Below are 230,686 nucleotides of genomic sequence, written 5' to 3'. Positions count from 1 at the left end.
AACTCCAAAACTCTCAAAAGTCTTTCTCAACTTCTCTTTATTTTCTTCAATAAACTCACGTTCTTCAGATTGATCAACCACAGGTGATGGTGTCAACAAGTCTAAAGGTGGTTTATGATAAATTGTTTGATCAGTTGGCGTTTTTGCTGTGATATCGTCTGATGTATCACTTGACTGTTCAAGACTTTCTTCCATTGTTTGCGTTTTTGGTAATTCAATTTCCGCTAATTGACTAGCTTTGGGTTTTTCATCTTGTGCTAGTACTGGCTTAGAATCTGTTTCTGCTTGAGATTTGAATTTTTCTCTTCGACTAAAATCGGCATATTTATTATCTTCAAGTTCTGTTGAATCAGTTGACTGCTTATTTTCTGGATGAACTTGGGTAACTTGTTTTTCTGGTTGCTTTTTAACTTCATGAAAATCTGGTTTTGATATGCTGTTTTCAGTTGTAGGTGTAGACTTTTTACTATTGTCTGTTTGATTATCAAAATCAGTTGTATTAGGAAAGTCGACATTATGTTCAACTTTTTGCTTTTTCTTCTCTACAAAATCACTATATTTTTGTTTTGAGTTTTCGACAACATCTTGTGTTTGATTAATCACTTTTTTACTATTATCTTGAAAAATATTGATAAAACTAGCAAAAGAAACATCAAAAAACAATAGCAAACCAACCATAATCAAAATAGCCGAAATTAAATAAATCCCAACATTTCCAACTAACGGGTTCAAGACTGTAAATAATCCTACTCCAAGGATTCCACCGCTAAAGTTACTACTTCCGGGACTTTTAAATCCCTCCGTTGCAGAGTGTAAAAACGATCCTAGATAGTCAGCCGCTAACCCAATTTTATTGAAATAAATTGTTGAAATAATACAGAGCACAAATAAATAAGCTAGACCAAATCCAATGTAACGTTTTGCTGAAAGTTTGGGTAGTTTTTCATAGATAATCATTCCAAATCCAATTATGAAGGTCGCAATGGCAGCAAACCACACCGTTTCTCCTACGAAGAATTGATAGCAATTTGCTAACTGACTACCAAGCCAACCAAATTTAAAGAAAGAAAAAATTGAAATAAAGATAATAATGATTCCTGCAATAACAAAATTAAAATCTTTCTTTTTAGGCTTCTTTGTCTGAGGCTTTTTCTTTTTTGTTGCTGGCGCTTTTTTCTTTTTAACCATCTTTATCTCACCATTTAAATCTAATTTCTTATCTGTTAGGTCTAAAAGTCAACTTCACTGGTTCATCTAAAGTTACTTCTGTAATAGCATAAACTAGTTCTTCGATTTTTTCGATTAACGGACGTGTCATCTCTTCAAGTGAACTACCATCTAACTCGTTAGCTTCACCATAATAATCAATGGTTTGAATCAATTGACTAACTTGGCCCGTAACTTTAATTCCACTATCTTGAGGAACAATTTCAAAAGGTACTTTCATTTCAAAGTAGTGGCCTTCTTCACCTTTATCTAGTTCACCATTACTGTGCGTAATATTCATACGGTTCATCGTCACATTTAAATCATTTTTGACTTCTGATTCAGGTTTCACTAAATCATAATGAAAAGAGTTTACAATCACCTGATTTTTTTTCAATTCCATCGTTCATACCTCCAAAATATTAATTAATCTTTTAATTTGTCATGTTCATAATGTAATTCACGTTTTAAATCTAAAAAGTTTTGTTGGCGCAACGCTTCATAAATAATAATTGCCGCCGTGTTAGACAAGTTTAGTGCTCTAATTTTATCTGTCATCGGAATTCTCAAAGCCTTTTCTTCATGTTCCTTCATGAATTCTTCAGGTAATCCTGTTGTTTCTTTTCCAAACATAAAGTAGTAATTTTTATCTGGATCTTGATAAGAAACATCGGCATAAGTTTTTGATGAAAATTTAGTAATCAAAAACAGTTCGTCGTTTTCACCTAAGGTTTCCATAAAAGCTTCTAGGTTTTTGTGGTAATGAATATCAACATCATTCCAGTAATCTAATCCCGCTCTTTTAAGATGCTTATCATCAGTTTTGAATCCTAAAGGTTCAATTAAATGTAAGCTTGTTTTTGTTCCTGCAGCAGTTCTTGCAATATTTCCTGTATTTGCAGGAATTAAAGGTTCGTATAAAACAATATGGTTTTGTGTCATTTTTAATTTCTCCTTGTTTACCAAAAAAAAAACGTACCGCCTCGGTGATTGACACAGCAAGGCGTTACGTTAGTGGGATTTTTTCGCAAGTTTTTATCAAGTTTACCTAATAAAAGCCTACGTCAAAGCCGTATTTCTACTATACTACTTATCGTGTGTTTTCGCAACATCAGTCACGCGTTCTCAGACTCTTTTTCTTGCGTTTTATCAGGCAATTGCTCTTCTTGCTCGTAAAGACCGCTCTTATCACTGTAAATTCTAAATGCGCGTAAAACAATTGTTTTAGCTACTGCATAAACGGGAATTGCAACAATCGCCCCAAGCAAGCCACCAACAGCACTAGCACCAATCAATAATAGAATAGTTGTTGCTGGGTGCATATTCATCTTATTACCCATAACCATTGGACTAATAACACGACTTTCAACAATTTGTTCAATTGCAAATACAATGAGCACCTTGATCAACATATCAGGAAATGGTGGCGTACATACTGCAATAATTAAAGCAGGTATTAACGCAATAAACGTCCCAAAATAAGGAATTAAGTTTAAAACTGCTGCCAATACTCCCAAAATAATCCCGTAGCTTTGTCCAATTGCAACATAACCAATCGAAAACATCACACCTACCCAAAAGGCGACTGTTAATTGACCTCTAACGTAAGCTGCAATTGCTTGATTAATTTCACTTAACAATTCACCAGTTGAACGGCGATATTTCGTTGGTACAACCTTTGAAATATTTTGTTTGATTTTTTCGCCATCTTTTAACATAAAGAATAATACAACCGGCGCTGTTACTAATGTAATAAAGATACTTGAAACAAAGTTCACTGCTGAACCGATTTGGTTAAAGAACCCGTTAACACTTTCATTCAAACTTGAAGAAATACTTTTTTGAATTTGATCAGCATATTGTTCAAATGTTTGTTGGAAAGATGATAATCTAGGATTTTGACTCAAATTGTTCAACGTATCTCTAGACGTTTCCCAAATTTGAGGCCAGTTGCGCAATAATGACTCAATCTGAGACTGCACTATTGGTATCAGCGTAAAGATAATCCAAATCACTATCAATAGCACCAAAATTAATAATGCAATGATTGTAAAAACTCTAGGAACTTTAAACTTTTTCTCCATAAAGTTAACTACAGGATTCATCAAGTAATACTGAACAACCGCAAATAGTACCGGCATCAAAATGGCATTTATAAACGTAAAAATAGGCGCAAAAATATAAGAGACCTGGTTTAAGCCAAAAATGATTAAGAGACAAAGCATAACATTCAATAAGATAACTGTCGCTTTGTTGTTTAGAAACCATTGTTCAAACCAAGTTCTCAAAACCTTTTTAGACTGTTTCTTATCCATAAAGACACGACCTAACTTTATTATTTAATCTTGTAAACAATTGTACTACCAGATTTAAATAAGTGATCTTGGTTTTTGTCACCATCTAAATAAATGGTATTTTCCATTGGTTCACCTTCAACAGGGCCGAACATTAATACAGCATGGGCAATATCTTTCAAATTATCGTTTACTAAACGACCAACTTGGTGAACGTTGAATGCTTGTCCATCAATTTCAATAGCATCCCCTGATTTAATGTTAAATTCATCACTATTTTGATTATTTTCAAATACTTGTTGGATACTAACTTCAGCAATATCTGAACTAATATTTTCCTCAAATAAAATATAAATATGCTTATCGAAAGCTTTTGATCCAATTGCTTTTATAACTGCTTTAAATTCCATCAAACTAACTCCCTTTTTATTTTAATTTTATAATAACATAGTTTAATTTTAGCATATAGTCACAAATAATTTATGCTATACTTCGAAATAGATAAATTAAGGAGGAATTAATTTTGAAGCATCGCGTTTTACTGGGTGGTTACACAAAAAAAACCAGCCAAGGTATTTACCAAGCTAACTTAGTTCATAACCAACTTGAAAATGTTACCCCTTTAGTTAATGTAGAGGGTCCTACATACTTCCAAGTTAGTCATAAAAATAATTTATATACGATTGCTAAAGAAGGTGAATTAGGTGGTATTGCTGTTTATAATTTAAATGACAGCACTCCTCAACTAATTGACTCTCATCTAACGCCAGGTCCTCCACCTGCGTATGTTGGCATTAGTCACGAGTTTAATCTATTATTCACCGCCAATTACCATCGTGGAACTATCGACCTGTACCAAATTAAAGCGGACGGTACTTTATCACTGAAAGATTCTGTTGAACATGAAGGCAGTAGTATTAAACCAGAGCAAACTCAAGCACATCCACATTATGCTGACTTAACACCAGACGGTCGCTTAATTGTAGCGGATTTAGGCTGTGATGGCGTTTTTGTTTATAACATTGACTTTGATAATTATCAATTAACTCAACATAGCCACTATCAAACCGCTGAAGGCTTTGGTCCTCGTCATCTTGTCTTTAACTCTGACTACTCTATTTTGTATGTTTTAGGTGAGCTTTCTAGCCAGGTTGATATTTTAACTTATATAGATGGTCAGCTTAACCACCTTGAAACGGTTGAAACAATACCGAATGATCATACTGATCACAACGGTGCTGCTGCAATTTTGATTTCAAAAGATAACCGTTTCTTGTATACCTCTAATCGTGGGCATGATTCTATTTGTGTCTTTGAAATTTCTAACGAAGGTCAGCATTTGACTGAAATACAAACCGTTAGTACAGAAGGTGAATTCCCTCGTGACTTTAACTGGGACGATTCCCAAAGCTACCTAATTGTTGCCAATCAAAATACAGATAATGCCACATTATTTAGCAGGGATGCACAATCAGGACGACTAACACTACTTGAAAAAGATGTTGCCGTTCCTGAAGCCACACGTGTTTTATTCATCTCTTAATTAACTCAACTAAACTCTAGATAACCGAAAGGAATTTTTTCCGTGTTTGATATTATTAAATCCATTATTTTAGGTATTATAGAAGGAATCACTGAGTTCTTACCCATCAGTTCAACTGGGCATTTGTACTTAGCTAATGATATCCTTCATCTTGACCAGTCCCCTGACTTCATCAGTATGTTTATGGTAGTTATCCAATTAGGGGCAATTTTGTCTGTAATTGTACTATATTTCCACAAATTAAACCCCTTCTCTACCAAAAAATCACAACTTGAAGTTAAACAAACTTGGTCACTTTGGTCAAAAGTTATCGTTGCCACCATTCCTTCCATCATTATTGGATTACCTTTAAATGACTGGATGGATGAACACCTAACTTCATGGCCTGTTATTGCTTCCACATTGTTTATCTATGGTGTTCTCTACATTGTACTAGAACGCTTCAACAAAACTCGTCGTCCTGCTTTAAATGACTTAAACAAAATTACTTATCGTTTTGCGTTAGCCATTGGATTTTGTCAGGTACTCAGTTTAATCCCAGGGACTTCTCGTTCTGGATCAACTATTTTAGGTGCTATGTTCTTTGGTGCTTCTCGTTTTGTTTCTGCTGAATTCTCATTCTTCTTAGGAATTCCTACTATGTTTGGAGCATCTTTACTTAAACTGTACAAATTCTTTAGTCACGGCGGACAATTCATTGGTTTACAACTACCAATCTTACTAGTTGGTCTGATTGTTTCATTTGTTGTTGCTTACTTATCAATCAAATTCTTATTGAACTACGTCAAATCACACGACTTCACTGCATTTGGTTGGTATAGAATTATTTTAGCGATTGTTGTTGTTTTATTCTTCGGTCTGTTAAAATAATAAGATAATTTAAAAAGGAGCCTTTCATTTGATAATCAAAGAAGTACTTGTCGAAAACTTTACAAATATTCCCGCAGCTGTTGCCAACGGTGCAACACGTATTCTACTAGCTGATAACTTAGCGGGTGGAACAACAACAGCAAGTCATGGTGTTCTAACTGAAGGTGCCAAATACTTGCAAGATCAAGGGCTATCACTTACTGCCATGATTAAACCACGTTCTGGCAATTTTAACTATAATGACCTTGAACTCAAAATCATGGAACGTGATTTATTTACAGCACAGGAGTTAGGGATTGATGCCGTTAGTTTTGGTGCTTTAACTTCTGCTAAAAGACTTGATATCGAAGCAATGGAAATGCTTATCGGTACTGCTCAAGGAATGGAAATCGTCTTTAATCATGCTTTTGATGAAATTAAACCTGAGTACAAGCAAGAGGCATTAGATTGGTTAGTAGAAAATGATATTACTCGCGTCTTAAGCCATGGTGGTCCGCTAGATTCTAATATCAAAAAGAATCTCGACCAACTTAACCAAGACAAATCACTAACTCAAAACATTGTTATTACACCTTTTGAAGGAATTGACGCCAGTGATGCAAAAGCAATTGCAGAACAAACAAATAGCTCAATTTTAACAAGTTCAACACTTGTGCCATTACCCAAAAATTAATTTAACTTACAAAAAAAGCTAGCTAAGATAAACTTAGCTAGCTTTTTTAATTTGTAATTTTATTCACCACTTAAACGGTCATCGTCTAAGAATGTATTCAATACACCTTCAACCATGTCCCATTCTTCATCGCTTTCGATTGGGAATAAGTCACCTTTTGTTGCATCCCCATTTTCATCAGCGTTAAAGCCAAATGCTTGGATTTCAACATCTTCGTTTGTTCCAACACCTGCTGGGTATAACAAAACATATGAATTATCGTAGTCGTCTGAATAAAATGTAAATAAGACTTCAAACAGTTCTTCTTTACCTTTGTCATCCACTAGAGTGATTTGACGGTCTTCTGCTGGTAATTGACTTTGATCATTAATTTTAAATGCCATTAATTGTTCCTCTTTTCTGTATTATTGCATGTCTAAATAGTTTTGCAAAATTAAACTAGCTGCTAATTTATCAATAACTTGCTTACGTTTTTGACGAGAAGTATCAGCTTGTTCAATTAGCATTCTTTCAGCTTGCACTGTTGTTAAACGTTCATCAACATAAACAACAGGTTTGTTAAATAGTTCTTCTAATTTTTTGCCGTACTCTTGTGATTTTTCTGCACGCTCACCAATTGAGTTATTCATATTTTTGGGTAGACCCACGACGAACTTTTCAACTTCATAGTCTTTCATCAGTTCTTCTACGCGATTAAAGCCAAAAACACCTTCGTTTTCATTGATGGGAATAATTTCAATTCCTTGTGCAGTCCATCCAAAGGGATCACTAATTGCAATCCCAACTGTTTTGGAGCCGACATCTAGTCCCATTATTCTCATTACTTCTCTTTACCTAAATAAGTTTTGAGTAATTCCTCAATTAATTCATCACGTTCATGTTTCAAAATTAGGTTTCTAGCATCATTGTGACGGGGAATATATGCAGGATCACCAGACATTAGATAGCCTACAATTTGATTAATAGGATTGTATCCTTTTTCCTCAAGTGACTGGTAGACACTTTCTAGTGTTTGACTCACATTTTTATTTTGGTAACGACTGAAATCAAAATGCATGGTTTTATCAAGTGAACTCATAATAATCCTCCTTTACTCTCTAACCTTATTTTACTTGATTTTTATAAGTATTACAATTAGCGAAAGCTTAATCTGCTAGCAGTGATTTGATTTTATCAATAGCTGCTGGAATACCGTCTGGATTTTTACCACCAGCTTGTGCCATATTAGGACGACCACCACCGCCACCAGCAAATAGTGAAGCAGATTCTTTGATTAAGTCGCCTGCTTTAAAGCCTTTATCTAATGCTTTATCACCCAAGGCAACAATCAAGCTTGCTTTATCTTGACCTTGTGCACCAATAACTAAAACATCTGAAACAGATTGACCTTTCCAGTCATCTGCCAGTTGGCGTAGGTCTTTCATGTCATCGACTGGTGCCACTGCTGCAACCACGCTTAAGCCATTAATTTCTTCAGTTTGGTTGAATAAATCACCTGAAGCTTGACGGTTAATTTCTGCTTTTGCTTGTTCTAATTCTTTTTGAAGTTGCTTGTTGTCATTTTGTAGTTGTTGTACACGTTTTTCAACATCAGCATCTTTAGTTGCTTTAACGTCTGATTTAACTGCTTTTAAAATTGCAGAGTGGTTGTTTAAGTATTCAAACGCTTCTTGTGAAGTTACTGCTTCAATACGACGCACACCAGCACCAACAGCAGATTCAGAGATAATCTTGAATAATCCTAGCTCACTTGTGTTGTTAACGTGTGTTCCCCCACAAAATTCAATTGACCAATCGCCAATATTAACAACACGAACTTGATCACCATATTTTTCACCAAATAAAGCAATCGCACCCATCTTCTTACCTGATTCAATATCAGTTTCAACAGTTGTTACGTCAATTTGTTGCCAAATTTTTTCGTTAATCAATTGTTCAATTTGCTTAATATCGTCAGTTGAAACAGCATCAAAACTTGTAAAGTCAAATCTTAGGTAAGTTGGTTCAACTAAAGAACCAGCTTGTTTAGTATGTTCACCTAATACTTCTCTTAGTGTTTGGTCTAGCATATGAGTTGCAGTATGGTTACGTTTAACTTTACGACGGAATTCATGATCAATCTCAAGTTCATAACGTGCCCCTTTTTCAAGTGGTTTTAAAACTTCAACATAGTGTAAGTTTTGCCCATTTGGTGCATGTTGAACATCTGTCACTTTAGCAACAGCTTCATTTTTATCGTTGTAGATGAACCCAATATCAGCAACTTGGCCACCCATTTCTGCATAGAAAGGTGTTTCATCAAAGATTAATTGTGCTTGACCTGCAGAAGCTTTGTCAGCTAATTCACCGTCTACCAATAGTTCTACTAGAGTTGATTCTTGTTTTTCAGTTGTATAACCTGTGAATTCACTAGGTGTTGTTAAGTCAAGCAACACTTCGTTTTGTGAGCCCATTGATTGTACTTTTGAACGTGCATTTCTAGCACGGTCTTTTTGTTGTTGCATTTGTTCATCAAAACCTGCTTTATCAACACCAAGACCTGCATCTTCTGCATATTCAAATGTTAATTCATAAGGGAAGCCATAAGTATCAAATAATTTGAAAGTATCTTCGCCAGATAGTTCTTTTTGATTATTAGCTTTAGCTTCATCAATCACTTGATTTAATAAGTTCAATCCATCAGATAAAGTTTCTTGGAAGCGTTCTTCTTCTGATTTGATTACTTTTTCAATGAAATCTTTTTGTTTCAATACTTCTGGGTAGTATGACTTCATAATATCGCCAACAACTTCAACTAGTTTGTATAAGAAAGCACCTTTAATACCTAGTTTTTGACCATTTAAAGCTGCACGACGAATTAAACGACGTAAAACATAACCACGACCTTCGTTTGAAGGTAATGCCCCATCTCCAATTGCAAAACTAACTGTTCTTGCGTGATCAGCAATAATCTTGAATGAAACGTCGTGTTGTTTGTCAGTTGCATATTTAATACCGTCAGTAAATGATTCTACTGTGTGGATAATTGGCATGAATAAGTCTGTTTCAAAGTTTGTTGGGGCATCTTGTAAAACAGAAACCACACGTTCAAGTCCCATCCCCGTATCAATGTTTTTATGAGGTTGTTCAACATATTGACCATCTGGCAAGTGGTTGAATTCTGAGAATACAATATTCCAAATTTCAAGATAACGTTCATTTTCCCCACCAGGATAGTTTTCTGGATCATCTTCTGCTACATCATTGAAAGATTGTCCACGGTCGTAGAAAATTTCAGAATCAGGACCACAAGGACCCCCACCAATATCCCAGAAGTTATCATCAACATCGATAATATGATCTTCAGGTAATCCAACAACTTCGTGCCAGATACGTTTAGCTTCGGTATCTTTTGGATAAACAGTTGCATATAGTTTATCTTCATCCATGTCTAACCATTTTGGACTAGTTAAGAATTCCCATGCCCATTTCAACGCATCTTCTTTGAAGTAATCACCAACAGAAAAGTTTCCTAACATTTCAAAGAATGTATGGTGACGCGCTGTTTTACCTACGTTTTCGATATCATTTGTTCGAATACTTTTTTGAGCGTTGGTAATTCTTGGCTTATCAGGAACAACACTTCCATCAAAGTATTTTTTCAAAGTAGCAACCCCTGAGTTAATCCAAAGTAATGTTGGATCATCAACAGGAACTAGGGATGCAGATGGTTCAACCATGTGATCTTTACTTTTGAAAAAGTCTAAAAATAATTGTCTAAACTCAGCACTAGATAATTTTTTCATGCTTGTATCTCCTTAAATTTAATATAAAAAAACACTCTTACAAATTCAAGGACGCTAAAAAGCGCGGTACCACCTTGATTGCAACAGTGTTTGTTAACCTCTTTGTTATTGCTATTAAAAAAATGAGTTCATCGGTAGCACATTGCGATGTGACTTGAGCATTTCCACCAGTTAGCTCTCTCTATTAAGCCTTCATTCACAATGCATGTCCTTTGACTCCTTAATTATAGTGTGAAGTCATTTTGATGTCAATTTTGATTTTTGCGGTCACGACGAGTTTGACGCTTTTTACGACGAACTTCTAGTTTTCTCTTTTGACGTGCATCATTTTCAATTTCAGCTCTAATTTTCTTCTTGTAACCTGGCTTTTTCTTAACTTTTGCTTTTTTAACAAAACCACGAATTTTTGGATCTAATTTTTCTTGCTTAGATTGACGATCAGTACGACGGTGACGGCTAGTTGCATCAACTAATTGTCCTTTTTCAATCTTTTTAGGCGCAAATTTAATCCCCATTTTTTCAAGTTCAGCGACTAAGTTTAACTGGCGATGTTCAATCAATGTAATCGCTGTTCCTGACATTTGGTTACGACCTGTACGACCAACACGGTGAATAAAGAATTCTAAATCTTTAGGCAGTTCTGCATTAATAACGTGACTAACCCCTTCGATGTCGATTCCACGAGCCGCTAAGTCAGTTGCCACAACGTATTGATATTCAAGGTTTTGAACTTGTCGCATCACACGTTTTCTTTCACGGGTTGTAATGCCACCATGAATTTTAGCAACTTGAAGTCCTTGAGAACTCAAGTAGTGATGAATTTCATCAACACGTGTCTTGGTATTAGCAAAAATCAACGCTAAGTAAGGCTGTCCCATTGTTAGCAACTGATAAATTGTCGCATTTGGATTTTTACCGTCAACTTCAATTAAATCATTTTGAATTGTTGGGGAAATAATCTCTGGATTATCAATTGTAATGTAGTCAGGGTGTCCCATATATTTTGTTAAAAATGGTTTTAACTTAGCTGGGATTGTTGCTGAAAAAACGCTCATTGAGAGTTTAAGTGGTAATCTTGATGCGATTTTATCAACATCATCTAAGAAACCTAAATCAAGTGTCATATCTGCTTCATCAATAACAAATGCTTGAACGTTATCTAAGTTTAGAATTTTCTTTTCAGCAAAATCTAAAATACGACCTGGTGTCCCCACAACCACTTGAGGTTGGCTTTCAACTTTTTTGATTTGTTTTTGGCGATCTGAACCACCAACTAGAAGTTGCGCTTTAGCATCTAAACCTGATGCTTGTAATAATTGCTCTAAATTTTTGTGAATTTGTTGAGCAAGTTCACGACTTGGTGCAGTTACAATTGCTTGTAATTGCTTCATGTCTGCGTCTAGATTATTAACTAGCGGTACCAAGAAAGCGTGAGTTTTACCTGAACCAGTTTGTGCTTGAACCACAGCACTTTGGCGTTTTAAGAGTTTTGGAATAACGCGAGTCTGAACTGGCGTTGGTTTTTTAAATCCGATTTCAACTAACCCATTTTTAACTGCATCAGTTAAATAGTCATTTTCAAAAATACTTATCATTTTTAGTCCTCGTTACTATAGTTTTCAATTGCATGATGCAATTCAGTTTCAATTTGTTTCATTTCAGCTTCATCTTTAGCGATGGCTCCAGAAGCTAGTGGATGTCCGCCACCTTCATGTTTTTTAGCAATTTCATTAATAATCGTTCCCTTTGAACGCAAGTGAACACGGAATTCACTATCTTCTTGTTCAACGAAAGTTACCCAAGCTTTAATTTCTTTTAAGCGACCTGGTGTTGAAACAGCAGCCTTTGCCTGTTGGAAAGTAATATCTAACTTAGCCATCAGCTCTTTTGTAATGGTGATAGAACCCATCCCCACTTCATCAATCGTCAATAACTCTAATGCAAAGTTCTGTAATTTTGCTTGTTTAAAAGTAACTTCAGAAAGCGTACGTGATATTTTACTGTGATCAATACCTGTTTCAAGTAAAGCTTGTGCCATTTTTAAGGTATGAGGAGTGGTGTTGTTAAACAAAAAGCGTCCTGTGTCGCCTACAATACCACCATACAATAATTTAGCAACTTCTTGATTTAATACTAATTTACCATTAGATGCAAGAATAAATTCAGTAATCATTTCAGAACAGCTAGAGGCAGTGGTATCAACATCATCAATATCGCCATAAACATCGTCATTAGGATGGTGATCGATTTTGACTAGTGCTTTTCCTAAATCATAGTATTCACCGCTAATTCTTGGACGATTAGCTGTATCAACAATGATAACTAATGCACCTTCATAATCAGCCTTGGTCACGTCATCCATTGTTGAAAACCAGGCCAAGTCTCCTACTTCTCCACCCGCTTTTAAAACTTTTTTGTCTGGGAATCCAGCTTTAATTGCACCCACTAGGCCACCTTGGGATCCTAGTGCATCTGGATCTGGATTTTCATGACGGTGCACAATGATTGTTTGATACTGTTCAATTAAGTTTAATATTTCAGTTACTTTTTGCATACAATTCTCCTCAGCTATTCATTTGTGATTATTTTATCGCGTTTGAAATAACGGCAATGACATCGATTCAATTTCAAAATCTAAGATATTTGTAACAGAAACGCCTAACAACCTGACACCTACAGACAATTCCGACTCAAATTCATCGAGTAGCTGACAAGCCACTTGATAGAACTGAGCACTTTGATCTTCTGCTTGTGTTAAAGTTTGTCGTCTAGTTGATGTATTAAAATCAACATCTCTAATTTTAAAAACAACCGTATGGGCCTTTAGACGTTCTGAAGTTAGTTGATTTTGAATTTCATCACAATATGATTTTAACATTCTTTTAGCTTTGATTTTAGTATGAATCGGTTCCAAAAAAGTAGATTCTTTTCCGTAAGACTTACGCAAACGATTTGCTTTAACAGGTCTTAAATCAATTCCAAAAGCACGTTGCAATAAGTCATACCCTGCACGCTTGAATTCCCGTAAGAAGTCATGAATGTTTACATTGATTAAGTCCTCGTGTGTATAGATATCATAGTCGTGCAAGCGGGTTAATGTTTTTTTGCCAACACCTGGAAATTTCTCAATCGGATAATCTTTCAAAAATTGCTGAGCCACTTCTGGCAAAATAATCGTCCGGCCAAATGGCTTAGCATATTCTGACCCTAGTTTAGCTAAAAATTTATTATAAGAAATGCCCACAGAACAAGTTAATCCTGTCGCCTTTAGAATTCTTTTTTGTAAATAACTGGCAAGATCAATGGTCGTTTTGTCACTGCCCAGTTTATTTTGAGTCACATCTAAGTAAGCTTCGTCAAAAGCAACGGTTTCAACCAAGTCAGTGACTTCTTGAAATATTTGATGAATTTGGTTTGACACCTTGCGGTACTTTTTAAAGTATGGGGTTACAAAAACCAATTCATTTTTGGGTATTTTTTCAATTGCTTTCGTTGCTGGCATTGCTGAGAAAACACCATATTTTCTAGCATGGTAATTACTAGTTGTGATGACACCATGTCCATTATTTTTTCGTGGATCATGTGCTACAACTAACGCTTTTTGCTTTAAAGCTGGATTTGATAACTCTTCAACAGATGCGTAGAATGCATCCATATCTAAATGAATGATTTTTCGATTTGTTTTATTTTTAGGTAACCAATCTTGTATTGCCACAATTTTAATTCCTCATATCAGACAAAAAAACTGACTTAAAAAAGCCAGTTTTAACCTTCAAATACCCAACTATCAGTTGTTCCTTCAAAAATTCGTGAAACCTCTTTTGGACCCATTGAACCACTTTGATAAGCAAATGGTTTTTGAGCATCTTCTTGCCAAGTTTTTTCAATTTGATCAATAAATTCCCACGTTGTCTTCACTTCATGCCAGTGAACAAAGTTTGTTCTATCTCCAATTAAGAAATCATAAAACAATTTTTCATAAGCATCTGGAATTTGTGCAACTTCATCTTTTGAATAAGCAAATTTCATTTGTAGATTTGATAAATCAGTTTGTGATAATTGCTTACCATTTAAAGTGACCGTTAATTTGTTTTCCGGATCGATTTCAATTGAAATAATATTATCTTGATTTTGTTCGAACAACTCATGTGATGATTTCAAAACTAAATCAACACGCGTTGTTTTTTGAGATAGCTTTTTACCTGTACGAACATAAAAAGGCACGTTTTGTAAAGGACCTTGATCAAACATCAACTTACCTGCAACAAAGGTTTCCACTTTTGAATTAGGTGAAACTTGTTCTTCTTCAAGATAACTTTTTTCAGAGCCATCTCCTTGATACTGACCACGTACAAAGTAACGGTTAACTTGATCTGAATCATACATTTGAATACTGTTTAACACATCTTGTTTAGCTTGATGAATATCTGTTGATGTTAATGAAGCGGGTTTTTTCATTGCAACCTGTGACGCGATTTGGAAAATATGATTTTGCACCATATCTCTCAAAGCTCCCGCTGTTTCATAATAACCACCACGATTTTCAACGCCTAAACTTTCAGCTAATGTGATTTGGACATTTTTGATGTGGTCACTATTCCAAATAGATTCAAATAATGGATTAGTCAATCTCAAGTACATAATATTTTGGACCATTTGTTTACCTAAGTAATGGTCAATACGATAGACATCTTGTTCTGCAAAAGAATTTCCAATTTGTTGGTTCAATACTTTAGCGCTTTCAAGATCGTGTCCAAATGGCTTTTCGACTACTAAACGATTATAGCCACTGTCTGTCACCAAGTTTTGAGCTTTTAAATGTTGTGAAATAGTGCCAAAGAATTGTGGTGACATTGCTAGATAAAACGTACGGTTACCTTGGGTATCAAATTTTGCTTCTAATTGTTCAATTTTGTCATTCAGTTCAATATAGTGACTTTCATCGATCACATCATGTGACTGATAGAAAAAGTGGTGACTAAAATCTGCGACCACTTTATCGTCAACATTTTGAACATTTTCGATAATGGCTTGACGAACCGTTTCTTGAAAATAATCGTCACTCCAAGGACGTCTAGCTGTTCCAACAACAGCAAAATTTTCTTGAAGTGCACCCTTACGGAACAAATTAAATAGGGCTGGATAAAGTTTGCGATGGGCTAAGTCTCCTGAACCACCAAAAATCACAAACAAAACGGGTAAGTTTTTTTTCATAGTTTTCACTCCCTCATCGAAGTTCATACATTCTTATAGGTCTCTAGGCGTATTGTACCTGTTTTAAAAAGAAAAAACACCCTTAGGTGTTTTCCTCAAACGACTAATCTTCTTTTTCTTGGTCTTCTTTAGTTGTTTCTTTTTTTGTATCTAATTCTTTTGTTTCATCATCTTCAGTTGTTGTTTGAACTTCTTCACCTGGAGTTACTTGGCGAATAGCGCTACGTTCAAATGTTAAAAATAAGTTATCGGCATCAATTGTGATTGTTTTGCCATCTTCGTTGATGCTTTCAATTACACCATGAAGACCGCCGATTGTGATGATTTTGTCACCTTTTTTCATTGCTGACATTTTTTCTTGACGTTCTTTTTGTTGCTTTTGAGCTGGACGAATCATAAAGAAGTAAAATCCAACTGCAATCAATATCAAAATAATAATACTATAATCCATAAGGGCACCTCGTCTAATTTTTCTTACTAAAAGTTCATATGTTTACTATTATAACCGTAATTTTCAAAAAATTCAGCCCTAAAATCAGCTAAACGGTCATTTTTTATAGCTTCACGAACCTGCTTCATTAAGTCTAACAGAAAATAAAGGTTATGATAACTAGTTAGATGAATTCCAAAAGATTCTTTTGCTTTTAGCAAGTGACGAATGTACGCTCTTGAATAATTGCGACAAGCATAACAATCACAATTATCATCCATTGGACCAAAGTCACGTGCATAAGCCGCATTTTTGATAACAAGACGGCCTTTTGAAGTCATGACTGTCCCATTACGTGCAATTCTTGTTGGCAAGACACAGTCAAACATATCAACACCACGAATTACACCATCAATCAAAGCATCCGGTGTCCCAACACCCATTAAGTAACGTGGCTTATCTTCAGGTAACTCTGGCACAATGTAATCAAGAACTTGATTCATTTCTTCTTTTGTTTCACCGACACTCAATCCTCCGATTGAATACCCAGGAAAATCTAGACTTACAAGATCACGTGCACTTTGCTTACGCAAATCTTCATACCCGCCACCTTGAACAATACCAAACAATGCTTGGGTGTCTGGATTTTTATGAGCTTTAAGACCACGTTCAGCCCAGCGAGTTGTGCGATTCACTGCTTTTTGCATCTCGGCATAATCACTATGGAAATCCGTTAGCATGTCCAAACTCATAATAATATCGGCACCTAAGTCGTTTTCCACTTGAATTGCTTTTTCAGGTGATAAAAACATTGGCTTTCCTGATAAATGATTTTTGAAGGAGATACCTTCCTCATTAAACTTCACGTTATCAGTTAAAGAAAAGGCCTGAAATCCGCCAGAATCAGTTAAAATTGGGTGATTCCAGTTCATAAACTTATGCAATCCGCCAGCTTCTTTAACAATTTCTTCACCAGGTCTTAGCCACAAGTGGTAATTGTTTGCCAAAATAATTTGGGCACCCACTTTTTCTAAGTCTTCTGGTGACATTGTTTTGACAGTTGCTTGTGTTCCTACAGGCATAAAAATTGGTGTTTGAAAGGTGCCATGCGGTGTTTTAACCTCTCCTAAACGTGCGCCTGTTTGTTTATCAACATGTAATAATTTATATTCAATTGCTGCCATTAATTTATTATTCCTATTCTGTTTTTAATTAATAAATAAACATTGCATCCCCAAAACTGAAAAAGCGATAACGTGCTTCTACAGCATGACGATAAGCATTCAAAATATTATCTCTACCCGTAAAGCTCGCCACAAGCATCACCAAAGTAGATTTTGGTAAGTGAAAATTAGTAACAAAAGCATCGACGGCTTTAAACTCATAACCTGGTTTAATAAAAATATCAGTCCAACCACTATCAGCTTTTACCTCGCCATCAAAGCGACTGGCAATGGTTTCGAGTGTCCGAATGGTCGTTGTACCAACAGCGATAACACGTCTACCTTCTGCTTTAGCCTGACTAATTAGCTTAGCATTGTCATCATCCAATTGGTAAAACTCACGATGCATTTTATGTTCATCAATATCACTAAAGACAACCGGTCTAAAAGTGCCCAGTCCAACATGTAACGTCACATAAGCTAAGTGAATGCCTTTTTGTTCAATCCTAGCTAATAAATCAGGAGTGAAATGCAGCCCTGCTGTCGGTGCTGCTGCTGAACCATTTTCCTTAGCATAGACAGTTTGGTAGCGGTCATTATCTTCCAAGTGTTCTTTGATATAAGGCGGCAATGGCATTTGACCAAGCTGTTCAAGTACTTCTAAAAAGATTCCTTCGTACGAAAACTCGATTTGAAATTTACCTTTCTCGCGTCTTTCGTTAACTACTGCGGTCAACTGACCGTCACCAAATTCTAGTTCATCACCCACATGAATTTTACGTGCTGGTTTGATTAAAACTTCCCAATTATCACCTTGCTCTTGTGCTAACAATAATAATTCAATATGACCATGGGTTTTAGCTTTTTGACCATATAATCGCGCAGGCAAAACTCGTGAATTATTCATCACCAAAACATCGCCTGCTTGCAATTCATCAATTAAGTCATAAAAATGACGGTCATTCAACTCACCCGTTTGATGATTCAAGGTTAATAGTCGAGAATGATCTCTTTGATCAAGTGGGGTTTGCGCAATAAGTTCTTCTGGCAATTCATAATCAAATTCATCTATTGATTGCATGTTATCTCTCCGTTAATTTAATACCTAAATGATCATAGGCCTTGGCAGTAACCGAACGTCCTCTAGGTGTTCTTTTAATAAACTCTTTTTGTAGTAAATAAGGTTCGTAAATAGTTTCAACGGTTTCTTGATCTTCACCGATATTAGCTGCTAGTGTTTTGATGCCGACAGGACCACCCTGATAGGTTTCAATCATCATCATTAACAACTTGCGGTCAACTTGATCAAGTCCTGCTTCATCAACTTCCAACTGATCCAAGGCTTGCTGTGTTGTTGCTAGACTAATTTCTACTTCTTCTTTAACTTCGGCAAAGTCACGCACTCGCTTTAATAAACGGTTACTAATACGAGGGGTTCCTCTTGAACGTTTTGATAGCTCGTGAGCAGCAGCTTCACTAATTTTAGAATTAAAAACTAAAGAGGAACGCTCAATAATATGCTGTAAATCTTCTTCTTCGTAATAATTCATATGTTCTATAATTCCAAAACGATCTCTTAATGGAGCGGATAATTGCCCAGCTCTAGTTGTTGCACCAATCAAGGTGAAAGGTGGTAGTGGAATGTGAACAGGATGAGTCCCCTCACCTTGACCAATAATGATATCAATATAGAAATCTTCCATAGCTGAGTACAAAACTTCCTCAACTGTTTTAGGAAGTCGATGAATCTCATCAATAAATAACACATCTCCTGGATTAAGTTCCGTTAATAATGCCACCAAGTCACCTGCTTTTTCGATAGCAGGTCCTGTTGTACTGCGTAATTTAACATCCAACTCATTAGCAATTACAAAAGCTAACGTTGTTTTACCTAATCCTGGTGGGCCATAAAGTAAAACATGATCTAATGACTCTTGTCTTTTCTTTGCGGCTTGAATATAAATTGACAACTCATCTTTCACTTTATGTTGACCAATGTATTGGTTTAAGTACTGTGGTCTTAAAGAAAGCTCAAGGTTCTTGTCATCTTGGGTCGCTTCTTGATTAATTAATCGATCACTCACAGGTTAACTCCTTTCTATTTTTTTAGTAGTAGTTTAAGCCCTTCTTTAACGTATTCATCAACTTTATTCAGTTGAGCTTGTTTTAATTTTGGACTAATTTTATCAATTTCACGTTGGGTATAACCTAATGCTTGTAGTGCTTGCAAGCTTTCATCGAATTCTTTTGAACTTGAAGTTAGTTGACTATCTGATTTATCTGAAATTGTAAATAAATCATCTTGATAAATTGCCATTTTACCTTGTAAATCAAGTACAATTTGCGAAGCGGTTTTCTTACCAATACCAGGAAATTTCATTAAATATTTGATATCTCCTGAGTCAACAGCTTCAGCAAGTCCACTGACATCTTCACTAGCCATAATTGCTAAAGCACTGCGTGGTCCTATCCCACTAACACGATTTAACAAATTAAACAATTGCTTATCTTCTAAGCTCTTAAAACCATATAATGTCAGTTCGCTTTCTCTTACAATTTGTTCAATAAAAATCTGTGCGGACTCATCTTGCTTGTAGTGATAAGGATACGGTGTCAAAACAAGATACCCAACCCCATTATTTTCGAGCACAATATACTCGGGCTTAATTGAGACAATTGTCCCTTTTAAATATTCATACATTATTATTCTCCTATTTCGCCATCATCGCGTTGATGGCTTTGCTGAATGCGACGGAACATTTTTTCAATATCAGTTTGGCTGAAATGAATAAGCACGGGCCGACCATGAGGACAGTTATACGGATTCTTTGCTTGAGAAAGTTGATCAAGTAATGACTGTGCCTCTGACGGTTTAATATAATGATTGGCTTTAATTGCATTTTTACAACTCATCATAATTGCTGTTTTTTCTCTAAACTGTTTTAAAGTTAGTTTTGGATTATCTAAAATGGCATCAATCATTTCTCGAATCAAACTTTCTTGATTTTCAACCATCCATGTTGGGTGCGAATTAATAATAAACGTATTTCCCCCAAATGGGCGTAACTCAATTCCTAGCGTTTGCAGTTCTTTTAGATAGTTTTGAACCTTTAAATAATCTGAACTAGACAATTCAAGTGTCATTGGTGTTAAAAATGTTTGTTGGTCATTTGAGACTTCAGCAATCGTTTCACGATATTTTTCATAGTTCAAACGCTCTTGAGCAGCATGTTGATCAACTAGATACATCCCGTCATCACTTTGTGCGATTAAATAGGTTAAATGTACCTGCCCTACAAAGTATAAGTCTGGAAATGACGATGTTTTCGTTTCTTGTACTGCTTCTAACGGTTGATCTGTTTTAGTTTCCTCTTCAAAGGGATGCGTTTGAACTTGCACTTTAACATTTTCATTCCAAGTTTTCGATAATTTAACTTTATCATTTTCATTAATTTCAAAAGACTCGTCGGCTTCTTCGATTTGATAATACTTTTGACCATTTGGATAGTTGAACTGACGCGGTTTATTTTTTGATAAGGTCAAATCTGTCTGCTGATAAGTAGGCTGAGATTTAGCTGGTCGAACTAGGTTTTCGAGACCATCTTGAACCAAGTTGTTCTTTGCAAGTGTTTGCTTAAAAGTTTGCTCAATTAACTCTTTTAATTGGGCTTCTTTTGAAAGACGAACTTCTTGTTTAGTTGGGTGCACGTTGACATCGACCAAATTTGCGTCCATCTTGATATTCAACACAACAACTGGAAATCTTCCTACCATTAGTTTACTACCATAGCCACTGATGATACTTCTCGATAATTGATAGTTTTTGATAAATCGACCATTTAATAATATCGACATATAGTTACGGTTCGATCGTGTCATTTCAGGTAATGATAAATAACCTAAAATTTCAAAATCCATATTTTCTGATGAAAATGGAATCATCTTCTGCGCAATTTGACGACCATAGATATTGGCAATATTCTTTTTTAAATCGCCATCTCCTGTTGTTTGGCTAACTCTTTTTGATCCATTAAACAATCGAAATGATAAGTTAGGATAACTTAGAGCTAGTTGATTGACAACATCAATCATCTTAGCAATTTCTGTCTTTTGTGATTTTAGATACTTTAGCCTTGCCGGCGTATTATAAAATAAATCATTCACAACCACTTGCGTTCCTTTTTTGGCAGCAATTGGCTCTTTGGACTTGATTTCACCGTTCGATATTTTGGCTTTGACACCTTGAGTCTCACCGGTATTTGTTAAAATCTCAACTTGTGAAACAGCCGCAATACTTGATAATGCCTCGCCTCTAAAACCCAATGTTAAAATATTAAACAAATCGTCTGTTGTCGTTATCTTACTTGTCGCATGACGTTTAAATGCTAAAGGTAAATCATCTTCTGCAATTCCCAATCCATTATCAGAGACGATAATTTGTTTCAGTCCACCTTCCAAAAACGTAACATCAATTTCAGTTGCGTTAGCATCTATCGCGTTTTCAACCAGTTCTTTAACAACTGAACTAGGTCGCTCGATTACTTCACCCGCAGCAATTTGATCACTTAATTTTTGAGAAAGTTCTCTAATTTGTGTCATCTTGCAACTCCTTACTTTTGCTAATCTTTGGACAATTGTTGTTGCCAGTCATTAATTAGATTCATTAATTCAAATGGTGTTTTATTCATTAAATTGACAGATTTAATTTCATCAATAATTTGATTATCGATTTTTGTTATACTGTCACTTTGCACTTTGGTTTGCGTTTTTTCAACAACTGGTTCAGGTTTAAATAAGTCCATTTGATTGTCATAATCTTGACTACCTTGGTGCACATCTTGGCTTTCAAATTCTTGTAGCATTTCATTAGCTTGATTAATAACTTCTTCAGGTAATCCTGCTAATTTAGCAACATGTATCCCATAAGATTGATCAGCTGGACCTGCAATAATCTTGTGTAAGAATGTTAATTTGCCATCTTTTTCACTAGCACCAACGTGAACATTTTTAAGATGTGGTAACTCTTGGTCTAAAGTGGTCAATTCATGATAGTGAGTCGCAAACAACGTTTTAGCACCTACTTTTTGGTGCAAGTATTTAATAATAGCACCTGCTAGAGACATGCCGTCATAAGTAGCAGTCCCTCTTCCAATTTCATCAAACAAGATTAATGATTTAGAAGTCGCGTTCTTTAAGGCTTGATTTGCTTCATTCATTTCAACCATAAAAGTAGATTGTCCTGAAATCAAATCATCTGCCGCACCAATACGCGTAAATACCTTGTCAAAAATGGGCAATTTGGCTGATAAAGCTGGTACAAATGATCCAACTTGATTCATAATCGCAATCAATGCCATCTGTCGCATATAGGTACTTTTACCGGACATGTTAGGACCTGTTATTAGGAAAATATCGGTATCCTCACCCATTTCAATATTGTTAGGGATATATTGATCATTTTCCAAAACAGCCTCTACGACTGGGTGGCGCCCATCTTGTACTTCAATAACATGGTCGGTTGTCAATTGAGGTCTAACTAATCTCTTATCTTCAGCTAAAATACTGAAACTAGTTAAAACATCTAAAGCCGAAATACTATGAGATAGTTGCTGTAGCAATTTAATATGACTTTTGACTTCATCACGTAAAGCAACAAATAATTCATATTGATAATCAACGGAATTCGTTTGTGCTTGCAAAATCAAAGTTTGCATTTCCTTTAATTCTGGCGTTAAGTATCGTTCAGAATTAGAAAGTGTTTGTTTTCGTTCATAACGTTCAGGTACTTTGTCCTTATGCGTATTGGTTACTTCCAAGTAATAGCCAAAAACTTTGTTATAACCAATTTTTAGACTTGGAATATTTGTGGCTTCTTTTTCTTTTCGTTCCAAATCGGCTAACCATTTTGTCCCATTATGCATGGCATGATAATAGTCATCTAGTTGTTGATCAAAGCCTTCTTTAATTAAGCCACCTTCGGTAATTAATATTGGTGGATCATCAACAATAGCCGTTAGAATTTTATGACCTAAATCAGATAAGTCGACTATTTCATCTGCATATTTTTGTAAAAACTCATTATCTGAGCTGTCCAATAACTGAATAATTTTTGGAATTTGACTCAATGACTGCCCTAATTGACGCATTTGACGACCATTAATGTTTCCAAAAGCAACCCGTCCAGTTAAACGTTCTAAATCATAAACATTTTTGAGCGCATCACTAATTTCTTCTCTAATAAAGAAGTCATCAAGTAAAGCTTGAACCATATTTTGACGATATTGAATATCTTTTTCTAACACTAGTGGGCGTTCTAGCCAATGCTTCAATAGTCGGCTTCCCATAGCTGTTTTGGTCTTATCCATTAACCAGTATAGTGACCCCATTTTCTTATGATTTTTACTAGATTGTGTGACCTCAAGATTTTGTTTAACAATATGACTCATTTGCAAATATGATTTTGCTTCATAGCTCTTTGCGATTTGCAAATGAGCAAGTTGGCGTTTTTGAGTTTCAACAATGTACTGAATAAGCTGTCTTGTAGCTGACAACTCACTATGATTATTTAATCGTTGAATGACAAATTCCTGTTCACTCACGCCTTGTGACTCAGTTACAGGAGCTGATACTAAAATATTAGCTTTTTTTAATATCGACTGCTGAGCTTGTGTGAGTTCACCAGACCAAATTACTTCTTTTGTTTGTAGTGATAGCAATTCATTAAATACTTCTTCAAATGAATCAAAGTGAGTGGTTTGGACTTCACCTGTTGCCAAATCCGAGTAACTCAAGCCATATGCTTCTTTTTCAAAAGTAACAGAAGTCAAATAGTTATTTTGAGTAGCCTGTTCTGGTTTTTCATCCATCATAGTCCCTGGTGTAATCAATTGCACGACTTCTCGTTTAACCATTCCTTGGGCATCTTTTGGGTCTTCAACTTGATCACAAATTGCCACTTTATAACCTTTATCAACTAAACTATCAATATAATTTTGAATGGCATGATGTGGCATTCCTGCCATTGGTATTCTATTTTCGGTATTTTTGTTGCGGTAAGTTAACGTTAATTCTAGTAACTTTGCACCTAAAACCGCATCTTCTTCAAAAAGTTCGTAAAAGTCACCGACACGATAAAATAAAAATGCATCCGCATACTTTTCTTTGATTTCATAATATTGTTTCATCATTGGAGTTTGTGATTTTGCCATAGTTATCGTTTCCCTTTTTTATTTTCACTTTAATTATAACAAAAAATAAGGAACAATTTATGTCCCTTATTTAACAGATTAATTTATTTTTTTAGATGATAGCTATAAGTTGAAACAATGATATTTTCATGTTTGCTAAAGGCTTGTCTCAATCTTAATGCTGTCTGATTATGCAATGCAAATTGCCATTGTTTGTTTGGAACAAACTGTGGAATCAACACTGTAGTTGAAAAGTTACGTTGCTGTGCATTTTTTGATATCACACCAGTAAACCTAACAACAGGTTTAATAACTGAACGGTAAGATGAATGAACATCCACGAAACGGATATTCGGGAAGTCTTTTCTAAACTGTTCTTGCGTTTCACGTTCTTTGTCTGGATTTTCGTCCATTGAAACATGCATCGCAATTACATAATCTCCAATTGATTGTGCGTAAGCAATTGCACCCTTCGTCACTTGTGTAACATTTGAAACTAGCACAATAACTGTTGAGCCATCATAATGGTGATATTTAGCACCTTCTTGTTCTAGTCGTAACTGTTCGGCAACGTTTTCATAGTGGTTTCTAATTTTGTAGAAGAACCAAACTAAGAATGGCATAATCACGAATAGTGGCCAAATTTCGCCTAGACGAAAGACAATTAAAATCATCAAAATTGCAAAAGAGATAAATGCCCCAACAAAGTTAGCAAATGCTTTTGCCATCCAATGTTTAGGCTTTTCTTTATACCATTTTACAATCATACCACTTTGTGACAGCGTAAATGGAATAAACACTCCTGCTGCATACAGTGGGATTAATTTTGAAGTTACTCCACCAAATAGTGTAATTAAAATAATTGAGCCGATTGCTAGCGTTAAAATACCATTTGAGTATGCTAGTCGATCACCACGATCCATATAGTTATGTGGTAAGAACTTATCCTTGGCTAGATTTGATGACAACACTGGGAATGCTGAAAATCCAGTATTAGCTGCAACAGCCAAAATAAAGGCAGTCGCAAATTGAATAATGTAATAGAAAATGTTTTCGCCACCAAATGTTCTGGCAGCAACTTGAGAAAGTACGGTTACTTTTTCTTCAGGTACGATACCGTACCAATAGTTTAAGAATGTGATACCCGCAAAGAAAATCCCCAAGATAACAGCCATAATAGTTAAAGTTCCAGCGGCATTTTTAGCGCGAGGCTTCTTGAAAAATGGCACCGCATTTGAAATTGCTTCAACACCAGTTAATGATGATGACCCACTTGAGAAAGCTTTTAAAACTAAAGCTGCCGTTATCCCTGGCACAACACCACCAACAGGAGATGCAGCGTGATAAGGAATTTGACCTGACATAATTTTGAATAATCCCACACCAATCATGAGTAAAATTGACCCAATGAAAAGATAAACCGGAATCATTAAGAAATTAGCAGATTCACTTAATCCACGTAGGTTTAAGACAGTTAAAATAACAATAATTGTAATTGCGATTGCAACTTGATGCCCGTAGAGAGCCGGTATTGCTGAGGTAATCGCTTCAGAACCAGCCGAAACACTAACCGCTACCGTTAATATATAGTCGATTAATAGTGCACCACCAGCAACTAATCCTGATGATTTCCCTAAGTTATCACTAGATACCTTGTAGGCCCCACCACCATCTGGGTAGGCATGAATAATTTGACGGTAAGAAATAGTTAAGGATAGTAGTAACACTAAAACAAAAAAGGCAATTGGTAGTGAATACCATATTGCGGCTGCAGAAAGTGTTACCAGCACCATTACAATTTCTTCAGTACCATAAGCCACACTAGATAAAGCATCTGAACTCAACATTGCAAGTGCTTTGAATCTCGTTAGCTTTTGGTCGCCTTCTTCATTTGATTTCAAAGGTTTTCCTAAAATCAAACGTTTAAATTGTCCCATCACGGGCACCTCCACATAATGAACTTTTTCAATAACTTCACAAATATTACGCTATTTGATAAATAAAATCTACCATAAATTTTAAAAAAATTTAACATTTATATCAGCGCTATTGTGACACACAAAAAAGCCTACGGCAAGTTTTAACTTCCATAGGCTTCTTTTTATAAAATTAATAGGTTACATCATACCCATTCCTGGGTTCATAGGTTGATGACTTTCTTCACTGTCTTTTTCAACTTCAGTTACAACAGCTTCAGTTGTTAACATTAACGCAGCAACAGATGCGGCATTTTGTAATGCTGAGCGTGTTACTTTAGTTGGATCAATGATTCCAGCTTCAATCATACTAGTCCATTTGTCAGTTACAGGGTCATAACCCACTTCTGGATCTTCATTGTTCAAACGTTCTACAATAACAGAACCTTCAAGACCTGCATTCGTTACAATTTGACGAACAGGTGCTTCAAGCGCTGCTTTAACAATGTTGATACCAGTTTGAACATCGCCAGTTTCTTCAAGAGAAGCAACAGCTTTGACAGCGTTAGCAAGTGCAGTACCACCACCAGCAACGTAACCTTCTTCAACAGCTGCACGCGTAGCATTTAGTGCATCTTCAATACGGTATTTGCGTTCTTTTAATTCGGTTTCAGTTGCTGCACCAACTTTAATTACAGCAACACCTCCAGCTAATTTTGCTAGACGTTCTTGTAGTTTTTCACGGTCAAAGTCTGAAGTTGAATCAGCAATTTGTTTCTTCAATGTATTAACACGTTCTGTAATAGCTTCTTTATCGCCTGCACCTTCAACAATTGTTGTATTATCTTTGGTTACAGTAACGCGACCTGCTTGTCCGAGTTGATCTAGTTTTGTATCTTTTAATTCTAATCCCAAGTCTTCTGTAATAACTGTTGCACCAGTAAGTGCAGCAATATCAGCTAGTTGTTCTTTGCGACGATCACCAAATCCTGGTGCTTTAACTGCAACAACATTGAAAGTTCCACGGATTTTGTTCAAAACAAGTGTTGGAAGCGCTTCACCATCAATATCGTCGGCAATAATCATCAAGGCTTTACCTTGTTGAACGATTTCTTGTAATAAAGGCAAGATTTCTTGAATATTTGAAATTTTCTTATCAGTAACTAAGATGTAAGGGTTATCAAGATCTGCTTCCATTTTATCGTTATCAGTTACCATGTATTGTGAGAGGTAACCACGGTCAAATTGCATCCCTTCAACCACACTTAATTCTGTTTCAATTCCTTTTGACTCTTCAATTGTGATAACACCATCATTACCAACTTTTTCCATCGCATCTGCAATCAAACGTCCAACTTGTTCATTAGCTGCTGAGATTGACGCAACTTGTGCGATTTCATCTTTATTAGCCACTTTGTGTGACATTTTATGTAGTTCTTCAACTGCTTTTTTAGTAGCTAATTCAATTCCTTGGCGAATACCCACAGGGTTAGCACCAGAAGTAACATTTTTTAGTCCTTCTTGAATAATTGCTTGTGCCAAAACAGTAGCGGTTGTTGTCCCGTCCCCTGCAATATCATTCGTTTTTGAAGCCACTTCAGCTACTAATTTAGCTCCCATGTTTTCAAAGTGGTCTGCTAATTCGATTGATTTAGCAATCGTTACCCCATCATTAGTAATTTCTGGAGAACCATAGCTTTTTTCTAACACAACATTGCGACCTTTTGGTCCAATTGTTGCTTTAACGGTGTCAGCTAATTTGTTAACACCACGTAACATTGCACGACGTGCATCTTCTGAAAATTTAATTTCTTTTGCCATTTTAACTTCACCTCATTAAAAAAATTAATCAATAATTGCTAAAATATCGTTTTCTTTTAATACTAAATAATCTTCATTTTCATATTTTAAAGTTGTACCTGCGTATTTATCGTAATAAACGTTATCTCCAACTTTAACAGTCAATGGTAATCTTTGACCGTCACGAGTTCGAGCACCTTGCCCAACGGCGATAACTTCACCAACTTGAGGTTTGTCTTGAGCACTGCTTGCTAGTACAATACCTCCAACTGTTTCTTCTTCATCTTCTTTAACTTTTAAAATCACGCGATCAGCAATAGGTTTTAACATTTAATTTCCCTCCTACAATAATTAGCACTCTTATTTATCAAGTGCTAACTTCTAAATAAATAATATCATCTTTATGAAAAAGTGCAAGTTTTTAGCAGAAAAAAAGTAGAATGCTAAAAATTGGTTAAAATCCCTTATCAAGCACCGAATTATGATATGCTAAACAGTGAATAAAAATGAGGTGAAATAATGATTATCTTACAAGGACATCAATTAGCACGCCACTTTGGTAGTGATGTGTTATTTGAAAATCTAGATATCGAAATTCAAAATAAAAGCCGTATTGGTCTAGTCGGTCCAAACGGTGCAGGTAAAAGTACACTGCTCAAAATGATTACAGGACAAGAAGAGCCTTCACTTGGTCATATTTCGACACCTAAGAATATTGAAATTGGCTACATTGCCCAAGAGCATAATTTTGACACTAATCAAACTATCTGGGATGAAATGCTTCAAGTTTTTACCCCTTTAATTGAACTAGGTAATAAAATGACTGAAGTTCAAGAACAGCTAGCTAAGCAATCTCAACCAGATGAAGAGCTGTTACAACGCTATGATCAAATGCAGTACGATTATCAAATTAATGGCGGTTTTACTTACGAAACCGATATTAAAACGGTACTAAATGGGTTTAAATTCGATGAATCAACGTACCATCAAGAGATAAGTACATTATCAGGTGGTGAAAAAACCAGACTTGGTTTTGTGAAGCTCTTGCTTAAAAAGCCAGACTTGTTGGTATTAGATGAACCAACTAACCACTTGGATGTGGACACTTTAACCTGGCTTGAAACCTTCTTGAAAAACTATTCAGGTGCTATCTTAGCTGTTTCTCACGATCAGTACTTCTTAGACGCTATTACAACTGAAATCTATGAATTAAGCTTCAAAAAGTTAACGCATTTTACTGGTAATTACTCAAAATATGTTGAGCAACGTGAATTAATGGATCGTCAAAATCAAGAAGCTTACGAAAAACAACAAGCTGAAATCAAAAAACAAGAAGACTTTATCCAAAAAAATATCGTACGTGCTTCCACAACCAAACGTGCGCAAAGTCGTCGTAAACAACTTGATAAAATGGAACGCATTCAACCCCCTAAACATCAAAGTCAAATGACAATGAAATTTAATGTTGAAAAGCAAAGTGGTAAAGAAGCTCTCCTTATTAACCATATGAGTGTGGGATACGAAAAAAACGAACCTATGATTAATGACATTAACTTACAAGTCAACAAGCATAATCGTGTTGCTATCTTGGGAGCTAATGGAATTGGAAAAAGTACCCTACTAAAAACTTTAGTTAAACAGCTCGAACCGCTTGCTGGTAGCTACAAGTTTGGTGCTAACGTTTCAGTTGGTTTTTATGATCAAGAAATCTCACAATTTAATCCAAAAGAAACAGTTATTGATACTGTTTGGAACCGTCATCGTTTAACACCCGAAAAAGAAATCAGAAGTGTCTTAGCGAGTTTCTTGTTCGGCGCTGATGATATCGAAAAAAGCGTGGGTCAACTTTCAGGTGGACAGCGTGCGCGTCTTGCTTTGACCGTTTTATCAATGGAGAATCACAACTTCTTGATTATGGATGAGCCTACTAACCACTTAGATATTGATGCAAAAGAAGTTCTCGAAAAAGCACTTCGTGATTTTGATGGCACACTTGTCTTTGTATCCCATGACCGTTACTTTATTAACGAACTAGCTACAACTACAATTGAAGTCAAAAATAATCAGGCTTACGTCTTCGATGGTAACTACGATTACTATTTGGAAAAGAAAGAACAAATTATCAAGCCAGATGATATTGCCCTTCAACAAAAGACAACTAAAAATAATAGTGGTGGTAAAGAAGACTATGCCCTACAAAAGAAACGCCAAGCTGAACTTCGTAAAATTGAGCGTGGCATTGCCCAAGCTGAAGAAAATATTGAAAAATACGAAAGTGAAATTGCAGCTATCCAAGAACAAATGGCTAAGCCTGAATATGCTACAGACTATAGTAAAATGTCAGAATTTCAGTCAGAAATTGATGCAATCAATGAAAAATTGACAACCGAAAATGACAATTGGGAATATTGGCTAACTCAACAAGAAGAAAACGAATAAAAAGACAAGGACTAACTGTCCTTGTCTTTTTTAATTACGATAATTTCTTAAATCAATCACTTCATCAGCATTTTCCCAAATCATTTGATTGTGTGTTGCAATAATAATCGTCCGATTATCATTTTTGAGTGAGAGCAATAACTCCATCAATTCTTGTCCGTTTTTAGGATCAAGTGCTGCAGTTGGTTCATCAGCCAAAATAAGAGGTGGATTTTTTAAAATCACTTTTGCCAGAGCGACACGCTGAGCTTCTCCCCCAGATAATTCAAATATTTTTTGATTAAGACTCAGGTAATCTAAGTTTACTTGCTTTAGAGCTAATTTTTGTCTTTCTACTTTCTCTTGCTTTTTAATTTTTTGACCTACAAGTCCTAAATCTAAGTTATCTTTGATAGATTGAGCATCTAACAATCCAAAATTTTGAAACAAATAGCCTAACTCATTTCTAAAGTAACGATGAGCAGAAATTGACTTTAGTGACTGACCATCATAAGTGATATCGCCTTTTGTAATCTTTTCTAAATGACCAATCATGTTGAGTAACGTCGTTTTTCCACTTCCACTCGGACCGATTAAAGCATAGATTTTTCCCTTCTCAAAATTCAAATTTAAATTTGTAAATAATTCACGATTATCAAAATCCTTTGTTACATTTTCAACTTTTATCATTCTTATTTCCCCTTCATTACTGTTATGGCTGCTTTTTGTTCTTTTTTGTTTTGGATATACATAATAATACCTAATATCGAACTCATTAAGCCTAATGTTGTTATTGCGATAACCGAGTCTTTTAATAATAACCAAAAAATCAAAACACCACTTATTAATACCGAGAACTCACTTAAAAGATATTTGCCGTGTATTTCTATAAAATTAAGGCCTGATAATCTTTTAATAAAAATAGCTCTTCTAAATTGTTCAAAATAAATCAAATTCATCGTACTAAATAAAATTACGATTGTTACTATCATTAAAACTATACCAATCATTAAGGCAATTGTGCGAGTCTTCATGTCATTAACGTTATTCAAATATAAGGATTGTGCCTTTTCGAGATAAGAAATATATTGACTTACACCATGACGTTCAAATAGTGCTAAAGCTTGATCATAGTTTTGGTAAAACAACATATTAGTTTCCCAAAATAATCCTGACAATTCTGTTTTTCCTGTTGACTCCGGTGTTAACACTACGATAACTGGGTCACTTATAAATTGCCGACTATTTATATTTGAAGTATTCATCATAAATCTGGAACTACCACTTTTAATTGTGGCAACAATCGGTGATACAGTCATTAAGTAGTCTTGTCCCGGGCCTTTATCCTGATCTGATAAGTCTTGTACATCCGCTGTTATATTTTGCACAATTTGAGTTTCTTGATTTTTCAGGTTATCTGGAACTAATACCCCAAATTCTCCCGATTTTAAATTCATTAGTTTATTAGCTAATTCACCATCTAACTCAATATTTTGATTAATTAAATAATTAGGTGTGACGTATAGTGCATGGCTAGTTGAAGAATACGTTCCATCGACTAACATCGCTAATCCTAAACTAACAGCTTCATTTGCAACGTCATACCAAGTTTCTTTTAATTTTTTCTTATCTTGTGACTTACCAGTTTCAAAAGCAACAGAATAATCAAATTGATAAAATTGCGAATTTTGTTGCCATGAATCCGTAGCCTTCACTTGTTCTTGGTAACTACTATAATAAGTTGTCCCCAAAAACAACATCAACTAATTGATTAGTTGAAACAATAGCCATAATCTTTTTCAAAGATAGTTTACCTTTAATCAACGTGATTAGTTTTTCTTGCCTTAAAGTTAATAAATTTATGCAATTCAAAATTGTTGCTGTTGTAACTAAAGTTAAAAAATATAATCCTAGCCCCAAAGTCAATATTAAAACATATGTTGAGGCAAATAATCCCAAAACAGATAATAATGCTAACCCTAGCAAATAACTCCCTGCTGTCGTTATCACTAATGGCAGAAAATCATCTAACCATAATTGACTGAAAAGATTTCGATATGATTGACCAGAAACTAATCGAATACCTGCCTGTTTAACTTGTTTTAAATTAGACACGATAATAATGCCTGCAAAAGTTAAAACAAAAGTTAAAAAGATTAAGATACTAACATATGTTGCTGCTACTTGAACGAATAATCTCGGCAATGACGTTTGACTCAAAGCAGAAGCAACATAGCCTGAACTTTGAAATAATTGCTGAAGCTCACTTACCGATAAGGATCCCGAAGTTATAATGTATGTTGCTACAACTGCTGTCTTATCCTTCTCAGCCAATGAGACTTCTTCAAGTTCTTGAGGTAATTTGCTTTCACCATACTTTTGAAATTGATAATTAACTACACCGGCTTTGTTCGGCTTAATTACTAACTTTCCAATAGTACTATTAGTCTTATGGGCTAATTGTGTTAACTGGTTATCTACCGTGTCCCGGCTATACACACTGTCAGCATCTCGGTTAACATCATGTACCGTGACTGATGGATAAATACGATAATCAATATCTTGTTTGCGACTACTAATCGATAATGTGATAAAAATAGCAACACATAATGTTGATAAACTCAAGAATAATTTTTTCATTCTTATTTCCCCTTCATTACTGTCATTGCTGTTTGTTGCTCATTTCTATTTTGGATAAACAACAAAATAGTGAGTACTAATATCATAACTGCTAAAGCTCCAATTGCTATTAGGCTATTAGCACCCAAAATCACGGGGATTCCTGTTCCTAAACCTAACATGGCTAGTTCAAAGCTCAAGTACTTTTTATGAATTTCAAAGAAAGATAGACCACTAATCTTCTTGATAAATATTTCTCGTCTAAATTGTTCAAAGTAAAGCAAGTTCATGGCACTAAATAAAATGACACTGGTTACAATTGCCAAAATTGCTCCTATCAAAATTGAAGTTAATTTAATTTTAAGTTCATTAGTATTATTTGCATATTGAAACTTAATATTTTCTAAGTAAGATACTTCTTGATAAACCTGATGTTTTTTTAATAACGCAATTGTTTCATCGTAATTTTTATAGTAAACATCGTTAATGGCACTAATCCCCCAAAATAAGCAACTTGGCATCGATCTTGAAATAGATTTGTCATTAATTACAACCATTACAGGATCAATTGCAAATTGTAGACCATCTAAATTTGATTTATTAAACAAAAAACGTTCTTGATTATCTTCAACAAATTCCACAAGAGGTTCTTTTACTGAATAAAGCCTGTCAGATCTAATATCGTCAGTTTTACTAGCGTAATTTTGAATCTCTGCTTTATATTTTTCAATGATAACTTGCTTTTGACTTGCTAGTTTTTTAGGTAAAATCAAAGCAAATTCTCCCTCTTGAAAATTACTAACCTTAGTTTGGAATTCTGAGCTTATTTTGATATCTTCATGATTTAAATAGTTAAGATTAACATACAAAGATTCAACTTTTGATTTATCTTGCATAACTGCCATTTGTTCTTCCATAGTCTTAGGTTGTTGATAATTCTTTTTAATTAATATTGCATCATGATTAGTTATAGCATCTTTAGCCAATCCCTGAAACGGTGTAAAATATTGAATATTATCTTCTTTACTTTTAGCAACAATGCCACCTAGTCCAAATGTCGCATTGTAATAATTTGGGTATTGTTCCCACTTTTGCTCTGATTTAGCTAAATCCTGATAATCGCTATAAAATTTCAACCCAAATATCATCACCAAAATCAACATCATAATAGACAGAAATTGACTGACTAACATAGTTGCCATTAATGATTTAGTCGGTAAGCTGCCTTTTATAACCCTCATTAAAGATGATCTCTTTAAACTCAAAATTTCGATTAAAGTTAATATAATGGATAAAAATAGTAATATTGTTCCATAAGTTAATAAAGTCACAGTTAGTAATCCTAGTAATTTCCAAGAAAAAACATGTAAATAACTTAACAAGCCAAATCCTAGACTTGTCGTTAAAATTATACTGCCCATAATCATTAGAAAATCATCATAAACCGGCTTGATTACAATTTTCAAAATTGACTTCCCTGAAACAAGTTCAATTCCTGCATATCTTAATCTTTTAATTCTAACTACTAATGAAGTGCCAATAAAAGTCAGGACAAAAATTAATAGTGAAACAAATGTTGTTTCGTTAATTGATACATATAAAATATTATCAAAAAGATTTCGATTCCCTTCATATGATTTTGTTTCATACCCTGATTCATTCATTTTTTTCTCAAGTTGTCTTGCCGTTAAACTACCTGAAGCAATTAAATAGCTGTTAACTAAACTACTAGAATTTGCTTCTTCCTGAGTAGCCCGATTAAGTCCAACAGGTAGACTCCCAATACCATAAGGATCGTATGTAAATCGCTGCACCCCTTGGTCATTGGGTGCCGCAACTCTCCTTGCTATCAAACTATTAGTCTCTTGTCCTAGTTGTTGCAATTGATTGACTAATTTTTCTCGATTTGCAACTTCTGTTGTCTTAGAAAGTCCTTTAACTGTAACACTTGGATAATCCGTATAATAAAGCAATTCCTTTTTAGCATTAATTGAAAACGCTAAAAATATAGACAAACACAAAAACGAGATGAAGACAAATAAACGCTTCATCAAAAAATCCCCCTAAATATAACCCTTTTGTTTTTGAATCGACTCTCTAATTCATTATTTTTAACTTATCATACTTTTATTAATAAATGTATGAACTAAAAAAACCTTTAAAACTCCTTAATTTTTTCTTTCAAAAAAGTTCATTGAATCCATAAAAAATAACCATCTTCTTAAATAAGAAGATGGTTATTCTTTATTCTCCTTCATAAGGGAATTCAAGACCTGGTTCAGCATTTAAATTCATATCACTGAAATCTTTATCTAAAAATTGTTGGTAAGCTGCCGCACCAATCATTGCGGCATTGTCACCACATAAGCGAAGCGGCGGAATAATCATTTTTAATTCTGGAAATTTTTGATTAATTGCCTCAGTTAGCGCTTGTCTTAGTCCTTGATTAGCCGCAACACCACCTGCTAAAACAAACGTTTTAGGTTGGTACTCTGCGATTGCTTTAAGTGTTTTATGAACAAGAACTTCAACAACAGCATTTTGAAAGCTTGTAGCTAAATCGTTCTTATCTAATGTTTCACCAACTTGATCAGCATGGTGAACTGTATTAATGAAAGCACTTTTGAGTCCGCTAAAGCTGAAGTCGTAGTTATCTTCTTTCATCATCGCACGGGGAAAATCGAAAGTTTCAGCACCTTTATGTGCCATCTCATCAATCGTTTTTCCGGCTGGATAATTGATTCCCAAAACACGACCAACTTTATCATAAGATTCGCCGGCCGCATCATCTCGTGTATCTCCGATTATTTCATAGTCACTAGGTGTTTTCATATAAACTAGCTCTGTATGTCCACCCGAAACTACAAGTGCTAATGCTGGATACTCAACTTTATCAACTAAATTAGCTGCTTTAATATGGCCAGCAATATGATTAGTCCCAATCAAAGGAAGATTGTGCGCCATTGCCACAGCTTTAGCAGCTGAAATACCAATTAATAAAGCACCAACAAGACCTGGCCCCTTAGTTACAGCTACAGCATCTAAATCTTCATAAGTCACATGTGCCTCTTCAAGTGCTTCTGTGATTAAAGCAGTGATAATTTCAACGTGGTGACGACTAGCCACTTCGGGTACAACACCGCCAAAACGTTGGTGACTTTTTACTTGAGTTGCAATCATATTTGATAATATTTCATGTCCATTTTTAATTACCGAAACACTTGTTTCATCACAACTTGTTTCAAATGCTAAAATTAAATTTTGCTTTGTTTCACTCATTACGTTTGTTCAATTCCTTTATAAGGGTTTCACCATTGTGACCCCATCAATTTTTTCAAAGTAGTAATAATTTTTTCGAATTCTTACTTTTTTAAATCCCATTTTTTGATAAATATATTGTGCTTTGTGATTGTCGATTCGAACTTCTAAACTCACTTTATTTAAATTTAACTGCTTAGCATAATCGCAAACCAACTGAATCAAATACTGCCCCAGATGTCGATTCTGATAATCAGGTATAATCCCCACATTTGTGATATGAGCTTCTCTAAAAGACGGCGTAAACTTAATCCCAATATAACCAATAAGCTCTTTTTGATAAAAAAGTGCTAGATATAATCGGCGATGCGTATTCAATAACTCTTGTCTAAATGCAAACTTGTCCCAAGGCGCACTTTGATAAATCTTCCGCTGTGCCGCCATTAATGCACTTAAATGCATTAAATCTGCTTTCACCAGTTTAAACGTCATATCCTCAGTTGTTAAATAAAGAGGCTGTTCATGAATAGGCAAACTAAAAAATAGTTGATTAAAACCTAAAATTGCCTTAAACCTCTTCAACATACTGATCACCATCATGGTTACCATGAGCTTTTGCCCAATCAGTTTCTGCTTGTGTTTTTCTTAAGTATTCAGGTACAAATTGATCAACATCTTCAGGTGTCAACTGATCAATCATTGTTATTGCTGACTCCGCATGAACTAAATTATCTTTTGCCACTTCTAGCTTGATATCAGCTTGATTGAATAAATCAGGGAACGCTTCTTGTTGTGCTTCTAGTGATTCACCTACAAAAATCAATTGATTTTTACCCAGTTGTTCAGCATTAATTGTCAGTTGTTTGACTAAATCTTCAAAGCCAATATGCTGTTCACTCAGCTGCTCTTGGTAATAACCTGATTCATTCACTGAAAAAGCTGCTGCAAAAAAATTATGATTACGAGCATCAATCACGGGCACAATTAGCGCTTCTTCATCTGAACTATTGCGAGCTAAAAGTGCCAATGTTGAAATCCCATATAATTTTTTGTTTAGTACTTTAGCCATTGTTTTAGCCGCGGTTACACCAATTCGAACACCGGTATATGAGCCAGGACCCTTTGCAACTACAAAGGCATCAACTTCACTTAGTTTTAAATTTTCTTGTTCAAGAATTGCTTCTATTGTCGGCATCAAATGAATACTATGATTGCGACTATCTGTTCTGTTTTTTTCAACTACTTGATTTGCAGTTTGTAAAGCTACAGACAATTGGCTTGTAGCTGTACTCATTGATAATACGTTCACTATTTTCGCTTCGCTTTCTTTACTTAGAGTATCTATTTAATATTGATTCTATTTTAACACGGTCTAACGCAATTGTTATTAATGCTAAAATCAACATTTGTATCCAAGGTAAAATTAATTGCTTAGGTAATCTAATACCCAATAAGTGTGCAAAATTGCCATTGGTCATATGCGTAATCCATAAAGTATTCATAATCACATAAACAATTACCGTTACTAATAATACACTAACAATAATTCGCCAGATTTTTCGCCAATCGTCACTAAGCGTTTGTCTGTATAAAAAGATTCCATAGATAACCCCTGTTGCAACAGCCGATAATGTAAATCCAGGATAAAAACCACCTAATACACCTAGAATTATTGAATTCAAAATATCAGCTAATCCGGCACCTATACCAGCCCATACTGGACCAAAAAATCTGCCCATTAAAGCTGTTCCAATAAATCCTAATCCAACTTGAGTGATTGGTGTCCCAAAAGATATTTTTTGTAACACAACACTAATTGCAACCATTAACGCAAAAATTACGACAAAGTTGATATTGCTCAGACTTCTGTTCTTCATTAAGCTAGTTCTCCCTTAAATATCCAATGTTTAAGAATTTATTAACAAGTTAATTTTAGCATATTAGCAATTGACTTACATTATTGATAAAATATAGGAAACATGGTATTAGGAACGGATATAAAGGGGTCTTATAAATGAAAAAAATTCTAGTTCTTCACACTGGTGGTACAATTTCAATGTCTGAAAATGAAGCCGGTGAAGTGATTCAAAACGAAGAAAATCCATTGTTGAAACTAACGCATCATTTCGATTTTGAAATTGATTTGGTTGTTGAAGATATCTTTAATTTACCTTCACCACATATTGCACCTGAACACATGTTGCAATTGAAAAAGCGCATTCAAAAAGGCTTTGATGAAGAAAATATTGATGGCGTTGTCATTACCCATGGTACGGATACACTTGAAGAAACAGCGTACTTTTTAGACTTAACATTGCCTAATAATCTTCCTGTTGTCTTAACTGGTGCAATGCGTTCATCAAATGAAATCGGCAGCGATGGTCTGCACAACTTCCAAAGTGCAATTTTAACAGCTGCTAGTGATAACGCAAAAAATAAAGGCGTTTTAATCGTGATGAACGATGAAGTTCATACTGCACGCTACGTTACCAAGACACATACAACAAATGTCGCAACATTCAGAACACCGACATTTGGTCCAATTGGCTTAATTAGCAAAAATCGCGTACACTTCTTCCAAGAATTAATCGCACAAACAACAGCTGAGGTTAACGACCTAACAGAAGAAGTGTTCTTAGTTAAAGCATACGCTGGTATGAGTCCACTTCAATTTGAACTGCTAGATCATCCAAAAACAAAAGGTGTGGTCATTGAAGCATTAGGTGCTGGAAACTTACCACCTCAAACACTTCCCGCAATCCAAAAATTACTTGATAAACAAATCCCTATTGTTTTAGTATCACGTTGTTTTAACGGTATTGCCGAAGACGTTTATCATTACGTTGGTGGTGGTGTTGAATTAAAAGAGATGGGAGTTATTTTCTGTCGAGGTCTTAACGGACAAAAAGCCCGCATCAAACTTTTAGTTGGGCTAAGTGCAGGAATGCACGGCCATAAACTAGCAGAATTTGTTAATAATGCCACTTCATAAAAAAATAACTTGTCGAATTCTCGACAAGTTATTTTTTTACCATTGAATAATACATTCAGCAGCAGTTAAATCTCCATTTGAAATTTTGTGATAACTTTTATTGGTTTCATTATCAAAATACACATGACTTTTTGGGCTGTCATGGTACAAAATTTCGTGTTCATATTTAATGTCTAAAGATTTCACTTGGTGAGATTTAATAAAGGATAAAGGCAAGCTTGAAATCATCCAATCAAAGTAATGCGAATTGCTAACGTGCTCATTTTCATCAATATTAAAGTACTCTGCAAAGTATGACTTATCAACTGCTAGTTGCTCTTTTGGTAATTTAATACGTGGAAATTTTTGTGGACGACGAATTTCTTCAGCACCAGTTTTTAACATAATATCTGGATCTGAAGGAACCATTTTGCGTGTTTGTAAGTCTAACATAATCCAAACACTATTAATCTCTAGCAACTCTTCATGATTGTCATCGTACAACCAATAACTACGATAGCAAAAGTATCGATTATATTCCATTGCAGCTGTTTTGATATAGATAGTTTGACCTGTTTCAGGCATTTTATTAATTGACATGTGATATTGCGTTACAACCCAACCTAAGTGTCTATCGATTAGCTCCTGTGATGAGACCCCAATTTCTTCTAGGTGTTCACCAGATGCAGCTATCACTAAGTTGAGCAATGAAGATAACGTTAAGTGACTCGTAACATCGACTTCATAAAATTGTATTTGATGTTTTTTTTCGTAATAACGTGGCATCAGTTACTCCTTTATTTATTTTCGGTGGTATAAATCATATAATTCATTCTTTGAAATTTTGTATTGTTTAGCAACTTCTTTGATAGCATCTTTTTTAGAAACACCAGCCGTTACTTTTTGGTCAACGTAAGACACTAGGTCATCTGAAGATACTTCTTCTTCAGTGGTATCTTGCATCCCTTCAATCAGTAAAACATACTCTCCACGAGGATCATTATCAGTATAGTGTGCTATGATTTCACCGATTGTTCCTCTTAAATATTGCTCATGAATTTTGGTTAATTCGCGGGCCAAAACAATACGACGACTCTCGCCTAAAACTTCAGCTAGATTAGCTAGCGTCTTTTTTAAACGATGAGGCGCCTCATAAAAAATTGTGGTATGTGTTATTGCCTTGATTTCTTCGATTTTTTCAAGCTGTTGTGTTTTCTTTCTGGGTAGAAAACCAACATAAGTAAACGGTTGAACATCCAATCCTGAAGCCACCAATGCTGTCAAAAATGCTGCAGGTCCTGGGATTGAAATAACAGCCAAGTCTTTTTCAATAGCTGCTTTAGCTAATAGTTCTCCCGGATCACTAATTGCTGGTGTTCCTGCATCACTGACTTGCGCAATCGTTTGTCCTGATTCCAGTCGTGCTAGAATATCAGGAATCTTTTCTTGTGTATTGTGCTCATGGAAACTAATCATTGGTTTTTTAATATCTAAATTTTTAAGTAGTTGACCTGTATGACGTGTATCTTCTGCTGCAATATAATCAACTTGATTCAAAATTTCTTTAGCTCTGATTGTAATATCAGATAAATTTCCAATAGGTGTTGGCACTAAGTATAATTTTCCTGTTTGTGACTTTTCAAAACTATTTTGGTTATTCATAACTTATCCTTGCTTTTGTTGTCTTTGATGAAACAGTAAATCTAAACAAAACATGCAGTCTTCTTGTTCTTGGCGATGAGAGCCATAGTACATGTTACAAACGTGATAACCTGAATTATAAATTTCTTCTAGATTCTTCAAAGCATTCATCTTTGGTGCGGCTTTAACAGGCTCTTCATGATTTTCAATCTGATTGATTTTATCGCGTAGTAACTGGTTTTCGACTTTTAGTTCTGTGTTTTCCTTTAAAGTATCCAAAATTGACTCATTTAATGATTCCATTGAACTGGTCATCAACTGCATCTTTTTAAGTAGTTCATCGAATTGTTGATATGGTTCTGTCATACTTAGGCCCTCCCCTGATATGGTGCAAAAATTGTCTGAATAAATAAATAATCAACTAAACTATCAAAATTAACATTGAATTGTCGACGTCGTGACACCTCAATTAAAGCTGAAATCAGTGATAATGCACTGACTTCTTGTTGTTTTTCTAGTTTTTCTGTAGCAAGAATCATCAGGCTTTTAAAGAAGACTTCTTGCATTGATGGTGTTGAAACCATTGGCTTAATGATAGTTTGAAATTTGATATAAGCTGATTGATTCCTAACTATAATCTGTGCCAGTAAATCCTTAACCTCGTGGAAAAAGTTTTCTAGCTCATTGAATTCTGCTAATTGCTCAAATTCAATCCCCGCATTTTGTAAAGCCAATAATAACGCCTTGTCACTGGCTTGCACAAGTGACAATCGATCAGCCCAATCAGATTGGGCTACTTGCTGATCAAATTCGATAATTTGCAAACGCGATAAGATTGTTGGTAACAATTGTTTACGGTTTGGTGCAATCATAACAATAACAACATCTGAAGCGGGTTCTTCCAAAATATTGAGTAGCGCATTTTCAGCTGGTTGTGTTAATTTTTGAGCACGATCTATAATGAATAATCGTTGCTCTCCTTCAATAGGTGTTTTAGATAATTCTGATTTTAATTCACGAACTTCATCCACTCCGATTGTCTGTTTGTCACTTTGAATCAAAAAGACATCTGGATGATTGTAATTTAAAACACGTTGACATTGTGAGCATTTTTTACAGGGCTTATCTGTTGCTTCACAAAACATATAAGCAGCTAAGAAAAGCGCTGTTTTTGATGCTTGATCATGCTGGATTGCCTCAAATAAATACGCATGACTCAGTGTTTGCTTATCAACAGCCTGTGCTAATTGATTGGCAATTTGATGATTATAATTATCTAACATTAATTGTGACATACTTTCAATCCTTATTAGTATTGATGGAACTGTTCAATCGGTGTCACCATTACCGTGGCTCCGCCAACCTCAACTTCAATAGGTTGTAGCATTGACTCTTCACCCATTACTTCTAAGCTAACCGAAGGTGAAATCATTTGTTTTCGGCGTTTAGCTGCATTTTTTATTAAGCCTAGTACGTATTCAACTTGATTATCTTCAACCGCCATCATAAAAGTAATATTTTGAGCTTTCAAAAAGCCACCTTTTGACACTAACTTAGTTGTTGAAACATGATTTTGTGCTAACACGTTTTCCAACTCATGTGCATCTTTATCTTGTATAATTGCTGTCACTAATTTCATTTTGATATCCTCCTTGAACAGATTTTAAAAAAGTTCAGGAAATCTGTCTTTCATCGCTTTAATTGTATCATCAACCACAGATTCTTTGGGTTGGTTGGCGTCAATTTTTACGATTCGATTTGGATAGCGATGATAAAGTTCTTGATAAGTCTCATAAACACGTTGGTGAAATGATTCTTTTTCTTGTTCTAGACGATCTTTTTCTCGATTTTGGTCAATACGACTCAACCCAATTTGAGGGTTAACATCAAAATATAACGTTAAATCTGGCATGACATTTTCAGTAGCAAACTGATTCATTTCAGCCACATCTTCAATCCCCAGACCACGTCCGCCACCTTGATAAGCTAAAGAACTATCTAAGTAACGGTCACTGATTACCGTTTTATCAGCTTCTAGTGCAGGTAAGACAGTTTCAACTAAATGTTGTCTTCTTGAAGCCGCATAAAGTAAGGCCTCTGTGCGATCATCCATCTCTGAATAATCAGGATTTAAAATAATTTCGCGAATAGCTTCTGCTATCGTAGAACCTCCTGGTTCTCTTGTTAACACTAAATTGTCTTGTGTTTGTTGGTTAAAAAGTTTGATTAATTGTTTTAATGCTGTACTTTTGCCAGAACCATCTGGTCCTTCTAAAGTAATAAATCGTCCAGTCATTTATGAACACTCCCTTAGTACAAAATTCTACTTGAATTTCGTAGGTTTATCAATTAAGAACTGAAGCCAAAATAAAAAGAGCCTTTAAATTTCAGTTTTTAATCTGAAAATAAATGCTCTTTTTATTTTTAATTATTGGTTAAAATTAGTCATAAAAAAACCAAAAGTTTAGATTTATAGTCTAACTTTTGAGTCTTTTTTTACACTTCTTGTCGTCCTGTCATGGCACGTTTTAAAGTCAAATCATCTGCATATTCAATGTCTGACCCTACAGCAAGACCACTAGCAAGTCGCGAAACTTTAATACCTGAAGGTTTAATCAGTTTACTCAAGTACATTGCTGTTGCTTCTCCTTCAGAAGAAGAATTTAAAGCTAAAATAACTTCTTTAACCGAATGATCTTGTAGACGTTTGATTAAAGACTTGATATTTAAATCATCAACGGAAACACCGTCCATTGGTGAAAGTACACCGTTTAAGACATGATATAACCCAAAGTACTCGCCCATATTTTCAAATGACAAAATATCTTTTGGTTGTTCAACAACCAAAATTGTACTGCGGTCCACGCGTTCATCTCGACAAATTTCACAAGGGTCTTCTTGCGTGATATTGCCACAAATAGAACAGTAATGAAGCTCTGTTTTAACCTCAACTAAACTTTTCGAAAAATCTTGAATATCTTCTGTTTCCATATTCAACGTAAAAAAAGCTAACCGAGTAGCTGTCTTTTGACCGATACCCGGTAGCTTCATATAACTTTCGATTAATTTAGCGATTGGCAAAGGATATTGCATGTCATCGCCTAACTTTCTTACATTAATCCTTTAGTATATTTACCTAATTTTTGTTCTGTTTCTTGATTGATTTGTGTAATAGCTTGGTTAACAGCATCAATAATTAAATCTTGTGCCATATCTGGATCTTCTGGATCCATCACTTCTGGGTTAATTTGTAAATCAACCATTGTCTTGTCACCTTTAAAAGTTGCTGTAACGTAATCGTTTGCTGATTTACCCACAAATTCTTGCTCATTTAAAGCATCTTGTGTTTTTTTAACCTCTTTTTGCATTTTTTGCATTTGTTTCATCATGCCGGCCATATTTCTGCCACCCATCATAAGCGATACATCTCCTTAATCTTTTATTGATATAAATTCTGAACCAAAAAGTTCTTTTGCTTTTGACACAACGTCACTTTCAGGTTTCTCTTCTTGTATTTTATCATCTTGTTGTGAATTTGACGATTTAATTTCATCTTTATGATTTTTAAGAAAGTCTTGTCTTAGTACGGGCCATTCTGCTGCTGGAACTAAGATAATTTTGCGTGATTCTTTTAGCTCTAATTCTAAGTAACGATTCAAATCATCCAACAGTTCTTGATCGTCTAAAACTTTTTCAAACCAAATATCGTATTCAAATGCAATAACAACCTGTGTTGGACTTGCTGCTACTGGCTTTGAGACTTCCATCATAGCACGCTTAGAAGGTGCAAGTGCTTTTAATACATCTTCCCAAACGCCAACTACCTGCTTTAAATCACCTCTAGTAGCTGTTCTTAATACATCATAAACTTGTTGTTGATAATTATGACGGCGTTTTTTCTCAACAGACGGTTTTGGTGTTTTAACTGTTGCTTGCACAGTTGGTTGTTGCTGAACAGGTTTTGACTTTAAGTCTTCAATCTGTTTGAGGGCTTGGTTTAGTTTTTGGTTTAACGTTGCTAATTCCTCTTGAACATGGTTATCAACTGCACCAGTTGTAGGTAAATAATTAATAGACTTTACAATAAAAACATCTAATAGTGTTTTTTGCTGTGTACTATATTTTAAATTATTGAGCCCTTCGTTTGCATATTCAATCATTGCAAGCAGTTGTTCTTGTGAACTATCTTGTGCCAACTTTGTAAGTTCTGTTTCTTTTTCAGTCTCTTTTTGAGCAAGCAATAAGCTAGTTAAGACATCAATCGCTTCAGTTAAAATATTTTTTACTGTAATACCTTTAGCTTGCAAGTCAACGGTTTGTTGTAAACTTGTCGTCAAGTCCTTAGTTAACACGCTTGTTAGAATAGTTTGAATGGCTTTAGTATTCGCATAACTCGTTGTTTCTTCAACTTCTTTAGTTGTTACTTGCTGATCTAAATTAAAAGAAATAATTTGATCCAATATACTAAGTGCATCACGCATACCGCCATCGGATACTTTAGCAATCATCTCAATTGCTTCAGCTTCATAGCCAATTTGCATATCATCTAAAACTTCGATTAAATGATTAGCAATCGTTTTAACTTGTAAATTTTTAAAAATAAATTTTTGTGTTCTTGAAATAATTGTTGCTGGAACTTTTTGAAGTTCAGTAGTTGCCAAAATAAAAATAACATGTTCAGGTGGTTCTTCAAGCGTTTTCAATAGTGCATTAAATGCGCCCATTGAAAGCATATGAACCTCATCAATGATATACACTTTATATTGACCTTGTGAGGGTGCATATTTAACTTTATCACGAATATCTCGAATCTCATCCACACCATTATTTGATGCAGCGTCAATCTCAAGTAAATCATTTAAGCTACCATTATCTGAAGCTATACAGTTTTCACATTGGTTACAAGGTTCCCCATCTTTTAAATTCGTACAGTTGACGGCTTTCGCTAAAATCTTAGCGCAACTTGTTTTCCCTGTCCCACGTGGGCCAGAAAATAAGTAAGCATGACTCACTTTATTAGCCATCAACGCATTTTTTAAAGTTTGGGTAATGACTTCTTGTCCAATAACATCTTTAAATTGACGTGGACGCCATGTTCGATATAAGGCTTGATAACTCATAATTCCCCTCTTTACGTAAAAAACTCATAGCCGATACGACTATGAGTTCGTTATATTCTCATTAAAAGGCACATGCTATCACAAACTTAGTGCTGCTTTCTTCCGAACCTGACACGATTCATAAGGACAACATTGCCTAAGGCCCTACGGCCAATATCTATCATAACGTATCTGTGTTATTTTTTCTACCCTTTTTCATAAGTTTTTGACGTTTTCTGATATCTTGAAAAAAGGATTTTAAAATTTGTTTACCCTGGTCTAAATACAAGCCACCATAAGCTTTGGGATGATGATTGAGCTTTTCAACAGCGAACAAATCAAGTACTGATCCACAAGCCCCTGCTTTATGATCAAAAGCTGAATAGTAAACCGTATCAATTCGACTATTGATGATTGCACCAGCACACATCGGACATGGCTCTAGCGTTACAAACAACTGACAATCTTCTAAACGCCAACTGTTCAAGTTTTCACAAGCCATTCTGATTGCTGTTGTTTCAGCATGTAAGGTGGCATCTTGCTTTTCTTCGCGCTCATTGTGACCCAGACCTATGATTTGTCCTTCTTTCACAACTACAGCACCAATAGGTACTTCATCTTTTAGACGTGCTTTTTCAGCCTCGTCAAATGCGACTTGCATGAATCGTTGCTTATCTTCTTTTGAAATCATCTAAGCTTCCTTCACCGATTGTAAAATGTAGTACCCTTTGTCTTTAGCTACTACCTTCACATTCCCAAAAGTTTCTTGCATCAATTTCTTAGCAGAAGGTGCGCCTTGTTTCTTTTGTAAAACTGCCCATAATTGACCACCTTCAACCAAATGATTAAAAGCATCTTTTAACATCGTTGAAACAATTGTTTTGCCCGCACGAATAGGTGGATTTGTCGCAATTCCCGCAAATTTTCCGTTAATATTATCGTAGCAACTGGATTCATAAATTTTGATATTATCAATTTGATTAGTTTTAGCATTTTCACTAGCCAGTTGTAAACTACGCTCATTAACATCAACCATATGAACTAAATGATCTGGAAAAGTTTTGGCTAAATAAAGACCCATTGGTCCATATCCAGTTCCTAAATCTAATAAGTCTCCCGCTACAAATTCAGCTGAATTTGAAATTGCTTTAAGTAAAGCGAGTGACCCATAATCAATTCTGTTTTTTGAAAACACACCATTATCCGTTTTAAATTTAAGATGTGTTTTATCTATATCAAGGGAAACTTCTTGATAATGGTGATCTGATGTTGGCGCTTGTGTAAAATATTGTTCTTCCATTTATTTGCCTCAATTACTCTTTTTCTTAATTTTATAGTGAACAAAAAAAAGATGCAATCATTATGATTGCATCTTTTTTAAGAAATGAACAATTATTTAAGAGTAATTGTTGCGCCAACTTCTTCAAGTTTAGCTTTCATGTCTTCAGCAGCATCTTTGTCAGCAGCTTCTTTAATTACTGAAGGTGCGCCATCTACAAGACCTTTAGCATCTTTCAAGCCAAGACCTGTGATTTCACGAACTGCTTTAATAACTTTAACTTTTTCGCCACCAACTTCAGTTAGTTCAACGTCAAATTCTGATTTTTCTGCAGCAGCATCGCCACCAGCAGCACCAGCAGCAGCAACAGGAGCAGCAGCTGTAACGCCAAATTCTTCTTCGATTGCTTTAACTAGGTCGTTTAATTCAAGAACGCTAGCTTCTTTAATTTGGTCAATGATTTTTTGTGTATCTAAAGCCATTTTATTTCCTCCGAATGAATAATAATTAGTTTAATTATTGTTATTTAATTAAGCGGCTGAACCGTCATCATCTTTTGATTCTGCAACGTTTTTAACCGCATAAGCAAAGTTGCGAACAGGTGCTTGAAGCACTGATAACAACATTGATAATAGACCATCGTGGCCTGGTAATTGTGAAATTTCTTGAATTTGTTCAAGAGATGCAACAGTACCTTCGATAATACCACCTTTGATTTCAAGAGGTTCGATATCTTTAGCGTACTTAGCAATGATACGTGCAGGTGCTACAGCATCATCGTTAGAGAATGCTACAGCAGTAGGACCTGTGAAAGTTTCATCAAGACCTTCGTAACCTGCTTTATCAGCTGCACGACGTAAAATTGTGTTTTTAACAACTTTCATTTCTACGCCATTTTCACGTAATTCGCGACGCATGTTTGTAACTTGGTCAACGTTTAGACCTAAGTAGTCGATGATAACAACAGAAGTTGCATCGTTGAATTTTTCAACAATTTCATCTACAAGTTGCGCTTTTTTAGCAATAGCTGCTTCACTCATTTATTTCACCTCACTATGTTCCAATTTTATATTATGATTTTTGTCTACCAAATTATAAAGACTCCATACCAAAAAAGTATGGAGTCTAAACTCGCATCATTTTCTGGCCTCAGCGGGAAATTAAGATAGATTAACTATCACCCGAGTCTTAGGTAGAAATCATAACTACAGTATAGCCTAGTTCATTGATTGATGTCAATCAATTAATTAAGCGTTTGGGTTCAAGTGAACACCTGGTGTAAATGTTGAAGTTACAGAAACGCTAGTTACGTATTGTCCTTTAGCAGATGCTGGACGAGCACGTAAAATAACATCATTTAGAGCGTTAAAGTTTTCAACAAGTTTTTCATCTGAGAATGAAACTTTACCGATTGGTGCGTGGATTAAACCAGCTTTATCAACACGGTATGTTACTTGTCCAGCTTTAACGTTTTTAACTGCAGTTTCAACATCCATTGTAACTGTACCAGTTTTAGGGTTAGGCATTAAACCTTTAGGTCCAAGTACACGACCTAATGGTCCAACTTTGGCCATCATTTGAGGTGTGGCAACCACAACGTCAAAATCTAACCATCCGTCTTGAATGCGTTCTACTAAGTCGTCAGAACCTACAACGTCTGCACCTGCAGCTTCTGCGGCTTTAGCTTGTTCACCTTCAGCGAATACAATAACACGTTGAGTTTTACCTGTTCCGTTTGGAAGAACAAGTGCTCCACGAATTTGTTGATCAGCTTGTCTTGGATCAACGTTTAAGTTGTATGCAACTTCAACAGTTGCGTCAAATTTTGCGTAATCCATTTCTTTTGTTAAAGAAATAGCTTCTTCGATTGAGTATTGTTTGCTTGAATCAACTTTTTTCAAAGCTTCAATATATTTTTTTCCATGCTTTGGCATGTGTTTTCCTCCTTGCAAATGTGGTCATCGGATTTATAATCCTCCCACTTGATTTGTTAACTTTCATTAACAATCCGACGCTGTCATGAAATTAGTCTTTTACAACAAATCCCATACTTCTAGCAGTACCTTCAACCATGCGCATAGCTGCTTCTACATCAGCAGCGTTTAGGTCTTGCATTTTTGTTTCAGCGATTTCTCTAACTTGATCTTTTGTAACTTCAGCGACTTTGTTTTTGTTTGGCTCGCCTGAACCTTTAGCTACTCCGGCTGCTTTAGTTAATAAAACAGCTGCTGGAGGAGTTTTTGTAACAAAATCGAATGAACGATCTTCATAAACTGTAATAACAACAGGAATAATCATTCCTTGTTGGTCAGCAGTTCTTGCGTTGAAATCTTTTGTGAAACCAACAATGTTGATCCCAGCTTGTCCTAGAGCAGGTCCAACTGGGGGAGCAGGAGTTGCTTGTCCTGCAGGAATTTGTAATTTAACAATGTTTGCGACTTTTTTTGCCACGTGACATACCTCCTCAAGTCCGTGTGTGGTTATAGTGGGGATGTATATTTCCCCTCCCACATATACTAAACATACTTGACTAACATAACACTAAAAAGTGAGTTTTGCAAGTCTATTTTTATTTTATTAGAATTTTTCTACTTGATTAAAGTCAAGTTCAGTATCTGTTTCTCTACCAAACATTTCTACTTCAACATGCAATTTGAATTTTTCGCGGTCAACTTCAACAATTTTACCAGCCATGCCTTCAAAAGCACCTTCTTTGATAGAAACCGTTTCGCCAACTTCAAAATCTTCTTCACTATAGCGAGTTGTTGCACCCATATGCTGTAGGATATGATCAATTTCTTCGTCTAGTAACGGAGCGGGTTTACTTCCGGCACCATGACTACCAACAAATCCTGTAACACCAGGAGTATTTCGAACAACAAACCATGATTGATCTGTCATGACCATTTCAACTAAGACATATCCAGGGAAAGTTTTTTCCATTTCAACTTTTCCACTGTCTTCTTTATCGTAACTTTTTTCTTCAGGTACTGCGACTCTGAAAATATGATTTTCCATACCCATAGTTTGAGCACGAGATTCTAAGTTTGTTTTGACTTTGTTTTCATATCCTGAATAAGTATGCAAGACATACCACTTTTTCTCATGTGATTCCATAGTGACTTTACTCCTTAATTTTTTGCAAAATAAAAAATCCCCATACAGCATGGAGATTTATCGGCGACTTGAGTATATCAAATATTTAAGATTTTGACAATCAATTAAAAGATTGAAGTCATTAGTGAGCTGAATGCCCAGTCTAACAATCCTAAATAAACAGCAAACATAATTGTTGTTGAGATAACAACCCATGTATCATGGCGGTTTTCTTTAAGTGTAGGCCATGAGACTAGTTTCATTTCAGCAAAAACACTTTTTAAAAATTTCATAATAACTCCTATCTCGTTTCTTTGTGTAAAGTATGTTTTCCACAATGTTTACAAAACTTTTTAACTTCTAAACGTTCTGTACGGTTTTTATTTTCAGACACTGTATAATTACGTGATCCGCAGTTAACACAGGCCAAAGCTACTTTTCTTAATGGCATAGTTCTCTCCTTAATAAGTCAATATAACAATAGCAAAAACTTTTTTTAAAGTCAAAACAAAGTCATATTACCAAACAAAAAAACTAAACGAAATCGTTTAGTCTTTTTGAACTTTACTATTATGACGACCATATGTGAAGTAAATAATTAGTCCCAAGACGAACCAAATACCAAACACTTGCCATGTTAAGGCTTTAAGTTGTGACATCAAGAATAGACATGCTAAAAATGAAACAACTGGTAGCACTGGATAAAATGGTGCTTTAAATGGGTGGTCTAATTGGTCATATTGTTTTGAGTTACGTAAGAAAATAATTCCAATTGAAACTGTCGCAAAAGCAAATAAAGTTCCAATGTTTACTAACTCAGTAATTTTGTCTAGTGGAATAAATGTTGCAAAAATAGCTGCAACAACTGTAAAGATAACTGTATTAATTACTGGTACGTGTGTTTTAGGATTAACCTTTGATAATGATTTTGGTAGTAAGCCATCACGACTAATTGCAAAAATCAAACGAGTTCCACCATATGCCATTACAAGCAAAACAGTTGTCATCCCTGCAACCGCACCTAGGGAAACAATTCCTGATACCCAGTTTTGGTTAATCAATTGTAGTGCAAACGCAACAGGATCCCCAACGTTTAGTTGTGTGTAGTGAACCACACCAACTAAAACGATTGCAACTGCTGCATACAATGCTGAAGCTACAACTAAACTTGAAATAATCCCAATCGGCATATCTCTTTTTGGGTTTTTAACTTCTTCAGCAGCTGTTGAAACCGCGTCAAAACCGATATAAGCATAAAATGCAATCGCTGCTCCAGATAGCACACCTGAAAAACCAAATGGCATTGCTGGAGAGTAGTTTTCTGGTTTTACATAAAATACAGCAACTGCTACAAACAGTACAATAACTGCAATTTTAATGAACACCATAATTTCGTTAATTTTAGTTGATTCTCTCAAACCTAAGCTAAGTAAAAATCCAATAACTAAAATAACAAGACCCGCAACTAGGTTTCCACCACCATGGCCATTTTCATAAGCTTGTGTCAAAAAGCCTGGCAAGTGAATTGAAAAACCACTCAATAAATTTTGGAAATACGATGACCAACTAACCGCCACCGACGAAACTGCGAATAAATATTCAGATATTAAGGACCATCCGATAATCCAAGCTACAATTTCACCAAAAACAACATAAACATAAGTATAAGCACTACCTGCAAGCGGAATAGTTGAAGCAAACTCTGAATAACATAAAGCTGCTAAAGCACAAACCACGGCGGCAATAATAAAAGATAAATAAGCACTTGGTCCTGCATGAAGCGCTGCAATAATACCAGGTGTAATAAAAATACCAGCACCAACAACGGCTCCTACCCCCATGGATGTTAATCCTAGAGCGCCTAATGTCTTTTCTAATTTACTATGTTTAACTTGATTCAAATCAACTGTTCGCTTCTTGAACAGTCCCTGAACAAAATTACTCATGTACTCACCGTCTTTCTTTTGTCGAAAATTAGATATAGATTAAATTTTATCTTATTTTTAACAACCTGACAAGAAAAACCTGACACAAAAAAGAACCGCTAGTTAATAGCGGTTCTTTTTGGATGAATCTTATTTCAAATGAGATTCGACAAATTCTTTGATTTTTGAATCTTCACAGTCCATAAATGGACGCATTTTTGATTCTGTCTCCAATGTGTTCTTGTTATTGTGGTCCATGAAGTAGTCCCATAGGGCATCTCTTACAGGGATGTCGCTAGTGCTCCAATCAAACGCATCAGACATCTTAGTGTCCAATAATAATTTTTGATCAACATATGCAGTTGCCATAGTAACTACCTCCTATTTATTTTTTACAATCTTAGTGTAGTTCCACCTTCATCGAAATGCAATTATTAAGACTCATCTTCTTCTAAAAATCGTAATATTTTTTTCCGACACCGATCTTTTGCCGCTCTCAATTGTTTACGCTCAATAGCTGTCAAAGAATTCTCATCTATAACCCCCAGCATAACTTGTAATGCTTTTACTTCAATCGGCGACAGCAACCGGACTAGTTTGTTTAACTTACGATGATCAACAAATCTCAACGTCTGAAGTGTCACTTCATAATAAACTTGAGCTGGTACAATCCCTAATTCAGAACTCTTTTCATAAGAAAAAGCTTCTGTCTGTGATTTTCGCTTTTGAGCAGACTCCCTTCTCAACAAACTTTTAGCGTGATTATGCAATCTGAGTTTGAAGAATCCCCCAAATTTAACTGCTTTTTCAATTTTAAATAACTTCGTTGTCTCATAACAAATAATCATAGCTTCTTGTTGCCAATCACTTTCATCATAATCTCGCAAAAAGTAATGAAATTTCACACGGTTAATCATAGGTTGGTAACGAACAACTAACTCGTTCAATGCATCGTCATTAGATAGACGGACTAACTTAACTAATTCATTATCTGTTTTCTTATTCATTATTTGCCCCTCCATGTGGCTCTTTAACTATAACAAGATAATAAATTTAATAACCTAAGCATTCGGTTTATCTAATCAAAAAAATAGAAGTGTCGCATATGCAACACTTCTATTTTTATACTTCACGTGAAGTAAAAGCTTGGTACATTAAAACACCAGCTGCTACACCCGCATTCAAACTTTGAACATGTCCAACCATTGGAATAGTTAACATTTGATCCATTTGTTCTTTTAACAGTCTTGAAATGCCTTTTCCTTCGTTTCCAATAACCAAAACAGTCTTACCTTTTGCATCCCATTTACGGTAATCTTGTCCTTTCATATCAGTCCCAAAGAACCAAAAACCGGCTTTTTTCATCTTATTAACAGTATTAACTAAGTTAGTTTCACGAATAACTGGCACATGATTAATCGCACCCGTTGAACTTTTAGCTACCACGCTTGTCAATCCCGTTGCACGATGTTTTGGAATAATAATCGCGTCAACACCTGTTGCATCAGCCGTTCTCAAAATTGAGCCTAAGTTGTGAGGATCTTCAATTGAATCCAACATCAAAATCATCGGATTTTTATCTTCTAACTGAGCTAGTGTTTCATCTAAATCCGCATATTCAAAGCTAGCAATTGTCAACACAATCCCTTGATGGTTAGTTTGATGACCAACTAATTTTTCAATTTTATTTTTGGGAACTTCTTGGACTACAACCCGTGCTTTTTTAGCTAATCCTCTAATTTCCTTTTCAAAATCGGCACTCACACCATTTTGTAAGAAGATTTTGTTAACACGTGTTCCTTCATTGTTCTTTAGATAGTCAACGGCAGCATGTTTACCGTAAACAAATTCTTCTGAGACTTTATTTGAATCTATACTCATTATTTGCTCCTGATTCTACTTTTTCAATACACCATTTCGTTAACTCAATCACGCGCTCATCTTGATGATTCAATGATAAAAAGCCAAAGACTGCTTCAAATCCTGTTGAAAGGTGGTATGTTGCAGTTGAGGTGTTCTTTGCTTTTGTATGACTTTTAGCATTGCGTCCACGCATGAAGATTGCTAACTCTTCATCAGTCAAAACGTCTTCATCTTGCATACGTGTGATTAAGGCTGCTTGTGCTTTAGCTGAAACATATTGCGTTGCTGTTTTTTGCAACTGATTGGGTCTCACAATACCAGATTCCACTAAATGCTGACGAATCAAAATTTCGTATGCACCATCACCGACATAGGCTAGTGTTACGGCATTCAAAATTGACGGATCTTTAATTTTCATTTCTCTTCCACCTTGTTCCTTGAGGAGTGTCTTCAATTACAATCCCCATCTCTTTTAATTGGTCTCTGATTTCATCACTAGTTTTGAAATCTTTTTGGCTTCTGGCTTCATCACGCTTTTGAATTAATGCTTCTACTTCTTCAGACAAGTTATCTGATTGTTGGTCAAACTGTACACCAAAAACGGTCATAATTTTGACAAATTCTGATTTAAAGTCGGCTAAAACAGTTTTGTCAACAGCTTCTTCTTGTAAGTGCTGATTAATCGCACGCATCAATTCATAAAGAACGGTTAGACCATTTTGAACGTTAAAATCATCATCCATTGCAGATTTGAATTCCCTAATTTTTTCGTTAAGTAGCTGTGATAACTCAACATCTTCTTGAGATGAAGTTTGGTCATTTAGACGGTAATCAATATTTTGATAAAGGTTCTTAAAGTATTGCACACGTTCACGTGCTTCTTGCATGTTATCGTCATTGTAATGAATTGGACGACGATATTGTGTACTGGCCATAAAGAAACGCAAAACGGTAGCATCTTCTTGTTTTAGTAAATCGTGAACTGTTACAAAATTACCTGCTGATTTACTCATCTTTTCGTTTTGGTTACCAACAGTTACAAAACCGTTGTGCATCCAATAATTCACAAATTTATGACCTGTCTTCGCTTCACTTTGTGCAATTTCATTCTCGTGATGTGGAAACTGTAAATCTTGTCCCCCACCGTGAATATCAAAAGTTTCACCAAGTAACTTAGTTGACATCACTGAACACTCAATATGCCAACCTGGACGACCTTTTCCAAAAGGTGAATCCCATGCGATTTCTGTTTCCTCTTTTTGAGGTTTCCATAAAACAAAATCAAGTGGGTCTTCTTTTGTGGCTACTTCTTCTTGCGTTAAATGTTGTGACGCACCATTTTCAAGTTGTTCAATATTTTGTTTTGACAGTTCGCCATAGTGCTTGAAATGGCGAGCGCGGAAATAAACATTACCTGAAACTTCATAAGCATAGCCTTTTTCAACTAAAGCTTCAATAAATTCGATAATATCGGCAATCATGTGTGTTGCTCTTGGATTATGAGTAGCTGGTTTGATATTTAGCGCTTTTGTATCTGCCATAAAAGCTTCAATAAAACGATTGGCTAATTCATCAACCGTAATCGCTTCTTTCTTAGCTTGGTTAATCATCTTGTCGTCAACATCAGTAAAGTTAGAAACGTAGGTTACTTGGTAACCTCTATATTCTAAATAACGACGTATTGTATCGAATGATACTGCACTTCTAGCATTTCCAATGTGAATATAATTATATACAGTAGGTCCACAGACATACATCTTCACTTCATTTTCATGAATAGGTTTAAATGGTTCTTTTTCTCGAGTTAACGTATTGAAGATTTTTATCATCGTTGCGGATCCCTTCTAGTTTTTTAATGAATAGTTTTATTATATAAGTTGTGAGCACAATTATAAACCGCAAAATAAAAAAAGCGACTTGACTAACTCAAGTCGCTTTTAAATTTATTTCATTTGATCTAGTGTTTGTTGAATATGTTTCATAGTCTTTTGACGACCTAACAATTCAATTGATTCACCAATTCCAGGTCCGTGCATTGAACGTGTTGTTGCAATACGAACAGGCATGAACAATTTACGTCCCTTAACTTTAGTTTCTTTTTGAATTTCTTTGATAACAGCCATAATTTGAACACTTGTAAAGTGGTCTAATTGTTCTAACTTATCGTGGAAAGCTTTCAAAACAACAGGTGCTGTTTCATCAGCTAATTCTGCCATTGCTTCTTCAGAAAGTGTATCTGGTTCTTTGAAGAAGATATCTGCAAATTCTGCAAGTTGAGCTGTGTAACTCATTTGTTCAGCATAAAGTGAAACTAATTGGCGGACCCATTCAATTTTTTCAGGAGTTGGATCTTTTTCAACTAAACCTTTTTCGATTAAGTTGTGTAGAGATAAATCTAACAACATATCAGGGTTAGCTGTTTTAACATATTGGTTGTTAACCCATTCTAGTTTTTTAGCATCAAATGACGCTGGTGATTTGCTTAATCTTTCAGGATCAAAAGCTTTGATTAACTCTTGTTTTGAGAAGATCTCATCTTCACCCACTGGTGACCAACCTAGTAAAGTAATGAAGTTGAACATTGCATCAGGCAAGTAGCCAAGTTCACGATATTGTTCGATGAATTGTAAAATTGATTCATCACGTTTTGATAACTTCTTACCTGTTTCAGTATTCACAATCAATGTCATGTGACCGAATTGTGGACGTTCCCATCCTAATGCATCATAAATCATTAATTGTTTTGGTGTATTTGCAATATGGTCATCTCCACGTAAAACGTGTGAAATTTCCATTAAGTGGTCATCAACAACAACCGCAAAGTTGTAAGTTGGCATGCCGTCACGTTTTTGAATAACGAAATCGCCACCAACTGTATTTCCTTCAAAGCTAATTTTACCTTTAACGATGTCGTCCCATTCGTAAAGTTCATTTGGCACGCGGAAACGAACAACAGGTGTTAGACCTTTAGCTTCTGATTCTTGTTGTGATTTTGCAATTTGGTCATCACTCATACCAGCGTATTCGTAAACATAGTGAGGCGCAATTCCTTTTTCGATTTGAGCTTCACGTTCTGCTGTCAACTCATCTTCTGTTTTGTATGAATGATAAGCTAAACCTTGATCTAATAATTGTTGAATATATTTTAAGTAAATATCCTTACGTTCTGATTGACGATAAGGACCATATTTACCACCAACATCTGGACCTTCATCCCAGTCAATTCCTAACCATCTCAAGTTATCTAATTGACTAGTTTCACCATCTTCAATGTTACGTTTTGTGTCAGTATCTTCGATACGAACAATAAACTTACCCTTGTTATGTCTAGCAAATAAGTAGTTAAATAATGCAGTTCTTGCATTCCCAATGTGCAAGTGTCCTGTAGGACTTGGTGCATAACGCACTCTCATTTTATTTTTACTCAATCCAAACGCCTCTTTCATTTGTAATACGCTATAAGTGTACAGGTTTCTTCTAAAAAATTCAAAGCTTAAAACAGGTAATTTAGTGCCTGTTGAATCGACACTACAGGAACGATTTCAATCCCTTCAGACTGACGCAATGACTCTGTCAGATTATTCTTAGGAATGTACACACGTTTAAACCCTAAATTACGTGCTTCTTTAATCCGATCTTCAATTTGTGTTACACGTCTAATTTCACCAGTTAAGCCAATTTCACCGATAAAACAGTCTGTTTGATTAATCTCTTTTTCTTTATAACTGGATGCGATTGCTACGGCAATTGCTAAATCAATAGCAGGTTCATCTAAACGAACACCACCTGTTGCCTTCAAGAATGCGTCTTGATTTTGCAATAATAATCCGCCACGTTTTTCAAGAACGGCCATGATTAGTGCAACACGATGCGTGTTAAGTCCAGTCGATGTTCGTTTAGCATTACCGAATGCTGTCGGTGTGACCAGTGCTTGGAGTTCTACCAAGATTGGGCGAGTTCCTTCCATTGAAACTACAACAGCAGACCCAGTACTATTGGGCAATCGCTCATCTAAAAAGATAGCAGATGGATTTTTGACTTCAGCAAGGCCTTCGCCCTTCATTTCAAACATGCCAATTTCATTAGCCGCACCAAAACGATTCTTAACAGAGCGAATAATGCGGTATGCATGATGAGCTTCTCCTTCAAAATATAAAACCGTATCCACCATATGTTCCAAAATCTTTGGTCCAGCAATACCACCGCTTTTCGTCACATGCCCCACCACAAAAACTGTGATTTGATCATTTTTAGCAATTTTCATTAGCTCAGAAGTAACTTCTTTCACTTGTGACACACTACCCACAACGGCATCCAATTCTGGCTCGTTCATAGTTTGAATCGAATCAATAATCAAAAAGTCAGGTTTCATTTCGTTAACTTGTTGGCGAATTTCACTCATATCGGTTTCTGAATAAATATATAGTTGTTCAGAATCGATCCCTAAACGTTGGGCCCTCATTTTGATTTGAGTCGGACTTTCTTCCCCGGATACATACAAGACTGTTTGTTTTTGAGCTAATTCACCACATACTTGTAAAAGTAGCGTTGACTTTCCAATCCCTGGATCACCACCTAAAAGAACTAATGACCCTTTCACTGCACCGCCACCTAAAACACGGTCTAACTCATCAAACTGTGTTGATGTTCGATTTTCTTTAGTTGACGTAATTTCTTTTAGATGCTGCGGTTGTCGAATACCTGTTGTTGTCATTCTTCTACTTGGTGTTGCTTTGTTTGATACTTTAGCCGACTCTTTTTTAGTCTCAACAAACTGATTCCAAGCCTGACAATTAGGACATCTTCCTAAATAACTTGCCGAATGATAGCCACAGTTTTGACAGGTATACTCTATTCTTGATTTCGCCAATCTCTATTCTCCTTTATTCACCTGATGAACCAAATCCTCCTGTTCGTTCCTTTTGATCATTTGATTCATCATCAACCGTTAAGTAAGGCATGAAGATACCTTGCCCGATGCGTTCACCTTTTTTAATTCTAAGTGTTCTAGGTCCAAAGTTTAAAACCTGAATGAAAATTTCGCCTTCATTATTTTCATTACCATAATAGTCTGAGTCAATAATCCCGATTCCGTTAGGCAAAATTAATTGACGCTTAATTGGATTACTAGAACGGTTAGCTAACATTAAATACTCATCTTCACCCATATAAGCTTTAATTCCTGTTGGGACTAAAAATGGACGAAGTGTTTCATTAGCTAATTGTTCGTCTTGTTTTGTTAGTTTATGGCCGTTTTTGATCAAACGAAAAATACGGACAAAATTCAATCGCCAAATTGATGGGATTTCAAAATCTTCAGCTGCTTCAAAGTCATAACCAGCTGCGCCTTTAGTTTGTCTTTTAGGAATATTTAATCCCATTCCTTGGTATCGTGTTACAATCTCAAATCCTCGTTTTTTCATAAAGAGCTCCCTCATTTCATTTTGTAAGGTTTATTATAAACAAGATAAAGTATAATTTCATTGATATTACCAAAAAATTCTTAGACAATAGAGATGGAGGTGATAATGTGGAATTTTTAGAAGAAAAGAATCGTTTTTATCAATTAGATGACGAGCAAAAATTAGTTGCTGAAATTCGATTTGATACTATCAAAGACAATCAAGTACTGGTTATTGAACATACTTTTACGCGTCCAGATTTCCGCGGACAAGGAATCGCAGCTGAACTCGTTAAAAAGGTTGTCGATTTTGCAATTGAAAATCACCAACAAGTTCAACCTCTTTGTTCATATGCAAAAAAAGAATTTATCAAAAACAAAGACTATCAAAAAATTTGGTATAACCATTAATTATTGAAAGGACCTAATCCCATCATGAATCAAAATACATTAAAAAAATCTGCTGCTGAATACGCTTGTGCTAACTTTATACACGACAATATGAAACTTGGACTTGGAACAGGTTCTACTGTAACATTTTTAGTTGATGCTTTAGGCAAACGTATTAAAGAAGAAAATCTAAATATTACAACCGTTTCAACTTCTTCAAGAACAAAACGTCAAGCTGAAAGCTTAGGAATCAAAGTTGTCGATTTAAACGATATCGATGAACTTGACCTAACTATTGATGGTGCTGACCAAATTAGCCCTGACTATCAAGGAATTAAGGGTGGTGGTGCTGCCCACACTCTAGAAAAAATTGTTGCAACTGCTTCAAAACGTAACCTATGGATTGTTGATGAAAGTAAGATTGCTGAACCATTTGGTTCTTTCCCTCTACCTGTTGAGGTTTTAGACAAAGCGCAACATCAATTAATGCTTCAATTTGAACAAAAAGAGCTTAATCCTCAATTACGCTTAAATGAAAATGGGGAACACGTAAGAACTCACTTTGGTAATTTAATTGTTGATTTACATTTAGGTCAAATTCAAAATCCTCATGAACTAGGTGCATACTTAAAATCCCAAGTTGGCGTAGTTGAACACGGTTTATTCCTTGACACAGTCAACACTGTCATCGTTGGTCGTGAAGAAGGCCCAAATTGTATCGATAATATTCGTTAATAAAATATTAATAAAATATTAGAAAAATCAATTGATTTGAGGTACAATGACTTCAAGATTCAAATTACATAGGAGGAACCTTTATGTCTAAAGATATTTCACAACAAGATTTAGTTAAAATCGAACAAGATTTTGCACAATACCCTTCAGCACGTGTTTTACAACGCGCAGTTATGACTAACGGGATTAATGCAAGTAGTCAAAACATGGATTCACAAATTGCAATGGACCCTACTTTTTCAGTAGAAGTTGAAACTGGCGAAGTTTCAAACCAAAAACAATCAGGTCGTTGCTGGATGTTTGCTGCATTGAACACAATGCGTCACCCATTCCAAAAAGAATTCAAAATCAATGGTTTTGAATTATCACAAAACTTTACATTCTTCTGGGACAAGTTCGAAAAAGCAAACTTCTTCTACGAAAATGTTATCGAAACTTCAGATTTACCTCTTGGTGACCGTAAAGTTGATTTCTTATTAACAACACCTCAACAAGATGGTGGTCAATGGGATATGTTAGTAGCCCTAGTTCAAAAATATGGTTTAGTTCCTAAATCAGTAATGCCTGAAACATTCAGTGCTACAAAATCTGCTCAACTAAACAAAAACTTGAACTTAAAATTACGTCGTGATGCTGTTGAATTACGTCGTTTAATGGACGAAGAAACACCTAGAGAACAAGTTGAAGCTCGCAAAAACGAATTCTTAAGCGAAGTTTACCGTATGCTAGCTTATGCTTTGGGTAACCCTCCTAAAACATTTGATTTTGAATACCGCGATACAGACAAAAAATACCATCGTGATGCACAATTAACACCTCAATCATTCTTTGAAAAATACATTGGCTGGAACCTTGAAGATTACGTTTCTGTTATCAACGCCCCAACTGAAGATAAACCATTTAACCAAGCTTACAATGTTGAACTACTAGGAAACGTTGTAGGTGGACGTGAAGTTCGTCACTTAAATCTTGAAATTGAAGAACTAAAACGTCTAACAATTGCCCAACTAGAAGCTGGCGAAACCGTTTGGTTTGGTTCAGATGTTGGTCAAAGTTCAGACCGTCAAGCTGGTATTATGGATACTGAAATTTACAAACCAGATGAACTATTCGATGTTGATTTACACATGACTAAAGGTGATCGTTTAGGTTACGCTGAAAGTCTAATGACTCACGCTATGGTTATCACAGGTGTTGACTTAGTTGAAGGTCAACCAACTCGTTGGAAAGTTGAAAACTCATGGGGAGATAAAGTCGGTCATAAAGGTTACTTTGTGATGAGCGACTCATGGTTTGAAGAATTTACTTACCAAGTTGTTATTAACAAAAAATTCTTAACTGCTGACCAAAAAGACATCTACGAAAACTCAGAAGCACATGTATTAGCTCCTTGGGATCCAATGGGTGCATTAGCTGAATAATAATCGGCAAACAAAAAAGAGTGAACTTAACTGTTCGCTCTTTTTTAATACCTTTTTTTAGCTAAAATCGCTAACTTATCATCTAACTGATATTGAATAATTTCACTATTATTCACTTCAACACCATCAATATTTTGATCACTGATTGCTTCCAAATATTTAATAAGTGCTCTAATTGTACTACCATGTGCTACTACAAGCTGATCATTGCCCAACAGCAATTCAGGTGCAATCTGCTCCTCAAAATACGGAATTATACGATTACTAGCCATTCTAAGACTTTCTGATGCTGGCAATGATTTTTGTGGAATCAAATGATAACGATGGTCAAAATGTTTATTGTCTGATTTTGGTGGGATGGCATCAAAACTACGGCGCCATTTTTGAACAGTCTCAACACCATACATTTGACGTGTTTCATCTTTATTCAAGCCACCTAACCCACCATAGTGACGTTCGTTCAAACGCCAACTTTTCAACATGGGCAAGTATAACAACCTTTGCTCTTCTAATATAATGTTTGCTGTTTTAATTGCACGCTTCAAAACTGAAGTGTGCACTTTTTTTATGTTGATATCATCAATTTGACCGAGCTTATAGCCCGCTGCTTTAGCTTGAGAAACACCTTCTTTTGTTAAATCAACATCATTCCAGCCTGTATAAGTATTCGTTGCATTTGCAGTACTTTGTCCATGCCTCACTAATAACAGATTTACCACATTTTAACCTCCTGACTCTTACTGTTCATTTTCACCATGAGGAATAATCTTTTCGTTAAGTCCTCTGGCACTTTCTACTTGAATTGTAACATGTGAAATCCCAAAGTTTTGCTTCAATACATGATTAATTTGATCATATAGTCCATCTAGCTTTTCGACTTTGATTTTTGAATCGACATTAATATGCGCATCTAACATGATTTCTGCATCACTGAATTGCCAAACATGAACATGATGCACAGCATTAATTAAGTCCAGTTTTAATAAGTCTGATTCAACTTTTTCTAAATCAACATTTGGGTTTGACTCCATTAAAATATTCAATGTGTTTTTTAGAATTTTAATAGCTTCATACCCTAAAACAACTGATACAATCACCGTAATAACCGCATCAATCCACATAATATGATAAACATTAATCAAAATTGCTGCGATGATAACACCTATTGAGGATAATGCATCAGACAACATATGTAAGAATACTGACTTAATATTGACGTTATCTTTTGAATGTTGGTGCATCACTAACATTGAAATAAAGTTAGCAATCAAGCCAATTACAGCAATAATCAACATCAACTCGCCATCAATTGTCACTTCATCATTTAATCGCTCAAAAGCTTCAATTACCAAATAAACCGTCATTGCCAGTAAAATAAATGCATTCACAAATGCTGCGATAATTTCAGCTCGTTTATAACCAAATGTCTTATTTGAATTTTGCTTCTTCTTTCCGATTAAATGTGCGACAAAAGATAAAATGATAGCGCCCACATCACCTAAATTATGCACAGCATCTGAAAGTAAAGCCAACGATCCTGACATAAATCCACCAATGAATTCCGCTAATGTGATAACAACATTAAGGATGGCCACACTAAAGAAATTCTTTGAAACTTTATCTTTCATACCGATATCTCCTTTTGTTTTTCTGTCTTTATTTTATAACAAACGGTTTAATTTTGATATCTTTTACACTTTTTTTAACTGTGGTCTCAAAAAACACGCTAAAAAATATACATCTTGATTGGCTCAATCACTTGATAATAAAACAAACTCAAAATGAATATTCTTTATTTTTGTATAATTATCCAAAAATCATTGATTCGGCTAGCTTTGACTGCTACTATTAACCCATAATAATTAAAGAAAAATTAAAGGGGCGTTTTATTATGACAAAAGAAAAAATTATTTTAGCATATTCCGGTGGACTAGATACATCTGTCGCTATTAAGTGGCTTTCAGATGAAGGTTATGAGGTTATCGCTTGTTGTTTAGACATTGGTGAAGGCAAAGATACTGAAGCGATTAAACAAAAAGCATTACAAGTTGGTGCAAGCGAATCTTACGCAATTGATGCGCGTGAAGAATTTGCACAAGACTTTGCTTTAATTGCATTACAAGGTAACACCTTCTATGAAGATTCCTACCCACTTGTTTCCGCACTTTCCCGTCCGCTCATTTCTAAAAAATTAGTTGAACTAGCGCATGAAACAAACGCAACGACTATTGCACATGGTTGTACAGGTAAAGGAAATGACCAAGTTCGTTTTGAAGTTGCTATTGCAGCACTAGATCCTAATCTTAAAATTATTGCACCTATTCGTGAATGGAAATGGTCTCGTGAACAAGAAATCGACTACGCTATCAAAAATAATGTTCCAATTCCAGCAAACTTGGATAATCCTTATTCAATTGACCAGAATCTGTGGGGACGTGCTTGTGAATGTGGTATTTTAGAAGACCCTTGGCAAACCCCTCCTGAAGGCGCTTATGACATTACGAATTCTCTTGAAGAAGCACCAGGCGAAGCTGAAACAATTGAAATCAAATTTGAATCTGGCATCCCTGTTGCACTTAATCATGAAGAACTACCACTAGCACAGCTTATTTTAAAATTAAATGATATCGCAGGTAAACACGGTATTGGCCGTATCGATCACATTGAAAACCGTCTAGTTGGTATTAAATCCCGTGAAGTTTACGAATGTCCGGGGGCTATGACACTACTTAAAGCCCATAAAGAATTAGAAGATTTGGTTTTTGTTCGCGAACTCGCTCACTTCAAGCCTGTTATTGAACAACAATTATCACAAATCATCTATGACGGTCTTTGGTTTAACCCACTAACTGACGCTTTAATCGCATTCTTAAAGAGCACTCAAAAATATGTTAACGGTGATGTCCGTCTTAAATTATACAAAGGTAATGTTATCTGCGAAGGTCGTCAATCAGCTAATAGCCTTTATGATGAAAACCTAGCAACGTATACTTCAGCAGATACCTTTGACCAAGATGCAGCAGTTGGCTTCATCAAACTTTGGGGATTACCAAGTAAAGTCCAATCAGAAGTCAAAACAAAAGCAAATTTAAATTAAGTAATGAAGGGTGATTATAATGAAAAAACTTTGGGGAGGTCGTTTTGACGGCAAAAATGAACACTGGATTGACGAATTTGGTGCCTCAATTGATGTTGATCAACAACTAGCTGATCAAGATATTGCAGGCAGTCTTGCACACGTCAAAATGTTAGGTGAAACAGGTATTTTAATTGAAGATGAAGTCAATCAAATTACAACTGGACTTAAACAAGTTCAAGAAAAGATTCATCAGGGTTTACTTGAATTCACAGTCGAAAACGAAGATATTCACCTAAATATTGAAAGTTTTCTAACGGAACAAATTGGTCCTGTTGCAGGCAAACTACATACCGCTCGTAGTCGTAATGACCAAGTGGCAACAGATATTCATTTATACGTTAAAGATGCGACTCATGAGGTCATTAAATTAATTAATCAATTCAGAAAAGTGCTAGTTGACCAAGCTCAAAATAATGTTGAAACGATTCTTCCTGGGTATACCCATCTGCAACATGCTCAACCCATTTCATTTGGTCACCATTTGATGGCTTACTATCAAATGCTAAAACGTGATGAAGAACGATTTACTGAGAGTCTTAAACGTGTTGATATTTCACCGCTAGGAAGTGCCGCTCTTGCTGGGACAACCTTCCCTATTAATCGTCAACTAACCGCTAGTGAACTTGACTTTGCAGACGTTTACCCCAATAGTTTAGATGCTGTTAGTGATCGTGATTTTATTTTGGAATTTTTGAGTAATAGCTCATTACTGATGATGCACTTATCCCGTTTTTGTGAAGAAATTATTTTATGGTGTAGTCATGAATTTAAGTTTGTGGAATTATCTGATACTTATTCAACTGGTAGTTCTATCATGCCCCAAAAGAAAAACCCCGATATGGCTGAACTCATTCGGGGTAAAACTGGACGTGTTTATGGTAATTTGATGCAGTTGTTAACTACAATGAAAGGGTTGCCTCTTGCCTATAATAAAGATATGCAAGAAGACAAACATAGTGTGTTCGACAGTGCTAACACCATCACTCATTGTCTAAAAGTCATGTCAGGTATGGTTGAGACGATGACTGTCAATCATGAGAATATGGCCCAATCAACGAAAAAAGACTTCTCAAATGCGACAGAACTTGCCGATTACCTAGCTAACTTAGGAACCCCCTTTAGAGAGGCTCATGAAATTGTCGGCAAATTAGTGTTAGATTGTATTCATAAAGGCACTTACTTGCAAGATATCACTTTAAGTGATTATCAAGCGATTAATCCCAATATCACAACTGAAGTTTATGACAAACTTGATCCTTATCACGCTGTTAAAAACCGCCATTCATTTGGTGGCACTGGCTTTGATCAAGTTCAACATCAAATTGATATTGCTAAACAAGAATTATAAAAAGCATGGCTGATTGTAGCCATGCTTTTTTGTTATTTAACTTGCCAATTATTATATACCATTTTATCCAAAATCGGATTTCCTTGTAGTTCTTCTTTGGCTCTTAAAACTAATGGTGAGACGTTTTGAATATCTATATCAGATAGTTCAACCCAGATTATTGAATCAGAATTATTTTTACCATCAGCTACTAGTTCAGGTAACGCTTTCTTATTGACAGTATTATCTATTCTAAAATCATAGAAAGCCATAATATGATGAACAGCAAAATTTGCTCTTTCTTCTCTAACAATCGCATCATATATTCTAGGATTAGAATAAGATAATACCGTAAATCCTGTTTCTTCAGATACTTCTCTAACCAGCGTTTCAGTCAATCCCTCGCCAGATTCCTGACTTCCCCCTGGAAGATCTAATCTATTTTTATAAGGACCCGCATTTTTCTTGATACATAATAATTTTTGACTCTCATAGCAAACACCATAAACACCAAAATGATTAGTTGTTTTCATACTTTTATCCACCCTAATTCAAAACTAGCTGAAATAATTTATATTAATTAGCCAAATATTAGCCTTATTATAACCATAAAATCACACAAAAAAACACCCTCCAAATGGAGAGTGTTTTTTGATGTGTAAAACAACAAATTAACGTTTTGAGAATTGTGCTGATTTACGAGCTTTTTTAAGACCTGGTTTCTTACGTTCTTTCATACGAGGGTCACGAGTTAGTAGACCAGCACGTTTTAAAGGACCGCGGAAATCTGGGTCGATTTGTAACAATGCACGAGCGACACCATGACGGATAGCACCAGATTGACCTGAGAATCCACCACCGTTAACGTTCACAAATACATCGTATGAACCTTCAGTTTCAGTGATTGCTAAAGGTTGTTTTAAGTCTTGAATTAAGATTGCTGATGGAATGTAGTCTTCAACTTTTTTGTTGTTAACTGTAACTTGACCTGAGCCAGGTACTAAACGTACACGAGCTACGGAATTCTTACGACGACCAGTTCCAAGATATGCTACTTGTTGAGCCACAATAAGTTCCTCCTTAGATTAGTGTTTGAATGTCTAGTTCAACGGGTTGTTGAGCTTGGTTTTCGTGTTCTGAACCAGCATAGACGTGTAATTTTGAGAATTGCTGACGACCTAAAGTATTTTTAGGAAGCATTCCTTTTACTGATAATTCAACTAATCTTTGTGGATTATTTTCCAATAATTCACCTGCTGAAACAGATTTTAATCCACCTGGGTGGTTACTGTGACGGTAGTAAATCTTGTTGCTAGCTTTATTACCAGTCAAAACAATTTTTTCTGCATTAATTAAAATAACGTTATCACCAGTGTCAACGTTTGGTGTGTATTGAGGTTTGTTTTTACCTCTTAGAAGTGTTGCAACAGCTGTTGAAACACGTCCTAATGAGACGCCACTTGCATCGATAACATACCATTTACGGTTGAATTCACCTGGTTTAGCTAATGGGGTTGTACGCAATGTTTTTTCCTCCAGTTTCTTCGCATGTTTGATAATACAATAAGTTTCCGGGGCTTATCGTGGACAAACAATACCAGATAATAATTTACTATACATTTCTAGAAATGTCAACTATATTCAAATATCTTGTCGATATTTTTGTGGAACCTCATCATAGAAAACTTTTTTCAAATAAAGTCCGCTAGCCGGAGCAGTTCCACGTGCTTGTTGTCTATCTTTCACTTCAAATAGTCTAATAAAGTCGTGAATATCACGTCGATTATTTCCAATTTCAAGTGCGGTCGCAACTAATATGCGAACCATATTATACAAAAATCCATTCCCAATAAAATCAAAAATCAATTCATTATTTGCTTTGTCTTCTGTCACGTTAGCATAATAAATTGTTCGAACTTTATCTTCAATCACACCGCCACTTGCTGCAAAGCTTGTGAAATCATGCTCACCTATCAAGTCTTTTAAGGCTGTCTGAATGCGTTCAACTTCAAGTGGATAAGGATAGTGACCGGTATAAAAACGCTTGAAAGGATCTGTATATCGGCCACAATCCACACGATATTGATACCACTTTGCTTTTGCATCAAAACGACTGTGAAAGCCTTCTTGAATTTGTGATTCCACAAACTCTACATCAAGAGGCATTAAGCTATTCAATGCTTTTAACATATTAATAGCGGGAATTTCATTTGGAAAGTCAAAATGAATGATTTGGCCATACGAATGCACTCCAGCATCTGTTCTTCCCGATCCGTGGGTTATTATTTCTTGACCTTTCATCATTCTCTTTAGACCAGATTCAATCACACCCTGAACCGTTCTTAGGTTAGGTTGTCTTTGGAATCCGTGAAAATCGTGGCCATCATAGCGTACTTGCATTTTGTAACGTGGCACGCTTAAAACCTCCTCAAAACAATTAATAAGACAGTTAGAATAGCAAAGTAGTATAAGACGTATAAATCCGTCTTGTGCCATTTTAAGCGTCTAAATTGTGTTCTAGGTTGACCTAGTTGATAATTTCTTGCTGTCATTGATTCTGCCAAGTCGATGGCAATTTTCATACTGTTAATCAATAACGGAATTAACATTGAAATAATTGACTTAATTCTTTTCAAAATATTTCCATCATTGAAGCTTGCTCCCCTAGCACGTTGAGCGTTCATGATTTTCGTTGCAGTTTCCATTAACGTTGGTACAAATCTCAAGGCAATTGAACAAATCATTGAGAATTGATCAACAGGAAACTTCACTTTTTTCAATGGCTTCAACAAAGATGAAAAAGCATCTGCAATTAACATTGGCGGTGTTGTAATTGTTAAAATAGTCGACATGAAAATGATTGATGATAGCCGTACCAATATAAAAATACTGTTAATAATACCGTATTGAGAAATCGTTATAATTCCCCATTTGAGATACACATCACCACCATTAGTGAAGAGAATCTGTAGAACAACGGTAAATATCATCAACCACATCATCGGCTTCAATCCCTGCCAATAAATTTTGGCTGATATTTTTGTCATATAAGCTGCAAAAAGCGTGAATAAAACAATAACGCCATATGTCCAAAAATTATTAGCAAGAAAAATTAAAATAATAAATCCAAATGTTCCTAGCAACTTTGCGCGTGGATCGAGTCGATGCACATAAGAATTTCCATAAATGTATTGTCCTAATAAAAATCTATCCATCTTCAGCCAACTTTCCACCAAATTTTGATGCTAAAACAGTGACTAATTCGGTCATCGTAATTGGCATTGACTGAAACTCAAAGCCCTTAGCTGCTAATTTTTGTGCAAAATTAGTCACTTTTGGTTGATTCAAGGCATGCGCCTTTAACCACGCTTCATCCTGAAATAATGTTTGCGGTGACTCTTGTTTGAGCAACTTGCCACCTTCTAATACTAATACTTCATCAGCATAATTAGCAACAATATCCATATCATGACTGACTAGCACAATTGTATGCCCTTGACTTTGATAATCCTTAAATAAGGATAGAATTTCTTTTTGACCAACTGGATCTAGTCCTGCTGTAGGCTCGTCTAGAATTAACACTTCTGGGTTGCTGGCCATAACACCAGCAATTGCAACACGCCTCATTTGACCACCCGATAGTTCAAAAGGGGATTTTTGTGCCAGTGACTCGTCTAATCCCACTCGCTTCAACCAATAATAAGCAGACTCCTCTGCTTCCTTACGGCTAAACCCAAAGTTAAGTGGACCAAACATAATATCTTTAATAACTGTTTCTTCAAATAATTGATTTTCAGGAAACTGAAAGACCATGCCAACTTTTTGACGTAATGGTTTGAGTCCTTTACCCGTTGTTTCGTTATTAATCACAAAATCATCACCAATGCGCACATTGCCTTTTGAAGGCTTGAGTAAAGCGTTAATTTGATGAATTAACGTCGATTTACCACTACCCGTATGGCCAACAATGGCTGTAAAACTTTTTGATTTAATTTTAAAGTTAATGTCGGATAAGCCGTACTTTTGGAGCTCAGTCCCTTGACTATAGATATAACTTACGTTTTCGAATTTAATTTCCACAGGTATTCAATTAGCTCACTTTCATCTAAAATATCACGCGGAACACTAACATGATGTTGACCTAGTTCAACCGATAATTGTTTAGCAAACGGTAACATCAGTCCCATCTCGGTCAACCATTTTTCATCGACTAACACTTCTTTTGGTGTTCCTTGTTTAACTAACTGGCCATCAGACAACACGCAGATATTATCTGCCTTTGTTGCTTCTTCAATATCATGCGTTACTGAAATAACGGTCACTTGATATTTTGACTTAATTTCTTGAATGACTTGGTGAATCTGATTTCGTCCTTGTGGATCCAACATACTCGTCGCTTCGTCTAAAATAATAATTTTAGGCCTAATTGCTAAAATACCAGCAATGGCGACACGTTGCTTTTGACCACCAGAGAGTTTTGACGGCTCCATCTTTCGAAACTCTGACATTTTGACAAAGTCTAACACTTCTTGAATGCGTCGTTCAATTTCATCTGGTTCGATATTTCGATTCTCAAGACCGAATGCAATATCGTCTTCTACCGTTGCACCAACAAATTGGTTATCCGGATTTTGAAAGACAATACCTAAGTCATTACGAATATCAAACCACTTTTCTTCGGATGCTTCAACACTATTGATTAGAATTTGCGATTGAGAGTCAGTGTCTGGCTCTTTAAGTCCCGTAAGTAAGCGAACTAAAGTACTCTTTCCACTACCATTATGTCCCAAAATACACGTCCAACTTTGCTCAGGAATCGAGATACTGAGATTTTTTAATGTTGGCTGTTCATTTTGAGAATAAGTGTAGGTTAAATTCTTAACTTCTATTATATTTTTGCTCATATCTTTACCCACTTATTATTTTATAGCTTCCATTATAGTAAATTTTGAGCAAAAAAAAAATCATTCAAAGATGGGATAATAAATTTTTAATTATTATCTAAGCTAGACTTGGAATAAATTCCATCATCATTACGCTATTTCTCACATCTAAGAAATGATCGTTTTTTAAGTAATAGATATTATTAAACTAATTCAATAATAGCCATTGGCGCACCGTCACCACGACGAGGTGCTGTTTTATAAATTCTAGTGTAACCACCATTACGTTCTTTGTAACGAGGTGCAATATCACTAAATAACTTTTGTAAAGCAGATTGTACAACTACATCTTCTTCTTGTTCACGGATGTCAGCAACTTCGTTACGAACAAACGCTGCAGCTTGACGACGAGCGTGTAAGTCTCCACGTTTACCTAAAGTAATCATTTTTTCAACTGCTTTACGTACTTCTTTAGCACGAGTTTCAGTTGTCACAATGCGTTCATTAATTAATAAATCAGTTGATAAATCACGCAACATAGCTTTTCTTTGAGAACTATTACGACCTAATTTACGGTAACCCATAGCTTTCCCTCCTTTAACACTTTTATGTTTAGTCTTCTTGACGTAAAGATAAATTCAAATCTGATAGTTTTTGTTTAACTTCTTCTAATGACTTGCGTCCAAGGTTGCGAACACGCATCATATCTGATTCAGAACGGTCAGATAAGTCTTGTACAGTATTAATTCCTGCACGTTTTAAACAATTGTAAGAACGAACAGATAAATCAAGCTCTTCAATAGTCATTTCAAGCTTTTGTTCTTCTTTTGCTTCTTCTTTTTCTGCCATGATATCAGTAAGTTGTGCTTCATCAGACATTTCAACAACGACATTTAAATGTTCTGTCAAAATCTTTGCGGCTAAACTAAGTGCATCATTTGGTGCAATTGAGCCATTGGACCAGATTTCAAGCGTCAATTTATCATAGTCATTGCGATGCCCTACACGAGTGCTTTCCACTTGATAGTTTACACGATCAATTGGTGAAAACAATGAGTCAACTGGAACAACACCGATTGGCATGTCATCTGTTTTGTTTTGATCAGCAGAAACATAACCGCGACCTTGTTTAATGGCAACGTTCATGTGTAAATGTCCGCCTTCAGCAACTTCTGCAATGTATTGGCTAGGGTTCAATACTTGAACTTCGCTATCTACTTGCAAGTCTGCTGCTGTTACGCGTGCAGGTCCCACTACATCAATTTCCACAACTTTAGTTTCTTCTGAAAGAGACTTTAATGAAAGTTGTTTTAAATTCAAAACGATTTGAGTAACGTCTTCGACAACGCCATCAATCGTTGAAAATTCATGTAACACACCATCAATTTGGACATATGATACTGCGCTTCCTGGTAAGGAAGCAAGCAATACGCGACGTAGTGAATTACCTAACGTCGTTCCATAGCCACGTTCTAAAGGCTCAATAACAAATTTACCATAACTACTATCTTGTTCAACAGTTGTTATACTTGGTTTTTCAAATTCAATCATAAATTGGGACCCCTTTCAAAACGTATAGTGCTTTATTCAGCAAATAATTAAACACGACGACGTTTTGGTGGTCTTGATCCATTATGAGGAACAGGCGTAACATCGCGAATTGCTGTAACTTCTAAACCTGTTGCTTGTAAAGCACGAATAGCAGCTTCACGTCCAGCACCTGGACCTTTAACTGCAACTTCAACACTCTTCAATCCATGTTCCATAGATTGTTTAGCAGCAGCTTCAGATGCCATTTGAGCAGCAAATGGTGTTGATTTACGACTACCTTTAAATCCTAATGATCCTGCAGAAGACCAGGCAACAGCGTTACCTTGAACATCTGTAATCATCACTAAAGTATTATTGAATGTTGAGTGAACGTGTGCCACACCAGATTCAATATGCTTCTTGTTACGACGTTTACGAGAAGTTTTCTTAACAGCCATTAATTTCCCTCCTTAATTAGTTCTTATTTTTTCTTACCAGCAATGGCAACTTTTGGACCTTTACGTGTTCTTGCGTTGTTCTTTGTGTTTTGTCCACGTACAGGTAAACCACGACGGTGACGGATACCACGGTATGAACCGATTTCTTTAAGACGTTTAATGTTTAAACTAATTTCACGTCTTAGGTCACCTTCGACACGGACTTTATCTACTTCCGCACGAATTTTATCTTCTTGATCTGGGGTTAGGTCTTTAGAACGAATGTCTTCAGACACACCAGCATCAGCTAAGATTTTTGCAGCAGTTGTATTACCTACACCATAAATGTATGTTAATGCAACTACGATTCTTTTATCTCTGGGTAAGTCAACACCAGCAATACGAGCCATTATAACACCTCCGTATTTATAAATTATTATCCTTGAGTTTGTTTGTGTTTTGGATTTGAGCAAATAACCATAACGCGGCCATTTCTCTTAATTACTTTACAATCTTCACACATTGGTTTAACAGATGGTCTTACTTTCATCTTGATAACCTCCTGAGTTGTCTAAATCTACTACTTAATAAAACGATAAGTGATTCTGCCTTTAGTTAAATCATATGGAGACAATTCAACAGTCACTCTGTCACCAGGCAAAATACGAATGTAGTGCATTCTAATTTTACCAGAAACGTGAGCTAAAATTGTATGCCCATTCTCTAACTCAACTTTAAACATTGCATTAGGAAGAGTATCAACCACTGTACCTTCGATTTCGATGACATTATCTTTTGCCAAAATTTTCCTCCTGATTGTTTAACACGATATACTACAGCAAAATATTATACCACTTTAGAACAATAAATACTAATTCAACGAACTTAAAGCTTCATTGATATCAGCGAAAACTTCATCACGAGAACGAGTTCCATCAACTGAAACTAGTAACCCTTTTTCACGATAGAAATCGATCAATGGTGTGTTCATTTCTAAGTTAACTTCGATACGTTTTTTAACAACTTCGGGTTTATCATCCTCACGTTGATAAAAGTTGTGGCCACCACAACGATCACATGTGTTTTCAACTTTTGTTGGGTTGAAAACTTTATGATATGTTGCGCCACAGTCTCGACAAATAAATCTACCTGATAAACGTTCAACTAAAAGTTTTGTATCAACTTCAATATTAATTACTTTTTGCAATGGTTTATTGACATTTGCTGTGATTGATTCAAGCATTTCTGCTTGGACGGTTGTTCTAGGAAAACCGTCTAAAATATATCCATCATCTGTATCAGCTTTGCCAAGTCTTTCTTCAACTAACTTAGCTGTCACTTCATCTGGAACCAAGTTACCAGCATCAATAAATGATTTAGCTTCAAGTCCTACCTTGGTTCCTTCGGCCATTGCTTCTCGGAACATATCACCCGTTGAAATATGGGCAATATTATAATTATCTACAATCATTTCGGCTTGAGTACCTTTACCAGCACCCGGAAGCCCCATTAAAATAATATTTTTCATTTTTAAACAGCCTATCTAATAAATCCAACATATTTTCGTTTCATCAGTAATCCATCTAATTGACGCATTGCTTCAAGTGCAACACCGATAACAATCAGTAAGCTGGTTCCGCCAAGTCCGATTGAACTAGGTAATCCCCAGATATTTGAAGCAAGTTGTGGAATTAAGGAAATAAATCCTAAAAAGATGGAGCCGACTACTGAAAGTCTCATCAATAATTTTGAAATGTATTTTTGTGTTTCTTGTCCTGGCCAAACGCCTGGAATAAATGCACTTTGCTTTTGCAAGTTTTCAGCCACTTTTTCAGGGTTAACTTGTACAAAGGCATAGAAGAAAGTAAATAATACAATCAATAATGTATTAACTAGAGCTCCTGTTAGAGTCTGCATGCTGAAGATATTATTCATGATTTTGAACCATGCTTCTTCACCATGAGAATTTTGAAAGGCTACTAAAATCGTTGCCGGTGTGGCAATAAGAGAACTAGCGAAGATAACTGGAATAACACCAGCAACGTTAACCTTCAATGGAAGATAACTTTCTGATCCACCACTAGTTGCTCTTCTTGTGTAACGAATTGGGACTTTACGAATAGCTTGTTGGACATATGTCACAATCATCGTAATAATCAATATCGCTACAACAACAGCGACTAAAAATAGTGCGCCTTGTCCACGATCGGCTGGATTGTTGTTTGTAATGGCGTCACGATATAACTCATGCGCGCTTTGTGGAAATCTTGCCACAATACCGGCAAAGATAATCATCGATACACCATTACCAATACCTTTATCTGTAATCTGTTCACCTAACCATGTTAGTAACATGGTTCCCGCTGTTAAAATAATACCAATCGTTATATAAGATGATAGAGTTTGTGATTTAACTAAACCTAAGCCACTTAACGCATTAAAACCTAAAGTGATTCCAATACTTTGAATAAATGCAAGCACAATTGATAAGTATCTTGTCACCTGATTTATCTTTCGACGGCCAACTTCACCTTGTTTACCCCATTCCACAAATTTAGGTACAATATCCATCTGGAGTAGCTGCACAACAATTTGTGCCGTAATATATGGCGAAACCCCCATCGAAAAGATGGAGTAATTTGCCAAGCCACCACCACTAATTGTATCTAAAATTGGAACTAAACTTGTTGTTCCACTTTTTGTTAGATTAGCTAACGCACTTGCGTTAACGCCAGGGACGATAATGTGTGACCCAATGCGGTATAGTAGCAAAATAAACAATGTGAAGAAAATCTTAGAACGAATTTCTTTTACTTTAAATGCGTTTTTCAAAGTGGTGAACATTAGATCACCTCAATTGAACCGCCAGCAGCCTCTACTGCAGATTTTGCAGCTTCAGAGTATTTGTTAACCTTAACAGTTAATTTAACTTTAAGATCACCGTTGGCAAGAAGTTTAACACCAGATAATTCTTTCTTAACTAAACCAGATTCTACTAATAAAGCAGGTGTTACTTCTGTACCTTCTTTAAATTGATTTAAATCGGAAAGATTGACAACAGCGTATTCTTTACGATTAACGTTTTTGAATCCACGTTTTGGCATTCTTCTGAATAATGGCATTTGACCACCTTCAAAACCAATACGTGTTTTACCACCTGAACGTGCTAATTGACCTTTTTGTCCACGACCAGCTGTCTTACCGACACCAGATGAAGTTCCGCGACCAACACGTTTGCGGTTTTTTCTTGATCCTTCAGCAGGTTTTAATTCGTGAAGTTTCATAACCGAGCACCTCCTTGTGATTAACCTTTATATTCTTCTACATCAATAAGATGAGAAATTTTGAATAGTGCACCTCTAATAGCGTCGTTATCAGGTTTGATAACTGAGCTATGTACGCGACCTAATCCCAATTCTTTAACAATTTTTCTTTGGGCTGGAAGACGATGAGCTGCGCTTCTTTTTAAAGTGATTTTTAATTGAGCCATCTATAACTTCCTCCTAGCCTTGCAATGTATCAGCATTTACACCACGAAGTGCAGATACTGATTCTTTAGTTTTTAAGTTGTCTAATCCGTTTAATGTTGCACGAATAACGTTGATTGGTGTGTTACTTCCGCGTGATTTACTTGTAACATCAGCAACACCAGCAAGTTCAAGAACGGCACGAACAGGGCCACCTGCAGCAACTCCAGAACCTTCTTCAGCAGGTTTCAAAAGAATGTCTCCAGCACCAAATTGACCAACAATTTCATGAGGAATTGTTGTACCAACCATTGGCACTTCAATCAAACTCTTCTTAGCAGCTTCAACAGCTTTTCTAATTGCTTCAGGAACTTCTTGAGCTTTACCAGTACCAAAACCTACGTGGCCAGCTTTATCCCCTACAATTACGATAGCAGCGAATCTAAGTCTACGTCCACCTTTAACAACTTTAGTTACTCGATTAATACTAACTAGACGATCTTCTAATTCTAAACGAGATGGATCGATATTTGCCATTTAGTTAACCTCCTCTTTATTAAAATTGTAGTCCATTTTCACGAGCAGCGTCAGCTAATTCTTGAATACGGCCTTGGTATAAGTAACCGCCACGGTCGAATACGACTGTTTCAATTTTAGCATCTTTTGCTCTTTTAGCTACTAAAGCACCAACCTGTTTAGCTTGTTCTACTTTTGTAGCGTCATCTTTAACATCTTTATCAAGAGTTGAGGCACTTGCAAGCGTTACACCCGCTACGTCATCAATTACTTGAGCGTAGATGTTTTTATTTGAACGGAAAATACTTAAGCGTGGGCGCTCAGCAGTTCCAGAAATTTTACCACGAACGCGTTTATGGCGTCTTTGACGTGTTTTGTTTTTATCTGGTTTAGTAATCACAGTATCACCTCATATAATTTCTAAGTTAATTATTTACCAGTTTTACCTTCTTTACGACGTACGATTTCGTCTTTGTAACGAACTCCCTTACCTTTATAAGGTTCTGGAGGACGTGTATCACGAATTTCTGCCGCAAATTGGCCAACTGCTTGTTTGCTAATTCCTTTAACAACAAGTTCTGTTGCTGAAGGTACTTCAACTTCGATACCTTCTGGAATTGTCATTTCAACAGGTTGAGAGTAACCAACGTTTAATGTTAGTTTTTGACCTTGAGCTTGTGCACGGTAACCAACCCCAACAAGAGATAATGCTTTAGAGTAACCTTCAGTTACACCAAGAACCATGTTGTTTAAGTTAGCACGCATTGTTCCATGAAGTGCTTTGTCGTCATCGCTTTGACGTTCAAAGTTGATTTCGTTATCTTTTTGTTCAAAAGTAATTTTAGGATCAAAGTAGCGTGTTACTTCACCTTTTGGTCCTTTAACTGTAACGTCGTCACCATTTTTAGTGATTGTTACAGATTCTGGTACAATAATTGTTTTATAACCAGTACGACTCATGAGTTTCCCTCCTTTTCTTTCAAAAAATTACCAGATGTAAGCGAGCACTTCGCCACCGACATTTTTAGCACGAGCTTCTCTGTCAGTAATTACACCATTTGATGTTGAGATAATTGCAGTTCCTAATCCGTTAAGAACTTTAGGTACATCATTTGCACCAACGTAAGTTCTTAAACCAGGTTTAGAAATACGTTTTAGGCCAGTAATAACGCGTTCGTTATTTTTGCCATATTTAAGAAATACTTTGATGATTCCTTGTTTGTTATCTTCGATAACTTCGTAATCACGAATAAAGCCTTCATTCTTCAAAATTTCAGAAATCGCTTTTTTCATTGTTGATGCAGGAACTTCTAATGAATCGTGTTTTACCATGTTGGCATTTCTGATTCGTGTCAAGTAATCTGCGATTGGATCTGTCATGACCATGATGTGCTGCCTCCTTTTTTCAGATTTTTACCAGCTTGCTTTTCTAACGCCAGGAATTTGACCTTTATGTGCTAATTCTCTCAAGCAAACACGGCATAGTTTAAACTTACGGTAAACAGAATGTGGACGTCCACATCTTTCACATCTTGTGTAGCTTTGTGTTGAAAACTTAGCTGGACGATGGTTTTTAGCAATTTGTGATTTCTTAGCCAATTAATTGACCTCCCTTAAACTTATTTAGCAAAAGGCATACCAACTTGAGTCAATAATTCTCTTGCTTCTTCATCAGTATTTGCAGTTGTTACAAGAACAATATCTAATCCACGAACACGATTTACTTGGTCGTAATCCACTTCAGGGAAGATAAGTTGTTCTTTGATACCTAATGTATAGTTACCACGTCCATCAAAAGACTTAGCACTAACACCATGGAAATCACGAACACGAGGAAGCGAAACGTTAATTAATTTGTCTAGAAAATCATACATACGGTCACCACGTAAAGTAACCTTTGCACCAATTGACATACCTTCACGTAAACGGAAGCCAGCAATTGATTTTTTAGCTTTGGTAATCAAAGGTTTTTGACCTGAGATTAATGTTAATTCGTTAACAGCATCATCAAGGTTTTTAGCGTTTGTGATAGCATCACCAACACCCATGTTCAAAACAATTTTTTCAATTTTTGGAACTTGCATAACTGATTTGTAATTGAATTTTTCAACCAAAGCAGGTGTAATTTCAGAAACGTATCTTTCTTTTAAACGATTAGCCACTTATTGTCCTCCTCTCTTAATTTTATAATTGTTTACCAGTTTTCTTTGAAACGCGAACTTTTTTACCGTCTACGATTTCAAATTTAACTTTTGTTGCTTCGTTGTTTTCTGGATCAATCAACATAACGTTTGAAACGTGAATAGGTGCTTCTTGATCTTGAATACCACCTTGGGGATTCATTTGAGAAGGTTTACTATGTTTTTTCACCATATTAATACCTTCAACAACCACACGGTCTTCTTTGTTTAAAACTTTTAAGACTGAACCTTCTTTGCCTTTATCTTTACCGGCAATAACTTTAACTTTGTCGCCTGTTTTAACAAACATGTGCGCACCTCCCTATTATCAATCAGATTCTATAAAACTTCAGGTGCCAATGACACGATTTTCATGAATGCATTTTCACGTAATTCACGAGCAACAGGCCCAAAAATACGTGTTCCACGAGGGCTTTTATCTTCGTTGATAATAACTGCTGCGTTTTCGTCAAAACTAATGTATGATCCGTCGGCACGTCTTGCACCTGATGCAGATCTTACAATAACAGCTTTTACAATGTCACCTTTTTTGACAACGCCACCTGGTGTTGCTTGTTTAACTGTTGCAACAATAACATCACCAATATTGGCAGTTTTTCTACCAGAACCACCTAAAACTTTAATAGTTAAAATTTCACGTGCTCCTGAGTTATCAGCAACTTTAAGTCTTGTTTCTTGTTGGATCACTTGAGTTCCTCCTCTCGCCTAAGAGATTATTCGCATTATTTTAGATTAGATGATAACTGCTTTTTCTACAACATCTACTAAACGGTAACGTTTTGAACGAGACAATGGTCGGGTTTCCATGATACGAACAATATCTCCAACTTTAGCTTCGTTGTTTTCATCGTGTGCGTAGTATTTTTTAGAGTACTTAACACGTTTTCCGTACACAGAATGTTTCTTTTGTGTTTCAACAACTACGGTAATTGTTTTGTCCATTTTATCAGAGACAACACGTCCTTGGTGTACGTGACGACTATTTCTTTCGTTAATTTCGCTCAAGTTTATAACTCCCTTCCACTATCTTATTTATTGTTCAATTCTTGTTCGCGCAAGATTGTTTTGATACGAGCAATGTTTTTGCGAACTTGCTTTAAGCGAGCTGTATTTTCAAGTTGCCCTGTGGCTTGTTGAAAACGCAAGTTGAACAATTCTTCTTTATATTGCTTTTCTTTGGCAATAATTTGCTCAGTGGTTAATTCTTTAATTTCATTAGCTTTCATTAGATTCGCCACCTACTTCCTCACGTTTTACGAACTTGGTTCTAATTGGTAATTTATGAGATGCAAGTCTTAAAGCTTCACGCGCAACTTCTTCAGAAACGCCACCAATTTCAAACAAGATTTTTTCTCGTTTAACTGGAGCAACCCAACCTGCTGGAGCTCCTTTACCAGAACCCATACGTACTCCTACACCTTTTGCTGTATATGATTTATGAGGGAAAATTTTAATCCAAACTTGCCCACCACGTTTCATGTAACGTGTCATAGCAATACGTGCTGCTTCGATTTGTCTATTTGTGATCCAGTGAGATTCAACAGCTTGTAAACCGTATTCACCGAAACTTACTTGTTTACCGCCTTTAGCTGCTCCGCGCATTTTACCACGGAATTCACGACGGTGTTTAACACGTTTAGGAACTAACACGATTAGTTTCCTCCTTTCGCGTCCTTATTAATTGTACTTTCATTACGTGTTGGCAATACTTCTCCACGACAAACCCATACTTTAACACCGATTTGTCCGTAGGTAGTTGCTGCTTCAACCCAAGCATAGTCAATATCTGCTCTTAATGTGTGAAGAGGAACTGTACCTTCTGTATGCCATTCTTTACGCGCCATGTCAGCACCATTTAAACGACCTGAGATTTGAGTTTTAATACCTTTTGCACCAGCTCTCATTGATCTTTGAGTAGCTTGTCTTTGTGCACGTCTGAATGCAACACGAGCTTCTAGTTGACGAGCAATGCTGTCACCTACTAGAGTTGCATCCAAATCAGGTTTTTTGATTTCAACAATATTAATGTGAACTTGTTTGTTAGTTAGCGCATTAATTTGTTTTCTTAAAGCTTCAACTTCAGAACCACCTTTACCAATAACCATACCTGGTTTTGCTGTGTGGATTGAAATGTTAACTTTGTTTGCAGCACGTTCAATTTCAACTTGTGAAACTGAAGCAGTTGCTAATTTCTTTTCAATGAATTTTCTGATTTTCAAATCTTCGTGTAAGAAGTTTGCGAAATCTTTTTCAGCGTACCATTTAGCTTCCCAGTCGCGGATAACGCCAAGACGAAAGCCTATTGGATTAACTTTTTGACCCATTAAATTGACCTCCTTATTATTTTTTATTCAGCTTCTGAAACTACAATTGTAATGTGACTTGTTCTCTTGTTAATAGGAGAAGCCGCACCTTTGGCACGCGGACGAAATCTCTTCAAAGTAGGTCCTTCATTCACATATGCCTCAGAAACGTAGAGGTTTGCAGATTCTAAATCAAAATTATGTTCAGCGTTTGCAATTGCTGATTTTAAAACTTTAGCCACGATAGGTGAGCCAGCTTTAGGTGTGAATTGCAAGATAGCCAAAGCTTCAGCTGCGTTTCTTCCACGAATTAAGTCCACAACTAAGCGGGCTTTTCTAGGTGCAAGACGAACCATTCTTACTTTAGCTTTAGCGCTTGTAACTGTATCTGCCATCAGACGAATTCTCCTTTCTATTTACCTTGAGTTTGTTTGTCATTTCCTGAATGACCATGGAATTTTCTTGTAGGTACGAATTCACCTAGTTTGTGTCCTACCATGTCTTCTGAAATGAATACTGGTACGTGTTTTCTACCATCGTAGACAGCTATTGTGTATCCAATGAAAGTTGGAAAAATAGTTGAACGACGGGACCAAGTTTTAATAACTTGTTTTTTTTCTTGATCAGCTTGAGCTTCGACCTTTTTCAATAAATGCGCGTCAGCGAATGGACCTTTTTTAATACTACGGCTCATTTCTAGACCTCCCTTACTGTTTAACTATTACTATTTGCCTTTACGATGACGAATAATAAGTTTTTCTGATTTAGCTTTACTATTACGTGTTTTAACACCCATAGTTTTCTTGCCCCATGGTGACATTGGAGATGGACGTCCGATAGGTGCACGACCTTCACCACCACCGTGAGGGTGATCGTTAGGGTTCATTACAGAACCACGAACTGTAGGACGGAAACCTAACCAGCGTTTACGACCAGCTTTACCAATGTTGATTAATTCGTGTTGTTCATTACCAACTGAACCGATTGTTGCACGGCAAGTTGAAAGAATCATACGAACTTCACCAGAGTTAAGTTTAATTAATGTGTATTTTTCTTCTTGTCCAAGAACTTGAGCAGATGTACCTGCTGAACGAACAAGTTGTCCACCTTTACCAGGTTTCATTTCAATGTTGTGGATTAATGTTCCATCAGGAATGTTTTTAAGTGGTAATGTGTTACCTACTTTAATATCTGCATTTTCACCTGATTCAACGATTTGTCCAACTTTGATGCCTTTAGGTGCTAAAATGTATGATTTCACACCATCATGATAAGCAACAAGTGCAATGTTAGCTGATCTGTTTGGATCGTATTCGATAGCCTTAACAGTTGCTTTTACATTGTCTTTGTTACGTTTGAAATCGATGATACGGTATTTTTGTTTATGTCCACCACCGCGGTGTCTTACCGTAATATGACCATGTGCGTTACGGCCTGCTTTACTGCTTTGTGAATCAAGCAAAGATTTTTCAGGAGCTTTCTTTGTGATTTCAGCAAAATCAGAGCCAGTCATATGACGTCTACCATTTGTCGTTGGTTTGTGTTTAATGATAGCCACTTGACTTACCTCCTATATGATTAGTTTTCGAAAATTGTAATTTCTTTTGAGTCAGCAGTTAAAGTTACAATAGCTTTTCTGCGACGACGAGTTGTTCCCACATATTGGCCAACTCTTTTTTGTTTACCGCGAACATTCATGATGTTTACGTTTTGAACTTTAACGTCAAAGATTTCTTCTACTGCACGACGTACTTGAGTCTTGTCAGCGTTTACATTAACGTCGAAAGTGTATTTACGAGCATCCATTGCGCCCATTGAAGCTTCCGTAATAACGGGTCTTAAAATAATATCGCGAGCTTCCATTATGCGAGCACCTCCTCGATACTTTGTACAGCAGCTTTAGTTAAAACGATTTTTTGGTTATTTACAATATCCAATACGTTTAAACCTTCAGCAGGAATAATTGTAACGTTTTCTAAGTTACGAGCTGATAAAGCAGCGTTTTTGTTTTCTGAATCAACAACTACTAAAACTTTTGTATCAACTTTAACGTTGTTTAAGAAGTTTGCAAATTCTTTTGTTTTTGGTGTGTCGAATGATAATTGATCAACAACTACCATGTCTTCACCTGCAACTTTTTGTGAAAGAGCAGATTTAAGAGCTAAACGTCTTACCTTCTTAGGTAGTTTGTAAGCGTATGAACGTGGAGTAGGACCAAATACAACACCACCACCACGCCATTGAGGAGATCTGATAGAACCTTGACGAGCACGTCCAGTTCCTTTTTGTCTCCATGGTTTCTTACCTCCACCACGTACGGCAGAACGGTTTTTAACTGAGTGTGTTCCTTGTCTTAAAGAAGCACGTTGCATAATCACTGCATCAAATAAAACACTTTCATTTGGTTCAATACCAAAGATTTGTTCATTTAATTCAAGTTGACCTGCATTTTTACCTGTTTGATCTAATACATTAACGTTAGGCAATTTTTATCCTCCTTTCTTACTTGTTATTCTTTACAGTAGTTTGGATACTTACTGTTGATTTTTTAGCACCAGGAACATTACCACGAATCATGATAACGTTTTTGTCAGCAACAACTTTTACGATGTCCAAGTTTTGAACTGTAACTTGTTTGTTACCCATACGTCCTGGTAAACGTTTACCTTTGAATACACGGTTGATAATAGATCCCATTGAACCCGGGCGTCTGTGGTATCTTGAACCATGTGTTTCTGGTCCACGTGATTGACCCCAACGCTTGATAGCACCTTGGAAACCATGACCTTTACTTACTCCGGTTACGTCTACTTTGTCACCTTCAGTAAATGTTTCTACAGTAATTTCTGAGCCTACTTCGTATTCGCTAAGCTCAACATTACGATATTCTTTAATGAAGCGCTTAGGTGAAGTCTTAGCTTTTGCAGCATGACCTTTAGCTGGTTTGTTTGACAAGATGTCACGTTGATCTTTGTAACCTAGTTGAACAGCTTCGTAGCCATCACTTTCCATTGTTTTAACTTGTAAAACAACGTTAGGAGTAGCTTCAATAACTGTTACGGGAACTAATTCACCAGATTCTGTGAAGACTTGTGTCATTCCAACTTTTTTTCCTAAGATTCCTTTTTTGGTCATGTTTACACCTCCGTAATTTTATTTATTAATTATTATAATTTAATTTCGATATCTACACCACTAGGTAAATCCAATTTCATTAATGAATCTACTGTTTTAGGTGTTGGGTTCACGATGTCAATTAAGCGTTTGTGTGTACGCATTTCAAATTGTTCACGTGAGTCTTTGTGTTTATGTGGTGAACGAATCACTGTGAAAAGTTTACGTTCTGTTGGCAATGGAATTGGACCTGAGATTTCAGCACCAGTTCTTGTTGCTGTTTCCACAATTTTTTCTGCAGATTGATCTAAAATGCTATGTTCATAAGCTTTCAATCTGATACGAATTTTTTGACCTGCCATTTTTTTACCTCCTCGTCTCTTTTTAAAGATGACTTGCTCGGCGAAAATTATCCGAACACATCCACTGTGGCAATGCAGCCGGGTGTGTCGCAACCTTCCGCTTCATCGCTCTAATTTTTATTGCTAATAGTCAAAGAAGACTATCAAATCCTCTTCAAAATCAGCACGTATAATATTATACTTCACAGAAATCCTAATTACAAGGGCTAAACAAAAAAATCTTTTACCTTTCGGCAAAAGATTTATTGTTAATTTTATTCAGCATCAGAAGATGTGTTTCCACCATTTTTCTTAATGATTTCTTCTTGAATTGATTTTGGAGCTGGTTCGTAGTGGTCAAATACCATTGTAAATGTACCACGACCTTGTGTACCTGAACGAAGTGTTGTAGCGTAACCGAACATTTCTGAAAGTGGCACAAATGCGTTAACAACTTGCGCACCACCACGAGCGTTCATACCTTCAACACGACCACGACGAGCAGTTACTTGACCCATGATATCTCCAAGATATTCTTCAGGTGCAATAACTTCTACTTTCATGATAGGTTCTAGAACAGCAGCACCAGCTTTTTTAGCAGCTTCTTTCAATGCGATAGAAGCAGCAACTTTATAAGCAGATTCAGATGAATCGACATCGTGGTAAGAACCATCGAACAATTTAGCTTTAACGTCAATCAATGGGTAACCAGCAAGAACACCGTTTTCCATTGATTCTTTAAGACCTTGTTCAACTGAAGGGATGTATTCACGAGGAACAACCCCACCAACGATAGCGTCTTCGAATTCGAATCCTTCACCTTCGTCGTTTGGTGTAAATTCGATCCATACGTCACCATATTGACCTTTACCACCAGATTGACGAACGAATTTACCTTGAGCTGTAGCTGGTTTTGTGAATGTTTCACGGTAAGCAACTTGAGGAGCTCCAACGTTAGCTTCAACGTTAAATTCACGTTTCATACGGTCAACCATGATATCTAAGTGAAGTTCACCCATACCAGCAATCAATGTTTCCCCTGTTTCTGGGTTTGTTTCAGCTTGGAATGTAGGATCTTCTTCAGAAAGTTTTTGGATAGCAACATCTAATTTATCACGGTCAGCTTTTGATTTAGGCTCAACAGATACTTGGATAACAGGTGCTGGAATTTCCATTGATTCAAGAATTAATGGATGTTTCAAGTCTGTTAGTGAGTCACCTGTTGTTGTAGCTTTAAGACCAATAGCAGCAGCAATATCACCAGAGAATACTTCAGGAATTTCTTCACGGTGGTTAGCGTGCATTTGTAGTAAACGACCAACACGTTCACGTGTGTTGTTTGAAGCGTTTAATACGTATGAACCAGCTTCAAGTGTACCTGTGTAAACACGGAAGAATGTCAAACGACCAACGAATGGGTCAGTTGCAATCTTAAATGCTAAAGCTGCAAAGTCTTTGTCATCACCAGCGATTAATTCTTCATGTTCATCAGTTTTTGGATCTACAGCTTTATAAGGTGTAGCATCAAGCGGTGATGGTAAGTAATCAACAACCGCGTCCATCAACATTTGAACACCTTTGTTTTTGAAGGCTGAACCAGCAAGAACTGGGTAAAATTCTAAGTCAAGAGTTGCTTTACGGATAGCAGCTTTTAGCTCAGCATTTGTGATTTCTTCACCTTCAAGGTATTTATCCATGATGTCATCGTTAACGTCAGCAATAGCTTCAATTAATTGAGCACGACGTTTTTGAGCTTCTTCTAAGTAATCTGCAGGGATTTCAACTTTATCGAATTTTGAACCTAATTTATCTTCATCACTGTAGACATCAGCTTCCATTTCGATTAAGTCAATAATTCCTTCGAAATCATCTTCTGCACCGATTGGCATTTGGATAGGTTGTGCATTTGCTTGTAGACGGTCATGCAATGTGCTTACTGAGTAATCAAAGTCAGCACCTAATTTATCCATTTTGTTAACAAAAACGATACGAGGAACGTTATATGTTGTAGCTTGACGCCAAACATTTTCAGTTTGTGGTTCAACACCTGATTGCGCATCTAAAACTGTAATCGCACCATCTAGAACTCTAAGTGAACGTTCAACTTCGATTGTGAAGTCAACGTGTCCTGGAGTATCGATGATGTTGATACGGTTATCATGCCATTGAGCTGTTGTAGCAGCAGATGTAATTGTGATACCACGTTCTTGTTCTTGTGACATCCAGTCCATTTGTGAACCACCATCGTGAGTTTCACCAATTTTGTGGATACGTCCTGTATAGTACAAGATACGTTCTGTAGTAGTTGTTTTACCAGCATCGATGTGGGCCATGATACCGATATTACGTGTTTTATCCAGCGGGAATGCACGTTTGTTTGCCATTTAATTTACTCCTTTTAAAAAACAAATAGACTATATTACCAGCGGTAGTGAGCGAACGCACGGTTAGCTTCAGCCATTTTGTGACTGTCTTCACGTTTTTTCACAGAAGCACCTGTATTGTTAGCTGCATCCATGATTTCGTTTGCTAGTCTTTCGTCCATTGTATGTTCGTTACGTAATCTTGAGTAGTTTACGATCCAACGAAGACCTAAAGTTGTTCTTCTTGCTGGACGAACTTCGATAGGAACTTGGTAGTTAGCTCCACCAATACGTCTTGCTTTAACTTCTAGAAGTGGCATAACGTTGTTCATAGCTTCTTCAAATACTTCCATTGGTTCATTACCAGTAGTTTCTTTGATGATGTTAAATGCATCGTATAAGATAGTAGAAGCTTTACCGCGTTTACCATCCATCATTAATTGGTTAATTAAGCGAGAAACAAGTTTTGAGTTATAGATTGGATCTGGCAAAATGTCTCTCTTTGGCACGTTACCTTTTCTTGGCATTAAAATTTCCTCCTACGTTTTATTTTTTAGCACCGTATTTAGAACGACCTTGTTTACGTCCGTCAACACCAGCAGTATCAAGCGCACCACGAACGATGTGGTAACGAACCCCTGGCAAGTCCTTTACACGTCCCCCACGGATTAAGACAACACTATGCTCTTGCAAGTTGTGTCCGATACCTGGGATGTAAGCTGTAACTTCGATCATGTTTGACAAACGTACACGAGCGTATTTACGTAACGCTGAGTTAGGTTTTTTAGGTGTCATTGTTCCAACACGAGTAGCAACCCCACGTTTTTGTGGTGCAGGGTTATCTGTTAATTTTTTCTTTTTACTGTTATAACCGTAGTTCAAAGCTGGTGCATCTGAACCAGAAACTTTGGACTTACGACCTTTTCTTACCAATTGGTTAATTGTTGGCATAAAAGATATCCTCCTAATAATTTAAACACACACATCCAGGAGTGTCATTTTTGCTCGCTGGATGGTTAATATTCTAATAAAATACCTATACAAATCTATCACTTATTTTTGACATCGTCAATATAAAAATAAAAATATTTCGTAATTATTTGTGGAGGTTGACTGCTTGTGATACTACTATCGACATTTCCTTTTACGCTACTCAGCTGGCACTTTATTTTTAATCCAAATTTTAGAACACCGGACTTTGATTCACAATTAAATTCAAAATATATTATTTTAATCGGCCATTTACTTTTTGTCTGGCTAAGTGATTATGCAACTGATTTAGTGTGCAACTATCCTTTACTACTTGCACTACTATTTTGTAGTTTAACCGATTGCCACGATAACTATATTTATCCTTTAGTGCTTGTGCCCAGCATTTTAATTGGCGCCTATCACTACGACTTTAATTCTTCCGATTACCTCATCGGACTAGTTACAGTAATTGCTCTACTGATTAGTATCTATTTCAAAAAAATGGGACTAGGCGATTGCTTCATTTATCTTGCTATTGGAATTAATTATTCCTTTGAACTAGCTAACGACACTTTAATTATGGGATGCTTAATTTTAATCGCTTGTCAATTTTCTAATTTGAAAGCGGAACATCCTTTTGTCCCCTACCTAGTTATAAGCTTTTTATTGATTAAAGTTTTAAGCGCATAAAAAAAGCGACTCACTGTTAAGTGAATCGCTTTTTTGTTTACAACTAGTTAGTTGATTGTTCTTCTTGTTCTTGCATTTGTTTTTCAATGTCTGCAATTGAATAAACTGAAGATGGTTTTGCATTTTTAGCAATTGGTTCCATCTCACGGTATTTGGCCATACCAGTACCAGCTGGAATGATTTTACCAATAATAACGTTTTCTTTAAGTCCAAGAAGTGGATCATTTTTACCACGGATAGATGCATCAGTAAGAACACGAGTTGTTTCTTGGAAGGAAGCAGCTGACAAGAAACTATTTGTTTCAAGAGATGCTTTTGTAATACCCAAGATAACTGATTGTCCAGTAGCTGGCACACCACCATTGATAATTGTTTCGCGGTTACTGTCTGTAAATTCGCTAATATCCATCAATGTACCTGGTAATGTATCTGTTTCACCTGGATCAAGGATACGCACTTTACGTAGCATTTGACGAGCCATAACCTCAACGTGCTTATCTGAGATTTCTACCCCTTGCATACGGTAAGCTTTTTGGATTTCATCCAAGATGTAAGTTTCTGTAGATAACACGTCACGTACACGAATTAATTGTTTTGGATCAATTGAACCGTGAGTTAATTTGTCCCCACGACGAACTTCATCACCTTCGGCAACAGCCATACTTGCTGTATAAGGCACACTATAAGTTCTAGTATCAATATTACCTTCAACTGTGATTTCACGAGTGTGATCTGCTGGATTTTCTTCAATAGAAGTAATTGTTCCGGCAGCTTCTGTAATAGTTGCAAGCCCTTTAGGATTACGAGCTTCAAACAACTCTTGCACACGAGGAAGACCTTGAGTGATATCTTCACCCCCGGCAACCCCACCGGTATGGAAGTTTCTCATTGTAAGCTGAGTTCCGGGTTCACCGATTGATTGCGCAGCAACAGTACCCACTGCTTCACCAACTTCAACTTCTTCACCAGTTGCCAAGTTACGTCCGTAACATTTTTGACAAACACCATGTTTAGTATTACATGTGAAGGCTGAACGAATTGTCACTGTTTCAACACCTGCATCAATAACCATTTGTGCTGATTCTTCATCAAGTAAAGTATTTGGTTTAACCAGTACTTCACCTGTTTCAGGATGGAAGATTGATTTTTGTGTATAACGGCCAACTAAACGATCGAATAATGGTTCAATCATTTCGTTACCTTCTTTAATAGATGCAACAACTAAACCACGGTCAGTACCACAGTCATCTTCACGAACGATAACATCTTGTGCAACATCAACAAGACGACGAGTCAAGTAACCTGAGTTAGCTGTCTTCAACGCCGTATCAGTCATTCCCTTACGGGCACCGTGAGTGGACATGAACATCTCCATAACTGTTAGACCTTCACGGAAGTTAGATGTAACAGGAACTTCCATCATACCACCGTTAGGAGCTGACATCAGACCACGCATACCAGCAAGCTGAGTAAAGTTAGAGATGTTACCACGAGCTCCTGAGTCACTCATCATGTTGATAGGGTTTGATGGATCAAAGTCATCAATTAGTCGTTGTTGGATAGTATCTTTGGCATCGTTCCAAACACTGATAACACGTTCGTGACGTTCTTCATCAGTGATCAAACCACGACGGAATTGTTTAGCAACAGTTGCCACTTTCTTATGAGCATCGTTAACAATATCATCTTTATCAGGTAGTGTTGGCACGTCAGCCACACCCACTGTAAGTCCTGATACTGTTGAAACTTCATAACCAACTTGTTTCAAGTCGTCAAGTAGTTCAGAAGTTCTTTGAACTTTGTAAACTTTGAAGACTTCAGCAATGACATCACTCAAGTAACCTTTCTTGAATGGTGTTACTAATTGTTTTTCGGCTAGTTTTTCGTGAATATCTTCACCTGGGTTTAAGAAGTGGTCATCTGATAGACCGCTTACCAAGTTAGATTGTGTTGGTTCATTCACGTAAACAAAATCTTCTGGCAAGATTTGGTTAAACACAAGTTTACCAAATGAAGTTAACAAGATTTTACCTTTTTGGTTTTCTGTAAATGGTTTTTCTGGCATTGAGTCTGTTGATAGACCAATACGTGTGTGATAGTGAATTTTACCTGCTTGGTAAGCACGGAATGCTTCTTCAGCAGAGTAGAAAATCATACCTTCGCCTTCACGATTACGCTCTTCAAGTGTTAAGTAGTAGTTACCTAAAACAACGTCTTGAGAAGGCGTAACGATAGGACGACCATCTTTAGGAGCCAAAATATGGTGAGCAGCAAGCATTAACATTCTTGCTTCAGCTTGAGCTTCGTCAGATAAAGGTACGTGAACAGCCATTTGGTCCCCATCAAAGTCGGCGTTATACGCTTCAGTTGCAAGTGGGTGTAAACGAATAGCTTTACCTTCAACTAGAACCGGTTCAAACGCTTGAATACCTAGACGGTGAAGCGTAGGGGCACGGTTAAGTAGAACTGGTCTTTCTTTAATAACTTCTTCTAAAACATCCCAAATATCATCATCACGACGATCAATTTTGCGTTTTGCGTTACGGATGTTTGAAGCAAGTTCACGTTTAACTAATTCACGCATCACAAATGGTTTGAACAATTCAAGTGCCATTTCGCGTGGTAGTCCTGCTTGGTAGAACTTAAGTGTTGGTCCAACGTCGATAACAGAACGACCTGAGTAGTCAACACGTTTACCAAGTAAGTTTTGACGGAAACGTCCTTGTTTACCTTTAAGCATGTGTGAAAGTGATTTCAATGGACGGTTACCAGGTCCTGTAACAGGACGGCCACGACGACCATTATCAATTAAAGCATCAACCGCTTCTTGTAACATACGTTTTTCGTTTTGAACGATAATGTTTGGTGCATTCAAGTCAAGCAAACGTTTTAGACGGTTATTACGGTTAATAACACGACGGTATAAATCGTTTAAATCACTTGTTGCAAAACGGCCACCTTCAAGTTGAACCATTGGACGTAGGTCAGGTGGGATAACAGGAATTGCTTCCATTACCATTGATTCAGGTAAGTTACCTGATTTTTTGAACGCGTCTAAGATGTCTAAACGACGGATAGCACGTGTTCTCTTTTGTCCATGAGCAGTTTGTAATTGTTCTTTAAGTGATTTAACTTCACCTTCAAGATCAACACTTTGAAGTAATTCTTTGATTCCTTCAGCACCCATTTTGGCATTAAATGTTGCACCAAATTCAGCACGTTTTTCACGGTATTCAGCTTCTGTTAATAATTGTTTTTGTTCTAGGTCTGATTTACCTGGATCAATTACAACGTAAGCAGCGAAGTAAATGACTTCTTCTAAGTGACGAGGACTCATGTCTAACACAAGACCCATACGACTTGGAATACCCTTGAAGTACCAAATATGTGTAACAGGAGCAGCTAATTCAATGTGTCCCATACGTTCACGACGAACTTTGGCACGTGTGACTTCAACACCACAACGATCACAAACAATCCCTTTATAACGAATACGTTTGTATTTACCACAAGCACATTCCCAGTCCTTTGTAGGACCAAAAATACGTTCGTCAAACAACCCATCGCGTTCAGGTTTTAATGTTCTATAATTGATCGTTTCTGGTTTTTTAACTTCACCATAAGACCAGCTTCTAATTTTATTTGGAGATGCTAGGCCAATTTGCATACTCTCAAATTTGTTAACATCGATCAATAGCTTAACCTCCTACTATTTTGAAACTTCATCATTATTTAAAAGATCATTAGCTTTGTGAGCTTCTTCTTCCAGCTTTTGAGCTTCTTGCTTTTCAGCCATTTTTGATAAAGCATCAACATTTACGACATCATCATCGTCATCATCCATGTCACGCAATTCTAATTCATCTTTATTGATGTCTAGCACTTTCATATCAAGTCCTAGAGATTGCAATTCTTTAACTAACACGCGGAATGATTCAGGCACACCAGGTTTTGGAATGTTTTCACCTTTAACGATGGCTTCATAAGTTTTAACACGACCTACAACGTCATCAGACTTGTAAGTTAAGATTTCTTGTAAGGTGTAAGCAGCACCATAAGCTTCAAGTGCCCAAACTTCCATCTCACCAAATCTTTGTCCACCAAATTGTGCTTTACCACCAAGTGGTTGTTGTGTAACAAGTGAGTAAGGTCCAATTGAACGAGCGTGCAATTTGTCATCAACCATGTGAGCTAGTTTCATGTAGTACATAACCCCAACTGATACACGATTATCAAATGCATCACCTGTACGACCATCGTAAAGAACAGTTTTACCATCTGAAGCCATACCAGCTTCTTTAACTGTGTCCCATAAGTCGCTATCTGTTGCACCATCAAATACTGGGGATGCAACGTGAATTCCTAATTCTCTTGCGGCCATACCCAAGTGTAATTCAAGAACTTGTCCAATGTTCATACGTGATGGCACACCCATTGGGTTCAATAGAATGTCAACTGGTGTTCCATCTGGTAAGAATGGCATGTCTTCTTCAGGAACAACGATTGAAACAGTACCCTTGTTACCATGACGACCAGCCATCTTGTCACCAACTTGGATTTTACGTTTTTGTGTAATGTAAACACGAACTAGTTTGTTAACACCTGGAGATAATTCGTCACCAGCTTCACGTGTGAAGACTTTAACATCTTGCACAATTCCGCCACCACCATGTGGTACACGTAGTGATGTATCACGAACTTCACGTGCTTTTTCACCAAAGATTGCGTGTAACAAACGTTCTTCAGCTGATAATTCAGTTACACCCTTAGGTGTTACTTTACCAACTAAAATATCGCCATCATGAACTTCAGCACCAATACGGATAACCCCTGTTTCGTCAAGGTCTCTTAATGAGTCTTCCCCAACGTTTGGAATTTCACGTGTGATTTCTTCAGGTCCAAGTTTTGTATCACGAGCTTCTGATTCGAATTCTTCGATGTGGATAGAAGTATAGATATCTTCTTTAACTAGTTTTTCTGATAAAACAATCGCATCTTCGAAGTTGTACATGTTCCAAGTCATAAACGCAATAATAGGGTTTTGACCTAAAGCAAGTTCACCACTTTCCATAGCTGGACCATCTGCGATAACATCACCAGCATCAATACGGTCGCCTTGGCGAACCAATGTTTGTTGGTTGTATGATTTACCAGCATTTGAACGTCTGAATTTAGATACGTAGTAGGTATCAATACCATCTTCATCAGTTGTGATTTCAATACGACGTGCGTCAGCGTAAGTTACAGTACCACCATTTTTGGCTAGAAGTGCTGTACCTGAGTCGTGAGCTGCACGATATTCCATACCAGTACCAACAAGCGGTGCATGTGGACGTACCAATGGCACAGCTTGACGTTGCATGTTAGCTCCCATCAACGCACGGTTTGAGTCGTCGTTTTCAAGGAAAGGAATACATGCGGCAGCAACAGAAACAACTTGTTTTGGAATAACATCCATGTAGTCAACTTTATCTGTGCTAATTTCAAGGTTGTCATCACGGTGACGTGCCAAAACAGTTGGGTTAGCAAATGAACCATCATCGTTAAGTTTTGAGTTAGCTTGAGCAACAATGTAGTTATCTTCTTCGTCAGCTGTTAAGTAGTCAATCTTGTCTGTTACCTTGTGGGTTGTCCAGTCAACACGACGGTATGGTGTTTCGATGAAACCATAGTTATTCACAATAGCGTATGACGCTAGTGAGTTAATCAACCCGATATTAGGTCCTTCAGGTGTTTCAATCGGACACATACGACCATAGTGAGTATAGTGAACGTCACGAACTTCATATCCGGCACGATCACGAGTCAAACCACCAGGTCCAAGGGCAGATAGACGACGTTTGTGAGTTAATTCTCCAAGTGGGTTAGTTTGATCCATAAATTGTGATAATTGTGATGAACCAAAGAATTCCTTAATTGAAGCCACAACTGGACGAATATTAATCAATTGTTGAGGTGTTACAGTTGAAGCGTCTTGAATTGACATTCTTTCACGTACAACACGTTCCATACGTGATAAACCAATTCTGAATTGGTTTTGTAACAATTCACCAACTGAACGAATACGACGGTTACCTAAGTGGTCGATATCATCAACTTCACCAATACCTTCTTGTAGGTTCAAGAAGTAGTTGATTGAAGCAATAATGTCGGCTGTCGTAATGTGTTTAATATCTGCAGGAATGTGACCATTACCAATGATATTAACTTCTTTTTCAGGATCTTCTTTAGAAAATACTTTAATTTTTTGAACAACCATTGGATCAGTAATTACTGATTCTTCTGAAGGTTGGTATGTGACAGTTTTAAAGTCTTCTCTATCTAAGAATTTACCTAATGTTTCCATTAAGTGATTGTCAATTACGTCACCTTTTTGAGCAATAACTTCACCTGTATCAGGATCTGCTAATGTTTCAGCTAACGTTTGGTTTAATAGACGTGTTTTTAATGAAAGTTTTTTGTTAATCTTGTAACGTCCAACAGGCGCTAAGTCATAACGTTTTGGATCAAAGAATCTTGCGTATAATAATGAACGAGAACTGTCAGCAGTTTTTGGTTCGCCTGGGCGAAGACGTTCATAAATATCTTTCAATCCTTCTTCAGTACGTGTATCTAGTGGGTTTTTGTGGATATCTTTTTCTAGGGTATAGCTTAATGAATCGCTTTGACCTAAAATTTCTAAAATATCACTATCTGATTCAAAACCTAATGCGCGCATCAAAACAGAGATAGGTAATTTACGTGTACGGTCAATACGTACGTATGAAATATCCTTAGCGTCTGTTTCAAATTCTAGCCAAGCCCCACGGTTTGGAATAACTGTTGTACCAAAGTTAGTACGACCGTTTTTATCCAATGAAGAGTTATAGTAAACACCTGGAGAACGTACTAATTGAGAAACAATAACACGTTCTGCACCATTTACGATAAAAGTTCCTTGTGGTGTCATTAATGGGAAATCACCAAAGAAAACTTCTTGAGTTTTGATTTCTTCTGTTTCGTTATTTGTTAATTTCAAAGTCACATGAAGCGGAGCTGAGTAGTTTGCATCATGTTGTCTTGCTTCATCCATCGTATATTTAGGTTCGGATAATTTATAATCCACAAACTCTAATGACAGATTACCAGCAAAATCATCGATTGGCATAATATCGTCGAACATTTCTTTTAGTCCACGTTCTAGGAACCAATCGTATGAACTTGTTTGTATTTCAACTAAATTAGGAAGTTGTAAAACTTCTTTAATTCGTGAATAACTTCTTCTAGTACGGTTTTTACCATAGTTTATATTTGAACCTACCAAGAGAAGACCATCCTTTCTGTTAAAAACACGTAATATTACATTTACGTTACAACTATCAAAAAAGGTGTTTTTAGACAATAAAAAAACAAAAACGGCACACGGGTACCATTTTTGTTCTTATCATCACTCTGGACAATAGATCAGAGCAATACTGCACTTCAACAGCCAATTTCAATCATACAAATTATAATCATATAGCTTATAAATGTCAAGTTAATTGTGGACTTTATCGCCTTTTTGTGCTTTTTGTGCTTGATTTTGTGAAACGACCTTAAAAGTTAATTCTTTTTTAGAAGAACCAACCTTAACTAAGTCGCCTGCTTTAATATCTTGTCTAAGTAATTGGTCGCTTAATTCATTTTCAAGTTTGTCTTGAATTGCGCGGCGAATTGGTCGAGCACCATTTTCAACATCAAAACCAGCTTCTAAAATAGTATCTAATGCTGCTATTGAAACAGATAATTCGATTTGTTGTTCAGATAATCGTGCTTTTAAGTCACCTAACATCAGTGACACAATTTGACGTAGTTCTGGTTTTTGCAATTCTTGGAAGATAATCGTTTCATCAATACGATTTAAGAATTCTGGTGTGAAGAACTCTTGTGTAGCTTGTTTTATTTTGCTTGTCAATTGTACTTGACGTTGTTCGTCTTCATTACTTGAAAAACCAACTGTCTTATCAATCTTCATTGCACGTGCACCTAAGTTAGATGTCATGATAATTACTGTATTTCTAAAATCAACACGACGACCTTTAGCATCTGTTAGGTAACCATCATCTAATACTTGTAATAACAAGTTAAAAATATCTGGATGTGCTTTTTCTACTTCATCTAGTAAAACAACAGAGTACGGATTTTGGCGAACCTGTTCGCTCAATTGACCACCTTCTTCGTAGCCAACATATCCTGGAGCAGAACCGACTAGTTTTGATGAACTGTAAGATTCTGACAACTCTGACATGTCTACTCGAATAAGATTATCAGTAGAACCAAACATTGTTTTAGCTAGCACTTTTGCCAATTGCGTTTTACCAACACCTGTTGGCCCTAAGAATAAGAAAGACCCGATTGGACGGTTAGGATCTTTGATTCCCGCACGAGCGCGTCTTATCGCTTTTGAAACAGCCATTACCGCATCGTTTTGGCCGATAACTTCTTGATGAAGTTCTTTTTCAAGGTCAAGTAAACGTGTTGTTTCATTAGAATCAAGTTGGGTTAGCGGAATTTTAGTCCAAGTTGAAATAACTTCAGCAACGTCTTCACGTGTTACTTGTTGTTTAGCTTGTTGGGCTTTTACCTTTTCTTCGGTCATTCGATAAATTGTTTGACGAAGTTGCGTTTCTTGATAACGCAGCTTAGCTGCTTGTTCAAAATCTTGATCAAAAATTGCTTTGTCTTTTTGATTCAACAAGTCTTCTAGGTCTTTTTCAAGCGGAATAATTTGTTGATCTTCACTTTCTTCAAACCCTTCGATTTTAACTTTAGCTGCTGCTTCGTCAATTAAATCAATGGCTTTATCTGGCAAGAAACGGTTAGTAATATAGCGTTGACTCATTTCAACAGCCGCATCAATAGCCTCTTGTGAAATTGTCACACCATGGAAGTTTTCATAGGTTTTCTTTAATCCAGCTAAAATTTGTTCTGTTTCTTTTGTCGTTGGCTCGTCTACTTTTACTTGCGCAAAACGACGCTCAAGTGCTGAATCTTTTTCGATGTATTTTTGGTATTCATCATACGTTGTAGCACCGATAACTTGAATGTCGCCGCGGGCAAGAGAAGGCTTCAAAATGTTTGAAGCATCAATAGCACCTTCTGCACCACCTGCACCAATCAGCGTGTGAAGTTCATCTATAAATAGAATAACTTCGCCGTCTTGTTTGATTTCGTCCATCACTTTTTTCAAACGATCTTCAAATTCACCACGGTACTTCGTCCCCGCTACTAAAGACCCCATATCAAGTGACATCACGCGTTTTTTCTTCAAGACAGATGGCACTTGTCCTGCTTCTATTTTTGCTGCTAAATCTTCAGCAATCGCTGTTTTACCTACACCAGGATCTCCAACTAAAACTGGGTTATTCTTTGTTCGACGTGACAAAATCTGAATAACACGATGTGTTTCAGAATCACGGCCAATAACTGGATCAACTTGACCCTGTTTAACTTTGTCATTTAAATTATTAGCTAATTTATCTAAAGTCGGTGTCTTAGATTTGCCAGCTTGTTGTCTATTAGTTTGTGTCTTTGATGTATTTAGTTCTGGTTTTTTAAAGTTTTCATTATCTTGAATACCTAATTGTTGTAATAATTCTTGATAAATTCGTGACAAACTAAAACCTAGGTTTTTCAAAATTTTACCAGATAAAACATTCTCATTTTGCACTAGCGCCATTAACAGATGTTCTGTACCAACTTTGTCAGCACCTAATTGTCGCGCAATTTGGCCAGACAATGTCATGACTTGCTTAGCTCTAGGAGAATAAGGTAAAAATTCGCCCTTAACTGGCGTTGATAACTCAACACCATACCCTGTATAAGTTTCGATCTCTTCACGAATATCTGTTGTAGATACCCCTAATTCACGTAGTAAGTGACCTGCTGTTCCATGTGATTCCATGACTAAACCTAACAATAAGTGTTCTGTGCCAATCACACGATGTTTAAAGTAGGTTGCTTGTTCTTGTGAAATTGTTAGTGCAACTTTCGCACTATCTGTAAACATATTCTCCATTATTACACCGCCAATCTATTATAGAAGTATACAGTAAAGTATTTGTTCTTAAATGTAAATATTAAAATAGAAATTAACCTCATTCTTAATTAATTATTTGCTTTTTTCACTGTTCGTTCTTTTCCCTATCCTCATTGTACAACTAATGCTCTTTAATTTGAAATTTAGCTATTTTTAGGGATAAAAAAATAACCCACACTACTTGTAGGTTATCAAAAAGCGGAAGACGGGATTCGAACCCGCGACCCCCACCATGGCAAGGTGATGTTCTACCACTGAACTACTTCCGCATTAATACACATTGTGTATTAAATGAGTCGTGGCAGGCTCGAACTGCCGACCCTCTGATTAAAAGTCAGATGCTCTACCAACTGAGCTAACGACTCGTAGTAAAAGCAGGATATCCTGCTTTTAGTGATTATTCTTCATTTGGTTGGTCATGATGTTCTGGACGCATAGTTGGGAATAGTAAAACGTCACGAATAGATGGTGCATCAGTAAATAACATAACTAAACGATCAATTCCGATTCCAAGTCCACCTGTAGGTGGCATACCATACTCTAATGCTTCGATGTAATCTTCATCAATTCCAGTTGCTTCATCATTACCGGCTTCACGTTCTGCAACTTGTGCTTCAAAACGTTGTCTTTGATCGATAGGATCATTAAGTTCAGTAAATGCATTAGCGAACTCACTCTTAACTATAAACAATTCAAAGCGATCTGTAAAGCGTGAATCTTCAGAATTTTTCTTAGCAAGTGGTGAAACTTCGATTGGATGCCCATAAACAAAGGTTGGTTGGACTAAAGTTTCTTCAACAAATTCTTCGAAAAATTCGTTAATAATGTGTCCAACTTGCCAATAATCTTCATAGTGAACATTGTGATCATCAGCAATTTTGCGAGCTTCTTCAAGTGACATTTCACGCCAGAAGTCAACACCTGTTTGTTCTTTAATCGCATCAACCATGTGCAAACGTCTGAATGGTTGACCAATCTTAACTTCTTCGCCTTGGTAAGTAATAGTATCTGTATCAAACACTTCTTTAGCAATGTAACGGAAAATACCTTCTGTTTGATCCATTACATCTTTAAAGTCAAAGTAAGCTGCATAAGATTCAAGCATTGTAAATTCAGGGTTATGTTTTGTATCTAGCCCTTCATTACGGAATACACGACCAATTTCATAAACACGTTCCATTCCACCAACGATTAAACGTTTTAAGTGCAATTCTAGCGCAATACGTAGGTATAAATCAATATCTAGCGCATTGTGGTGTGTAATAAATGGTCTTGCAGCAGCACCACCAGCTTGGTCATGCAATACAGGTGTTTCAACTTCAGTAAAGCCGTTTTGGTCTAGGTAACGACGAATTGTTGAAATAATTTGACTTCTCTTTTGGAAACGGTCAAAACTGTCTGGGTTTGCGATTAAATCAAGATATCTTTGACGATATTTTTGTTCAATGTTTGTCAAACCATGGTATTTATCTGGTAATGGACGTAGTGCTTTTGATAAGAAAGTCACATGAGTTGCTTTAATTGTTAGCTCACCCATGTCTGTCTTCATCACGTCACCTGTAATTCCTAGGAAATCACCTAAGTCAGCACGTTTGAAAATCTTGTAGTTTTCTTCACCAACAGTATCTTTACGTACATAGATTTGCATTTTTCCTGAGTTATCACGAATATCAGCAAATCCAACTTTACCTTTACCACGTTTTGTCATCATACGACCTGCGATAGTTGCAGTCACGTGTTTTTCATCTAACGCATCTTTTTCTTCGTTTTCATATTGATCGTGTAAGTCTTTTGCAACAGCTGTACGTTCAAAACGACTACCGTATGGATCAATTCCATTATCAAATAATTCTTGTAATTTTTCACGGCGAACACGTAATTGGTCGTTCATTTGGTGATGATTATCTTGTTTAGCCACTTATTTACCCTCCGATTTTAATTTTTCTCTAGCTTCATATTGAGCGACAAAGTCATCTAGAATTTCAAAAACTTCTTCTTTAGCGAAAACTTGGTTAACTGCTGCACGAGCTTTTGCAGCACGTGGAATTCCCTTCAAGTAGTAAGCTGCTTGTTGACGGAATTCTGGCACGGCAATTTTTTCACCCTTTAGTTCTACCAAGCGATTCAATTGTAACTTAGCCAAGTCAATTTTTTCTCTTGGTGTTGGCTCTGGTTCAATTACGCCAGTTTCAAGGTAATGTTCCATTTGGCCTAGAATCCACGGGTTACCTAAAGCTGCACGCCCTACCATAACCGCATCGGCTCCAACTTCATCAAGCATGCGTTTAGCATCTTCTGGTGTTTTAACATCACCATTTCCAATAAATGGAATTGAAAGGGCTTCTTTAACTTGCTTCAAAATATCCCAGTCAGCTTTACCGGTGTACATTTGCTTACGCGTTCTACCATGCATGGCAACCGCACTAGCTCCTGCACGTTCAGCAGCAAGGGCATTTTCAACCGCATAAATATGGTCTTCATCCCAACCCGTTCTCATTTTAACTGTCACGGGTTTTTCTACCACATCAACAACCGCTTTAACCATTTCATAAATACGATTAGGATCAAGTAAACATCTTGCTCCCGCATCGGTTTTTACGACTTTTGGCACTGGGCAACCCATATTAATATCAATAATATCAGCTTGTGTATTTTGATCCACAAATTTCGCTGCTTCAACTAATGTTTCCACAGTTCCACCAAAAATTTGAATACTAATTGGGTGCTCTTTAGGGTCTACAAAAAGCATATCTAAAGTTTTTTTATTATGGTGAATAATTCCTCTATCACTAATCATTTCACAAACAACTAATCCTGCACCACATTCTTTTGCTGTGATACGAAAAGCTGAGTTTGAAATACCAGCCATTGGTGCGACAACAATGCGATTAGGAATTTCCACATTTCCAATTTTCCACATAGACACTCTTCCTCATTTTTACCTGTACTATTTTATCAGTTTATCCAAAAAGCCTCAACACCAGTTTTAGCCTTGTGTTGCTAAAATATCTTTCAAGTCTGACTCACTATAATGATAGCGTGCATTGCAGAATTTACATACTGCTTCAGCACCGTGGTCTTCTTCAATCATAGCCTCAATCTCTGCTTTTTTCAAAGTAGCTAGTGATTTTTCAAAACGGTCTTTACTACAGTCACATTCAAAGGCAACATCCACTGTGTCTAAGATGTCCACACCTTCAGGGAAAATCATTTCTGTAATTTCTTCAGGTGTTTTGCCTTCGCGAACTAGTTTAGAAACTAGTGGTAATTGTTTAAGACTATCTTCTAGTTTGGCAATACTTTCTTCACTTGCGTTTGGTAACACTTGAATCATGAAACCACCGGCAGCACCAATTGTATTGTTTGGATTAACAAAACATGACAAGCCAACAGCTGATGGAATCTGTTCAGATTTAGCCAAGTAGTAAGTAAAGTCTTCACCTAGCTCACCAGAAATCAATGGAACCTGACCTGTAAAGGGTTCTTTCATATGCAAGTCTTTAGTAACACTGAACATCCCATTTGTTCCTACAGCACCCTTAACATCAATCTTGCCTTTTTCATTAAGTGGCAAATGAACGTGGGGATTTTGAATATAACCTTTAACTGTTCCGTTAGCATTACCATCAATAACTAACGCACCAGCCGGACCGTCACCTTGGATACGAACCGTTAATGTATCGTCACCTTTTAAGGTTGCTGTACTTAATAATAATGTCCCAATTAATCCACGGCCTAAAGCTGCAGATGAAGCACTATAAGTATCGTGTTTTTGTTGTGCAGTCGATACTAATTCGGTTGCTGAAACAGCTAAAATTCTAAATGCTTTATCTTTTGATATGGCTTTAATTAAATAATCTTTCATTGTTTTTTACACCTCATTAAAAAACAGAGCCACTAGGCTCTGTTTTTGTTATTTATCTTTACGATTATTATCATCGTTTTTTATTGTATCAGAATCAACATCTTTTTTACCAGATGTAACTTCTTTTTCTAAGTCTTTTTCTGATTTTTCTTGGTCACTAATTTCTTTAGCATTTTTCACTTCAACTTGTTTATCCTTTTGATCAGCAGCTTGCTTTGATTCTTTGTAATCAGCAGCTTCTTTTTCACTTGGAAATTCAGTTGGTTCTTCTGGCATTTTGCCTTCTTTGAATAATGAAAGAATTTGTGTTTCGTTCAATGTTTCATATTCAAGCAATGCTTTCGCAATTAAATCGTGTTGTTCGTGGTATTCTTTAATAATTTCAGCAGCACGTGTATGTGCATCGTTAATAATGCGACGAACTTCTTGGTCGATTTTTGCAGCAGTATCTTGGCTGTATGAAGGGCCTTGACCATAAGCTGCTTGACCTTCTTGTTCCAACGCTACTGTCCCTAAAACATCACTCATACCATATTGCGTTACCATTGCACGCGCAATTTGAGTTGCTTGTTCAAAGTCATTTGAAGCACCAGATGATAAGCTGTTGAAGATTAATTCTTCAGCTGTACGTCCACCCATTAAACCAACAATTTGTTCTTCTAAGTCTTTTTTGCTTAGTAAGTATTGATCTTCTTTAGGTAGCGTAATCGCATAACCACCAGCGCGACCACGAGGGACAATTGTTACTTTTCTAACAGTTCTTGAGTCGCTTAGAACAAGACCAATTAAGGCATGTCCAGCTTCGTGGTAAGCCACAATTTGACGATATTTTTCTGACGTTTTACGGTCTCGTTTAGCAGGACCAGCAATTACACGATCTTCTGCTTCGTCAATATCAAGAGAAGTAATCTTAGTGTCATTTCTTCTTGCAGCTACTAAAGCTGCTTCGTTAAGTAAGTTTTCAAGATCTGCCCCAACGAATCCTGGTGTTTGACGGGCAACTAATTTCAAGTCAACATCATCTGCTAAAGGTTTGTTTTTAGCGTGGACTTTCAAGATAGCTTCACGACCTTTAACATCTGGACGACCCACTAACACTTTACGGTCAAAACGGCCTGGACGAAGTAAAGCAGGATCTAAAACGTCAGAACGGTTAGTTGCAGCCATTACGATAACGCCTTCTGTCCCTGTAAATCCATCCATTTCAACTAACAGTTGGTTCAAGGTTTGTTCACGTTCATCGTTTCCACCGCCCATGCCGGCTCCACGTTGACGACCAACAGCATCAATTTCATCAATAAAGATGATAGCTGGTGCTGATTTTTTAGCATTTTCAAACAAATCACGAACACGAGATGCCCCAACTCCGACGAACATTTCAACGAAGTCAGAACCAGAAATACTGTAAAATGGCACTTTAGCTTCACCAGCAACGGCTTTAGCTAGAAGGGTTTTACCTGTTCCGGGAGGTCCCTCAAGTAAAACACCTGATGGAATACGAGCACCAAGACTAGCAAAGCGTTTAGGTTGTTTCAAGAATTCAACTACTTCAACTAGTTCTTGTTTTTCTTCTTCGGCACCAGCTACATCACTAAATCTAATTTTGTTTTTAGCTGGGTCTTCAGGCTTAGCTTTTGAACGACCAACGTTCATCATGCGGTTTCCACCGCCACCTTGGCCACCTCGAGCACCACCCATCATAATGAAGAAGATAACAACAATAATGATGATGGGTAGAAATGAACCTAACAACGTAATCCAAAGACCTGTTTGAGGCTCACCATCCATAGAAACATTAACATTTTTACTTTGTGCTAACTCTGTCACTTGCTTAACAGTGTTATCATTTGCCAAAATCGTTGTTGAAAAGTTTTGAGTTGATGAATTTTGTCCACCTGTCAAAATTGATAACATCGAGTTATTTGACGATTGGTTTGTTTGACTTGTTTTATAAGTTCCTGAAACCGTATAAGCACCATTAACTGGCTGCATACTGAACTTATCAATACTATTATCGTTCAGTTGCGTAATAAATTCTGAATAACTAACATTTTTGACAGCTTTACTGCTTCCACCATTAAAGAACCAGTTAAAGCCTGCCAAAATAATGATTACAGCAATAATATAAAAGAATATATTATTCCTAAATTTTTTTGGACTTTTATTCATAAGTAACCTCCGATTTCATAAACTACTTCTTATTATTTTGCCACAAAGAAATATAATTTTCTAGACTGCTGAGGCAAAGAATTATAATGATAAATATTTTGAATCCAATAAATATCTGATCCATAAATTGAGAGGTAATAACCCTTCAAGGTTGTTGGAATATTCGCTTTAGCAAAAACCTTCTTCACTTTTTGGTGCTGACCATTTGAAAGAAGTACTAATTGATCAGGCGTAAACCCTAAATACAATGTTTGATTCAAAGGTACATCAAATGTCGCTAGACAATCATAGCCAGCAAAGCTCGCGTCTTCACTGACTAAATACTGTTGGCCACAAAACAAAATCGGTTGATTTAACTCAACTAATTCAGCACAACAATGTACTGGGGGATACATCAAAAAGAAATCATCATTTTTGATTAAAAGTTGAATATTTTTTGTAATTGTGAGGGCGCCTCCCTCAATCAAAATATGTTTCAGCTGTTTGAATTGCTGTTCAGATAAAAATACTTTATCACTAAATGTCTGCGTTGTTAAATAACTCAGATAATCTGACCAATTAGTGTCAGGAATTTTAGTAAAATCTTTAATTTTACCTTGATATAATCTGGTGGTTACGGGTTTGATTGTTGTCACTAATTCAAAAAGTCGAACTTGAGCTTGCGTTAATTTTGCGACACTTTGTTGATAACGTTGCCCATTTTCAATTAAATGATTGGTTTCTTTTTCAACTATTGGCATGACATGATGACGAATTCGATTTCGCAATGTAAAGTCGCTATGATTGGTTTCATCAATAACATACGTTATCTGTTGTACTTTTAGATAATCCACCAATTGTTTTTTTGAAAAAATAAGCAATGGTCGAACCAGATATCCGTCAAAAAAAGGGCGTTTAGCCGCCAATGACGACATCTCTTGTGCATCCCCACTTCGAACCAACTTCAGCATCATCGTCTCAAGCACATCATTGCCATGATGAGCGGTCATCACATAATCTGCTTGCCACTTTGCTTGAACTTGATGTAAAAACTGATACCGCATATTACGAGCTGCAGCTTCAATGCCTGTTTTAGGCTGGTGTTTCTTAGGCCAATCATAATTTTCGATTGTTAGACCTTTTTCTTGTGCATATTGGGTTAACACAGCAAGCTCTTGCTGTGAATCAGCCCTTAATTGATGATTAACATGAGCAATAATCAATTGTTCTTTCGGTTGGTATAGACTGTGATATAGCAAATCTAGCAATGCCATTGAGTCAGGACCTGCAGATACTGCCACAACAATCTTAGCCAATCTTTCGTCAATTTGTAAGCTTTTTAAGTTTTCTTTGAATGCTTGTCGCAATTGGTTCATTGTTCAGCAGCATATTTCTCAAGAAACTCATTGGCCTGTTTCAACACTTGCTCAATCTTCTTAGAAAAAGACTGCGTTTGGTCCGCTTCTAAGGGATTAGATAAATCTTTAAGTTCTGGATTATCATACTGTTTTTGTGAAAGTGCTATCTTTTGAGGTGTCTCAGCTGATAAAACCACACAATCAATTTCTTGATTGACATCATAATACATTTGCCAATCATCGTTTTTGCCATATTCAAGTTCTTGTCGCTTGATTAAACCATGATGCTTGCCAGCAAGCGTTACAAAAACGCCAAACGAAGCAACATTGTTAATCGTTCCTTTTAATCTTTGGCCTTGTTTAATCATATGATTCCTCTCTTACTTTGATTGACTATTGTCTGAAATATCAAATATCACTTCATTTGGTTTTGAGTAAAGGTATTTATCTCGAACAACCTTTTGAAGATAGTCTGGATCACTTAATCTTTGTTCTTCATTAGCCAGCAAGTGCTGCTTTTGTAATAAAGTATCTAACTTTTGCTGGCTTTCTTCTGCTTGAACATTCAAATTGTGTGTATCCATTGTCATCTTAGTAATTTGCATCCCTGTTAATAACACAATGAACCCAAACAATGCCGCATATAAGCGACGTCTTCTAATATGAACCTTACGCTCATGGCGTTGTTTTTTGAAAACACTCTTTTCACTTGAAGCAATTTGATACGTGTGCTTAACTTTACGACCCATTTTATTTCCCCCTAATTAGTCAACTAATTCGTAAAGATCCTGTGCTTCAGCTTTTTTAGTTGTTTCTAACAAGTTTAAAATACGAGCCTTAATCGTACGGTTACCAAAGCTCACTTCTAAAATATCGCCAATTTGAACTTTGGTTGAGGATTTAATTGTTTTGTCGTTAACCTTAATACGACCTTGGTCAGCCATTTCCTTTGCGATAGTTCTTCTTTTAATAATTCTTGATACTTTCAAAAAACGGTCAATTCTCATGAGGTAGTCTCCTTTTCCTTTAACAAATCAGATGCCGCACTTAAAAATGAACTTAATTCAGTTATCCATTTTCTAACCGGCATATCTTTTGTTGTCATTAAACTAATTTGTAATTCTTGTTTTTTATTTAGCGCAACTTTAGCTTTTAATGTCGTTTCACTAAGTGCTTTAAAGGCTTTTGCTCCCTTTAAAATTTCTGTTGCTTTGACATCAAAGGTTACTGTCAATTGCAATCCTTGTTGCCTGATTAATTTAACTTGGGCTTGATCAGCTAATAATTTTAACTCAGCAATTTGAAGTAAATGCTCAACCGCTTCTGGATAGTCACCAAAACGATCCAGTAATTCATCTTCAATCTTTGGTATCTCATCGCTTGAATCAATCATCTTAATGCGCTTATAAATTTCAATTTTTTGCGGTTGATCCACAATATAATCATCTGGAATATACGCCTGCAAATCAAGATTAATAACAGCATCTGTCGTCTTGATTGCTTTTTTGTTGCCTTGGCGTTTTTTAACGGCTTCTTCAAGCATTTGTGAGTAAAGGTCAAATCCAACAGCATCAATAAATCCGTGCTGTTGCTTCCCTAACATGTTACCGGCTCCACGAATAGATAAGTCACGCATAGCTATCTTAAATCCTGAACCTAACTCCGTAAAGTCTTTAATGGCTTCTAAACGTTTTTGACCCACTTCAGTTAAGACTTTATTTTCTTGATAAAGCAAGTAAGCATATGCTAAACGATTTGAACGACCCACACGGCCACGCAATTGATATAGCTGTGATAGTCCGTAATAATCGGCGTTTTCCACAATCAACGTATTGGCATTAGGTAAATCGACACCTGTTTCAATAATTGTTGTGGTAACCAACACATCATACTCACCATTAATAAAGTCCATCATGACGTTTTCTAGTTGGTGTTCGCTCATTTGACCATGAATATACCCAACTCGTGACTCTGGCACAAGCTGTTGTAAGTAGAAAACCACACTTTCAATATCTTCAACACGATTATGCAGATAAAAGACCTGCCCATCACGTCTCATTTCACGTAAGATAGCTTCTTTTATCACACTTTCGTTTTGCTCCATCACGTAAGTTTGGATAGGGAAACGGTTAGTTGGTGCAGTTTCAATAACAGACAAGTCTCTCACCCCAACCATCGACATGTGAAGTGTTCTTGGAATTGGGGTAGCTGTTAAGGTTAACACATCGACTTGTGCTTTTAACGCTTTAAGGCGTTCTTTATGTTTTACACCAAAACGTTGTTCTTCATCCACAATCAACAAACCCAGATCTTTGAACTTAATATCTTGTGATAACAAACGGTGAGTTCCTACAAGAATATCAATTTGTCCTTCTTTAAGATGTTCGATAATCTCTTTGACTTGTTTAGCTGTTTGAAAACGAGAAACAACGGCAATATTAACAGGAAAGTCTCTGAATCGTTCCAACATGTTTTCATAATGCTGTTGCGCCAAAATAGTTGTTGGTACCAAAAAGGCCACTTGCTTATTATCTTGTACAGCTTTAAATGCTGCTCGAACAGCTACTTCAGTCTTACCAAACCCAACATCTCCGACCAACAATCGATCCATTGGTCGTGTTTTTTCCATATCTTGTTTGATTTCATTGATACTACGGATTTGATCGCCTGTTTCCACATAAGGAAAGGCTGATTCAAAATCTCGTTGCATTTGCGTATCTGGTGAAAAAGCAAAGCCTTTTTCACTTTCACGTTGCGCATATAGTTCAATCAACTCATCGGCAATATCTTCAATTTTAGCTGCAACACTACGCTTTGTCTTTGCCCATTCACTACTACCTAGTTTATTAATCTTGGGGCTTTTTCCTTCAGCTGCAACGTATTTTTGAACAAGTTTTAGCTGATCAGCTGGTACAAACAATTGATCGCCCTTTTGATAGGTAATCGTAATGTAGTCTTTTGGTACATCGTTTGTAACAAGTGTTTGAATTCCTTCAAATCGCCCAATCCCGTGATTAACATGAACAACATAGTCACCAGGTTTTAGCTCACTATAATTTTTGATTCGTTGCGCATTCTCAATTTTTTCAACACGTTGGCGCTTCTTTTTGGGTTTTGCATTAAACAATTCTCGCTCAGTCAGATAGACAAAGCGTTGATTAGTTAAAATAAAACCATGAGGCAACTCTCCCACGATTAACTGTGTTTGATTAGCCCTAATATCACCATTTGAGTGTAAGCTAATCGTGATTTCAAAATCTTCAAAGGTCTGTGCTAATTTTTTAGCACGATCTTCACTATCAGCTTGTATCACAACCGTTTGTTCTTGTAACTGATAGCGTTCTATTTCAGTTTTAATCAGTGGCATCTGAGAGAAGTATTGTTGCGGAATTTGTGTTTTGTAGTCACAAATCTGGTCTAATTTTAGTCGACCCATCCCTCTTTGAAAGAGAGATAACAACAATTGGGGATGCTTATCTTGATTGAAACTATCGAAAAATGTCCACTTCTGATTTTGTGACGCTAACCAGCGTTTTTCATTTGATTCTTGCGTTTGATATTGCTCGTTTAATAAATTGTTTTCACGAACATTATCATTGATAGCAGGCAAGTCATTTAAAACAACTAGCCCGTCTTTAACTAGATAATCAAGCAGCCTAAATTGATTTTCTTGAAGATAATTCATATAAAAACTAATTTTTTCTGGCAAAATACCATCAAGTAATAAATCTCTTGCTTGCTTTTGATCTAGATATTCATCTTCACCCTGACTATCAGCTAATTCTTCAGCTAACTTTTGCCCCGCTTGTTTTAATTGGTTGATTTCAAAAACGCGATCTTTAGCTGGTAACAAATCGACTTCATCTTTTGTTGTTAAACTGCGTTGTGTTTCAACATCAAATAACTTAATGGTTTCTAAACTATCACCAAAAAATTCTAGTCGTAAAGGCTGAGCTTGAGTTAGTGGATAAATATCTAAAATATCCCCTCTTAAAGCAAACTCACCTGTTTTAACTACCATTTGATCTCGTTTATAACGACTTTTAACTAACCACTCTTTTAACTCATCTAATGGATAATCTTGATCAACAACTAAATGATAACTAGATTTAGCAAATTCTTCTGGACTTGTTAGTGGATAAGCTAAAGATTGTGGTGTTGTTACCACAATACCTGCTTTTTGAGTCGTCAAAAAATTAAGGGCTTCAATTCGACTTGTGAGTTCTTCAGTTGACGAGATTGCACCCTGAGTTGCAATTAAAGGGTCAACATCAAAATAATGTAGACTGTCATCATTCATAATGGCAGAAAGACTTTGATATAACCCAGCTGCTTTATGAGTCGATTCCATTACAACTAAAAGTGGCTGTTCAACTTGTTGCAAAATAGCCTTCAAAAAGATTGGCTGAGCATTTGGATTAACCCCTGTCAGTAACGAACGACTCGATGTTTTAGCTTGGTTAACAAACTCAATAAAGGGGGCACTTTTATTAATAAAATCAACAATTTTCACAATTCAAAACCCCTTTTCTTTTTGACTAATTGTATTTATTCATTAATTTGTTTAATGGTTCTCCTGCGACGAATTTTTCTAAAATTTCAACAACTGTTTCTAGTGCATCGTCAATTGCTTTAGCGTCTTCGCCAGTAAATGGGCTCAATACCCAGTTAACAACTGTTGCGTTTTCGGGATGCTTAATACCCACTTTTAATCTTGGAAAAGATTTTGTTCCTAAGCCATTAATAATGCTTTTAATCCCATTATGACCACCAGCAGATCCTGATTGACGCAATCTGATTTTGGCCATAGGTAAATCCATATCATCTTGAATCACTAAAATATCTTCTGGGTCAACTTTAAAAAAGTGTGCCAATTGTGAGACATGACGCCCAGATTCATTCATATAAGTTAACGGTTCCGCCAAGATTACTGACTCTCCGTTAATCACTGTTTTAGTAAAACTTCCCATGAATTTTTCACTGTCTAAGTTTAGTTGGTGACTATCGCAGAATTTATCAATAGCCATAAATCCAACATTATGTTTTGTCTTTTGGTATTTCTTTCCTGGGTTACCTAACCCAACAATTAATTTCATATTTGTCAAAATCCTTTATCTTCTATATATCATAACTGCTTAAAATTATAGCATAATTTATAATTCGATTATATTAACACCAATGCTTTAAAATAATTTCAAAAAATTTTAAAAAAAATTTTTATATGCAGATAGGATTTTTAAAATATGTTATTATATAGATGAATAAATAATTATTACTCGAAAGGATGATTAATCTTGGCAACACAAACAGAACGTCAAAAAGTTATTCTTGTTGGTGACGGTGCAGTAGGTTCAAGTTACGCTTACTCAATGGTAAACCAAGGGATTGCTCAAGAAATCGGTATCGTAGATATCGCTAAAGACAAAACTAAAGGGGATGCCATCGATTTATCTGATGCCTTAGCATACACAGCTCCTAAAACAATTTACTCTGCTGAATATTCAGATGCAAAAGATGCAGACTTAGTTGTTATTACAGCTGGTGCTCCTCAAAAACCAGGTGAAACTCGTTTAGATCTTGTAAGTAAAAACTTAAAGATTTTGAAATCAATCGTTGATCCTATCGTTGAATCAGGTTTTGATGGACTATTCCTAGTTGCAGCTAACCCTGTTGATATCTTGACATACGCTACATGGAAACTTTCAGGTTTCCCTAAAGAACGCGTTATTGGTTCAGGTACATCTCTAGATAGTGCTCGTCTACGTCAAAGAATCGGTGACATGATGAACGTTAACCCTCAATCAGTTCACGCTTACATGTTAGGTGAACACGGTGATACAGAATTCGTTGCTTGGTCACACGCAAATGTTGGTGGCGTTAAAGTTACTGACTGGGTTAAAGCTCAAAACGACATCGAAGAAAGTCGTTTAACAGAAATCTACGAAGATGTTCGTGATGCAGCATACAAAATCATTAACATGAAAGGTGCTACATTCTACGGAATTGGTGCTTCATTAGCTCGTATTACTAAAGCTATCTTCAATGACGAAAACTCAGTATTACCTCTTTCAGTATTCATGGAAGGTCAATACGGCGTTAACGATATCTTTATCGGTGCTCCAGCAGTTATCGGACGTAAAGGTATCAAACAAATCATTGAAATGCCTCTAGATGACGAAGAATCACAAAACATGCATGCTTCAGCTAAACAATTGAAAGAAATTGTTGAAAAAGGTTTCGCTGAAACAGGTATCGAAGGTCGTCAATAATCTTAAATTAAAGATTTAAAAAATAGCCAAGTCTAGTACTTGGCTATTTTTTTGTGTTTTTCGCTTGCTTTTAATCATAACATCCCCTATATTTAATGGTAGACTCATTTATCATTAATACAAATTGTGTTAAGCTTTGTCTTATCTACAAAGAAGTATGAAAGGAGCTATTATGCTTTTAAAATCTCTTGTCTTAAAGAAGGAATTTTTAACTACAATCAACGAAAAAGCAACGCTTGAAGAAGCTTTAGCTATTCTTGAAGAATCCGGCTATCGTTGTGTGCCAATTGTGGATGATTCCGGTAAAATATTCCGAGGTAACATTTATAAAATGCACATCTATCGCCACAAGTCTCGTGGTGGTGATATGACATTACCTGTTACTCACCTACTAAAAAATGCGACAAAAACAATCCAAGTGAACTCACCGTTCTTCCAAATCTTTTTCAACATTAAGGATTTACCTTACATTGCTGTTTTAGATGAAGAAAATCACTTTTACGGTATTTTGACTCACGCAAAATTGCTTAGCATGCTATCTGATGCTTGGAATATTCACGTTGGAAGTTACGTATTGACTATTTTATCAGCTGGTGAGCAAGGTGAACTAGCCAAAATGACCAAAATTGTTTCAAAATATTGTTCAATCGCGGGTTGTGTTGTGCTAGACGCTAACAAAAACGACTTGATTAGAAGAACGTTGATTACCTTACCTGCTGGGATTACAACTGATAAACTAGATATCATTATTGATAAACTAGAGAAAAAAGGATTCGCTGTACCAAGTGTTGAAGACCTTCAAACTGGTCAAACAATTCGCGACAATGAAATTTCACCTGATGAAATTACAGAAGATAACTAAAAAATCGCCTAGAAATTAATCTAGGCGATTTTTTTATGTTTATTTTACTTTAACTTTTTTAGAAAACGAAGGACTTTCAAGACCAATACTAATTGATAGTGCTTGGTTCACTTCTTGCATTTTATCATCTGAAAGTTCAGCAACCAGATCTTTTAGTCTTGTTTTATCAATCGTCCGAATTTGTTCAAGTAAAATGACCGAAGGATAGTCAATTTTGCCTTGCGGTTCAAAAGCGATATGTGTTGGCATTTTTGGTTTTTGAATCCTTGTCGTAATTGCTGCGACAATAACTGTTGGGCTATAGCGATTTCCAATATCATTTTGGATAATCAAAACCGGTCTAAGTCCACCCTGTTCACTACCTACAACAGGTGACAGTTCGGCATAGTAAACATCCCCCCGTTTGATATGTTTAGCCATCCTAATCTTCCTTTGCTTTTATCATCATCGGTTGGGACTATAATTCAACATCTAGTTCTTTTTCACAAGCATCAAACTCGTGACAAATCTCACGATTAATTTTACCCATTTGTTGATAACCTTTAGCAAATTCCGAAACAACTGGTTCGTGGTTTGCCAAGTATTCTTCAATGGCTAACCGCATAAATTTGTCATTACTCATTTGATGAGAATCGCAATAAATATTCATTGCACCTTGCCAAGATTGATCAATTTCAATCGAAATAGCACGTGTATCCGACATCATATTACTCCTTTTACTCCGATTCTATACTGTTATGGTATACCCTTTTTAAGCGTGGCGTCAAACCACAAATCACTTCATAGTGAATTGTGTCTAAATAATTAGCTACTTTTGTGACGCTATTTGGTTCAGATGGATCATCAGAAATCAGTGTGACCTTAGTTCCTACAGGATGAGGCTTGCTTAATTTAACCATGAATTGATCCATACATACTCGACCAACAACTGGACAATATTCATCACCAACTTTAACTTTGAAGCCCTGCATTTTTCGTGACCACCCATCAGCGTAACCCACCGGAATAGTTCCTATCCACTGATTTTCATCAGCTTTATAAGTAGCGCCATAACTAACACCCATTTCTGGCGTGATTTCTTTGACAAAAACAAGTTCACTCGTTAAAGATAATGCAGGAGTTAAAGTATAGGGTAACGCCAAGTCAGGCGCGCTTGGGCTACTTGAGGGATTTAAGCCATACAACCCAATGCCAATTCTGACCATATTGCCATGCACGTCATGATGAAACAAACTAGTTGCACTATTAGTCATATGAATATATTTTGGCTTAAGACTCAATTCTTTTTTAACTGCGTTAAAGCGACTTACTTGATAATTAAAATAAGTATCATCAGCTTCATCAGCTGTTGCAAAATGCGTAAATAGACCTTCAACTTCAAAATTAGCCTGATGATTCATCAAATAACTTTCGATTTCAGGCATTTGACTCGCATCCATGAATCCAATACGCCCCATACCTGAATCAACAGCTAAATGAATCTTGAGCTGTTGAGATGATTTTAGATAACTCGCAGCTTGTTGTAACCAGTCAAGGTCACCAACAGGCAGTGAGATGTCGTATTCAGCAGCCAACAAAGCCAGACTAGGTTCTTGTATACCTAACACTAAAATAGGACATAAAATACCTTGTCTTCTCAATTCAATTGCTTCATCAATCATCGCTACACAAAGTCCTTTTGCACCTGCCTGCAAAACAGCCTGTGCAACTGGAACCATACCATGACCATAACCATTGGCTTTGACAACACCAAATACTTCTACATTCGAATCGAAAGATTCAATTTGTTGTTTAACATTTTGTTTAATTGCTCCAAGATTAACATTCACTTGTGCGTGTCGATTAGCTGCAATTATCATTTAAATCCTCCAAAATAACTTGTGATATCACATCGGTGTGTGAGTGAGAGATAGAAACATGAATTTTTTTAGTGAAATTTTTGACAGTTGTAATGGGTTTGCCTCGCTGATCACTAAGCGTTTCAATATCTTGAAGCCTCACTTTGCCTATCCCTGTGCCATAGGCTTTTGAAAAAGATTCCTTAACAGAAAAACGTCCTGCTAAATAACGGATTTTTTCTTTTTCGGTACAAGTCATAAATTTTTTATATTCATTTGTTGTTAAAATTCGTTTTGCAAAACGAGCATTACGCTGATAAGCTCGTTCAATTCGTTCGAGCGGTGTAATATCAATGCCTAATCCAATAATCATTTTGGCAAAAGCCTTCCTTCTTACACAAATTCAATACTAAACTAAAAAAGAATTGGAAATAACTTCCAATTCTTTTCTTAATTATTTTTTACGGATTGTAAAGTTACCGCTTTTTGATTGATTTTGATTTTTTTTGTGGTTGCCACCATTGCCGTTTCCGCCACGGCGGTCATTGTTACGGCGATCGTTGTTACGATTACGGTTACCACCGCGATTACGGTCTCCACCACGACGATCATTGTTACGACGACGGCCACCGTTGTTATTGCGACGACGGTTACCACCACGACCACCACCACGGTTTTTGTTTGGTAATGGACGTTCTGAAGTAATCTTAACAGGAACATCTGATGGGTCTTTAGTTACTTCTTTAAGTAAAGCAGAAACTAATTCTTTTGCATCGTATTCTGTTAATAATTGATCAGCACTTTCTTCATATTTTGAAAGGCTCTTAGCATTACCAAGTAATGATTTAATGTGATCCAATGATTTATCTAGTTGACCTTTGAAGGCTTCTTCTTCTGAAGGTGGTGCTAGAGGTAATACTTTTTTCTTAGTTAAGTTTTCGATAGAGCGTAAGTAACTCATTTCGTTAGCTGTAACAAAAGTTACACTCACACCATCTTTACCAGCACGACCTGTACGACCGATACGGTGAACATAGCTTTCTGGGTCTTGAGGAATATCATAGTTGTAAACGTGAGTTACACCTGAAACATCTAATCCACGAGCAGCTACGTCAGTTGCAACTAAGATATCAAGTTTTCCTGCTTTAAATTGACGTAAAACAGACATACGTTTTTGTTGTGATAAATCACCATGGATTCCTTCAGCGTTAAAACCACGCAATTGTAATCCCTTAGTTAATTCATCAACACGACGTTTTGTACGACCGAATAAAACAGTCAATTCTGGGTTTTGAACATCGAATAAACGTGTCATGATATCGAATTTTTCAAATTCTTTACAACGAATATAGTGTTGTTCAATTTTATCAGCAGTTAAGTTCTTTGATTTTACTTGCACAATTTCAGGGTCTTGCATGAATTTTTCTGCAATTCGCATGATTGGTTTTGGCATTGTAGCTGAGAATAGTAAAGTTTGGTGCTTGCTTGGTACATTGCTTAAGATACTTTCGATATCTTCCACAAATCCCATGTCTAGCATTTCATCAGCTTCGTCTAACACAACGTGTTGGACTTGACTTAAATCAACTGTACGACGTTTAATGTGGTCAAGTAAACGTCCTGGAGTACCTACCAAAATATCAGGTGCTTGTTTTAGTGAACGGATTTGACGTGAAATGTCTGATCCACCATAAACAACTTGCACACGTGCTTTGTTGTCGCGACCTAAGCGGTAAAGTTCTTCTTGTGTTTGGATTGCTAATTCACGTGTTGGTGAGATAACAATAGCTTGTACTTTACCTGCATGAGGTTTTAGTTCTTGTAATACAGGTAAACCAAAAGCAGCTGTTTTACCTGTACCTGTTTGAGCTTGGCCGATAACGTCTTTTCCTTCTAATACTAAAGGAATTGTTTGGGCTTGGATTGGTGTTGCTTCTTCAAATCCAGCACGCTTAATAGATTGTAGTATCTCCGAGTTCAAATTTAATTCATCAAATTTCAAAAAATATCCTCCTAATTTGGCTACTTTTTTATAAAAGTGCCTGTAAAACTTCACTCAAATGCAACCCATGGCTACCTTTTAATAGAACAAGGTCACCTGCATGAATAGTTGCTTGTAAATCCTGAATTAATTGTTGCTTATGATCAATGTCATAGTAGTGCAAGTCGGTTTCAGGATAAATTTTGATTAGCTGATTATATAAATTAGCCATTAAGGGGCCATATAAATAAACCTGGTTAATGGCGTCTTTTGAAAACGCGGTCACAAGGTTCGCGTGTAGTTCTGGGCCTTGTTCACCCAATTCAAGCATATCAGCTAACACAACAATGCGTTGGTTAGTTTCATCAGCTAATGAAACGTTAGAAAAAGCACTTAACGAAGCTCTGGTAGCGGTTGGATTAGAGTTGTAAATATCACTCATAATCTCTTCTCCTGCATCCCCTTCTAACCACTGCATACGGTCTTTAGTCAAATTAAAATGACTCAACGCGTCTTGCATATTTGAAGGTTCAATTTGCAGTACTTCACCCACAACAATCGCAGCTAGTGCATTGGATACATTATGTTTACCAATTACAGGTAAAGTAAAGTTAATATCTTCATCAAGGTTGGTTTGGAACTTCATTTGCTTTTGCTTTGTTTCAACATTTGTTGCATAAAGATGGTTGGTATTTTCAAAACCAAAAGTTAATTTATCTTGTTCGATGTTTTGCGCTAAGTTATTAAGCAAAGGCTCATCACCGTTATAAATTAAGTAGCCATCTTCTTTTAAGTAAGAAGTAATTTCCATTTTGGCTTGCGCGATTTTTTCACGTGTTCCAAAAAATTCAAGATGCGCTTCTCCTATCATCGTAATCACAGCAACATCTGGAGAAGCAATTTGGCTAAGTTGAGTTAGCTGACCTGGACGGTCCATCCCCATTTCACACACTAACATTTCGGTATTAATCTTCATATTCAAAATGGTCATGGGAACCCCAATCTCATTGTTAAAGTTACCTTCTGTTGCGTGAACGTTAAACTGTGTCGACAAAACATCACGAATCATATCTTTTGTTGTCGTTTTTCCATTGCTACCTGTAACAGCAACAACTTTTGGATTAACTTTTTGTAAATAATATTTCGCTAATTTTTGAAGAGCTGCCAGACAATCATCCACTTTTAAAACAGCTAGTCCCAAATCTTCTGGGATTTCGTGATCTGTTTGCCAAAGTGTTGCAATTGCACCAGAATCCTTTGCGGCAAATACAAAGTCATGACCATCTCGCTCACCAATAATTGGCACGAATAACGCATTTTCGTTAATTAGACGGCTATCAAATTGTACCTCTGTGATTTCAACATCCTGGTTGGAATCAATTGTTGCATCGATTGCTTTAGCAATCTCTGAAAGCATCATTTTCATTTAAAAACTCCTGAACTAGTGAAAAATAAAAATTGCACATCGTTCATTATACTGCGTTTAGTAAGTAATTAAAAGCACTATCTTATTTTACTGTTGTTATTTGTCTAATAAAAGCAGTAGAATAGTACTATTAATTATTTTGATAAGGAGGATTATAAATGTCTGAGAGTCTGACACAATCCTACGACCCTAATTGGCGACGGAATCTGAAAGTATTATGGTTCGGTTGTTTCATGGTCGGAATGGGATTTAGTATTATTGTACCGTTTATGAGTTTGTATATTGATACCTTAGGTGATTTTTCACAATCTCAATTAAGTTTTTGGAGTGGGATTACCATTTCATCAACCTTCTTAGTTATGGCACTAGTTTCACCCATCTGGGGTAAGCTAGCCGATACAAAAGGGCGACGATTAATGTTGCTTAGAGCTTCTCTTGGAATGAGCGTTATCATCGCTTTAATGGGAGTCGTTTCAAATGTTCAACAACTTGTTATCTTGCGATTACTTCAAGGTGTTTTTTCTGGTTATGTCAGTAATGCTAATGCTTTGATTGCAACGACCGTCCCAAAAGAAAAATCGGGGCAAGCACTAGGAACGCTGACAACTGGTGTAGTTTCAGGAACACTACTAGGTCCTTTATTTGGTGGGGTCATTGCCCAAGCCTTTTCATATCGGATTACATTCTTTATCACTGGGACACTGCTATTTATTGTTTTCTTTTTAACTGTCTTTTTAGTTAAAGAAGATTTCAAACCTATCTCCCAAGAACAAAGAAAACTGAACATCCGTAAAATTTTTCAAAACCTACCTTATCCTAAATTGATTTTGGGTATGTTTGTGACAACTTTAATCATTCAAGCTTCTAATAACTCAGTTAACCCTATTTTGAGTTTATATGTTAAGCAGTTGTTAAATAACGGAGGCGCTGTGGCGATTGTCAGCGGGGTTGTCGCGGCTCTTCCTGGGGTAGCCACGCTGGTGGCAGCACCACTTTTTGGCCGACTCGGGGATAAAATTGGAACCCAAAAAATATTAATCGGCGGGATTATTTTTGCCTTAATCCTCTACGTTCCACAAGCCTTTGTACATAATGTTTGGCAACTAGGCATACTGCGATTACTGGTCGGAATTTCTGATGCTGCAATGTTACCACAAGTTCAAACCCTACTTGCTAAATATTCACCGCATGAGGTTTCTGGTCGGATTTTTAGTTATAATCAATCCTTCCAGGCCATGGGAAATGTTGCCGGGCCTTTAATTGGTTCGTTTGTTTCAAGTAGTTTTGGTTATCCTGGCGTTTTCTTATCCACAAGTTTACTTGTTTTAATTAACTTGATTTGGGTAACAATTAACACGCGGGAATTACGGCGTGATCAAGCAGAATAATTTTGAATATAAAAAAACACGTTCTTTAATAAGAACGTGTTTTTTTGTTCGGTTTTCAGAATTAACCTTTGATACCGTATTTTTTGTTGAAACGATCCACACGACCATCTGCTTGAGTGAATTTTTGTTTACCTGTGTAGAATGGGTGTGAGTCTGATGTGATTTCCATACGAATTAGAGGGTATGTTTTACCTTCAAATTCAACAGTTTCATCAGAATTTTTTGTTGAACCAGAAACAAATTTGAAACCTGTTGCTGAGTCCATAAATACGACTTCGTGGTATTCTGGGTGAATGCTTTTCTTCATAGCTCATTTCTCCTTTGCCCTAGTTTGTGTGCCAAACTAGAGATAATTATTACAACAATAAATATTAACATCTCTTAAAAAAAAATGCAAAGCATCTTTTTTTAATCATCTTCGCAAACTGTAACATCTGCACCTAGCAAACGCAACTTCTCTTCAACACGGTCATAACCGCGTAAAATATTATCAGCGTTATGAATAACTGTCTGACCCTCAGCCATTAATCCCGCTAACATCAGTGAAGCACCGGCACGAATTTCATCAGCAATTACTTCTGCACCAGTTAGTCTTGAACCCGGGTGAACTAAGATGATATCGTTTTCAACTTTAATCTTAGCGCCCATTTTGTTTAATTCACGAATGTGTTTAACTCGTTTTGGATAAATGGTATCAATCACAACACCTTCACCACTTTTAGCTGAAATCAACAGCGGTGTAATTGGTTGTTGTAAGTCTGTCGCAAATCCTGGGTAAGGCATCGTTTTGACTTGAATCATACTCAAATCCCCAGAAGGATAAACATAAATTGAATCTTCATTCACATCCATATTAACGCCCATTGCTTCTACCTTAGCTAAGAACGAATCTAAATGTTCGCTGATGATATTATGCAAGCAAACACCATCACCAATACAAGCTGCTAAAGAAAGATATGTTCCGGCTTCAATACGATCTGGAATGATAGTGTGTGCATTTTTAGCTTCTAGCTTTTCGACACCCTCAATACGAATTGTATCAGTTCCAGCACCACGGATTTTAGCTCCCATGTTATTTAGGAAAGTCGCCAAATCAATGATTTCTGGTTCTTTTGCAGCGTTTTCTAAAACAGTTTTACCTGTAGCTGTTACGGCCGCCAAAATAATATTAACGGTTGCACCTACAGAAGTCATATCAAGTGTGATATGTGCCCCTTTTAGACCTTCTTTTGGTGCGGATACAACGATTTCACCAGCCACATTTTCAACTTTTGCCCCTAAACATTCCATCCCTTTAAAATGTTGATCGATTGGTCTTGGACCAATGTCATCTCCTCCAGGAAACGCAACGCTTGCGCGACCAAATCTGCCGAGTAAAGCTCCCATAAAGTAATAAGAAGCGCGTAAACTCTTGATTTTACCATGTGGTAACGGTCTTAATTCGATATTGGTTGGGTCAATGGTTAAAGTTGTTTGTTCAAAATCACTGGTGACGTTCATATCCATTAACAATGACATTAAATTGTCAACATCTTGAATACGGGGAACAGACTCTAAGACAACAGGCGTGTGTGACAAAATAGCCGCAGGGATTAATGCTACTGTACTATTTTTGGCACCGCCAATGTAAACATCGCCTTTTAACGCCTTTCCGCCATTGATTATCATTTTTTTCATTAGGAAGAACGTCCTTTAACTATTATTACCATGCTGTCATATAATTGATGACGCACGTTACTTTAATGTTATAAGAAAAACGCAAAAATTACAAGATATTAACGACAAGTATTACCACGGATATAAAAAAAGTTGTCGAAATCGACAACTTTTTAATGTAACTTTAAATATCAACTTCATCTAAGCCAGAAGCTGCCTTAATGAATGCTTTAAATAGTCCTTCAGGACGGTTTGGTCTTGACATAAATTCAGGGTGGTATTGTGCTGCAACGTGGAACTTGTTGCCTGGAACTTCCACAATTTCAACCAAACGGTTGTCTGGAGATGTTCCTGAAAATACCAAGCCTTTTTCGCCAAGTAGGTCACGATATTCATTGTTGAATTCGTAACGGTGACGGTGACGTTCTTGAATAACATCTTGATTATCGTAAGCTTCAGCAGTTTTTGTTCCAGGTTTTAACTTAGCTGAATATAGACCAAGGCGAAGTGTTCCACCAATGTTTTCTTGATCTTTTTGGTCAGCCATTAAATCGATAATGTTATCTTCAATATCAAAATCAACTTCTGCTGTATTAGCACCTTTTAGACCCGCAACATTACGTGCAAATTCAACACTAGCCATTTGCATTCCTAAACAAATACCAAAGAATGGAATGTCGTTTTCACGAGCGTATTGAATAGATTCAATCATACCTTCAAGACCACGTGTACCAAAACCACCAGGAACAATTAATCCGTCTGTTCCGTTTAAATAATCGGCAACATTTTCTTTTGTGATGTCTTCGGCTTGAACTTTTTTGATTTCAATATCTGAATCAAAAGCGTATCCAGCATGTTTCAAAGCTTCAGAAACAGAAATGTAAGCATCTTGCAATTCAACATATTTACCAACTAAAGTAATCGTTGTTTTGTGTTTCAAGTTTTGAACACGGTTAAGTAAGGCTTTCCATTCTGTCATATCTGCTTCAGGTGCATCAAGATGTAAGAAATCTAGTACAACTTGATCCATGTTTTGTGCTTGTAAGTTTAATGGAATTTGATAAAGGTTATCCACATCAACAGATTCAACAACTGCTTCAACTGGCACATCAGTCATGTTTGCAATTTTGTCTTTCATTTCTTGTTCAACAGGACTTTCTGTTCTTAAAACAAGCATGTTAGGTTGGATACCAATACCACGAAGTTCTTTAACACTGTGTTGTGTTGGTTTTGTTTTCATTTCGCCAGCAGCTTTTAAATAAGGAATTAGAGTTGAGTGAATGTACATTACATTTTCAGAACCAACATCAGCTTTCATTTGTCTTAGTGCTTCTAAGAAAGGTGTTGATTCAATATCACCAACTGTTCCCCCGATTTCTGTGATGATAACATCAGAATCAGTTGTTGTTGCTGCACGCATAATTTTTTCTTTAATCATGTTAGTAATGTGGGGAATAACTTGGACTGTTGCACCATTGTATTCACCACGACGTTCTTTTTGTAGAACTTCAGTATATACTTTACCAGTTGTTACGTTTGAGTAACGGTTTAAATTGATATCAATAAAACGTTCGTAATGACCAAGATCTAAGTCAGTTTCTGCACCATCGTCAGTAACAAAAACTTCACCGTGTTGGTATGGACTCATTGTTCCAGGATCAATATTGATATAAGGATCAAATTTTTGCATTGTCACCTTTAATCCACGGTTCTTTAATAAACGTCCTAAGGAAGAAGCAATAATACCTTTTCCTAGGGATGAAACTACTCCACCTGTTACAAAAATATACTTGGTCATATAATCAATCTCCTTCTAAAAAAGTCAGGGAAAACAAAAATAGCTCCCTGAATATCAGGGAGCTGACGTATCTGTAAAGACGCCCAAAAAGTATATTACAAGATTTAAGTTAAAAAATCAAGTTAATAATTTGAATTATTCGTCTTCGTCATCATCATCTAAATCAGCTAATTTACCTTCAATACCGTCTGGCAATGTGTCTGATTTATCGTCGTCATCTAAGTCTTCAGAATCAAAATCTTCGTCTTCAACGTCTAATTCTTCATCTTCTGGATCATCAGAATCGTAATCGATAATATCTTCATCTTCAACAGCTGCTAGGAACGCATTAACCTTCTTAGGTTTACGATCACGAGTTGTCTCGTCATCATCTTCTGGGTGGTTAACTTCTTCATCAACGGAATCATATGGATACCAAGAACGTAGTGCCCATACATTTTCACCTAGTGAAATAAAGCTGCCATCGATATTTAAATCTGTATAAAATTGTGGTAAATCTTCACGAATTACTTCGTCACTTTTGTTTAAAAAGCGTTGAATTTCGTTTACTAAATCAGCAAAGGCCATTTTTTCGCCTCTTTGTTCCAAGATTGCATGTGCTACTTCAATCATTGAAAGTTCTTCTACGTTTTGGCCATTAAATACATCCAATTTCACGTGATGCACGTCCTTTCAAAAGTCTACTCTTCATAATACTAAACTATGCTTCAAAAATCAATTTTAACATATAATCCCCAACTTTTTGACCATGATTGAACAATTTATAGTCAATTTTGAGCATTTGTGAATCAATTGAAGCCTGGATTAAGTCTAATTGATCTGTTTCAACCGTAAATTCTAGTGGAAATCCCTGAGCTAAAAAGCTACCTGAGTGTGTTTTACCACGTTCAAAACGCAAACTTGACCCATTTTTATCATCAACAGTACGTGTCATTTCAACATAGGTACTAAAAATTCTAAATTCCACTTGAACACCTGATTCTTCTGCATAAGTCAAAACTTGTGAATCAGATACAATATCAAGCAATCCGGGAGCTTCATATTGATACGTCTCAACTTCACCTTCTTGGTGTACTTGCGTAATTAAAGATACTTGAACTTCTTTTGCCATTTTTTATCTTTCCTTTGTCCTGGTTTCTCCTTAGTTATATCAGACAACAGCCATCAAGTCTAACACTAAAATGATTTATCAAATTAATCTTAAAAATGTTAAAATAAAAATACTAATCTTAATTGTAACTATGCCTAATATAAAGGAGATTATCTCAATGAAATCTATCCAAAAACTACCACGTGAAAAAGTATTGCGCGACCCTGTACATAACTATATTCACGTTGAGTACCCATTTATTCTCGAACTTATTGATACGCGTGAATTCCAACGTCTACGTCGTATTCGTCAACTTGGCGGTGCTGCATTTACTTTCCATGGCGGTGAACATTCTCGCTTCACTCACTCACTTGGGGTTTATGAAGTAACACGTCAAATTGTGAATAACTTTAACCGTAACTACCCTTCAAAAGAAGCTGGAGACGGTCTTTGGGATGATAGCGAAAGCATTGTTGCTTTAGCTGCTGCCTTACTTCATGACGTGGGACATGGTGCTTATTCACACACATTTGAACATATTTTTCACACCGATCACGAGCAGTTCACACAAGAAATCATCACCTCTGAAAAAACAGAAATCAATCAAGTTTTGAAAAAGGTTAGTCCTGATTTCCCAGAAAAAGTTGCGAGTGTTATCAACAAGACTTATCCAAATCCTCAAGTTGTTCAAATGATTTCAAGCCAAATTGATGCAGACCGTATGGATTACTTGTTACGTGATGCGTACATGACCGGAACACAATATGGCATGTTTGATTTAACGCGTATTTTACGTGTGATGCGTCCTTATTCAGGTGGTATTACCTTTGAAAAAAATGGGATGCATGCTGTTGAAGATTACATCTTATCAAGATTTCAAATGTACCAACAAGTTTATTTCCACCCTGCTTCACGCGGAATGGAAGTTGTGTTAACTCACCTACTTGAACGTGCAAAATATGTTTATGAACAGGGTGAACTTCCTAAAAACAGTATGTCTGACTTACTTGTGCCATTTTTAGAACATAATTTCACACTTGAAGACTACTTAAACCTAGATGATGGTGTATTGAATGCTAATTTTTCGCTTTTACGCTACCATCATGATAAAATATTAAGTGATTTAGCAGGCAAATTCCTGGATCGCAAACCATTTAAATCTGTGCAGATTACCGACGAAAGCAAACCTCAAATCAAGTATTTGAAAGCTCTTGTTGAAAAAGCTGGGTTTAACTCTGATTATTACACGGCATTGAATGATAGTTTTGACTTGCCATACGATGCTTATCATCCTGATCAAAAGAAACCTAAAACACAGATTGAAATTATGGTTAGCGACTCCGACTGGATGGAGCTTTCTAAATTAAGTAAAATTGTTGAAGCTATTTCTGGTAAACAAGAAGGAGATGAACGCTTCTACTTTCCTCGAGTTATGATTAAGGGTGACTCGCAGGACCCAGAACTTCAAGAACTTTACGCCGAGTTTCAAAGTTACATAAAAAATGGTGAACTACTTACACAAAGGGAGGAAGCATAATTATGCTTAAAGAATTTAAACAATTTATTTCTCGTGGGAATGTTTTAGACTTAGCCATTGGGGTCTTAATTGGTAGTGCCTTTTCTGGCATCGTTACCTCATTAACTAAGAATCTTTTGAATCCGTTTATTGGTTTATTCCTAGGTCAAATCGATCTATCAAATCTTCATTTTTCAATCGGAAGTGCTAACTTCTTAGTTGGTCAATTCTTGAACGATGTGATTGCCTTCTTGATTACAGCCTTCGTTGTCTTCTTGATTGCAAAAGCATTCAATAGTCTTAGAAAGAAAGAAGAAGAAAAACCAAAAGCTGCTCCAAAACCAAGTCAAGAAGAAGTATACTTACAAGAAATTCGCGACTTGTTGAAACAACAAAACAAATAATGCTAACAAAAAAGCTTACTGATTTTACTCAGTAAGCTTTTTTAAATTGACTTATTTTTTCTTTGATTGAAAACGTGTTTGAAATAATGGACTTACGGGTTCATCTTCGTAAATACGTTTAATCGCTTCTCCAATTAGCGGACCTACAGAAACTTGAACCATTTTATCGATCATTTTTTCTTGTGGTAGGTTAATTGAATCTGTCACAACAAGTTGTTTGATTGCAGAGTTTGCAATACGATCAGTTGCTGGACCTGATAAAACTGGGTGAGTACAACTTGCATAAACTTCAGTTGCACCAGCATCTTTCAATGCTTGAGCAGCTAAAGTAATTGTACCTGCAGTATCAATCATGTCATCAATAATGATAGCTCTTTTACCTTTAACATCACCAATAATATTCATCACTTCAGCCACATTAGCTTTAGGACGACGTTTATCGATAATTGCGATTGGGGCTTTTAAGAATTCTGCTAAACGACGAGCACGAGGAACACCACCGTGGTCAGGAGACACAACAACTGTGTTTTCATCTAAATGTTGATTTAAGAAGTAATCAGCAAGTAATGGGGCACCCATTAAGTGATCCACAGGTAGGTCGAAGAATCCTTGAATTTGAGCAGCATGTAAATCTAGTGCTAATACACGATCTGCACCTGCTTTTTGAATCATATTAGCAACTAATTTAGCTGTAATAGGTTCTCTTGAGCGTGATTTACGGTCTTGACGAGCGTAACCATAGTAAGGAATTACCAAGTTAATACTGTTAGCTGAAGCACGGCGTAGTGCATCAATCATAATCAATAATTCCATCAAGTTATCGTTTACAGGTGCGCTTGTTGACTGCACAATAAAGACTTCTGAACCACGAACGGATTCGTCAATATTGATTTGAATTTCTCCATCACTAAAGCGTCTTACACTAGATTTTCCTAGTTCTAAACCAACTGTATCTGCAATTTTTTGTGCTAAAGGTTGATTTGAATTTAATGCAAAAAGTTTCATCTTTTTATCTGAATACTGATCTGTCATTTTTTCCTCCACTTTTCTTACAATCCAAAAGACATAATACCAAAATTAGACTAAAAAATAAACTAATTCTAGTTCCAATCTGGATTTTGTGCTAATGGTAGTCGTTTCCAAAAGTCTTCTTTGTTTGTTTGTTTTTGTCGTGCAATACCCATGGCATGTTTTGGCACATCTTTTGTAATCGTTGAACCCGCTGCAACAAAAGCATGGTCTTCAATATTAACAGGCGCCACAATGCTTGAACTACTACCAATAAAGCTATGAGAACCGACTGTTGTATGGAATTTTTGGACACCATCATAATTAACAAAAACAACACCACAGCCGATATTAATATGATCTTCTAAAGTTGCATCCCCAACGTAAGTCAAGTGGCCAACTTTAGTATGTTCACCAATTACGGCTTTTTTGATTTCAACAAAATTACCAATATGGGCATATTCTTTAATATGCGATTGAGGACGTAAATGCGCGTATGGACCAGCATCTGTATGACTTTCCATCACTGAATCTTCAATTGTTGAAGACTTAACTGTAACATTATCTGCAATCTTGCTATTTACAATTTTTGAGCCTGTTGTAATCACGCAAGATTCACCAATTGTCGTTTGCCCTTGCAAATAAACACCTGGTTCAATCACTGTATCAGACCCAATTTCAACATCAACATCAATATATGTATTTTCAGGATCGATAATGGTTACACCATTTAATAAATGTTTCTTGTTAATACGGTTTCGCATCACTTTAGTTGCTTGACTTAAAGCTAAACGGTCGTTAACTCCCATTGATTCATCAAAATCTGACATTTGATAAGCTGAAATTACTTCACCTTGAGATTTCAAAATTTCAATCACATCAGTGATGTAATATTCATTTTGTGCATTATCGTTGGTTACTTGACTTAAAGCATCAAATAGTGCTTGATTATCAAAACAGTAAACACCTGTGTTAATTTCATCAATTCTCTTTTCAGCTTCTGAAGCATCTTTTTGTTCAACAATCTTAATCACTTCATTGTCTTCATTACGAATAACACGACCATAGCCTGATGGGTTAGGGGCTTTTGCTGTTAAAACTGTTGCTTTTGCGTGAAGTTGTTGATGAGAATCAAATAACTTTTCAAAAGTTTCAGCTGTTAATAACGGCGTATCACCATTAGCCACAATAGTGCTACCCGTTTTATCTTTGAGCAGCTCTGAAGCCTGCATTACCGCATGACCTGTTCCCAATTGCTCTGCTTGTAAAACGTATTGTGTGCGGTCACCTAACGCCTTTTTAACTTCATCAGCACCATGACCAACAACCGTTACAATGTTTTGTGGGTCAAGTTTTTCAACTTGTGTCAAGACGTGGTCAACCATACTACGACCTAAAATTTCGTGTAAGACTTTGTAACGTTTTGACTTCATTCTGGTTCCTTGACCAGCAGCCAAAATAATAATATTTTTTTGATCCATTGGATTAGCTCTCCTCTTCTGTTATCTGACTCACTTGTTTGGTCCTTGACCATCTTTCATAAAATAAAACGGGCGATGGCTTAAACGCTTGCCAAACCAAATAGCCGACAAATAATAAATTCAGAAACAACATAAAAATTGATAGGAAATAAAGTTGCGTCAACTTATCTTCAGTAATTCTTCCCGACAGCGATAACACATAAGGTGTGGCAACTGTCATGAACGGGATAATAACACCATATAATTCAAATTGACGAAAAATCAATTGCCAAAAGCCAGGTTTTGTTCCGTCTCTGGCATCAACTATTTTTATTTTAACGGCCCATTTTCCTATAGTCTGTCCCTTGATTAAAGGTATTAAAACAAACAAAATAACTCCCGCCAAAAAATTAGCTACAATTGAGTGATTAGCTATTTGTGCCATTTTTAAAACAATTGCTATAGCTGAAGCCATTATGCCCAGAATAATCATATCTGTCACAAAAGCAACCGCACGGCGAATAAGCGATACCTTATTCTTTAAAGAGCCTGCTTTTTGTGACAATTTGTCTTGAGTTGGGAATAAAAATGTCACTGCTGGCGTCAGTACATAACCAAAAATCGCACCTAACGTATTCAATAACAAATCATCAACGTCAAACAAACGATAAGACCTTGGATAAATACCATAAAGCCCCGTTAACTGTGTCAGTTCAAAGAATAATGATAGTAAAAATCCCAGCACTAAAACTTGCTTGAAGCTTCGTTTAAAGTAATACCTGAGATAAACACCAAATGGAATCGTTAGGAACAAGTTGAATAAAGGTTGAATGAAACTAGCACTTTTAAGTGTTTGCAAATAAGTTTGCGGTTTACTTAAAATCAAAGGTGTTTCATTTTTGAATTCTGTTACGAATTGAAATAAGTGTAGGTTATAAGTTGGCGTTTTGAGGTTTGCCACTGCCTGAATGTCAGGCAACGGTAAAATAATCAAACAATAGGCCACTAGCATATAGAAGACAAACGAGTAAATCATAATTCCGCGCCAAAAAACAAAGGCCTGGTACTTATGATATTGTCTAATAAATACTGGGAGTGAAATAATTAAAGCTAAAATTGGAAATAATAAAACAGCTGTTTTAATGACTTGTACATATCCCAATTAGAACACCTCGAAATTCGTTCTTTCAATAACATTTCCAGGATTAACTTTAATTTCTTTGTTTGCTGGATCAACTTCTTCAAGATTCAATAACGAAACATAATCTGCAACTGATTTTTCAGAAGACTTAGCTTCACATAAAACAGAGATACCACTCACATTAGCATCAAACTCGTTAACAAGGTTAACCATACCATTAATGGTACCGCCACCCTTCATGAAGTCATCAACAATTAGCACGTTTGAGTGTGGCTTTAAGCTACGCTTAGCTAATTCCATTTTTTCAAAACGAGTGCCTGAACTGGAAACATAGTTCACACTAATAGTTGGGCCCTCTGTAATTTTTGGCTTTCTTCTAACAATAACGTACGGCACATTTAAGAAGCTAGCAACTGCAGCAGCTAATGGCGCACCTTTTGTTTCAACAGTCATCACAACATCAATATCACTAAAAGCAAAATGTGTCGCAATTAACTTACCAATTGCTTGTAAAAGTTGAGGATTACCAATAATATCTGATAGATATAAAAAACCACCAGGTAAAATTCTTTCTTCATCATCAACATTTTTAATCAATTCTTCAACCAAATTGATTGCGTCTACTCGTCCCATAAATGGAATGTAACGCACACCTCCAGCAGCACCAGCTATTGTCTGTAGGTAGCCGTTTTGGTTCGTTGCCAAAGTCTTTCTTAGAATAGAAAGATCTTCACTGATTGATGATTTGGCAGAATCATACTTGTTCGCAAAAAAAGGTAGCGAAATCAGCGTGTGTGGTTTTGATAAAAGATATTGCGTCATATCAATAAGACGTTCTGATCGTTTCATAAAATGTGCCTCCGTATATATTTCTGTATCAAGGATACCGCAAAACAAAAAAAACCACTAGTAATTCTATAAAATTACTAATGATTGTTCGGGAAAATTTAAGCGTCTTGAACAACTTCAAATTCCAATTTTATATTTTCAGTTAATAAGTCAGTATAGCTGTAAGTAGCTCTTTCAAAGTGATTTTCTTCTTGGTCCAAATCAACCAAAAATACTGATGGGTAAGTTTTAGTTAGTGTTCCTTTACGTCGAGTAATCTTCTTACGACCGGCTTGCGCCACAACTGTAATATCTTCACCAATATGGTCTTCAAGCTGTTGCTTAATCTTTTGTAATGTCATTAGCATATATTCACTCTCCCCTGCAACACTATTATAGCGAATTTGTCAAGGGATAGCAAATTTTTAGTCTCAAACTATATAATTTTACCCGAAAGAAAGACAATTAGTCAACTGAATAAAGTCATTAATTGTTAATTGTTCAGCACGATATTTTTCAGGAATGTTCGCATTATTTAAGATTTCTTTAATATCTTCCGGAGACTTACCTTTTGAACCAAACGCTTGCTTCAAATTATTATAAATTGTTTTACGTCTTTGTTTGAAACAGGCATTAACAACTTCATCAAACAATTGATGATCAAATTCAACATCTTGATATTTATCACCTTTTAGTCTTAGATTTAAAATAGCAGAAGTCACTTTAGGTGCTGGGTTAAATGATTTGGGTGGTACTGTAAAACTAATTTCAGGATCACCAACCATTTGAACTGCAATTGATAATGGCCCCCAGTTCTTTGAACCGTGGTCAGCAACAATCCGATCAGCAACTTCTTTTTGCATTAATACTGTCATCGAAGTCAGTTTCAATGGGCTATCTAATAGCTTAAACATAATCGGTGTTGTGATGTAGTAAGGTAAGTTAGCAACGATTTTAACTGGTTTATCTAAGTCAAAGTACGACGATAATTCTTTTTCTAAATCTGCTTTTAGGACGTCTTGATTAATAATAGCCACGTTGTCGTACTCGCCTAACACATCATCTAAAACCGCGATAAAGCGTTGGTCAATTTCAAAACTAACGACTTTACAGCCTGTTTCAGCAAGCTGTTGCGTAATAGAACCAATTCCAGGTCCTACTTCAAGTACTTGATCTTCAGGTGTTATTTCAGCACTCTCAACAATGTTTTCTAATACATTTAAATCGGTTAGAAAGTTTTGTCCTAAACTTTTCTTTGCTCTCAAACCGTAATCATGAATAATTTGTGATGTCTTAATCGGATCACCGATGGGTAAACTCTTCATATTTCTCCTTCACTTTTTGCATTGCGTTTTCAAATTCTTCTTTTGTAATTTGAAATGTCGCACATTTTTTCTCTAATTGTTTGGCATTCCCGTAACCAATTTTTAACTGATTACCTAGTTGTTCTCTTAAAAATCGCGCATTAGGTCCAAAAACTAACCCATGCTCTATTAAATCATGGCGCGATACTTCAGGTTCATAAAGTTGTTGTGTCAAACGCGCACCCTTTAAAGCTTCAAGCAATGACGCTTTTGAAGCGTGTTCAATCCCTAAACTCCCACCAGACTTTTGTGGAACAGCTTTATCACGCGGCAAAAACGCCTGCTTAGCTTTGGGCAGGCGTTCTAAAATTTTTTTTCGAATTTTTTCACCATTAAAGTCGGGATCGGTCAAAACAATGACCCCAGTCTTATGATAAGCCGTCTCAATCTGGTCTAAAATTGAATCTGAAATCGCAGATCCTTGAGTTTGAATCGTCTTGATACCTGGAAAATAAAGATTCAATCGCTTGATATCATCTTTTCCTTCCACAACAACCACTTCTTCAATTTTAAATTCAGTCAAGATTATAAAATTTCAACGTATTACGATAAGTTGCATCTGCAACTTCTTCTACGTCGATTCCTTTCAATTCACTAATTGCTTTGGCTACATAGTAAGTATAACCTGGTTCATTTTGCTTACCACGATAAGGTGTTGGTGTTAGATATGGCGCATCTGTTTCAACCATCATTTTATCGAGCGGTGTTTGAATCACTGATTCATGAACTTCTTTGGCGTTTTTAAAAGCAGCTACACCACTGTAAGAAACATTCAATCCAAGGTCTAAATACTGTTGTAGTTGATCAGGGCTACCATTAAAACTATGGATAACACCACCATAAGTGTCAACTTTACCGAAATTTTTCAAAATCGCATAAGTATCTTCAAATGCATCCCTTGTATGAATAGATACTGGTAACTTCATGTCATATGCCAACTGCAATTGACGTTCGAAAACCTCATGTTGTGTTGAACGTTTTGAAGCATCCCAGTGATAATCTAGTCCAATTTCGCCAACTGCAACTGTTTTTTCTTTTTGAAGCAAATCTTTTAAAACTGCTTCTTCTTGTTCATTGTATAGTTTTGCATCATCTGGGTGAAAACCAACTACTGCATAAAGCGGGTCAAACTCTTCACTCAGCTCAACTGCACGTTGATTCATGTCCGGATTTGACCCAATAATGGCCATATCCGTAACCGTTAAATCTTTTGCACGTTGAATATACTCTGCCTCTTTACCTAAAAAAGGCGTATCGTTTAAATGCGTATGTGCATCAAATAATTTCATTATCCGATTTCAGCTCCGTTTTCGTGTGAATCATCCACAATTGCTAATTGCACTTTTTTGCCTTTTTCACTAGAAAGCAACATTCCTTGGCTCATTTGACCAAAAATCTTACGTGGTTTCAAGTTAATAACACCAATTACTTTCTTGCCTTTTAATTCTTGTTCTTCAGGATAGAAGTTAGCAATTCCAGATAGTATTTGACGTGGTTTTTCTTCGCCAAAATCAAGTTGGAATTTAAGTAATTTGTCAGAACCTTCTACTTTTTCAACTTCTAATACCTGTCCAACTCTCATTTCAACTTTAATAAAATCATCAAATTGAATTTCGTTGTCAGTTACTTTTTCCTCGTTTTTTGCAGACGCTTGTTTCTTTTGTGAACGACTTTGTTTTTTATCTTTAGAGTTGGCCATTTGATCTTTGATGTATTTAATTTCAACTTCTTTTTCAAGTCTTGGGAAGATAGGTGTTGCTTTAGTTGCCACAACGTGACCCCAGTCATAAGCACCAAATGCTAGTTCATGAGCTGATTTTGAATCTTCTGAAAGACCTAGTTGTTCAAAAATCTTGTGAGGTGTTTGTGTCATAATTGGTTTAATTAATAATGCAATTAAACGTAAGCTTTCAGCTAAGTGTGACATCACATCTTTTAGTTCATCTGCTTTATTTTCGTCTTTTGCTAGCACCCAAGGTTGTGTTTCATCAATGTATTTGTTAGCACGACGTACGAATTCAAAAACAGTATCTAAAGCTTTTGAGAAATGGAAACTGTTCATTAATTCATCGTATTTAGCAATTGTTTCAGTTGCTTTTTCTTCAAGTGAAGCATCAAAATCAGTTAGATGTTCACCAAGTGGTTGTACGTATCCTTGATGGTACTTGTTAATCATTGAAACTGTACGGTTTAACAAGTTTCCTAGGTCATTAGCTAAATCGTAGTTCACGCGTTCAACGAAATCTTCAGGTGTAAAGATACCATCATTTCCAAATGGAATTTCACGCATTAAGTAGTAACGTAGAGCATCTAAACCAAAACGGTTCACAATCATTTCAGGGTAAACAGCATTTCCTTTTGATTTAGACATTTTACCGTCTTTCATCAAGACCCAACCGTGACCAAAAATTTGTTTTGGTAGTGGTAAGTCTAGTGCCATCAACATAATTGGCCAGTAAATTGTGTGGAAACGAACAATTTCTTTTCCAACTAAATGCACATCAGCAGGCCAGAATTTGTCATATAATTTGTGATCATCTGAACCATAACCAAGCGCTGTGATATAGTTGGCCAACGCATCAATCCAAACGTAAACAACGTGTTTTGGATCTGAAGGGACTTTAATTCCCCAGTCAATTGTTGTACGTGTAACTGAAAGATCTTCAAGACCTGGTTTAATGAAGTTATTAATCATTTCGTTACGACGAGATTCAGGTTGAATAAATTCTGGGTGATTGTTGTAGTATTCAACTAAACGGTCAGCGTATTTACTCATTTTGAAGAAGTAACTTGGTTCCTTCACTAGTTCAACTTCATGTCCTGAAGGTGCTTTACCACCGATTACTTTACCGTTTTCATCACGATAAACTTCATCCAATTGTGATTCTGTAAAGTATTCTTCATCACTAACTGAATACCAACCTTCATATTCACCTAAATAGATATCACCTTGTGCGAGTAATTTTTCAAAAATTTGTTGCACACCTTTTTGGTGATCTTCATCGGTTGTACGAATGAAACGGTCGTAAGTGATATCTAACATTTCCCAAAGTTCTTTGTAGCTAGCAGCCATCTTATCAACATAAGCTTTTGGATTTGTTTTTTCTTTTTCTGCTTTTTCTTCGATTTTTTGCCCATGCTCATCTGTCCCTGTTAGGAAAAAGACATCGTAGCCTTTTTGACGTTTGTAACGTGCTAAAACATCAGCAACAACTGTTGTATAAGCATTTCCAATCGTTAGTTTTCCAGATGGGTAATAAATGGGGGTTGTGACGTAAAATGTTTTATCAGACATAGTTAAACTCCTTATTTATAATCGTTTACAGTATATCACAATCATAATTCTTCTTAATACTGCTCTTTTTTAGATATACTCCCAATTATAGCGATTTTTATTTCACAATGGCAAGGCTAACAAAAAAGATTGGCGAAATCGCCAATCTTTTTTAAATCAATTCGTCTTCATGTTTTAAATAACGTTTTTTTACAATTGTCACCAAAACAAAGTAAAGAACTAGCATTAATAACACAAAGAATAGATAAGTAATAGGTAGTAATTCAAATCCTAAGTCTTTCCCAAAATCTAAATAAGGAATAATTGTTCCAATAATTCCAGCCCCAATAGTTGAAACCATTAGTGGAAATGAAGCTTTAGTTTGAATAAAGGGAATGCGTTTATCACGAAGTGCATGAATCACCATTTCTTGTGTCCAAAGTGATTCAATAAACCACCCTGTGTTAAACATCATCATAAACTGTAATTGTTGTGCTTGATTCAAATCAAAATAAGTGTGACCTAACATTGCAGGTCCTAAAATAAAGAATAAAAATGCAAAAGTTAAAATATCAAACACTGAACTGGTTGGTCCAAAGTAAAACATAAATTTCTTAAGCCCTTTAGTTGACCAGCTACGTGGCGTTTCTAAATACTTTTCGCTCATGACATCAAATGGAATCGCCAAGCATGAAATATCGTAAATCATGTTCAATAGCAACAATTGCAAAGGTTGCATTGGTAAGAATGGTAAAAATAAACTTGCAAAAACAACTGAAAAGATATTCCCGAAGTTTGAACTTGAAGTCATCTTAATATACTTCATCGTGTTACCAAATACCTTACGTCCTAAACGAACTCCTGTATCCAATACCTTTAAGTCTTTTTTAAGTAGAATAACATCCGCTGATTCTTTGGCAATATCAACTGCCGTATCAACTGAAATCCCCACATCTGCTTCTTTCATCGCAGGTGCATCGTTAATGCCATCACCCATAAAAGCAACAGTATGACCATTAGCACGAAGCTGACGAATAATCATGCTTTTATGCGCAGGTGTTAACTTAACGAAAATATTATGAGACTCAACAATTTTAGCTAACTCGTCTGTCGATTTATCTTCTAGTTCTTGACCTGAATAAATCTTATCCACATTTAAGCCAACTTGTTTGGCAACAGCTCGCGTAATTAATTCATTATCACCTGTTAAAATTTTAACGTCAATACCATCAATTTTTAGTTGTTCTAGTGCTTGTTTAGTAGATTCTTTAGGTGGATCCAAGAATGATAAGTTACCCAAAATAATTAAATCACGTTCATCTGCAACAGAAAACGCTCCTGCTGGACGAGGATTTTTTTGATAAGCTAACAAAATTACGCGAAGACCGTCTTCATTCAAAGATTCAATTTGTTTTAAAATCTTATCACGCATGGTGTTATCAAGCTTTTTAACTTCACCATCAATTTCATAATAACGACTGACTTCTAGCATTTCTTCAGCCGCACCTTTAGTTACCAATAACCGTTCATCATCACTGTTTTCAACTACGACACTCATTCGACGACGTTTAAAATCGAATGGGATTTCATCAATTTTGCGATAATCAGACTTAATTTGGTCGGTGTCTAATTCTTTGCCAGCTTCTGCAATAATTGCTTTATCCATTAGGTTTTTTAAGCCCGTTTGATAATAGCTGTTCAAGTAAGCATAAGTTAAGACTTTAGGCTTTTCGGTGTGGTTTAAGTCATAGTGATACTCTAAGACAACCTTGTCCTGTGTTAATGTCCCTGTTTTGTCGGTTGTTAAAACTGTGGCAGAACCTAGGTTTTGAATCGCATCAATGTTCTTCATGATAGTGCCATGTTTTGACATTTCAACTGATCCTTTAACCAAGTTAGAGGTTACAATAACCGGCAACATTTCAGGCGTTAACCCAACAGCTGTGGCAATTGCAAAAATCAGCGCATCAAGCCAGCTCCCCTTCAACAAGCCATTAATCAAAAAAACGAGTGGTGCAACAACCAACATAAATCTGATTAATAACCATGAAGTTGATTGGATACCTTTATCAAAGGCTGTAACTTGTTTACTTTTTGTGGATAATTCACCTGCAATTTGGCCAAAGACAGTTTTTGAGCCAACTCCCACAACAACTCCTAAAGCACTCCCACTCACAATGTTAGTACCAGAATAAGCCATATTTTGATAACTTAAATAATCTTCATTATCTTTTGGCTTAGCTGTTGCAATTTTTTCAACTGGGGCAGATTCACCGTTTAATGAACTTGTACTAGCAAACAAATCTTTTGTTTGTAGCAAGCGCATATCTGCAGGCACCATATCACCAGCTGATAGTGAAATAATATCGCCAACTACCACCTTTTCGGTTGCAATTTCAAATGACTTACCTTGGCGAATAACATTAGTAGTCACTTGAATCATCTTCATCAAGCTATCCACAGCATTACTTGAACGACGACTTTGAAAGAAGCTCATCGATCCACTAATAATAACCATCAATAGCATGATAACTGTTGTCGCTACTGATCGATCTTGTGGTGCTGAAAAGACCCAATCCGTCATAAAGGATGCAATAGCTAATACGACTAACACGACAGTAAAGGGTGTCACAAAAGCCTCAATAAATTGTTTGACCTTAGTGTCACCGTTACCATGGGAAACTTTATTTTCACCATATTGTTCTTGATGATTAATTGCTTGCTCTTCGGATAATCCTGAAGAACTAGTATGCAACTCACTTAGAACTTCCTCGTTACTTTGGCGTGCATACAACTTGATTTTTTCAATCTGTTGTTGCATAACGCCATTTCTCTTTTTTTCTAACATGTTTGTCAACTTCCTTTCAAAAACAAAAGGCAAGTACTCAGCTATTTCTAGAAAACCCTTATATTTTGCCATGATACAAAATTAAATAAGGGGGTAAAATGTGACACATTGTACATTGAACACTCGCTCAGTTTTAACACTATATGGCGTTTACAAAAATTGTATAGCTATCTGGAAAAAGCCTTACTCCGACTATTTCTGTTTGACCCATTGGCATCTGTCGATGTTCTGGGCAATAGCGTATATCCATATAGGAGCCTCACCTAACTGTTCAGTTATCAGATTAGTTACGCTTGTGTAACTTACGTTCAATATATAGCGCTGGCAAGATGAAGTCAACTATTATCGGTTTATTTCACAAAATAAAAAACACCCATCTTAGATGAGTGTTTAAATACTGGCACCGCCGCCTCCTGATGAACCACCGCCACCAGAAAAACCGCCGCCACCTCCAGAAAATCCACCGCCAGATGAATTTCCTGAAGAGCCACCAAGTAGCATCCCTAGTAAGAAGCCAGTTCCACCGGAACCACCTCGACCAGAGCCGCCACCTCGCGAAATAAAAATAATGAAAATGATAATCATCACAATAATCGAAAAGATACCCGGTCCAGAATTGTCTGAACTATCTTTTTTAGCGTTTTCTCGGTATTTCTTGACTTTGTTTTGAACACCACTGTCCTGTAGTGACGTGAGCTGATATTCTTGATCAACAACCACACTTACTGCACTAAAGACGTTGTTCAATCCTTGGTCAATTGTCGCTTTGTCTTTTGATTTAAGCTTATCTTTTTCATTGAGTAAAATTTGTTTACTTAATGAATCGGGTAAAGCACCTTCAAGACCATAGCCGACTTCGATTCGAACATTTTGGCTACCTTCGTTATAACCAAAAAGAATCAAAACACCATTGTTATCGCTTTTATTACCTAAGCGCCACTTTTGAAATAAATCAGTAGCATAAGTGTTTAAATCACCTTCTGTTGAGTCAACAACAGCTACTGCAATTTGTGGTTTTTCTTTACTTGTTGAATAAAGTTGATTTTGATCTTCGATATTTTCTTTAGTCTTATCTGATAAAATATTTAATTCATCATAATAGGGTGTATTAGGGATGTTAATCATCGCATCCACAGTCGTTGTTTGCTGATTACTACTCAAAATAATCGCGATTAACGCCACCAATAATCCACTTAAAAGACTAAAATTAAGGCGTTTCACTGCCTTAAATTACTCTCATTGACTGTGGAAGAATCAAAGCTGCTGATGAGGATGATGATCCTGTTGTATTACCAAAGTCAACGGTTGGCGCAGTTTTGGCTTCATCAACTGCTTTAAAGTATGTTTTTGAGCCTAATCCCATCATATTAGCCACGATATTTTTAGGGAAACCAACAACTGTTTTGTTGTAAGTTGAAACAGCATCATTATAACGTTTACGTTCAGTTGCAATGCGGTTTTCTGTTCCTTCAAGCTGTGTCATTAAAGTTTGAACATTAGCGTTTGATCCCAATGTTGGATAATTTTCACCAATCACATTAATCAGTGTGCCAACAGATTGATCAAGTTGACCATTAGCATCCATTTTTTCTTGTGTTGATTTGGCATTTCCATAACTTGTACGTGCCTTAGCAATATCACCAAAAACTTTTTGTTCTTGTCCCATACTTCCCTTTACAGAGTTTACTAAGTTAGGGATTAAATCGTAACGGCGTTGCATTTGGTTTTCAACTTGTGCCCATTGAGAGTCCACATCTTGACTGCTTTTAGCAAGACTGTTGTAAGTTGAAATAAAGAAAATTGCAATCACAACAACTACTGCTAAAATACCCCATACCCATGGACTAACACGACGTTTGTTTTGATTCATAATAGAATATACTCCATTCTTTCAAAAATAATTCAATAAACTATGGTACTTAATTATACTTTAGTCACTCAAGCATGCAATTATTTTAACTTAATTTTGATAAATATTTAGAAATACGAGCAACAGCCTCTTCTAGTTGTGCCATGCTTGCAGCATAACTAATTCTAACGTAATTGTCATGCCCGAAGAATGCTTCACCTGGTGAAAATGCAACTTTTGCTTGATAAGCCAAATCTAAAGCAAATTCATAGCCATTTTGGTTAACTTGCTGAGGTAATTTAGCAAAAAAGTAAAACGCACCTGTTGGTAATTTGATTTCAAATCCTAGTTCAGATAACGCATGAATTAAATAATCACGACGTTTCAAATAATCAGCCTTCATATCTTCTGCATCAAATTCACCAGCTTCTAATGCTTCAATCGCTGCAATCTGAATGAAGGTTGGTGCTGTAACAACCGATAATTTATGCACCAAACTGATTTTCTTCATAATTTCACTTGGTGCAGCAATCATCCCAATTCGCCAACCAGTCATCGCATGTGATTTAGACAATCCATTGATTAAAATCGTCTGTTCTTTTAGTAATTCACCCATTGAAACATGATTGCTACCATAGGTTAATTCACTATAAATTTCATCACTAATCACAAAAATTTCATGTCTTTTAAAGACTTTAACTAGTTCATCTAACTCTTTTCGAGAATAAGTGACACCTGTTGGGTTATTCGGGTAGTTTAAAATAATCGCCTTTACTTTGCCTTTTGCGTTTTTTATCGCTTCTTCAACCCTGTCAGGTTTTAAAACAAAATTGTCTGCTGTTGTATCTAAAAATCTCACAACACCACCATTTGATTCAACAATTGGTGCGTATTGTGGAAAAATTGGCGTTGGAACGATAACTTCATCGCCTTCATTTAAGATAGCTGTCAAGCTATCATAAATGGCTTCACTAGCACCAACCGTTACCAAAACTTCCTCATTTGCATCATAGTGTGCGTTGTAGTGTTTAGCTAAAAATTTGGCAATAGCTTGTCTTAATTTTGGATTACCTTGAGGAGTCGTATAGTGTGATTCATTATCACGAATCGCTTGAATCGCTACTTCTTTAATGTGCTCGGGAGTATTAAAGTCCGGCTCTCCGACTGTTAATCGAATAACATCTTCAATTTGAGCCACTTCAGCGTTATAGTTCATCATAACCGAAGGTTTTACCCTGTCTAATCGACTATTCATATTTTGTTCTAAATTCATTGAACTTTATCCTTTCAAAACGAATTATAAACGGCAATACCTAAAAAAGGCATCAACATCTTCAGTATAACAAAGATTATGACACCTTTTTTATCATTAATTTATGAAATAGTCTATCTTATTTTGAAAAATAGTTGAACCCGATAGCTTCTCTAACTTCTTTAGCGGTTTGTTCAGCAATCGCATTCGCTTTTTTAGAACCTGCTTCAAGCATGTCATAAACTGCTTGTTTATTTTTTGCAAACTCTGCACGACGTTCACGAATTGGCGCTAATTCTTTTTCTAAAACTTCGTTTAGGTAACGTTTGATTTTGACATCACCCAAGCCACCTTTTTGGTAGTCAGCTTTTAGTTGTGCGACCTTTTCTTTATCTGAATCAAAAATATCTAAGTAAGTAAAGACCATGTTACCTTCAACATGTCCAGGATCTTCTACTCGAACGTGAGTTGGGTCAGTATACATTGACATTACTTTTTTAGTTAATTCTTCTTTTGAATCTGATAAGTAAATCGCATTACCCAATGATTTACTCATTTTGGCATTACCATCAAGACCTGGCAAGCGACCTTGTCCTTTTGGTGGTAGAACTGCTTCAGGTTCAACCAAAGTATCAACGCCATAAGTGTGATTGAATGTACGCACAATTTCACGTGTTTGTTCAAGCATTGGCGCTTGATCATCCCCAACTGGAACAGTTGTAGCTTTAAAAGCTGTAATATCTGCTGCTTGTGAAACAGGGTAGATTAAAAATCCAGCAGGTAGACTATCACCAAATCCTTTTTGTTTGATTTCAGCTTTAACTGTTGGGTTACGTTCAAGACGAGCTACTGAAACTAAGTCTAAGTAATAAGCTGTTAATTCATGTAATGCTGGAATTTGTGATTGTACAAAGATTGTTGATTTTTCTGGGTCTAAACCAACAGCTAAGTAATCTAATGCAACCTCAATCAAGCTATCTTTGATTTTTTGAGGGTTACGGGCATTGTCTGTTAACGCCTGTGTATCAGCAATCATAATGTAGGGATCATAATTACCACTATTTTGCATTCTGACACGGTTTTTAAATGAACCGATATAATGTCCTAAGTGCATTTTGCCTGTAGGACGATCTCCTGTTAATAAAACTTCTTTTTTAGTCATAAAATTTCCTCCTGATAATAAAAAACCGCTATATATTAAAAATTAATATATAACGGGACGAATTTATACGCGGTGCCACCAGTTTTAAAGTTACTATGTAACTTTCACTCTCGTTAGTAAAGTTAACGACACTTCTCTAATGAACAACTTTAGTCCATTCAGATAATCTATTTTGCAGTCTCTCACCTTCACTGCTCGCTTTGAAAAAAGTCAATTATCATACTACTCTAAACATTAGATAATTATTTATTAAGTTGTTAATATTGTAGCCACATCTTTTTAATTTGTCAAAATCTATTTAAAGATTCCCTAACTTACTATTTATTTAATTGTTAAATGGGTCTACAATGTTATAGTCATTTTATTTGTACAAGTTTTTAAGAAATGGGTGATTTTTTGACACAAAATAATGAAAAACAACAAGAACAACAACGTGTTGACTTTGTCGTTAACGAAGTTGATACACAATTAAAAGATACTCAAGAACAATTAGAAATTGCTTTTAAAGAACGTCGAAAAGTCGAATCTTCTTACGGTGATACAGCTAAAGTTAATACAATCGAAGTCGATGACCAAATGGAAACGAACGCTGCGATTCAACAACAAAAACAACTTGTTGCTTTAACCGTTGAAAGTGAAACAATTCTTGAAAATAAAGAAAAAAGTTTAAATCTACTTAAAAACACACCTTACTTTGGTCGAATTGATATTGATGAAGATGGTGAAAAAGAGTCACTTTACATTGGGACTTCTTCTTTAATTGACGATGATGGTGAGTTTCTCGTTTATGATTGGCGAGCACCAATCTCATCACTTTATTACAACGGGACTTTAGGAAATGCCAGTTACCGTACACCAACAGGACATCTAGCTGATGTTGAATTATTGAAAAAACGCCAATTTAAAATTGAAAACGGCCAAATCACTAAAATGTTTGATACTAATGAAACAGTCGGTGACGAAATGTTACAGGATGTTTTAAATGAAAACAGTGACACACATCTTAAAAATATTGTTGCCTCTGTTCAGCATCAACAAAACAAGATTATTAGAGATACCTCTTCTGACGTTTTAGTCGTGCAAGGGGTTGCCGGAAGCGGAAAGACGTCTGCTATCTTACAACGGATTGCTTATTTACTTTATCATTCACGAAGCGAAATTAATGCCGACCAAATCATTTTATTCTCACCTAATCATCTTTTCAGCCATTATATTTCTGAAGTTTTACCAAGCTTAGGTGAAAAAAATATGCGACAAGTCACCTTATCTGACTTCTTAATGAAACGTCATGAAGGATTTCGCATTGAATCGTTATTTGATCGTTTTGAACGTGATCAACATAATTTCCCACAAGCTGCTAAAGAAATCAGACAATTCAAAGAAAGTCTTAACCTCTATCAAGCACTTCAAGATTATCTCAAACGCACACCTAGTGATACTTTGGCTTTCAATGATTTAACTTTAAATGGTGAAGTTGTCATTAGCCAACAAGAAATTCTAAAAATTTATCAACAAACACCTCAAAAACTTGTTTTGAGTGAACGTTTTAGACAAACTAAAAACAACTTAATTGAACTTCTTAAAAAACGCGTAGCTGATCATGCAAAAAGTGATACCGTTGAAGAACAAGTTGAAAACTTATCTGATTCTGATTTTCACTACTATCATGAACAGTTCGTCAGCGATGATGAAACAATTGATGAAGAACGAGATATTTTGAATTATCAACTTGCCAAAGAAGATTATCAGCCATTATATGATGCAATTTACAATGACCTATTCATCGATAATTATCAGACCTACTTGCAATTCTTAAAGCAAGTTAACCTATCTTCAGTATCAAAAGAAGCATTTACTGAAATGATTATTTCAGTTGACCAAGATATTGAAAACCACTTTTTAAGAGTAGATGATGCCATTGCTATTTTGTATTTGCGTGATTTATTAACAGGATCTGGTCAAAACTTTGCTATTAAGCATTTATTCATTGATGAAATGCAAGATTATTCACCACTATTCATGGCTTATATTCGTCACTGCTTCCCAAAAGCAAAACTAACACTTTTAGGCGATTATAAACAAAATATCTTTACTTCGTACGATCAAGATACAAATACCTATGATCAAATACCTGAAATCTTTAAAAACGAATCCAAAACGTACATTGAACTTAACACCAGCTATCGTTGTTCTAAGCAAATTACTGATTTTGCTAAGGAACTTCTCGATAAAAATGATCATATTGAGTCATTTAGTCGGCAAGGTCCCGCTCCAAAAACTCACTTCTTAACTCAAAACGCACATGACATGACGCAATACGTCTCGCTAATTAATCGCCAACTTGAAAAGTATCCGATGGTTGCGATTATTACCAAAACTCAAAATCAAGCCGAAGCACTTTATCAAAAACTTAAAGCTCGAATTGATGTCAATCTACTGACTCAAGAAAGCCGTAGCCTTAAAAAAGGGCTCTGTATCTTACCTATTTATTTAGCTAAAGGACTTGAGTTTGACAGTGTCATTGTGGATAACGTTTCAAAAGAAAATTATCCACAACAAGGTGATCGCGAGATTTTATACACTATCGCCAGTCGTGCAATGCATGAATTGAACTTAGTTGTTCCGACACAACTACCCACATTTTTAGATAAACAAAAAGCTTAGCAAAAATTTGCTAAGCTTTTTTTAAAATAAAATAATTGTCATAATGGCATTAACTGCGAGTAAATAAACAGAGATACTCACGCGATATGTCCTTAAATAAACAAATGAGATAACGATTCCTATCAACCAATGTAATGTAAACAAAACAAATGACTGTGAAAAGTTTAAGATAGAAAAGATTAAGCCTGACATTACTAAACCTAATAGTGTATCAATTAACGTATTACGCTTAAAAAAGTAATTAAAGAAAAAGCCATTTACGATAAATCCTTGTAAAATTGACATCAATATTCCCTTAAAAACGATACTTGACCAAAATAAAGTTGTCGTAGCATTAGCTAAGTAAAAACTTTGAGGAGAAGTTAAGGCTAGATGCCCACCATATTGTTGAAATGATACATATAATCTAATCAAAGCAATAATCGCCGTTACAATCACAATTAACTTAATATGAACAGACCAAGAATCATACTCTCGCTTGAAAAAACGACGCTCTTCTAAAACAAACTGTCTTAAATAGAAGTAGCAAGACAAACCGAATATAACAATTAGACCAATGGTCCAAAACAAATGATTCGTACCATGTTCTATTGCTTGAGATTGAAAGAATAAATAAATGAAATAAATGATTAAATAAATAAAATAACGAGTTAAGTTTCCGATTTTTGAATTTGGGGTGTTCATTTTTAGCAACCTTTCGAAAAAAACTACCGCTATTATATCAAAGTTTCATCCTTTACCCTATAAAAAAAAGCTAGAAAAGTCTAGCTTTTATCCAGCTGCGTAGCCAGTATCGATATTTTGGTTTTCGATTGGATCATAATAGTAAAGATGTCCATTAGCACGCATTTGGTATTTTCCAACAACAGGAGCAGTATTTGGATCAGCACCATTGTTTTTCATATTTGCAGATTGGTGATTTTCAAGTACTTGATAAGTTGTAATTTCGTTAGCTCCAGCAGAAGGTTGGTAAATGTAATCGTCAATTGTATAGTTTGATTGTGCAATATGACGGTTCTTCATATCTTGTAAAATTAAGTTATAAATTTGTTTGTCAATTTCTTTTAAACTTGAGCTTGATGCCTGTGTTTGTTTTTCTGATTGACTTGATTGGCTTTCACTACTTGAACTTGAAGAAGTTGAAGATTGTGAACTTTGTTCACTACTTTGTGAGCTTGATGTTTGTTGTGATGATGTTGATACAGAATCAGAGCTTGAGTTGTTACCTGAACAACCTGTTAGCAACAATGCTACTAAAGCTAGGAATCCTGCAACTTTAATATTTCTTTTTAGCATAAAATAGCCTCCTATAAGGTAAATTGTGAGTTAATAGCCTTTAAAATGCAACTGTATTTAGAAAATCCTAAGAATTTGCATAGTAGCCGTAAGCTACCTCAAACTCTCCCTTGGTTAATGTTATTATATCACTTTGTTGGCCAAAGTAGTGCCCTGACATCACATATTCACCATTATTAATAAAGACTTCAATGGTTGAATAATCTAAGTAGATAGCCACTTGATTAATACTTTTAACCTTCAATCTTCTCACTTCATCTTTTGTCGCTTTTGTCCAGCCGGATCTTCTTAAAGTTAAGACACCTGACTCATAAGATAAGTTCAAATGATTAAACAAATCTAATTCAAATTCAGAGTCAGGGTTAAAAGATAATTTCATCGCTTTTGAATTGACTGTTTGTGTTTTTGAGAAAGTGGCTTGCTTTTCAAACTGATTATCAAGCGCTTTTATCGGTGCTTGATAGAGATGTTGACCTTTGAGTGTCAACTCTCTTGGTAAGGTTAAATTATGAACCCAATTGTCTTGAATTGACGGAATTTGTTGTTCTTTTTCAGTTGGCATCATACCCATCCAACCATATTGAATGATTGACCCATCATGACTAAAACTTTGCGGTGCATAATATTCGAATCCATAATCTAATTCTTCAAAATCAGATTGAACTTCAAACTTTGAAGAATCGTAGTTAAACTGACCAACAAAATAACCACTATGATAATTATTTTGGAAACGATAACGTTCATTTGCAATTCCTTGCGGTGAAAAGACTAAAACATCTTGCTCATCAAATGAAATCAAATCTGGACATTCATACATAAAGCCTAAATTTTCATGATTATCTTCAAAAATAGAACCTGTGAACTCCCAATTCAATAAATCATCTGATTGGTAATGAATGATATCACCTTGAGCAGTTTCTTCAAGTTGAGCCCCAATCACCATATGCCATTTTTGGTCTTTTCCTAACCAAACTTTAGGGTCTCTCACATGAAAGATATGATACCCTTTAGGATTTTCAAATAGAGGTCCTTGTTTTTCAAAATTGCGACCATCTTTTGATGTTGCTAGACATTGGTAAGCTTCAAGTTCTTCACCGTTTTCAATGATAACCCCTGTATAAAATAGATAAAGCTGGTTATCGTGTACAACAGCTGAACCTGAAAAAATACCACCACTATCGTAATTATTTTCACCAGGACGTAATGCAACATCTTGTCTTTCAAAATGAACTAAATCTTTAGAAGTCACATGTCCCCAAGCTTTAACTGAATGGTCTGTTTTTTCTTCGTTTAGTTGATAAAAAACATGGTATTCCCCATTAAAATAGCAAAGTCCGTTAGGATCGTTTAATAATCCTTGCTTTGGATAAATATGGTATCTTAGATAATTTTGATGCGTTTCATTCTCAAATAAATTCAAAATGACTGCCTCCGATCGTTTAGTCGTAATCAGTTATTATTTTACCTGAATCCTTTAGATATGCAAAATAAAAAAAGCCGCCTTCAATAATGAAGACGACCTTTAATGAAGCCACTTGCCGGATTTGAACCGGCGACCCCCACCTTACCATGGTGATGCTCTACCTGCTGAGCTAAAGTGGCAAATAACTACAACAAATAATATACACAATCATACCGATGATTGTCAATAGATTTTGTAAAGCGGTCAACGGAGCTCGAATCCGCAACCTTCTGCTTGGGAAGCAGATGCTCTACCATTGAGCTATGGCCGCATAAATATTTCTATTCTCTTTATACGCCTTTTTTGGTACAATTTCAACTTGTAACACCCTTATATTTAGGGTTAATGAATTCGTTTAATTTCTGTTATACTAGGGTCAAAGGATTGGTGAAAAACATGAACTTATCAGCCAACAAAGAAAATTATTTAAAAACAATTTTTGATTTAAGCTACGATAGAAAAAAAATAACAAACAAAAATATTGCAGATGTCTTACAAGTTAGCGCGCCTTCTGTAACAGAAATGATGCGCTCACTTCAAAATGATGGGTTAGTGACACACACACCCTACAACCAAATTGCTTTGACTGAAAGTGGTCAAAAACTAGCAACAAAAATGGTTAGAAGACACCGTATTTGGGAATCGTTTTTGAGTCAAAAACTAGGATATGGTATCGAGGAATTACACGATGCTGCTGATACGCTTGAACATGCGACAGATGACTTGTTAATTTCTCGCCTTAATCAGTTTTTAGGTGAACCTGAACGCTGCCCGCATGGAGGCATCATTCCTGATAATTCACCACTAGCATTTGATGAAGATGAAAAGATTTTGCGTGAAGTCGAAGAAAACACCACAGTTACAATTACAAGAGTTATTGATAATCACGACTTTTTGATGTATTTTGATAGTCTCAATCTTAAGATTGGCGACAAACTAACAATTTTAGGCCATCAGCCATTTGACGGCACCATTAATGTCAGTGATACTCACGGTCGCTTTTTAAACATCAGCCCTAAATCCGCTGACTACATCTTTGTAAAAATTAACGACTAAAATAAAAAACATAATCTCGAAATATGAGATTATGTTTTTTAATAGCTTTTTTTTGGTATTTTGTGAAAAATTATCTATAATAAATACAACGTATTCTGCTTAAATTTTAGGAGGACTTTTATGAAAAAAGTTATTATTGTAGGTAGCGGTATTGGTGGACTATCTGCTGCTATTTATTTACAAAACGCGGGTTATCAAGTAGAAATCTACGAAAAAAACAGTCAAGTTGGCGGTAAAATGGCTCGATTTGAAAAAGATGGCTTCAAATTTGATGTTGGTCCAACCATTGTGATGATGCCACACATTTATCAACAAGTTTTTCATGATACAGGTGTTAACCCTGACGACTACTTTACAATGTCACGTCTTGAGCCTTTTATGGATGTCTTCGTAAATGACCATGACAAAACCTACCTAACGTCTGACTTAACTAAACTTGCATCCCAATATGAGTCTGTATCACCAAGTGAGTTCTCTGGTTTTTTAAGTTATCTCAATGATATTTATAAACGTTATCTAGTTGCTAAAGATCAGTTCATTCAACGATCATTTCGTAAACCAATTGATTTTTGGAATCCCAAAACACTGTATAATGCATTAAAACTTAAGACTTTTGGTTCATCATATGGTTCGTTAAAAAAATATCTTAAAGATGAAGATTTAGTCAAATTAATGGCTTTTCAAACACTGTATATTGGTGTTTCTCCCTACAATGGGCCTTCTATTTATAACATCATCCCAATGATTGAACTAATTTATGGTGTTTGGTTCATTGATGGTGGCATGTATCAATATGCAAGAGCCCTTGAAAAACGATTTACAGAGTTAGGCGGAAAAATTCACCTTAACACTCAAGTAGATCAAGTTACTTTTAATGGCAAAACCGCTTCTGGTATCAAGATTGCGGGCAAACAAATACCTGCTGATGGTGTTATCGTTAACGCTGATTTCCCCTATGCCATGAATCATTTGATTCAAGATTCAACACTAAAAAAACGCAAATATCAACAAGATAAAATTGATAAGTTAGAATATGGGACTTCATGTTTGTTATTATATTTAGGAACAGATAAAAGATATCAAAACCTTAACTTACATAATTTAAAGATGGCTAATGACTTCACAAAAAACATCAAAGAATTAGAGCAGTCTGGTTTGCCTACTGATCCTTCTTATTACTTATACATGCCTTCTAAGTTAGATCGTAGTTTCACACCTGATGATAAAGGCGAATCAATTTATATTTTGGTTCCAGTTCCTAACTTGAAACTTTACGATAATTGGAATGATGAAACTATTGCCACATTTAGAGAACAAATTTTAAATAAAGTTTCTGAATTACCTGGTATGGCAGATTTACAATCCCACATTGTCAGTGAAACAATTTATACACCTGATGATTTCAAAAACAAATTTAATGCTGCTAATGGCGCCACTTTTGGTTTGAAACCAACATTACTACAAAGTAATTATTTCAGACCTCACAATAAATACCCTTACGCTGAACATCTCTATTTTGCTGGTTCTAGTGTTCATCCAGGGGCTGGTGTTCCGATTGTTATTACGAGTGGTCAGTTAGCTGCAAATGAACTTAAGAAAGATATTGAACCTAATGACTAAAGATTTAAATGCGCATTTCAAACAACATCAAAATCTATTTGAAGATTCTATTAAAGTGACTAAAAAGCACTCATCTTCATTTTATTTTGCATTCAAGCCACTAGCTATTGCAAAACGTAATAGTATTTATGCTCTCTACCATTTTTTACGTCTGCTAGATGACAGTGTTGATTATCAAGAATCTGACAACTTTCACCAATTAAAATTGCAATGGCAACAATTCAAAGAAGGTCAATTATCCACAACTCAAGCACCCTGGCCAGCTTTGAAATTAGTTTTCCACAACTTTAACATTGATTACCGCTGGATTGACGACATGATTGTAGGACAAAATAAAGACTTCAATAAAACTCCCATCACAACATCTAAAGATTTAGATGATTATTGCTATAACGTAGCAGGTACTGTGGGTTTAATGCTGATGCCAATTTTAACTGATAATCAACCTTTCAACCATCAAGCTGCTATTGACGTGGGTAAAGCGATGCAACTAACCAATATCTTGCGTGACATTAAAGAAGATGCTTTAGCTGACAAAGTCTACTTACCAAAATCACTACTTGATTACTATCAAGTTGACTTAGCCGATCTCAAAGCAACCACTGCATCAGATGATCTTGTACAACTCATTAAGGAAAAAACAACTGAGGCTTTAAACTACTATCAAAAAGTCGATTTATTGCTTGCTGATATTTCTGATTCAAAAAGCCGTTTAGGATTGAAGTTAGCAGTTGAATTCTACAAAGGTATTTTACTTGAAATCATCAAAAAAGATTATCAAGTACTCAAATCTAGAACTTATGTTTCAGATGCTAAAAAAGTAGCTTTACTTGCGCAACTTAGAAAATAAAAAAACTTACTGCCAAGCAGTAAGTTTTTTTATTTTGATTTAATTTGTTCATAAAACCCAGCATAACTCATTTCGATGTAAACATTTGAGAAAATCAATCCAGAAATCCCCAATGTTAATCTATTAAGTAAACTCCAGAAAATAAATGATGCTTGTAACATTAAATACTCTTTGATATTTTCTTTTTTAGTCATTAAAGCAAAGCTTTGTGTAAAAGCAGAAGAAAAACTTTCACCCTTACCATAACTATCTAGTAAAAGATAAGTGATTTGACTAGTAAAGTTTTGACAGATAATAGCCACCATTAAGACAAACAACGAAAAAACAAGTAACAAGATGCTAACTATAATAACAACAATCGTATTATGATTAGCTGCTAAGAGAATAGGGACAAAAATAAATCCTGCTATTAAAATAAATCCTAGCGTTAATACTGTTCCTAGCACCGTCAGATACAACGCATTTAATATCAACACGAAGATTGCCGGTACCCATCTATTTTTGCCAAAAATATAAAAAGTATCTTTAATTCCTGACTGTTTGTCGCGAGTCGTTTTTCGATAATCAATTAAAAGGACCATCCTAACGCTCATAATTAGCAAGGTGAAAATAGTTGTAAATAATAAGTTACTCATCATATCGCCATCACCTGATTCAGTCGCGCGTATAACAGATTCAGTTGTTAGTGTATTACTCGCAATTTCGTTAATGATTCTTTGGATTAATTGTGCAATTTGACTAACGGTTCCAATTGATTGAAATACAATAAGTAATGATGAAACTAATGTCAAAGCAAAATAATAACCTCTATTTTCTGTGATTATATCTCGTGCTTTTTGCTTGATTTCAATACGATTCATAAGTGTTAATTCCTCCGTTTAATAAATTTGATTATGTCATAATCATCATCTTGATTCAAATAAAAAAGCATCGGGATTACCCGACACTTTCTTTTTCTTTCATGTAATCATAAAACCCAACATAAGTCATTCTGATATAGGCATCTAACCAAGCTAGCCTTAAAATACCAAAGCAACAAAAATCTAAAATATTCCACCCAACAAATGATAAATTAAGCCAAATATAAGGCGTTAAATTCCTGGAAATCATTTTCAAACTTTGCGCTAATGCTAATGCAAAACTTGCTTTATTTTGATTCATTAAATCATAATAGACCAGATAAACCTGACTAATAAACAAATCAAGTATATTTTTGATTACCCAAAAAACAAGCGCACCTACGATTGTTGCCAAAAAGTTAGTGGTTGAATCTAGACTATTAAATAACGCAATGAATAGTGTTGACCACACTGCGATTAATCCGGCAATACCGGCTGTAATCATTTTTGTTATCAAAACCAGAACACTTAAGATTGTGTATGGGAAAAAACGATTATGACTAAACAACGCAAAACTATCTTTTATTCCTGAAGCATCGTCACTCACTTCTTCTTTTCGATACCACTCTAAAAACTTGATATCCATTCCCCGATTAAGCCAATTAACTAATAAGAGCCCAGGTGAAGCTAAAAAAGCAATGCCAAAGAAGTACGCCACAATATTAAATGAATTTATACTATCACTCACGTAATAATAATACATGCTAGCCTGCATAACTTGAGAAAGCATCATTATTAAAAATATTGTCGCAACAAAGCGAGTAATAATAAATCCAATATTACCTAAAGCTGTCAGGCTAATGTAGTAAGGTTGGTGTCTAGACAAAAGCTGCTTTGCCTTTGCTTTAATCATATAATAGTGATTATCCATGAACTATTCTTCCTTATTGAACGTGAACTAATGTGTATTTTTTCTTACCTTTACGTACAATAACAAATTTTCCATCAAAATGCGATGTTGGGTCAACTTCGAAGTCTAATTCTTGTTGACGTTCACCATTGATGTAAATAGCACCATTTTTGACATCTTCACGTGCTTGACGACGAGAAGGCTCGATTTTTGTATCATCTACTAGGAAGTCCAAGATATTACGTTTTTCTTTTGAAATAGTTGCTTCAGGCATATTTTTGAATCCTTGTTCAATTTCTGAAACAGTTAAGTCTTGAATGTTACCAGAAAATAGCGCTTGAGAAATATTTTCAGCTTCTTTAACAGCTTCTTCACTGTGAACGAAAGCAGTTACTTCTTGAGCCAAACGACGTTGTGCTTCACGTTTTTCAGGAGCTGTTTTGATTTTTTCTGCTAATTCATCAATTTCTTCATGGCTTAGGAAAGTAAAGTATTTCAAGTATTTCACAACATCACGGTCATCTTGGTTTAACCAGAATTGGTAGAATTCATAAGGTGTTGTCTTTTCAGGATCTAACCAAACTGCACCACCTGCTGTTTTACCAAACTTAGTGCCATCAGCTTTTAACATCAATGGAATAGTTAAACCATAAGCCTTGGCTTCACTACCTTCAACACGACGAATCAAATCAGTCCCACTCGTAATGTTACCCCATTGATCAGCACCACCAATTTGTAACTGCACATTGTGATTTTGGTAAAGTTTCAAGAAATCAATTGATTGTAGAATTTGGTAAGTAAATTCTGTGTATGAAATCCCAACTTCTAAACGACTCGCAACTACTTCTTTGTTCAACATCGTTTTGACGTTAAATAACTTACCGTAATCTCTTAAAAATCCTAGTAGTGAGATTTCTGATAACCAATCATAGTTATTCACAATTTGGAAGTTTTCAGTTCCAAATAAATCAACCATTTGTTGAGTTAAAGCTTGTTCGTTGTGTTTAACTTGTTCTTGTGTTTGCAATTGACGTTCTGAATTACGACCTGATGGATCACCGATTGAACCTGTTCCTCCACCAATCAAAATAACTGGTTTGTGTCCGGCTTCTTGGAAACGTTTTAAAATCATAAATGGAATTAAGTGTCCGATATGAAGTGAATCACCTGTTGGATCAACCCCACAGTAAACTTTAATTTTCTTTTCTTCGGTTAGTTTTGCAAGACCTTCTTCATCAGTTTGTTGATTAACGGCTCCACGCCATTCTAAATCTTCAATAATATTAAAGTCTGTCATAATTTGAACTTCCTCCTAATTTTTTCAATAAAAAAAGCCCCTAGCTAAATAGCTAGGGACGATAATTGTTAGTTTAATCGTGGTACCACCCAAAATTCAGAGCACGCAAAATGCTCCCTCTTAAGATTGATAACGGAATTCATCCGAAGCTATTAGTCATTAGCGGGTATTTCGACAACCCTTAGCCTGCCCGGTTTCCACCAACCACCGGTTCTCTGTAACGCTGAGCTAAGTTGCTACTTATTGCCATGAATAACTTATATACAGAATAGCCAAGGTTTTAAATTTTGTCAACATTAAAAATTTTCGGTAAGAATTCAATCTAATTTATGATATTATTAAAACTGCAAAAGGAGATATTAAAATGAATGAGAAATTATCACTTATCTTGCCCTGCTATAATGAGCAAGAAAATGTCCCTCTGATTTACGATGCCTTGAGTCAGTTACTTGAAACATTGCCTTATGATTATGAATTACTTTACATTAACGATGGTTCAAGTGATCAGACTCAACAAGAAATAGATAAAGTTTATCAAAAAGATCCTGAACATGTTCATTTTGTTAACTTTTCTCGTAACTTTGGTAAAGAAGCTGCTATCTATGCTGGTCTTCAAAGCGCTACTGGCGACTATGTTGGATTGATGGATGTTGACTTCCAAGATCCACCAGAAATGATTCCTACAATGATGAAGGCTATCAAAGAAGAAGGCTATGACATGGTTGGTGCACGTCGAACATCACGTGACGGGGAGCCAAAAATTCGTAGTTTCTTCGCAAGACTATTCTACAAAATTATTAACAAGATTTCTGAAACTGAAATTGTTGATGGCGCACGTGACTTTAGAATTATGACAAGGCAAATGGTCGATGCACTGCTTGAATTAAGCGAATATAATCGCTTTTCAAAAGGCATGTTTAGTTGGGTTGGATTCAAAACAAAGTATCTTCCCTACAAAAACAGAGATCGTATGGCTGGCACAACTAGTTGGTCATTTAGACAACTTCTAAAATACTCAATGGATGGCATTATTTCATTTTCTGAGTTTCCACTGACACTATTAAGTTGGATTGGTGGCTTATCATTTATTGCATCAAGTATCGCACTACTCGTTATTATTTTCCGCGCAGTATTCTTTGGCAATCCAACACCCGGATGGCCTTCAATGATTGTGGTGCTTTTATTAATCGGCAGTATTTTGACGTTGTCGTTAGGAATTATTGGTAAATACGTCGGTAAAATCTTTTTAGAGGTTAAGAATCGACCAATTTACATCATAAAAGAAAAAAAATAAGCGTAGGATACGCTTATTTTTTTTGATATTTTTGTTTAACTGATTTTAAAACGTCAACCTCTTTAGCACGACCATGAATAATATCTTGAATATCTGACCAAAAGCGATTGTACATCAAGGCTGATAAAATTGCCATTAAGATAAAAGCTTCGAAGTTATGGTTCACAATAAAAGAGACAATTGTAATTCCTGTGATCGCAAACAATGGCGGGATTGTCAAATTCTTTGTGATAATCATAATAACCAAAGCCACTAACAGTACTGGAATGGCAACTTGCCAATTATACAAAATCGCGACAATTCCCGTTACAGCAACTCCTTTTCCACCTTTAAAGTTTTGCCAAAATGGGAAGTTATGGGCAACAACTAATCCAATACCAGCGTATAAAGTTGTTAACGGTTGCGGGATTTCTGGGAAAAGATACCATGATAAAACAATCGCAATCACTGTTTTTAAAACATCCCCAAGTGAAACTAGAAATCCCGCTTGTTTTCCAAGAACAGCACCTACATTAGCAGTCCCTGCATTTTTGGAACCAAATTCAGTTGGTTTTTTATCAGTATACAGCTTTGAAACAAAAAATGCTGTAACAAAATTTCCAAATACAAATCCAATAAATAAAATTGTTAACTTTAAATCCATGTGACTAAACATTTTAATCCCCTTAATAATTTTCATTCTTAAAACAAAAAAGCAGGAAAAAACCTGCTAATTTGACCCATTCCAAAGTAAATTGTCGTTATTTTTAGAATAGAGGTAGTAAGTTTGATCAGTTGTATAATCCTCAAATGAGAAAGTTGTGTTTAACTGATTTTGTCGTGTTTCATTATTTTCGATTTTTTCGGTTGGTAGACTCAATTCTTTTCTCAACTTATCAGAAACACGTTGTAACTCGCTTGTAGCCATTACTTGATAAGATGCACCACCAATGTAAGCATTCATACCGTGTAAATAATCAGATTCGATTTGGCTAGCCGATGAACGATAATGCATAAAAATTGAGACCATATCGTCAAAGGTAACATTCGTTCGAATATTTTGGGAAACAGAATTCAAAATTGATTGAAAGTTTTGGAGTGAATTAAACGAAATCGCATTCTTCAAAATTGCCTCAATCACTTGTCTTTGGCGTTTTTGTCTACCATAATCCCCTTCAGGATCTTCATACCTCATTCTCGAGTAGTCAAGTGCACCATGACCGGTTAGATGCATTTTACCTTTTTTAAAGTTCGTCCAACCATAACTAAAGTCAAATGGAACATCAACATCAACACCGCCGACGGCATCAATCACTTGCTCAAGTCCACCCATATTGATAGTCATATAATAATTAAGCGGAATATTCAACAATTCTGAAGCACTTGAAAGCGCCATATCTGCACCACCTATGTTATAAGCGGCGTTAATTTTTTGAATGTTAAAATTCTTACTTGAAACCATTTCTGCCATCGTATCACGTGGAATGCTGGTTAAGGTTGTTTTTTGTGTTTTGGGGTTAACAGTTGCTACCATAATTGTATCACTATTCCCGTTCAACTCTTCACGACCTTCAGCCCCAGTATCCGTTCCCAATAATAGTATAGAGAAAGACTTTTCACCATTAAACGCATCTGTTGTTCTGGGATTTTCAATATCTTTACTAGTTGGTTGATAAGATTGATTAATCGCTGATTTTGACTGTGCATATAAATACCACACGTACATCCCTGAAGACACAATCGCCAACGCAAAAAGCGCCAAAATAAAGCGACGAATTCGTTTATTTCGGCGCTTTTTTTGATTCATTTTGCGTAAATGATTCGTTTGTGAACGTGTTAAAAATTCATTATTACGGTCATTCATAGGGGAAAGAACCTCAAATCTTTTTGAAAATAATATAACATAGTAACAAAATAAGTAAACTGATATCGACTTATTTTAACTTTTTATTATAGTCTTAATAGCTGATTCAATCGCTTTTGTCATCAAATCAAGCGATAATGAGGGTAGATTTTGGCCGCTTTGAACAACTTGTTCGGGTAAGTAAGGCAAATGTATAAAGCCAGACTGAACGATTTTTTCTTGATTCTTTGCCCAATAAAGACCCTCATACATCACATGATTGCAGACATATGTTCCTGCAGTGTTCGAAATGCTTGCAGGAATATTAATTGATTGAATAGCATCAACAATAGCATTAATTGGTAGTGTGGCAAAATAACCATCATCACCATCTGCTCGAATCAATTCTTGATTTGGCGTTTGATCATCGTTATCGGGTAGACGTGCATCATCAATATTAATGGCAACCCGTTCGACCGTAACTTGCGAACGACCACCTGCTTCTCCCATTGAAATGACAACATCTGGTTGAAATTGATTTAAAAAAGTCATTAACTCATCAGTGGCCTTTTTAAATACTGTTGGCAATAATAGCTTTTCGATTTTACTATTTTCGATTTGAGAAGGTAGTTTTTTTAAAACTTCAGCTGATGCATTAATCGTATTTTTACCGAACGGTTCAAAAGCTGTCACCAAAATTTTCATAATTTATCCTATAACTTTCCTTCGCGAGATAAAATACTGCGAACTTTCGTTTTGATTAAATCAATCGCTACAAAGTTTTCGCCACCTTCTGGCACGATTAAATCTGAATAGCGTTTTGTAGGTTCAATAAACTGGTGGTACATTGGCTTCACTGCAGAAAGATACTGATCAATCACTGAGTCAAGTGTACGACCACGTTCTTGCATGTCACGTTTGATTCGACGAATAATACGGATATCATCATCTGTATCAACATAAATCTTGATATCCATCAAATCACGTAATCTTGGGTCATCTAGAATCAAAATACCTTCCAATATAATAACTTCTTTTGGTTCTTGAAGAATGGTTTCATCACTTCTTGTATGAGAAACGTAATCATAAACAGGCTTTTCGACTGACTCATAGTTCATTAGTCGTTTTAAGTGATCGATTAATAAGTCTGTGTCAAAAGCTAATGGATGATCATAATTAATATTCATACGCTCTTCAAAAGGCATGTGGCCTTGATCTTTATAATAAGAATCTTGTTCTAACATTGTAATCGCATGATCTGAAAAACTATCATAAATCGCACGACTAACGCTTGTTTTACCGCTACCTGATCCACCGGTAACACCAATAAGTATGGGTTTTTTCTTCATTTCGACAACCTTCTCAATTAAATTTCGTTTTAAACGCTTGTTACCAACAAACTGACAACAAGCGTACATTAAAAACCATTTTTATAATTATAACATAAAATTTTTGAGAGTTTAATTTGAAAAGTGGTAGGAACCACTTTTTTAAATGGACCGCTAAAATGCAGACCAAAAATGTGATTTAACTTAAAAAACAGACCAAAAACGCACTTTTTTAACTGTTTTAGCAAATAATTAACGACAATTGAAGTTTGAGGTTGCTATAATACCGCTTGTCATTGACGACTACAAAAATTTATTGGAGGCTATTTTCACAATGTGGAAATCTTTATCTGAAACGTTAACTAACATGAATGTTATTAGCGCGGTTTCATCAACTATCTTTATTATTATGCTTGGATTTTTCTTGCGCCGAAAGAATATTCTGACAGATCAAGTCGGTAAAACATTATCAAAAGTTGTTTTGACTGTTGCTTTACCGGCATTAGCTTTTAACTCTTTTATGCAAAATATCGATGGCAAAACACTTAGCCAAGGTATGAACGTCTTAATTTGGGGAATTGTAATCTACATATTATTAATTCTTGCATCCCCATTGCTTTACAAAAAACTTCCTAAAGACAAAGAAGAAGTTTTAGCTGTTTTGACCACTTTTGGTTCAACAACTTTCTTCGGTATTCCAATTGTTGGAGCCGTTTGGGGTGCTAAAGGTGTCATGTATAGTTCAATTTTCAATATTGGTTACCGCATTTTCCTTTATTCATATGCCTACATCAAATTATCAGGCTTAAAACTAGAAATAAAAAATATTAAACAAATGTTTTTAAATCCAGTTGTTATTGCGACATTCCTTGGATTGTTTCTATGGCTAGCTCAAGATTTAGTCCCTCACGTTTCTGTTTTACAAAGTTCAACTAAGCAAACTGTAGATGTTGCTTTTTATCGAATTGATTTAACTGCTCCTTGGATTTACAAACCGCTAACTTACTTAGCAAACTTGGCTTCACCACTAGCATGGCTTGCAATTGGGATTACCTTAGGTTCAATTCCATTCAAAAAAGCTGCCAGTGATAAGTTATCTTGGTACTACTCATTCAACAAAGTTGTTTTAGTTCCCCTATTTAACTTAGCTTTACTAGCATTGCTAACACTTACCCACATCTTACCTGTGGATAACGTGGCACTTGCAACAGTGATTGTGATGATGGCAACACCAACTGCTACAGTTGCTGCAGCTTATGCCATTGGTTTTGACCGTGATGCTTTGCTAACATCAAATGCTTCACTTATTTCAACTTTTAGTGCCGTTATTGCAATTCCAATTTGGATTGTAATTTTAAACTTAATTGCCCAAACCCCTATTTTTAACTAGAAAGCAGGATTTTTGAGATGACTTTTAGAATTGGTTGTTATGGTGTTCATTCTTATGAAGCCCCTTACTTTGAAAATTTAAATAAATATCATTACGATTTAAAATTATTACCGGAGTTTTTAACTCACGATAATATTGATTTAATTGAAGATTGCGATGCGGTGTTACTTCGTGGAAATTGCATTGCTGATCGCCAAAACTTAGCAAAGATGGCAGAATACGGCATCAAATTGGTATTCACAAGAACAGTTGGATTTGATCATATTGACTTAGATGCTGCTGCAGAATTTGGCATGAAAGTTACACGTGTTCCAGGATACTCACCTCGCTCTGTTGCTGAACTTGCCTTTACACAAGCTATGATGCTGTTCCGTCATACAGCTTTAGCAACAAATCGTACATCTCAAAAACAGTTTAAAGTAACACCTGATTTCTTTAGTCCAGAAATTCATGAAAGTACAGTTGGAATTATTGGAATGGGTAATATCGGTTATGCTGAAGCTAAAATGTGGAAAGCACTGGGCGCACGTGTATTAGCTTACGACTTGAGTGTGAAAGAATTCTCACTTGATACGGTTGAAAAATTCGTTAGTCTTGATGAACTTGCACAAGAATGTGATATTATCTCAATTCATGCTCCTTATGTTCGTGGTAAAAACGAAAAAATGTTCAGTCGTGAAATTATTAACCAAATGAAGCCAACTGGTATTTTGGTTAATACTGCTCGTGGTGAATTAGTCGATCATGATGCTGTTATTGACGCTTTAAAAGAAAATCGCTTAGGTGGATTTGCGGCAGATGTCTTGGTTGATGAAAGCCAAGTATTCGGTCACAACTTCGACCCTTCTGAGAAATTGCATAATGAAACGATTACTGAATTAACTAATTTATATCCTAAAGCCATTATCACCCCTCACATGGGTTCTTTAACAAAGCCTGCGCTTGAAGGTATGATTACAACAAGTTATGAAAACTTCCACCTTGCTTTAACTGAAGACAGTTATCCTAATGAAGTGATTAAAAAATAAAAAAGAAGCCTTTTTCAAGGCTTCTTTTTTTTGCCATATTTTTTTAATTATTTAAATAATACTTAACAAGCGCAAGTTTTTGAACCAATTTTTTAAATAATAAAGTAAAATAATAAAGCAAACATATTACTTGTAATATCCTTTTGAGTAATTCGAGTAGTTAATGTTTGTGTAGACTTGCAACATAGGAATAGAATTAAAGTGAAAATAATAAAAAAAGGGGGGTGATGCGATGAAAGAAAAATATGTAATGCCTCTATTGTTCGTTACTGTTGCTTTAATTTTGAATTTTTGCTTCTACAGATCACAACCAAAAGCAGAAGAAACAATTCAATACGAAAGCAGTACTAGCGAACAACAAGAAAGCACAAGCTATTCCCAAACAAGCTTACCAGTTGAAAATTTAGCTACAAACCCCATTCCAACTGCAGAGCTTATTCCAAATTTAACCTTAGTTGGGAGTTGGGAAGAACTAAAAAATGCTTTGGATGATGAATCTGTTTCATACATTAGATTCAAAAACGACATTTCAGATGTTCCCAACTCTCAAACAGTTACACTAGGTCGTACAAATAATTCTAAGCTACGTGACTTGGTAATTGATGGTAATGGTCACAGAATTAATATGAAAAATAGTTATTTTACTTTTAACAGTGAAACGCTACCCAAAACAGCAACTTATACCATTACAACGATTAACTTAGATATTTTTCAAGGAGCATTTTACGGTATGTTAAGTGCGGCTAGAATTAATACTGCTAATAACAACAATAATGCTGGAAAGTTAACTTTTGTCTACAAAGATGTTAACTATACAGGTGCTCAAATGATTTCTTCGTATCACAGTGATATTGAATTTCGAGGACATATCAAAATTGAGCTGACACCAAAGTATCTTTATGATGGCGAACTATACAACGCTAGCGATCAAGAAGCACTTGAGTCTGCTAACGTCACAATCGCTGACGGTACTGTATTAGAAGCCTCAAACAATAATTATAATCTTTTCAAATTAAATGATCGTGGTAAATTAACTATAGGTAATAATACATCGGTTAAACTGTATTCTTCGGCTTCTTTATATCCTTTAATTACTACTGAAAGTTTAAAAATTGAATCAAATAGTTATGTAGTAATGACTCAAAAGTCAAACAATCAAACAATTATTGACATGTCCGCCTCAGCGCAATCACACCTCAATATTGGTGCATCATCAAAGTTAATTGTTAATGTCGAAGGAAATATAGGAAATAATGCCTGGGTCCAAACCTATCCCGTTATTAATATGGGTACCAAGGCAAATTCCACCATATCTGTTTCTGATTCATCGAACTTCGATATTCACATTAATGGTCGTCTTTTAAGACAAGCATGTATTGTTAACATGAAAGGAGCTGGCTCTCAATTTTTAATTGATAAAAATGCTACTTTCACTGTTGATGAAAAAGATACATCTACTAATAGTTCTCCTAGTGCAAATTTATTCGACTTTGGTACAAACACCTACTTTGGCATATCTGAAAACGGAAAATTTTCTGTTAATCTTCCGGATATTTTGTCATCTTCAAATGGTCTTAACTTTGGGAGTAACAGTTCACTTGATATCAAAAAAGGGGCTACCTTTGATTTCAAAGCTGCTTTAACAGGAGCTGGTAGTTATCTATTAAACTTTAACTCTGGGGGACAAATTCAAGTTGATTCTAGTGAATTATTTAATTTAGAGATACTAACACTTAAATCTGATACAAGTAGTGCCTATCTAGTTAGACTTCCTACAACTAACAGGGGAATTCTATTTAAAAACCAAGACATTTTGGCTGTACAAAATAAAAAAGGCGCTAGTTACGCTTCACAGGAATTCGGCGAGTTAAACTGGTTTAATATTAAAAAACTTTACATTCCTACATCCTCACCTGCTTCTACGGGTTTGAGTGGTGTTACAGATAATTCAACCTCACATGCAAACACGCAAGTAGAAGCAAACAATGACAGAGTGACTTCTTCGTTGTTATGTAATTTCTTTTTATCCAATTATCAAAAACTGACTTTAACTTCTCCTTCAGATATTGAAGAAAACACAATCGATGTTTCAACTTGGAGTAGTCTTGATGCTGCGATTAGGAATCAATCTATAACTAAAATTAATATTCGTAATGATATTGTTAATGATGAAACTACTTCAAATACAAATAGAGTAATCCCCAAAAAAGGAATGCTCATTAATGGTAATGGACATAAAGTTGATTTTAGAGGTATTAGCTTTTATAACAATGATGTCATCGCCCCTAACGTAACAATGGGGCTTGAAATTATCGGGTTACACATGTATGGACAAAACTTCTATGGCCCATTCAAGTACAGTGGTAGTACTTCTACACGAGATACACCCAGAAGACAATTCGGCTATGGCTATCTAAAATATGAAAATGTGACATATGAAGGTGCGCAACTTACAGCTTCTTATACTTATGATATTGTTTTTGCTGGTAAAGTAACGAATAAGTCCATGTCCGATCAGTACACCTCTCCCTTCGATAACCAGAGTTATAAAACACAAGGAATTCCTCAGGTTAACATTGAAGCAACGAATGTTATCTTTGAAGAGAACGCCATCTACAATGGATCTGCAGAAGATGCTGGCGTTTTTAGACTGGCCTCTGGGGGAGGAATAACACTTGGGAAAAATAGCAATGTCACCTTAACTTCATTAGACAATACTGGAAATAGTGGTGAATATGACGGTTTTGTTTTGTCTCTAAGTGGTGGTGTGTTCTGTAATCAAAACTCAAAACTAACTATAAATACTAGATCTAAGACGCCACAATCAGCTATCGATATTAGTGCATCTTCTGGTTCAGTTGTTCTAGATAAATATGCAACACTAAACATCAACTTAGACGATCGTTTTAATAACAACGTTTCTAACGCTGCTAAGTCAAAGTCAATTATAGATGTTGCAGCGATGCTTAAAATTTCTGAATATGCAACTTTAAATATTAGAGGAAACATTGAGCGATCGGGATTAGGATCAACTTCATCAAACTCTAATGGGTTAATCGATTTGAAACAAAATGGTCACCTTCAAGTTGATCAGTATGGCTCATTACTCGTTAGCTTAACAGGAAATGTTCAAAATACTTCAGTTATTAAATCAACTAGCGCCAATTCAAAAGTAAACTTTAGTAGCGCTAAATTAATTGATATTGATATTAGTCAGCTACCAGATTCAGATAGTAAGGGTAAGTCACTTAATAATAAAATTTTTCAAACTATATCTTTTGAAACCAGTTATCAAAAAGTCAGTGCATGGAACATCGGTAAATTAGGCGATGCTAGCTTTATTTGGGACCCTGTTTACTCACTTAAAGCATCTCACAATAACTATAATTCAAGGAATGTAACCTCTGGTAGTAATAAACAAACAATTGTTAATAGTTTGAATTCAAACTTTAAAGTTGAAAATTTTAACCATATTAGATTTGAAGGCTATCCAGACTTATCTATCTCTTTGAATCCACTTTCGAATGATCAAACTTTAACAAACAGTTACACACTCGAAGGGAAAACAGAACCAAATGCTCTCGTCTTTTTCTCAGGTGACAAAGCAATACCAACAGCTACACTAACCTCATATGATGTTACCGATAAATCTAAAAAGTATCATATTAAATCTGATGCTAATGGGAAATTTTCATACAAACTTCCACAGGGTAAGTACTTTACTGTTAGAAATACTATCACTGCGACAGCATTTTCTAATACTAGTGGAAAAACAGCTACAGCTACACAAAAGGTGGTCACTAGCGGTGAACTCCCAAAAGATTCGGACTATATCAAGCTAGTTTCAGCATCCGATATTGATTTTGGTCACATCGAAATTGACGGTAAAAACAGACTACTTAAAACTACAACTAACCAAGTAATCAATATAGAAGGATTACAAGAGCTATCAGATTCTTGGAAATTAAATTTGACAATCTCACCATTCACAACTACAGATGGTGACGTATTACCTAGTAACTACAGCTTTGGCGAACTACCAATTGAACCAAATAGTCAGGTTACTGTCTTTGAACACCCTGACATTTCTGTTCAACACTATAGCGTTGAATTCACTCCCGATAACGGTCTTAAATTAGACGTCAACTTGAGTCAAGCACTAGCTAAAAAATATAGTAGTACAGCTAAATGGTCTGTTGTTATAGGTCCATAACAATTAGAAAAGAGTTTAGACATGAAACATAATAAATTAAAATTCGGATATTTAGTCATTGCTTTATTTTGCTTAATTGGATTGGGTAGTAGCTGGGAGAACAAAACGGTCTCAGCTAGTTCACAAATTCCTTTTCAATTAGAGCCCGTTATTCCAGAAAATCAAGTCAGTTCGGCTAATTATGATGACTTGCTTATTACACCTGGAGCTTCACAAACACTGTCTTTTGTTGTTCGGAATTCTGATTCAATACCTAGGACATTCGTCATAGAAGCCAATAACGGTTTAACTTCAGATGGTTTAGCTGTTATCTATGATGATCACAACCAGAAAAACCTGACTGGTCCCATGTTTAGCGAGTTAATCACAAATGACCGCAAACAAAAAATAACACTTCCAGCTAAAGGTACTCAAACAATTAACTTTAATTTAACTTATCCTACAGAACATTTTGAGGGGGTGATTTTAGGCGGTGTCACAGTTTATTTGGATGATGACAGCAGCAATCAACAATCTAATAATGGTAGCTTTGCTATCACCAACCGTTTTACTTATTCAAACGCGGTCCAACTACGTATGAACAAGAAATTAACGGTCGTTCCAAAACTAGTAGCTAATAAAGCAGAGATGACAACTTCAAATGCTTATCCTTACGTTAAAGTAAACATAAGTAATGATACTCGAGCTATTATTACTCAACTAAGTTCAGAAAATACTATTCAGGATGCTTCTGGTAAAGTCATTGAAACTTACAAAACATCTAATGGCCAAGTTGCACCAAATAGTAGCTTTAACTTATCTATTCCACTATCAAATGGGGCTTTACCTGCAGGAAAATATCGTGCTGTTGGAACAGCTAAATCCGGTGCTCATACTTGGTCTTGGAATCAGGAATTTGAGGTTACAGCTGATGTTTCAAACCAAGTTGATACTGACTCGGTTGTCAAACGTAAAGTTAACTACTGGTTGTACTTGTCAATCTTATTGTTGTTACTCATCATATTATTGATTGCAGTAATTATTTTCTTAATTATAAAAAACAGAAAAAAAGAGGATGAAAATAATGAAAAAAACAAATAAACTATTAGCTTTATTGAGCGCAAGCGCACTTCTAGGTCTTACATTTACTAACACAGTAAATGCCGACGAAAAGTCAACATCTTCAGTTAGCTTTGAAGCAGGTAAAGGTAAAAATGAAGTTGTAAATCCTTTGGACCCAACTACACCTATTAAACCTGGATCACCAGCTAACCCTGATGATCCAAATAATAAGGGCACAGGCGCTGAAGGTCCTTTGACCATTGACTACGTTTCAAACTTTGACTTTGGGGTACGTGCTATCTCAAGTAGAGACGATAATCACACATTATCCTCTAAACCTGGAAAAGCTGATCAACAAACACCTTTTATCCAAGTAACTGATAATCGTGGTAATCCAACTGGGTGGAACTTAACTGCCAAAATCTCTAGTTTCACTACTACAGACGGTGATACACTTCCAGGAGCTAAACTTACGATTGGCTCTAAAAATGCTAAAGCAACAGCTGCTTTTAAAAATCCTAACGGTGCACCAGAAGTTAATCAAAGTATCGTTCTAGAAAGTGCTTCAGTAGATCAAAACCTTATGAATGCTACTAGTGGTAATGGTGCAGGTACTTGGATTAACTTGATTGATCCAGATAAAACAGAATTATTTATTCCGGGTGGTCACGCAAAAGCTAAAGCATACACAGCAACAATCACATGGAGTCTTGCAAGTGGTCCTCAAAACGCTAGCGCAACACAAACTAATACTGACACAGCATCAAGTGAAAATGCTTAATAATAACTACTAAAAAAAGCCTTTGAAATATTAATTTCAAAAGGCTTTTTTATTAGTTTAATTTGTTTACTACAGATTGTGGAATTTGTGATTTTTCAACTAATGTTGTGTTATTTACACGTGTTTTTGATAATTCACCTTTTACATACTGACCAACAGCATATGGGATATTATCTTTATTGATACTTTTTACAGAGAAGTCAGTATCTTGTGTTGTACCGTTTTCGAATACGAACGTCACTTTATAGTTGTAGTTGTAAATTTGTTTATTATTACTATCTGCTACTAGTTGACCTTTACTATCTTTTTCTGCTTCAACTGTTGGCTCTTGTTTAACTACAGCGTAAGCATTTTGACTCTTATAAGTATCTTGATAGTAGTTGTAGGCAAATATTGCAAATACTACAATAACAACCAACATAATAATTCCAATGATTTTTTTCATTATTATTTTCCTTTCAAATAAAAAACTCTTGATAATTTTACGATATCAAGAGTTTTTTGTCAGCTAAACTGATTGATTTTAACAAATAATTAAAATTAAAGTTTAACTTTGTTTGTAATTTGTAGATCACGGTCCAAGTCATAAACAACTGGTTGACCTGTAGCCATTTCAACATCCATGATATCTTCATCTGAAATGTTTTCAATGTATTTTGTTAGCGCACGTAGTGAGTTACCGTGAGCTGCAACGATAACGTTTTTGCCCGCACGTAAGTCTTTAGCAATGTGGTCTTCCCAGAAAGGAATTGCACGTTCTAAAGTAACTTTCAAGTTTTCTCCACCAGGGATAGTACGTGGGTCAAGGTCAGCATAACGACGGTCGTTTGCTGCTGAACCTTCATCATCTGCACTCAATAGTGGAGGTAATGTATCGTATGAACGACGCCAGATGTGAACTTGGTCTTCACCGTATTTGTCAGCTGTTTCTTTTTTGTCCATACCTTGTAACGCACCGTAGTGACGTTCGTTTAGGCGCCATGATTTAACTTCTGGTACCCAAAGTTGACCTGATTCTTCTAGTGCAAAGTGTAAAGTTTTGATAGCACGAGTTAAAACTGATGTGTAAGCTTGATCGAATTCGATACCTGCTTCTTTAAGTTTACGTCCTGCTGCTTTAGCTTCTTCAACACCTTGTTCTGATAGGTTAACATCTTCCCAACCAGTAAATAGGTTTTTTAGGTTCCATTCACTTTGTCCGTGACGGATAAATACTAATTTTGCCATGATTGATTTCTCCTTCGCATTTGTGTTATTACATCTTTATTTTACACTGAAAGCGCTTAGATTTCAAAAGTTACTGGCGGTTTTTAATTTAATTATTGATTTGATTTGGCATTTGTTGACCAAATCATGACAACTTGGACTAACGTTAAGACCAAAAGGAAAATCATTGCATACATTGACCCTTGGCTAGTTGCTACTGTTTCACTAGTTGAACTCGCTTGAATCGTTGAATCAATAATTGTTGAAACAATAACTGTAGCAATTGCACCTGAAAACTGTTGAACAGTTGTCAAAATAGCATTACCATCGGCTTTCATTTCTCCAGGTAAGTAACTCAATCCTTGAGTCATGATATTACCGTATGAAAGTCCTACTCCTAACATGATAATCGTGTATAAAATTGTGATAAACACATCGCTTAAATTATAAGCAAAAATACTCAAAATCAGTAACGGGATAATTGTCAAAATCACACCCGTAATGATTGGCTTTTTGGCACCTAGTCGATCAAGTAAAATACCTGAAATAGGTGACATAACCGCCCCTAAAACAGCACCTGGTAGCAAGATCAAACCAGCTACTGTTGAATTACTATGATTAACCAATTGAACATAGTTAGGGACGATAAACGCTAATCCCAACGTCACGAATTGAGTGACGAAAAAACTGAATACATACTTAGCAAACGATGTATTTTTTAGACTTTTAACATTTAAAAGTGGTGAAACTTGGCTGTTTTGTCGACTAACAAAAAAGAATAATGAGACAACACCTACTGCCACAGGTAAAATAACGGTCAAACTTGCTAAACTGTGATGACTGATGCTACTAATTCCTAGAATTAAGCCCGCAAAAGTCAGTATAATCAATACAAAACTTAGCAAATCGAATCTTTCAGAAGGTTCAGATACATTGTTCAACTTGCCGATTGTGGATAACCCTAATACAAGAGAAATCACTAAAACTGGAATTAACAAAATGAAAATATAACGCCAACCTAATGTACTTAAAACAACACCACCAAAAGTCGGACCAACAGCTGATGCTGAAGCGGTAATTAATGAGCCAATTCCCATCATGAATCCTAGTCTTTCTTTTGGTACATTTTCTAAGATAATATTAAACATCAACGGTAACGCAATCCCTGTTCCTATTCCTTGAACAAATCGGCCCATCAATAATAACCAAAAGTTAGGGGCAATAATATCAAGTACTAAACCAATAATGAATAGTACGTTCGCAGTCACAAATAAATTGCGTGTTTTAAATTTGTTCTTCAAAAATTTGGATAACGGGATAATACTGGATAATACTAGTAAGTAAATAGTGGTCATCCACTGTACCGTACTAATTCCAATGTTAAATTCTGAGATTAAAGTTGGGAACGTGATACTCATCGACGTCTCCACAACTACCCCACTAAACGTCATTACACCTGCAGCTAAAATAGCTAGTATTACATTAATAGATAATTTTTTATTCATTAATAATCATTATTTCTTCTCCTATAAAAATCTAATTTATTTACAGAATCATTCACGACAATTCGTTACAGCCAGGATTCCCTCTTTCTTATTTAGTTTAAACGCGATTGATTCAGATAAATAAAAGATTAACATTATTTAAAATTCCTCGCAATACCCTGACTCAAATAAAAAAGACAGTTGATTTTTCAACTGTCTTTTTTGGATTATAGCACTTTTGATAAAAAGTCTTGTGTTCGTTTATGTTGTGGATGATCAAAGATTTGTTCAGGTGTCCCCTGTTCAATAATGTGCCCTTGATCAAAGAATAGAACATGGTCTGCCACTTCTTTAGCAAATCCCATTTCGTGAGTAACCACAAGCATGGTCATTCCTTCTTTAGCCACGTCTTTCATAACGCCTAAAACATCGCCAACCATTTCAGGATCTAACGCACTTGTTGGTTCATCAAAAAGCATCACATCCGGGTTCATCACAAGTGAACGCGCAATTGCGACACGTTGTTTTTGTCCACCTGATAGTGAGTCAACTTTGACTTCTGCTTTGTCACTTAGACCCACACGTTTAAGATATTGACGTGCTTTCTTTTCAGCTTCTTCTTGACTCATTAACCCAAGTTCTCTTGGTGCTAATGTTAAGTTATCTAGAACATTTAAATTATTAAATAAGTTAAAGTGTTGAAACACCATGCCGATTTTTTCACGGACTTTATTGATGTCAGTTTCTTTACTGTTCAAGTCATGACCATCAATATTAATGTTCCCACCTGTTGGTTCCTCTAAATGGTTTAGCATTCTCAAGAAAGTACTTTTACCTGATCCAGAAGGTCCAATAATAACCACAACTTGGTTTCGTTTAACGTCTAAATCAACGCCTTTAATCACGTGATTGTCGCCATAACTCTTTTGCAAGTCACGAACTTTAATAATGTTTTCGGTTTTTTTAGCCATTATTTGTTCAACCTTCTTTCTACATATTTAGAAGCCCATGTTAATAAGGTAATGATTACTAAGTAAATTAGTGCGATAATTGCCCAAACTTTGAATCCTTCAAGGTTTCTAGCAATAATAATCTTACCTGTTTGTGTTAGTTCAACTAATCCGATGATTGATAAGATTGACGTATCTTTCAATGTGATAATGAATTGGTTGATAAATGATGGAATAATTAACTTAATTCCTTGTGGTAGCACAACTCGTCTCATGGCTTTACCAAATGGCAATCCAAGTGAACGTGCTGCTTCCATTTGTCCTTTATCAACAGACTTAATCCCACCTGCAATGAAGGCCGCTGTATAAGCCCCTTCATTGAACATTAAGGTGATAATTCCGGCAACAACAGCTGGAATTCTAACTCCTGTTAAACTTGGGATACCTGTATAAATGAACAATGCTAATACTAGCAATGGCAATCCACGGAAAATATAAATAACTGTCGTTGAAATACCATTTAAGATTTTACTTGGGACAACGCCCATCAAACCAAAGATAATCCCAAAGATGGTCGCAAAGAAAATCGCCATCACGGTTAAAATCATGGTTTGTTTTAGCCCTTCCATTAAAGAAGAACCGTTAACTTTTAGTAATCCACTCCAACTACTTTCGTCACTCTTTTGTTGGCGTTGGTTATTCATCGCTTCTTCACCAACATATTTCGCAACGATTTTGTCGTAAGTACCGTTTTGTTTTAGTTTTTCAAGACCTTGGTTAAAGGCATTTAATAAATCTTGGTTTTGACCTTTTTTGACTGAGAAGCCATAAGGATCATTTGATAAAGTTTCTGATGCGATTTGAAGTGCTGTTCCTTGGTTGATCGCATAAGAAACCACTGACATATCTTCAAAGACACCAGCTGAGTTACCTGTGATAACATCTTGATACATTGAGTTACTATCATCGAAGTTCACAATTTGGTAACCATATTTTTCAGCGTTTTCAGTCGCGTATTTGGCACCAGATGTACCTGTTTTAACTGCGACACGCTTACCTTTTACATCTTCAATTGACTTAATATCACTACCTTTAGCAGAAGCAAAAACAATTCCGCTGTGATAGTAAGGTGTACTAAAGTCCATCTTGTTCTTACGTTCATTAGTGATTGTTGTTCCAGCAATCATACCGTCAACTTGACCAGTATCAAGAGCTTGAACAGCAGCACTAAATCCTAGTGGTAAGATTTTGACTTCAAAACCTTCTTCTTCAGCAACAGCTTTCATTAAGTCAATATCAATCCCCACGTATTGACCATCTGTGCTATTAGCAAATTCAAACGGCGGGAAAGTGACATCTGTACCAATTTGGTAAACTTTCTTTTCTGCCGCATTTACTGATGCATGTTGTGGCGTTACAAGTGCAATTGATATTACTGATACAATCGCCGCAAGTATTGCTACGATGCTTTTTTTCATAAAAATCCCTCTCACCTTTTCCATTATATTTTCTAATATACCATAAAAAAGTTATCTTATGTTAACAAAGTAACAGATAGACCAATTTTATCATATTCCGAAAATCCACTAATTATAATCATTCATTGTTAAATATTATCTTAAATTTTCGTAAAAAAAAATCGATTTTGTCAGAAAACCTGACATAAGCCCACAAAAAAAGCAAAACCAATTAAGGTTTTGCTTTTTAAATGACGATTAGTTAGCTAAAGTTGCATATTGTGCATCGATCCATTGGTCAGTACCTACACAATACCAAACACGGCCATCAGCTGTTGTTTGTTTAGCAAAGATTTGCCATTGTGAATCGTGTGGCAAGTAACGACCATCAATTGTTGAAGAAGCTGGTTTGTCCCAGATTGCAATTGAGGCATTTGGATAGTTAATTGTCACGATACCACTAGTTGATGTGATGTTTTGTTGTGATGAGTTAGTGTTTGACTTCAAAGTCACACCTTGTGAACTAATCCAAGCAAGTGGAGATTGACCATCTGATACTAAGTAGTAGGTTTGGTTGTTGTAAGTTGCTTTTTTGATTACTGAGTTAGCATTTTGTAGATTTTGACTTAATCCACCTTCAACCATACCTTCAGACATTAAGTAATAAATCTTGTAGTTAGATTGAATAGTTGCTGATTGGTTCACATCACTCATTGTGTACTGACTAGCAGTGGGTTTTGTACTAGCAGTATTGTTAGTGTTTGAACTAAATGAAACTGCTGATTCAGGAACCCATGCAAGTGCGGATTGACCATCTGATACTAGGTAGTAGTTTTGGTTGTTGTAGTTCACTTTTGCAGTCACTTGTTTTGCCAAGTTAACAAATTGTGAAGTCCCACCTGCATCAACAAAACTGTCCATTAAGTAGTAAGCATTTTGATTACCTTTTAATGTGATATTTTGTGGTGTTAGTTGTGAAACAGTTGGTTTTTGCGGTGTAGTATTCGTTGTTGTGTTGAAGTTCACACCAGCTTCCGCTACCCAAACCAATGGAGATTGACCATCTGATACTAAGTAGTATGTTTTTGAGTCAATTTGTGCTTTTTTGATAACACGTTTAGCTGAAGAAACAGATTGTGTTAGCATCCCTGAATCCACTAATCCTGAATCCATCATATAGTAAGTTTTGTAGTTACTATTCAATGAAGCAGCTTGATCCACATCTGAATAAGTTGGTTGGTTGTTTTGTGGTTGTGGTGTTGGGTTTGCTTTTTGAGAAACAGCATCTGCTGGTACCCAAACAACCGGTGTTCCTGCACTGTCAACTAATAAGTAGTAGGTCTTGTTAGCGTAAGTTGCTTTTTGAATAACTTGAGTAGCACTAAATTCTTGGCTCTTTTGACCAGCATCACTAAAGCTGTTGTTTACCAAGTAATAAGCTGGTTGGTTAGCTGCAACTTGAATATTACTCATGCTAAAACTACTAATTGATGGTTTTTCTGGTGTAGGAGCTGGTGTGTTACTTTGAAGTGTCACACCACTTTCACTAATCCAAGCAATCGGTGTTGAGCCGTTACCTACTAAGTAGTAAGTTTGACCTTCTAAAGTGGCTTTTTGGATCACACGATTAATACCTGTTAGCTGACTTGAGTTTCCTGCATTAGTGAAGCCATTGTTCGTTAGGTAGTAAGTGTTGTAACCACCCTTGATTGTCGCATTACTTGTGAAATCTGAAAGAACTGGTTTTGGTTTAGCTTTTAATGACACACCATTACTATTAATCCACGCCAATGGACTACCTTGGCTGTTTGATAATAAGTAGTAAGTTTGACCATTGTAGGTTGCTTTTTGTGTAATTTGAGCAACATCACTCAATGCATTTGAATAGCCACCGTTTCCAAATCCTGTTCCTGTTAGGTAATAAACTGGTTGGTTACCATTAACCGTTACCGGGCTGTTAAAGTTTGACACTTCTGGTTTAACAATAGATAGACTAGCATCACTAACCCAGCCATAGTTTTGACCATTTAAAGTTGCAAGGTAATAAGTCTTACCTGACTTTGTCACAGCTTTAGTTGTCAATGTTAATGTGGCTTGGCTAGTTGCTGAAGTTGTTGACTTGTAGCCTTCATCTGTGTATTGGTAAATTGGTTGTCCGGCATTAATCGTACCAAGCAGGCTTGTACCAGTTTGAGAAGTAATCGGATCTTGATTCTTAATGTATTCAACTAAATCGGCATCTTTAATCCAAGCAAATGGCACATTGCTACTATTCTTTAATAGTGAATAGGTTTCGCCATTGTAAGTCGCTTTAGTATTAGTTGAATAGATTTGGCCATTAGCTACACTTGAAGCCGGTGATGATTGGTTAAACTTATTATCTGAAGATAATGTGTATAAGTAGCCTGCTGTTCCTGACTTAACTGTATATTGCTTTTCAGTCGCACCATATTGTGAAACGGTATTAGATGGTGTTGGTGTAGGCTCAGGCTTTGGTGATTGTGAAGAAGTATTGCCACCAAGTGCTTGATATTTTTGGTTAACAAGGTCAATAAACTGATCCATGCTATAGCCATAGCTGTTAAAGTAAGCAACAGGGTCAGTATGGTTTGTTCCTCCTAAGAACTTAGAAACAGCATTATGTGACCAAACTGTTCCGGCACCATCGTATTCTGCACTATCCACAGGTAAGTTATAAGTTTTGAGTAAACTTGCCACGTAATAAGCATCGTTATTCACAGAACGTGCAAAACCATCAAAAGTCTTCTCACGTACTAATTCAACCTGAATATAGCGCTTGTTAGCAACTGCACCAGCTCCCCACACACTACGGCCAGGATTATGAATTTGGATAACTTGTGACTTATCTACAAAAGCATGAACATAAGCGCCAATATCATCCCAATTATTCTTCATGTAAGACACTTCATTATAAATTGTTGAAGTTGGGTTAGCTGTTTCGTGAATCACAACCCCTTCAGGACGACCGTAACGATATGTGCCATCAGAAGTGAATGTAGAAGGCGAAATGTTGATTGCTGGGTTCGCAAACCCTTTTGCTTTGATATAGTCATTAACTTGAGAAGTTGCAGCTTGTACAACTTGTGTTTGGTTATCAGTTTGGTGATTAGTTAGATTATTTTGAACAGCTAAAGTCAAAGTTAGCGCTAGAGATGATGCACTAACTAACTTTAGCATTTTCTTGTTATTTGATTTCATTTAAAGATGTTTCCTCCATCATGAGCTTTTCAAAAATTAGTCTCGATACTAATAAATTAACATTTAACCTATCAAGACTCAATACGGTTGGCGGTTTTGTAATACAATTGAAAACTAACGGCTAACTATTTGTCAGTTGTCTTCTCAATTCTTGCTTTAATCGTTGTAGATATTTAGTTGAAATCTTTTCTTTCTGGGCTAAATAACACATTGAATATCCTGAATCAAAAATCGCAATTAGTCGTTTCTTGTCTTGAATCTTAAATGATAATTGATTAATCACATCAGCAATTTCAAGCTGACTACTTTCTTCAAACAGTCCCCACTGTTCTTCTGTTGTTGTAACTTCAACACTTTGTCGCATTTGCTTTCTTAGTTGATCGATTGCTTGCCATTTGATTTTTTGAAAAGCGAGTTGATTAATCTTAGTGAGTTCTTCTTGTGAGTGGTATTTCTTGTAAACCTTTGCGTAATTAATGATGCCGTCTTGGACAAAATCTTGATAATCCATACGATAGTGATAAATTCCAGCAGCTTTAATCGCGCCATGGATGACACGGCTATTACTTAGTGCTTGGTTGAATGCTTGTTCCATTTATTGTGACCTCTTCATCTAAAAGTTGCCACAAGCGCTTGTGGTAGTCTTAGAATATAAGAATCACGTTGGCTCTTCCTAAGCTTGCTTAAGTCTTCTAACCCGCACCACTGCAACAAACACTTCCCCCACAATAAAGCGTATTACTTAACTACTGCCTTTAGCATCAACTAACCAGCGGGCAAAATTACCACAAATAAAGTTTAGACTTTAGTCGATAATCAATCAGTTGCAGCCATTCACGCTCTTCAATAATCAAATCATATTCTTTTTTGAGTAACTGATAGGCAATCTTGAGTGCCTCTTCTTTCATAAGCGTACAAAAAAAGACTGTTTTCTCCGTACTTCTTGGAAATAACAGTCGATAATGATGCAAAATATAGTCATCGTTAAACGCTAGCGAACGCTTAACGAACTTGTCCCTTGGTGCAAATAATAATCCGCGCTCATCTAAAAATAGGCGCAGAATTTGGTGAGCAAAAGCCGACATCGAAACCGATTCGTTCACGAATTTATGGACCACAGCAAATAACCCTTGAAAGCGAAAGTCTAATCCAACAAGTGACTTAAATAAGACGAATCGCTGATTATCACTCATATCTAAGATATGATGTAACCCGACCCAATCTGTTACTTGCTTGGCATAACCCTTTAACGAAAAGAACGTATAAGTGCCACAACAAAAGGTATGTAAGTGCGACGCTTTAAAGTAGCGTCTTAGATAACGATCATGTAAGAAGTTCAACGTTCCTGACTTTACAAAATCGTTCATTAATTGTCTGGTTGATGCTCTAACCCCGATAACCCCATGATCCAAATCAAAAATAATTGTTTTCACTCCTGAAAATATTGGCGCATCAAAGAATGAGTACATGGCAATCACTTTTTCTGATAACACATGACTATCTTTAAACTCAATTTGTTGTTTTGCTTCCTCCGTTTGCAAAAACTCGTGCGAGATAATTTTTCCTTTAAAAAATTCTAATGCTGGATGCGACTTAATTTTCATTTTACTCTCCTTATATTATAATAATTTAAGATTAGCATAATATATAGGTAATGCGTACTATTATTTTAAGCCAAAACAAAAAACCTCTCATAAGAGAGGTTTTTTGTTTGATTAGTTAAATCTGTGATAGTTACTTAATTGTACGTATTGACCATCAATCCATTGGTTTAATCCAACTTGGTAATAAGTCTTACCATCTGAATGTGCTTCACCTAAGATGCGCCATTCTGTCCCATGTTTTAAGAAGTTATCAGTTGGTTTTTGGTCTTGATCCCAAACACGGATGCTGTAACCAGGAATGTAATTAATCTTTGCTACACCGGATACAGAGATTGGGTTAGTAAAACGACCACTTTGGAATTTAAGTGTTGTTGTCCAAAAATCATCCCCACCGCCATTTTTTGAAACGTGGTAATAAGTTGTTTGACCAACTTTTGCCGTTTCAGTTAGGAGGTATGAATCATTGGCAGAACTGCCGTTACCTTGAATAGGTTCGAACTTGTTGTTACGTAGTTGGAACATTGGATTACTTTGTTGAACCCAAACAGGTTGGCCATCTTCTTTAGTAATTTGCACGCTACTTTGGTTTGAATTACCGCCAAAATATAAACCTGCTTCATCAATCCAAGCAAGTCCTGTGCGACCATCTGTTGAAACTAAGTAGTAGTTCTTACCGTTTTGAGTCGCTTTTTTGATAACTTGAACAGAACCTGTATAACTATCACTCTTACCTGCACTAGTTAGTGCTAGTGAGCTGTTATTACCTGTTAAGTAGAAGGCATTACCACCGTTTACAACCGTTGCTGATTGAGACACATCAGTTAATGCGATATTAGCACTTGTATTGGTTGATGTTTGTGCTGTTGTTTGGCTGTCACTCACTGCCTCACTTGATACCCAAGCAAATGGTACTTGACCATCTGTTGAAAGTAGTGAGTAATTCTTATTACCTTGAGTTGCAGTTTGGATAACTTTGAATTGTGAATTAGTAAAGTCTGATGAATTACCAAAATGTGAAAAACCACTTGATAGTAAGTAGTAAGTATTGTAATCAGGTGCGACTTTAACTGATTTAGGTGTGATAGCTTGAGTTGTCACTTTAGTATTATCAGCTGTATTTGAGGTTGTGCTGTCTGATTTAATATCTGAACTTTGTACCCAGGCAAATGGTGTCTTACCATCTTGTGATAATAAGCTGTATTGGATTGAACCCTTTGTAGCTGTCTTAATCACAGTCATTGATGATGGTGACTTTTCACCAGCTTCAACGAAACCATTTGGCATTAAGTAGTAAGTCTTGGCGCTAGCGTTAACTGTTACCTTGTGACCTGAAGCATCTTGCGTTGTGACTTTGTTGTCTGTTGATTGTTGCGTATTATTAGCAGCTTTAACATCTGAACTTTGTACCCAGGCAAATGGTGTCTTACCATCTGTTGAAAGTAAACTGTATTGAGTTGACCCTTTTGTGGCTGTCTGAATAACAGTCATTGATGACGGTAGTTTTTCACCTGCATTCACAAAGCCATTGTTCATCAAGTAGTAATTAGCTGCGCCTGAGTTAACAGTTACTTTTTGAGGGGTAACAGTTTGGGTTGTGACCTTGTTGTCTGATGATTGTGGTGTTGTTGTGCTAGCGTCTTTGACATCTGAGCTTTGTACCCACGCAACAGGTGTCTTACCATCATTTGATAGTAAGCTGTAGCTGATGCCGTCTTTGCTTGCGTTTTTGATTACTGTCATTGATGCTGATAATTTTTCACCTGCATTCACAAAACCGTTGTTCATTAGGTAGTAGCTCTTAGCTCCTGTGTTAACAGATACTTTTTGTGGGGTTACATCTTGTGTAATTAGTGAATCACTGCGATTACTTGTATGAACATCAAGATCCACTTGCCCAATCCAACCTAATTCTTTTTGGCCATCTGTTGCTAAGAAGAAAATACTGTGATCTTTAACTGCTTGCTTAGTAATTGTAACAGTCTTATTACTCAAAGAACTTGTATTGATTGAAGGACTAAATAAGTTATCTTTTAAAGCCATCATGTCGAAGTTATCTTTGATTGTGACAGTTCTAGGTGTCAAGTCAGTAATTTTAACTGGTTGTTTGTTGTAGAAGTCTTCAACTACTTTAATTCCATCAATTACACCCGTTTGGTCAATCCAACCTAGTTCTTTTTGACCATCTGATAATAAGTAGTAAGTACGGTTACCTTGTGTTGCTTTTTGGATAGCTTTGACATTCTTTTCGCTAAAATTATTAGTATTGCTTGATAGGCTAAATGTGTTGCCACTTAGACTATAAATATTATAGTTATCTTGCATACGCATATCTTTAGATTCAATTGTTGTCTTATTCACAGGGTTTTCGGGTGCTTGGCTTACTTCTTTATCTAAAGTTAAATCAGAAGCTTTAATCCAAACACCATTTGTACTTGATAAGTAGTAAACAACACCCTGTGTTGTGGTTGCTTTAGTTGTTAGTTGGACATGTTGACTTGTTAGCTGTTTACTTGCACTGAATGTGTTGTCTGAGCTTAATTGATAACCCGAAACATTGCTATTCAACTGTGCACCTTTACTAAATGGTGCAAAATTTTGCGCTTTATCAGCTGTTGATTGTGTATTTTGGTTATTAATAGGGCCTTGGCTAATGTTTGAAGTCACATCTTTGTCACTTACCCATAGATTATTCGTTAAACGGTAGTAGATACTATTATCTGGTAAAACAACCTTTTGGTTAATTGAGAAGACTTGCCCTGCTGTTGCACTATTAGACTTCGTCTTTACGCCTGTGTAAGTGTTGTATAAGTTAGCAGTTGTTTTAGTTTGAACTTGTCCATTAACTGATGTTACTTGAGGATCAAAACGAGTTAAGTTGTAAGTTTCAATCACACGATTTAAGTTTGTATTATAAGTAGGAGAAGTTGCATAACGACCTGTTAGCCACTTAGTTGAATCTTGATAACTTGTTGTGTTCTCAATCCATGTTCCGTTGTAGAACTTAGAATTAGTTGTTAGTCCGTTACGTAGTTTATCTCCATTATCACCAAATGATGCCCCAAAGTCAGGATACTTACGGAATGGTGCTTGAATTTGGATATACTTACCCGCATTGTAATCCCATTCACTTGTTGGCATCATCACTGATTGACCTTGATAAGATCCTTTAATCCCAAATAAATTGTAGTTAGGTGCTTGTCCAAGGGCAGATGTTCCCCATGCACTTTCTAGAATTGCTTGTGCCATCATAACAGATGGATAAACACCATAGTTCATTGCTTGTGCTTGGGCATATGGGGCAATTCTTTCAATGAATTGCGCATTGTCATTAGTAGCAGCTTGTACAGTATTGCCTGAAGCTTGTTGTGACAACAAATGTGACGCTGGCAAAGCTGACACAGACAGAACTGTTGCAGCAGCTAACGTGGTTGTTAGAAACTTTTTACTCATTATAGTTACTCTCCTCTTTATAATCATCTTATCATCTTAATCGTACCAACTTTAGACTAGCTAAACAAGGTTAAGCCCCGACTTGTAACCAAAATGTTATATTCAAGCATAAAAAAAAGACAATCTCAATTGAGATTGTCTTTTTATCTAATCAACACTTAATTAGAATTGAGCGTATGTGTCTTCAATCCATTGTGCATCTGTACCGATACGGTAGTATGTGTGGTTTCCGACAGTTTTCTTAGCCCAAACTTTGAATGATTCACCATGAGCAACTGATTGTTGTTGCATGTTTGCTTGACCATCACGTAAGAATACACGGTATCCTGGTACGTAGTTGATTGTCAATGTGCTTTCAAATGGTGTTTCTTGGTTTGAATCTGTGTTTGTGTTTGTGTTGTTATTTGTTTGTGGTGCATTGTTTGCGTTTGCGTCAAAGTATTTGCTTTGTACCCATTGGTTGCTGTTAGCTTTGTTGATACGTGTGTAAGATACGCCATCTACAGTTTTTGTATCAAATGTTTTAACAGTTGTACCATGTTGTACGAAGTCACTTGTAGCGTTAACAGCATTGTCAGTAGCTGACCATACCATTACACCGTAACCAGGTACGAAGTTAACAACTTGATCTTTACCTAAACCGTTAACTGGTAAAACAGTTACTTTACGAGTTACAGAAGTTGTTTTACCTTGTGAGTTAACAACTGAGTAAACTACATTATATTCACCTGGAACATTTGTGTTAACTGAATTTTGAACTGTCCAGTAACCACTCATGATTTGAGGTGCTTTGTAAGTAGCACTTGCATCTGAACCTGATTTACTACCATTGTCATATGCTTTAACGTTATCATATGCATTAAAGTTTTGACCTTGGATAACTGTTGCAGAACTTACGCCAGTAAATACAGGTGATGATTCATCAGTTGTTGAATTGTCAGCTGAGAAGTTAACAGGAACAGTTACTGTAGCTGGTTTGTTGTTAACTGGGCTATTTTGAGTTAATGTCAAGTAGTAGATACCTGATAAGTTTTTAATTGTGTTGCTATCTGTTGTATCAATTGAACCACCAGCAGCTTTAATTGCGTTTACAACTGAATCTTGGTTAAGTTCTTGCGTATTGCTTGCTGTGTCATTTACATTAAACGTCAAAAGAGCCTTCAAGTTTGCAGTTAAATCACTAACTGTTTTAGTTGAACCGTCAACATAGCCTTTTCCACCATTTTGAGATGTAGGAACACTGATTGTTGAATTATTTGCTGCTGAGTATGTGTTGCCACCATCTTTAACTGAAAAGTATGGTTGGTAGTTTACATCAGCATTGTAAATAGTAATTGTTCTGTCAATTGTGTATTCATTTTTGTTAGGATCTTCTTGTGTTACCCCTTGGTCATTAGCAAATTTAGGTGCTTGACCATCTTGTTTAGGTAGTGTGAATGTTAGAGTTTGTTTAACTTTTCCATAACTGTTGAATTTTGAATTGTCATTGTGCAATGAACCATCAACATCTTTAATTTCTGCTTTAGTACCTGTAGCTTGAACAGTGTTACCATTAGCATCAGTTACAGTTAGGCCGTTAACAGCAACATAACCTAATTTGTAGTTGTTGATGTTATCGCCAACTTTAGCTGAACCGTCAGCAAATTTAGCTTTTAGACCTGTTGTTTGTGCAGCACCACCAAAGTTAACTGTAATATTTTTTGAAGCAATTACAGCATCTTTGTTATCTTTATCAATTGCTTTAACTGTAAAGTTAACTGGGTATGTTGCGTTGTTTGTTGTATTAGCTTTGATTGTATTAGCTGTATCGTCAGCTGACCATCCATTTGCTTGTGTTACAACATATTTAACACTATCTTCTGAGCCAGCTAGTTGCCAGTTAGGATTTTTAATAAACTTCAAGAATGCATCTTGACTATTTGTGAATGTTGCATTGTAACCTGTTTGTTCTTGACCTAAAATATCTGATAGTGCACTAATTGCAGATTGTGAGTCACTTCCTGAAATAGTAGCTGTTGAAGGTAAGTTGTTAATAGCACGAGTTACTTGGTCAGTAACAGTACTGCTTGCAGCTGCAACAGTATTTCCTTGAGAAGATGATACTGTTTGTGCAGCGATTGGTGAAACTGCAAGTAAAGCAGCAGCTGTCACACCAAAGTATTTGATTGATGATTTTTTCATAATGTGGTGTTCCTCCTTTTAGATTGTTAAGTTACGAAGCCTTGACTAGACGTCTTAACATATTGGGTAAACCCATAATGTACATTAACCCTTACTTACGAATCAGGCGGTCTATAAATCCACCTGGGTAGTCATTCGCCATGAAAAGATCACGCATGCTGTACAGGTTGGATTAAGTCTATCTAGTTAGGTCATTCGCATAACCACATGAACATTGTAACAAAATATTATTGCAATGCAAAGGCTTTTTGTGTTGTTACAGTTTTGTTAATCGTTGATTTATCAGGAAATCTAAGCATTTGCTATACTCATTAGCACTTCTATCATCTAACTGTAAAATAATTGAAATATAATTGTAAACAAAAAAGCATCCCTCATCACAAAGGACACTTTCTCAGTTAAGTTAATTGAAAGAATAGTTCAAGCAACACCCTAATCTTTTGCAGCAGCAAATACATCAGATACAGTTCGACGAATATAGCGAGCAGCTTGTGGTGATTGATACGCATCGACTCCTTTTTTGTCAATCAAGTGACTCGTTGCAATTTGGTTCATGGCTTGTTGCACGAGTTCAGCGGATAAGTCTTGTTTGGTATGTTCCAGGTTTAATTGACGTATTTTATTTTCAGCGTCTTTGAATTCTAGTTGTAAAGTTAAAGTTTCAATCGTCATTAATTTTGTCCTCCATTATCAGTTTGAATCATTTCGCGGGTCACTAGTACGGCTTTTTGCATCACATCTCCTGCAGTTAGGGATTCAATCGCTTGGCCAAATGTTTGAATGTCAGTTGACGTAGCAGATTCTCGAATATCACTGAAGCGACGAGTATAGATACCGTCCTTGTAAGCTTTGTTTTCTTCATTTGAATAAGTTAGTTCTAAATTAGCACTGATGAAATCTCTTGTATCGGTCATAATGTTGTTCTCCTCTATTGATTATATAAGTGTGTAAGTTTTTTTGAGCTAGCTTCAAATTGCTTACATCTTTAGTAACGTTTGAAATCGGGTAAACTGGACATGTCATCTTGTTTTTTTTGATAATTACCGATAATATAGAAACTTGAAGTTTCAGTTTTACTTTTACCTTACGGAGGACACAGATGAAAAAGTCGATTTTTTCGGTGGTGATGGCAATTGCTGGTGTAATGGCTGTTGGTCTAGCAGTGATGCTGTTCGCTAACGGTTCAATTAACGCTAATGCTGAACAAAACCACTATAATTTCGTTTTCAATTTAGCACAAGATGCCGCTAAAAAAGGAAACTATCAAAGTGCTAAGCAGCAATTCAATGAAGCCAGCACGATTTATGATGACAAAGGGGTTGCTAAGACCTATCAGAATCAAGCCCAACTCTTAAGTACAGCCGTGAATTACTTCAAAAATGCTGACTTAGTTTCAGCTAAGGATTACTTCAATCAAGCACAAGCACTTGAAAACGGCAATACCACCATGAGTGAAAAGGCTCATGATTGGGTCACAACAATTGACAACGCCTTAACCACTATCCAAAATGACTACAATCCAAGACTAAATAATCTACGTCAACTCTTTAATGAGAATCGCTATCAAGAAGTCCTTGATCAAGCTAACCAAATTCTAGCGGACGAACACTTTACGCAACCTGCGTTTAGCGATATCAAAGCAAAATTTGAATCCCTTGCAAAATCTGCCAAAGATAAACAAGATGCGGACAAGGCTAAATTCAAAACCCAACAAAAAGTGACAGCTACTGATCAACCAAGCTCAAAACCGGCAACAGAATTAACCAACCTCTCAACTATTCAAGAACTCATTCAAGCTCGCAAACGCTTAGTAGCACTTGGAATTGATGAAAAGGAATTTTCTGATGAACAATTGCAGAAGTTGCACCGTTTTTCTATTGCAAATCACCATAGTTCTATTACAATGGAAGATGTAGAAGAATTCCTTGGTGAATCACACTAAGAAAGGAGCCTAAAAATGGCTGAAGAAAAAGACTTACAACAAGAACAAGAAACAACAGAAGAAAGTGTTCAAGAACGCTTTGCTGATGAATTTTACAACAAAGATCGCGCAATCTTTGACCGTCCTTTCACATACAATGTTGAAGAAGAAGTTGACTACCCTGAATACTCAGATAAAGACAAAAGCTTCGTGTTATTCTACATTGACCGTCTAAAGAATGATAATCTTGAATTATTAACTTACTACGACCGTCCACACCACTTAACAATGGACTTGAACCGTTTCATCATCCAAAACATTAACGTCCCTGACTATGAATTAATGCGTAAATGCTTATTCAATCAAGGTGACCGTTTCAAAATGTTAATCAATGATATTGCTGAACAAGGTAACGAAGAAGTTCACAACTTTGAAACATTATCAGATTGGAACAACTGGTACCGTAAAGAACGTGGTTCAGTTCACGATTCAATTTCTTAATTTCATCTAAAAAAGACAGCCACATTTGAGTGACTGTCTTTTTTTGTTAGGTGTTTGATACTAAACGTGGTATAGTTATCAGGTTGCCTTAGTTGAGCAACGAGTACTTATGAACATAACCAAGGAGTTTTTTATTGATCCATTTAACATTCGGTGCTAATGACATCGAAACCAAACAAGAAGATTTTCAATTCGAGAATCTCACAACCCTAGACGCAATTAAGCAATATTCCGCTAGGTTGAGCCAAGAGGCTAAATTGATGTACCAAGACTTGCCTATTGCTAGTGCAGTCAAAATCACGGTACATATCTACAACCAAATTCCAAAAGCCATTCCAGTTAGACAGCGTAATGGTATGATTAACGGCACAATCAAGCCGATGTTTGATGGCTTACTCATGCAGTACTTTTCTTGTGTGAGTGAAGCTTTAACGAATGTGATTTTTTCAAATGTTAAACAAATTACCAACTATTCAATTGAAAAGTTCTACAGCCTAACGCCTCATGTTGAGGTATTGATTGAAGAACTCTAACCCAAAAAGGTTCTACTCATTAAGCTGTGAGTAGAACCTTTTTTAATTTAGTCCTTGCCTTTGAGTGAACTCCAAGGTTTACAATGAAGCCATTAATTAAAAGATGTTTTGAAAAGAGGTGCTAGCAATGACAATTGACGGTGTAAGTCAAGAGTTCGATATTCCAAAAGATACTTTACGGTATTGGGAAAGAATCGGACTACTGCCCAAAATACAGCGTAATAGTAGCGGTTACCGTGACTATTCAGAGATGGATATGAATTGGGTTTTTTATATCAAGGTTTTGCGTAATGCGGGGATGTCAATCGAATCGCTATTTGAGTTTGTTGAATCATTTCGCAGTGACAAAAACACAAATAGTTACCGCAAACAGTTACTAATTGAACAACGTGACTCATTACTCAAAGAAGTTGAAGAAAGACAAAAAACAATTAAGTATCTCTCTTACAAAATTGATCACTTTGAAGACCATACACTTAACTATGAAAACGAAAAATTAATTTACCATACAAAAGATGAAAAAGGAGATTAACAAATGACCAAGTTAGCAAACAATATTACCATTCCAGACCTAGGTTTTGGTGTTTTTCAAATTAGTGAATCAGGTGCAACTAAACAAGCAGTACTTAATGCCATCAAAGCAGGTTATCGTTTAATTGATACTGCTGCAAGTTACGGCAATGAGGTTGAAGTTGGACAGGCCATTCAAGAAGCGATTGCAACAGGTCTTGTTGCCCGTGAAGATTTATTCATTACATCAAAAATATGGGTTGAAGACGTCACAGCTACTAAAGCACCTCAAGCTATAGACGATTCATTGAACCGTTTGAACCTGGATTACCTTGATTTACTCTTAATCCACCAACCTTATAATGATGTTTTCGGTGCATGGCGCGCAATGGAAGATGCTTATGAAGCTGGCAAACTTAAAGCAATTGGCATCTCAAACTTTGACATTGCCCAAGCTGTTAATTTAGCTGAATTCAGCAGAATCAAACCAATGGTTAACCAAATTGAAGTTAATCCTTTTAACCAAAACATTGAAAAAGTGAGATTCCTTCAAGACTACGGTATGACAATTGAAGCTTGGGCACCTTTTGCCGAAGGTAAAAACGGACTGTTCACTAACACACTGCTAGAAGAGATTGGAAAGCAGTATCACAAATCAGTAGCTCAAGTTATCTTACGTTGGTTAATTCAACGCAACATTATTCCATTAGCCAAGTCAGTTAACCCTGAAAGAATGGCACAAAACATTGATGTTTTAGATTTCAATTTGTCTAATGATGACATGGCTAAGATCCAAACTCTAGATACTAAGACTAGTCAATTTTTTGACCACCATGATCCTGAGATGATTAAGCGGATGGCTGGTCGTTCACTTTAATCCAAAACAAAAAGGATAACCCAAATTGGGTTATCTTTTTTTAATTGCGATTATTCTTCAAGTCAGCCACACTAATTGCAATCACAAATAGTGCCACGAAACTTAAAAATACCGATTTGAATGAAAATGCTGTGAACATATCTGAGATGTTGAAGAACAAATAGATAACACCCAGAACTAGCCAAAATAATGCAAATAGTTGTCTCATTGTGACTACTTCATCCCCCTTATAAGATTGATTAATCAATCTTATTATAGCACAGCTTTATAGCTTGAATAGTTCATCAATTTTGTCATAATCTTCTTGATTCAAAATTATTTCCATTGAACGCATGTTGGATTTCACTTGTTCTTCAATACGGGCACCGGGAATCACAACGGAAACATCAGGATTCTTGATATACCAAGCAAGAATTAATTGGGCAACATTAACACCATAAGCATCCGCAATCTTTTGAACTTCTTGAATACTGTTAATGATTTGTTCAAAACGTGTGCCTTGAAAATCTGCATCTTGACTACGGATATCGTCATCTGAAAAGCTAGTTACTTCATGATATTTACCTGTTAGTAGTCCTGAAGCTAGTGGGAAGAATGGCACAAATGAAATGTTGTTTTCACGTAAATAAGGGAACAACTCTTGTTCTGCTTCACGATGTAATAAGTTGTAACGGTCTTCGACAATATCAACGTAACCCTCTTTGTTAGCTTCCTTAAGCTGTTCAAGTGAGAAGTTTGACACACCAATTGCACGAATCAATCCTTCTTCTTTTAATTCATGCAACGCACGAACTGCTTCATCTTTTGGGGTATCTTTGTCTGGAAAATGAATGTAAAAGATGTCAATATAATCGGTTTGGAGACGTTTCAATGCATCATGAACGGCTTGTTTCAAGAATTCAGGTTTATTATTGATTGCCATTTCTTGAGCTGGATCTTGAGCGGCTTTTGTCGCGATAGTTAATTGTTTGCGTCGCATAGGATTTTGAGCAAGCACTTCGCCAATCAATTCTTCTGAGCGGCCTAATCCATAAGCAAACGCCGTATCAATCATCTGAATGCCTAAGTCAATAGCAGTTTGGACAACTTCTTTTCCTTGTTGGTCGTCTAAGTTTGGGAACAAATTATGTCCGCCAACTTTATTGGTTCCTAGTCCTAGTTTTTTTGTTACGATATCGCTTTTGCCAATTTTTGTTGTTAAAGACATATCTGCACACTTCTTTCTAATTAGTTTTATTATGTTGAGCCTACACCCAACTGGGCATTTTTGCCAATATTGAGTCTCGTGATTTTTCCTATTTCATCAAATTTAGTGTATACTTGAAAGTGTTAAAAATATCACTTTAGGAGGCTTGTTATGGCGAAAGTAAATGACATTTTACCCTTATTTTCTTTATTATCTCGCAAATTTCAAAATCAATTAAATCAAAACCTCAAGCCTTTTCAATTAAATAGCACTAACTACTTTTTCTTTTTGAAAGTGGCTAAAGAACGACAAATCAAGCAGGAAGTCTTAATCCAAGACACTTCTATCAATGCAAGTAACGTTACACGTCAACTCAAGCACTTAATTGACTTGGACTTGGTTTATAAACAACAAGACTTCATTGATCGTCGCACAGCAATTATTGCCTTAACTGAAAAAGGCGCACGCATTTATCCACAAGTGGATAACGTGATTACGCAAACAACTCGCTCACTGACATGGGGACTAACACCAACAGAGCGCCGTATGTTAACTCAACTACTTACCAAGCTCAAATAAAAAAGCACGCTGACATAGTCAGGTGCTTTTTTTAGTAGTAAGTGGATTTTGAGTCGCCATTTGGCAAAGATTCAAAAACTAACTCCGTATAGTTGGGATTGGTGCATAAAGCTAGTAGTTCTTTAAAACCGCTGGAATAATTAGTCTCATCAAGTTCTGAGAGTTTCGCAAAGAAAACCGTACCTTCTGAACTAGCCTTCAAAGTTTTTGTAATAGCTTCAGCTTGATAACACAAAATCACACGACGATAATCTTGCTCTTGATACTGACAAGTTCCCACTAATTGAATATGATCAATGTCTAATCCTGTTTCTTCTTTAGCTTCACGTCTAACGCTTTGAACAAACGATTCTCCTGCTTCAACGTGTCCACCAGGAAAAGTATAGCCTTTGAACTTATCAAGGCGATTTAAAATCACGACCTCATCTTGCTTTTTGATCATAATGAAATTTAAGAACTTCGCGTTTTCAGTTCTACTCATCGAGAATATCTCCTCTGTCAACTTTTTGTTTTTGGTAAATTAAATAACCAGCATAAAGTAGCATCATAGCTAAAATAAAGAACATGACTAAACTTGTCATATTGAAGTAATTCACAGGGTAAAATCGATAATCGCGTCGATTAATCACAAATGTGTATAAGCCAATATAAATAATACTCATGGTTAATACCGTGATAAAGAAATAACGTCCTCGAAATTTAAATCGTACGATTGATCCTAAACTAATGATTATTGGAATAATTAAAAATAATGCTGTGACTAATAAAGGGGCAATGACATGATCATTCTTACCCAGTAGATAAACAACATCATAAAAACTACCTGGACCAACAAAATAACTTTCCGGATATTCTAAACGATTAACGATATACATCTGACCATAAAAATACAGCAAAATTAGTATAAATGACAATCCGCTATAAAATAACGCCGTCACATCAAACACAAAAACTTTATGAATTGCATGATAACATCGGTTGAACCATCTACTCTCTAGTAATTTTGATAACATGATTACCTCCTTTTCTTTAAAATTAATAAAATATTAAAATAACATATTTTTATCATATCACAGAAGCAACACTTTAGAAAAATAAAAAATCTCTACAAAAAGTCGTAGAGATTTTTTATATTACCAAATATTAACGCGTTTTTGAGGTTCTAGATACATCCCATCATCTTCTTTAACATCAAAGACATCATAAAACTCATCCATATTTTGGGCTTGAACGTTTGCACGCATTGGACCTGGCGCATGAACATCAACAGCTAGCAACATTTGCATGTAAGCTTTTTCAGCTTTTTGACTCCAAACACGCGCCCAATTTTCAAATAGTTCTTTCAAATCAGCATCTGGTTCTGATTTTGCGGCTTCAATTGCGTTAGATAAACCACCTGCATCAGCCACGTTTTCTGAAACAACTTGTTTACCGTTAATCTTGCCATCGCCATATTCAACGCCATCGAATAAATCAATCATGTCTTGTGTGCGTTTTTTGAATTCGGTGAAGTCTTGATCTTGCCACCAATTGTTCATGTTACCGTATTCATCAAATTGTGCCCCATTGTTATCGAAAGCATGTGAGATTTCGTGCGCAATAACAGCACCAATCCCACCATAGTTAGCAGATGAAGACTGATGTAAATCATAAAATGGTTTTTGCAAAATAGCTGCTGGGAATGTGATGTCATTACGACTTGGATCATAACAAGCATTCACTAAGTTACCTGGCATTGCCCATTCTGTACGGTCAACTTCTTTGGTCAACTTGTCTAAGTTTTCTTGAATTGAAATGCGACTCATAGCAGATAAGTTGCCATATAACGTGCCACCTTGTTCTGCTGGTGTGATTTTGAATTTTGAGTAGATGGCTTCAATTTTGTCAGGGTAACCAATTTTAACCGCAATCTTTTCAAGTTTAATAATAGCTTTTTCTTTAGTTTCATCTGAAAGCCAGTCGTTTGCTTGGATACGGTTTTTGTAGATTTGAACCATCTTTTCAACCATACGCGTGACATCTTGCTTAGCATCATCACCAAAGTATGTTTCACCATAGTAGTTACCCACAGGTTCAGCAAAACGGCTGTTTGCTAAATGATAAGCGTGTTTTTGAGGTTTAGCCATTTCTTTCACACCTGTTAGTGCTTGATTGTAAGCAAAACCTGTTTCACGGAATTCTTGTGAAAGTGAACCGACAACACTATTAATGTAAGTCGTAATCATCCAACCTTTGATTTCGTCAAAATTATCTGGGTTTACTAATGATTCAGCATGTTCTAAAAATCTTGGTTCAGCTTCAATCAAGCGTTCTGGCATGTGACCAACCAGTTCCGTAATCAACCCTTCAACATCAAAACTCTTGAAGTGTTTTTTGAAATCTGCTGCTGAATAAGGGTTATAAACAGCTGGACGGTCTGCCCATTCTTCGTTACTTTTAACCACTTTTGATAGTTTAGCATCAAATGCAAGAGCATTTTTGACGTAAGCCTTAGCAGTTGCTTCATCAAGACCAGCTAATTGTAATAATTTTTCAGTTTGATCTTTATAAACAGCTAATAATTGATCCCCTTGTTCAGTACCATATTGAGTCGTATCTGGTAAGAAGACACCTGGACCACTATGGAATAAAACATGGTGCTTGGTATCTTTCATATCAATATTGACACCAAAATCAATTGGTAAAGCAAACCCTGTCTTTGATAATTGACCCGCCTGTTGGTTAAGGTCATCAAAGTCTTTTAGGTTAGTCAATTTGGCTAAATCTTCTTGAATAGGTTCTGCACCATCTGCATTACGTTTATCAAAGTCTAGTGCTAATTGATATAACTTGATGGCTTCTTTTAATTCTTTTGTTTGCGGTTCTTTTTTGCCTGAAGCAAAATCTTCAAAATCAGCCATTAATGTTTTTTCAACATCTTCAGCGATTTTGTTAAAACTACCTGTTGCAGGTTTATCTCCTGGAATCTCGGCTGTCTTTAACCAATCAGCATTGACTGATAAATAAAGATTATCTTTTGGTGATTTTGTTTCAGGGACTGTAATATCGCCTGCACCACCACGAACGTTCATATAATGTATCATAACTAAACCTACCTTTTTCTTGTTTGTATGTTTACTATGATAACACAATTAAATAAACATGAGAAAACAAAAAGCCAGCGATTTCTCGCTGACTTCTATTTGAGAAGAGATTAAGCTTATTATTTAGCTTCTTGTACTTTGTTTGTCCAAGGAGTAGCTGTTTCTTTCAAAATAGCATTAAGTTCTTCAACATTGTGGCGACCTTCGGTTTGTAACCATTTGTCTCCGGCTTCTTCGCCTTCAGCAGCGAATGGTTGAACACCTGGTTTCCAAGTTGCACGACCACATAAGACACCGCTAAATGTTGAGCCAGCTTCTTTAGCTAATTTCAATGTTTCTTTGAACATATCAAATGAAACACCACCACTCAAGAAGATGTAAGGTTTTGTAGTAACTTCACTTTGTTCTTTGAAGTGTTTCTTAGCTTCTTCTTTAGTGTAGACCACTTCACCATCACCATAACCTTCAACAAAGTTCATGTTAACAGGAACTTCCATTTTTAGAACAGTGACGTTGTATTGTGGTTTAGCAAATTCAGCCATTGATTTAAGTACTTTAGCAGGTTTTAGTTTTGCAAATTCTGCTGAGCTAGCATCAGTCACATTATTATCATAAGTTACCACTTCCATGAATAATGGTAAGTCATATTGTTTAGCTTCTGCACCAACACGTTCAACAAAGGCATGTTTTCTTTGGTTAATGTCTTCGCTTTCGTCTGGGTTGTAGTAAAGTAAGAATTTAACCGCATCAGCACCGGCTTCTTTTAGACGGCGTACTGACCAGTGTTCAAGTAGGTCAGGTAAACGACCTGCTTCTGTTGCGTCATAACCTGTTTTTTCGTATGCAAGTAGCAATCCTGAATCTGAAGCTTTAACCTTTGATGCAGGAAGGCCGTATTCTGGGTCGAGCAAAATAGCTGAGGTATATTTTGTTAACTCACGGGATACCGCTTTCTTGAAGTCAACGATTTCAGTTTCATTAGAGGGTTGGTTAGCAGCAGATGCAATCATACGTTTCAATGATCCTCTTTGATCAATTGCAAGCGCACTCACAACATTGTCGGTATTTGATAACTTCTTTAAGTGTTTCATGACTTCTGAAGATAATTCTTCAACCATAATAAAAACCTCCGTGTAATATGTATAAATTTATTTTACGGTGATTATTATAGTCCTGTTATTGTGCAAGTCAAAAATTAACGGCTGGCTTTAGCGTTTTTTATTTTGATGGATGAAGTACACGATGATAGCTAGAGTTTGAATTGGTAAAATCACAACATAAGCAACGATAAAATCTGTTGTGAAATTGAGGTTTTGGGGATGCGTCAGTAACGAAGCTAAACTATAAATTAAGGCTAAAGGAATGGCTAGTACTAGACAAGTTATGACCACACCTATTTTATTTTTGAGCATTTGTAATCCTCCTTAACAAAAAAACGCACACTTGCTAAACAAGTGGCGTTTTCTTTAAATGTTTTGGCCTTTATTTTCTTCAAAATACTTTTTGAAACGACCAATATAATTATGGAACATGTATTTCATCAAGAAGAAGCGTTTAAAGCCCATATCTTTATCATAAAAGACGGTTGTTCCCACTCGACCTTGACGAATTAATTCAAGCGCATAGTCTTTATCTTTGTTATCCACTGCGTATTTCTTAAATACTTTTTCAGGGACACCAAGCCATAACATATGCTTGTTACCTGCCTGGTTGGCATATGTAGTTGGTTGAGATTTAAGTTCACCAGTAACGTAATCTTTAACCACCCATTCAGCTAAATTGTAGCCGTTTAGTGTGACATAAAAACTTGAACGTCCTTGACGCAAATTAATCTCAAAGAACTTGAATTCACCATCACGATAGTCATATTTCATGTCAAAGTTAGCATACCCCGTGAACTTAATCGCTTCAAGGAAGCTTTGAACACGTTCATATAAAGCTTGGTTGTATTCTGGAATAATCGCAACATAGTTTCCGATTGAATGCGGTGTTGGATCTTCAAGTAATGGATGTCCCAAGCACATCATTTTAACTTGATGATCTTGATCAACATACGCATTCAAGACACGCATATTAGAATCATCCCCAGGAATAAATTCTTGCAAGATAATGCGATCACGGTAATTATGTGCATAAATTTGTTCTAAAGAACGTTTCAATTCCGCTTCGTCTTGAATAGTGTAAGCTTTTTTCTTACCGGGAAAACTAATTTCAGCCCATTTCACACTATTGGCAGGTTTAAGTGCAATAGGATAGTCAAATGGCAATGTTTGATACTCACCATTATTAAACTGTTCTTCATCAATGATTTTAGTTTTAGGGTAAGGTAAATCGTACTCCTCAGCAGTTTGATAGAAAGTATCTTTATGATTTAATTTTTCAAGTAAATCATAATCAATGTAAGGAACGATAAACGTTTCTTTTAATTCATCTTTGTATTTTGATAATAATTCTGCATATGCATCCCCACAAGCAATTAGAATTACTGGTTCAGGATGGTTTTTGTATTCTTCTACTTTTTGACGCATAGCTTGGATAAAAACATCGTCATCCCCAAAATTAGGAATTGTTTCAATCTCGACAATGTTGGTATAGCGTGTTGCAGCTAACTTACCTGAAGCCCATGCTTTTACTTTCATCCCGTATGCTTCGTGAAATGAGCGGGCCATTCCATAAACATTGATATCACTACCAAGTAATATCGGGGTGAATTTTGGTTGATTGTCATTCATTTAGTTCACCTTAATATTGTCATATGGTTTTTAGAAATTCCATTCTATTTTACCATACAAGAAATAGATATTAAGTACTTTTACCAAATTAATTACTAAAAATCAATTTTGAACTTTTAAAATTAACTAAAATTTATTCTTTAGCATTAAAAAACCGACTCTCAAACGAGAGTCGGTTTTGTCTGTCTTTTTAAAGTTGTCTATATAAGATTTAGCTTAATTATTTGTCTTTTTTGAATAACTTTTTGAAATTGAATGTTTCATAAGTTAGTCGAATAGCAGCTGATAGAATCATTGGTAAAATAACGACCAAAATTAGTAAACCAATAATCACACCTAGTGCTACTTGAATCAAGGTTAATACACCACTTGGAATTAATGCAGCAAATGTTCCACCCAGAATAATAGCGGCAGAAATTACGACTGCTCCAATAATTTCACAAGCTTTGATAATTTGTTCACTTGGTTGCAAACCTTCTGCTCCAAACTCACGATATTTCATCATTAAGAAGATACTGTAATCTACTCCTAATGCGAAAATCATGATAAAGGTGAAGAATGGTGTGTTCCAAGTTAATAGTTCATGTCCAAGGAATGTTGCACTCACCCATTTAGTAATTGTCATTGAACTTAGGAAAGCTAGTAACAATGTTCCTAAAATGTAAAGCGGTTGCAAGATTGAACGTGTCACAAAAATCAATGCGATACCAATACCCAATACCATAATCATTGCTGTACGAATGAAGTCATCGTTAGCGGTTTTTTGAGTATCTGCAATTTTAGCTGTTTGACCACCAAATGCAACTTGTGCATTGTTAAGTGAACCGTTTTGCAAAATACCTTTAGTTTGGTTGGTTAGTTCATTAATTTTTTGGATAGCTTCATCAGAACTTGGGTTTTCATCCAGGATAATCATTAATTTAGTTGTCTTTTTATCGCTTGATAAGTAAGTATCTAATGATTTTTGGAATTCTTCTCCATGAATTTGATCTGATGGGATGTAGAATGTTTTAGCAGAAGCTGAGTTTTGGTAATTGTTCAAGTAGTCATAAGCCGTACCTAAACCAGTGTTCAATTGACCAGCACCATCGCCTGCTTTTTTAACACCATCAACCATTTGTGGTAGTTGTTGAGTCATGGTTGTCAATCCACCGTTAAGTGCTTGTGCACCAGTGTTTCCTTGAGCAACAGCTGATTGAACTTGAGTTAAACCACCATACAATTGGTTAAGTGCTTGAGTTGCACCAGGTAGTGCAACATTTGATTTATCAGCAAGGGTTTGTACTTGTTGTTTCAATGTTGTCAGTTGTTGCATCATACCTGATAGTTGTGAATCTTGACTCACTGCTTGTAGTTGTTGACCAATTTGTTGATCGTGACTACCCGCATTTTGAATATTTTGACCCACTTGTGCTAAAGCTTGTTGCACTTTTTGATCTTTTTGCACAATAGCTTGGCGAGCTGATTCAGGTAACTGGCTAAGCATTTGTTGATATTGTGCGCTTTGTTGTTGCTGTTCAGCTTGTAATCCAGTTAGGGTTTGACCAGCTTGAGTTAATTCATCCCCAATTGCTTTAGTATGTGCAGCTACTTGAGATAGTTTTTGCGTAAGGCTACTTGTATCAACACCAGAAGTGCCGGCATTTTGAAGCGCACCATTCAATTGTTGGATAGCTGAGTTAATTTGTGGCAATCCATCAACTAATTGTGTAATTTGACTTTGAGATTGACCACTTGTTTGGCTTGCTAATTTGTCATTAAGCTGTGTTAAGCCATCCACAAGTTGTTGGCTACCACTTTGTAGTTGTGTTAAGCCACTACTTGCATTATTAACACCTGTTAACAAGTCAGTTGGCAATTGACCATTATTTTGTGATGATTGACCATTTCCAACTAATCCAGTTTGTAAATCTTTTGCTCCTTTTTGAGCTTCAGAAATTCCTGAGTTAACGGTTTTCATTTGGCTATCAACATAAAGTTTGTCAATTTGATCACCACCAGGTTGTGTAGCAGAAGTAACTGTTTTGACACCTGGAATTGCTTTGATGGCTTGAGTTAAGCTATCAATATCTTTTAGATTTTGTGTATTATCTAAAGTTTCGTCACTTTGAATATAAAGTGTTGTCGGTTCAGCAGTTCCTTTTGAGAAGTGCGCTTGAACCACTTCAAAACCAACTTTAGCTGGTGTGTCATTACCCAATTCATCTAAGTCATCGTAGTTAAGGTGATTTGAGTACATAAAGGATAATGGCAACATAATGACTAAGACAATTAATAAACTTAATATTGGTCTTAGAACACTATTTTTTGAAAGCATGTGCCAGAATTTGCTTGTTGAATGTCCTTCAAAACTCTTAGCTGGCCAGAATAGTTTCTTGCCTAAAGTTACCATGAAGAATGCATTTAGTGTTAATAGCACTGGAATTAATACCGCAATTCCAACTGCAACACCAACTGCTGATTGGTAAATTGAAAATTGTGCGAGTCCTAAAACTGCAAACCCGATTAAAACAGAAGTTCCTGAGTATAAAATCGTATGTCCTGCTTTTTTACGGGCGACTTGCATCGCTTCTGAGTTTGAGACGCCCAGACTGAGCTGATCTTTGAACTCGTCATACAGCAAGATGTTGTAGTCAGTTCCAATCCCGAATAGCACAACAACCATAAATACTTGGGTGAAGTTTGAGAATGGGAAACCAAAGTGTGCCACTAAGTTAGTCACAATACTTAGTGAAACAATGAATGATACTGCAACAGTTGCAATAGAAACTAGCGGCACAACAGGCGATCTAAAGACTAAAATCAACACAATGAAGATGAAGATAACCGCAATAACCTCTGTTTTCTTAATCCCATCTTGTGTTTTTTGACTGAAGGCATTAGTTAAAATATCTGCCCCTGTCACATAAGTTGTCACACCGTCAGTTTTAGCGGCCTCATTCAATTGATTTTCGATTTCTGAAAGTGTCCCGTGATTTTTATCAATGTTCAATTGTAATAATTGGGTCGTTTCATCTTGTGAAATCAATTGTTTTTGTGTGTATTCGTTGTCCATTGAAGCTGTCATACTCTTGATGCCGTATTCAGATTCGTTTTGGCGTAACTTATCCACAGTTTCTTTGATACGATCTTTTTGTTCTTGTGAAAGTGCATTTCCTTCATTGTGGAAAACAATCACAGCTTCAGTCGTATCTTTTTGCGAGTCACTCCACTGATTTTTCATCGTTTCAGCAAGCTGTGTTTGAACATTATCTGGTAACTTAACGGCTGAATTTTGAGTCGTTAACTCACCAACATTAGGAAGTGCAACAACCGCAATAACTAATGCCAGTATCCAACCGATGAGTGCATGGTAATGCTTTTTGAAAAATTGACTCATGATTTCTTATCCTTTCGTGATGTATCTAATCAATAATCTTAGTTGAGAGTTCAAGCATCTGGCGAAAACTCTCATCGTTATGAGGCAATCCATATTGATCAAGAAATCCTAATTGTTCGATGAGCAAGAATCCAAGTATTTGACTAATGTAGCCTTCCCCAAAAGAAGTTTTATCTACACCATGCAAATCAATCGAATCCAAAATGCGATCAATTAACTGAATAACTTTTTCCATCTCAACAAAAAACTCTGAGTTTTTATCGTAATTTTTAACTTTATGAATCAAAGCAATCGATTGCCCGCGTTCTGAAAAATAATTCCGAATAATCTCAGCATATTTAATCAATGCTTTCTTACCTGAGTAACCGATAAGCCTCTCTGTCAATTCTTGATGCAAATATTTCACAAATTGAGTGCCCAGCTCTTCAAGTAATTCAGCTTGATTTTTAAAATAGTTATACAAAGATTGAGACTTAATATCTAGAGCTTTTGCCAGATTCCCAAAAGTTAATTCTTCAGGACCGTCATTCTCGATAATTTCAATCGCCATTTCAATAACTCTGTCATAACCAACTGTATTTCTTTTAGCCACTTCATAACCTCCTTAACTGATACTCGAAATAATACACCTACAAATATAAGTTGTCAAACTACAATGTGTAGTTTTTGTCAAAAAAGTTTTCACATTGCTGTTTAATGGGACATGTCGTTAGGTGAGAATTAATCATTCCTAACGCTTCTAACCATGATTGCACAATAGTTGGACCAACAAATTTAAATCCTCGTTTTTTTAACTCCCGACTAATCGTTGTTGAAATATCTGTAAATCCCTGCATATCCGCTTGTGTTTCATAATTCATTATCAAAGGCACATTATCAAAAAATGACCATAAATAAGCATTCAAGCTAAACGCCTCTTCTACATGAAGTCTTGAAAGTAGCTGTGCATTTGAAATAATTGCTTCAATTTTACGTTTATTGCGGACAATTTCTTTGTTTGAAAGCAATTTTTCAACCTCATACGCATTGTACTGTGCAATTTTTTCGATTGTATAATTTGAAAATGCCTTTTGAAACCCGGAGCGTTTATTCAAAATAGTTTGCCAAGACAGTCCCGCCTGCATCATTTCAAGAATCATTAACTCAAAAGTTTTGGTTTCATCAAAAACCGCAAATCCCCATTCGTTATCGTGATATTGCGCCATATTTTGATGGCCATTTTGTGACCAGTCACATTTTCTCATTACGATTCCTCCTAATTAATTCTGCTTTTTCTATCATCATAAACTATTACTTAATCGAATTCCCAATCCAAGCTGTTCAAAATAAAAAAGCGATGCTTATAAACATCGCTTTTTATTATCTGACTTCATAATAAGATTTTGAAATACTGTATTTAAAATACTTGTAACCATAACGCGTTAAAAATTTCGTGATATAAACTGCACCCACTAAAAATAAAACACCAACAATAGGTAACAACGCTATCGACCATGGATATTTTAGTGCCATATCAATTGTTTGATAAGGTGATGGGAACAATAGTTGCTGAATTAAAGCTATCGTTGAAATCAAACTCATCGTTCCAATAAAATATAATAAAAATAAAACTAACCCCAATAAAACGCCAACTGTACCTAAAAATGCAACATTAAAAATCACTAATCCCAAAATAGCGAACCAATTTAATTCTTTTTTCTTCACGACTAACTTACCTCCTAATAATTCTTCTAAATCCATTTGATAAACCTGTGCTATATCTGTTAAAGCGCTAAGTGTTGGTTCTCTCGCGCCTGTTTCCCATCTAGAAATGGTTTGTCTTGTCACATATAATTTTTTAGCCAATTCTTCTTGTGACCACTGTCGTTGCTGCCTGATTTTTTTTAATCTTTCTGCTACATCCATTGCAATACCTCCTTACTGCCTACCAGGTTACCGACTCATGCTTATCAAAGCTAGCACCATTTTGGTTACATCTTGTCCAAATAAAAAAGATTTCGATTTTAAATCGAAATCTTTTTACTTTAAATTATTAAGTGTTCACTAATTTACCTTGGTCAATCATTTCTTTGACTTCAGGTTGAACACGACGATATTTCGCTTTTGTTTCTTCAAAATCAATGAAGTAAGCACGGTACCAAACAAGGAAACTATAAACTGTCCAAATTTGACGTTGCAAATCAGCCTCGCCTGTGTAGTGCTGTTCAAGTAAGTTAAGTAGCTTATCTTGATCAAAAACATCTCTCACAAATTCTTCAGAGAACAATTTCTTCACTGTTTGATAAAAGGCTTGAGTTCTTAACCATTTTTTGATTGGAACTGGGAAGCCAAGTTTTGGTCGTTGTGACCATTCTTTTGGTACCACTGCTTCACTTGCTTTACGAAGTGCATATTTTGTATCTTTATTATTCACTAAATAAGAAGTCTTGATACTATTTGCAAAATCGGCAACCTTGCGATCCAAATATGGCACACGAACTTCTAATGAATGTGCCATTGAAATTTTATCTGCTTTTTGTAAGATATCGTTGACTAGGAAGTGGTGTAAGTCGATGTATTGCATTTGACGAACATAATCTAGTGATTTTACTTTTTCAAAATCTGGCTTGTAAATGCTCTTAACGGTAATCTTATTACGATAAACGGGTTGTAAGACTTGGTTTGCATCTTGTGCAGAAAAAATTGAGGGATAATCTTCATCAAAAATCTTAGCTTGTCCTACATAATATTCGCTTGGCTCTGTGATACTTGTGTATAAGTGCAATTTACCTTTAAAGTTACGTGATTTTGATAATTTGCGACTCAATTTAGCCTTTACATTTTTAGGTAGACGTTTTAATCCATTGGCAAAAACTTTAATGACCGTATTATGTGAATGCATCCCGTAGTTCACATAACCACCGAATAACTCATCTGCCCCTTCACCTGATAAAGCAACAGTTACGTGTTTTCTAGCTAATTTGGCTAAATACCAAAGTGGCACAACACTTGGATTCCCATCAGGTTCATCCATATGATATTGCATTTCTTCAAAGTCACGCAATACATCATCACGCTTAACACGTGATTCATAAAAGTCAAAGCCTTTCATTTTGGCTAAGTCACGGGCGTTTTTAACTTCATCATAAGTTTTATCATCGAACCCAACACTAAACACTTTTTCAGGTTTTAAAATACTAGTGATGTAGCTTGAATCAATACCTTCTGAAAGAAAACTTCCCACAGGTACATCTGAAACATTGTGTAAATTAACAGATTCAGAAATAACCTCATGAATTTGTTCAACTGTATCTTCAAAACTTAAATCGTTTGGCGTGTAATCTGCATCCCAATATTGGTGCATATTCAATTCGCCATCCTTATAAGTAAACCAATGTCCCGCTGGGAAACGGTAAACCCCTTTAAAGAATGTTTCTTCTAAATCGTTATATTGATTCATCAAATAAGGCTTAACCGCTTCAATATTCAATTCTTTAACAAAATCTGGATGTTCCAAGAATGACTTAATCTCAGAACCGACAATAAATTGACCGTCACGATTATAGTAGTAAAGTGGCTTAATTCCAAAGAAATCACGCGCCCCAACTAATTGATTAGCCTCACTATCCCAAATCAAAAACGCAAACATGCCTCGGACTTTGTCCAGCAACTTAGCCATACCATATTCTTCATAACCATGAAGTAGTACTTCTGTATCAGATTGTGTTTTGAATTCATGACCCGCTTCAATTAGGTCGCTACGAATTTCTTTATAATTGTAAATTTCACCATTGAAGGTGATAACTTTAGTATCATCTTCGTTATAAATTGGCTGAGTACCACCCGCCAAGTCAATAATTGATAATCTTCTAAATCCAAGTGCTGCAGTTTCATTAATGAAACTCCCCCCACTATTTGGACCACGGTGTTGGATCATATCCATCATTGATGTAATTGATCCTTCTTTATTTGTTCCTTTTGGATCAACAAAAGCAATGATTCCACACATACTCATCTCTCCTCTGCACTTCTTGATATCATTTATCACAATTAACTATAGTAACCCTTTTTAGTTAATTTGTGGACTATATTTTGAAAATTTTACGAAAAGTTGAAGCCCCATACCCAAATAACTGTAATTCGTTTTCACTTGGATTAATATTTAATACATAACCAGCTACTTCATTAGGCGTATCAAGTTCTCGTTTTTCTCGCTTATTAAAATTAGTTGATGATTTCAAACGTGAACTAGTGTTCAATGTTATATAATCAATTCCATTTATTCGGTAATTCGACTCACTTTGATGATGACCGCCAATATAACTCACGATTTGGCTATCAATGACTTTTGAAAAATCAAATTGATTATTGAGTTTAAATTCAACTGGTACACCTCGATTGCTTAGATGTCCCGAAGCTTTTTGGTTAAAAGCAGCAAACAATTCATGCAAAGTTCGCCCGTTATATTTCAACGCGTTGTCCCCTCGACGTGTTACAGGAACGCTGTGACCCATAAACAGAATACGCTTGTGATGACTAATTGATAATATTTCAACAATTTCTTCTACTTGGTCTTCTCTAACCGCTAGCGTCTTTTTGGTCATAAATCGCTTCTTACCCTGATCATCAATTTCATAAGGCACATCACTTGTGTTAATAAAAATCAATCTAAAATTTTGATAATCATAGTAACTGACACCATTGCCTGAATAGATGGCATGCAAGTCTTTTTGCTGATACATTTTGTGCCACATGATGTCTTCAAACTCACGTTCACCAAAGCTAGGCCATTTTTCTGCTTTTTCATCATAACTCTCATTATCGTCACAATTACCTTTTAAATTGACGAATGGAATTGCACCATCTTGAAAGGCATCACGCATCTCAAGTAAGCGTTTTTGAGAAGCATAGCCTTCGTCACAACCTGAGATCCAATTACCTAAATGAACTTTTAAGTCAAGCAGCTCTAGCTCACTTAACGTATTAAACTCTTGAATTTGCTGTAACCCGTCACTTTTTAAATAATCAGATGAAACTAACTGTTTATCATATGTATCTGTGATTAGCCCAACATTTAATGTGTCGGGCAAAATGAATTTTTGAACTCGTTCAGCAAATTTTTCAATATTTTCTTCCATGATATAGCGTCTTTTTGACGAAATCTCTTCAAATGCATGGAATCGTTTTAATTTTTTTGACCACGATCTTTGATAACTTTTAAGCCCTAAGCTTTCATCTTCTGGTATCAAATATTGTTTCAATACCTTTTGACTATTATATTTCACGACTAAATAATAGTTTTGACGATGTGGTGTCGCTTCAACAGCCCCAACGTGATACTGACCAACTTTAGTAAAGCGTTGCATATTGTCAAAAGGATCAACTTTTCTTTTTAACTTCTTCAAGTTAGATTGAATCTTTCTAAGCATTAGCTTCCCTCTTTTATAATTCTGATTACAAGACTTTTGGTAACTTTCTCTTATTTTACCATATAGCAGACATGGTTTAGAGTGATTTGGAAAATCGGCCATAATAAAAAAGCCACCTCAATTGAAGTGACCTTTTTTAGCGATTTTGTAGATTGTGAGCTGCTAAGATAATTGAAACAATCGCATCTTTTGATAATGCATTTGATAAGTTATCCATGCCAACAACGGCCGCTGCTGCACTAATTACTTTTAAACTATAAGATAAAACATGAAAGTCCATTTCACGATCATATTTATCATTTTCTAAAACAGCTTCATGGTTATAATCAAAATTCAGCTGTTCTTCTTCAGGAAGTCCATCGACATGATTGGTTAAGATTCGGTCTGACAATGATGCTAATGGTTGATCCATTTTTTCAAGTGTCAAACGGTGATCTGATTCATTTTGGTAGTAATCATCTTGTGTCATCTCAACGTATGTTTCAGCTTTTTGATTTAACACTTTCAAGTCATCAAGCGTTTTGAAAAGCTTTGCCAAGTCAATTGACTGGCTTTGATTAACAATCTCTTTTTGTAAGTCTGTAATTTCATCTGATAATTGCAAAATTGCTAATTTACTCATAATATCCTCCTAGGGCACTTATAGCTATAAATTATAGCAAATTTTTTATTTTTATGCAGTTAAATTAACGAACGGTCGACACCTAAATTAGTGTGATCAAAATTAATTTGAACTGTGACGTCTCCTAAACGTTTTCGAAGGGCATGATTAATCTCTACTAACCATTCATCGTCAGTCAAGGGACTGTCATTAGGAACAACGATATCAAATTGAATAAGATGGTCATTATTCTTTAGTGTTTCAACATGAAAATCATGTATTTTTAGATTCGTTTCATATGAATTGATTACTTCGCGAATAGTTTGCATAATATGGGTTGCTTTTCGACTACGAATATCAATTGGATCCATATGTGCCACCAAGTTGATATTGAACTTTTTACCAAAATCACGTTCAATTCGATCGACTATTTCGTGTGCTTTATCCAAACTCAAAGTACTATCTAGTTCAATATCAATTACCGCATAAATTCGATTAGGACCATATTCATGTACCATCAAATCATGATAACCTAAAATATTTTTGTAAGACATTAATTGTTGATCTACTTTTTCAAGTAGTTCATCTTCGGGACGAGAACCCATTAATAAGTTGATTGATTCAGCGATTAACTTGTAACTAGAGTACACAATAAACACCGCTACAACTAAAGCTAAGTAGCTATCAATATTGATATTTAAGAAATAAAATAGTGCTGAACTGAAGATAATTGAACCAGTTGTAATTAAATCGTTTCTTGAATCAACACCGGTTGCAATTAATGTTTTCGATTTTAATTTATTACCTAATCTATAGTAAAACACAGCTTGCCATAGCTTAATCACAAATGAAACAACTAAAAATATCAATGAAATTAAGCTAAGATCTATCTCAGTTGGCGAAATAATTTTACCAACTGACTCATAGACAAACTGCACGCCGACAATTAGCATGACTACTGCAATAATTAAGCCTGAAATATCTTCAAATCGTTGATGCCCATAAGGGTGACCTGTGTCTGGTCTTTTACCTGAAATATGAAACCCGACCAATGTCAAAACAGAAGACCCTGCATCAGAAAGTGAGTTAATCGCATCTGCCATAATTGCCACAGATCCTGAGATTAATCCCACTGTCAACTTAATTGCCACCAATATAATATTCAAAATCAATCCAACAATTCCGGCATATGTTCCCGTTTTTGAACGTTTATCAATTGTTGAAAGACTACTTGTTTTTTTATCAATTAAACCTAAAATAGATTTCATTATCATCTTTATCCACCCTGATTTCTTGAACTATTAATCGACATAATAAGTATAACATTTTCAGATTAACAACAAAAAAGATACCCTTACAAAAGGGCATCTTTTACTTATTTTTTAGAGGAAAGTCTAAACGATAACGCAAGACCAATTAATGAAAGAACGAGTGAGACACCGAAGGCTGTTTGGTAAGCCAATACCAAATTAGTGCTTCCTCCGGAAGTTGTCGCATTAGTAACAAGTGCAATAACCATTGTAAGTAGCCCTGTTCCAAGCGACCCTGCAACTTGTCTCATTGTTGAAGCTGCAGCATTACCGTGAATCGATAATTTTTCTGGTAATGAATTAATAGCGGCAGTGAAAGTTGTCATCATTCCAAATGAAATTCCAAACATTCTCATTGCATAAGAAATAATAATTACCGCAAGGGAGGTGTGTTCATTGAAGAATAACATCGGAACATTTCCAATCGACAACAACAAGAAACTCGTAACTGCCATTGCCTTGATGCCATATTTATCATAGATTTTACCTGTTATTGGATTCATAATTCCCATAACAATTGATCCTGGTAGTAAAACAAGTCCTGTTAATAACGCCGTTTCATGACGAATATCTTGTAAGTATAGCGGTAAAACTAGCTCCACTCCTAACAAACTAATCATAATCAATGATGTTAAGACCGTTGCTAGTGAGAAAGTTTTATTTTTGAATACATTGACATTGATTAGTGGTTTTTCGATTTTTGTCTGTCTAATTGCGAAAATACCAATCACAATGATTCCCAAAATAATATAAATTATTGCAGATCCAATCGTAGCAGGAGTTCCTAGAGATGCTAAGCCATAAAGCAATAATCCAAATCCAATGGTGGAATAGATAACGGATAAGAAATCAATTTTATCAGTTTCATTTTTGGTAATATCCTTAATTGTAAAAAATGAAATAACTAGAATGATTGCTGTTAAAACGGTCATCACTAAGAACAACATTCTCCAAGAATAGTGGGCTAGAATAGCTCCTGAAATAGTTGGACCAATAGCTGGTGCAACTGCAATCACTAATCCAGTAGTTCCTAATGCTGCACCACGTTTTTCAGGTGGGTATAAAACCAATACAATGTTTTGAACAAATGGCATCAATCCACCAGTACCAACAGCTTGGATAAATCGACCAATTAATAAGGTTTCAAAGTTTGGTGCAATATACCCTAAAAATGACCCAACTAGAAAAATCGAAATCATCGTAATATAGATTGATTTTGACTTGAACCGGTTAAAAATCCAAGCTGAAATTGGAATCATTAACCCAACAATTAACAAGTACCCCGTACTTAACCACTGGGCTGTACTTTGCGAAACATGGAATGATTCCATAATAGTTAGCAGCGCATTATTTAAAAATGTTTCAGTCAAAAGTGATACAAATGAGCCTAGTAATAAGAAAAACATCATTCTGTTTTGACTGTAGGTTTTACCATAGATATCGACTGCATTCTTTTTAAACATGATTAACCTCCTTTTTAATTATTTAAAAAATTCTCAATTAGTTCATCTAATTGCTGAATTAATTTTTGCTTGTCTTTTCTAGACATGCATTGGTCTAAAATTCGTTCAGATGATCGTAAAACTTCTTCTAGTTCGTCATGATTATCATCTAATAACTGTTCACCTTCTTGAGTCAACGCTAAGCATGTTTGGCGTTTATCGGTTTCAAGTTTGCTAGCTTCAATCAAGTTCAGCTTCACCAATCGTTTGACAATTCCTCTGACCGTGGGATGGCTTAAGTACAAAATTTCCTCGAGGTCCTTTTGTAAAATCACACTATCAGTGGAATGATAGACAAACATTAAAACACTCATTTGAGTATGTGTTAAATCTGGAACAACTTCTGCAACTTTGTTATTCATATTCTTTTCGATTAATGTATTTAAAATTTTAACTTTAAATCCTAATGTTTGATTAATTTCTCGTTCTACACGTTTATCCAAAGTTTTCCCCCCTCCCAAAAAGTAGTATGCTACTTTTGTTTTGCAAAACGTAGTATACTACACTTATTTTTAAGATGTCAATAAAAAAAGCAGCCTGAAATTTAGGCTGCTTTCTAGCTTATTTAATTTATTGGTTAATCATTTTTTCGTATTGACGCAAGATATCGAATTTTGAATCATCACTCTTTTGGTAACCTTGGTGACGGTAAATTGCTGCAATAATTTCTTTTCCTTCAGGATCTTTTGAAATTTCAAGAAACGCATTTGTTATTTTGTCGCGATCACCCTGTGCCATATCTGAACGAACACTAATGGTGTCGTTTGGAATACGTTTATCTACAAAATACATTGGCACAACTTCAGACATGATATTGGGATTGTCTTTTTTAACAAGATTACGCGCATCTTCCATAACCAACGCTGCATCTGTATCACCATTTAATACCGATAGCACCCCTTGGTCATGTCCCTTAACCGTTACTAATTGGGCATCTTTTTCAAGATCGACACCGTTTTCTCTTAAGTTGGCAATAGGCATCATATAGCCTGAGGTTGAAATAACATTTTGAGTAGCAATTTTTTTACCTTTTAAGTCTTCAATTGTTTTGATATTACTTCCTGGTTTAACAACAACCATTGAACGATAACTATCAACTAACTCATCTGTAATAACACCATTGGGTTGTTCAATTTTGTTAGATAACGATTGCAATAATGCATCTGCAGCACCTCTATCATGCGCTTTAACATAAGTTAATGGTGGCATAAACCCAACGTCAATTTTTCTGGAAGCCATTGCTTCAACCATTGAACTGTAGTCGGTTGAAACGTTAACTTTCACCGGAATACCTAACTGTTTTGATAGTAATTCCCCAAGAGGTTTTGCACGAGCTTCCATTGTGTCGGCTTGTTCACTTGGAACGAATTGCATTGTAATACTTTGTAATCCTTCAGATGATCCTGAAGATTGGTTGCTACTTTGTGATGATTGCTTTGAACATGCTGTCATTCCAATTGAAATCAAAAACAAACCGATAACTGCAATAATTTTAAATAGCTTTTTCATGTGAAATCCTCCAAAATTTGTCTTACTGTTTACCCTAAACTAGTTTTTTTCTAATAAAACTCGAAATAAAATCAACAAATGTAACCATAACGATAATTCCGATTAAAATAATACCTACTCGACTCCATGAACGAGTCGATAACGCAAAAATAAGTGGCGTTCCAATTCCGCCAGCACCAACCAACCCTAGCGTGGTGGCTGAACGAATGGACAGCTCAAATCGATATAAAGTACTTGAAACAAACTCCGGCATAACTTGGGGCAAAGTTGAAAACATCACCATGTTAGTACGAGAACCGCCGGTCGCAATGACAGCTTCATTGGTTCCATTATCTAGGTTTTCGATTGCTTCGCTAAATAACTTTGCTAGCATCCCAATTGAGTGGATAGCCATTGCCATCACACCTGCAAAAGCGCCCGGACCAACAGCTTTGATGAACATTAAAGCCAAAACAATTTCTGGAAATGTTCTTATAAACGTTAAAACAAACTTACCGATTGTTGAATTAAGTCGATGTTTATAACGCGTTCTTGAAGCAAAGAATGCAAACGGCACACTGATGATAGATGATAAAAACACACCTAAAAATGCCATGGCAATTGTTGCAACAAGGTTACTAATTAAGTCTTCACCATCTCCGGTCCAAACATAAGACCAATCTGGATGAATTAATCCATCTAAAATTGACAGTGTAATTTTGCCAGCTTGTTCCTTTATTCCTGTAAAGGGAATATCGACAACTGACCAAATAATTAAAGCAGCGCAGATTAACGAGATAATTCCTATTTTTATTTTTTGATTTTTTGATTTTTTGATTTTTTAAGTTCTGGATAATTAACCGCTTGATTCATCGTGTTAATACCTCCCTTGATCGATTACTAATTTCATCAATTATCAAAATCACAATGAAAGTCATTAATACGATTAAACCAACACGATCATACCGGTAGACACCTAAAGCGCGTTCAAGAAATAATCCAATTCCGCCAGCGCCAATATAACCTAGAACGGTTGATGATCTGACATTAATTTCAAAAGCATACAACACATAACTGACATAGTAGCTCATAACTTGAGGTAAAACCGCATATCGAATGATTTGAACACGACTGGCACCTACAGCAGTTAACGCTTCAATTGGACCTTCATCAATCGTTTCAATTGCTTCATAAAATAACTTAGCAACCATTCCGAATGTAAAAACAGCTAATGCTAAAACTCCGGTTACAGCTCCAATTCCAATAATCGCAACAAAAATTGCACCTAAAAGAAGATTAGGAATTGTCCGAATAATATTCATCACAAAACGAAAACTCCCTGTAATGCATTTGTTTTTGACAACATTGTTTAAAACCAGTAATGCATATGGAAAGGCAATTATTGCACCGATAACTGTTCCCAGAATTGACATTTTTATTGTTTCAAGTAGTGGATTAATAATTTTATCCAAATATCCCCAATCTGGTGAACACATTTTAATCATTATTTCTGTAAAGTTTCCTAAGTTTGTAAATAGCTGTGCAAAATCTAGCTGTGTAATCGTTGAAGAATAAACCAAGCTCAGTAGTATGATAAGTGTATAAACCCACTTGCTCAGTTTAAACGGTTTTCTAGGAAGAGGCTGCTGCATTCAACGCTCCCTCCTCTACTTCAGCTTGTGTTTGATACACGGCTTGTATCTGTTCATCAGTAATCGTTTCAGCAGAACTATCCAAAACGACAACACCATTTCTTATTCCAATAAATCGCGTCGCGTATTGTTTAGCTAATTCTACTGAGTGCAAGTTAACCATTACCGTCATTTTCAATTCTTGATTAATTTGCTTTAAATCATCCATCACTCGTGTAGTTGTCTTTGGATCAAGTGAAGCGACGGGTTCGTCTGCTAAAATGATTTTAGGTGATTGTGTTAAGACTCGTGCAATTGCGACCCTTTGTTGCTGTCCACCACTCAATTCATCCGCACGATTATAGAATTTATTTTCCATCCCTACGCGCTGTAGTGATTCAAAAGCTTTTTGTTTGTCCTCTTTTGAAAACAAACCTAAGCTTGAGCGTAAAATATTATAATAGGCAACTCTTCCTGTCAGAACGTTCTTTGCTACTGACATTCTTTTAACCAGGTTAAATCCTTGGAAAATCATGCCAATATCTCGACGAATGTGACGCAAATGCTTACCTTTTGCTTGTGTAATAGATTGACCATCAATTTTGATATCCCCATCTGTTACATCATGTAATCGATTGATTGCACGAAGCAATGTACTTTTTCCTGCGCCGGATAATCCAATAATTGCAACGAATTCACCTTCTTCAATATTCAGGTTAACGTTGTCTAGCCCTTTCACATCGTTGTCATAAATTTTTGTAACATTTGATAGTTGAATAACAGGCTCTTTTTCATAAATTTTTAACATAAAAAAACTCCTCAAATAATTTAAGTGATTAAATAATTTAAGAAGTCCATTTCAAATATAACCAACTATTCCTAAAAAAATAAGTTGATTAGTTAGTTTTTATTAAATTTAATGATATAATTAATAAATATAGAATAAAGTATTGCAATATACGCCACTATATACTATAATTATCATTTAAATAATATAACTAAATCATATTTAAAAAGACTTCTAGTATTTCTTTTTATTCCATAAAACAAAACTCCTCTAAGATTTTTTTAAGCGTGAACAACTTAAGTCTATCTTATAGAAGATGAAAAGTACAGCGAATATTCATTATTTACTAATCTATTCATTGGTTTTGTATAAAATTATGGACTCATGATTTTATATTATTTCAAAAAAGCCTTCAAGCTTAAGCTTGAAGGCTTTTTTATTTTTTCTGGTTAATTAATCATTAATTAGCTTTTCGTATTTGCGAACTAAATCAAATTTTGAATCATCGGCTTTTTCATATCCTTGATGGCTGTAAAGTGAGGAAACAATTTCATGACCTTTTTCTGTTTTAGCAATATCGATAAATGCATCTGATAATTTTTGACGGAAACTATCTGACATATCTGAACGAACACTAATTGTGTCATTTGGAATCATTTCAGTGAAGTAAATTGGTGTAATTTCAGACATAATATTTGGATTATCCTTTTTAAGAACATTTCTGGCATCTTCAAATACAAATGCTGCATCTGTATCACCGTTTAGCACTGAAATAATACCTTGGTCGTGACCTTTAACTGTCACTAATTGTGCATCTTTTTCAACATCGAATCCTTTTTCCTTAAGGTCAGCCACTGGCATCATGTAACCCGAAGTTGAGGTAACATTTTGAACAGCGATTTTCTTACCTTTTAAGTCTTCATAAGATTTAATGCCACTATCTGATTTGGCCACAATCATGGAACGGTAACCATCAACAAGATCAGTAGTTTCTTCCCCATTTGGTTGTTTAACACCATAACGCAATGCTTGAAGTAAAACATCTGCTGCACCACGATCATGTGCTTTTACATATCCATCAGGTGGTAAAAATCCAACATCAATTTTTTTAGAAGCCATTGCCTCAACCATTGATGTGTAGTCTGTTGAAACACTTACCTTAACAGGAATCCCCAATTTTTCTGATAATAAATCAGCCAAAGGTTTTGCACGTGCTTCCATTGTGTCAGCTTGACGACTTGGGACAAACTGAACAGTTAAACTTTTTGGATCTTCAGTTTGTTTTTCAGTTGTTTTTGAACCTGAAGAACAAGCTGTTAACCCTAAGGTTACTAATAACGCACCAACAAGTGCTGTTAACTTAATAATCTTTTTCATAAAATCCTCCGATAAATAATTTTTAAACTAGGCGTTTTCTGATGCTTCCAGAAACAAAATCAACAAGCGTTACCATTACGATAATTCCAATTAAAATAATACCTACACGAGACCAAGCACGCGTTGACAATGCAAACACAAGTGGTGTCCCGATTCCCCCAGCACCTACTAACCCTAAAGTTGTAGCTGCACGAATCGATAATTCAAAACGGTACAATGTGTTTGAAATAAGTTCAGGTAAAACTTGTGGAAATGTTGAAAACATCATGACGTTTAGTTTAGATCCCCCAGATGCAATAACAGCTTCATCCGTTCCTCCATCTAAGTTTTCAATCGCCTCACTAAATAATTTAGCAAGCATCCCGATAGAGTGAACACCCATAGCCATAACCCCGGCAAAAGCACCAGGACCAACAGCTTTGATGAACATCAATGCTAGAACAATCTCAGGAAAAGTCCTTATAAATGTTAACACAATTTTACCTGTAGCGGAGGTAAAACGATGTTTATATTTACTACGAGCTGCCCAAAAGGCAAACGGAATACTAATTAACGCTGAAATAGAGGTTCCTAAAAATGCCATGGCAATAGTTGCTACCAAGTTACTGATTAAGTCTTCCCCATCTCCACGCCAAACGTAGTCAAGATCTGGGTGAATTAAGCCATTAAAAATTGAAGCCGTAATTTTTCCCGCTTGCTCTTTAATTCCTGTAAAGGGAATACCTGTAAATGACCAAATAACAACAGCAACAAATAAAACGGCAATCACGACATTGCGGATAGTTTTAACTGCTGATTTTTCTTGTTTTGGTAAACGTTTAACTGATTGCATTATTTTGTCAAAGCCTCCCTTGAACGGTTACTAATTTCATCAATCACTAAAATCACAATAAATGTGACTAAAACAATTAATCCCACACGGTCATAACGGTACATGCTTAATGCACGTTCTAGGAATAATCCAATTCCTCCGGCACCAATATAACCTAAAATCGTTGAAGAACGAACATTGATTTCAAATGCATAAAGCACATAACTGATGTAGTAACTCATTACTTGAGGTAACACACCATAACGGATGATTTGCATCTTGCTAGCACCAACAGCTGTTAAGGCTTCAATTGGTCCTTCATCAATTGTTTCAATTGCTTCATAGAATAGTTTACTTACCATACCAAAAGTAAATACAGCTAAAGCAAATACCCCCGTTACGGCACCAATCCCAATAATGGCAACGAAGATTGCGCCTAGTAATAGGTTAGGAATTGTTCTGATGATGTTCAAAATAAATCGAAATACACCTGTTACAATTTTATTTTTGACAATATTTTGTGACACTAATAATGCGTATGGAAATGCAATAACAGATCCAATTAAAGTTCCCAAAATGGACATTTTAATTGTTTCAAGCAGAGGATTTGTAATCTTATCCAAATAGCCCCAGTCTGGTGAACACATTTTAACTAAAATTTCGGTGAAATCGCCTAAGTTAGCAAATAACTGTGTAAAATCCAGCTGAGTAATCATAACAGAATAGATAAAACCCAAAATCATAACCACTGTTACAATCCATTTATTTAAATTAAGCGGCTTTTTTGGTAACTGTTCCATTATTGAGCTGCCTCCTCTGTTTTTGAAGCAGTATAAACAGATTTAATCTTTTCATCTGTGATTTTACTTACTGGACAATCTAACACAATTTCTCCGTTACGAATTCCAATAAAACGAGTAGCGTATTTTTTAGCCAACTCAACAGAGTGTAAGTTAACCATCACTGTCATTTTTAAATCTTGATTGATTTTTCTTAAATCATCCATCACTTGAGTGGTTGTTTTTGGATCAAGTGAGGCAACGGGTTCATCAGCTAAAATAATTTTAGGTGATTGCGTTAACACACGTGCAATTGAGACACGTTGTTGTTGTCCACCACTTAATTCATCTGCACGATTATATAATTTTGATTCTAGTCCTACACGTTCAAGTGCTTCATATGCGCGTAATTTATCTTCATTTGAGAACAAACCCAAACTTGATTTTAAGAAATTATAGTAAGCTACACGTCCAGTTAAAACATTTTTTAAAACTGACATTCTTTTAACCAAGTTAAAGCTTTGGAAAATCATACCCACATCACGACGAATGTGTCGCAAAGATTTTCCTTTTGCTTTCGTAATTGATTGGCCATCAATTTTGATATCACCTTCTGTAATATCGTGTAGACGGTTGATTGAACGAAGTAACGTACTTTTACCGGCACCAGATAGACCAACGATTACCACAAATTCCCCTTTTTCAACGGTCAAATTGATATTATTCAATCCTTTAACACCGTTTGGATAAACTTTAGTGACATTAGTCAATTCAATAATTGGCTGCATATTTGAACCCTTTGACATATAAAAACTCCTCAAATTCATTTTGATAAATGGGAATACCCAACAATATACCTATTATACACGTTTAATGTTCGTTTTTCTATCACTATCATCACTTGTTTATCTTCAATAGTTCAGATAATTAACAAAACGTTAACATTAACTCAACAAATAAAATTAAATAAAAATCAATAAAAGACTTTTATTTTTTTGAAAAATGTATTACAATAGTCCTTTCAATAAGACACCTTAATTCCTTATTGAAAAAGAAGATTCCAAATCATTCTTTAATTATTTCATATAACAAAACCTTTCATTATTTTGAAAACACAATCTCTAATATCTTACCTTGTATTTATTCAAATGTACAGATGTCATTAGGTCTCAAAATTCAAAATAATCTAATTAAAATAGTAAAAATAAAACCAAAACCAAAAAAAGAATTATTTGAAATCTTTTAAAGTATACATAAAAAACACGCTAAGCTTTATACTTAGCGTGTTTTTTGTTTGATTAATTATTTGTTTTGTAGTGCTTCTTCAATTTTGTACATACTTGCAAATTTTGAGTCGTCAGATTTTACATAACCTTCATGACTCGCAATTGATTTAACTACTTTATGTCCTTCTGGAGTTTTAGCAATTTCAATCATTGCATCAGCTAATTTTGTTCTAAAAGCTTCATCCATGTCTGAACGAACACTAATTGTATCGTTTGGAATACGTTGTTCAGTGAAGTAAACAGCTTTCACATCATTCATGATATTTGGATCATCTTTTTGCACATTCAATCTTGCATCTTCAAAAGTAAAGGCAGCATCAACGTCGCCATTTAGAACTGAGATAATTCCTTGGTCATGTCCTTTAACTGTTACAAGTTGTGCATCAGTTTCAACATCAAGTCCTTTATCTTTCAATTCTAAAACTGGCAACATGTAACCTGCAGCAGAAGTTACGGCTTGAACAGCAATTTTCTTACCTTTTAGGTCTTCCCAACTCTTAATGCTGCTACCGTTTTTAACCGTAATCATTGAACGGTAACTATCAACTAGTTGATCAGTCACTTTACCATCATTTTGCCCGTAACGTTGCGCTTGTAAGATAACATCTGCAGCACCTCTTTGATGAGCTTTAACGTAGTTACCTGGTGATAAGAATGCCATGTCTACTTTTTTAGATGACATTGCTTCAACCATTGAGTTTGAATCTGTTGCAACAGTTACGTTTACTGGAATGCCTAATTTATCTGATAACATTTGACCAAGTGGTTTGGCTAAGTTTTCCATTTCACCTGCTTGAACACTAGGCGTTACCTGTAGGTTAATAGATTGTGGAACATAGCTTTTAGCAGTAGCACTTGTTGATTCTGACGATGAACCTGAATTATTTTTTGAACATGCGGTTAACATCACAGCTAATAATGATACGGCTACAATAGCAATAAGACTTTTAATTTTTTTCATGAACGATTCCTCTGAATTAGACGTTATAGTTACATGATATACGAACATTATTATATAATCAAGGTAAATTATACGTAAAATAAAAAATTAAATTCTACCCTTATTCTTATTATGATATCCTGAACCTGACAACTTGCTGACTATAACCCAACTGAAATGAGGTCATATCATGAAAAATCAACTACTTCCCATCCAACAAGGTTCAAACTTTCGTCAATTAACCGGTTACGTTAATCGCGAACATTTAACGATAAAACCTCACAAACTGATTCGTTCCGGTCATCTAGGTCAACTAACCGACGATAACATTAAATTTTTAGAAGACTATGGTGTTGTCTATAATATGGACTTCAGAACTGACCATGAAATTACTGCTATGCCTGATCGTGTACTACGTGATGCTGACTATATTAAAAATCCTGTTTTCTCAGAAGAAGTTGCTAAAAATGCTGTCCGTACAGTTGATATCGCTAAAAATAAAATTGATGACCCTAAATTTGGTTATAAGCATTTAATTAGTTGCTATCACGATATCATCTTAAACGACCATCCTAGACAGGCTTATCGTACATTTTTTGATTACCTACTCAAAAATGATCAAGATAATCAAGCTATCTTATATCACTGTTCAGAAGGTAAAGACCGTACAGGAATGGCTACTGTTTTCTTATTATCAGCACTTGATTTTGATGAGGAGACTATCAAAAAAGATTACTTATTAACTAATCCCGCCACTACTGCATATTTGAATAGTTGCTTAGCTGTTGCTCATGAAAACGATGCAGATGAAGCAACCATCGAAGCAATCACAGACCTTGCAACTGTTAGAAGTGACTACGTTGACTATGCTTTTAACTTAATTAATGAAAAATATGGCGATATGCCAACTTTCCTTGAAGAAGTTTTGGATTTAACACCCGAAAAAATCGCAAAATTAAAAGCCATTTATCTGCACTAATTGGCTTTAAGACTTTGAGGTCTTGCTGATTTTAGCTTAAAATGGAGAATGTAACATTTATCAAAAATAAAGCGAGGTAAAATCCAATGGCATATAATATGATTGGTGTAAAAAACGGTTCCAACTTCCGTGAACTTACCGGCTACAAAAATAAAGATGGTTTAACAATTAAACCAAACAAACTTTTACGTAGTGGCCATTTAGGTGATTTAAGTGATGCAGATATCCAAGTCCTAAAAGACCACGGGCTAACTTATGATATGGACTTTAGATCACAAGAAGAAATCACAGCAGTACCTGACCGTGTCCCTGAAGGTGTTCATTACGTTTGGAATCCTGTTTTTTCACAAGATTTAACCGATAACTCTAAAAGTGCAACAGAATTAGCTGATGAAACGACAGATGATCCAAAATTTGGCTTTAACCGTATGATTTATGCTTATCACGATATCGTTTTAGGTGAAAAGGCTCAAAAAGCTTACCGCAAGTTCTTTGACTACTTACTCAAAAACGATCAAGATAACGAAGCACTTCTTTTCCACTGTACAGCAGGTAAAGATCGTACAGGTATGGCAGGTGTCTTCTTGATGCATGCGCTTGGCATGGGCTATGAAACAATCAAAGAAGATTACCTATTAACTAACCAAGCTTCAAAACCTTATATCGACAACCGCTTAGGTCTTGTTGACGAAAAAGGTGGCGATCCAGTTACTTATCAAGCTGTAAAAGATTTAGTCTCAGTTCAAGAAGGCTATATCAACTATGCACTTGAATTAATGGACAAGGATTTCGGTGGTATCGACAACTACTTGAAAGATATTCTTGGCGTAACAGATGATAAAATCAAAAAGTTACGCGAAATTTATTTACACTAATAACACAAATTAAAAAAGCATTGAGTTTTTACTCAATGCTTTTTTATTAAACTTCTTTTCTGCGGTAGAATAATAACCCGATAATTAAGAAAATAACTGTATAAATTAACGCACCACTAACCAGACTAATAGCATCCAAATGAGCTACATTTAATAAGTTGTCATGGGGTAGTCCAAGATTGTTTACTAATAACATATTGAATGGTGAATATTTTAACCAATCTAGTTTAAATGTTATCATCAGCGACATTAAAATCCCAGAAATCATAGAAGATGCAAAGTAAACCACAATACCTAAAGTTACAGCTAATGAAGATTTTTTAATAACGCTGGCCACTAAGAAGACGACAGAAAGTAATAACCAAGTTTGTAAAAAGAGTCCTGCACATGACTTCACTAGGTTTTCAACAACCGTAACATCGCCCATATTTTGCATTTTATCTGACCAATTAAAAATAAATTTGGAAGTTGTTGCACGACCGATAATATAGATAATAAAAGTTGAGGCTATCATCAAAACATTCAATAAAATTGAATAAACAAAAATAGCTAACCACTTACTCATCAAAATCTTTGATCGAGAAAATTTTGATGAAAACAATTCTTTAATTGTGCCATACTCGTATTCCATCGATAGAATACTTCCCGCTGCAGAAATCAAAGTAATCACTAACCAAGCTGATCCTGCTGACATAATCTCTGTATATTCCGTAATATCTCCTGATAATGAAATCAAAACTGTTACTAAAATCATCAATCCAATCATAATCAGTGGCATTACTTTAGTTGTACTTTTTTTACGTAACTTAAATAACTCGTTTTTAACTAATGTCCCCATTTTATGCTTCTCCTCCTTGAGTTGATTCATTTGGATAAAGTAGCTTCATTAACGATGACTCTAAATCAGAAGACTGTTTATCCACATCTAAGATATCAAAACCTTGTTCAACTAAGAACTTAATCACAACCGCTAAAGTTGTGTCGTCTTTTAGTAAAAAGCTAACTTTTGTTTTAGGCATTTTGAATCCTGCATCATTCAAGGTTTCACAAGCAGCACGGTCATCATTTGTTTTAATAACCACCCGAATCTTGTAGGAGCCATTTAGTTCTTGAGGTGTTGTATCACGAACAACTTTACCTTCATTAAAAATAATTAAATGATCAATAACTTTTTCTAGCTCACTTAAAATGTGACTTGAAATCAAGAAAGTTACACCTTGCTTAGCTAGTTTTTGAATCAATTGACGGACTTCAATCACTGCATGTGGATCTAGACCGTTCATTGGTTCATCTAAAATCACTAGACTAGGATTGTTAATCAAAGCCATCGCAATTCCTAACTTTTGTTTCATTCCTAGTGAGTAACTTTTAGCACGATTCTTGATATAATCTTGCATCCCCAAATCCTGCACCAATTCATCAATACGCGCTTTTTGATTTTTACCGTCAGCAAACATCTTTAAGTGATCATATCCAGTTAAAAATGGATAAATAGCTGGATATTCAATTAACTGTCCTACTTTTTCAAGTTGTTTATGTTTTGAGAAAGTGACGGGCTCACCTTGAATTTCAACTTCCCCATCCACTTTAATCAGCCCTAGTGCTGCTTTCATTAATGTGGTTTTACCTGAACCATTAGGACCTACCAACCCAACAATTTGACCAGACTTAACTTCAAAAGAAACATCATCTAGCGCTTTTTTGGTACGATATTTCTTATTTAAATGACTAACCTTCAATTCTGTTGTCATGATTTTCCTCCTTATAGATAACACTTCTCATTTCAGTCTATCATATTTGTTTAAATTTAAATTAATTTCATATTGGTTTTAATTAAATATTATGAATTAAGGAGTAAACTAGCCATACAAGATAAATTTTAGGAGGTTCATGATGATTGTCACAACAACAAATCAAATTGAAGGTAAACAAATAATTGAATATTGCGATATTGTTTTCGGTGAAGCTGTTGCCGGTGTAAATATGTTTCGTGATATTGGGGCGAGTTTTCGTAATGTTTTCGGTGGTCGTTCAAGAGGTTACGAAAATGAAATGATGCAAGCTCGTACTGAAGTGATTCAAGAAATGAAAAAACGCGCGGCAGCAGTTGGTGCTACAGATATTGTCGGTGTTAAATTCGATTATGATATGGCTAATGAAATGCTAATGGTCATGTGCTCTGGAACAGCAGTTATTGCTGAAAGCATTCATTAACTTAGATAAAAAGCCTAGAAACTTTTAATAGTTTCTAGGTTTTTTACTTGATAGACAATCATATTAAATATGTCCATTAATTTACAACATCATTAATTATGCATCTATTTATTAAGTATAAATGCGATTATAGTTAACTTCGAAAGGAAGTTTTTACTATGATAATTAACTATATCAATAACAAACAATTTAATTTTCAAATTAATAGATTCATGGAAAGTCATCAAAAAAATGAACTAGTACAAAGCGAATTATTCACAGCTTGTACTGGAATAATGAACGCAGAAGACTGGTACCAAAAGTGGTTTGAATTAGGTCTAAAGCATGAAAGTCAAAATCAATATGATATCGCAGCATCTTTCTTCCAAATGGCAGATTTTTTCCTTCGAGAAAATGACTCTCGCAAAAAAGAGACTTACCATCTATTCATAAAAAATTATTACGAAGGAATTGACACAAGTAATATGACTTTTAGCCATATTCCATATGACAATAAATCACTCCCAGCTGTATTCATTAAAAATAAAGGTGCCAAAAAAACATTACTGTTCCATGGTGGATTTGACTCCTACTTAGAAGAATTATTGCAATTTATCAAAAATCAAAATCTATTAGCTAGCCTTTCAAACTATAATTTCATTTTATTTGAAGGTCCCGGCCAAGGAAAAGCATTAAAAGATGGCCTCCCTATGATTTATAATTGGGAAAAACCAGTGAAAGTTATACTAGATTATTATAAATTAAAAGAAGCCAATTTATTAGGTATGTCATTAGGTGGTTATTTATCTCTTAGAGCCTCAGCATATGAACCAAGAATCAAAAAGGTTATTGCCTACGATGTCATGTATGATATGTTTTCTGCACTACTAATTACACTTCCTGAATTAACTCAATATTTTGACCCAAATAATACAAAAACGTCTTCTGATAACATTGATATAATGAACTCAATTATTAAAAAGTCTATGAATAATAACAATCATATCGCTTTTTTAATTAATAAATGCATGGACATTACGCTTACTTCTAATCCAGCCGAATGCGTCATTGCTTGCTCTAAATTCACACTAAAAAATATTCTAAAAAATATAAATCAAGATGTACTCTTGCTTGCTGGAACACAAGATATTTATGTACCTGTAGAAACTATAAGTCAGGAACAACGCGAACTAACAAATGCCAGATCAATAATAACTAAAATATTCTCTGAAAAAAGTGGCGGATCAGGTCATTGCCAAATTGGTTATAAATACATGGCTGCACAGATAATAACCGAATTTTTAAATGATAAAATATAATCTCAGTTAGAACAATTAAAGTTCAACTCTCGCTGAATACGATTCAAGCTTTCAATTACTCTCTCATTAATTTTTTGTGTATTAAGGGCGTGATTAATAAAAACTCTTGAGACCGAAATGTATAAGTCTTTCACGTACTCAACAGGCAACTCATTTAAGCCTTTTAATACAGATTTTTCAAATTCAGATTCCAAAATTGCATTAAAATTGTTAATTATATTAGGTTTATCTATTGTATTTAATAAATTTATTTCTTTTTTATTACCTATTAAAAAATCAGCTACTTGATGCAATGTTTGGTCTATATCTGCTTCTTTAAACCTTTGATTAATAAATTTCCTGAACATATCACTATAACTTTTGATGATGTCATCTAGTAAATCATATTTGTCTATGTAGTGATTATAAAAAGTAGGGCGACCTACCTCGGCTAGTTTCACAATATTGACAACCGATATATTTTCAAATGATTGCGTACTCAAAAGTTTAAAAAAAGACACTTTGATTGCTTTTTCAGTTTTATACGAGCGTAGATCTTGCTTCATAAATTAGAATCCTCCGTCTTGTTAATTATATTAAAAGAAAGCAGAAATAATATGAAAATACTTTTAAAATTAGAAATGTTTAGTTTGTTAATAACCAGTTTATTTACCTATTTTTCGATTTACCACTTTAATTTATGGCTATTCTTATTATTGATATTATTACCTGATTTGGCAATGATTGGCTATCTTTTCAATAATAAGTTTGGTGCTTATTGCTATAATATTACTCATAACTTAATTTTACCATCAATTCTGTTAATAATTGGTTTATATATCAAAAATGATACTTCAGTCATGGTAGCAATTATTCTATACAGTCACATATTTGGCGATCGAACTTTAGGATACGGGTTAAAATACACTGATAGATTTAAACATACACATTTATAACAAAAAAGAGAACGCTTAAAGCGTTCTCTTTTTTATTAATCTAATGGTTTCCATTGCCATTCTTGTACTTCAGGAAGATCATCACCAATATCACGAATGTAATCATGGTGTTTTTGTAAAATGCTGTCCATCTTACTTGAAAATCCTGCTGCTTTTGTCCCGTATACTTGGTTAGCAACATCTTGCGCTAAGTGGAAACGGTCTAATTCATTAACAACTCTCATATCGAACGGTGTTGTGATATCACCGTTTTCACGGTAACCGTGAGGGAAGACATTACGATTTGTACGATCGAAGAAGTAATCACGAATTAATGTTTCATAACCATGGAAAGCAAAGATAACTGGCTTATCTTTAGTAAAGATACGGTCAAATTCATCGTCACTTAACCCACGAGGATCAAATTTCTGTGAACGAAGTTTCATAATATCCACAACATTTACGAAACGAATTTTTAGTTCTGGATATTGTTCATGCAAGATTGAAATTGCAGCTAGTGATTCAACGTTTGGTTCCATACCACTTGCCGCAATCACAACATCTGGTTCTTCACCATTATCAGTTGAAGCCCAGTCAATCACCTTAAGTCCTTTAGCCACAAGTTCAGCTGCTTCTTCAATACTGTAGAATTGTGGACGAGGTTGTTTTGAAGCCACAATCAAGTTCACTTTTTCTTCTGAACGAAGTGTTTTGTCCATAACAGCTAACAAACTGTTAGCGTCAGCTGGTAAGTATTGACGAATATATTCTGGTTTTTTCTCAGCCAAGTGAGTGATAATACCTGGGTCTTGGTGAGTATAACCGTTGTGATCTTGTTGGAATGATGTTGAAGTTGCTAGCACGTTTAATGATGGATATTTATTACGCCATGGCATTTCATTAGCTTTACGTAACCACTTGAAGTGTTGGGTAATCATTGAATCAACCACACGCAAGAAAGCTTCATATGATGAGAAGAATCCATGACGACCTGTTAGAACATAACCTTCAAGTAAACCTTCTGCTTGATGCTCTGATAATTGGGAATCAATGATACGTCCTTCAGGACTGATGTATTGATCAACACCTGGTTCAGTTGCTTCTAGCCATTGACGAGGTGAAGCTTCAAATGCATCGTATAAACGGTTAGACATTGTTTCGTCAGGACCAAATAAGCGGAAGTTATCAGGGTTTTTACGGATAATATCACCAATAAAATCACTCATAACCAACATATCTTGAGCGACAACTTGACCACGTTTTGAGTTGTCTAATGCATATTTACGGTAATCTGGCATCTTAAGTGGTTTTGGATTAATCCCACCGTTTGTGATTGGATTCATTGCCATACGGCGATTACCTTTTGGTGTTAAATCTTCTAACTCTTGAATTAAACGACCGTTTTCATCAAATAGTTCTTCTGGTCCATATGAATTTAACCAGTCAGTTAAGGCACCAACGTGTTCCATATGATGTTGATCTACTGGAATTGGGATTTGGTGAGCTCTAAATGAACCTTCAATCACATTGTTATCCCATGTTTTTGGACCTGTCCAACCTTTTGGTGTACGTACAATTAGAACTGGCCAGTTAGGACGCGTAACATTTTCAGCACCCTGTTTACGTGCGTTTTCTTGGATAGCTTTGATTTCTTCAATCGCTTCATCCATTACTTTAGCCATTTCAGGGTTTAATTTATCAGCATCGTCACCTTCAACAAAGTAAGGTTTCCACCCCATACCTTCAAAATATTGGGTTAATTCTGCATCTGTTTTACGAGATAAGATTGTTGGATTTGAGATTTTGAAACCGTTCATGTGCACGATTGGTAAAACTGCACCATCTTTAGCAGGGTTGATGAAAACATTTGAGAACCATGAAGCTGCAAGTGGGCCAGTTTCCGTTTCACCATCACCAATTACAACTGCCGAAATCGTGTCTTTATTATCTAAAATAGCACCTACACCGTGGGAAAGTGCATAACCTAGTTCGCCACCTTCGTGAATTGAACCAGGTGTTTCAGGAGCCGCATGTGAAGCCACTCCACCTGGGAATGAAAATTGTTTAAATAATTTAGTCATTCCTTCTTCATCGCGAGAAACTTCAGGATAAATTTCTGAATAAGAACCATCTAGGTAAGCATTTGAAACCATCACTTGTCCACCGTGACCAGGACCTTCAATGTAGAACATATCTAAATCATACTTGTTAATCACACGGTTTAAGTGTGTATAAATAAAGTTTTGACCAGAAATTGTTCCCCAGTGGCCGATTGGGTGAATTTTTAAATCTTCAGCCTCAAGTGGTCTTTTTAGTAATGGGTTGTCTTTCAAGTAAAGTTGACCAACTGAAACGTAATTGACTGCTCGCCAATATTTGGTCATTAAATCAAAATACTGTTTTGAATTGTAGTCTACCATGTAATTCTTCCTCCGAAATAATTCGCTTTTAGTTAGTACAACTAGTATAAAGTTTCAGTATCGATTTCGTCAACCATTTACAAAAAAGGTTCGTACCAATTTAAAAAATCTTAATCTTCTAAAGAAACAAATGTATGGTAATTCATATAGTCATAACGCAAACGCATTTGTGAATACTCAAATGGTGTCCCATCATCTAAGAAGAAAATCCCCGATAACGTTCCGACTGGCTCTGTAGACAATAGGTTCAATTCGGTTCTGTCTTCCTCATTTGAAGGACTAACACCAATTGTGAGATAAGACTTTGTTACACCTTGTTTTTTGACTTGTTCGACATATTTGAACAGCGACTCAGTTAATGTTTTGGCTTCTAATTGCGGTAAAATTTTGATTGGAATATAACCGGTTTCAATCATAAACGACTGATCATCAAAAGAACGCAAACGCTTAAATGCATAGACAAAGTCGGTATCTTTAATAAATAAGTCTTTGGCTAGTTCTTTTGGACAACGTTCCACATTGAATGACAGTAACTTGATTTTAGGCGATTGACCATTCATTTGAAAACTATCACTAATTCCAAGGTTAGAGCCATTTTTATAGTGAAAGACCGAGTCATTTTTGACAAACAACGGATTAATAAAAGTTCCTGAACCACGTTTTTGAAAGACAGCACCTTTATCAGCTAAAAGTTTAAGCGCGCGTTTGATTGAGCTACGGCTAACGTCAAAAGTTTGACTCAATGTTCGTTCATCTGGCAACTTCATCGTTTCTTGATAATCGCCATTTAAAATTTGGGTTTGCAATTCATGCATGATTTTTTTATAAATTAAGCTTTTTTCCACAAAAGTTCCCTCCAAAAAAAACGTAATCAAAGTTCGAGATTTGATTACGTTTTTTTATAAAATTTAATTATCTGTTACTTCGTCATCATCTGCTTGCTTAAATGTTACAAATTTATTGAAGGTGTACTGTGCCACAGTCACAACTCCTAAAGCTAGCAGTTTGATTATAAAAACATTGTAACCTAACTGAGTGGTAAAAATAAACAAAATCAAGTTACTAAATAAAATTCCAACCAATCCAACAACATAATAGTTCAAGTAGCGCTTCAACAAGTTATCTTTAACTTTGAAATTAAAATGTGCGTTTAAAAAGAAGTTTGAAGTTAATCCAAGTGTTGAACTGATAAAGTTCACTACTTGGGTCGATTCAATAATCGTATGTAATATATAGAAACTTCCAAAATCAACAACTAAACCGCTGACTCCAATTAAACAGTAAATGATAAAATCTCGATTGATTTTTGCACGTTGAGTTACAGGCGACATTCCTTATCTTCCTATCCGGTTATGTAATTTATGCTTTTTGCATACTTTCATATTTTAACGCTTTCAGCGCGTTTTTCCAAAGATTATTGTTCTAAGCTTTAAGAAAACTTACGCTTTGAAAAAAGCCGCTACTAAAAGTAGCGACCTTTTTATCTTGTGTGATGTAATTCTTTTTTGTGGGCAAAACGTTCTTTAGCGTAAGAAATCAAGTAATCAATTAAATCTGGGTAGTTGATTCCTGCTAGTTCAAATAGTTTAGGATACATACTGATATTAGTGAATCCTGGTAGTGCATTTAGCTCATTGAAGATAATTTGAGAGTCAGATTTTTGTAACATAAAGTCAACACGTGCAAGACCTGAACATTCTAAAATATCATATACTTTCAAAGCTTCTGCCTTAACTTGTTCAGTTAAATCATCTGAAATAGGTGCTGGAATGGTTAATGTCGCACCAGATTCATCAATATATTTATTTTCGTAGCTATAAAATTGACCTTCGGGTGTTGTGATTTGACCCACACCACTTGCTTTAGGATTTTCATTTCCTAAAACAGCCACTTCAATTTCAACACCATTAATCGCTTCTTCAACTAGCACTTTGTCATCATATTCAAAAGCTTCTGCAAGTCCTTTATTGAAACTTTCTTCATCAATCGCTTTACTAATTCCAACAGAAGAACCCTGGTTTGATGGTTTGATGAAAACAGTTGACCCTAGTTTTTGTGAAACTTTGTCATAAGACCATTGATCTTTTGTATGACGTTTAATAATCACCCAATCTGCCACTTTAATTCCTGCACTTTGAGCAATAATCTTTGTAAAATCTTTATCCATTGTGACAGCTGTACTCAAAACATCTGAACCAACAAATGGCTTATCTAAGATTCTAAATAGCCCTTGCAAAGCGCCATCTTCTCCAATGTTACCGTGAACGATTGGGAAGAAGACATCAACATCTTGGTAGTCACCTAGTTGTGCAATATTTGCAATATTTGCAACAGCCGCTTTATTTTCTACTTCAAGATGTGGATTATCAAATAGCTGTTTTGATGTTTCTAAATCAACCATAAATCCTGCCTGTGTTAACGCCATTGGGTAAACTTCGTATTTTGTTTTGTCGATAGCTTCATAAATGTTTTTAGCTGATTGAACTGATACTTCATATTCAGAAGAGTTTCCGCCAAAAATTAAACCAACTTTAGTTTTTTTCATTATATAAAATTTCCTCTCAGTTAATTACTGTAGTATGGTTGTATTATACTACGAGTTAATTTAATTCAAAAATATTTTTTAAATATAAACTTTAAAGTTAACTTTTTTCCTAATTTTTGCTTATAATGTCAGTAATAGGAGGAGTGTTTTTATGATCCAATTTAAGAATAAAAAAAGCTTATTGCTTTTTGGTACACTATTTTCAATGACTTTACTAGTAGGGGCTCAAAATAATAATACCGAGGCCGCTACATTCACAAAAGCCGAAAAGCAACAAGTTGAAAACATTCAATCACGCTACAACAGTTTAGACAAAACACCAATTAACTCACAGACGCTTTATCAAGATGTTCCCAGCTTAATTAATCCATTCAATCCAGGTAAGCTACCTGATAGTTATATTTCGAATACTGTCGCTTATATCAACTATTACCGAGATTTATTTGGCTTACCTGCTATCACTTCTTTACCAGAAGAAAATAATGATGCGCAGTTAACCGCTTCAATTATGGCTGCGGCACAAGCAACACCTTTCAAAAATCAACATGGTTTACCCAATGCCACAAAGCCCGACTTCATTTCTGATGAAGACTGGCGTACTGCACAACAAGTTTCTAATTCATCTAACTTAAACTTTAATATTTATGACCAAAGTGCTGGTGATGTGATTACTGACTTAGTTCGTGATAACTACAATCTATCAGGTAATGATACTGGTCACCGTGCTTGGTTGTTATCCACTCGTATTAGCAAAACTGGTGTGGGGGCTGCTTATGGGAACAATGGTTTTCGTTACTTTGTGCAACCTGTAATGTATGGTAATGATATTTTTAAGCAACCTTCAAAAAGCACCGTTACATACCCTGCTAGCACACTATTTCCAATTGAAATGGTGAATAGTCGCAATACACCTTGGTCAGTTTATTTATCTGACAAAGCAATCTTTACAACACCCAAAATCACAATTAAAGACGTTGATACTGGACAAGTTGTCGATGCTCAAAACGTGTCAAACTACAGCCAAGATCAGTTTGGTAATTTCCACACTATTTTGACTTTTTCCCCAGGAGATTTACCTCTAGTATCAACGCATGAATACTACGTTGATATTGAGGGAGTTTATAGCTACAACTTTAAATTATTTAATCAAGTTGCAGCTAATCAACCAGAAATCACATTAACTGACGAAGAAGCTGTAAAAAATCAAACACCCACTACAAAACCAAACACAACGCAAGTAAAGCCAACTACTCAAACACCAAAAGTAGATATTGCACCGAATAAATTCCGCGAAACCCTAATGAAAAAAGCTGAATCTATTCGCGATTCTCTCGAATCACGCAACAACTTCCAGTATTTGGTCTTTGGTCGCTCTTACCAAGATGGTAATGACTTTTACAATCTAGGATATGATCAATGGTTCAAGGATTTCTTTGAATTCTCAAATCCCGATATTAAAGCGGGACTAATTGACGTTTCTTCTCGAATGCTTGATCGTCAAGTCTATACTAGCCCATATCCAAGTCATCGTGAATCGACTTACCACTTTTTAAACGTTGGCGAAACGCTCCCGTATGGTCAAACAATCACCGTTGGTCAAGAAGTTTGGTATTACTTAGGACCTAAACAATGGGTTAAGCAAATTAGTCAATAATTACAAACAGGAGGTATATTATGTACAAAGATTTAAATCAAAAAGTCGCTGTTGTTACTGGTGGTTCTAAAGGAATTGGTACTGCTATTAGTCGACGATTTGGCGAAGAAGGCATGAAAGTTGTCATCAATTACAATTCAGATGAAAAAGGCGCTCAAAAAGTTGTTGATTTAATCAAAAAACATGGTGGAGACGCCATTGCTATTCACGCAGATATTTCAACAGAAGAAGGTGTTTCTCACCTACTTGAAACAGCGGTCTCTGAATTTGGCGGACTTGATGTATGGGTCAATAATGCTGGTATGGAAAACAAACATGAAACAAACAAATTGACACTTAAAGACTGGCAACGCGTTATTGATGTCAATCTAACTGGTACTTTTTTGGGTAGCCAAAAAGCACTTAATCACTTCTTAGATGAAGATAAGCCAGGTAGCATTATTAATATCTCAAGTGTTCATGAACAAATTCCATGGCCTACTTTTGCACACTACTCAGCAAGTAAAGGTGGCGTTAAATTGCTAACTCAAACGATGGCATCTGAGTATGCACGTCATAATATTAGAGTTAACAATATCGGACCAGGCGCAATTAAAACGCCAATTAATGCTGAAAAATTTGATGATCCAAAACAACTTGAAGAAACCACTAGCATGATTCCAATGAAAAAAATTGGTGAGCCAAAAGACGTTGCAGCGGCTGCTGCATGGTTGGCTTCCAGTGAATCTAAATATGTAACAGGTATCACCTTATTCGTTGACGGTGGTATGACACTTTATCCTGCTTTCATGGACGGAAAAGG

Annotated in this window: 232 protein-coding genes, 4 tRNA genes, 1 other RNA gene, 1 riboswitch and 1 other annotated feature (2 of these 239 cut by a window edge); of the genes, 39 read left to right on the top strand and 198 right to left on the bottom strand. The window is 35.8% G+C overall.

The window, feature by feature from the left end; translation table 11 throughout:
* From JNUCC80_RS01760 to JNUCC80_RS01740, 5 genes are all read right to left on the bottom strand, one after another.
* A protein-coding gene (locus JNUCC80_RS01760) for a DNA translocase FtsK 4TM domain-containing protein (protein WP_454153130.1) crosses the window boundary here: on the bottom strand, positions 1-1,188 show its beginning. Its footprint begins 1,323 nt before the window's first position; 1,188 of the gene's 2,511 nt are visible here — the first part of the coding sequence; the start codon lies at positions 1,186-1,188; the stop codon falls past the left edge of the window.
* 28 nt (positions 1,189-1,216) lie between these two features.
* On the bottom strand, positions 1,217-1,609 hold the full coding sequence (locus JNUCC80_RS01755) for a DUF1149 family protein (protein ID WP_454153129.1): 393 nt from the start codon (positions 1,607-1,609) through the stop codon (positions 1,217-1,219).
* 23 nt (positions 1,610-1,632) lie between these two features.
* Positions 1,633-2,148, bottom strand: a complete 516-nt coding sequence (gene trmL, locus JNUCC80_RS01750; RefSeq protein WP_454143171.1) for a tRNA (uridine(34)/cytosine(34)/5-carboxymethylaminomethyluridine(34)-2'-O)-methyltransferase TrmL — start codon at positions 2,146-2,148, stop codon at positions 1,633-1,635.
* 173 nt (positions 2,149-2,321) lie between these two features.
* Complete coding sequence (locus JNUCC80_RS01745) at positions 2,322-3,521, bottom strand: AI-2E family transporter (protein ID WP_454143173.1); 1,200 nt, start codon at positions 3,519-3,521, stop codon at positions 2,322-2,324.
* Positions 3,522-3,541: 20 nt separating this feature from the next.
* Positions 3,542-3,910, bottom strand: a complete 369-nt coding sequence (locus JNUCC80_RS01740) for a PTS glucitol/sorbitol transporter subunit IIA (RefSeq protein WP_454143175.1) — start codon at positions 3,908-3,910, stop codon at positions 3,542-3,544.
* 113 nt (positions 3,911-4,023) lie between these two features.
* Here JNUCC80_RS01740 and JNUCC80_RS01735 point away from each other — a divergent pair, with 113 nt between their 5' ends.
* From JNUCC80_RS01735 to JNUCC80_RS01725, 3 genes are read left to right on the top strand one after another with little or no spacing between them, the layout of a single operon-like run.
* On the top strand, positions 4,024-5,043 hold the full coding sequence (locus JNUCC80_RS01735; protein WP_454153128.1) for a lactonase family protein: 1,020 nt from the start codon (positions 4,024-4,026) through the stop codon (positions 5,041-5,043).
* 42 nt (positions 5,044-5,085) lie between these two features.
* Positions 5,086-5,913 (top strand): undecaprenyl-diphosphate phosphatase, encoded by an 828-nt coding sequence (locus tag JNUCC80_RS01730; RefSeq protein ID WP_454153127.1) that lies wholly within the window; start codon positions 5,086-5,088, stop codon positions 5,911-5,913.
* A 28-nt stretch (positions 5,914-5,941) separates the two neighbouring features.
* A complete protein-coding gene (locus JNUCC80_RS01725; RefSeq protein ID WP_454153126.1) occupies positions 5,942-6,586 on the top strand; it encodes a copper homeostasis protein CutC in 645 nt (214 codons plus the stop codon).
* Between the two features lie 59 nt (positions 6,587-6,645).
* On the opposite strand, the gene JNUCC80_RS01720 is transcribed toward JNUCC80_RS01725, so the two are convergent.
* From JNUCC80_RS01720 to groES, 18 genes are all read right to left on the bottom strand, one after another.
* Positions 6,646-6,969 (bottom strand): DUF1292 domain-containing protein, encoded by a 324-nt coding sequence (locus tag JNUCC80_RS01720; RefSeq protein WP_454153125.1) that lies wholly within the window; start codon positions 6,967-6,969, stop codon positions 6,646-6,648.
* Positions 6,970-6,990: 21 nt separating this feature from the next.
* Positions 6,991-7,407: a Holliday junction resolvase RuvX gene (gene ruvX, locus JNUCC80_RS01715; RefSeq protein ID WP_454153124.1), complete on the bottom strand. Its 417-nt coding sequence runs from the start codon at positions 7,405-7,407 to the stop codon at positions 6,991-6,993.
* The gene (locus tag JNUCC80_RS01710; RefSeq protein ID WP_339969112.1) at positions 7,407-7,664 is read right to left on the bottom strand and encodes an IreB family regulatory phosphoprotein; all 258 of its coding nucleotides are present in this window, start codon (positions 7,662-7,664) and stop codon (positions 7,407-7,409) included. The genes ruvX and JNUCC80_RS01710 overlap by 1 nt, the downstream gene beginning before the upstream one ends.
* Positions 7,665-7,731: 67 nt before the next feature.
* Complete coding sequence (gene alaS, locus JNUCC80_RS01705) at positions 7,732-10,371, bottom strand: alanine--tRNA ligase (protein ID WP_454153123.1); 2,640 nt, start codon at positions 10,369-10,371, stop codon at positions 7,732-7,734.
* A gap of 248 nt (positions 10,372-10,619) precedes the next feature.
* Entirely contained in the window at positions 10,620-11,966 is a 1,347-nt protein-coding gene (locus tag JNUCC80_RS01700; protein ID WP_454153122.1) for a DEAD/DEAH box helicase, read from the bottom strand.
* 2 nt (positions 11,967-11,968) lie between these two features.
* Positions 11,969-12,925, bottom strand: coding sequence for a DHH family phosphoesterase (locus JNUCC80_RS01695; RefSeq protein WP_454153121.1), 957 nt, complete (start codon positions 12,923-12,925; stop codon positions 11,969-11,971).
* Between the two features lie 33 nt (positions 12,926-12,958).
* Entirely contained in the window at positions 12,959-14,086 is a 1,128-nt protein-coding gene (dinB, locus tag JNUCC80_RS01690) for a DNA polymerase IV (protein WP_454153120.1), read from the bottom strand.
* A 50-nt stretch (positions 14,087-14,136) separates the two neighbouring features.
* Entirely contained in the window at positions 14,137-15,585 is a 1,449-nt protein-coding gene (zwf, locus tag JNUCC80_RS01685) for a glucose-6-phosphate dehydrogenase (RefSeq protein WP_454153119.1), read from the bottom strand.
* A gap of 103 nt (positions 15,586-15,688) precedes the next feature.
* Complete coding sequence (gene yajC, locus JNUCC80_RS01680; RefSeq protein WP_454153118.1) at positions 15,689-16,036, bottom strand: preprotein translocase subunit YajC; 348 nt, start codon at positions 16,034-16,036, stop codon at positions 15,689-15,691.
* Between the two features lie 26 nt (positions 16,037-16,062).
* Complete coding sequence (tgt, locus tag JNUCC80_RS01675) at positions 16,063-17,199, bottom strand: tRNA guanosine(34) transglycosylase Tgt (protein WP_454153117.1); 1,137 nt, start codon at positions 17,197-17,199, stop codon at positions 16,063-16,065.
* 28 nt (positions 17,200-17,227) lie between these two features.
* On the bottom strand, positions 17,228-18,259 hold the full coding sequence (queA, locus tag JNUCC80_RS01670) for a tRNA preQ1(34) S-adenosylmethionine ribosyltransferase-isomerase QueA (protein ID WP_454153116.1): 1,032 nt from the start codon (positions 18,257-18,259) through the stop codon (positions 17,228-17,230).
* Position 18,260: 1 nt separating this feature from the next.
* Entirely contained in the window at positions 18,261-19,262 is a 1,002-nt protein-coding gene (ruvB, locus tag JNUCC80_RS01665) for a Holliday junction branch migration DNA helicase RuvB (protein WP_454153115.1), read from the bottom strand.
* A gap of 14 nt (positions 19,263-19,276) precedes the next feature.
* The gene (ruvA, locus tag JNUCC80_RS01660; RefSeq protein ID WP_454153114.1) at positions 19,277-19,879 is read right to left on the bottom strand and encodes a Holliday junction branch migration protein RuvA; all 603 of its coding nucleotides are present in this window, start codon (positions 19,877-19,879) and stop codon (positions 19,277-19,279) included.
* A gap of 2 nt (positions 19,880-19,881) precedes the next feature.
* Positions 19,882-21,777: a DNA mismatch repair endonuclease MutL gene (mutL, locus tag JNUCC80_RS01655; protein ID WP_454153113.1), complete on the bottom strand. Its 1,896-nt coding sequence runs from the start codon at positions 21,775-21,777 to the stop codon at positions 19,882-19,884.
* A gap of 20 nt (positions 21,778-21,797) precedes the next feature.
* Positions 21,798-24,386, bottom strand: a complete 2,589-nt coding sequence (gene mutS, locus JNUCC80_RS01650) for a DNA mismatch repair protein MutS (RefSeq protein ID WP_454153112.1) — start codon at positions 24,384-24,386, stop codon at positions 21,798-21,800.
* 83 nt (positions 24,387-24,469) lie between these two features.
* A complete protein-coding gene (locus JNUCC80_RS01645; protein WP_454143211.1) occupies positions 24,470-26,302 on the bottom strand; it encodes an APC family permease in 1,833 nt (610 codons plus the stop codon).
* Positions 26,303-26,482: 180 nt separating this feature from the next.
* Positions 26,483-28,102, bottom strand: a complete 1,620-nt coding sequence (groL, locus tag JNUCC80_RS01640) for a chaperonin GroEL (protein WP_454153111.1) — start codon at positions 28,100-28,102, stop codon at positions 26,483-26,485.
* 24 nt (positions 28,103-28,126) lie between these two features.
* Positions 28,127-28,411: a co-chaperone GroES gene (gene groES / locus JNUCC80_RS01635; RefSeq protein ID WP_454153110.1), complete on the bottom strand. Its 285-nt coding sequence runs from the start codon at positions 28,409-28,411 to the stop codon at positions 28,127-28,129.
* Between the two features lie 189 nt (positions 28,412-28,600).
* Between groES and JNUCC80_RS01630 the strand changes: the two genes are divergently transcribed.
* Positions 28,601-30,520, top strand: coding sequence for an ABC-F family ATP-binding cassette domain-containing protein (locus JNUCC80_RS01630; RefSeq protein WP_454153109.1), 1,920 nt, complete (start codon positions 28,601-28,603; stop codon positions 30,518-30,520).
* 30 nt (positions 30,521-30,550) lie between these two features.
* On the opposite strand, the gene JNUCC80_RS01625 is transcribed toward JNUCC80_RS01630, so the two are convergent.
* The 8 genes from JNUCC80_RS01625 to JNUCC80_RS01590 form a co-directional block, all read right to left on the bottom strand.
* Entirely contained in the window at positions 30,551-31,189 is a 639-nt protein-coding gene (locus tag JNUCC80_RS01625; RefSeq protein WP_454153108.1) for an ABC transporter ATP-binding protein, read from the bottom strand.
* Positions 31,190-31,191: 2 nt separating this feature from the next.
* Positions 31,192-32,250 carry a DUF1430 domain-containing protein gene (locus tag JNUCC80_RS01620; protein ID WP_454153107.1) on the bottom strand — a complete coding sequence of 353 codons (1,059 nt, stop codon included), beginning with the start codon at positions 32,248-32,250 and terminating at the stop codon, positions 31,192-31,194.
* Positions 32,231-33,139: a hypothetical protein gene (locus JNUCC80_RS01615; protein ID WP_454153106.1), complete on the bottom strand. Its 909-nt coding sequence runs from the start codon at positions 33,137-33,139 to the stop codon at positions 32,231-32,233. Before JNUCC80_RS01615 ends, JNUCC80_RS01620 begins: the two co-directional genes overlap by 20 nt.
* A gap of 2 nt (positions 33,140-33,141) precedes the next feature.
* Positions 33,142-35,169 (bottom strand): DUF1430 domain-containing protein, encoded by a 2,028-nt coding sequence (locus tag JNUCC80_RS01610; RefSeq protein WP_454153105.1) that lies wholly within the window; start codon positions 35,167-35,169, stop codon positions 33,142-33,144.
* A gap of 193 nt (positions 35,170-35,362) precedes the next feature.
* Complete coding sequence (gene tsaD, locus JNUCC80_RS01605) at positions 35,363-36,397, bottom strand: tRNA (adenosine(37)-N6)-threonylcarbamoyltransferase complex transferase subunit TsaD (protein WP_454153104.1); 1,035 nt, start codon at positions 36,395-36,397, stop codon at positions 35,363-35,365.
* An 18-nt stretch (positions 36,398-36,415) separates the two neighbouring features.
* Positions 36,416-36,961 carry a ribosomal protein S18-alanine N-acetyltransferase gene (gene rimI / locus JNUCC80_RS01600; RefSeq protein ID WP_454153103.1) on the bottom strand — a complete coding sequence of 182 codons (546 nt, stop codon included), beginning with the start codon at positions 36,959-36,961 and terminating at the stop codon, positions 36,416-36,418.
* Positions 36,945-37,670 (bottom strand): tRNA (adenosine(37)-N6)-threonylcarbamoyltransferase complex dimerization subunit type 1 TsaB, encoded by a 726-nt coding sequence (gene tsaB / locus JNUCC80_RS01595; RefSeq protein WP_454153102.1) that lies wholly within the window; start codon positions 37,668-37,670, stop codon positions 36,945-36,947. Before tsaB ends, rimI begins: the two co-directional genes overlap by 17 nt.
* Before the next feature lie 34 nt (positions 37,671-37,704).
* Positions 37,705-38,253 (bottom strand): folate family ECF transporter S component, encoded by a 549-nt coding sequence (locus tag JNUCC80_RS01590; protein ID WP_454143231.1) that lies wholly within the window; start codon positions 38,251-38,253, stop codon positions 37,705-37,707.
* Between the two features lie 137 nt (positions 38,254-38,390).
* Between JNUCC80_RS01590 and JNUCC80_RS01585 the strand changes: the two genes are divergently transcribed.
* Positions 38,391-39,368 (top strand): asparaginase, encoded by a 978-nt coding sequence (locus JNUCC80_RS01585; protein WP_454153101.1) that lies wholly within the window; start codon positions 38,391-38,393, stop codon positions 39,366-39,368.
* Between the two features lie 36 nt (positions 39,369-39,404).
* On the opposite strand, the gene JNUCC80_RS01580 is transcribed toward JNUCC80_RS01585, so the two are convergent.
* From JNUCC80_RS01580 to JNUCC80_RS01445, 28 genes are all read right to left on the bottom strand, one after another.
* Complete coding sequence (locus JNUCC80_RS01580; RefSeq protein WP_454153100.1) at positions 39,405-40,133, bottom strand: acyl-[acyl-carrier-protein] thioesterase; 729 nt, start codon at positions 40,131-40,133, stop codon at positions 39,405-39,407.
* A gap of 15 nt (positions 40,134-40,148) precedes the next feature.
* Entirely contained in the window at positions 40,149-41,009 is an 861-nt protein-coding gene (rsmI, locus tag JNUCC80_RS01575) for a 16S rRNA (cytidine(1402)-2'-O)-methyltransferase (RefSeq protein WP_454153099.1), read from the bottom strand.
* Positions 41,010-41,012: 3 nt separating this feature from the next.
* The gene (locus tag JNUCC80_RS01570) at positions 41,013-41,354 is read right to left on the bottom strand and encodes an initiation control protein YabA (RefSeq protein WP_339969054.1); all 342 of its coding nucleotides are present in this window, start codon (positions 41,352-41,354) and stop codon (positions 41,013-41,015) included.
* A gap of 2 nt (positions 41,355-41,356) precedes the next feature.
* Positions 41,357-42,283, bottom strand: a complete 927-nt coding sequence (locus tag JNUCC80_RS01565; RefSeq protein ID WP_454153098.1) for a hypothetical protein — start codon at positions 42,281-42,283, stop codon at positions 41,357-41,359.
* A gap of 14 nt (positions 42,284-42,297) precedes the next feature.
* Positions 42,298-42,627, bottom strand: a complete 330-nt coding sequence (locus JNUCC80_RS01560) for a cyclic-di-AMP receptor (RefSeq protein WP_454153097.1) — start codon at positions 42,625-42,627, stop codon at positions 42,298-42,300.
* A 24-nt stretch (positions 42,628-42,651) separates the two neighbouring features.
* Positions 42,652-43,284: a dTMP kinase gene (gene tmk / locus JNUCC80_RS01555; RefSeq protein ID WP_454153096.1), complete on the bottom strand. Its 633-nt coding sequence runs from the start codon at positions 43,282-43,284 to the stop codon at positions 42,652-42,654.
* 200 nt (positions 43,285-43,484) lie between these two features.
* Complete coding sequence (recR, locus tag JNUCC80_RS01550) at positions 43,485-44,081, bottom strand: recombination mediator RecR (RefSeq protein ID WP_454153095.1); 597 nt, start codon at positions 44,079-44,081, stop codon at positions 43,485-43,487.
* A 17-nt stretch (positions 44,082-44,098) separates the two neighbouring features.
* A complete protein-coding gene (locus tag JNUCC80_RS01545) occupies positions 44,099-44,404 on the bottom strand; it encodes a YbaB/EbfC family nucleoid-associated protein (protein ID WP_454143247.1) in 306 nt (101 codons plus the stop codon).
* Positions 44,405-44,419: 15 nt separating this feature from the next.
* Entirely contained in the window at positions 44,420-46,108 is a 1,689-nt protein-coding gene (dnaX, locus tag JNUCC80_RS01540) for a DNA polymerase III subunit gamma/tau (protein ID WP_454153094.1), read from the bottom strand.
* 60 nt (positions 46,109-46,168) lie between these two features.
* Positions 46,169-46,252, bottom strand: an RNA gene (gene ffs / locus JNUCC80_RS01535) — signal recognition particle sRNA small type.
* 16 nt (positions 46,253-46,268) lie between these two features.
* Entirely contained in the window at positions 46,269-46,778 is a 510-nt protein-coding gene (locus JNUCC80_RS01530) for a nucleoside deaminase (RefSeq protein ID WP_454153093.1), read from the bottom strand.
* Entirely contained in the window at positions 46,779-47,387 is a 609-nt protein-coding gene (locus JNUCC80_RS01525) for a class I SAM-dependent methyltransferase (RefSeq protein WP_454153092.1), read from the bottom strand.
* A gap of 92 nt (positions 47,388-47,479) precedes the next feature.
* Positions 47,480-47,848, bottom strand: coding sequence for a 50S ribosomal protein L7/L12 (gene rplL, locus JNUCC80_RS01520; protein WP_454153091.1), 369 nt, complete (start codon positions 47,846-47,848; stop codon positions 47,480-47,482).
* A 48-nt stretch (positions 47,849-47,896) separates the two neighbouring features.
* Positions 47,897-48,406: a 50S ribosomal protein L10 gene (gene rplJ, locus JNUCC80_RS01515; RefSeq protein ID WP_454143257.1), complete on the bottom strand. Its 510-nt coding sequence runs from the start codon at positions 48,404-48,406 to the stop codon at positions 47,897-47,899.
* Positions 48,407-48,450: 44 nt separating this feature from the next.
* Positions 48,451-48,577 (bottom strand) — a sequence feature (ribosomal protein L10 leader region).
* Positions 48,578-48,613: 36 nt separating this feature from the next.
* Positions 48,614-49,300: a 50S ribosomal protein L1 gene (gene rplA, locus JNUCC80_RS01510; RefSeq protein WP_454143259.1), complete on the bottom strand. Its 687-nt coding sequence runs from the start codon at positions 49,298-49,300 to the stop codon at positions 48,614-48,616.
* Between the two features lie 91 nt (positions 49,301-49,391).
* On the bottom strand, positions 49,392-49,817 hold the full coding sequence (rplK, locus tag JNUCC80_RS01505) for a 50S ribosomal protein L11 (RefSeq protein WP_056974494.1): 426 nt from the start codon (positions 49,815-49,817) through the stop codon (positions 49,392-49,394).
* Between the two features lie 126 nt (positions 49,818-49,943).
* The gene (gene nusG / locus JNUCC80_RS01500) at positions 49,944-50,483 is read right to left on the bottom strand and encodes a transcription termination/antitermination protein NusG (protein WP_454143261.1); all 540 of its coding nucleotides are present in this window, start codon (positions 50,481-50,483) and stop codon (positions 49,944-49,946) included.
* A 104-nt stretch (positions 50,484-50,587) separates the two neighbouring features.
* Entirely contained in the window at positions 50,588-50,758 is a 171-nt protein-coding gene (secE, locus tag JNUCC80_RS01495; protein ID WP_339970244.1) for a preprotein translocase subunit SecE, read from the bottom strand.
* 5 nt (positions 50,759-50,763) lie between these two features.
* Positions 50,764-50,913 carry a 50S ribosomal protein L33 gene (rpmG, locus tag JNUCC80_RS01490; RefSeq protein ID WP_339969026.1) on the bottom strand — a complete coding sequence of 50 codons (150 nt, stop codon included), beginning with the start codon at positions 50,911-50,913 and terminating at the stop codon, positions 50,764-50,766.
* 97 nt (positions 50,914-51,010) lie between these two features.
* Entirely contained in the window at positions 51,011-52,408 is a 1,398-nt protein-coding gene (locus JNUCC80_RS01485; protein WP_454143264.1) for an amino acid permease, read from the bottom strand.
* A 129-nt stretch (positions 52,409-52,537) separates the two neighbouring features.
* Positions 52,538-52,756, bottom strand: a complete 219-nt coding sequence (locus JNUCC80_RS01480; RefSeq protein WP_454143266.1) for a P8 family protein — start codon at positions 52,754-52,756, stop codon at positions 52,538-52,540.
* 65 nt (positions 52,757-52,821) lie between these two features.
* A complete protein-coding gene (locus JNUCC80_RS01475; protein ID WP_454143268.1) occupies positions 52,822-53,394 on the bottom strand; it encodes an RNA polymerase sigma factor in 573 nt (190 codons plus the stop codon).
* Between the two features lie 115 nt (positions 53,395-53,509).
* Positions 53,510-54,268, bottom strand: a complete 759-nt coding sequence (gene rlmB, locus JNUCC80_RS01470) for a 23S rRNA (guanosine(2251)-2'-O)-methyltransferase RlmB (protein ID WP_454153090.1) — start codon at positions 54,266-54,268, stop codon at positions 53,510-53,512.
* On the bottom strand, positions 54,249-54,668 hold the full coding sequence (locus JNUCC80_RS01465; RefSeq protein WP_454153089.1) for a Mini-ribonuclease 3: 420 nt from the start codon (positions 54,666-54,668) through the stop codon (positions 54,249-54,251). The genes rlmB and JNUCC80_RS01465 overlap by 20 nt, the downstream gene beginning before the upstream one ends.
* A complete protein-coding gene (gene cysS, locus JNUCC80_RS01460; RefSeq protein WP_454153329.1) occupies positions 54,658-56,076 on the bottom strand; it encodes a cysteine--tRNA ligase in 1,419 nt (472 codons plus the stop codon). Before cysS ends, JNUCC80_RS01465 begins: the two co-directional genes overlap by 11 nt.
* A 117-nt stretch (positions 56,077-56,193) precedes the next feature.
* Positions 56,194-57,678, bottom strand: coding sequence for a glutamate--tRNA ligase (gltX, locus tag JNUCC80_RS01455; protein WP_454153088.1), 1,485 nt, complete (start codon positions 57,676-57,678; stop codon positions 56,194-56,196).
* A 65-nt stretch (positions 57,679-57,743) separates the two neighbouring features.
* Positions 57,744-59,120, bottom strand: a complete 1,377-nt coding sequence (gene radA / locus JNUCC80_RS01450; RefSeq protein WP_454153087.1) for a DNA repair protein RadA — start codon at positions 59,118-59,120, stop codon at positions 57,744-57,746.
* 13 nt (positions 59,121-59,133) lie between these two features.
* Entirely contained in the window at positions 59,134-59,673 is a 540-nt protein-coding gene (locus JNUCC80_RS01445; RefSeq protein WP_454153086.1) for a dUTP diphosphatase, read from the bottom strand.
* Between the two features lie 107 nt (positions 59,674-59,780).
* Between JNUCC80_RS01445 and JNUCC80_RS01440 the strand changes: the two genes are divergently transcribed.
* The 3 genes from JNUCC80_RS01440 (at position 59,781) to JNUCC80_RS01430 (ending at position 62,197) form a co-directional block, all read left to right on the top strand.
* Positions 59,781-60,062, top strand: a complete 282-nt coding sequence (locus tag JNUCC80_RS01440) for a GNAT family N-acetyltransferase (RefSeq protein ID WP_454143280.1) — start codon at positions 59,781-59,783, stop codon at positions 60,060-60,062.
* Positions 60,063-60,086: 24 nt separating this feature from the next.
* Positions 60,087-60,776, top strand: coding sequence for a ribose-5-phosphate isomerase RpiA (gene rpiA / locus JNUCC80_RS01435; RefSeq protein ID WP_454153085.1), 690 nt, complete (start codon positions 60,087-60,089; stop codon positions 60,774-60,776).
* An 83-nt stretch (positions 60,777-60,859) separates the two neighbouring features.
* The gene (locus JNUCC80_RS01430; RefSeq protein ID WP_454153084.1) at positions 60,860-62,197 is read left to right on the top strand and encodes a C1 family peptidase; all 1,338 of its coding nucleotides are present in this window, start codon (positions 60,860-60,862) and stop codon (positions 62,195-62,197) included.
* A gap of 44 nt (positions 62,198-62,241) precedes the next feature.
* On the opposite strand, the gene JNUCC80_RS01425 is transcribed toward JNUCC80_RS01430, so the two are convergent.
* Complete coding sequence (locus JNUCC80_RS01425; protein ID WP_454153083.1) at positions 62,242-62,916, bottom strand: 2,3-bisphosphoglycerate-dependent phosphoglycerate mutase; 675 nt, start codon at positions 62,914-62,916, stop codon at positions 62,242-62,244.
* An 18-nt stretch (positions 62,917-62,934) separates the two neighbouring features.
* Complete coding sequence (locus JNUCC80_RS01420; protein WP_454143288.1) at positions 62,935-63,825, bottom strand: cation diffusion facilitator family transporter; 891 nt, start codon at positions 63,823-63,825, stop codon at positions 62,935-62,937.
* A 263-nt stretch (positions 63,826-64,088) separates the two neighbouring features.
* Between JNUCC80_RS01420 and JNUCC80_RS01415 the strand changes: the two genes are divergently transcribed.
* Together JNUCC80_RS01415 and argH are read left to right on the top strand one after the other, a co-directional pair.
* Positions 64,089-65,294, top strand: a complete 1,206-nt coding sequence (locus tag JNUCC80_RS01415) for an argininosuccinate synthase (RefSeq protein WP_454153082.1) — start codon at positions 64,089-64,091, stop codon at positions 65,292-65,294.
* A gap of 19 nt (positions 65,295-65,313) precedes the next feature.
* Positions 65,314-66,684, top strand: a complete 1,371-nt coding sequence (argH, locus tag JNUCC80_RS01410) for an argininosuccinate lyase (protein ID WP_454153081.1) — start codon at positions 65,314-65,316, stop codon at positions 66,682-66,684.
* A gap of 32 nt (positions 66,685-66,716) precedes the next feature.
* Here the strand turns inward: argH and JNUCC80_RS01405 are convergent, their stop codons facing one another.
* The 39 genes from JNUCC80_RS01405 to rpsL form a co-directional block, all read right to left on the bottom strand.
* Entirely contained in the window at positions 66,717-67,196 is a 480-nt protein-coding gene (locus JNUCC80_RS01405; protein WP_454153080.1) for an NUDIX hydrolase, read from the bottom strand.
* A gap of 138 nt (positions 67,197-67,334) precedes the next feature.
* Positions 67,335-67,730 carry a 30S ribosomal protein S9 gene (gene rpsI, locus JNUCC80_RS01400; protein ID WP_056974520.1) on the bottom strand — a complete coding sequence of 132 codons (396 nt, stop codon included), beginning with the start codon at positions 67,728-67,730 and terminating at the stop codon, positions 67,335-67,337.
* Between the two features lie 13 nt (positions 67,731-67,743).
* A complete protein-coding gene (gene rplM / locus JNUCC80_RS01395) occupies positions 67,744-68,187 on the bottom strand; it encodes a 50S ribosomal protein L13 (protein ID WP_454143294.1) in 444 nt (147 codons plus the stop codon).
* Positions 68,188-68,304: 117 nt separating this feature from the next.
* On the bottom strand, positions 68,305-69,063 hold the full coding sequence (gene truA, locus JNUCC80_RS01390; protein WP_454153327.1) for a tRNA pseudouridine(38-40) synthase TruA: 759 nt from the start codon (positions 69,061-69,063) through the stop codon (positions 68,305-68,307).
* A 17-nt stretch (positions 69,064-69,080) separates the two neighbouring features.
* Positions 69,081-69,878 carry an energy-coupling factor transporter transmembrane component T family protein gene (locus JNUCC80_RS01385; RefSeq protein ID WP_454153079.1) on the bottom strand — a complete coding sequence of 266 codons (798 nt, stop codon included), beginning with the start codon at positions 69,876-69,878 and terminating at the stop codon, positions 69,081-69,083.
* Positions 69,871-70,743 carry an energy-coupling factor transporter ATPase gene (locus JNUCC80_RS01380; protein ID WP_454153078.1) on the bottom strand — a complete coding sequence of 291 codons (873 nt, stop codon included), beginning with the start codon at positions 70,741-70,743 and terminating at the stop codon, positions 69,871-69,873. The genes JNUCC80_RS01385 and JNUCC80_RS01380 overlap by 8 nt, the downstream gene beginning before the upstream one ends.
* Complete coding sequence (locus tag JNUCC80_RS01375; protein ID WP_454153077.1) at positions 70,719-71,567, bottom strand: energy-coupling factor transporter ATPase; 849 nt, start codon at positions 71,565-71,567, stop codon at positions 70,719-70,721. The genes JNUCC80_RS01380 and JNUCC80_RS01375 overlap by 25 nt, the downstream gene beginning before the upstream one ends.
* Before the next feature lie 182 nt (positions 71,568-71,749).
* Complete coding sequence (gene rplQ, locus JNUCC80_RS01370; protein ID WP_339968978.1) at positions 71,750-72,130, bottom strand: 50S ribosomal protein L17; 381 nt, start codon at positions 72,128-72,130, stop codon at positions 71,750-71,752.
* Between the two features lie 28 nt (positions 72,131-72,158).
* A complete protein-coding gene (locus JNUCC80_RS01365; RefSeq protein WP_056974526.1) occupies positions 72,159-73,097 on the bottom strand; it encodes a DNA-directed RNA polymerase subunit alpha in 939 nt (312 codons plus the stop codon).
* A gap of 47 nt (positions 73,098-73,144) precedes the next feature.
* Positions 73,145-73,534 (bottom strand): 30S ribosomal protein S11, encoded by a 390-nt coding sequence (rpsK, locus tag JNUCC80_RS01360; protein ID WP_339968974.1) that lies wholly within the window; start codon positions 73,532-73,534, stop codon positions 73,145-73,147.
* A 23-nt stretch (positions 73,535-73,557) separates the two neighbouring features.
* The gene (rpsM, locus tag JNUCC80_RS01355) at positions 73,558-73,923 is read right to left on the bottom strand and encodes a 30S ribosomal protein S13 (protein ID WP_056974528.1); all 366 of its coding nucleotides are present in this window, start codon (positions 73,921-73,923) and stop codon (positions 73,558-73,560) included.
* A gap of 26 nt (positions 73,924-73,949) precedes the next feature.
* A complete protein-coding gene (gene rpmJ / locus JNUCC80_RS01350) occupies positions 73,950-74,063 on the bottom strand; it encodes a 50S ribosomal protein L36 (RefSeq protein WP_056974529.1) in 114 nt (37 codons plus the stop codon).
* Between the two features lie 30 nt (positions 74,064-74,093).
* Positions 74,094-74,315, bottom strand: a complete 222-nt coding sequence (infA, locus tag JNUCC80_RS01345) for a translation initiation factor IF-1 (RefSeq protein WP_056974530.1) — start codon at positions 74,313-74,315, stop codon at positions 74,094-74,096.
* A 69-nt stretch (positions 74,316-74,384) separates the two neighbouring features.
* Entirely contained in the window at positions 74,385-75,041 is a 657-nt protein-coding gene (locus JNUCC80_RS01340) for an adenylate kinase (protein WP_454143304.1), read from the bottom strand.
* 11 nt (positions 75,042-75,052) lie between these two features.
* Positions 75,053-76,357: a preprotein translocase subunit SecY gene (secY, locus tag JNUCC80_RS01335; protein ID WP_454143306.1), complete on the bottom strand. Its 1,305-nt coding sequence runs from the start codon at positions 76,355-76,357 to the stop codon at positions 75,053-75,055.
* Positions 76,357-76,797: a 50S ribosomal protein L15 gene (gene rplO / locus JNUCC80_RS01330; protein ID WP_454153076.1), complete on the bottom strand. Its 441-nt coding sequence runs from the start codon at positions 76,795-76,797 to the stop codon at positions 76,357-76,359. The genes secY and rplO overlap by 1 nt, the downstream gene beginning before the upstream one ends.
* Before the next feature lie 20 nt (positions 76,798-76,817).
* Complete coding sequence (rpmD, locus tag JNUCC80_RS01325) at positions 76,818-77,003, bottom strand: 50S ribosomal protein L30 (RefSeq protein WP_056974534.1); 186 nt, start codon at positions 77,001-77,003, stop codon at positions 76,818-76,820.
* Positions 77,004-77,016: 13 nt separating this feature from the next.
* A complete protein-coding gene (gene rpsE, locus JNUCC80_RS01320; RefSeq protein WP_454143309.1) occupies positions 77,017-77,517 on the bottom strand; it encodes a 30S ribosomal protein S5 in 501 nt (166 codons plus the stop codon).
* A gap of 19 nt (positions 77,518-77,536) precedes the next feature.
* Entirely contained in the window at positions 77,537-77,896 is a 360-nt protein-coding gene (gene rplR, locus JNUCC80_RS01315) for a 50S ribosomal protein L18 (RefSeq protein WP_454143311.1), read from the bottom strand.
* 29 nt (positions 77,897-77,925) lie between these two features.
* Positions 77,926-78,456: a 50S ribosomal protein L6 gene (gene rplF / locus JNUCC80_RS01310; protein WP_454143313.1), complete on the bottom strand. Its 531-nt coding sequence runs from the start codon at positions 78,454-78,456 to the stop codon at positions 77,926-77,928.
* A 27-nt stretch (positions 78,457-78,483) separates the two neighbouring features.
* Complete coding sequence (rpsH, locus tag JNUCC80_RS01305; protein ID WP_339968953.1) at positions 78,484-78,882, bottom strand: 30S ribosomal protein S8; 399 nt, start codon at positions 78,880-78,882, stop codon at positions 78,484-78,486.
* Positions 78,883-78,909: 27 nt separating this feature from the next.
* Positions 78,910-79,095: a type Z 30S ribosomal protein S14 gene (locus JNUCC80_RS01300; protein WP_339968951.1), complete on the bottom strand. Its 186-nt coding sequence runs from the start codon at positions 79,093-79,095 to the stop codon at positions 78,910-78,912.
* Between the two features lie 20 nt (positions 79,096-79,115).
* Positions 79,116-79,658 (bottom strand): 50S ribosomal protein L5, encoded by a 543-nt coding sequence (gene rplE / locus JNUCC80_RS01295; RefSeq protein WP_339968949.1) that lies wholly within the window; start codon positions 79,656-79,658, stop codon positions 79,116-79,118.
* Positions 79,659-79,680: 22 nt separating this feature from the next.
* A complete protein-coding gene (gene rplX, locus JNUCC80_RS01290; protein ID WP_339968947.1) occupies positions 79,681-79,986 on the bottom strand; it encodes a 50S ribosomal protein L24 in 306 nt (101 codons plus the stop codon).
* Positions 79,987-80,015: 29 nt separating this feature from the next.
* Complete coding sequence (gene rplN / locus JNUCC80_RS01285) at positions 80,016-80,384, bottom strand: 50S ribosomal protein L14 (RefSeq protein ID WP_056974542.1); 369 nt, start codon at positions 80,382-80,384, stop codon at positions 80,016-80,018.
* Positions 80,385-80,429: 45 nt separating this feature from the next.
* Entirely contained in the window at positions 80,430-80,702 is a 273-nt protein-coding gene (gene rpsQ, locus JNUCC80_RS01280) for a 30S ribosomal protein S17 (protein ID WP_454143316.1), read from the bottom strand.
* A gap of 23 nt (positions 80,703-80,725) precedes the next feature.
* On the bottom strand, positions 80,726-80,923 hold the full coding sequence (gene rpmC / locus JNUCC80_RS01275; protein ID WP_056974543.1) for a 50S ribosomal protein L29: 198 nt from the start codon (positions 80,921-80,923) through the stop codon (positions 80,726-80,728).
* Positions 80,913-81,347 carry a 50S ribosomal protein L16 gene (gene rplP, locus JNUCC80_RS01270; protein ID WP_056974544.1) on the bottom strand — a complete coding sequence of 145 codons (435 nt, stop codon included), beginning with the start codon at positions 81,345-81,347 and terminating at the stop codon, positions 80,913-80,915. Before rplP ends, rpmC begins: the two co-directional genes overlap by 11 nt.
* A 2-nt stretch (positions 81,348-81,349) precedes the next feature.
* The gene (gene rpsC, locus JNUCC80_RS01265) at positions 81,350-82,021 is read right to left on the bottom strand and encodes a 30S ribosomal protein S3 (RefSeq protein ID WP_339968939.1); all 672 of its coding nucleotides are present in this window, start codon (positions 82,019-82,021) and stop codon (positions 81,350-81,352) included.
* Between the two features lie 23 nt (positions 82,022-82,044).
* Positions 82,045-82,395: a 50S ribosomal protein L22 gene (rplV, locus tag JNUCC80_RS01260; RefSeq protein ID WP_056974546.1), complete on the bottom strand. Its 351-nt coding sequence runs from the start codon at positions 82,393-82,395 to the stop codon at positions 82,045-82,047.
* 17 nt (positions 82,396-82,412) lie between these two features.
* Entirely contained in the window at positions 82,413-82,694 is a 282-nt protein-coding gene (rpsS, locus tag JNUCC80_RS01255) for a 30S ribosomal protein S19 (protein ID WP_056974547.1), read from the bottom strand.
* Positions 82,695-82,724: 30 nt separating this feature from the next.
* On the bottom strand, positions 82,725-83,558 hold the full coding sequence (gene rplB, locus JNUCC80_RS01250; RefSeq protein ID WP_454143320.1) for a 50S ribosomal protein L2: 834 nt from the start codon (positions 83,556-83,558) through the stop codon (positions 82,725-82,727).
* 20 nt (positions 83,559-83,578) lie between these two features.
* Positions 83,579-83,863, bottom strand: a complete 285-nt coding sequence (gene rplW, locus JNUCC80_RS01245; RefSeq protein WP_056974550.1) for a 50S ribosomal protein L23 — start codon at positions 83,861-83,863, stop codon at positions 83,579-83,581.
* Entirely contained in the window at positions 83,863-84,486 is a 624-nt protein-coding gene (rplD, locus tag JNUCC80_RS01240; protein ID WP_454143322.1) for a 50S ribosomal protein L4, read from the bottom strand. The genes rplW and rplD overlap by 1 nt, the downstream gene beginning before the upstream one ends.
* 16 nt (positions 84,487-84,502) lie before the next feature.
* Complete coding sequence (rplC, locus tag JNUCC80_RS01235; protein WP_454153075.1) at positions 84,503-85,135, bottom strand: 50S ribosomal protein L3; 633 nt, start codon at positions 85,133-85,135, stop codon at positions 84,503-84,505.
* A gap of 32 nt (positions 85,136-85,167) precedes the next feature.
* Complete coding sequence (rpsJ, locus tag JNUCC80_RS01230) at positions 85,168-85,476, bottom strand: 30S ribosomal protein S10 (RefSeq protein WP_056974556.1); 309 nt, start codon at positions 85,474-85,476, stop codon at positions 85,168-85,170.
* Positions 85,477-85,730: 254 nt separating this feature from the next.
* Positions 85,731-87,839, bottom strand: coding sequence for an elongation factor G (fusA, locus tag JNUCC80_RS01225; RefSeq protein ID WP_454143327.1), 2,109 nt, complete (start codon positions 87,837-87,839; stop codon positions 85,731-85,733).
* 35 nt (positions 87,840-87,874) lie between these two features.
* Positions 87,875-88,345: a 30S ribosomal protein S7 gene (gene rpsG, locus JNUCC80_RS01220; protein WP_056974560.1), complete on the bottom strand. Its 471-nt coding sequence runs from the start codon at positions 88,343-88,345 to the stop codon at positions 87,875-87,877.
* Between the two features lie 19 nt (positions 88,346-88,364).
* Complete coding sequence (gene rpsL / locus JNUCC80_RS01215; RefSeq protein ID WP_056974562.1) at positions 88,365-88,769, bottom strand: 30S ribosomal protein S12; 405 nt, start codon at positions 88,767-88,769, stop codon at positions 88,365-88,367.
* A gap of 168 nt (positions 88,770-88,937) precedes the next feature.
* Here rpsL and JNUCC80_RS01210 point away from each other — a divergent pair, with 168 nt between their 5' ends.
* A complete protein-coding gene (locus JNUCC80_RS01210) occupies positions 88,938-89,480 on the top strand; it encodes a hypothetical protein (protein ID WP_454153074.1) in 543 nt (180 codons plus the stop codon).
* 43 nt (positions 89,481-89,523) lie between these two features.
* Here the strand turns inward: JNUCC80_RS01210 and rpoC are convergent, their stop codons facing one another.
* From rpoC to pth, 15 genes are all read right to left on the bottom strand, one after another.
* The gene (gene rpoC / locus JNUCC80_RS01205) at positions 89,524-93,174 is read right to left on the bottom strand and encodes a DNA-directed RNA polymerase subunit beta' (RefSeq protein WP_454153073.1); all 3,651 of its coding nucleotides are present in this window, start codon (positions 93,172-93,174) and stop codon (positions 89,524-89,526) included.
* A 15-nt stretch (positions 93,175-93,189) separates the two neighbouring features.
* Positions 93,190-96,783, bottom strand: coding sequence for a DNA-directed RNA polymerase subunit beta (gene rpoB, locus JNUCC80_RS01200; RefSeq protein ID WP_454143333.1), 3,594 nt, complete (start codon positions 96,781-96,783; stop codon positions 93,190-93,192).
* A 213-nt stretch (positions 96,784-96,996) separates the two neighbouring features.
* A complete protein-coding gene (locus tag JNUCC80_RS01195; protein ID WP_454153072.1) occupies positions 96,997-99,516 on the bottom strand; it encodes an ATP-dependent Clp protease ATP-binding subunit in 2,520 nt (839 codons plus the stop codon).
* A gap of 218 nt (positions 99,517-99,734) precedes the next feature.
* Positions 99,735-99,806: transfer RNA gene (locus JNUCC80_RS01190), tRNA-Gly, on the bottom strand.
* Positions 99,807-99,829: 23 nt separating this feature from the next.
* Positions 99,830-99,902: transfer RNA gene (locus JNUCC80_RS01185), tRNA-Lys, on the bottom strand.
* A 32-nt stretch (positions 99,903-99,934) separates the two neighbouring features.
* Positions 99,935-101,428 (bottom strand): lysine--tRNA ligase, encoded by a 1,494-nt coding sequence (gene lysS / locus JNUCC80_RS01180; protein ID WP_454153325.1) that lies wholly within the window; start codon positions 101,426-101,428, stop codon positions 99,935-99,937.
* A gap of 27 nt (positions 101,429-101,455) precedes the next feature.
* A complete protein-coding gene (gene dusB / locus JNUCC80_RS01175) occupies positions 101,456-102,457 on the bottom strand; it encodes a tRNA dihydrouridine synthase DusB (RefSeq protein WP_454153071.1) in 1,002 nt (333 codons plus the stop codon).
* 66 nt (positions 102,458-102,523) lie between these two features.
* On the bottom strand, positions 102,524-103,402 hold the full coding sequence (gene hslO / locus JNUCC80_RS01170; protein WP_454153070.1) for an Hsp33 family molecular chaperone HslO: 879 nt from the start codon (positions 103,400-103,402) through the stop codon (positions 102,524-102,526).
* A gap of 48 nt (positions 103,403-103,450) precedes the next feature.
* Positions 103,451-105,571 (bottom strand): ATP-dependent zinc metalloprotease FtsH, encoded by a 2,121-nt coding sequence (ftsH, locus tag JNUCC80_RS01165; protein ID WP_454153069.1) that lies wholly within the window; start codon positions 105,569-105,571, stop codon positions 103,451-103,453.
* 32 nt (positions 105,572-105,603) lie between these two features.
* The gene (tilS, locus tag JNUCC80_RS01160) at positions 105,604-106,926 is read right to left on the bottom strand and encodes a tRNA lysidine(34) synthetase TilS (protein WP_454153068.1); all 1,323 of its coding nucleotides are present in this window, start codon (positions 106,924-106,926) and stop codon (positions 105,604-105,606) included.
* Positions 106,923-107,276, bottom strand: a complete 354-nt coding sequence (locus tag JNUCC80_RS01155; protein WP_454153067.1) for a S1 RNA-binding domain-containing protein — start codon at positions 107,274-107,276, stop codon at positions 106,923-106,925. The genes tilS and JNUCC80_RS01155 overlap by 4 nt, the downstream gene beginning before the upstream one ends.
* 12 nt (positions 107,277-107,288) lie before the next feature.
* Positions 107,289-107,657, bottom strand: a complete 369-nt coding sequence (locus JNUCC80_RS01150; RefSeq protein ID WP_454143347.1) for an FtsB family cell division protein — start codon at positions 107,655-107,657, stop codon at positions 107,289-107,291.
* 15 nt (positions 107,658-107,672) lie between these two features.
* On the bottom strand, positions 107,673-107,915 hold the full coding sequence (locus tag JNUCC80_RS01145) for an RNA-binding S4 domain-containing protein (protein WP_454143349.1): 243 nt from the start codon (positions 107,913-107,915) through the stop codon (positions 107,673-107,675).
* Positions 107,912-111,421 (bottom strand): transcription-repair coupling factor, encoded by a 3,510-nt coding sequence (gene mfd, locus JNUCC80_RS01140; RefSeq protein ID WP_454153066.1) that lies wholly within the window; start codon positions 111,419-111,421, stop codon positions 107,912-107,914. The genes JNUCC80_RS01145 and mfd overlap by 4 nt, the downstream gene beginning before the upstream one ends.
* A 25-nt stretch (positions 111,422-111,446) precedes the next feature.
* The gene (gene pth / locus JNUCC80_RS01135; RefSeq protein WP_454153065.1) at positions 111,447-112,004 is read right to left on the bottom strand and encodes an aminoacyl-tRNA hydrolase; all 558 of its coding nucleotides are present in this window, start codon (positions 112,002-112,004) and stop codon (positions 111,447-111,449) included.
* 198 nt (positions 112,005-112,202) lie between these two features.
* Between pth and JNUCC80_RS01130 the strand changes: the two genes are divergently transcribed.
* Together JNUCC80_RS01130 and cbpA are read left to right on the top strand one after the other, a co-directional pair.
* A complete protein-coding gene (locus tag JNUCC80_RS01130; RefSeq protein WP_454143355.1) occupies positions 112,203-113,177 on the top strand; it encodes an L-lactate dehydrogenase in 975 nt (324 codons plus the stop codon).
* 172 nt (positions 113,178-113,349) lie between these two features.
* Positions 113,350-114,039, top strand: a complete 690-nt coding sequence (gene cbpA, locus JNUCC80_RS01125) for a cyclic di-AMP binding protein CbpA (protein ID WP_454143357.1) — start codon at positions 113,350-113,352, stop codon at positions 114,037-114,039.
* A gap of 39 nt (positions 114,040-114,078) precedes the next feature.
* Here cbpA and JNUCC80_RS01120 read toward each other — a convergent pair whose 3' ends face one another.
* The 6 genes from JNUCC80_RS01120 to JNUCC80_RS01095 form a co-directional block, all read right to left on the bottom strand.
* On the bottom strand, positions 114,079-114,459 hold the full coding sequence (locus JNUCC80_RS01120) for a type II toxin-antitoxin system PemK/MazF family toxin (protein ID WP_454143359.1): 381 nt from the start codon (positions 114,457-114,459) through the stop codon (positions 114,079-114,081).
* Between the two features lie 37 nt (positions 114,460-114,496).
* Positions 114,497-114,742 (bottom strand): hypothetical protein, encoded by a 246-nt coding sequence (locus tag JNUCC80_RS01115; protein ID WP_454143361.1) that lies wholly within the window; start codon positions 114,740-114,742, stop codon positions 114,497-114,499.
* Between the two features lie 13 nt (positions 114,743-114,755).
* Entirely contained in the window at positions 114,756-115,898 is a 1,143-nt protein-coding gene (gene alr / locus JNUCC80_RS01110; RefSeq protein WP_454153064.1) for an alanine racemase, read from the bottom strand.
* Positions 115,882-116,250, bottom strand: a complete 369-nt coding sequence (gene acpS / locus JNUCC80_RS01105; protein WP_454143365.1) for a holo-ACP synthase — start codon at positions 116,248-116,250, stop codon at positions 115,882-115,884. Before acpS ends, alr begins: the two co-directional genes overlap by 17 nt.
* Before the next feature lie 81 nt (positions 116,251-116,331).
* Positions 116,332-117,879: a DEAD/DEAH box helicase gene (locus JNUCC80_RS01100; RefSeq protein ID WP_454153063.1), complete on the bottom strand. Its 1,548-nt coding sequence runs from the start codon at positions 117,877-117,879 to the stop codon at positions 116,332-116,334.
* A gap of 28 nt (positions 117,880-117,907) precedes the next feature.
* Positions 117,908-119,284 (bottom strand): UDP-N-acetylmuramoyl-tripeptide--D-alanyl-D-alanine ligase, encoded by a 1,377-nt coding sequence (locus tag JNUCC80_RS01095; RefSeq protein WP_454153062.1) that lies wholly within the window; start codon positions 119,282-119,284, stop codon positions 117,908-117,910.
* Between the two features lie 158 nt (positions 119,285-119,442).
* Here JNUCC80_RS01095 and JNUCC80_RS01090 point away from each other — a divergent pair, with 158 nt between their 5' ends.
* Positions 119,443-120,672 (top strand): multidrug efflux MFS transporter, encoded by a 1,230-nt coding sequence (locus JNUCC80_RS01090; protein ID WP_454153061.1) that lies wholly within the window; start codon positions 119,443-119,445, stop codon positions 120,670-120,672.
* Positions 120,673-120,733: 61 nt separating this feature from the next.
* Here the strand turns inward: JNUCC80_RS01090 and JNUCC80_RS01085 are convergent, their stop codons facing one another.
* The 5 genes from JNUCC80_RS01085 to JNUCC80_RS01065 all read right to left on the bottom strand — a co-directional run bounded on the left by JNUCC80_RS01085 (position 120,734) and on the right by JNUCC80_RS01065 (position 125,237).
* A complete protein-coding gene (locus tag JNUCC80_RS01085) occupies positions 120,734-120,979 on the bottom strand; it encodes a type B 50S ribosomal protein L31 (protein WP_454143373.1) in 246 nt (81 codons plus the stop codon).
* Positions 120,980-121,080: 101 nt separating this feature from the next.
* Positions 121,081-122,349, bottom strand: a complete 1,269-nt coding sequence (locus JNUCC80_RS01080; RefSeq protein WP_454153060.1) for a UDP-N-acetylglucosamine 1-carboxyvinyltransferase — start codon at positions 122,347-122,349, stop codon at positions 121,081-121,083.
* A gap of 163 nt (positions 122,350-122,512) precedes the next feature.
* Positions 122,513-124,126 (bottom strand): CTP synthase, encoded by a 1,614-nt coding sequence (locus JNUCC80_RS01075; protein WP_454153059.1) that lies wholly within the window; start codon positions 124,124-124,126, stop codon positions 122,513-122,515.
* 135 nt (positions 124,127-124,261) lie between these two features.
* Entirely contained in the window at positions 124,262-124,783 is a 522-nt protein-coding gene (gene rpoE, locus JNUCC80_RS01070) for a DNA-directed RNA polymerase subunit delta (RefSeq protein WP_339968875.1), read from the bottom strand.
* A gap of 43 nt (positions 124,784-124,826) precedes the next feature.
* Positions 124,827-125,237, bottom strand: a complete 411-nt coding sequence (locus JNUCC80_RS01065; protein ID WP_454153058.1) for a DUF1934 family protein — start codon at positions 125,235-125,237, stop codon at positions 124,827-124,829.
* Between the two features lie 157 nt (positions 125,238-125,394).
* Between JNUCC80_RS01065 and JNUCC80_RS01060 the strand changes: the two genes are divergently transcribed.
* Positions 125,395-126,753 (top strand): HD domain-containing protein, encoded by a 1,359-nt coding sequence (locus JNUCC80_RS01060; RefSeq protein WP_454153057.1) that lies wholly within the window; start codon positions 125,395-125,397, stop codon positions 126,751-126,753.
* 2 nt (positions 126,754-126,755) lie between these two features.
* Positions 126,756-127,136, top strand: coding sequence for a large-conductance mechanosensitive channel protein MscL (gene mscL / locus JNUCC80_RS01055; RefSeq protein ID WP_454143384.1), 381 nt, complete (start codon positions 126,756-126,758; stop codon positions 127,134-127,136).
* A 51-nt stretch (positions 127,137-127,187) separates the two neighbouring features.
* Here mscL and JNUCC80_RS01050 read toward each other — a convergent pair whose 3' ends face one another.
* The 14 genes from JNUCC80_RS01050 to trpS form a co-directional block, all read right to left on the bottom strand.
* Positions 127,188-128,168 (bottom strand): ribose-phosphate diphosphokinase, encoded by a 981-nt coding sequence (locus JNUCC80_RS01050; RefSeq protein ID WP_454153056.1) that lies wholly within the window; start codon positions 128,166-128,168, stop codon positions 127,188-127,190.
* A gap of 68 nt (positions 128,169-128,236) precedes the next feature.
* On the bottom strand, positions 128,237-129,625 hold the full coding sequence (gene glmU, locus JNUCC80_RS01045) for a bifunctional UDP-N-acetylglucosamine diphosphorylase/glucosamine-1-phosphate N-acetyltransferase GlmU (RefSeq protein WP_454153055.1): 1,389 nt from the start codon (positions 129,623-129,625) through the stop codon (positions 128,237-128,239).
* A gap of 4 nt (positions 129,626-129,629) precedes the next feature.
* Positions 129,630-130,766: a VanZ family protein gene (locus JNUCC80_RS01040; RefSeq protein WP_454153054.1), complete on the bottom strand. Its 1,137-nt coding sequence runs from the start codon at positions 130,764-130,766 to the stop codon at positions 129,630-129,632.
* A complete protein-coding gene (purR, locus tag JNUCC80_RS01035; RefSeq protein WP_454153053.1) occupies positions 130,767-131,594 on the bottom strand; it encodes a pur operon repressor in 828 nt (275 codons plus the stop codon).
* A 98-nt stretch (positions 131,595-131,692) separates the two neighbouring features.
* The gene (locus JNUCC80_RS01030) at positions 131,693-131,941 is read right to left on the bottom strand and encodes a Veg family protein (protein ID WP_339968861.1); all 249 of its coding nucleotides are present in this window, start codon (positions 131,939-131,941) and stop codon (positions 131,693-131,695) included.
* Between the two features lie 78 nt (positions 131,942-132,019).
* The gene (rsmA, locus tag JNUCC80_RS01025) at positions 132,020-132,898 is read right to left on the bottom strand and encodes a 16S rRNA (adenine(1518)-N(6)/adenine(1519)-N(6))-dimethyltransferase RsmA (RefSeq protein ID WP_454153052.1); all 879 of its coding nucleotides are present in this window, start codon (positions 132,896-132,898) and stop codon (positions 132,020-132,022) included.
* On the bottom strand, positions 132,876-133,460 hold the full coding sequence (gene rnmV, locus JNUCC80_RS01020; RefSeq protein ID WP_454143394.1) for a ribonuclease M5: 585 nt from the start codon (positions 133,458-133,460) through the stop codon (positions 132,876-132,878). The genes rsmA and rnmV overlap by 23 nt, the downstream gene beginning before the upstream one ends.
* Positions 133,453-134,226 (bottom strand): TatD family hydrolase, encoded by a 774-nt coding sequence (locus JNUCC80_RS01015; protein ID WP_454153051.1) that lies wholly within the window; start codon positions 134,224-134,226, stop codon positions 133,453-133,455. Before JNUCC80_RS01015 ends, rnmV begins: the two co-directional genes overlap by 8 nt.
* The gene (gene metG / locus JNUCC80_RS01010) at positions 134,226-136,232 is read right to left on the bottom strand and encodes a methionine--tRNA ligase (RefSeq protein WP_454153050.1); all 2,007 of its coding nucleotides are present in this window, start codon (positions 136,230-136,232) and stop codon (positions 134,226-134,228) included. Before metG ends, JNUCC80_RS01015 begins: the two co-directional genes overlap by 1 nt.
* 151 nt (positions 136,233-136,383) lie before the next feature.
* Entirely contained in the window at positions 136,384-139,059 is a 2,676-nt protein-coding gene (mgtA, locus tag JNUCC80_RS01005; protein WP_454153049.1) for a magnesium-translocating P-type ATPase, read from the bottom strand.
* Positions 139,060-139,171: 112 nt separating this feature from the next.
* Positions 139,172-139,337, bottom strand: a riboswitch (M-box (ykoK) riboswitch).
* Between the two features lie 112 nt (positions 139,338-139,449).
* The gene (locus JNUCC80_RS01000; RefSeq protein WP_454143402.1) at positions 139,450-140,241 is read right to left on the bottom strand and encodes a TPM domain-containing protein; all 792 of its coding nucleotides are present in this window, start codon (positions 140,239-140,241) and stop codon (positions 139,450-139,452) included.
* A 43-nt stretch (positions 140,242-140,284) separates the two neighbouring features.
* Positions 140,285-140,929: a LemA family protein gene (locus JNUCC80_RS00995; RefSeq protein ID WP_454143404.1), complete on the bottom strand. Its 645-nt coding sequence runs from the start codon at positions 140,927-140,929 to the stop codon at positions 140,285-140,287.
* Between the two features lie 85 nt (positions 140,930-141,014).
* Entirely contained in the window at positions 141,015-142,181 is a 1,167-nt protein-coding gene (locus JNUCC80_RS00990; protein ID WP_454153048.1) for an aminotransferase class I/II-fold pyridoxal phosphate-dependent enzyme, read from the bottom strand.
* Positions 142,182-142,299: 118 nt separating this feature from the next.
* Positions 142,300-143,322 carry a tryptophan--tRNA ligase gene (trpS, locus tag JNUCC80_RS00985; RefSeq protein ID WP_454153047.1) on the bottom strand — a complete coding sequence of 341 codons (1,023 nt, stop codon included), beginning with the start codon at positions 143,320-143,322 and terminating at the stop codon, positions 142,300-142,302.
* Positions 143,323-143,718: 396 nt separating this feature from the next.
* Between trpS and helD the strand changes: the two genes are divergently transcribed.
* Positions 143,719-145,986 carry an RNA polymerase recycling motor HelD gene (helD, locus tag JNUCC80_RS00980; RefSeq protein ID WP_454153046.1) on the top strand — a complete coding sequence of 756 codons (2,268 nt, stop codon included), beginning with the start codon at positions 143,719-143,721 and terminating at the stop codon, positions 145,984-145,986.
* A gap of 21 nt (positions 145,987-146,007) precedes the next feature.
* Here the strand turns inward: helD and JNUCC80_RS00975 are convergent, their stop codons facing one another.
* The 5 genes from JNUCC80_RS00975 to JNUCC80_RS00955 form a co-directional block, all read right to left on the bottom strand.
* Positions 146,008-146,670, bottom strand: a complete 663-nt coding sequence (locus JNUCC80_RS00975) for a hypothetical protein (RefSeq protein WP_454153045.1) — start codon at positions 146,668-146,670, stop codon at positions 146,008-146,010.
* 87 nt (positions 146,671-146,757) lie between these two features.
* On the bottom strand, positions 146,758-147,282 hold the full coding sequence (locus JNUCC80_RS00970; protein ID WP_454153044.1) for a hypothetical protein: 525 nt from the start codon (positions 147,280-147,282) through the stop codon (positions 146,758-146,760).
* A 67-nt stretch (positions 147,283-147,349) separates the two neighbouring features.
* Positions 147,350-148,702: a glycoside hydrolase family 32 protein gene (locus tag JNUCC80_RS00965; RefSeq protein WP_454153043.1), complete on the bottom strand. Its 1,353-nt coding sequence runs from the start codon at positions 148,700-148,702 to the stop codon at positions 147,350-147,352.
* Between the two features lie 109 nt (positions 148,703-148,811).
* Positions 148,812-148,884 (bottom strand) — tRNA-Thr (locus tag JNUCC80_RS00960).
* Positions 148,885-148,943: 59 nt separating this feature from the next.
* Positions 148,944-149,015, bottom strand: a tRNA-Gly gene (locus tag JNUCC80_RS00955).
* Between the two features lie 125 nt (positions 149,016-149,140).
* Here JNUCC80_RS00955 and JNUCC80_RS00950 point away from each other — a divergent pair.
* The 3 genes from JNUCC80_RS00950 to JNUCC80_RS00940 all read left to right on the top strand — a co-directional run bounded on the left by JNUCC80_RS00950 (position 149,141) and on the right by JNUCC80_RS00940 (position 152,270).
* Entirely contained in the window at positions 149,141-149,800 is a 660-nt protein-coding gene (locus JNUCC80_RS00950; RefSeq protein WP_454153042.1) for a metal-dependent transcriptional regulator, read from the top strand.
* A gap of 120 nt (positions 149,801-149,920) precedes the next feature.
* Positions 149,921-151,420: a phytoene desaturase family protein gene (locus JNUCC80_RS00945; protein ID WP_454153041.1), complete on the top strand. Its 1,500-nt coding sequence runs from the start codon at positions 149,921-149,923 to the stop codon at positions 151,418-151,420.
* Positions 151,413-152,270 (top strand): phytoene/squalene synthase family protein, encoded by an 858-nt coding sequence (locus JNUCC80_RS00940; RefSeq protein ID WP_454153040.1) that lies wholly within the window; start codon positions 151,413-151,415, stop codon positions 152,268-152,270. Before JNUCC80_RS00945 ends, JNUCC80_RS00940 begins: the two co-directional genes overlap by 8 nt.
* Before the next feature lie 29 nt (positions 152,271-152,299).
* Here the strand turns inward: JNUCC80_RS00940 and JNUCC80_RS00935 are convergent, their stop codons facing one another.
* From JNUCC80_RS00935 to tyrS, 3 genes are all read right to left on the bottom strand, one after another.
* Positions 152,300-153,130 (bottom strand): DUF975 family protein, encoded by an 831-nt coding sequence (locus JNUCC80_RS00935; RefSeq protein ID WP_454153039.1) that lies wholly within the window; start codon positions 153,128-153,130, stop codon positions 152,300-152,302.
* Positions 153,131-153,206: 76 nt separating this feature from the next.
* The gene (locus tag JNUCC80_RS00930; protein ID WP_454153038.1) at positions 153,207-154,040 is read right to left on the bottom strand and encodes a DUF975 family protein; all 834 of its coding nucleotides are present in this window, start codon (positions 154,038-154,040) and stop codon (positions 153,207-153,209) included.
* A 13-nt stretch (positions 154,041-154,053) separates the two neighbouring features.
* Positions 154,054-155,316, bottom strand: a complete 1,263-nt coding sequence (tyrS, locus tag JNUCC80_RS00925) for a tyrosine--tRNA ligase (protein WP_454153037.1) — start codon at positions 155,314-155,316, stop codon at positions 154,054-154,056.
* A 364-nt stretch (positions 155,317-155,680) separates the two neighbouring features.
* On the opposite strand from tyrS, the gene JNUCC80_RS00920 reads away from it, so the two are divergent.
* On the top strand, positions 155,681-156,610 hold the full coding sequence (locus tag JNUCC80_RS00920) for a glycosyltransferase family 2 protein (protein ID WP_454143430.1): 930 nt from the start codon (positions 155,681-155,683) through the stop codon (positions 156,608-156,610).
* A gap of 13 nt (positions 156,611-156,623) precedes the next feature.
* Here the strand turns inward: JNUCC80_RS00920 and JNUCC80_RS00915 are convergent, their stop codons facing one another.
* From JNUCC80_RS00915 to udk, 4 genes are all read right to left on the bottom strand, one after another.
* Complete coding sequence (locus JNUCC80_RS00915; RefSeq protein WP_454143432.1) at positions 156,624-157,265, bottom strand: glycerol-3-phosphate acyltransferase; 642 nt, start codon at positions 157,263-157,265, stop codon at positions 156,624-156,626.
* A gap of 54 nt (positions 157,266-157,319) precedes the next feature.
* The gene (locus tag JNUCC80_RS00910) at positions 157,320-158,453 is read right to left on the bottom strand and encodes an LCP family glycopolymer transferase (protein ID WP_454153036.1); all 1,134 of its coding nucleotides are present in this window, start codon (positions 158,451-158,453) and stop codon (positions 157,320-157,322) included.
* 75 nt (positions 158,454-158,528) lie between these two features.
* Positions 158,529-159,137: a pyroglutamyl-peptidase I gene (pcp, locus tag JNUCC80_RS00905; RefSeq protein WP_454153035.1), complete on the bottom strand. Its 609-nt coding sequence runs from the start codon at positions 159,135-159,137 to the stop codon at positions 158,529-158,531.
* Between the two features lie 8 nt (positions 159,138-159,145).
* Positions 159,146-159,781 carry a uridine kinase gene (gene udk, locus JNUCC80_RS00900; protein WP_454143438.1) on the bottom strand — a complete coding sequence of 212 codons (636 nt, stop codon included), beginning with the start codon at positions 159,779-159,781 and terminating at the stop codon, positions 159,146-159,148.
* Between the two features lie 313 nt (positions 159,782-160,094).
* Here udk and JNUCC80_RS00895 point away from each other — a divergent pair, with 313 nt between their 5' ends.
* From JNUCC80_RS00895 to JNUCC80_RS00875, 5 genes are all read left to right on the top strand, one after another.
* On the top strand, positions 160,095-161,150 hold the full coding sequence (locus JNUCC80_RS00895; protein WP_454153034.1) for an AEC family transporter: 1,056 nt from the start codon (positions 160,095-160,097) through the stop codon (positions 161,148-161,150).
* Positions 161,151-161,167: 17 nt separating this feature from the next.
* Entirely contained in the window at positions 161,168-162,178 is a 1,011-nt protein-coding gene (locus JNUCC80_RS00890) for an NAD(P)-dependent oxidoreductase (RefSeq protein ID WP_454153033.1), read from the top strand.
* A gap of 232 nt (positions 162,179-162,410) precedes the next feature.
* Positions 162,411-166,391, top strand: a complete 3,981-nt coding sequence (locus JNUCC80_RS00885) for a pectate lyase-like adhesive domain-containing protein (RefSeq protein WP_454153032.1) — start codon at positions 162,411-162,413, stop codon at positions 166,389-166,391.
* Positions 166,392-166,412: 21 nt separating this feature from the next.
* The gene (locus JNUCC80_RS00880) at positions 166,413-167,471 is read left to right on the top strand and encodes a DUF916 and DUF3324 domain-containing protein (protein ID WP_454153031.1); all 1,059 of its coding nucleotides are present in this window, start codon (positions 166,413-166,415) and stop codon (positions 167,469-167,471) included.
* Positions 167,455-168,213, top strand: coding sequence for a WxL domain-containing protein (locus JNUCC80_RS00875; protein WP_454153030.1), 759 nt, complete (start codon positions 167,455-167,457; stop codon positions 168,211-168,213). Before JNUCC80_RS00880 ends, JNUCC80_RS00875 begins: the two co-directional genes overlap by 17 nt.
* A gap of 52 nt (positions 168,214-168,265) precedes the next feature.
* On the opposite strand, the gene JNUCC80_RS00870 is transcribed toward JNUCC80_RS00875, so the two are convergent.
* From JNUCC80_RS00870 to JNUCC80_RS00815, 12 genes are all read right to left on the bottom strand, one after another.
* Entirely contained in the window at positions 168,266-168,658 is a 393-nt protein-coding gene (locus JNUCC80_RS00870) for a hypothetical protein (protein WP_454153029.1), read from the bottom strand.
* A gap of 95 nt (positions 168,659-168,753) precedes the next feature.
* Positions 168,754-169,440, bottom strand: coding sequence for a 2,3-diphosphoglycerate-dependent phosphoglycerate mutase (locus tag JNUCC80_RS00865; protein ID WP_339968800.1), 687 nt, complete (start codon positions 169,438-169,440; stop codon positions 168,754-168,756).
* A 92-nt stretch (positions 169,441-169,532) separates the two neighbouring features.
* Positions 169,533-170,924, bottom strand: coding sequence for an MFS transporter (locus JNUCC80_RS00860; RefSeq protein ID WP_454143454.1), 1,392 nt, complete (start codon positions 170,922-170,924; stop codon positions 169,533-169,535).
* 206 nt (positions 170,925-171,130) lie between these two features.
* Entirely contained in the window at positions 171,131-171,874 is a 744-nt protein-coding gene (locus JNUCC80_RS00855) for an amino acid ABC transporter ATP-binding protein (RefSeq protein ID WP_454153028.1), read from the bottom strand.
* Entirely contained in the window at positions 171,874-173,331 is a 1,458-nt protein-coding gene (locus tag JNUCC80_RS00850) for an ABC transporter substrate-binding protein/permease (RefSeq protein ID WP_454153027.1), read from the bottom strand. Before JNUCC80_RS00850 ends, JNUCC80_RS00855 begins: the two co-directional genes overlap by 1 nt.
* A 237-nt stretch (positions 173,332-173,568) precedes the next feature.
* Entirely contained in the window at positions 173,569-176,529 is a 2,961-nt protein-coding gene (locus JNUCC80_RS00845) for a GW dipeptide domain-containing protein (protein WP_454153026.1), read from the bottom strand.
* Positions 176,530-176,650: 121 nt separating this feature from the next.
* On the bottom strand, positions 176,651-177,124 hold the full coding sequence (locus tag JNUCC80_RS00840) for a hypothetical protein (RefSeq protein ID WP_454153025.1): 474 nt from the start codon (positions 177,122-177,124) through the stop codon (positions 176,651-176,653).
* A gap of 187 nt (positions 177,125-177,311) precedes the next feature.
* A complete protein-coding gene (locus JNUCC80_RS00835) occupies positions 177,312-178,133 on the bottom strand; it encodes a hypothetical protein (RefSeq protein WP_454153024.1) in 822 nt (273 codons plus the stop codon).
* 111 nt (positions 178,134-178,244) lie between these two features.
* Complete coding sequence (locus tag JNUCC80_RS00830; protein ID WP_454153023.1) at positions 178,245-181,583, bottom strand: glucosaminidase domain-containing protein; 3,339 nt, start codon at positions 181,581-181,583, stop codon at positions 178,245-178,247.
* Between the two features lie 162 nt (positions 181,584-181,745).
* A complete protein-coding gene (locus tag JNUCC80_RS00825; RefSeq protein WP_454153022.1) occupies positions 181,746-183,764 on the bottom strand; it encodes an immunoglobulin-like domain-containing protein in 2,019 nt (672 codons plus the stop codon).
* A 432-nt stretch (positions 183,765-184,196) separates the two neighbouring features.
* Entirely contained in the window at positions 184,197-184,436 is a 240-nt protein-coding gene (locus JNUCC80_RS00820; RefSeq protein ID WP_454153021.1) for a DUF2922 domain-containing protein, read from the bottom strand.
* Positions 184,436-184,678: a DUF1659 domain-containing protein gene (locus tag JNUCC80_RS00815; protein WP_454153020.1), complete on the bottom strand. Its 243-nt coding sequence runs from the start codon at positions 184,676-184,678 to the stop codon at positions 184,436-184,438. The genes JNUCC80_RS00820 and JNUCC80_RS00815 overlap by 1 nt, the downstream gene beginning before the upstream one ends.
* A 185-nt stretch (positions 184,679-184,863) precedes the next feature.
* Here JNUCC80_RS00815 and JNUCC80_RS00810 point away from each other — a divergent pair, with 185 nt between their 5' ends.
* The 5 genes from JNUCC80_RS00810 (at position 184,864) to JNUCC80_RS00790 (ending at position 188,106) form a co-directional block, all read left to right on the top strand.
* On the top strand, positions 184,864-185,706 hold the full coding sequence (locus tag JNUCC80_RS00810; RefSeq protein ID WP_454153019.1) for a hypothetical protein: 843 nt from the start codon (positions 184,864-184,866) through the stop codon (positions 185,704-185,706).
* A gap of 15 nt (positions 185,707-185,721) precedes the next feature.
* Positions 185,722-186,186 (top strand): hypothetical protein, encoded by a 465-nt coding sequence (locus tag JNUCC80_RS00805; RefSeq protein ID WP_454153018.1) that lies wholly within the window; start codon positions 185,722-185,724, stop codon positions 186,184-186,186.
* Positions 186,187-186,320: 134 nt separating this feature from the next.
* Positions 186,321-186,719: a RusA family crossover junction endodeoxyribonuclease gene (locus JNUCC80_RS00800; RefSeq protein ID WP_454153017.1), complete on the top strand. Its 399-nt coding sequence runs from the start codon at positions 186,321-186,323 to the stop codon at positions 186,717-186,719.
* A 127-nt stretch (positions 186,720-186,846) separates the two neighbouring features.
* Entirely contained in the window at positions 186,847-187,251 is a 405-nt protein-coding gene (locus tag JNUCC80_RS00795; RefSeq protein WP_454153016.1) for a MerR family transcriptional regulator, read from the top strand.
* Positions 187,252-187,254: 3 nt separating this feature from the next.
* Complete coding sequence (locus tag JNUCC80_RS00790) at positions 187,255-188,106, top strand: aldo/keto reductase (RefSeq protein WP_454153015.1); 852 nt, start codon at positions 187,255-187,257, stop codon at positions 188,104-188,106.
* Between the two features lie 40 nt (positions 188,107-188,146).
* Here the strand turns inward: JNUCC80_RS00790 and JNUCC80_RS00785 are convergent, their stop codons facing one another.
* Both JNUCC80_RS00785 and JNUCC80_RS00780 read right to left on the bottom strand, forming a co-directional pair.
* Complete coding sequence (locus JNUCC80_RS00785; RefSeq protein ID WP_454153014.1) at positions 188,147-188,314, bottom strand: hypothetical protein; 168 nt, start codon at positions 188,312-188,314, stop codon at positions 188,147-188,149.
* Between the two features lie 57 nt (positions 188,315-188,371).
* Positions 188,372-189,313: an aldo/keto reductase gene (locus JNUCC80_RS00780; RefSeq protein ID WP_454153013.1), complete on the bottom strand. Its 942-nt coding sequence runs from the start codon at positions 189,311-189,313 to the stop codon at positions 188,372-188,374.
* A 150-nt stretch (positions 189,314-189,463) separates the two neighbouring features.
* On the opposite strand from JNUCC80_RS00780, the gene JNUCC80_RS00775 reads away from it, so the two are divergent.
* Positions 189,464-189,871, top strand: coding sequence for a MarR family winged helix-turn-helix transcriptional regulator (locus JNUCC80_RS00775; RefSeq protein ID WP_454153012.1), 408 nt, complete (start codon positions 189,464-189,466; stop codon positions 189,869-189,871).
* Positions 189,872-189,902: 31 nt separating this feature from the next.
* Here JNUCC80_RS00775 and JNUCC80_RS00770 read toward each other — a convergent pair whose 3' ends face one another.
* The 25 genes from JNUCC80_RS00770 to JNUCC80_RS00650 all read right to left on the bottom strand — a co-directional run bounded on the left by JNUCC80_RS00770 (position 189,903) and on the right by JNUCC80_RS00650 (position 217,006).
* Positions 189,903-190,352: an NUDIX domain-containing protein gene (locus JNUCC80_RS00770; RefSeq protein WP_454153011.1), complete on the bottom strand. Its 450-nt coding sequence runs from the start codon at positions 190,350-190,352 to the stop codon at positions 189,903-189,905.
* Complete coding sequence (locus JNUCC80_RS00765; RefSeq protein WP_454153010.1) at positions 190,345-190,884, bottom strand: hypothetical protein; 540 nt, start codon at positions 190,882-190,884, stop codon at positions 190,345-190,347. The genes JNUCC80_RS00770 and JNUCC80_RS00765 overlap by 8 nt, the downstream gene beginning before the upstream one ends.
* A gap of 120 nt (positions 190,885-191,004) precedes the next feature.
* Positions 191,005-192,954 carry a M13 family metallopeptidase gene (locus JNUCC80_RS00760; RefSeq protein WP_454153009.1) on the bottom strand — a complete coding sequence of 650 codons (1,950 nt, stop codon included), beginning with the start codon at positions 192,952-192,954 and terminating at the stop codon, positions 191,005-191,007.
* A gap of 119 nt (positions 192,955-193,073) precedes the next feature.
* The gene (gene lacD / locus JNUCC80_RS00755; RefSeq protein ID WP_454153008.1) at positions 193,074-194,072 is read right to left on the bottom strand and encodes a tagatose-bisphosphate aldolase; all 999 of its coding nucleotides are present in this window, start codon (positions 194,070-194,072) and stop codon (positions 193,074-193,076) included.
* A 90-nt stretch (positions 194,073-194,162) separates the two neighbouring features.
* Complete coding sequence (locus JNUCC80_RS00750) at positions 194,163-194,366, bottom strand: hypothetical protein (RefSeq protein WP_454153007.1); 204 nt, start codon at positions 194,364-194,366, stop codon at positions 194,163-194,165.
* Between the two features lie 54 nt (positions 194,367-194,420).
* Positions 194,421-195,686, bottom strand: coding sequence for a carboxylate--amine ligase (locus JNUCC80_RS00745; RefSeq protein WP_454143494.1), 1,266 nt, complete (start codon positions 195,684-195,686; stop codon positions 194,421-194,423).
* 220 nt (positions 195,687-195,906) lie between these two features.
* Positions 195,907-199,065, bottom strand: a complete 3,159-nt coding sequence (locus JNUCC80_RS00740; RefSeq protein ID WP_454153006.1) for an MMPL family transporter — start codon at positions 199,063-199,065, stop codon at positions 195,907-195,909.
* A 25-nt stretch (positions 199,066-199,090) separates the two neighbouring features.
* The gene (locus JNUCC80_RS00735) at positions 199,091-199,657 is read right to left on the bottom strand and encodes a TetR/AcrR family transcriptional regulator (protein ID WP_454153005.1); all 567 of its coding nucleotides are present in this window, start codon (positions 199,655-199,657) and stop codon (positions 199,091-199,093) included.
* A 58-nt stretch (positions 199,658-199,715) separates the two neighbouring features.
* Complete coding sequence (locus JNUCC80_RS00730) at positions 199,716-200,309, bottom strand: DNA-3-methyladenine glycosylase I (RefSeq protein ID WP_454153004.1); 594 nt, start codon at positions 200,307-200,309, stop codon at positions 199,716-199,718.
* Positions 200,310-200,424: 115 nt separating this feature from the next.
* A complete protein-coding gene (locus JNUCC80_RS00725) occupies positions 200,425-200,970 on the bottom strand; it encodes a helix-turn-helix domain-containing protein (protein ID WP_454153003.1) in 546 nt (181 codons plus the stop codon).
* 127 nt (positions 200,971-201,097) lie between these two features.
* Complete coding sequence (gene asnB, locus JNUCC80_RS00720) at positions 201,098-203,053, bottom strand: asparagine synthase (glutamine-hydrolyzing) (protein WP_454153002.1); 1,956 nt, start codon at positions 203,051-203,053, stop codon at positions 201,098-201,100.
* A gap of 76 nt (positions 203,054-203,129) precedes the next feature.
* Positions 203,130-204,473, bottom strand: coding sequence for a metallophosphoesterase family protein (locus JNUCC80_RS00715; RefSeq protein WP_454153001.1), 1,344 nt, complete (start codon positions 204,471-204,473; stop codon positions 203,130-203,132).
* A 136-nt stretch (positions 204,474-204,609) separates the two neighbouring features.
* Positions 204,610-205,095 (bottom strand): hypothetical protein, encoded by a 486-nt coding sequence (locus JNUCC80_RS00710; protein ID WP_454143510.1) that lies wholly within the window; start codon positions 205,093-205,095, stop codon positions 204,610-204,612.
* Between the two features lie 59 nt (positions 205,096-205,154).
* On the bottom strand, positions 205,155-206,348 hold the full coding sequence (locus JNUCC80_RS00705) for a cation diffusion facilitator family transporter (RefSeq protein ID WP_454153000.1): 1,194 nt from the start codon (positions 206,346-206,348) through the stop codon (positions 205,155-205,157).
* 101 nt (positions 206,349-206,449) lie between these two features.
* A complete protein-coding gene (locus JNUCC80_RS00700) occupies positions 206,450-207,847 on the bottom strand; it encodes an MDR family MFS transporter (RefSeq protein ID WP_454152999.1) in 1,398 nt (465 codons plus the stop codon).
* A 14-nt stretch (positions 207,848-207,861) separates the two neighbouring features.
* The gene (locus JNUCC80_RS00695; RefSeq protein WP_454152998.1) at positions 207,862-208,329 is read right to left on the bottom strand and encodes a MarR family winged helix-turn-helix transcriptional regulator; all 468 of its coding nucleotides are present in this window, start codon (positions 208,327-208,329) and stop codon (positions 207,862-207,864) included.
* 127 nt (positions 208,330-208,456) lie between these two features.
* Positions 208,457-209,395 carry a phosphate/phosphite/phosphonate ABC transporter substrate-binding protein gene (locus tag JNUCC80_RS00690; protein WP_454152997.1) on the bottom strand — a complete coding sequence of 313 codons (939 nt, stop codon included), beginning with the start codon at positions 209,393-209,395 and terminating at the stop codon, positions 208,457-208,459.
* Positions 209,396-209,429: 34 nt separating this feature from the next.
* The gene (phnE, locus tag JNUCC80_RS00685) at positions 209,430-210,212 is read right to left on the bottom strand and encodes a phosphonate ABC transporter, permease protein PhnE (protein WP_454153323.1); all 783 of its coding nucleotides are present in this window, start codon (positions 210,210-210,212) and stop codon (positions 209,430-209,432) included.
* A 31-nt stretch (positions 210,213-210,243) separates the two neighbouring features.
* The gene (gene phnE, locus JNUCC80_RS00680; protein ID WP_454152996.1) at positions 210,244-211,026 is read right to left on the bottom strand and encodes a phosphonate ABC transporter, permease protein PhnE; all 783 of its coding nucleotides are present in this window, start codon (positions 211,024-211,026) and stop codon (positions 210,244-210,246) included.
* Positions 211,007-211,813: a phosphonate ABC transporter ATP-binding protein gene (gene phnC, locus JNUCC80_RS00675; RefSeq protein ID WP_454152995.1), complete on the bottom strand. Its 807-nt coding sequence runs from the start codon at positions 211,811-211,813 to the stop codon at positions 211,007-211,009. Before phnC (JNUCC80_RS00675) ends, phnE (JNUCC80_RS00680) begins: the two co-directional genes overlap by 20 nt.
* A 432-nt stretch (positions 211,814-212,245) precedes the next feature.
* Positions 212,246-213,169, bottom strand: coding sequence for a phosphate/phosphite/phosphonate ABC transporter substrate-binding protein (phnD, locus tag JNUCC80_RS00670; protein WP_454152994.1), 924 nt, complete (start codon positions 213,167-213,169; stop codon positions 212,246-212,248).
* Positions 213,170-213,191: 22 nt separating this feature from the next.
* Complete coding sequence (gene phnE / locus JNUCC80_RS00665) at positions 213,192-214,001, bottom strand: phosphonate ABC transporter, permease protein PhnE (RefSeq protein WP_454152993.1); 810 nt, start codon at positions 213,999-214,001, stop codon at positions 213,192-213,194.
* Entirely contained in the window at positions 214,001-214,780 is a 780-nt protein-coding gene (phnE, locus tag JNUCC80_RS00660; protein WP_454143519.1) for a phosphonate ABC transporter, permease protein PhnE, read from the bottom strand. The genes phnE (JNUCC80_RS00665) and phnE (JNUCC80_RS00660) overlap by 1 nt, the downstream gene beginning before the upstream one ends.
* A complete protein-coding gene (gene phnC, locus JNUCC80_RS00655; RefSeq protein ID WP_454152992.1) occupies positions 214,780-215,565 on the bottom strand; it encodes a phosphonate ABC transporter ATP-binding protein in 786 nt (261 codons plus the stop codon). Before phnC (JNUCC80_RS00655) ends, phnE (JNUCC80_RS00660) begins: the two co-directional genes overlap by 1 nt.
* A 496-nt stretch (positions 215,566-216,061) precedes the next feature.
* The gene (locus JNUCC80_RS00650; RefSeq protein WP_454143523.1) at positions 216,062-217,006 is read right to left on the bottom strand and encodes a phosphate/phosphite/phosphonate ABC transporter substrate-binding protein; all 945 of its coding nucleotides are present in this window, start codon (positions 217,004-217,006) and stop codon (positions 216,062-216,064) included.
* Positions 217,007-217,175: 169 nt separating this feature from the next.
* On the opposite strand from JNUCC80_RS00650, the gene JNUCC80_RS00645 reads away from it, so the two are divergent.
* Together JNUCC80_RS00645 and JNUCC80_RS00640 are read left to right on the top strand one after the other, a co-directional pair.
* A complete protein-coding gene (locus tag JNUCC80_RS00645; protein ID WP_454152991.1) occupies positions 217,176-217,964 on the top strand; it encodes a tyrosine-protein phosphatase in 789 nt (262 codons plus the stop codon).
* A gap of 86 nt (positions 217,965-218,050) precedes the next feature.
* Entirely contained in the window at positions 218,051-218,839 is a 789-nt protein-coding gene (locus JNUCC80_RS00640; protein WP_454152990.1) for a tyrosine-protein phosphatase, read from the top strand.
* Between the two features lie 46 nt (positions 218,840-218,885).
* Here the strand turns inward: JNUCC80_RS00640 and JNUCC80_RS00635 are convergent, their stop codons facing one another.
* Positions 218,886-219,677, bottom strand: coding sequence for an ABC transporter permease (locus JNUCC80_RS00635; protein WP_454152989.1), 792 nt, complete (start codon positions 219,675-219,677; stop codon positions 218,886-218,888).
* Position 219,678: 1 nt separating this feature from the next.
* A complete protein-coding gene (locus JNUCC80_RS00630; protein WP_454152988.1) occupies positions 219,679-220,590 on the bottom strand; it encodes an ABC transporter ATP-binding protein in 912 nt (303 codons plus the stop codon).
* 142 nt (positions 220,591-220,732) lie between these two features.
* On the opposite strand from JNUCC80_RS00630, the gene JNUCC80_RS00625 reads away from it, so the two are divergent.
* Both JNUCC80_RS00625 and JNUCC80_RS00620 read left to right on the top strand, forming a co-directional pair.
* Complete coding sequence (locus JNUCC80_RS00625; protein WP_454152987.1) at positions 220,733-221,053, top strand: YbjQ family protein; 321 nt, start codon at positions 220,733-220,735, stop codon at positions 221,051-221,053.
* A 158-nt stretch (positions 221,054-221,211) separates the two neighbouring features.
* On the top strand, positions 221,212-222,351 hold the full coding sequence (locus JNUCC80_RS00620; protein WP_454152986.1) for an alpha/beta fold hydrolase: 1,140 nt from the start codon (positions 221,212-221,214) through the stop codon (positions 222,349-222,351).
* 2 nt (positions 222,352-222,353) lie between these two features.
* Here JNUCC80_RS00620 and JNUCC80_RS00615 read toward each other — a convergent pair whose 3' ends face one another.
* Positions 222,354-222,896, bottom strand: coding sequence for a TetR/AcrR family transcriptional regulator (locus JNUCC80_RS00615; RefSeq protein ID WP_454152985.1), 543 nt, complete (start codon positions 222,894-222,896; stop codon positions 222,354-222,356).
* Between the two features lie 51 nt (positions 222,897-222,947).
* Between JNUCC80_RS00615 and JNUCC80_RS00610 the strand changes: the two genes are divergently transcribed.
* Positions 222,948-223,286 carry a DUF4260 family protein gene (locus JNUCC80_RS00610; RefSeq protein WP_454152984.1) on the top strand — a complete coding sequence of 113 codons (339 nt, stop codon included), beginning with the start codon at positions 222,948-222,950 and terminating at the stop codon, positions 223,284-223,286.
* 35 nt (positions 223,287-223,321) lie between these two features.
* On the opposite strand, the gene JNUCC80_RS00605 is transcribed toward JNUCC80_RS00610, so the two are convergent.
* The 4 genes from JNUCC80_RS00605 to JNUCC80_RS00590 all read right to left on the bottom strand — a co-directional run bounded on the left by JNUCC80_RS00605 (position 223,322) and on the right by JNUCC80_RS00590 (position 228,233).
* On the bottom strand, positions 223,322-225,685 hold the full coding sequence (locus JNUCC80_RS00605) for a phosphoketolase family protein (RefSeq protein WP_454152983.1): 2,364 nt from the start codon (positions 225,683-225,685) through the stop codon (positions 223,322-223,324).
* 110 nt (positions 225,686-225,795) lie between these two features.
* Positions 225,796-226,500: a GntR family transcriptional regulator gene (locus JNUCC80_RS00600; protein WP_454144721.1), complete on the bottom strand. Its 705-nt coding sequence runs from the start codon at positions 226,498-226,500 to the stop codon at positions 225,796-225,798.
* Between the two features lie 93 nt (positions 226,501-226,593).
* A complete protein-coding gene (locus tag JNUCC80_RS00595) occupies positions 226,594-227,016 on the bottom strand; it encodes a GtrA family protein (RefSeq protein WP_454152982.1) in 423 nt (140 codons plus the stop codon).
* A gap of 149 nt (positions 227,017-227,165) precedes the next feature.
* Positions 227,166-228,233 (bottom strand): D-alanine--D-alanine ligase family protein, encoded by a 1,068-nt coding sequence (locus tag JNUCC80_RS00590; protein ID WP_454153321.1) that lies wholly within the window; start codon positions 228,231-228,233, stop codon positions 227,166-227,168.
* Between the two features lie 148 nt (positions 228,234-228,381).
* Here JNUCC80_RS00590 and JNUCC80_RS00585 point away from each other — a divergent pair, with 148 nt between their 5' ends.
* Together JNUCC80_RS00585 and JNUCC80_RS00580 are read left to right on the top strand one after the other, a co-directional pair.
* Complete coding sequence (locus JNUCC80_RS00585; RefSeq protein WP_454152981.1) at positions 228,382-229,884, top strand: CAP domain-containing protein; 1,503 nt, start codon at positions 228,382-228,384, stop codon at positions 229,882-229,884.
* Between the two features lie 20 nt (positions 229,885-229,904).
* Positions 229,905-230,686, top strand: partial view of a glucose-1-dehydrogenase gene (locus JNUCC80_RS00580; protein WP_454152980.1) — the 5' portion only. 4 nt of this gene lie beyond the right edge of the window; the window shows 782 of its 786 coding nt (coding positions 1-782); it begins with the start codon at positions 229,905-229,907; the stop codon falls past the right edge of the window.

The organism is Holzapfeliella sp. JNUCC 80 (assembly GCF_053667655.1).
Note: the sequence above shows the minus strand (reverse complement) of the source record. Positions and strands in the feature narration are given on the sequence as shown.

What these genes read in the sequence shown, in the direction of transcription:
- JNUCC80_RS01755 (WP_454153129.1), bottom strand. Translation starts at nt 1,609, where the DNA reads ATGGAATTGAAAAAAAATCAGGTGATTGTAAACTCTTTTCATTATGAT.
- trmL (WP_454143171.1), bottom strand. Translation starts at nt 2,148, where the DNA reads ATGACACAAAACCATATTGTTTTATACGAACCTTTAATTCCTGCAAAT.
- JNUCC80_RS01745 (WP_454143173.1), bottom strand. Translation starts at nt 3,521, where the DNA reads ATGGATAAGAAACAGTCTAAAAAGGTTTTGAGAACTTGGTTTGAACAA.
- JNUCC80_RS01740 (WP_454143175.1), bottom strand. Translation starts at nt 3,910, where the DNA reads ATGGAATTTAAAGCAGTTATAAAAGCAATTGGATCAAAAGCTTTCGAT.
- JNUCC80_RS01720 (WP_454153125.1), bottom strand. Translation starts at nt 6,969, where the DNA reads ATGGCATTTAAAATTAATGATCAAAGTCAATTACCAGCAGAAGACCGT.
- ruvX (WP_454153124.1), bottom strand. Translation starts at nt 7,407, where the DNA reads ATGAGAATAATGGGACTAGATGTCGGCTCCAAAACAGTTGGGATTGCA.
- JNUCC80_RS01710 (WP_339969112.1), bottom strand. Translation starts at nt 7,664, where the DNA reads ATGAGTTCACTTGATAAAACCATGCATTTTGATTTCAGTCGTTACCAA.
- alaS (WP_454153123.1), bottom strand. Translation starts at nt 10,371, where the DNA reads ATGAAAAAATTATCTAGTGCTGAGTTTAGACAATTATTTTTAGACTTT.
- JNUCC80_RS01700 (WP_454153122.1), bottom strand. Translation starts at nt 11,966, where the DNA reads ATGATAAGTATTTTTGAAAATGACTATTTAACTGATGCAGTTAAAAAT.
- JNUCC80_RS01695 (WP_454153121.1), bottom strand. Translation starts at nt 12,925, where the DNA reads ATGCAAAAAGTAACTGAAATATTAAACTTAATTGAACAGTATCAAACA.
- zwf (WP_454153119.1), bottom strand. Translation starts at nt 15,585, where the DNA reads ATGAAAAAAAACTTACCCGTTTTGTTTGTGATTTTTGGTGGTTCAGGA.
- yajC (WP_454153118.1), bottom strand. Translation starts at nt 16,036, where the DNA reads ATGGATTATAGTATTATTATTTTGATATTGATTGCAGTTGGATTTTAC.
- tgt (WP_454153117.1), bottom strand. Translation starts at nt 17,199, where the DNA reads ATGGCAGCAATTGAATATAAATTATTACATGTTGATAAACAAACAGGC.
- queA (WP_454153116.1), bottom strand. Translation starts at nt 18,259, where the DNA reads ATGCAATCAATAGATGAATTTGATTATGAATTGCCAGAAGAACTTATT.
- ruvA (WP_454153114.1), bottom strand. Translation starts at nt 19,879, where the DNA reads ATGTATGAATATTTAAAAGGGACAATTGTCTCAATTAAGCCCGAGTAT.
- mutL (WP_454153113.1), bottom strand. Translation starts at nt 21,777, where the DNA reads ATGACACAAATTAGAGAACTTTCTCAAAAATTAAGTGATCAAATTGCT.
- mutS (WP_454153112.1), bottom strand. Translation starts at nt 24,386, where the DNA reads ATGGCAAAATCACAAACTCCAATGATGAAACAATATTATGAAATCAAA.
- JNUCC80_RS01645 (WP_454143211.1), bottom strand. Translation starts at nt 26,302, where the DNA reads ATGGGACAATTTAAACGTTTGATTTTAGGAAAACCTTTGAAATCAAAT.
- groL (WP_454153111.1), bottom strand. Translation starts at nt 28,102, where the DNA reads ATGGCAAAAGAAATTAAATTTTCAGAAGATGCACGTCGTGCAATGTTA.
- groES (WP_454153110.1), bottom strand. Translation starts at nt 28,411, where the DNA reads ATGTTAAAACCTATTGCTGATCGCGTGATTTTAAAAGTTAAAGAAGAT.
- JNUCC80_RS01630 (WP_454153109.1), top strand. Translation starts at nt 28,601, where the DNA reads ATGATTATCTTACAAGGACATCAATTAGCACGCCACTTTGGTAGTGAT.
- JNUCC80_RS01625 (WP_454153108.1), bottom strand. Translation starts at nt 31,189, where the DNA reads ATGATAAAAGTTGAAAATGTAACAAAGGATTTTGATAATCGTGAATTA.
- JNUCC80_RS01615 (WP_454153106.1), bottom strand. Translation starts at nt 33,139, where the DNA reads ATGAAAAAATTATTCTTGAGTTTATCAACATTATGTGTTGCTATTTTT.
- JNUCC80_RS01610 (WP_454153105.1), bottom strand. Translation starts at nt 35,169, where the DNA reads ATGAAGCGTTTATTTGTCTTCATCTCGTTTTTGTGTTTGTCTATATTT.
- tsaD (WP_454153104.1), bottom strand. Translation starts at nt 36,397, where the DNA reads ATGAGTGAAACAAAGCAAAATTTAATTTTAGCATTTGAAACAAGTTGT.
- rimI (WP_454153103.1), bottom strand. Translation starts at nt 36,961, where the DNA reads ATGTTGAAGAGGTTTAAGGCAATTTTAGGTTTTAATCAACTATTTTTT.
- tsaB (WP_454153102.1), bottom strand. Translation starts at nt 37,670, where the DNA reads ATGAGTACAGCTACAAGCCAATTGTCTGTAGCTTTACAAACTGCAAAT.
- JNUCC80_RS01590 (WP_454143231.1), bottom strand. Translation starts at nt 38,253, where the DNA reads ATGAAGAACAGAAGTCTGAGCAATATCAACTTTGTCGTAATTTTTGCG.
- JNUCC80_RS01585 (WP_454153101.1), top strand. Translation starts at nt 38,391, where the DNA reads ATGAAAAAAATTCTAGTTCTTCACACTGGTGGTACAATTTCAATGTCT.
- JNUCC80_RS01580 (WP_454153100.1), bottom strand. Translation starts at nt 40,133, where the DNA reads ATGCCACGTTATTACGAAAAAAAACATCAAATACAATTTTATGAAGTC.
- rsmI (WP_454153099.1), bottom strand. Translation starts at nt 41,009, where the DNA reads ATGAATAACCAAAATAGTTTTGAAAAGTCACAAACAGGAAAATTATAC.
- JNUCC80_RS01570 (WP_339969054.1), bottom strand. Translation starts at nt 41,354, where the DNA reads ATGACAGAACCATATCAACAATTCGATGAACTACTTAAAAAGATGCAG.
- JNUCC80_RS01565 (WP_454153098.1), bottom strand. Translation starts at nt 42,283, where the DNA reads ATGTCACAATTAATGTTAGATAATTATAATCATCAAATTGCCAATCAA.
- JNUCC80_RS01560 (WP_454153097.1), bottom strand. Translation starts at nt 42,627, where the DNA reads ATGAAATTAGTGACAGCAATTATACAAGATAAAGATGCACATGAGTTG.
- tmk (WP_454153096.1), bottom strand. Translation starts at nt 43,284, where the DNA reads ATGACTGGACGATTTATTACTTTAGAAGGACCAGATGGTTCTGGCAAA.
- recR (WP_454153095.1), bottom strand. Translation starts at nt 44,081, where the DNA reads ATGCAATATCCTTTGCCAATCGCTAAATTAATCGAAAGTTATATGAAG.
- JNUCC80_RS01545 (WP_454143247.1), bottom strand. Translation starts at nt 44,404, where the DNA reads ATGATGGGTGGCAGAAATATGGCCGGCATGATGAAACAAATGCAAAAA.
- dnaX (WP_454153094.1), bottom strand. Translation starts at nt 46,108, where the DNA reads ATGAGTTATCAAGCCTTATATCGAACATGGCGTCCACGTCAATTTAAA.
- JNUCC80_RS01530 (WP_454153093.1), bottom strand. Translation starts at nt 46,778, where the DNA reads ATGATTTCAAAAGAAGATAAGCAACGATTCATGCAAGTCGCATTTGAC.
- JNUCC80_RS01525 (WP_454153092.1), bottom strand. Translation starts at nt 47,387, where the DNA reads ATGGAAGAACAATATTTTACACAAGCGCCAACATCAGATCACCATTAT.
- rplL (WP_454153091.1), bottom strand. Translation starts at nt 47,848, where the DNA reads ATGGCTTTAGATACACAAAAAATCATTGACCAAATTAAAGAAGCTAGC.
- rplJ (WP_454143257.1), bottom strand. Translation starts at nt 48,406, where the DNA reads ATGAGTGAAGCAGCTATTGCTAAAAAAGCGCAACTTGTAGATGAAATT.
- rplA (WP_454143259.1), bottom strand. Translation starts at nt 49,300, where the DNA reads ATGCCAAAGCATGGAAAAAAATATATTGAAGCTTTGAAAAAAGTTGAT.
- nusG (WP_454143261.1), bottom strand. Translation starts at nt 50,483, where the DNA reads ATGGAATCACATGAGAAAAAGTGGTATGTCTTGCATACTTATTCAGGA.
- rpmG (WP_339969026.1), bottom strand. Translation starts at nt 50,913, where the DNA reads ATGCCATTAAGAAAAGTAGCTTTGGCCTGTGTTAACTGCGGATCACGT.
- JNUCC80_RS01485 (WP_454143264.1), bottom strand. Translation starts at nt 52,408, where the DNA reads ATGAGTAATTTTGTTCAGGGACTGTTCAAGAAGCGAACAGTTGATTTG.
- JNUCC80_RS01480 (WP_454143266.1), bottom strand. Translation starts at nt 52,756, where the DNA reads ATGGCAACTGCATATGTTGATCAAAAATTATTATTGGACACTAAGATG.
- JNUCC80_RS01475 (WP_454143268.1), bottom strand. Translation starts at nt 53,394, where the DNA reads ATGAATAAGAAAACAGATAATGAATTAGTTAAGTTAGTCCGTCTATCT.
- rlmB (WP_454153090.1), bottom strand. Translation starts at nt 54,268, where the DNA reads ATGAGTATAGATTCAAATAAAGTCTCAGAAGAATTTGTTTACGGTAAA.
- JNUCC80_RS01465 (WP_454153089.1), bottom strand. Translation starts at nt 54,668, where the DNA reads ATGAAAATTAAAGATCCGTCAATTTTGAATGCCGTAACACTAGCCTAT.
- JNUCC80_RS01445 (WP_454153086.1), bottom strand. Translation starts at nt 59,673, where the DNA reads ATGAAAAAACGAGGATTTGAGATTGTAACACGATACCAAGGAATGGGA.
- rpiA (WP_454153085.1), top strand. Translation starts at nt 60,087, where the DNA reads ATGAATCAAAATACATTAAAAAAATCTGCTGCTGAATACGCTTGTGCT.
- JNUCC80_RS01430 (WP_454153084.1), top strand. Translation starts at nt 60,860, where the DNA reads ATGTCTAAAGATATTTCACAACAAGATTTAGTTAAAATCGAACAAGAT.
- JNUCC80_RS01420 (WP_454143288.1), bottom strand. Translation starts at nt 63,825, where the DNA reads ATGAAAGATAAAGTTTCAAAGAATTTCTTTAGTGTGGCCATCCTTAAT.
- JNUCC80_RS01415 (WP_454153082.1), top strand. Translation starts at nt 64,089, where the DNA reads ATGACAAAAGAAAAAATTATTTTAGCATATTCCGGTGGACTAGATACA.
- argH (WP_454153081.1), top strand. Translation starts at nt 65,314, where the DNA reads ATGAAAAAACTTTGGGGAGGTCGTTTTGACGGCAAAAATGAACACTGG.
- JNUCC80_RS01405 (WP_454153080.1), bottom strand. Translation starts at nt 67,196, where the DNA reads ATGAAAACAACTAATCATTTTGGTGTTTATGGTGTTTGCTATGAGAGT.
- truA (WP_454153327.1), bottom strand. Translation starts at nt 69,063, where the DNA reads ATGCAAGTACGCTATGATGGCCACGATTTTCACGGATTCCAAAGACAA.
- JNUCC80_RS01385 (WP_454153079.1), bottom strand. Translation starts at nt 69,878, where the DNA reads ATGGATAGATTTTTATTAGGACAATACATTTATGGAAATTCTTATGTG.
- JNUCC80_RS01375 (WP_454153077.1), bottom strand. Translation starts at nt 71,567, where the DNA reads ATGAGCAAAAATATAATAGAAGTTAAGAATTTAACCTACACTTATTCT.
- rplQ (WP_339968978.1), bottom strand. Translation starts at nt 72,130, where the DNA reads ATGGGTTACCGTAAATTAGGTCGTAATAGTTCTCAAAGAAAAGCTATG.
- JNUCC80_RS01365 (WP_056974526.1), bottom strand. Translation starts at nt 73,097, where the DNA reads ATGATTGAATTTGAAAAACCAAGTATAACAACTGTTGAACAAGATAGT.
- rpsK (WP_339968974.1), bottom strand. Translation starts at nt 73,534, where the DNA reads ATGGCTGTTAAGAAAACTTCTCGTAAACGTCGTAACAAGAAGCATATT.
- rpsM (WP_056974528.1), bottom strand. Translation starts at nt 73,923, where the DNA reads ATGGCTCGTATTGCTGGTGTTGACTTACCCAGAGATAAAAGAATCGTA.
- rpmJ (WP_056974529.1), bottom strand. Translation starts at nt 74,063, where the DNA reads ATGAAAGTAAGACCATCTGTTAAACCAATGTGTGAAGATTGTAAAGTA.
- JNUCC80_RS01340 (WP_454143304.1), bottom strand. Translation starts at nt 75,041, where the DNA reads ATGAAAAATATTATTTTAATGGGGCTTCCGGGTGCTGGTAAAGGTACT.
- secY (WP_454143306.1), bottom strand. Translation starts at nt 76,357, where the DNA reads ATGTTCACCACTTTGAAAAACGCATTTAAAGTAAAAGAAATTCGTTCT.
- rplO (WP_454153076.1), bottom strand. Translation starts at nt 76,797, where the DNA reads ATGAAACTTCACGAATTAAAACCTGCTGAAGGATCAAGAAAAAACCGC.
- rpmD (WP_056974534.1), bottom strand. Translation starts at nt 77,003, where the DNA reads ATGGCTCAATTAAAAATCACTTTAAAAAGAAGCGCAGCTCATCGTCTT.
- rpsE (WP_454143309.1), bottom strand. Translation starts at nt 77,517, where the DNA reads ATGGCAAATATCGATCCATCTCGTTTAGAATTAGAAGATCGTCTAGTT.
- rplF (WP_454143313.1), bottom strand. Translation starts at nt 78,456, where the DNA reads ATGAGTCGTACTGGTTATAAAACAATTATTGTACCAGAATCTGTAACA.
- rpsH (WP_339968953.1), bottom strand. Translation starts at nt 78,882, where the DNA reads ATGGTCATGACAGATCCAATCGCAGATTACTTGACACGAATCAGAAAT.
- rplX (WP_339968947.1), bottom strand. Translation starts at nt 79,986, where the DNA reads ATGTTTGTTAAAACAGGCGACAAAGTTAAAGTTATTGCCGGTAAAGAT.
- rpmC (WP_056974543.1), bottom strand. Translation starts at nt 80,923, where the DNA reads ATGAAAGCTAATGAAATTAAAGAATTAACCACTGAGCAAATTATTGCC.
- rpsC (WP_339968939.1), bottom strand. Translation starts at nt 82,021, where the DNA reads ATGGGTCAAAAAGTTAATCCAATAGGCTTTCGTCTTGGCGTTATCCGC.
- rplV (WP_056974546.1), bottom strand. Translation starts at nt 82,395, where the DNA reads ATGGCAGATACAGTTACAAGCGCTAAAGCTAAAGTAAGAATGGTTCGT.
- rpsS (WP_056974547.1), bottom strand. Translation starts at nt 82,694, where the DNA reads ATGAGCCGTAGTATTAAAAAAGGTCCATTCGCTGACGCGCATTTATTG.
- rplW (WP_056974550.1), bottom strand. Translation starts at nt 83,863, where the DNA reads ATGGAAGCTCGCGATATTATTTTAAGACCCGTTATTACGGAAGCTTCA.
- rplC (WP_454153075.1), bottom strand. Translation starts at nt 85,135, where the DNA reads ATGACCAAAAAAGGAATCTTAGGAAAAAAAGTTGGAATGACACAAGTC.
- rpsJ (WP_056974556.1), bottom strand. Translation starts at nt 85,476, where the DNA reads ATGGCAGGTCAAAAAATTCGTATCAGATTGAAAGCTTATGAACATAGC.
- fusA (WP_454143327.1), bottom strand. Translation starts at nt 87,839, where the DNA reads ATGGCAAACAAACGTGCATTCCCGCTGGATAAAACACGTAATATCGGT.
- rpsG (WP_056974560.1), bottom strand. Translation starts at nt 88,345, where the DNA reads ATGCCAAGAAAAGGTAACGTGCCAAAGAGAGACATTTTGCCAGATCCA.
- rpsL (WP_056974562.1), bottom strand. Translation starts at nt 88,769, where the DNA reads ATGCCAACAATTAACCAATTGGTAAGAAAAGGTCGTAAGTCCAAAGTT.
- JNUCC80_RS01195 (WP_454153072.1), bottom strand. Translation starts at nt 99,516, where the DNA reads ATGGAGAATATGTTTACAGATAGTGCGAAAGTTGCACTAACAATTTCA.
- lysS (WP_454153325.1), bottom strand. Translation starts at nt 101,428, where the DNA reads ATGAACGACCAATTACGTGTTCGCCGTGAAAAATTACAAGAATTATTT.
- dusB (WP_454153071.1), bottom strand. Translation starts at nt 102,457, where the DNA reads ATGTGGAAAATTGGAAATGTGGAAATTCCTAATCGCATTGTTGTCGCA.
- hslO (WP_454153070.1), bottom strand. Translation starts at nt 103,402, where the DNA reads ATGAAAGATTATTTAATTAAAGCCATATCAAAAGATAAAGCATTTAGA.
- ftsH (WP_454153069.1), bottom strand. Translation starts at nt 105,571, where the DNA reads ATGAATAAAAGTCCAAAAAAATTTAGGAATAATATATTCTTTTATATT.
- tilS (WP_454153068.1), bottom strand. Translation starts at nt 106,926, where the DNA reads ATGAACCAATTGCGACAAGCATTCAAAGAAAACTTAAAAAGCTTACAA.
- JNUCC80_RS01155 (WP_454153067.1), bottom strand. Translation starts at nt 107,276, where the DNA reads ATGATTAAACAAGGCCAAAGATTAAAAGGAACGATTAACAATGTTGCT.
- JNUCC80_RS01150 (WP_454143347.1), bottom strand. Translation starts at nt 107,657, where the DNA reads ATGGGTCGTAAAGTTAAGCACACGTATCAAATTGCTTCAAGTGAAAAG.
- JNUCC80_RS01145 (WP_454143349.1), bottom strand. Translation starts at nt 107,915, where the DNA reads ATGAGAATTGACCGTTTTTTGAAAGTATCAAGAATTATTAAAAGAAGA.
- pth (WP_454153065.1), bottom strand. Translation starts at nt 112,004, where the DNA reads ATGAAATTAATTGTTGGGTTAGGTAACCCAGGAAAGAAATACCAAAAG.
- cbpA (WP_454143357.1), top strand. Translation starts at nt 113,350, where the DNA reads ATGCTTTTAAAATCTCTTGTCTTAAAGAAGGAATTTTTAACTACAATC.
- JNUCC80_RS01120 (WP_454143359.1), bottom strand. Translation starts at nt 114,459, where the DNA reads ATGGCTAAACATATCAAACGGGGGGATGTTTACTATGCCGAACTGTCA.
- JNUCC80_RS01115 (WP_454143361.1), bottom strand. Translation starts at nt 114,742, where the DNA reads ATGTCGGATACACGTGCTATTTCGATTGAAATTGATCAATCTTGGCAA.
- alr (WP_454153064.1), bottom strand. Translation starts at nt 115,898, where the DNA reads ATGATAATTGCAGCTAATCGACACGCACAAGTGAATGTTAATCTTGGA.
- acpS (WP_454143365.1), bottom strand. Translation starts at nt 116,250, where the DNA reads ATGATTATTGGATTAGGCATTGATATTACACCGCTCGAACGAATTGAA.
- JNUCC80_RS01095 (WP_454153062.1), bottom strand. Translation starts at nt 119,284, where the DNA reads ATGAAAATGATGCTTTCAGAGATTGCTAAAGCAATCGATGCAACAATT.
- JNUCC80_RS01090 (WP_454153061.1), top strand. Translation starts at nt 119,443, where the DNA reads ATGTCTGAGAGTCTGACACAATCCTACGACCCTAATTGGCGACGGAAT.
- JNUCC80_RS01085 (WP_454143373.1), bottom strand. Translation starts at nt 120,979, where the DNA reads ATGAAGAAAAGCATTCACCCAGAATACCACGAAGTCGTATTTATGGAC.
- JNUCC80_RS01080 (WP_454153060.1), bottom strand. Translation starts at nt 122,349, where the DNA reads ATGAAAAAAATGATAATCAATGGCGGAAAGGCGTTAAAAGGCGATGTT.
- JNUCC80_RS01075 (WP_454153059.1), bottom strand. Translation starts at nt 124,126, where the DNA reads ATGACCAAGTATATTTTTGTAACAGGTGGAGTAGTTTCATCCCTAGGA.
- JNUCC80_RS01065 (WP_454153058.1), bottom strand. Translation starts at nt 125,237, where the DNA reads ATGGCAAAAGAAGTTCAAGTATCTTTAATTACGCAAGTACACCAAGAA.
- JNUCC80_RS01060 (WP_454153057.1), top strand. Translation starts at nt 125,395, where the DNA reads ATGAAATCTATCCAAAAACTACCACGTGAAAAAGTATTGCGCGACCCT.
- mscL (WP_454143384.1), top strand. Translation starts at nt 126,756, where the DNA reads ATGCTTAAAGAATTTAAACAATTTATTTCTCGTGGGAATGTTTTAGAC.
- JNUCC80_RS01050 (WP_454153056.1), bottom strand. Translation starts at nt 128,168, where the DNA reads ATGACAGATCAGTATTCAGATAAAAAGATGAAACTTTTTGCATTAAAT.
- glmU (WP_454153055.1), bottom strand. Translation starts at nt 129,625, where the DNA reads ATGGATCAAAAAAATATTATTATTTTGGCTGCTGGTCAAGGAACCAGA.
- purR (WP_454153053.1), bottom strand. Translation starts at nt 131,594, where the DNA reads ATGAAACGATCAGAACGTCTTATTGATATGACGCAATATCTTTTATCA.
- JNUCC80_RS01030 (WP_339968861.1), bottom strand. Translation starts at nt 131,941, where the DNA reads ATGCTAATGACATTACAAAAGATTAAGCAACAGCTTGAAGACCATATT.
- rsmA (WP_454153052.1), bottom strand. Translation starts at nt 132,898, where the DNA reads ATGAAGAGTTTACCCATCGGTGATCCGATTAAGACATCACAAATTATT.
- JNUCC80_RS01015 (WP_454153051.1), bottom strand. Translation starts at nt 134,226, where the DNA reads ATGAAATTATTTGATGCACATACGCATTTAAACGATACGCCTTTTTTA.
- metG (WP_454153050.1), bottom strand. Translation starts at nt 136,232, where the DNA reads ATGTCTGATAAAACATTTTACGTCACAACCCCCATTTATTACCCATCT.
- mgtA (WP_454153049.1), bottom strand. Translation starts at nt 139,059, where the DNA reads ATGTTAGAAAAAAAGAGAAATGGCGTTATGCAACAACAGATTGAAAAA.
- JNUCC80_RS00995 (WP_454143404.1), bottom strand. Translation starts at nt 140,929, where the DNA reads ATGAATCAAAACAAACGTCGTGTTAGTCCATGGGTATGGGGTATTTTA.
- JNUCC80_RS00990 (WP_454153048.1), bottom strand. Translation starts at nt 142,181, where the DNA reads ATGAATTTAGAACAAAATATGAATAGTCGATTAGACAGGGTAAAACCT.
- trpS (WP_454153047.1), bottom strand. Translation starts at nt 143,322, where the DNA reads ATGACTAAAAAAGAAGTTTTATTAACAGGAGATCGTCCTACAGGCAAA.
- JNUCC80_RS00975 (WP_454153045.1), bottom strand. Translation starts at nt 146,670, where the DNA reads ATGAACACCCCAAATTCAAAAATCGGAAACTTAACTCGTTATTTTATT.
- JNUCC80_RS00970 (WP_454153044.1), bottom strand. Translation starts at nt 147,282, where the DNA reads ATGCTAAAAAGAAATATTAAAGTTGCAGGATTCCTAGCTTTAGTAGCA.
- JNUCC80_RS00950 (WP_454153042.1), top strand. Translation starts at nt 149,141, where the DNA reads ATGAACTTATCAGCCAACAAAGAAAATTATTTAAAAACAATTTTTGAT.
- JNUCC80_RS00945 (WP_454153041.1), top strand. Translation starts at nt 149,921, where the DNA reads ATGAAAAAAGTTATTATTGTAGGTAGCGGTATTGGTGGACTATCTGCT.
- JNUCC80_RS00940 (WP_454153040.1), top strand. Translation starts at nt 151,413, where the DNA reads ATGACTAAAGATTTAAATGCGCATTTCAAACAACATCAAAATCTATTT.
- JNUCC80_RS00935 (WP_454153039.1), bottom strand. Translation starts at nt 153,130, where the DNA reads ATGAATCGTATTGAAATCAAGCAAAAAGCACGAGATATAATCACAGAA.
- JNUCC80_RS00930 (WP_454153038.1), bottom strand. Translation starts at nt 154,040, where the DNA reads ATGGATAATCACTATTATATGATTAAAGCAAAGGCAAAGCAGCTTTTG.
- tyrS (WP_454153037.1), bottom strand. Translation starts at nt 155,316, where the DNA reads ATGACAGACTTTAATATTATTGAAGATTTAGAATGGCGTGGAGCCGTT.
- JNUCC80_RS00920 (WP_454143430.1), top strand. Translation starts at nt 155,681, where the DNA reads ATGAATGAGAAATTATCACTTATCTTGCCCTGCTATAATGAGCAAGAA.
- JNUCC80_RS00915 (WP_454143432.1), bottom strand. Translation starts at nt 157,265, where the DNA reads ATGTTTAGTCACATGGATTTAAAGTTAACAATTTTATTTATTGGATTT.
- JNUCC80_RS00910 (WP_454153036.1), bottom strand. Translation starts at nt 158,453, where the DNA reads ATGAATGACCGTAATAATGAATTTTTAACACGTTCACAAACGAATCAT.
- pcp (WP_454153035.1), bottom strand. Translation starts at nt 159,137, where the DNA reads ATGAAAATTTTGGTGACAGCTTTTGAACCGTTCGGTAAAAATACGATT.
- udk (WP_454143438.1), bottom strand. Translation starts at nt 159,781, where the DNA reads ATGAAGAAAAAACCCATACTTATTGGTGTTACCGGTGGATCAGGTAGC.
- JNUCC80_RS00895 (WP_454153034.1), top strand. Translation starts at nt 160,095, where the DNA reads ATGTGGAAATCTTTATCTGAAACGTTAACTAACATGAATGTTATTAGC.
- JNUCC80_RS00890 (WP_454153033.1), top strand. Translation starts at nt 161,168, where the DNA reads ATGACTTTTAGAATTGGTTGTTATGGTGTTCATTCTTATGAAGCCCCT.
- JNUCC80_RS00885 (WP_454153032.1), top strand. Translation starts at nt 162,411, where the DNA reads ATGAAAGAAAAATATGTAATGCCTCTATTGTTCGTTACTGTTGCTTTA.
- JNUCC80_RS00880 (WP_454153031.1), top strand. Translation starts at nt 166,413, where the DNA reads ATGAAACATAATAAATTAAAATTCGGATATTTAGTCATTGCTTTATTT.
- JNUCC80_RS00875 (WP_454153030.1), top strand. Translation starts at nt 167,455, where the DNA reads ATGAAAAAAACAAATAAACTATTAGCTTTATTGAGCGCAAGCGCACTT.
- JNUCC80_RS00870 (WP_454153029.1), bottom strand. Translation starts at nt 168,658, where the DNA reads ATGAAAAAAATCATTGGAATTATTATGTTGGTTGTTATTGTAGTATTT.
- JNUCC80_RS00865 (WP_339968800.1), bottom strand. Translation starts at nt 169,440, where the DNA reads ATGGCAAAATTAGTATTTATCCGTCACGGACAAAGTGAATGGAACCTA.
- JNUCC80_RS00860 (WP_454143454.1), bottom strand. Translation starts at nt 170,924, where the DNA reads ATGAATAAAAAATTATCTATTAATGTAATACTAGCTATTTTAGCTGCA.
- JNUCC80_RS00855 (WP_454153028.1), bottom strand. Translation starts at nt 171,874, where the DNA reads ATGGCTAAAAAAACCGAAAACATTATTAAAGTTCGTGACTTGCAAAAG.
- JNUCC80_RS00850 (WP_454153027.1), bottom strand. Translation starts at nt 173,331, where the DNA reads ATGAAAAAAAGCATCGTAGCAATACTTGCGGCGATTGTATCAGTAATA.
- JNUCC80_RS00845 (WP_454153026.1), bottom strand. Translation starts at nt 176,529, where the DNA reads ATGAAATCAAATAACAAGAAAATGCTAAAGTTAGTTAGTGCATCATCT.
- JNUCC80_RS00840 (WP_454153025.1), bottom strand. Translation starts at nt 177,124, where the DNA reads ATGGAACAAGCATTCAACCAAGCACTAAGTAATAGCCGTGTCATCCAT.
- JNUCC80_RS00835 (WP_454153024.1), bottom strand. Translation starts at nt 178,133, where the DNA reads ATGAAAATTAAGTCGCATCCAGCATTAGAATTTTTTAAAGGAAAAATT.
- JNUCC80_RS00830 (WP_454153023.1), bottom strand. Translation starts at nt 181,583, where the DNA reads ATGAGTAAAAAGTTTCTAACAACCACGTTAGCTGCTGCAACAGTTCTG.
- JNUCC80_RS00825 (WP_454153022.1), bottom strand. Translation starts at nt 183,764, where the DNA reads ATGAAAAAATCATCAATCAAATACTTTGGTGTGACAGCTGCTGCTTTA.
- JNUCC80_RS00820 (WP_454153021.1), bottom strand. Translation starts at nt 184,436, where the DNA reads ATGACGATTGAAACTTTAACTTTACAACTAGAATTCAAAGACGCTGAA.
- JNUCC80_RS00815 (WP_454153020.1), bottom strand. Translation starts at nt 184,678, where the DNA reads ATGACCGATACAAGAGATTTCATCAGTGCTAATTTAGAACTAACTTAT.
- JNUCC80_RS00810 (WP_454153019.1), top strand. Translation starts at nt 184,864, where the DNA reads ATGAAAAAGTCGATTTTTTCGGTGGTGATGGCAATTGCTGGTGTAATG.
- JNUCC80_RS00805 (WP_454153018.1), top strand. Translation starts at nt 185,722, where the DNA reads ATGGCTGAAGAAAAAGACTTACAACAAGAACAAGAAACAACAGAAGAA.
- JNUCC80_RS00795 (WP_454153016.1), top strand. Translation starts at nt 186,847, where the DNA reads ATGACAATTGACGGTGTAAGTCAAGAGTTCGATATTCCAAAAGATACT.
- JNUCC80_RS00790 (WP_454153015.1), top strand. Translation starts at nt 187,255, where the DNA reads ATGACCAAGTTAGCAAACAATATTACCATTCCAGACCTAGGTTTTGGT.
- JNUCC80_RS00785 (WP_454153014.1), bottom strand. Translation starts at nt 188,314, where the DNA reads ATGAGACAACTATTTGCATTATTTTGGCTAGTTCTGGGTGTTATCTAT.
- JNUCC80_RS00780 (WP_454153013.1), bottom strand. Translation starts at nt 189,313, where the DNA reads ATGTCTTTAACAACAAAAATTGGCAAAAGCGATATCGTAACAAAAAAA.
- JNUCC80_RS00775 (WP_454153012.1), top strand. Translation starts at nt 189,464, where the DNA reads ATGGCGAAAGTAAATGACATTTTACCCTTATTTTCTTTATTATCTCGC.
- JNUCC80_RS00770 (WP_454153011.1), bottom strand. Translation starts at nt 190,352, where the DNA reads ATGAGTAGAACTGAAAACGCGAAGTTCTTAAATTTCATTATGATCAAA.
- JNUCC80_RS00765 (WP_454153010.1), bottom strand. Translation starts at nt 190,884, where the DNA reads ATGTTATCAAAATTACTAGAGAGTAGATGGTTCAACCGATGTTATCAT.
- JNUCC80_RS00760 (WP_454153009.1), bottom strand. Translation starts at nt 192,954, where the DNA reads ATGATACATTATATGAACGTTCGTGGTGGTGCAGGCGATATTACAGTC.
- lacD (WP_454153008.1), bottom strand. Translation starts at nt 194,072, where the DNA reads ATGGTTGAAGAATTATCTTCAGAAGTCATGAAACACTTAAAGAAGTTA.
- JNUCC80_RS00750 (WP_454153007.1), bottom strand. Translation starts at nt 194,366, where the DNA reads ATGCTCAAAAATAAAATAGGTGTGGTCATAACTTGTCTAGTACTAGCC.
- JNUCC80_RS00745 (WP_454143494.1), bottom strand. Translation starts at nt 195,686, where the DNA reads ATGAATGACAATCAACCAAAATTCACCCCGATATTACTTGGTAGTGAT.
- JNUCC80_RS00740 (WP_454153006.1), bottom strand. Translation starts at nt 199,065, where the DNA reads ATGAGTCAATTTTTCAAAAAGCATTACCATGCACTCATCGGTTGGATA.
- JNUCC80_RS00730 (WP_454153004.1), bottom strand. Translation starts at nt 200,309, where the DNA reads ATGAGAAAATGTGACTGGTCACAAAATGGCCATCAAAATATGGCGCAA.
- JNUCC80_RS00725 (WP_454153003.1), bottom strand. Translation starts at nt 200,970, where the DNA reads ATGGATGTAGCAGAAAGATTAAAAAAAATCAGGCAGCAACGACAGTGG.
- asnB (WP_454153002.1), bottom strand. Translation starts at nt 203,053, where the DNA reads ATGTGTGGAATCATTGCTTTTGTTGATCCAAAAGGAACAAATAAAGAA.
- JNUCC80_RS00715 (WP_454153001.1), bottom strand. Translation starts at nt 204,473, where the DNA reads ATGCTTAGAAAGATTCAATCTAACTTGAAGAAGTTAAAAAGAAAAGTT.
- JNUCC80_RS00710 (WP_454143510.1), bottom strand. Translation starts at nt 205,095, where the DNA reads ATGAGTAAATTAGCAATTTTGCAATTATCAGATGAAATTACAGACTTA.
- JNUCC80_RS00705 (WP_454153000.1), bottom strand. Translation starts at nt 206,348, where the DNA reads ATGATAATGAAATCTATTTTAGGTTTAATTGATAAAAAAACAAGTAGT.
- JNUCC80_RS00700 (WP_454152999.1), bottom strand. Translation starts at nt 207,847, where the DNA reads ATGTTTAAAAAGAATGCAGTCGATATCTATGGTAAAACCTACAGTCAA.
- JNUCC80_RS00690 (WP_454152997.1), bottom strand. Translation starts at nt 209,395, where the DNA reads ATGAAAAAGCTATTTAAAATTATTGCAGTTATCGGTTTGTTTTTGATT.
- phnE (WP_454152996.1), bottom strand. Translation starts at nt 211,026, where the DNA reads ATGCAGCAGCCTCTTCCTAGAAAACCGTTTAAACTGAGCAAGTGGGTT.
- phnC (WP_454152995.1), bottom strand. Translation starts at nt 211,813, where the DNA reads ATGTTAAAAATTTATGAAAAAGAGCCTGTTATTCAACTATCAAATGTT.
- phnD (WP_454152994.1), bottom strand. Translation starts at nt 213,169, where the DNA reads ATGAAAAAGATTATTAAGTTAACAGCACTTGTTGGTGCGTTATTAGTA.
- phnE (WP_454152993.1), bottom strand. Translation starts at nt 214,001, where the DNA reads ATGCAATCAGTTAAACGTTTACCAAAACAAGAAAAATCAGCAGTTAAA.
- phnE (WP_454143519.1), bottom strand. Translation starts at nt 214,780, where the DNA reads ATGGAACAGTTACCAAAAAAGCCGCTTAATTTAAATAAATGGATTGTA.
- phnC (WP_454152992.1), bottom strand. Translation starts at nt 215,565, where the DNA reads ATGTCAAAGGGTTCAAATATGCAGCCAATTATTGAATTGACTAATGTC.
- JNUCC80_RS00650 (WP_454143523.1), bottom strand. Translation starts at nt 217,006, where the DNA reads ATGAAAAAAATTAAAAGTCTTATTGCTATTGTAGCCGTATCATTATTA.
- JNUCC80_RS00645 (WP_454152991.1), top strand. Translation starts at nt 217,176, where the DNA reads ATGAAAAATCAACTACTTCCCATCCAACAAGGTTCAAACTTTCGTCAA.
- JNUCC80_RS00640 (WP_454152990.1), top strand. Translation starts at nt 218,051, where the DNA reads ATGGCATATAATATGATTGGTGTAAAAAACGGTTCCAACTTCCGTGAA.
- JNUCC80_RS00635 (WP_454152989.1), bottom strand. Translation starts at nt 219,677, where the DNA reads ATGGGGACATTAGTTAAAAACGAGTTATTTAAGTTACGTAAAAAAAGT.
- JNUCC80_RS00630 (WP_454152988.1), bottom strand. Translation starts at nt 220,590, where the DNA reads ATGACAACAGAATTGAAGGTTAGTCATTTAAATAAGAAATATCGTACC.
- JNUCC80_RS00625 (WP_454152987.1), top strand. Translation starts at nt 220,733, where the DNA reads ATGATTGTCACAACAACAAATCAAATTGAAGGTAAACAAATAATTGAA.
- JNUCC80_RS00620 (WP_454152986.1), top strand. Translation starts at nt 221,212, where the DNA reads ATGATAATTAACTATATCAATAACAAACAATTTAATTTTCAAATTAAT.
- JNUCC80_RS00615 (WP_454152985.1), bottom strand. Translation starts at nt 222,896, where the DNA reads ATGAAGCAAGATCTACGCTCGTATAAAACTGAAAAAGCAATCAAAGTG.
- JNUCC80_RS00610 (WP_454152984.1), top strand. Translation starts at nt 222,948, where the DNA reads ATGAAAATACTTTTAAAATTAGAAATGTTTAGTTTGTTAATAACCAGT.
- JNUCC80_RS00605 (WP_454152983.1), bottom strand. Translation starts at nt 225,685, where the DNA reads ATGGTAGACTACAATTCAAAACAGTATTTTGATTTAATGACCAAATAT.
- JNUCC80_RS00600 (WP_454144721.1), bottom strand. Translation starts at nt 226,500, where the DNA reads ATGCATGAATTGCAAACCCAAATTTTAAATGGCGATTATCAAGAAACG.
- JNUCC80_RS00595 (WP_454152982.1), bottom strand. Translation starts at nt 227,016, where the DNA reads ATGTCGCCTGTAACTCAACGTGCAAAAATCAATCGAGATTTTATCATT.
- JNUCC80_RS00585 (WP_454152981.1), top strand. Translation starts at nt 228,382, where the DNA reads ATGATCCAATTTAAGAATAAAAAAAGCTTATTGCTTTTTGGTACACTA.